This window comes from Arthrobacter sedimenti (genome assembly GCF_042652025.1).
Lineage (GTDB): Bacteria > Actinomycetota > Actinomycetes > Actinomycetales > Micrococcaceae > Arthrobacter > Arthrobacter sedimenti.
The window spans coordinates 1-224,827 of sequence record NZ_JBHSDQ010000002.1; the positions used below are offsets into that span (position 1 = coordinate 1).

Here is a 224,827-nt window from a genome sequence, read left to right on the forward strand (position 1 = left end):
TTACGGCGGTCATAGCGTGGGGGAAACGCCCGGTCCCATTCCGAACCCGGAAGCTAAGGCCCACAGCGCCGATGGTACTGCACCCGGGAGGGTGTGGGAGAGTAGGTCACCGCCGGAACAACTATTAGGTCGAGGCCCCGAACCACACGGTTCGGGGCCTCCCACATTTAAACAAACAAACCACCTGGCCCACCCCGAAAACCCCCGCTCACCTCTGACAACAAAACCACCAACCCCCGCTCACATCTTCCGACATCCATGAGCGGGCGTTCAGGATCAATCTGCCAGATATGAGCGGGCGTTGCGGACCAACCTGCCAGATGTGAGCGGGCGTTGAGGACCAACCCGCAGGATATGAGCGGGCGTCCGAGGAGGAGCTGCCGGATATGAGCGGGCGTTGAGGACCAACCCGCAGGATATGAGCGGGCGTCCGAGGAGGAGCTGCCGGATATGAGCGGGCGTTGAGGGAGGAGCTGCCGGATATGAGCGGGCGTTGAGGGGGAGGGCAGTAATAGAGAACTGCAGATTGTTGAACAATCTGAGTTTTTAGGGCATTCTTGAAGGACACCAATCCGAGACGGAGATCACAATGCCCAGCATCGACCTGAACAGCGACGTCGGCGAGTCCTTTGGGAACTGGTCCTTCGGCGATGACGCCGCAATTTTTGAAAGTGTTTCCAGTGCCAACGTGGCTTGCGGCTTCCATGCCGGCGACCCCGTGGGCATCATGGCCACGTGCCAGGCAGCCGTTAAGGCCGGTGTCACCGTGGGCGCCCACCCCGGCTATCGGGACCTGGCAGGCTTCGGCCGCCGCTACGTGGACATGACCCCGGCCGAACTGACGGCAGACGTGGTGTACCAGATCGGCGCCGTCCAGGCCGTGGCCCTCGCCGCCGGAACCGCCGTCCGCTACGTCAAGCCCCACGGCGCCCTGTACAACACCATCGTGAACCACCCGCAGCAGGCAGGCGCCGTGGTCGCCGCCATCCTGGCCGTGGACCCCACCCTGCCCCTCATGGTCCTTCCCAACTCGGAAATCCAGCGCCAGGCCGACGCCGCCGGATTGCGGACCATAGCCGAGGCCTTCGCCGACCGCGCCTACAATCCCGACGGCACCCTGGTCTCCCGCCGTGAAGCCGGCGCCGTGCTGCACGAGGTGGATGACGTCGTCGAACACGTCCTGCGCCTGGCCGGCGACGGCGTGGTCCGCGCCACCGACGGATCGCTGGTCCCCGTGAAGGCCGAAAGCATCTGCCTCCACGGTGACACCCCCGGCGCCGTGGCCATGGCTGCCGCCGTCCGCTCCGCGCTGGAGAACGCCGGCATCCAGATCCAAAGCTTCGCCTAGCCATGACCGCCACGCAGCAGCAGGCCGGCAAGGCCAACCACGCGGAAGTAACCGGCATCCGCCCAGCCGGGGACCGGGCCATCCTTGTTGAGCTCTCGTCCCTGGACGCCGTGCTCAGCCTCCAGGCCCAACTCACCGCCCACCCGCAGCCGGGCCAGATCGACGTCATCGCCGCCGCGGCCACCGTCCTGGTCACCGCGGATTCGTCCCAGGCAGTCCGGGGACTGGCTGCCCACGTGCGCAGCCTTGACCTCGACGCGCCTGCTGAGATCGAGAGCGCGCTGGTCACCATTGACGTGGTGTACGACGGCGAGGACCTGGATGAGGCCGGGTCGCTCACCGGCCTGGGCCGGCAGGCAGTGGTGGCCGCCCACACGGGCCAGCTGTGGACTGCTGCCTTTGCCGGCTTCGCGCCGGGCTTCGCGTACCTTACCGGCGAGAATCCCAGCTTGGAGGTTCCGCGCCGCCGCTCACCGCGAACCGCTGTTCCCGCGGGTGCCGTCGCGCTGGGCGGCGCATACTCCGCCGTCTACCCTCGGCAGTCGCCGGGTGGCTGGCAGCTGATCGGCCGCACCGACGCCCTGATGTGGGACCTCGGCCGGGAAAACCCCGCCCTGATCCGTCCCGGAGATACCGTCAGGTTTAATGCCGTCCGGGCCGAGGCCACGGTGACAGCACCGCCGCAGCCGGCGGAACACCAGGCGGCAGAAGGCCAGCCAGCACAGGACGACGCGGTCGTACCGGCCGCAGGCCTCATCGTCCGCAAGCCCGGGCTTCAGGCCACCGTCCAGGACCTGGGCCGCCCCGGCTTCGCGTCCTTGGGCGTCAGCAGCGCCGGTGCCATGGACCGCGGGGCCCTCCGCCGCGCAAACCGCCTGGTGGGCAACCCCGAAGGTGCGGCAGGAATCGAACTCCTCTTCGGCGGACTCGAACTCGAAGCCCTCTCGGACCAGGTCCTCGCAGTGACAGGCGCGGACGTCCCGCTGCAGATCACGCCCGCCACCAAGGCAGAACCCACGACGGCGGTACGGCACCCAGCGTGCGACGCCCCCTTCGCGCTGCTGGCAGGGGAGAAGCTCACAATCGGAAACGCGACGAGGGGACTCCGCTCCTACCTTGGGGTCCGTGGCGGAATCGGCGGGCCCGAAGCCCTGGGCAGCCGTTCCACTGACACCATGTCGGGAGTCGGCCCCGAACCGCTTCAAGCCGGCACCGTCCTGCCCGTCCAAGCCCCGAAGCCCGGCAGCATGGTGGGCCACCCGGAGGTGTCACCCCTCCCGGACCAGGACCAGGCCACCGAGCTGCGCGTGGTCCCGGGACCACGGCAGGACTGGTTCAGCAACGGCACCCTGCAGGACTTCCTCAAGCAGGAGTGGACCGTCACGCCGCAGTCCAACCGGATTGGCCTGCGACTGACGGGCCAGGCGCTGACCCGCAGCCGGGACGGCGAACTGTCCAGCGAAGGAACCGTCCGCGGCGCTGTCCAGGTGCCGCCCGAAGGCCAGCCCGTGCTCTTCCTCTCCGACCATCCGGTGACCGGCGGGTATCCGGTGATTGCCGTCGTCGTCCACCCGGACCTGGACAAGGCCGCCCAACTTCCTCCCGGCACCACCGTGCGGTTCGCCGCTGCAGCACCCCCGGCAGAACTGCCCGAAACACCTAAGGAAAGCTCCCATGCGTAAAGTCCTCATTGCCAACCGCGGCGAAATCGCCGTCCGGATCGCCCGGGCCTGCGACGATGCAGGCCTGGAAAGCGTGGCCGTCTACGCCGACCCCGACGCCGACGCGCTCCACGTCCAAGCCGCCACCGAGGCCTACTCGCTGGCAGGATCCAGGCCCCAGGAAACCTACCTGGACATCGAAAAGATCCTGGCGGTCGCGGCGAAGAGCGGCGCCGACGCCGTCCACCCCGGCTACGGCTTCCTGTCCGAAAACGCCGCCTTCGCCCAGGCCGTCATGGACGCCGGCCTGACGTGGATCGGACCCTCCCCGGAGACCATCCGGCTGCTGGGTGACAAGGTCAGCGCCCGTGAGGTGGCGGTCCGTGCCGGCGCCCCGCTGGCGCCCGGCAGCGACGGCCCCGTGGACAGCGCCGAAGAGGTGCGCGCCTTCGCCGAACGGGTGGGCCTTCCCGTGGCGATCAAGGCTGCCTTCGGCGGCGGCGGCCGCGGCCTCAAGGTAGTCCGGAACCTGGCCGACATCGAGGAAAGCTTCGACTCCGCGGTCCGCGAATCTTTGGCCGCCTTCGGCCGCAGCGAGTGTTACGTGGAGAAGTTCCTGGACCGGCCGCGCCACGTGGAGGCCCAGGTCATCGCGGATACGCACGGCAACGTGGTGGTGGTCGGAACGCGCGACTGCTCGCTGCAGCGCCGCCACCAGAAACTCGTGGAGGAGGCTCCGGCGCCCTTCCTTACCCCCGAACAGCGGGCGGAAATCCACGCCTCCGCAAAAGCGATTTGCCGCGAGGCAGGATACGTCGGCGCGGGGACGGTGGAGTACCTGCTGGACGGCAGCGGCTTCCTGAGCTTCCTGGAGGTCAACACCCGCCTGCAGGTGGAGCACCCCATTACCGAGGAAACCTCGGGCGTGGATCTCGTCGCCGCCCAGTTGGCCATCGCGGCAGGGGAGGAGCTCCCCATCCTGGAGGATCCGGAACCGCGCGGCCACGCCTTTGAATTCCGCATCAACGCAGAGGATCCGGGCCGCGGCTTCCTGCCGTCCCCGGGTGCGGTCACGGAGTTTGAGGTGCCCACCGGTCCCGGGGTTCGCCTCGATACCGGGGTCCGCGCCGGCTCCGTCATTCCCGGCCAGTTCGACTCGCTGTTGGCCAAGCTGGTGGTCACCGGCGCCGACCGGCAGCAGGCCCTCCGCCGCGCGCGCCGCGCCCTGCGTGAGTTCCGCATCGGCGGCCTGGCCACCGTGCTGCCCTTCCACCGCGCGGTGGTGGACGCTCCGGACTTCACCGGCACGGACAGCCTGGGCGTCTACACCACCTGGATTGAAAGCGAGTTCACCACCGCCCTCGACGCGGATCCTGCGTTCAGCCCCGCCGCTCCGGAGGAGCCCCGCCGGACCATTGGCATCGAGGTGGACGGCAAGCGGATGGAGCTGGGGCTGCCCAAGGCCCTGCTGGATTCGCTGCTCGACGGCGGCGGCCGGCGCGGCGCAGACGCTCCGGAAAGCCACGAGGAAACCCAGGCGGAAAAGAACGACGGCGACCTGCTGGCAACCATGGCCGGCACCGTGGTGAAGTGGCTGGCTGCGCCCGGGTCCAGCGTGGAGGAGGGTGAGACGGTGCTGGTGCTCGAAGCTATGAAGATGGAGACCGCCGTCGCCGCCCACCGCGCCGGCACCCTGGGGGAGCAGTTCGCCGCGGCGGGAGACTCCGTGGCGCCCGGCCAGGTGCTCGCCACCATCGGGTGAGCCGGACGGTCCGCTGCAGGGGAACCGCGAAGAGAGGGACCTGACTGCGCGGGACACTGGCACGTCCGGGCAGGCCCGGGCCGATATCGTGGTGCCATGACGTTTGACGAGGTACTGGCCGATCTCCAAGCCCAGGCCAGGACCACCAAGCACGCCGAGACCGGCCTCTGGGTGGCCGCCCAGCTGCGCAGCCGCATCGAGGCAGGCCTGCTCAAGCCCGGTTCCAAGCTCGCGGAGGAAGCGCTCCGCGAGGCCCTTGGCGTGTCCCGGAATACCCTGCGCGAGGCGTTCACCGCGCTGCATGCCGAGCACATCGTCACCCGCATCCCCAACCGCGGCGTGTTCGTGGCCCACCCCACCGCGGACGACATCCGCGAGATCTACCGGGTGCGCCGCTTCCTGGAACCCGCCGCGGTGTTGTGGTCCGGCGAGACCTCCATTGAGCCGCTGCCGGCCATCATCAAGGCCGCCAGGGCCGCCGCCGCGGAAGGGGACATTCCCGGCATGGCCGGGGCCAACCAGCACTTCCACCGTGCCATCGTGGACCGCGCCGGCAGCGAACGGCTCAACAGCCTGATGGACCAGGTCCTGGCCGAGATGCGCCTGGTGTTCCACTCCATGGCCGCCAACCCGGCGTTCCACGAGCCCTACGTGGAGGACAACGCCCACATCGTGGAACTCCTGGAGGCAGGGGACAAGGCCGCGGCAGCGGACTTCCTGGCCACCTACCTGGACCGCGCCGAGGCCCAGCTGCTGGACGCCGTCGGCCGTTAGCAACCACCCCCTTCCCAAAAGGGGGTTGCAGGATTGTTGAACAAAAAGCTATGCTTTAGATCACACAGTTGTTCTGCAGCTCACACAACCCTGCAGTCCCAACGCAACCGGGGCTCCCGCCCCTCGGCGCCGTCACCCCCCCAACGACCAACCGCACAGACGCGCCGGCCCCCACTTTGAAAGACCCGTCACGGGTCCCCCTGGGAAGGGATAGTCATGCTTGTACTCATCGGGGTGCTGCTGGTGATCGTTGGCTTCGCCATCCGCCTGAACCCCTTGATTGTCGTCACTGTCGCCGGCATCGTCACCGCACTGCTGGGCGGCATGAACCCCGCGCAGATCCTCGATGCCTTCGGCACCGGCTTCGCCAGCAGCCGCTCGGTCACCATCTTCGTGGCGGTGCTGCCGGTGGTGGGCATCATCGAGTTCTTCGGACTGCAGGAGCAGGCCAAGGTCCTCATCGGCCGCCTGGCCAAGCTGACCGCGGGCCGCGTGCTCATCGGTTACCTTGCGGTCCGCCAGATCACCGCCGCCGTGGGCCTGAACAGCATCGGCGGCCACGCCCAGACCGTCCGCCCGCTGGTGTTCCCCATGGCCGAAGGTGCCGCGCTGCGCCGCTACGGGCACGTGCCGGAAAAGATCAGCGAGAAGATCAAGGGCCACTCCGCCGGTGCGGACAACGTGGGCGTGTTTTTCGGCGAGGACGTGTTCGTGGCCGTCGGCTCCATCCTGCTGATCACCACCTTCGTTGACACCACCTACCACCTGCACCTGGAGCCGCTCCAGCTGGCCCTGTGGGCCATCCCCACCGCCATCGCAGCGTTCCTCATCCACGGCTTCCGGCTCCTGGGCCTGGACAAGCAGCTGGACAAGGAATACCGCGAGTACGAGCTCACCGCCCCCAAGGAAGCCGCAGGAGAAGCCAAATGATCAACGTTGAAGCCGTCTACTGGCTGATCGGCATTCTGTTCGTCGCGTGGGCATCACTGATTGCCGCCGACACCAACCACCCCCGCCGCTGGGGCAGCTCCGCCTTCTGGGGCATCCTGGGCCTCTGCTTCTTCTACAGCACCTGGGTGCAGGCGGGCACGGCACCGGGCTGGATCCTGGGCGTCGCCGTCCTGGTCCTGGTGGTCCTGGCCTCCACCGGCCTGCTGGGCCACGGCAAGCACCGCACCTCCACCGGGCCCGAGAGGGAGTCCTACGCCAAGCGCTTCGGCAACAAGCTCTTCATCCCGGCCCTTACGCTGCCGCTGGTCACCGTGATCCTGGTGCTGGCCGCGCCCGTGCTGAACATCGGCGGCACCCCGCTGCTCGACCCCAAGAACACCACGCTGGTAGCCCTGGCCATCGGCGCCGTGGCCGCCGTCGTCGTCGCGCTCCTGATCCTGAAGCCGAAGAACCCGGCGACCCCCATCTTCGAAAGCCGCCGCATCCTGGAATCCATCGGCTGGGCTGCGCTGCTGCCGCAGATGCTCACCACGCTGGGCATCCTCTTCACCAAGGCAGGCGTGGGCACCGCGGTGGGCACCCTGGCCTCCGGGCTGCTGCCCAAGGGCTCCCTGATCGCCGGCGTGCTGGTCTACTGCATCGGCATGTTCCTCTTCACCGTGCTGATGGGCAACGGCTTCGCCGCCTTCCCGATCATGACTGCGGCCATCGGTTGGCCCGTGCTGGTGCAGACCTTCCACGGCGACCCCGCCATCATCTTCGCCATCGGCATGCTGGCCGGTTTCTGCGGCACGCTCTGCACCCCCATGGCTGCCAACTTCAACCTGGTGCCGTCCGCGCTGCTGGAGATGAAGAACAAGTACGGCGTCATCACGGCGCAGGTGGGCACGGCGATCCCGCTGCTGGCGGTAAACATCGCGCTGATGTACTTCCTGGCCTTCCACTAACCCTGCCTTCCCCTGACCTGCCTTCCAAAGGAGCATGATGGACAACGATCTTCGCGTTCAGGCGGCACCGGACTACGCTGCCGTGGTGCTGGGCAACCTCTCCGAGCCCTTCCCGCATTCGGCGCACCACACCCAGGCATCCGCCGAGGACCGGCCCACCCCCGAGCAGATCCACCCCGCCTTCTACACCTCCTTCGACTGGCACTCGTGCGTGCACATGCACTGGCTGGGAGCCAGCCTGCTGGGCGGCACCCCCGGGTCACCCCTTGGTGGAGCTGTTCGTGACGGAGCGCCCGACGGCGGCCCGGCGGCCTGGGTGGACGGACCCACCGAGGCGTCGCTTCGGGAAGCGGTAGGCGCGAACCTGACGCCGGCCAAGCTGGCAGTGGAGCGGGACTACCTGGTGGCCAACCCGTCTTGGGAGCGGCCGTACGGCTGGGCCTGGCTGATGCGGCTGGCCGCGACGTGCTCCGCTTCTTCAGATCCTCAGTTGCGTGGGTGGGGGACCGCCCTGGAGCCGCTGGTGGATGCCGTGGCGGACCTCAGCGCCGCGTGGATGCAGAAGGCACAGTATCCGGTCCGGCACGGGCTGCATACGAATGCCGCCTTCGGCGTGGGCTACATGCTGGATGCGTTCCGCTCGCTGGGCCGCGCCGATGCCGCGAAGGCGTGCGAGGAGGCGGCCCGCACCTGGTTCGCGAATGACCGGGGCTGGCCGGGTGACTGGGAACTGAGCGGGCAGGACTTCCTTTCCGCGGGCCTGAGCGAGGCGGACCTGATGCGCCGCGTGCTGACCGCTGATGAGTTCGCCGCCTGGTTCGCAGCGTTCCTTCCGGAGCTTTCCGCGGAGTCGCGGATCCTGCAGCCGGTCAGTGTCACGGATGAAACCGACGGCTACCTGGTGCACCTGCACGGGCTGAACCTGACCCGCGCCGGACAGGTGGCGCGGATCATTGCCACGCTGCGGGAATCCGGCAGCCCGGAGGCGTCCGCCGCTTCGGCTGTACTGAACGAGGCGCTGGACCCGCTGCTGAAGGCCGGGCTCCTTGGGCTGGAGAGCGGCGACTTCATGTCCACCCACTGGCTGGCCAGCTTTGCGTGGGACGCGCTGGGATCCGTGGCGGCGCTCGACTGACCTTCTTCCGGCGTGGTACGGCGCCCTCGGAACGGAGCAGTCATACTCCGTTCCGAGGGGGCCGTTTGTGCATCCCGAAGTGCCGACGCGTTAGTCTTGCTGCACCACGCCGAAGGGCGTGACCTGGGAGCAGCGGGCAGGGTCGTAATGAGCTGACCGTCCGCCCGCGAGCCAGAGGAAATTTGATGCGCCAGCACGCCAGCACCTGCCCGTCAGACCTTGCGATGGCAGGGAAAGCCGCCACGCCCAGGCCTCGAAGGAAGCGGACCAGGCATCCGCGGCTCGCGGTGGGGGACAGGGTCCGTTTCGCCGAAGGAACCCTCGCCGGCACCGGCGTGGTGGATGCCGTGACCTCCGACTACTCCATCATCTGGGTGTGGACGGACGAAGGCCAGGGCCGGCGCATGTTCCTGCAGGGGTACGGCAGCATCGTCACCGCGGTGGAGGCCTAGTTCAGCCCTTCCGAGCGCTTGGCGCGCCGCTCATCCGCCTGGAGGATTCCGTCTCGTACCCCGGCGCGGATCACGCCGTACAGGATGTAGCAGAAAACCGCTCCGACGAGGACAAACAGGACTAACCCAGTAAAGTCACCCATTGCTGTGCTCCTCCTCCGGCCAGTACGGCTGAACGGACGCCGCCGCCTCACGCAACGCCCCGCCGTCGAGCATCAATGACGTTTCCGCCAAACCGAAGTCGGTCCATTGGCACACCAGCCGGAGATCCCCGGCCGGCGGGAGCGGCCACAGCCAGAGCGTGCCGCTGCCGGAGAACTCTTCATCGCCACCGCCGCCACCGCCGCCGTTCAGGGCGAGGACGGGAGGTTCCGGGTTGGTGCCCGGTTCCATCAGCCCGTAGGGTAGCTGGCTGCCGGTGCTCGCTTTTGAACCGTCAGGGAATTCGACGCCGAACAGGAGTCCGCTCTGCCTCCCGCTGCCGCCGCGAAAGCCCCTGCCGGGCTGAAAGAACAGGTGCTGCAGTTCGGCCCAGTCCTCCTCCGTCTGGTCCGCCCTGCGGAAGACCCAGGACAGGTTGAACAGGCAGCCAGTGGAGAAGACTTCGGCGCTTTTGAGCGCCACTACGATGCTGGGAGTCCGGCTCACGAACTTGCCAAGGTGGACAACAGCCGGCACTTCATAAGCGGGAGCGGCTACCCAGGGCGGCGGGACGTGCCTGGTGTTCCGAGGCCGGGGCGGCAGGGGAGGGACGGGAAAGTCCTGGAAGAAAGTCATCGGTGGTCCTTGGGTCCGCTGGCTGCGACCGACCAGGCAAAACAGTGGCGCCACCGCCCTGGATCCCCCAATCCGTCCTTGCCCGGCCAGTCTAGCGGGATGGCTCAGGGTCTGGTGGCCTCCTCGAGAATTTCCAGCAGGTGGCGGTACGAGTGGCCGGTCGCCTTGGACATTCCCAGCTCGCAGGTGCGGTTGGTGGAGGCGTAGGCGTCGAACTCCCGCTCGTTGATCTCGCGTGCCTGCCGGTCCGTCGCCGAGTCCGTCAGTTCCGGATGGAGCAGGCCGCGGTCACCCGCGAACGCGCAGCAACCCCAGTTCAGTGGTACGAACACATCGTCCGTGACGGCCCCCGCGATCTCAAGCAGGGCCGGGTTTGTCCCCAGCTGGGTGGACGAGCACGTGGGGTGCAGGGCGATGGAATTCAGCGGGGCGGTCACCGTGAGCCGGCCCAGAACGTGCTGGTGCACGAACTCCACAGAATCAACGAAACGCAGCCCGGCGTACCGCTCATCGCCCGCAGCCGCGAGGCGCTTCATGGTGTCCAGGCCTTCCGTGCAGGAGGCGGCATCGCACACCACCGGCAGCTTGCCCCGGCCACTGGCCTCGTACAGCCCGTCCAAAACCTTGGCGGCCATGGCGTCGTAGCCCTGGGAGAAGCCCTTGGACTTCCACGGCGTGCCGCAGCACAGGCTCTCGATCCCTTCCGGAACGCTGACCCGCACACCGGCGCGCCCGCAGAGGTCCAGGAAGGCCTGGGCCGATCCCTTCCCGGCGCCTCCTGCAGCATCTGCAGGGCCGAACATCGTCCCGATGCAGGCAGGGAAGAACACGGCCATGCTGTCCGGGTCCGGGCGTGCGCTGCGCCTGGAACCACCGCCGGGCAGTACGGCCGTGTAGGCGGGCACGGCCTCCGTCCCCAGCAGGGCCCGGCCGACGGCGGTCGCAGCCTTTGGCAGCGGAGCCGGCAGGGCCTTGGCTACAGTCAGGGCCACCCCGCCGCTGGCGGTCACGGCGCCCCAGTTTTCGGCGGCCTTGTTCCAGCCCGCCGCGGCGAGCGTGTTGGCGTTTTCCTTGCGCAGCCGCCGCACCAGGTCTCCGGTGTTGATCAGCACCGGGCAGGCGGTGACGCACATGCCGTCCGCCGCGCAGGTCTGCACGCCGTCGTAGTCGTAGTCCTTGCGCAGGTTGGCGGCGAGTGCGTGGTCGCCGCGTTGCTCGGCGGCAGCGATGTCGCGCCGAAGCACAATGCGTTGGCGCGGAGTAAGCGTGATGTCCTTGCTGGGGCACACCGGTTCGCAGTACCCGCACTCGACGCAGCGGTCCACCTCCTCCTCGACGGTGGGAGCCACCTTCAGGTTCTCGATGTAGGAAAGGGGCTCATCCGCGAGCAGCACGCCCGGGTTCAGGAGGTTGGGCGGGTCGATCAGCCGCTTGATTTCCTGCATCACTGCATAGAGCTCATCGCCATACTGGCGGCGGACGAAAGGCGCCATAATGCGGCCGGTGCCGTGCTCGGCCTTGAGTGAACCGCCCGCGCCAAGGACCAGGTCCACCATCTCGTCGGTAAAGGCCTGGTAGCGCAGCAGCTGGTCCGGATCGTCGAAGCGCTCGTTGAGCATGAAGTGGACGTTCCCGTCCTTGGCGTGCCCGAAAATCACCGATTCCTTGTACTGGTGTTCGCGGAAGAGCCGCGTCAGTTCGCCGCAGGTGCCCGCGAGGGCGGGAACCGGCACCACGATGTCCTCCAGCAACGCATTGGTTCCCGACGGGCGGGCGCCGGCCACGGCCGTGTACAGGCCTTTGCGCACGTGCCAAAGGGCAGCCCGGTCTTGCGGGTCCGAGGTGAGCCCGAAGGGTGTGGCGAGGTCCAGTGAATCGAACAGCTGCTGCGAGCCTGCCCGCTTGCCGGACAGCTCGGCGGCATCCGAGCCCTGGTGTTCAACCAGCAGCGCCGCGTGTCCCTGGACCGGCAGCGTCCTGATGGCGGCGGGAGCGTCGGCGGCAGCCTGGGCCACCTTCAACGCTGCCGCGTCCATGAGTTCAATGGTGGCAAGGCCGGTGGACACCAGGTCCGGCAGGGCTCCCGTCGCCGCGTCGAGGGTGTTGAAAACCAGCAGCCCGGTGGCAACGGCGGGTTTGACCTCGACGGTGCGGAAGACAGCCTCCGCCACGAAGCCGAGGGTCCCCTCGCTGCCGATCATGAGGTGCATCAGGATGTCCACGGGGCGTTCGTAGTCCAGGAAGGAGTTCACCCCGTAGCCCATGGTGTTCTTCATGGAGAACAGTGAACGGATGATGCGGACGGACTCGTCGTTGCCCACCACCCGGCGGCGCAGCCTCAGCAGGCCCTCGTGGAGGTCCGGCTCCAGCTCACGCAACCGCCGGTCGGCGTCCGCATCGGCGGTGTCGATGACCGTGCCCGAAGGCAGCACCAGCACCATTGATTCCAGCGTCCGGTAGGTGTTGAACTCGGTACCGCACGCCATCCCGGAGGAGTTGTTGGCGATGACGCCGCCCACGGTGCAGGCGATCTCGCTGGCCGGATCCGGGCCGAGCTTACGCCCGAACGCGGCCAGCCGGGAGTTGACGCTGCGCACCGTGGCGCCGGGCTGGACACGGACCCGGCCGCCGCCGTCGAGCACCTCAACGCCGCGGAAATGCTGGCGGGTGTTGATCAGCAGGCTGTCGCTCAGGGCCTGGCCGGACAGGCTGGTGCCGCCGGACCGAAAGGTGGCGGGAAGACCGAGCTCCCGGCTGCGCCGCAGCAGGGCGCCGACGTCGGCAGCATCGCGTGGAGTGGCCACCCCCTGCGGGACCAGGAGGTAGTGCGAGGCGTCGTGGGCCATGGCGTGGCGGTCCAGGTCCCGCGTGCTGACAGTGTCCAAGTCCAGCTGGTCGATGGGTGTTCCGGCTCCTGCCGTTGCGGTTCGCATGCGTAACTCCAAAAAACTTAGGTGATGGTGTGGGGCTGCGGCGCGGTGGCATCACCGGCCCGCTGGTAGAACCATTCGATGTGTTCGCGCAGCAGGCGCGCGGCGAGCTCGCCGTCGCGGGACTGCACGGCATCGAAGATTCCGTGGTGTTGGGTGCGCAGGACTTCCAGGACGTCCGGCCAGTCCTCCATCGCGTCCATGGATCCCTTGACATAGTCGACGATCGAACCGCTGAGGGACTCCATGATGGTGGCCATCACCTCGTTGCCCGCGAGCGAACTCAGCGCCACATGGAACCGGGCATCCAGCTCATGGAAGGCGGCCCGGTCCAGATCGGCGTGGTCCATGGCCTCCAGCAGTTGGGCCGCCTGTTCCCGCTCGGCGTCGCCGCCTTCACGCGCGGCGCCGGCACGGGCAGTCCAGGTTTCCAGGAGGATGCGGGTCTGGACGATGTCCTCGACGGGCAGGCGGCTGCTGGCAACGTGCAGCCGGAGCGCGGAGGAGAGCCCGGCGGACGGATCGGAGACGACGATGGCACCGGAGGTGGGGCCGGAGCCCACCGAGCTGCGGACCACTCCCATGGCGTCGAGGATACGGATGGCTTCGCGGACGGACGCCCTGGAGATTCCGTAGTTTTCCGCCAGGGTCCGTTCGCCCGGGAGCCGGTCGCCGACCTTGATCTTGCCAGCCCGCAGGTCCGCTTCAATGTCCTTCAGCAGTGCGTCGTGGGTTCGACGGCGGGGGGCTGATCCGGCTGCGGCGGCTGTCACGGGCGATCCTCTGGGTGGGGGAGTGCGGGCCGCGGCGGACCCGCACTCCGGTTTTGCGCGGGCAATGGACCGCGGCTACTGGCTAGGGGAGCATCCAGCCCAGGACTGGGGTGGACTGCAGGTAGACGATGGTGCACAGCACCAGAAGCAACCCCACGCTCCATCCGACTACCTTACGCAGAAGGACCGATTCCTGGCCGTCGAGGTTGACGGCGGTGGCGGCGATGGCAAGGTTCTGCGGGCTGATGAGTTTGCCCACCACCCCGCCGGCGGTGTTGCCGGCCACGAGCAGGTTCGGGTCGATGCCTGCATTCACGCCGGCGGTCTGCTGCAGCTTGGCAAACAGCGCGTTGGCGGAGGTGTCCGAACCGGTAACGGCCGTGCCCAGCCACCCGAGCACGGGGGAGAGGAATGCGAAGAAGCTTCCGGTGCCGGCCAGCCACACGCCGATCGAGACCGTCTGGCCGGAGTTGTTCATGACGTAGGCAAGGGCAAGCACCGTGATGATGGTGAGGCCGGCCCAGCGCATCTTGAAGATGGTCCGCCCGATTTCGGCCACGGCGTTGCCCACCGTCATGGGGAAGCGTCCGTGGTCATCGAAGCGGGCGTAGACGGCCGCGACAATCAAGCCCGTGATCAGCAGGAGCGTGCCGGGGCTGGACAGCCACTGGAAGACGTAGACCGTGGAGGAAAGGGGCTTGCCGTCGGCGCCCACCAGCGCGTCGTGGAGGATCGGCCAGGGGACCTTGACGTCCGTGGCGGCGAGGACTGCGGGAAGGTCGACGCCGATTTTCCAGAGTTTGGCGATGCCGAACACCAGGATGACCAGGAAGTAGGGGAACAGGGCGAGCCAGGTGCGCGCGGGGGTGAGTCGTTCGCCGTCGGCAGCCTCCACGGTGGCCACGCTGCCTGAAGCGGCGCTCCGCGCACCGTGGTTGCCCGGGGTTCCGGCGGCGGCAACGGCCTCCGCGGCCACGCCCAGCCGGTCGCGTGCTGCTGCGGTGCCCCGAGGCTTCCACATCCGGAAGAACAGGACAGCAGCGCCCAGGCCCACCAGTGAGGCCATGATGTCGGTGAGTTCGTACGAGAAGAAGTTGGAGCAGAGGAACTGCGCTGCGGCGAAGGAGAATCCAACCACCAAAGCGGCGGGCCAGCAGTCCTTCAGGCCTTTGCGTCCGTCCAGGATGAAGAGCAGGATCAGCGGGACGAAGGTTGCCAGCAGCGGTGCCTGGCGGCCCACCATGGCGCCGATGTCCGTCGCGTGCAGCCCGGTGAGCCCGGCGGCGGTGGTGATCGGGATGGCCATGGCGCCGAAGGCGACGGGCGCGGTGTTGGCCACCAGCACAGCGGCGGCGGCCCGCAGCGGGGGAAGGCCGAGGGCCAGCAGCATGGTGGCGGTGATGGCCACCGGCGCACCGAACCCGGCAAGGGCTTCGAGCAGGCCGCCGAAGCAGAAGGCGATCAGGACACCCTGCAGGCGGACGTCGCCGCCGCCGATGACGTCGAAGACCCGGCGGAGGTCTTCAAAGCGGCCGCTGAGCACCGTCACCTGGTAGAGCCAGACGGCCATGACCACGATCCAGAGCACGGGGAAGGCGCCGAAAACACCGCCCTGGGTCGCGGACAGGAGCGCCAGGCCGGCCGGCATCTTGAACGCCAGGATTCCCACGACCAAAGCCACCAGCAGGGCGAACCCGCCGGCCACGTGGGCTTTGGTCTTGGCGACGGCGAGCAGGAGAAAGAAGGTCAGCAGCGGCAGCAGGGCGACGATGGCCGACCAGGCGACGCTGTTCAGCACCGGGTCTGTGCTGGGGGTGAAGTGGTCCACAGAGTTCCTCCACATTGAGGGTGTTGGGGGTTGTGTTTGGTCAGACCACAATGGTCCGACCACGGAAGTGTAGCCCACAAATCCTCCGGTGTGTGAGCCGCTTCACCCCTCGGGCATGGGTTGTAAGTGGCTGGCGTCACGTGGTCTACTGTGGTCAGACCATACGAACGTCCCTACTCCTTTCCGGAAGGCCGCCATGAGAATTGCCTTGTTCGCCACCTGCATCGTGGATGCGATGTACCCGGCCACGGCGAGGGCCACCGTCAGGATTCTGGAGCGCCTGGGACACGAAGTGGTGTTCCCAGCGGGCCAGGCCTGCTGCGGCCAGATGCACGTCAACAGCGGCTACCTCAAGGAAGCCGTCCCCGTGGTGGCCAACCACGTGGCTGCCTTCGACACCGCGGACTACGACGTCGCAGTCGCCCCGTCCGGTTCCTGCGTTGCCTCGGTCAAGCACCAGCACCCCATGGTGGCCCGCTCCTGCGGCGACACCGCACTCGAAGCCCGCGCCACCGCCGTCGGGGCCAAAACCTACGAACTGTCCGAACTGCTGGTGGACGTGCTGGGCGTAACCGACGCCGGCGCCCAGCTGGGCTCCTATTTCCCGCACCGGGTCACCTACCACCCCAGCTGCCACGGCATGCGCCTGCTGAGGCTCGGGGACAGGCAGTCCCGCCTACTGCGGACCGTGCAGGGGATCGACCTCGCAGACCTGCCCGAGGCGGACCAGTGCTGCGGCTTCGGCGGCACGTTCTCCATGAAGAACGCCGATGTCTCCTCGGCCATGCTCAAGGACAAGGCGGCCCACGTCGAGGCCACCGGCGCCGAACTCTGCACCGGCGGGGACGCCTCCTGCCTGATGCACATCGGCGGCGGCCTGTCCCGGCAGGGCAGCTCCACCACCACCCTCCACCTGGCGGAAATCCTTGCCAGCACCATGGAAGAACCGGCGTCCGTCACCGGCGAAGTCCGCGTCTCAACCGGAAAGGCCCTCCGATGACCACCTTCTTGGGAATGCCGGCACTGCCGGCTTTCGGCTCCGGCAACCTGTTCGCGGGCGAATCCTTCCCCAAAGCGGCCCACCGCGAACTGGGCAACGCCCAGCTGCGGGCCAACCTGGGCCACGCCACGCACACCATCCGCGACAAGCGGCAGGCCGTGGTCTCCGAACTGCCTGACTGGGAGCAGCTGCGCGATGCCGGCTCCGCCATCAAGGAGTCGGTGATGGCCAGGCTGCCCGACCTGCTGGAGGAGTTCGAGAAAAACTTCACCGCACGCGGCGGCGTGATCCACTGGGCCCGCGACGCCAGGGAGGCCAACGAAATCGTGGCCGGACTGGTCCGGGAGACCGGCGAAACCGAAGTGGTCAAGGTCAAGTCGATGGCCACCCAGGAGATCGGGCTCAACGAGTACCTTGAGGAGCAGGGAATCCAGGCCTTCGAAACCGACCTCGCCGAGCTCATCGTCCAGCTGGACCACGACAAGCCCAGCCACATCCTGGTTCCGGCGATCCACAAGAACCGCACCGAAATCCGGGACATCTTCCTCCGCGAAATGCCGGGCGCGGATCCGGCACTCACCAACGATCCGCCCGTCCTGGCCATGGCGGCCCGCGAGCACCTGCGCCGCAAGTTCCTCACCGCCAAGGTGGCCGTGTCCGGGGCCAACTTCGCCCTTGCAGACTCAGGCACGCTGGCCGTCGTCGAATCCGAAGGCAACGGCCGCATGTGCCTCACTCTGCCGGAAACCCTGATCACCGTGATGGGCATCGAGAAGCTGCTGCCCACCTGGCAGGACCTGGAAGTGTTCATGCAGCTGCTCCCGCGTTCCTCCACGGGGGAGCGGATGAACCCGTACACCTCGCTGTGGACCGGCGTCACGGAGGGTGACGGGCCGCAGAACGTGCACCTGGTGCTCCTGGACAATGGCCGCACTGCCGCGCTCGCTGACGAAATGGGCCGCTCGGCGCTGCACTGCATCCGCTGCAGCGCGTGCATGAACGTCTGCCCCGTGTACGAGCGGACCGGCGGCCACGCCTACGGCTCCACCTACCCGGGCCCCATCGGTGCCATCCTTTCCCCGCTGCTGACCGGCATCCAGGCGGAGGAAAACAACTCCCTGCCCTACGCCTCCTCCCTGTGCGGGGCCTGCTACGACGCCTGCCCGGTGAAGATCAACATCCCGGACATCCTGGTGCACCTGCGCAGCGTGGACGTGGACAGCAAGCGCGGGACCAGGAAGGTCCCCAGCCAGATGGACGTGGGCATGAAGGCGGCGTCCTGGGCGCTGTCCTCCGGCAAGCACCTCGGCCTGCTGGAGAAGGGACTGCCGCTGGGCCGCTTGGCCGCCGGACGGGACAAAAAGATCAAGAAACTTCCAGGCATCGCCGGCGGCTGGACCCAGAGCCGAGACATCCCCGCGCCCCCGGCCCAGTCCTTCCGGGACTGGTGGGCCAAGGAGCACAAGTCCGCCGCGCCGTCCCGAGACGATAAGGAAACCCAGCAATGACAGCACGCGAAGACATCCTCTCGCGGATCCGCACCGCTCTGCAGGACAGCCCCGAGGCGCCGCAGATCCCCCGGGAATACCGGTCCGCGTCCGGGATGGGTGCGGACCAGCTGATCGACCTCCTGGTGGACCGGCTGGTGGACTACAAGGCGCAGGTGGCCGTGGTGCCCGAATCAGAGATACCCGCCACGATTGCGTCGCTCCTTGAGGGGGCACGCAGCTACGTGGTCCCCGAAGGGCTCGACGGCGGCTGGCTGGAAGGAATGGACGACGGCGGCAGCGCGCCCCGCCGTCGAGTGGACTCCCCGGCGGAACCCCTCAGCGTCTCCGAGCTGGACGGGACAGACGCCGTGGTGACCGGCAGTGCCGTGGCCGTGGCCGAGACGGGAACCATCATTCTGGACGGCAGCGCCAACCAGGGCCGGCGTGCCATCAGCCTGGTCCCTGACCACCACATCTGCGTGGTGAAAGCCGCGGACATCGCCGGCATCCTGCCCGAGGCGCTGCGCCGGATCGACGGGACCCGCCCCATCACCATGATCAGCGGGCCGAGTGCCACCAGCGACATCGAGCTGGAACGCGTGGAGGGGGTCCACGGTCCCCGCAGACTGGACGTCATCATTGCCCGCTAAAGTTCTGCCATGACCAATGATGCTCTGACCACTGCTGCCCTGCGGCCTGTCTACTTCCTGTCGGACAGCACCGGCATCACCGCGGAAACGCTGGGCAACACGTTGCTGACCCAGTTCCCGGTGGACAACTTCGACCGCGTCACCATCCCCTTCATTACCACCGAGGAACAGGCGCGGTCCGTGGTGCGGACCATCGACAACCTGGCCGCCACCGGGCCGCAGCCGCTGGTCTTTTCCACCGCCGTGAGCAGCGAAATCCGGCAGATCCTGGCCGGCTGTAAGGGCGCCATGGTGGACCTGATCGGCACCCACGTGGGTGTGCTGGAGCAGGCGCTGGGCACCCCTGCCAGCGGCGAACCGGGCAGGGCGCACGGACTGGGGAACGCCGCGCGCTACCAGTCCCGGATGGCGGCGGTGGAGTATGCCATGGAGCACGACGACGGCCAGAGCCTGCGTGCGCTGGAAAAGGCCCAGGTCATCCTGGTGGCCCCGTCCCGGTGCGGCAAGACGCCCACCACCATGTACCTGGCGCTGCAGCATGGGATCTTCGCCGCCAACTTCCCGCTGGTGGATGAGGACTTCCAGCGGGACGGGCTGCCCAAGCCGCTGCGGCCTTTCGTGTCGAAGTGTTTCGGCTTGTCCTCCAACCCGCTTCGCCTAAGCCAGATCCGCACCGAGCGACGCCCCAGCTCCCCGTACGCCTCCCTGCGGCAGTGCGGGTTTGAGCTGCGCAGCGCCGAGCAGCTGTACGTCTCGCACCGGATCCCGTACCTGAACTCCGCAACCGTCTCCGTGGAGGAGATGGCGGCCACCATCCTGCAGCGGATGAACCTGAAGCACTAGCCCCCAATTTCACAAACGTGGCGTAGCCCACATGATGTGGAAAGTCCGCTGCAGACCTGAAACTGTTAGCTGGGTTTTCCTTCCGGCCGGCACTACCGTGAGCGGCCGGCCATGCCTACGCCACCCTCTGCAAAGGAGCAGTAAACATGACGACAGACGTTCTGTGGTTCTCTGAACTCGGACTCAAGGACCTGGACAAGGTGGGCGGCAAGAACGCCTCCCTGGGCGAGATGGTCCAGAACCTGACCTCCGCCGGCGTCCAGGTCCCGGACGGCTTCGCCACCACGGCCGACGCCTACCGCCGGTTCCTGTCCGATTCCGGGCTGGACCAGAAGATCGCCGACCGCCTGGTGGGGCTGGACACCGATGACGTGACCGCCCTGGCCGCCGCCGGCCAGGAGATCCGGACCCTTGTCCGCGAGACGCCCTTCCTGCCGGACTTCGAGGCCCAGGTCCGCGAGGCCTACCAGCAGCTGGTGGACAAGCATGCCGGCTCCGAGGACCTGTCCTGGGCCGTCCGCTCCAGCGCCACTGCAGAGGACCTTCCCGATGCCTCCTTCGCCGGGCAGCAGGAAACCTTCCTGAACGTGCGCGGCATCGAGAACATCCTGCAGGCCATCAAGGACGTCTTCGCCTCGCTCTACAACGACCGCGCCATCGCCTACCGCGTGCACCACAAGTTCGAACATGCCGAGGTGGCACTCTCGGCGGGCATCCAGCGCATGGTGCGTTCCGACGTCGGCGCTTCCGGCGTCATGTTCACCATGGACACCGAGTCCGGCTTCAAGGACGCCGTCTTCGTCACCTCCTCCTACGGGCTGGGCGAGGCAGTGGTGCAGGGCGCCGTGAACCCGGACGAGTTTTACGTCTACAAGCCCGCCCTGGAGGCAGGCCGCCCGGCGATCCTCAAGCGCGGGCTGGGCGAGAAGGCCCTGCAGATGACGTACACCAACAGCAGCGAGATCGGCCGCACCATCGATTTCGTGCCCGTGGAGGAGTCCCAGCGCAAGCGCTTCAGCCTGACGGACGACGACGTGGAGCAGCTTGCGCGGCACGCCGTCGCCATTGAAAAGCATTACGGCCGTCCCATGGACATTGAGTGGGGCAAGGACGGGACCGACGGCGGCCTGTACATCCTGCAGGCCCGTCCGGAGACCGTGCAGTCCCGGCGCGCTCCCGGCAGCATGAGCCGGTTCCGCCTGAACGAAAGCGGGTCCGTGCTGGTGGAGGGCCGTGCCATCGGCCAGCGGATCGGCGCCGGCAAGGTCCGGATCCTCACCTCCATTGACCAGATGGCCTCGTTCCAGACCGGCGACGTGCTGGTGGCGGACATGACCGACCCCGACTGGGAACCGATCATGAAGCGCGCCTCCGCCATTGTCACCAACCGCGGCGGACGCACCTGCCACGCAGCCATCATCGCCCGCGAACTAGGGATCCCCGCCGTCGTCGGAACCGGGAACGCAACCGATGCCCTGTCCGACGGCCAGGAAGTCACGGTTTCCTGCGCCGACGGCGAGACCGGAGCCATCTACCAGGGCCTGCTGGACTTCAGCGTGGAGGAAACCGGCATCACCAACCTGCCCGAGGCGCCGGTGAAGGTGATGATGAACGTGGGCACGCCGGAGCAGGCGTTCACCTTCGCGCAGCTGCCCAACCACGGCGTGGGCCTGGCCCGGCTGGAGTTCATCATCAACCGTCAGATCGGCATCCACCCCAAGGCCCTGCTGAACCTGGAAAGCCAGCCGGAGGATGTGGCCGCCGAGATCTGGGAGCGGATCAGCGCCTACGCCAGCCCCCGCGAGTACTACATCAAGCGCCTGGCCGAGGGCGTGGCCACCATCGCTGCGGCCTTCGCGCCGGAGCCGGTGATCGTGCGCATGTCCGACTTCAAGTCCAACGAGTACGCCAACCTGATCGGCGGCCCGGCGTACGAGCCGCACGAAGAGAACCCGATGATCGGCTTCCGCGGCGCGTCGCGCTACCTGGAGCCGTCCTTCCGGGACTGCTTCGACCTCGAGTGCGAGGCCCTGTCCTTCGTGCGCAACGAGATGGGCCTGACCAACGTCAAGCTGATGATCCCCTTCGTGCGGACCCTGGACGAGGCGCAGGGCGTCATCGAACTGCTCGCCGAGAACGGCCTGCGCCGCGGTGAGAACGGCCTGGAAGTGATCATGATGTGCGAGCTGCCCTCCAACGCGCTGCTCGCCGACGAGTTCCTGGAACACTTCGACGGCTTCTCAATCGGCTCCAACGACATGACCCAGCTGACCCTGGGCCTGGACCGCGACTCGGCCATCGTGGCCAACAGCTTCGACGAGCGGGACGCGGCCGTGAAGAAGCTGCTCAGCATGGCCATCAAGGCGTGCCGGGCCCGCGAAAAGTATGTCGGCATCTGCGGCCAGGGCCCCAGCGACCACCCGGACTTTGCGGAATGGCTGGTGCAGGAAGGCGTCAACTCCGTCTCCCTGAACCCGGACACCGTGGTGGACACCTGGATCCGGCTCGCCGGTGCGTCGGAGGAGACTCCGAGTGTTGCCGCGGCTGCCGGCGCATAGCGGGTAGCCCGGTTATCCCTGGGCCGGCTCGGGCAGCAGCCCCAGCTGGCCCAGGAGTTCCATCTGGTCGAAGTAGGCGTGGTGCGAGATGATCACGCCTGCTTCCACCGTGGCCACGTCACAGCTCCGCACCCTGACCTGCCGTCCGGTCGGCGGCAGGGTCCCGCCGGTGGGGAGGCTCAACTGCCCGGTGTTCGTGCCCGCCACAAAGCCCTCCACCACGGCCACGTACCCTGCCTCATGCGTAGCCAGCCGCTCGTACTTGACGTCCGGCATGGCTTCCCAGAAGTGGAAGAAGTAGTCCGCGATCGTGTCCCGGCCGTGGATGTCGCCCTGGCCGGGAGCCCGGAGAACGGCGTCGACGGCGAAGCAGCCCGCCAGCGCCTCCTTGTCCTTTGCGTCCATGGCCGCCATCAGCCGGTCCATGACGTCACGTGCCTGTCCCATTGCAGCCTCCCACTTTGTCAGTCGCCGTCCGGTTTCGCACGGCGTTCATGGAGGAAAAGTACGACGGCGGCACGCACCGCGGCGATCCCCTCGGTGGGGGTTTCGGGGTGCTGGGGTAATCCCCAAATTAGGGGATTGCCGCACCGCCGGCCGGGACGATACTGGAGGTATGTGGGAGGAGCGCGCGGAGCGTGCCCGGCGGGACATCGCCGCCATGGCCGCCGGCGGGATGGACCTGGCAGACCTCTATACCGCGGCGCTCTCCGTCGTGCAGCGGGCGGTGCCTTTCGAGCAGGGGTGCTGGGCCGGCGTCGACCCCGAGTCGATGGCCATGACCTCCATTACCAACTGGCAGCCGTGGCCGGTGAGCGAGCACCAGTTTGAGGAGTACTTCCTCCGGTTTGCGCAGTCCGAGTACACCGGGCAGGAACCCAACACGTTCGTCGAGCTGATGCGGCGCCCGCGTCCCGTTGCCAGGATCTCGGACGCGCCGCACCGGGACGTGGCCCGCAGCGTGCGCATCAACGACTTGCTCAAGCCTCTGGGCCTGGAGCACGAGCTGCGTGCCGCCTTCCGGGTGGACGAGGCGTGCTGGGGAGTGGGAAGCATCTTCCGTGAAGGCGGCCGCGACTTCACCGACCGGGAGGTGGAATTCCTCAGTGCAGTGACCGCCACCCTGGCTGCGGCGACCCGTGCTGTTGTCCGCGGGGCGCACCCAACGGGACCACCCGGCGTCGGGCCCGTCATTGTCCTGGCCGGGCTGCACGGCGACCTGCGTGCGGCCACGCCCGCCGCCGCCTCCTGGCTGGCCCGCGTGGAGGATGCCGCGCCCGGCCGCTTCAGTCAGACGCTCTACGCCGTTGTGGCGCAGGCGAATGCCGCGGCGTCCGGCACGGCGAGGGCCAGGATGCGCGACGCCGGGAACAACTGGGTGATGCTGCAGGCGAGCCGGCTGATCACCGGCGATGATCCGGAGCAGATGGTGGTCACCGTGGAGCCCGCCACCACCCACGAGCTCGCCGGCCTGCTGCTGATGGCGTACGGCGTCACCGCCCGCGAGCGGGACGTCTGCCTGGAGGTGCTGTCCGGAAACCCGACCGCCGAGATCGCCCGGCACCTGTTCATTTCCCCGCACACCGTGCACGACCACCTGAAGTCGGTATTCGAGAAAGTCGGCGTCGGCAGCCGGGGGGAGTTGGTGGCCCGGCTCGTGGCCTGAAAGGCGGAGGGATTTCGATGCATGCCCTGGCGGCTTCGATACGCAGGCACCAGCTGCCGTGGTACTTCGGCGTCACCTTCTTCCTGTCCTGGGGCGCCATCGTCGGGGCCGTGTGGGCGGTCACCGGCGGCCTCGCACCTACACCGGAACAGTTCCAGCGCACCATCCCCGTGACGGTGCCGGCCATGCTGCTGGGACCAGCCGTTGCCAGTCTGGTTCTCACCGGCGTCGTGTCGGGGCGGGCAGGGTACCGGGACCTCCGGGCCCGGCTGCTCACCTGGCGGGTCGAGGGGCGCTGGTATCTCGTCGCCCTGCTGGTGGCACCCGTGACGTTGGCGGTGCCCGTGCTGGTGTTGTGGCTGTCTTCCGTCAATTACGCTCCGCGGATTGTCACGGAGCCGGACAGGATCGGAACCCTGGTCATGGGACTGGTGCTGGGGCTGGTGGTCGGGCCGCTTGAGGAGATCGGCTGGACCGGATTCGCCATTCCCCGGGCCAGGCAGCACTACAGCGTCCTGTGGGCCGGGCTGCTGGTGGGCGTGCTGTGGGGTGCCTGGCATTTTTTCGTGAACTACTGGGGCGGGGGCGGGACCAACGGCGGGGTGCCGCTGGCGATCTTTCTGTCGCTGTGGGTGGTCTCGGTGTTCGTCGGCCAGCTGACGGCCTACCGGGTGCTCATGGTCTGGGTCTACGACCATACCGGGAGCGTGTTGGTGGCGGCGCTGATGCACGCAAGCCTTACCGCCTTCCAGTTCATCCTCAACCCGCTGACACCTGGAATTCCCCAGCAGGTCTACCCGTGGGGCCAGGCCGCCGCAATGTGGGTGGCGGTTGCCGCCGTGACCGTGACGAGCCGGGGCGAGATGACTGGGTCGCGGCGCTTCCTGCCAATTCATGTCCGGTCACTGCACCGGCCACCGCACAGGCGGCGGTAACTTACCGCATCTCAGGCCGCGCCCTCCTCTGCCAGGATCTGTTCCCGCAGGATGTCCGCGTGGCCGCAGTGCTGGGCCAGTTCGCGCAGCATGTGCAGATAAAGCCAGCGCACCGGGACGGGTCCGCGCCGGTTCCCGGTCACCACATCGTCCAAGCTGAGCTGGGCGGCTGCGGCCCGGGAGGCGGCGCAGGCTTCCCGGTGGGCAGCCCGGACCGAGTCGATGGTGTCGCCGTCGGCCAGGATGAACGACGCGTCCGGCGTGGCCGGGATGCCGATCTCGCTCCTTGGGCGGCCAGTGAACGCCTCATCGAACCACACCTTCTCCACGAAGGTAGCGTGCTTCACCAGCCCCAGCAGCGTGGTGCGGGAGGGGACAAGCCGGCGCCTGGCCTGCTCTTCGGTCAGGCCGTCCAGGCAGCCGTTGAGTGCGGCGCGGTGCTCGTCCAGGAAGAACTCGAACTGCACGCGCTCGGATTCGTTGATGACGTCGTCCATGGAGTGGAAGTGGGAGGCCATAGGCAGACCCTAGCAAGCGGGCCCGGACGAATATCGGCACCTCACTGTCGCCGCTCCGGGGGCTGCCGGTGCCGGTGGTGGAGTTCGTAGTGGTCGAACACGTCGGAGGACGTGCTTCCCTCGTGGCCGAACTTGCCGCGCAGTACCTCGGCCAGGTCATCCAACGCCGCGTAGAGCATCCGGCCGGCGAACCGAAGCTCGGCGTTGTCGCTGCCCTGGGCCTCCGACGCCAGTTGGTGGGCGTAGGCAAGGGTGGCCGGCAGGGACCCCCGTTGCTCCACCTCGTGGAAGTAATAGGTCTCATTGAAGGACAACAGGTCGATGCTTACGGAGGCCACGTTCTCCGCCATCGATTCCAGCAGGGCCGCCGCGTGCCGGGCCTCCAGCGAGGCAATGCCAGACGGTCCCGCCGCTTCCCGGAACAGGTTCAGCTGGTGGGCAAGGGCGCGGCGCCTGCTCAGCGCCGGGTAGGTCTGCAGGATCCACGAAACCGTGGCAGTCAGCAGGCCAAAACCCGCAACGGCCTGGAACGCCATCACCAGCCGAAGGACCGGGTGGATGGCCACGATCTCGCCGAACCCCGCGGTAGACAGGGCCACCAGCGAAACATAGAGCGCCTCGGCAAAGTCGGCCTGCCGGGGAATGTCTGCCGCGTAGGAGAAGCCGCCCGGCAGGTGCGGAAGGTACAGCAGCGCCCAGCCCACCGCAGCCAGCGCGGCCCAGGCGGCGATGACGGCTGCCATGGCCAGCGGCGCGGCCACGGAGGAGGCCCCGCCCCGGACTTTCCTCGACGCCCGCCAGAACACGCGCATGATGGTCCGGCCCACCGGTCCCGAGCCATGCGGGTACAGCAGCGTCAGGAAGACGTCGGCGATCATCAGCAGGATCAGCGCTGCGCCCACCGCTGTGAAAAGCACGCCTTCGAAGTCCATGCCTCATCTTAAGTGCGGGGGATGGCGCCCAACCGCCGGTCCGCTGGCTAGGCTGGCGCCATGGACTTTCGACTTCGCCAGGCCACGCCGGAGGATGCCGAGGCGGTGGTGCTCATGCAGACGCTGGCGCACGAGGAGTGCTACCCGCACCTGCTCTCGGCCGACTTCTTCGAACGGCGCAGGGCCACTATTCCCGAACGGGTGGCGCGGCGGCGTGCATTCCTGGCAAGGGATGAGCCGCGGATCCTCGCCTTCGACGCCGAGAACCAGCTGGTGGGCTACGCGGACGCTGGCCCCGGCCGGGAGGACGACGCCCCCGAGGCGCTGGAGCTTTACTCCATTTACACGCTTCGGCGCACCTATGGGACCGGGCTGGGGGCAGCTTTGGTGAGCGCCGCCGTCGGCTCCGGCCCCGCATACGTCTGGGTGCTGGAAAACAACCCCCGCGCCCTGGCCTTCTACCGGAAGCTGGGCTTCCAGCCGGACGGAAAGCGCAACACCCTGCCGCCGGAATGGGAGGCGCTGCCTGAATTCCGGCTGGTGCGGCGGGCGCAGCCTTAGCGGCAGGCCGCATCGGGAGCAGCGTACGACGGCGCCAGCGGGCTTGAGCAATGACGTTCGGCTTGGGTGCTCGGCATGCCAGTCAGGGCGGGGTCAGAGTGCGGCTGCCAGGCTGCGGCCCACCGTGAGACCGGTGAAGATGCAGCCGCCCAGGAAGGTGCCTTCGAGGGCGTTGTAGCCGTGGGCCCCGCCGCCGCCGAACCCGGCCGCCTCGCCGGCGGCGTAGAGGCCCGGGATGGGGGAGCCGTCCTGTCCGAGTGCCTGGCCGGAAAGGTTCGTCTGGATCCCGCCGAGTGTTTTCCGCGTGACAACGTGCAGCCGCACGGCGATCAGGGGCCCGGCCTTGGGGTCCAGGATCCGGTGCGGTTTCACCGTCCGGAAGAGCCTGTCACCCAGGAAACGGCGGCTGTTCCGGATGCCTGCCACCTGGACGTCCTTGGAGTAGGGATTCCGGACCTCGGCGTCGCGCTCCACGATCTGCCGCAGCAGCTGTGCGTAGTCCAGCAGCGGTTGCTCGGTCAGCCCGTTCATCCCGCGGACCAGGTCCGCCAGGTTGTCCGCCACCACAAAGTCAGCGCCGTGCTCCTTGAACGCCTCGATAGGGGCACCGGCGCCGCGGCCCAGCCGGCTCCGAAGCAGCAGCTTAAGGTCGCGGTTGGTGATGTCCGGGTTTTGCTCGGATCCGGAGAGGGCGAACTCCTTTTCGATAATCCGCTGGTTCAGGATGAACCAGGAATGGTTGTACTGCTGGATGTCCGGGGAGGTCCGCAGGAGGTTCAGGGTGCCCAGGGTGTCATAACCGGGCAGGCCGGGGGAGCGGAGCCGCCGGCCCAGCGCATCGAACCACAGGGAGGACGGGCCGGGCAGGATCCGGATGGCGTGGTCCGGCCAGACGGGGTCCCAGTTCCGGATGCCCTCCGTGTAGTGCCACATGCGGTCGCGGTTCACCAGTCGGACGCCGGACTGGTCCGCGATGTCCAGCATCCGGCCGTCCACGTGCTGCGGCACCCCGGTGACCATGTTCCGCGGCGGCGTCCCCAACCGCTCCGGCCACCACCGCCGCACCTGGTCATGGTTCCCGCCGATGCCGCCGGACGCGATCACCACCGCCTGAGCCCGCAGCTCGAACTCGCCGGCCACGTCCCGGTTCGAGGAGACGCCGCGCGGGGACGCGTCAGGTGCCAGTACCGAGCCCCGCACCCCGGTGACCGTGCCGCCGTCGTACGTTAGACCGTCCACCCGGTGCCTGAAGAAAAACCGGACGCTGCCGGAGGAAGCCGCCTCCCGGGCCTTGTCCGCGAACGGCTCGGACACCCCGGTGCCGGTGCCCCACGGGACGTGGAAGCGGGGGACCGAGTTGCCGTGGCCGCCGGCCCTGCCGTCACCGCGCTCGGCCCAGCCCACCAGCGGCGTGAACCGAATGCCCTGTTGGCGCAGCCAGGCGCGCTTCTCGCCGGCGGCAAACTCCACGTACGCGCGGCCCCACTGCCTCGCCCACTCATCCTCGGGATGCGTACCGGAAAGCCGGTCCCACTGCGCCGATCCCTGCCAGTCCTGCCACGCCAGCTCGAAGGAATCCTTCACCCCCAGGCGGCGCTGCATGGGCGTGTCCACCAGGAAGAGACCGCCCAGGGACCAGAACGCCTGCCCGCCCAGGTTGGCTTCATTCTCCTGCTCCAGGATGGCCACGCGCCTGCCCGCGCGGACCAGCTCGTTGCAGGCCACCAGCCCGGCCAACCCGCCGCCGATGATGATGACGTCCGCGTCCATGCGATACCTGCCCCCGTCGTTGTAAGTGCGAGTCCAGCATCAAACTACAGCAGGTTTGAAGCTCTCTCTTTCAACGTTGGTGGGAGAATGGAGCCGGGACATCTGTCACGGCGCCGGCCCGGTTCCGGCAGGTCCCGCCCAGCATTACAGGAGGGGATCCTGATGAACCCCACCATATTGGTTGCCATTGTCCTGGTCGTCCTGCTGCTCATCGTGGCGAGGATGTCCATTCGGATTGTGCGCCAGTATGAGAAAGGAGTGCTCTTCCGGCTCGGCAGGGTGGTCGGCGTACGGGAGCCAGGCCTGCAGCTGATCATCCCGGTGATCGACCGGCTGCCGCTGGTCAGCCTGCGGATCGTCACCATGCCCATCCAGTCGCAGGGCATCATCACCCAGGACAACGTGAGCGTGGACGTGTCGGCGGTGGCCTACTACCGCGTGGTGGACGCCGTGAAGTCCATTGTGGCCATCGAAAACGTTGCTGCGGCCATCGACCAGATCGCGCAGACCACCCTGCGGAAAGTGGTGGGCCAGCACACCCTGGACCAGACCCTTTCCGAGACCGCGCGGATCAACGCCGACATCCGGCAGATCCTCGATGTGCTCAGCGTCGAGTGGGGCGTGGAAGTCACGCTCGTTGAGCTGAAGGACATCCAGCTGCCCGAAAGCATGAAGCGCGCCATGGCCCGCCAGGCCGAAGCTGAACGCGAGAAGAGGGCCAAGATCATCGCCGCCGAAGGTGAAGCCATCGCCGCAACAGCCCTCGGCGACGCCTCCGACACCATGATGGCCCACCCGCTGGCACTGCAGCTGCGCAACCTGCAGTCCCTGGTGGAAATCGGCGTGGACAAGAACACCACGGTCGTCTTCCCAGCCCCGCTCATGAGCACCATCGGCGAACTGTCCGCCTTCCTGGCCCGCGAAGGCCAGGCGGCGTCCTCCGGCAGCACCTCACCCATCAAGGCGGCCTGAGCAGCGCCCGCGCACCGCTCGGCACAAAAAATCCACCGCTCGGCGCGCCAACAGTACGTTTGCTGATGATTTGCATCATGATTGCCGAAGGCAACGGGCCGGGCTAAACCAAGGCCTTTGGCCTCTGGCTCGATCAGACATTGACGTCTTCCACAAGCAAAGGGAATCAAACCATGGGCTTCCTGGACCGTGACCACTCCATCGCCCCGCCGGGCTTCAACCGCTGGCTGGTTCCGCCCGCCGCGCTCGCAGTCCATTTATGCATCGGGCAGGCCTACGCCACCAGCGTGTACAAGACGGCGCTGGTCAAGCACTTCGGCGCCAGCCTCACCGAGGTGGGCGTCATCTTCTCCATCGCCATCGTGATGCTGGGCCTCTCCGCCGCGGTGATGGGTACCTGGGTGGACACCAACGGCCCGCGCAAGGCCATGTTCACCGCCGCAATGTTTTGGGTGGGCGGCTTCCTGATCGGCTCGCTGGGCATCTTCACCCGCCAGCTCTGGTTGGTGTACCTGGGCTACGGCGTGGTGGGCGGCATCGGCCTGGGGATCGGCTATATCTCGCCGGTGTCCACGCTGATCAAGTGGTTCCCGGACCGTCCCGGCCTGGCCACCGGCATGGCGATCATGGGCTTCGGCGGCGGCGCGCTGATCGCCAGCCCGGTATCCCAGGCCCTGCTCAAGGCGTACGATCCCAACTCCGGCGCGCAGGGATGGGTGGCCAGCGGCGATGCCGTGGGCAAGCTCTTCCTGACCCTCGCCGCCATCTACCTCGTGTACATGCTCTTCGGCGCGTTCACCATCCGGGTGCCCGCGGAGGGGTGGCGGCCCGCCGGGTTCGACCCCGCCAAGGTCAAGGCTGCAAAACTTGTAACAACCGAGAACGTGTCCGCGAAGAACGCCATCAAAACCCGGCAGTTCTGGCTGGTATGGGTGGCGCTGTTCTGCAACGTCACCGCCGGCATCGGCATCCTGGAGCAGGCGGCGCCCATGATCCAGGACTTCTTCCGCCAGTCCGACGGCAAGTCGCTGGTGACCGCCGCCGTCGCCGCGGGCTTCGTGGGACTGCTGTCCATCGGCAACATGACGGGCCGCTTCGCCTGGTCGGCCACGTCCGACGTCACCGGCCGGAAGCGGATCTACATGATGTACCTGGGCGTCGGCGCGGTGCTGTACATCATCCTGGCGCTGGCCGGCTCCACCACCACCATCCTGTACGTGGCACTGGCGTTCGTCATTATCTCGTTCTACGGCGGCGGCTTCGCTACAGCCCCGGCCTACCTGCGGGACCTGTTCGGCACCTTCCAGGTGGGCGCCATCCACGGGCGGCTGCTCACCGCCTGGTCCGCCGCCGGCGTTGCCGGGCCGCTGATCGTCAACTCGATCCTGGACGCCCAGGGCAAGCCGGGCCAGCTCAACGCCGCGTCCTACCAGCCCGCGCTGCTGACCATGGTGGCGCTGCTGGTCATCGGCTTCATCGCCAACCTGCTGGTCAAACCCGTCGACGCACGATTCCACGAATCCCGCCCCGAGCGGCACACATCATCCATGGAGGCCTGACATGAGCAGCACTGCACACACCCCCAACGACCAGCCCGTCAAGCGGTCCACCGGCAGGCTGGTCCTGGGCTGGGTCCTGGTGGGGATCCCGCTGGCCTACGGGGTCTTCCAGACACTGACGCAGGTGGCCGCGCTCTTCGGATAGCCCTCCGCGCTTGCCCTGCACGCCACACTGGCCCAGTTTTCAGGGATTCACGTCCGCGGGACCGCTCAGTTTTCGCGGTTCCGCCCTGAAAACTGGGCCAGTTTGTGCATGTGCGTCAGTTCAGGCGGCCGCGGGTTTCGCAATCCGCCGGCGCAGGACCGTTGCAGTGACCCACGTGACCAGGCTGCAGGCCACGGCACCCCAGAGGATGTCTGTCACGGCCACCAGCGCGGTGAAGTCTTTCAGTACGGCGAACCCGGTCAGGGCCCAGGTGGCATACGTGAAGAATCCGAACAACGCGGCGCCCGTGACACGCTGCCGCAGGGGGACATCAGCTGCATTTGGCCGGACGCCGTAGTGCACCATCCCTGCCACGAAGATGGCGTAGAACAGCACCGCGCCAAGGAGGTTGGCCTTGGGCGCCAGCAGCCCGCCGATCTGGCTTTGGTACAGCGGGTTGGCCACCAGCAGGATCCATGCCACGTCCAGCACGGCGAAGATCAGGGCGGTGACAAAGTAAGCGGTCAGCCAGTTCCTGGTGCGGGGGTTCATTCTCTGCTCCTTGCGTCGGTGTAGAGGTTTTCCACGAAGTGGCGGGCGCTTTCAGTGAAGACGGCACGTTTGAGTTTCATGGTGGGGGTGACCATCCCGTGGGACTCGCTGAGGTCGGCCAGCAGCAGCACGAACCGGCGCACCTGTTCTGACCGGGCCAGCCGGGCGTTCGCGGCAGTTACCACTTTGCCCACCACACCCAGCAGCCGCTCGTCCTCGATCTGGACCGCGCTGCCGTCGTCAGGGATCCGCAGGCCGACCAGGTCGGCGATGCCCTCCCGCTCGGCCCAGGCCGCCACGGACTCGGGATCCAGCAGCACCAGCCCGCCCAGGTACGGCTTGCCCTCGCCCACCATGACGGCGTGCGCCACCAGCGGATCGCCCTCCACCAGGCCTTCCCAGACGGCGGGGGTCACGGTCTTGCCACCGGCGGTGACGATCACGTCCTTGATCCGGCCCTTGAGCCGTAGCCGGCCGTCCGGATCCAGTGAGCCCAGGTCGCCGGTGCGGAAGAACCCGTCCACGAAAGCATCGGCATTGTCGGACGCACGGCGGTAGCCGGCGAAGACGCCCACGCCGCGGGCCAGCACCTCGCCCTGCTCCGAGATCCGCACGGTGGTGCCGGGCATCGGTACGCCGACCGACCCGGAGCGGATGGCGCCGGGTAGGTTGCCGGTGAGCGGGGCGGTGGTCTCGGTGAGCCCGTAGCCTTCGATGACCGGCAGGCCCAAGCCGCGGAAGAAGAGGGACAGTTCGGTGTCCAACGCCCCCGCTCCGGAGAGCAGGCAGTCCAGCCGGCCGCCCACCAGCGCGCGGAGGCGGGCGTAGAAAAGCCGGTCGAACAGGGCCCGCCGCGCCCGCAACCCAAGCGGAGCACGCAGGGAAGCATCGGCGTCGTGCGCTTCCGCGAACCTGCCCCACTCCACGGCCGTGCGCTGCGCCAACGCCCACACCCGCCCGAGGTGCTTCTGGGCGGCCGCGGCGGCAGCGGAGGCCTGGATTTTCTGAAGGACGCGGGGGACCACCACCAAGAAGGTGGGCTTGAGCGCGCCGAGGGCGGGGACCACGTCGCGGGGGTCGGAGAGGTGGGCGATGCGCATGCCGTTGGCCAGGCAGATCAGCTGCAGGCCGCGGGCCAGGACGTGCGCCATGGGCAGGAAGATGATCGTGTTGCCGCCCTCGCGGACCACGCTGGTGTAGGCGGCGCCCACGTTGAGGATCTGGCCCACGAAGTTGCGGTGCGTGATCAGGGCCCCTTTCGGGGCTGCGGTGGTGCCGGAGGTGTAGACGATGGTGGCCACGGAGTCGAGGTCGTGCAGCAGGCGGCGTTCCTCCACCTCCCCGTCCGGCACGTCCGCGCCGCGCTTGACCAGGGCTGCCAGGTCGGCGTCCGGCCGGGTGTCCATGGTCCAGACGCCCAGGTGCGGCAGGCCCACATCGGCGAATCCCTGTTCCAGCAGGGCGGCATGCGCGGCAGTGCCGGCGATGGCCAAGCGGACGGCGGCGTCTTCCAGGACGGCGGTCACCTGCGGCTGGGCGGAGGTTTCGTAGATGGGAACCACGACGGCGGCCGCGAACCAGGCTGCCATGTCCGCCACCGCCCATTCGTAGCGGGTAGGGGACATGATGGCCACCGGGTCGCCGGGCTGCAGGCCGGCGGCGATCAGGCCCTTGGCCAGGGCCCGGACCTCGTCCACGAACTGCCCGGTGGTTACCTGGCGCCAGGGGGCGGTGACGGGGGTATCTTCTGCCCGGACCTCAAAGGCGATGTGGTCCGGGGACGTGCGGAAGCGGTGCATCAGCAGGTCCGTGGCGTTGCGGTGCCCGGAAAGGTCGGCCAGCGTCGGGGAGGTGAACTCTCTCAAGGGGTGTCTTTCTCGGAAAGGGAGCGCAGGTGGCCCTGCATGAGGTCCAGCGCAACGTTCAGGAAGTCCGCGACGGCGTCCTGCCGGGCGCGGGGGAGGGTTTCGATGTGCTGGTTGGTGGCGTCCATGAGGGGGCGCATCAGGCCCATGATGTCCTTGGCGGCGGCGGGGGTGGCGCTGACGTGCACGTGCCGCCGGTCCTCCTCCGACCGGAGCCGTTCGGCGTAGCCGCGCGCTTCCAGCCGGCCCACGATGGCGGTGGTGGTGGCAGCGGTGGCGCCCAGTTTTTCGGCAAGCGTGCCCACGGTGACCGGCCCGGACTGGGCCAGCGCGGAGAGGGCGCGGTAGTCGGTGAGGTTGAGCTGCAGGCAGCGGGCCACTTCACGCTCGGTTTCGTTGGCGAGGTCGAACAAAGCCTGCAGCGCGAACGCGGCGGGGTGGTACGGCGGCGTCATGGTTTCTCCTTGGCAGGCTTATAGTAGTTATTGTCCTCTAGTCATCAAATTCATTTGAATACAAGAAAGACTAGCAGGACTAATTGGGACCGGCCGTGCAGCAGCGCGCGGCTGGCCAGGGGAAAGGAACCTGTCCGTGAACGACAAGAGCCGCAAGGCCCTCATCAGTATCGTTATCGCCGTGGTGGTGGCGGTGCTCATCGCCCTCGCCGGAAGCCAGGGCGGGTCCAGGATCGGCGGGTTGCCCGTCTTCGCTATGGGAGTCGCCATCGCATTTGTGATCCAGTGGCTGGTGTTCATCCCGTCCTTCAAGGCCCAGACGGAGAAGTTTTACGACCTCACCGGAGCCCTCACCTACATCTCCATCACGGTGTTCCTGGTGCTGGCGTCCCCGGGGGTGGACGCGCGCGGAATGCTTCTGGCGGCCATGGTGGTGCTGTGGGCCGCGCGGTTGGGCAGCTTCCTGTTCCTGCGGATCCGCAAGCATGGAAAGGACGACCGGTTCGATGAGCTCAAGCCGGACTTCTTCCGCTTTCTGAACACGTGGACCATCCAGGGCCTGTGGGTGGTGCTGACCGCGGCGCTCGCGTGGGTGGCCATCACCTCGGACCAGAAGGTGGGCCTGGACTGGTTCTTCTGGGTGGGCCTGCTGGTGTGGGCGGTCGGCATCACCATCGAAACCGTGGCTGACCTGCAGAAGACCCGCTTCAAGGACGATCCCGCGAACAAGGGCCGCTTCATCAGGGCCGGCCTGTGGTCCAAGTCCCGCCACCCCAACTACTTCGGCGAGATCACCCTGTGGGTGGGCGTGGCCATCATCGCCCTTCCCGTCCTGCAGGGCTGGCAGTGGGCGGCGCTGATCTCCCCGGTGTTCGTGGCCCTGTTGCTGATCAAGGGCAGCGGCGTGCCGCCGCTGGAGAAGAAAGCGGACAGGAAGTGGGGCGGCCAGGCCGACTACGAGGAGTACAAGAAGAACACGCCCGTGCTGGTGCCGAAACTGAAGTAGGGCCTCCCCAGGCAGGGATTGACGACGGCGGCCTCCGGAACCGGGTGCCGCCGTCGCCCGTTGTTCAGGTACGATTTAACCCATCAAGGGGAGTACTCCCGTCTGTGCATGGCCCGTCAATACGGATGCAGCGAAGCATCCCGGGCCAGCGGCTCCGGTTCCACCGGGCGGAGGAGACCTTGGCGTACATGTCAGCGCCAACCCCATTGGAGTACCCCCATGCAGGTCACACCGCTCATCTGGATCATCACCATTGCCGTGACAATCCTGTTCTTCGTTTACGAGTTCTTCGCCCACGTCCGCAAACCCCACGAACCGTCCATCGGTGAGTCCGCCCGCTGGTCGGCGTTCTACATCGGGCTCGCGCTGGTGTTCGGCGTCGGGATCGGCACGGTCTCGGGCTGGACATACGGTGGCGAGTACTTCGCCGGCTACCTCACAGAGAAGGCCCTCTCGGTGGACAACCTGTTCGTCTTCCTCATCGTGATGACCGGGTTCGCCGTGCCCAAGAAGTACCAGCAGAAGGTGCTGATGGTAGGCATCATCATCGCCCTCATCCTGCGCGGCGGGTTCATCGCCATCGGTGCCACACTGATCGAAAACTTCTCCTGGGTGTTCTACATCTTCGGCGCCCTGCTGCTCTTCCTCGCGTACAAGCAGGCGTTCGGCGGCCACGACGCCAACCCGGCTGACGGCAAATTCATGCAGCTGGTGCGCCGCGTCCTCCCGGTCACCCCGGACTACCACCGGGACCGTCTCACCGTGCAGCAGGACGGGAAGCGCTTTGTGACCCCCATGCTGCTCACCATCATCGCCATCGGTTTCGTGGACCTGGTCTTCGCCGTCGACTCGATTCCCGCGATCTACGGCCTGACCAGCGAGGCGTACATCGTCTTCACCGCCAACGCGTTCGCCCTGATGGGCCTGCGGCAGCTGTTCTTCCTCATCGGCGGACTGCTGGAACGGCTGGTGTACCTGGCCCAGGGGCTGGCCGTCATCCTCGCGTTCATCGGCGTGAAGCTGCTCTTCCACGCCCTGCACGTCAACGAGCTGCCCTTCATCAACGGCGGCCAGCCGCTCCTCTGGGTGCCAGAAATTCCCATCTGGCTCTCGCTGCTCTTCATCGGCGCAACCATCCTGGTGGCCACGGTGGCCAGCCTGGCCAAGACCCGCGGCGGGCTCGGCGGCGGCGGGGCCGCCCACGGTGAGGTGACACAGGAGGACGCGGATTCCACGGCGGGCACGCCCCGCTAGCCGGCGGGCTGGCTGTCCGGCCGGACGACGGCGGCACTCGGGTTGGGTGCCGCCGTCGGCGTCTCCTGAACTGGTCAGGGGTCGCACGAAAGGGTGGCTAGTCGTGCATGCGGAGGACCACTTCATAGGAGCGGACGCAGAGTGAGATGTCCAGATTCTCATGCACTGTCCCGAAGGCACAGTCCGGGTTGGCGAACGTCTTGAGGCTGAAGCCGGTCGAAGCACGCAGGTCGTCCACGGTGACCTGCACCGGGGTGGACCAGGTTCTGTCCAGGCTGTGGCACGGGTTCTCCAGGGGGATACATCCGGGATCGTTCTTCGGATCGCTTGCCGCAGTCAGCTCCCAGCCGTCCCCTGTGGGGATTCCATCCGCTATGGAGATCATCTCCTGGATCCGTGCCGTTTCACCGCCCGGGCCACCCCTGACTACCGGCATCAACGACACCACCATGATTCCGAGGCAGAGCACTACGATTGCCGCCCCGCCCACCACCCATGGCCACACCTTGGGTTTTTTCGGCGGCACTACATAGGGATGCATCCATTCCACTCCTCCCTGTGGCATCACCGGCGCGACCTGCGTTTCTGGATTGCGCCCAGGACGCCGGCGGCGAGCCCGATGCCGGCTGCAAGGAGGGTCAGGACCGTTCCGACTCCGCGCAGGATTACTCCGCCGCTTTCAAAGCCGAGCACAACGGCGCGGGATGGCTGCTGACTGTCATAGGCCACCGTGACGGGGTCGCCGACCGCAGGGTGCTGGTCGTGGTCGACGCTTGCCGACACAACGTGCTCAGTCCCGTCCATGGACGTGTACCGAACCTTGATGTCCCGGTTGGAGGCGCGCTGGCTGTCGTTGAAGTCAATGACGGTGCCGGCGCTCTGCATGCCTGTCCGGGACAGCTCGGCATCAGCATCGATCATCATGGTCCCCACCACCATCAGGCCGGGACCTACGAGCAGTACGATCAGGACCACCGCCAAAGTGCCAAGGCGGCCTCCGGGCCTCTTCGGTGGTCGCGTCATGGGGGATCCTGGTGTGCTCACACCGGTCATTCTGCCCCATGGCCGTCCCGCTCCGTGTCAGGCTGGGACTTCCCGGGGCTTGATCGATGCCGATACCGGATGAATCATCATGGAACGGGTGGTCAACCTTTCGACGGCCCCGGAGGACCGCGAAGGAGTTCCACACCATGTCCGTTCAACCGAGCCACCACGACGCACGAACCGTGCTGATCACCGGAACGTCCACTGGGATCGGCCGCGCCACAGCACTCGCCCTGGCGGCGGCAGGGTGGCGGACCATTGCAACGATGCGCAACCCGGAACAGGCCGAAGCGCTCCGTGCTGAGGCAGCCAAGGCGGGAGCGGAGCTGGACGTCCGCCGCCTGGACGTTACCGATTCCGAGGCCATTGGGCGGGAAGCCGACTACTGCCGCAAGACGTACGGTGGCCTTGACGCGCTGGTCAACAACGCCGGCAGCGCCGCCGTGGGCTCGGTCGAAGGCCTGGACATGAAGGACTTCCGCGATGCCATGGAAGTCAACTATTTTGGCGTTGTCGCCATGACCAAAGCCTTCCTGCCGTTGCTCAGGGTAAGCAGGGGCAGGCTGATCACCATCAGTTCGGTGGGCGGAGTTGTGGGCCAGCCGTTCAACGAGGCCTATTGCGCTGCGAAGTTCGCCGTGGAGGGATTCCTGGAAAGCCTCCAGCCCGTTGCGAAGAGCGTCGACGTCGGTGTCCATGTCATTGAGCCCGGAGCGGTGGCCAGCGAGTTCGTCGCGAACGCCGGCATTGATGCAGCCGGGATGCTTGCTGCCGCCGGCTCCTACCGGCCGGCGCTCAGCGCCTACCTGGAACGGACCACAAGGCAGTTTGCCAGTGCCAACGCGCAGAAGCCTGAAGATATCGCCGAAGTTGTGGTGGACACGTTGCACGCAGCTTCTCCCGCCTTCAGGATTCAAACCTCGACGTGGGCCCGCGAGTTCGTCTCAACAAAAATCAACGACCTTGACGGCAGCCGGGTGACTTCGATGACTCAGGGATGGGTCGGGATGGCCTAACCCCCGTAATTCCCATTGTTCAGCCCGGGTACATGGAGGTGTAACCGTGCGCTGGCAGAGTTCCCGGCGGGGGACATCAAAAGCCAACGCATTAGGAGCGTCCTCATGGCAGGTCTCAACCGCCGTCGTTTTCTTCAATTTTCCGCTGCCGGCGCCGCCGGCACCGCTATGTCACAAATGCTGGGCCAGAGCATCGCACGGGCCGCGGAAATCCCGGCCAACCGCGCCACCGGGTCCATCAAGGATGTTGAGCACGTGGTGATCTTCATGCAGGAGAACCGGGCCTTCGACCACTACTTCGGCACGCTGAAGGGTGTGCGGGGGTTCTCGGACCCGCACCCTGCACTTTTGCCCTCGGGCAAGGACACATTCCACCAGGCGAACGCCACGCGGGAGGTTACGCCGTTCCACCCGGACGCGCCGAACCTGGGCATGCAGTTCATGGAGGATCTGGACCACTCGTGGAAACTCACGCAGGAGGCCTTCAATAACGGAAGGTACGACAAGTGGCTCCCGCAAAAGACGGACGCCACGATGGCGTTTTATGGTCGCCAGGACATTCCCTTCCACTTCGCCCTCGCTGACGCCTTTACGGTCTGCGACCAGTACCACTGCTCCGTCCTGGGCCCGACCGACCCGAACCGATACTTCATGTTCGCCGGCGGCGACGACCCGGACCGCAAGGGCGGCGGCCCTGACCTGTGGAACAGCGAGAAGGGCTACTGGTGGAGCACCTACCCGGAGGAGCTTGAGAAGGCCGGGGTGAGCTGGAAGGTCTACCAGGACGTCGGTGAGGGCCTCGACCCGGCACACTATGAAGGCTGGACCAAGGACGCGTACATCGGCAACTACGGGGACAACTCCCTCCTGTACTTCAAGCAGTACCAGGACGCCAAGCCCGGGAGCCCGCTGTATGAGAAGGCGCGGACCGGTACCAACGCCAAGGCCGGCGATGACCTCTTCAGCATCCTCCGGCAGGACGTGAAGTCGGGCAACCTGCCCCAGGTCTCCTACATCGTGGCCCCCGAGGCCTACTCCGAGCATTCAAACTGGCCGCCGAACTTCGGCGCCTGGTACGCGGCCAACATTCTTGACATCCTCACCTCCTCACCGGACGTGTGGAGCAAGACGGCCGTCCTGTTCATGTACGACGAGAACGACGGCTTCTTCGACCACATCGTCCCGCCGCACCCGAACACCCCGCAGATTCCGGGCGCCTCCACTGTCTCCACTGCCGGCGAATGGTACGACGGCAGCCCCACGTTCTTTGGCGACAAGGACGTGCCGGGGCACTTCGGCCTGGGCGTGCGGGTGCCCATGATCGTCCTTTCCCCGTGGAGCATGGGCGGCTGGGTCTGCTCCGAGACGTTTGACCACACCTCGATTGTCCGGTTCCTGGAAACCCGCTTCGGGGTGGCGTCACCGAACATTACTGCGTGGCGCCGGGCGGTCAGCGGCGACCTGACGAGTGCATTCGACTTCTCCAAGGCCGGGGGAGCGGCTCCGGCGCTGCCGGACACCTCGACCTATAAGCCGACCGACCACGAGCGCCACCCCAGCTACATCCCGACGCCCCCCGCCACGAATTCAATGCCGGCCCAGGAGAAGGGCACCCGCCCTTCCCGCCCGTTGGGCTACGCCCTGGACCTCGAATCCAAAATCGCCGCAGGCCAGCTCACCGGCCGGTGGACGAACCGGGGCACGCTGGGCGCACACGTGCAGGTCCGGTCGAACCTGCTCCCGGCCGGCCCATACTCCTACACCATCGGCTCAGGGGCCTCACTGGATGCCTCGTGGCCGCTGGGTGCCGAGTACGACGTCCAGATGCATGGCCCGGCGGGGTGGTTCCGCCGCCTTGCGGGTACGACGGCGGCCGCGGACATCCGCGTGTCCGTCACCGCTGACGGCAAGGCCCCGCACGCGCAGTTCCGGATCGAGAACGCCGGCACCACCGGCGCAACCCTCATCCTGAAGGACGCGTATGGCTCGGGTTCCCAGACGCTTTCCCTGAATCCCGGTCAGGCCAAGACCATCGTGATCCCGACGCCGGGCGGCTGGTACGACCTTACAGTCACCTCCGCCGCTGATCCCAAGCTCCTCCGTGTCCTGGCCGGCCGCCTCGAAAACGGCGGCCCGCTGACCAGCGACCCCCAGCTCGGCCGATAACCCGGCCGGAACTGGTGGCAGGGCCGGCCGCTGTCGCCGGCCCTGCCACCCTCTCGCCCCCAGCTTGCTGCACCGCCTGAAAGACCGGACGCTCCGTTGCGCCCGCACACCGAAAGGATTTTGCCATGCCCAACGCACTTAAGAACCGGAGGACAAGCGCCCTGGCGCTTGCTGCCGCCGTCGCAATCACTGGCCTCGCCGCCGTCGGCGCCGCAGTGCCTGCGGACGCACAGACCACGCCCGGTGCTGCCGCTCAGGCCAGCGGGCAGGGGGAGAACGGCCCTGACCATGTCTTTGTGATCATGATGGAGAACCACGGTTACGACCAGGTCATCGGCAACACCGCCGACGCGCCCTACATCAACAGCCTGGCCCAGCGCTACAACACCGCCACGAACTACCAGGGCGTCACCCACCCCAGCCTGCCCAACTACCTGGCCGCCATTTCCGGGAGCAACCAGGGCATCTGGGATGACTGCAAGGCTGGCGCGGACGTGACGTGTGCACCGGAAGAATTCGTCCCTGGCTCGGAGGACCCGGGGGCCACCGGGCTCCTGACCCAGGCCCAGGCGGCCAGCGCGGCCTCCACCCCGCACCTGTTTTCAGGCAGGAACATCGTGGACCAGCTCGAGGACAAGGGCCTGAGCTGGAAGGCCTACATGGAAAGCCTTCCCAGCACCGGTTCCCAGGTTGAGTACGCGCCCACCATCGGCTCCTCAACCGTGAAGCTCTACGCCCAGAAGCACAACCCGTTCATGTACTTCTCGGACATCAACTACCCCGGCAGCCCGCGCCTGCAGAACATCGTGCCCCAGGAAAACAACCTGAAGGCCGACCTGGCCAGCGGCAACGTGCCGAACTTCACTTGGATCAGCCCGAACCAGTGCCACGACATGCACGGCGTCTCCCCGTCCGGCGCTGCGCTTGTCGGCATCCCCCAGTGCGGGTACCCGGGTTCCGGCCTGGACCACGGTGCGATCCAGCTCGGCGACAACTACGTCAAGCAGACCGTCCAGCAGATCATGGATTCCCCGACCTGGAAGACCACCAAGTCCAGCATCGTCCTGGCTTGGGACGAGAACGACTACTCAGGTTCCACCGGCGGCCCGGGCAGCCCGGTCGGCCAGAACGGTGAGGTGCTCGGCGGCGGCCACGCACCCGCCATCGTGATCAACTCGGCGGAGGGTCCGCACAAGACAACGGATCAGCTCTCGGACCACTACACCCTGCTCTCAACCATTGAGCACATGTGGCACCTGGGCTGCCTGGAAAACACCTGCTCACCCACTACCTCCGGCACGTTTGAGAACCTCTTCCACCCCTGACCGCTAACAGGGCTCACGACGGCGGCATCCGGCCTGGTGCCGCCGTCGCAGCTTAAGCGCAGGAGCCGGGAAGGATTGGCCCAGTTCGGGTGAAACCGGCAATGTGGGCGATTTGGCGCCGCTAGGCTTTTCTCTGGCGTCAGCAGGTATGGGGGGCTGACGCCCCTAACTTTTCGTGCATAACCCGGGGGAACTGCATGTCCAGCCACACGTCCTTGCCCAAGAGCACGCCTGCGTCCGGCACCCGCTGGACTGCCGCCGTCGTCCTTTCCGCCTTGCTGGCCCTCTTCGGCGCAAGCCTGCCGGCGGTCGCAGCGGACAGCACCACCACGGCAACAGTCCAGGCGGCGGACCTGCTGGAAACCCTTCCGATGAAGGGCCGCGCGCCCAAGACCGGGTATGACCGGTCGCTGTTCGGGCCGACGTGGGCGGATGTGGACCAGAACGGCTGCGACACCCGCAACGACATCCTCAACCGGGACCTGACGGACATTACCTACGTGAACAGCGTCCCGTGCACGGTCAAAACGGGGGTGCTCGCCGATCCTTACACGGGCACCGTCATCAACTTCGTCCGCGGCACCACCACCAGCAGCGCCGTGCAGATCGACCACGTGGTGGCGCTCAGCGACGCCTGGCAGAAGGGCGCCCAGCAGCTGACCACGGAGCAGCGGACGGCGTTCGCCAATGACCCGCTGAACCTGCAGGCCACCGATGGACCCACCAATCAGCAAAAGGGCGACGGCGACGCCGCCACCTGGCTGCCGCCGGCCAAGGGCTTCCGCTGCGAATACGTGGCGCGGCAGGTCTCGGTGAAGGCGCGGTACAGCCTGTGGGTGACGCAGGCCGAGCACGACGCGATCGCCGGCATCCTTGCCACCTGCCCGGGCCAGCCGGCACCGACCACCGTCGCGCCCGCCTCCGCAACCACCGCCGTCTACTACGCCAACTGCGCCGAGGCGGTGGCCGCCGGAGCAGCCCCGCTCTACGCCGGTTCCCCGGGGTACCGCTCAGGGCTGGACGGCGACGGCGACGGGGTGGCCTGCGAGGGCTGAGTTCCCCCTGCGGTAGGCGCCTACCGTTCGGTTTGGGAATCAGGGTTTACGACGTCGGCACCCGGGCCGGGTGCCGCGGTCGCCGTCCCTGAACCGTGGGCGAGTGAGTGCCTCTTCGTGGCGCTCATGCCCAGCAGGGCGACGCAAAGGGTAAGCAGCGCGGTCAGCAGCACCCCAAGCCCAAGATGAAGCTGCACGAACCCGGCGCCCACCGCCGCGCCGGCCATGATGAGTCCGATGGCCGCGAGCCGCCGGCCCCAGAACGGGTGGGTGCCGGCACCCAGGCGTGAATCGGCGGCCAGGCCGGTGATGGTGGAGGTGACCACCACGGTGGGGACGTCCCTGACGTTGAGGTGCCGGGCGGTGGCGGCCTGCAGGCCCATGGCCACCGCCAGCGTGCCGGTGATGGCGACGCTCAGCGCCTCGCTGCTCCTGGGGTTCATGCCGCTGAGGAGCAGGATTGCCACGACCGCCATCACCGAGCTGACGCCCACCAGCAGGACGGTGGTGCGGTGGTTCCAGCCCGACGTGCTGGGCCGCAGGACCCGCCCGGAGATCATGGCGCCGGTCATGAACCCGGCCAGGGCCACGATGGGTCCGAGGACCGGAAGGTTGTCGCCGCCCATCAGCGCCATGCCCAGGATCACCACGTTGCCGGTCATGTTCGCCGTGAACACCCGGTCCAGGCCCAGGTAGCCCACCGCGTCCAGCACGCCGGTGGAGAACGTCAGCACCAGCATGAGCACCAGGTGCAGCTTGGGCGGATGGGCGGGGAGGAAACGGGCAGGCATGTGCATACCTTTCGGCAGTCCCGGAAACGGTTGTTGCTGGCGGTGGAGCCGTTTCCAGTATCCTCCGATCCCTGCCCGGCTGACTGGCGGAACGGCCGACGGCGGGCACCCAAGTTGGGTGCCCGCCGTCGTCCGTGTGCCCCTAAAGAGGCGGGAAGGCCTCAGCCCTGGTACGCCTTCGGCAGCTTCAGGCCGCGCTCCTCCATGACGGCGCGCAACCGGGTGGGGTAGTCGGTAATGATGCCGTCCACGCCCATGTCCATCAGCCGCGTCATGTCGGCGGTGGTGTTCACGGTCCACGGGATGACGGCCAGGCCCAGATCGTGGGCCTCGGCGATCATCGTGGGGGTGACTGAACTGAACGTGGGGGAGACGACGTCGTACCCCTGGGCGGCGGCCGCCTTGGGAAGGGAACCGTCGTAGTCGTCGATGTCGATGCCGCCCAGATTCGGGCTGGCGCCCGGCTTGCCAACGCCCATCCAGGCATCGCCGCTGGACAGCGCAACGAGCGGCAGGTCCGGCGCAATCTGCCTGGTCAGGTTCAGCGAGGACCAGTCGAAGGACTGAAGGGTGGTGCGGTCGGCCATGCCGGAGGCCTCGATCTCCGCCACGACGGCACGGGTGAGCGACTCCATGCCGGCGCCGCCGATCTCGCTGTCGTTGACCTTGGTTTCGACGTTGAAGCGGACCTTGTCCGCCTTGCGGTCGCGGGCCAGCTGGTAGACGTCTTTGAGCTCGGCGATCCGGTTGCCCTCGATCACGTCCTGCTCCGGGAAGCCCGGCAGCTGCTTGAAGCCGCAGTTGAGTGTCTTCAGCTGGGCCAGGGACAGGTCGGCGACGCGCCGGCCCACGTAGGGGAATTCAGGGTCGCCGGCGGTGGCAGGGACGGTGTCGATGCACTTGTTGGCCTGGATGGTGTCATCGTGCCAGACCACCACCTTGCCGTCCTCGGTCAGGTGCGTGTCCAGCTCCAGGGTGGTGACGCCCAGGGCCAGGGAGTTGCCGAACGCCGCCAGGGACTCCTCGGTCCACTGGCCGCGGCCGCCGCGGTGGCTTTGCAGGTCGAAGGAGCCGTTGCGCTCGTTGGTTTTGATGGCCGAGGTGGCGGTTCCGGCAGCGTTCGACGACGGCGTGCCGGCCTGGGTGCCGTCGGCTGCGACGGCGGGACTTGCCATGCAAGCGATGAGGGCGGCGGCTGCCGCGGCAGTCAGGACATGGCGCATGGGTGTTCCTCCAAAGGGGTACGGGGGCCGGCGGGTAGGCCGGGTGACCCGTCCACGCTAGGGAGGGCAGGTTGCGCTATGGGTGCGGCGAGTTGGAGGGGAGGTTAACGGGGCGTGCCCGGCTGCGTCTCCGGGGGAAAGTCCTTGTTCAGCGCCAAACCTGCGACGACCGCCCCGGCCAGGATGAGTACAAACGGCGATTGGAGAATCGAGCCAAAAACCGCGAGCCCTGAGTCCGCAATGGGTTTCGACGCCGCGACGAGGCATGCAATGTCAATTGCCAGGGCCACCACGTAGCCGGCGATGAAGACCACCATCACCGCGGGCGGCCTGTAGCCCTTGGTGAAGGACCGCACTGCGGAGTCGTACCACAGGAACTTGAGCCCGATAAAGGTGGGCGTGAAAGTCAGGACGAAGAAGACGTCGACGTCCTCCGGGAATCTACGGAGTGGGACGTTCGCGCCGCCTTGGTAGACGCCCTCGGAAAAGTACCACGCGATGACCAGGTGGATCCCGATCAGCAGGACCGAGAGCAGTCCGTACCGCAGCCATGTTCCACGCCGTGTCATCCCCATGGCACAGTATGGCAATGGCAGCCAAGGGGTTTTCAAGGCAGTTGCGGCAAACTTGAGTCTGCCCCCACGAACGAAAGCAGGATTCCGTGATCACCCTCCAGCAGGACGCCGACGGCTTTGTCCGCATGAACCGGCACTACCCGGCCAGCGTCCGCATCCGGATCGCCTTCAACGACGGCAGCACCGGTGAGTTTTCGGGCCAGGCACTCAACAACGCCTACGACGCTGCGCTCGCCGAGTTCCGTGCCAAGAACGGCCTCGACGCGAAGGGGTTCAACCGGGCTCCGGCCCGCAGGAGCAACCCGGGCAACAGAGTGGACTTCGTCCCAGTGCATCCCGGCATGGGGGAGTAGCCGGAGCAGCTGCCCGATCCCGGAGCCCCTATTGGCGAAGTGGTCACACCCCAACTGTGTCGGCGTGCCGGTGGGCCACCTTCCACTGGCCGTCTTCGCGCCGGTAAACCTGGGTAGCCCGGAGGGTGAGGTTGGTGGGCATGCCGTTCCGATGGAAGGAGATGCGCTCGATACCTGCGGTGTAGGCCATGTCTCCGATAACGTCGCACGCCTGCAGCTCCAGCTCCCATGATGAGCAGTTGGAGAATCTGTCTTCCAGGAACCGGAAGGTCTGCTCCACTCCTTCCAGCCCGTAGGCATTGCGCAGCGCTCCCAGAATGCTCACCGGCTCCGTGTGCGACCAAAGGGCGCGCCGGGGGTTGGCGTCGCCGTTGTGCAGGGCAACTTCCGCGTCATGCAGGGTGGTCCTGATCCACTGAAGGAAGTCATCGCGGGCACTCATGGCGTCAAGCTACCCGCGTGGTGTGGGCCCGGAAAGGGCGGAAAGTCCCTACGAGCGCGGGCCTCAGTTCCAGCAACCCGGCCCGGGTGATAGGTAAAGCACGGCCCAAAAGAGGGGGCGATGTTGGGGGTTTGTTCCCCTCGACCGGTCCTCAGCGTGGGCCTATTGTTTCCTCGCAAGCATCCGGCGAAGGAGAATGAGGTGGCCGAAATGGGAGCACAGGAAAACGCCGCACTGGTTCGGCGGGGCTATGAAGCGTTCAGCACGGGTGACATGAATACACTCAGGGACCTGTTCGCCGAAGACGCCGTCTGGCATGTCGGCGGCACAGGTCCGTTGTCCGGTGATAAGAAGGGCCGGGACGCGATCCTGTCCTATTTCGGCGAACTTGGTACGCGGTCCAACGGTTCGATGAGGGTCACGGTGGAGGACGTAGCCGCAGGCGACAGGTATACGGTTGGCGTCCAGTTTTCGCACGCGGAGCGCGACGGCAAGACCATGGACCAGCGCCAGGTCATTGTGCTCAGCATTGCGGACGGCAAAGTCACGGAAGGTACCGAAATGCAGGAGGAAACCAGCCTGGTTGCTGATTTCTGGTCCTGATTGACGGATCTTCAGTTGCGGTGGCGCTAGCCGGCGCTCTCCTCGTGGGCCTTGACGACGAACTGTTCCACCCGCCGGTCCGGCACCAGCCAGATCAGCGCCACGACGGTGAAGGCGGCCACTCCCAGCAGCGGCTGAACAAACGTGAGGGCGATCCCGAGGAGGTAGATCAGCGGCGAGGCCTTGCCCTTCCAGTCCTTCCCGACTGCCCGGGCGAGGGCGCCGTCCCTGCCCTGCACTGCGATCAGGCGCCGTTCCAGGATGAAGTAGGCGATCGCGGCGCACAGCAGGTTGATCCCGTACAGCAGCACGGGGACCTGCAGGAAGCCGGACTCATCCATCCACCGCGTGGTGAACGGGAACAGCGACAGCCAGAACAGCAGGTGCAGGTTGGCCCAGAGGATGGCGCCGTTCACCCGGCTGGCGAGGTGGATCATGTGGTGGTGGTTGTTCCAGTAGATCCCGACGTACACGAAGCTCAGGAGGTAGGTGAAGAGTGTGGGCAGGATGGCGGCGACGCCAGCCCATGAGGGTTCCTTCGGGGTGTGCAGTTCCAGCACCATGATGGTGATTATGATGGCCAGTACGCCGTCGCTGAAGGCCTCGAGCCGGTTTTTGTTCACCCGAATATTCTGCACGCAAAGCCGCGGAGCCGGGCGGAACAACGAATGCACCTGTCTCCGAGGTTGGCCTTCGTCAAGCCACTCGCAGAGACCGTCCCGTATTTGCTGCCCACCCCGACTGGTAACCTCTGCGCATGGGGAGCAGATCCCAGTGGGACATATCCCCGCGTGAGAGCGTGAAACGCGAATGCGCCGCGCGAGGAACGAAGGCAGTAATTGCCGGTTGCGTAGTGCTACTTCGGGGTTCAGAGGCGGACGCGCAGCTGATCTATGCCCTGGGTGGTCCGCCGGCCCGATGGGCGGTGACCGGCGGCGAGAGCGGGCCGGACTACTGGCTTCGGGTGTGGGCGGCGCGCGGTTTGCTGTACGCATACGATGCCTCGGCGGGACCGGCGGTGGTAGAAGCGCTGGGCGACGAACACTGGCGGGTGCGGGAGGCGGCAGCGAAGGTCTGCGCTCGTCACCGGATCGACTCCGCTCTCCCGCTGCTGGCAAATCTGGCCGGGGACTCCCGGCTGAGGGTGAGGCGCGCCGCAGAAAGGGCTGTCACCCGAATCATGGACGGCAGCTGACCCCGCGGCCCGGTCCACCGGTCCGTACGCCAGGCGTATTACTGCGCCGAGGGTTGCCATCATTCGGCGGTGCGGCCGGAATGGGTGGTTCTGAACCCGGGTCCTGTGGCTTCGGGCTCGCCGTGGCTGTCGGGCAGAGAAATGCATGTTGCTACTGTTCAGAAGGTGGGAAGCAATTGGCCGGGGTTTAGGAAGAAACGGACACCGCACGACGTGTGGTCAGACTGGAAGGCTGCGGATGAGGTGGGGGACTCCAGCCTCGCGACAGTTTTGGCCTCGGAGTTGCTGGAGCTGACGCCCGAGTCCTATTACAGCTGGTTTCAGGCCGGTCTGCTGTCCAAAGCCCTGCGCAAGTGGCCGGAAAGCCTGGACCGCAACGCGCAGGCGCTGAAGCTCTTTAGTCCTAAGGACGCCGAGGAGTTCAACGGCGCCAATCCTGCTGCCTGGAACATGGGCATCGCGTCAACAGCATTGGGTGATTGGTCCAAAGCCAGGGATGCGTGGGCCGCCTACGGTCTGCACAGATTTCAAAACGAGGCCGGGCCCATCGACGTCGACTGCGGCATGGCTCCCATCCGGCTCAATCCCGACCAGGCCAGCCTCCCTCACCAAATCCTGTTTTCGGTCGGAGAGGCTGAGGTGGTCTGGTGCTGGCGCCGGAGTCCGGCCCACGCAATCATCGCGAGCGTTCCCCTGCCGGAGTCCGGCCATCGTTTCCGGGATACGGTCCTGCACGACGGGGAACCCAAAGGGACCCGGAGGCTCGATGGACAGGAGGTGTCGGTCTTCGACGAGCTGGAGCGTCTTGAAGATTCCGGCCTTCCCACATGGCAGGCGCAGATAGCAGGTGCGACCGATGAGGATATCCACGCGCTGTCGGACCTCCTCGGACAGCGGGGCCTCGGGCTCGACAATTGGTCTGGGATCCGGCTGATGTGCTCGAAGTGTTCGCATGGTGCACCCGAGGACGGACACGAACACATTTCCACCATGTCAGAGGATGCGATACGACTCGGACTCGCTGGCCACGAGGCCGCGCTGGGCGAAGTTATTGACGGATGGCTGGCCGACAGGCACGGCGTCGATGTGCTCGCACTCGACCTGCTCTGGTAGTCCTGCGTTTAAGGATCCCTGGATGGACACGAGCATTTCGCAATTTCCGCGCTCTCAGAAACTAAGCACAGAATTCGCGATCTGCCGGGCTGCTTGTTCCGGTGTGATGTGTGTGGTGTCGATGACTTCGGCTTCATCGTGCAGCCAACCGCGGGCTGCCTCAGCATAGGGCTCCAAGTACGCGAAGCGGAACGTCGAGGGACCGAGAACTTGGTCGTTCTGGATGCGGTCGCGGAGTGTCTCCTGATCGGCATGGAGCACGAAATGCCGGATGGGTATGCCGTATCCAGCGAGACCATCTCTGATCTCCCTCCAATAGCTCTCGACTAAGACAGTCATCGGCATCACCAGTGTGCCTCCGGTGTATTCGAGAACGCGCCGAGCGGTTTCGATAACGAGCGGCCGCCACGGCTCCCAATGCTGGAAGTTGTCCGTGGCAGGAAGTCCCGGCTTGATGTCCATGAGCACCTCACCAACTTTCTCGGCATCGAGCACGCGCGACCCAGGCAGCAATTGCTGCACGAATGCGCTGGTCGTTGTCTTTCCTGCTCCGTGGGTGCCATTGAGCCAAACGATCATGGGCCGAACTATAGCGACAAGAAGTATCTGTCTCGGTTGCCCGGTGAAGGTGCCCTCAACGCTAGACAGCGCTGCGCCGGTTTGGCTCCTCTCCGGGACCGCCTGCCAGGTTCGCGGCAGACCTGGTGCGGCATTTGTTAGAAACGGCCACTCCTACGTGGGCTCGTTGAACGCGAGCCCACGCTCTGCAAGCGCCGCTTCGAGGAGCCGGATGGCACGGGGGCCTACGCCGTGAAGGGCGAGCAGTTCCTTGCGCGAGTGGTTTGCGATCTTGCTGAGAGTCGTGATGTCTGCTTGCAGCAGCGCCGTATTGGCGGGCCGGCCGAGGGGAGGGAGGTCACCGATCTGGGCCGGGGTGTCCTGGGTGCTCATGCCAGACACGGTACCGCGGCTGGCCGACACAGACGAGTGCGGCGGCGTCCGCGTACTGGGTGCCGCATGGCGGCCAGGGCTTCACACGACAGTGACCGTCCCTGCGTCGCCGTCCACGCTCACCTTTGGGCCGTCGGCCAGCCGCTGCGTCGCCACCCCCGTTCCCAGGACCGCCGGGATGCCGTACTCGCGGGCCACGATGGAACTGTGGCTCAGCGGACCCCCCACATCCGTCACCACCGCGGACGCCATGGCGAACAAGGGAGTCCAGGCGGGGGTGGTCATGCGGGCCACCAGCACCTCGCCGGGCTGCATCCGGCCGAAGTCCTCCGGCCCCCGCAGGACCCGGGCCGGCGCGGTCACCCGGCCGGCGCTCGCACCGGTCCCCTTGATCACGTCGCCGGCCTGCTGCTGCGGGCCCCCCGGCATCATCGAACCGAACGCCTTCTCCATCCACGCCTTCTGCGGGAGCATCTGCGGGGCCGCGGCCTTCGCCTGGCCGCGCCACAACATCCTGCGTTCCTCCACGGCGGCTGCACGGACCGGCCTAGTGGCCCCGGCAAGGGCCACACCGGCTTCCGGTTCTGCCAGCCCGAAGTCCACCGCGCTCTGCAGCTCGGAAAAGCGCAGCCAGAAAACGTCGTCCGCGGCAGCGATCACACCAGAGGCAACCAGCCTGCGCCCCAGCTCCAGCAGCATGCGCCGCAGCAGCGGCCAGGCAAGTCCGACGTCGGCCAGCGCGTCCTCGCGGGCCGGCGCCGTCTCCTGTGCCCACTTCAGCAGACGGAAGAACAGGGCCCGCCGCCGCGGCCCCAGCCGGCCGGCCACTTCGCGGGTCAGCGACTCCCGCCGCTCGGACAGTAGCCGCTGCCGCTCGTGCGGGTCGGTGCCCTGCCCGCGGAGGTAGAACTTCACCGTCTCCAGCTGCGCGGTCGGGTCGTCGGCGGGAACCGCGCTGGCGAAATCCAGGTTGTAGACCGCGTGGCCGTAACGGGCCAGATGCTCCTGGAAGGTAAACCGCCATTCATGCCACAGGGCGTCGTCCACCCCGGCCGGCGCCGCACCTGTGCGCAGGCACCCGGCGAGTGCCGCCGTCGTACTTTCCAGCAAAGCCTTCACCAGCGATGGATCGCTGCGCGCCCAACCCGCCAGGTCGTACAGCGACTTTTCCGCCCGGATCGGTTCGCTGTCGAAGCCCAACAGGAACTCCTGGGCCGGGGGATCGCCCTCCCGCCGGACGGTCCTGTAGAAGCCGCGGAAGGCGAGTTCGCTCATGTCGGCCATCGGGATGACGGACTGCACCGCGGTGTAGTAGACGGTGCCGGCGTCCAGGAGGGCCTGCATGCCGGCAAGCAGCTGCCCGCCGGGAAGCTCCGTGCGCGGTTTCACGGACCAGTCCTTGATGATCCGTTCGTAGCGTGGATGCGAATAGTCGCGCCAGCCGTTGATGCCCATGTGCGCCTCGCCGCCGAACAGTGCGCGCATCGCAGGGATCGTCCGGGCCGTCATCCTCAGCATGGGCCAGGTGCGGTAGTAGTAATAGGCGTACCCGTTGACGGTGGGGAAGCGGACGTCGCCCTCGCGCAGGGAGTGCTGGCCCAGTGCCTCGTTCATCAGGGCGGAGATGGAGCGGGACACCGAGCCGTCGATGAGGTCTGCGAAGAGCGGGGAGAGTGGCTCAGGCATCTGCTCCACGATGCTCGCCCGGAAGTAGAGGCCCTTGGGGTAGGGGACCGGCCATTCCGTGGGGACGTCCGCGGCGGGTTCGGGCAGCGCCGTGATGGGCCGGGACTGGAGCAGGAAGAACTGGCCGTCCGCCAGCGCCCATTCGATGTCCTGCGGCGCGCCGAAGTGGTCGGCAATTGTTTGCCCGTAGCCGGCAAGCTCGGCTGCAAGGGCATCGTCCAGGACAGGCGCACGACGGCGGGCTTCCGGCACCTTATGCTCCGCCGTTCCGTTCTCCGTCAGGACGGTCATGAGTTCCTTGTCGGCCGTCTGCCGGGTGAGGACTTTGCCTGCGTTGGTGTCCACAGTGATGTCATCCGTGGTGACTGCCCCGCTGACCACGGCCTCACCCAGGCCCCAGGCGGCGCTGATCACCGTCTGGTCGCGTCGGCCGTTCGCGGGGTTGGCGGTGAACATCACCCCGGCTGCCTGGGCCTCCACCATTTGCTGGACCACGACGGCGAGGCGCACCTGGTCCGGCAGCACCCCTTCGCGGGCACGGTAGGACATGGCGCGCGCCGTCCAAAGCGAGGCCCAGCAGTTGATCACGGCCGTGCCCAGCGCTTCGAGTCCGCGGACGTTCAGGAAGGTTTCCTGCTGGCCGGCGAAGCTGGCGGAGGTGAGGTCCTCGGCGGTGGCGGAGGAGCGGACGGACACCGCCGTGTTTCCACCGCCGAGGAGTTGGTAGGCGTCCTTCAGTTCGACTTCGATGGCCGAGGGCATGACGCCTTTGGTAAACAGGGTCCGGATCAGCGCGGCGGCGTGTTCATAGTCCTCCGGTGATGCGTCGGACGGGAGGTCGGCCAGCTCTTGGATGGCCTGCCCCAGATTGTTCTCCGTGACGAACGCCGAGTAGGCGTCGGTGGTGAGGACGAACCCCGGGGGAACCGGAAGCCCGGCCTGGATGAGTCCGCCGAGCCCCACCGCCTTGCCGCCGGCGGTGGCGATGTCGCTCCGCTGCACGTCGCCCAGGCCGTTGACGTATGTCATGACGTTGCCGCCTTGCTGCCCGCCGCCGTCGTCCGTTTCCACAGCACGAAAGCCAGGACTGTCACCCAGAGCAGGAATGCCCCGATGCTGATGCGCTCGCTGATGCCGAGTACCAGGTTCGGTCCCGGGGCTGCCATGAACGCGATGATGCCCAGGAGCGCGGAGGCAGCGAGCGAGACGATGGAGTAGACGCGCATCCAGCCGTGGAACCCTGCCGCGACGAAGCACATGGCGGCGACCATGAGGGCGAGCTGGATGTTGGTGACCACGATGTGCACGGGGATGGAAGTGTCGTCGCCGATCCGGAGCGGGAAGATGGCGCCCATGATGTTCCACAGCCCGTAGGCGATGAGCAGTCCGGCGCCGATGCGGAGGGCGCGGCTGCCGCGGACCGAGATCCAGGCGCCCACGCCGAAGGCCATGAACACCACCGTGTAGAGCCAGGTCAACGGGGCCGTAACGCTGTACCCGGGGGAGCCGACGGCGAACAGTTCGCTGACCATCCGTTCGCTGCGGCGGTACCCGGCCCACTGGAATGCCGCGACGCCGTCAGTGAACACCACATAGAGCAGCGAGGAGAGCGGCCCGGCGGCGAGGAGGCCGGTGCGCAGCGCGTCGCTGTGTTGGCCTTCGAGCGCCGGCGCCCGACGGCGGCGGGGGAGCCGTCCTCCTGCAACAGACATGATCGGAAGTCCTTTGAGCCCGCGCTCAGGAAAGCGGATCAGCGCAGGGTATGCGGGCGAAAGCCCCGACGCCTACCTGTTCCAGCGTCGTCCCGGCCCCGGCCCGTTGCTAGGGCCGAACGGCCTTGGGTGTCTCATTCACGGTTTTAGTCCAATGCGGGACGGCCACTGCCGCTGCGGTGGCCACGGCGGCAAGTATGAAAGCGGCAGCCAGCCCCCAGACAGCAGCGACTGCGCCGGCGGCCGTCGCGCCGAGCGCCTGCCCCAGGACGAGGGCAACAAACAGCAGCGAGGTACCCGTTGCGGCACGTCCGAAGTCGCGTTCCACCGTCCATGCGATAAGCGCTCCCGTGGCGGCGGTGTAGCCCCACCCGAAAGCAGCGCAGGCGACCAGTGCCAGGGGCGTAAAGCCGGGAGTGATCCCAAGCATCGCGGTAGCGCCGGCAACTACGGAGGCGCTGACCGCCCACGCGGCCCGTGGCCGAAAATGGCTCATCCACCGTGCAGTGGCGATTACTGCTGTTCCCCCGATGCCGAGGGCTATCCATGCTCCTATCGATACCGACTCGCTGGCGCCGGATTCCACCAGATGGGCCCGTCCGAAGGTCCATACGGCAGCCGAGCCGGCACCCATCAAGAGCGCGGCGGCGATGATGTGGCCGTGTGCGCCGAACCAGGATCGGGGCGGAAGCCTCTCCTCGTCAGCTGAGCGGTGGGTGTGTGCCCTGTCGAGCCGTAGAACCAAGGCGGCAACGACGATGGTGACGCCGGCTACCACGAACCAGGGGAGCCGCCAGTTAGGGAGAAGTACCTGCGCCAGCACCCCGGCGACGATCAGTCCGGGCCCGGTACCTGCGTTCACGATTGATTGTGCGCGATCATTGTCCCGTCTTTCGACGTTGCGTCCGATGATGGACACGAGGGCAGGTGAGGCAAGGCCGGCGCCGGTGGAGCTGAGGATTGCGAAAGCGGAAAAGACGCCCGGCTGCATCGCTGCGGCCATGCCTGCGGATCCAATGCCGGCACACAGACCCGCCCCAATGACCAGCCGGCGCGGATGAACCGCACCCGCCCGTAGGCCAATCAACGCGCCCACGCAGTAGGACAGGGACGCGCCCGATGAGGTCAGGCCTGCCGCGGCTGCGCCGAAGGAAAGTTCTGCCTGCACGTCCGGAAGAAAGAGGCCGTACGCCATGCGGACCAGGCCATAGGTCATCGCGATGAAGCTGGTGCCAGCGGCAAGCAACATGCCGTCCCCGGCCGGTACAAACGAAAACGCACGTTTCATTTTTATAGCCTAGGCTATTTCCATGGGTATTCGTTCAAAAACCGAGGAAAAGCTGCTGGATGCTGCGGAGGAGCTCTTCTTCACCCACGGAATCGCCGCTACACCGGTTGACGTAATCCTTGACAGGGCAGGTGTATCGGCGGCCACGCTTTACCGCGGCTACCCAAGTAAGGAAGCGCTGGTGGCAGCAGCCCTCACCAGACGTCATAAGGCATGGCTTGCTGCATGGGACCGGGCCATTGAGCGCCAGGCAACAGCCCGGGGAAAACTGCTGGCGGTCTTCGATGCGCTGGACGAGTTCATGGCACGCCCTGGTGGTGCGCGCTGGTGTGCATTCCTTGGTTCTGCCGCCGAGTATGCCGATGCGCCTGCCGAAATCCTCGAGGCAGTGCGGGAGGACACCAACGCGTATCAAACCCGGCTTGCCGAACTCGCCGTGCCCGTTGTGGGGCGCCAAGCCCAGGCGCTGGCCGATGAATTATTGCTCGTGGTCACCGGCGTCCTGGCGATGCGACTGCGTGAAGCCGGACAGGGAACAACAACTGCACGCAGGGTTGCCGGCCTTCTGATTGAGGCCCGAACAGCCTAACTGCGTAGGAAGTGAACCGCGGTGCCTACCCGCCTAACCGCAAATAGGGGAAGCCCCACCAGCATTGCTGAAGGGGCTTCGACTCTTTGATTCCGTTATGACGAACATCATCTCCCGAACTTGCGGAAATCCCGGTGCTTCCTGCCTCGTCACCGGCAGACCACGGTGGACCAGATCCACTGTGTGTTCCAGGGTTCCCTTGTTGTTCGTTCCCGTCCTTCTTCCGAAGAACGTATTAATAGTGTTACGCCTGCTTTTCCGACGCCGCAAGGCCCTAAGTCCCGGTGCCGGCGGGCTTTTCGCGAACGGATTCCAGGACACACAAAACCTGCAGGTACCTTCGCGATCTCGCTAAGAGAAGGCTCGGACATTCCCATGTCCTGAACAACCCGGCGTCATCTGATGGTTACCTGCAGGCGCTTTAAGTCTAGGGCTGGCCGGGCCGCTGCAAACAGGGCTTAAGTCCCGTCCCTCTGGGAAGTTCCGGGAGTTTTATCGGGGCCCAACCGGCGTCACCACGTGACAGTGCCGGTGGCCCCGTCCACTGTCACCACCTGGCCGTCGCGCAGCTGAGTGGTTGCGTCCGCGACGCCCACCACCGCGGGAATGCCGTACTCCCGGGCCACCACCGCGCCATGGGAAATGACGCCGCCCATCTCCATGACCAAGGCCCCTGCCGTCATGAACAAGGGGGTCCAGCCGGGATCGGTGGAGGGGGCCACCAGGATTTCCCCCGGTTCCACGTGGGCGCCCACCGGATCCAGGATCACCCGGGCCCTGCCGGTGGCGGTGCCGGCCGACGCCGGGGTGCCCGTGAGGCGGTCGACGGCGGCAGCCTGGGAAAGCGCGGCGGTCCGTGCCGCCACGGCAGCCTCCACGTCGGTGCCGTCCGAGAGCAAAAGGCGCGGGACGTGGCGGCGCCGCAGCTCGACGTCGTACATCCTGCGGCGGTCAGCCACCAGCTTCCGGAGGTCCGCCCCGCGAAGGGCCACGCGCAGTTCGTCGAAGTCCAGGAAGAAGACGTCGCCGGCGGCGGCGATGGAGCCGGTCTTCGCCAGCTCGCCGCCGATGGCGTCGAGTTGCCGGTGCATCTCCGCCATCACCAGCACGATGTAGAACTTGGGCAGTTCCCGCAGCCCGGACAGCTGCCGCACGCGGCGCAGGCACAGCGCCACCAGCTGCCCCCGCAGCCGGCTGCGGGCCGTGGCCTTGCCCACGAGCTCGCGCACGCGCTCATCGGCGTGGTCGGCGGCGCGGGCGAACTGGCGGTCCGGTGCCTGCTCCGGGTCCTGCACGCGGAGGTAGTTCGTGACCATGCCCAGCAGGTGGTCCGGTTCCTCCGCCCACCGCGGCACGCCGAGGTCAATCTCCGCCACGGCGCGGTGGCCGTACCTGGCCAGGAACCCGCGCAGGCTCTCCTGGGCAATCCGGGGGAGGGTGCCCGCCCGGTAACGGGCCGCGAGCTGGTCCGGCCGCAGCTCCATGAACATGTAGCGGGCGTCCGGATCTTGGCCAACGCCCACGGCCAGGCGCCACAGCTCCAGGTCCATCTCGGTGGTCACGTTGTGCGGCAGCCCGCGCAGCACTGCCTCCAGCTCGCGCGGCCTGGCGATCCCGCGCAGCAGCCTGCGGGCGGCGGCCAGCATCACGTACCCGGCGGACGGACCCGGCAGGGAGGACTCGATGATCCCGTCAACCGTGCTGCCCAGGACGCCCTCCGCGTGCTGCAGCCGCTGCTCGGGCGTGGCCGGTTCTGCCAGTTTCAGCAGGGTTTCCAACTGTTTTTTGTACCGCCGTGCCCGGCGCAGTTCCGCTTCCGGCCGCAGAACTGCCCGGGCCATGGCGGGAAAAAGGGCCACGATGGTCCACAGGCTGCTGATTCCGGCCACCGGCTTCGTCTTTCCTCCCGCTGCCGGCGCCCCGCGGCGGCGCGTTCTGCCCCGCCTGCCGGGAGTGGACCGGACAACGCTGAACCGGGGGTCCTCCAGCAACGCGGGAAAGACCGCCGCAGACCTGCCGTCCGCCAGCGGCAGCATCCGCAGCAGCCACCGGCGGCCGTACTTGTTGCGCATCACCGGCGTCAGGTCCACATACAGGCGCAGTCCCGGGGAGGCGTATTTCCACGGCCCCTTGGTGTTCCGCATGATGCCGAGGACGGACAGGCCCATGGGCGTGATGGGGCGGGTAAGCCCCTGCAGGAGGGTGGCGCAGAGGTAGGCGTGGGTCTGCGCGTCGGCGGCCGGGCCGGGTGTTGCTTCCCCAGGGAGCGGATACAGCGTGGTGATGGGCCGCGACTGGGTCAGCCACGCCTTGCCGCCGCCGTCAATCACCCATTCCACGTCCTGGGGTGCGGCAAGCAGTTTTTGGGCGGCGTTGCCAAGGGAAACCAGTTCCCGCGGCTTTGCGTCTGTGAGGGCAGGCCCGCCGTCCTGCGGCCGCTGCAGGACCTGGCCAGACGCGCTATCCAGGACAAAGTGGTCCGGATTGACCGCCCCGGACACCACAGCCTGCCCGGGACCGGCGGAGGCATTGATGACGGTCTGGGTCCGCGTACCGGTGACGGGGTTGGCGGTGAACAGGACGCCCGCCGTGACGGCGGGGACCATGCGTTGAATGACGACGGCGAGGCTCACCTCGCGCTGGCTGATGCGGTTGGCTGCGCGGTAGGCCACCGCGCGGTCGGTCCAGAGCGAGGCCCAGCAGTTCCGGACAGCCTGCACAACGGCGTCGGGCCCGACGACGTCCATGAAGGAGTCCTGCTGCCCGGCGAAGCTGGCGAAGGGGAGGTCTTCGGAGGTGGCGGAAGACCGCACCGCAACCGGGCCGCCGCCCATTGCGGTGTACGCGTCAGTGATCGCGGCTTCGACCTCGGGCGGTATCGGTGCTGCCGCCATCGTCTCCCGGGCTGACCGTGCGAGCTGGTTCCGCTCTTCGTCCGGAAGTCCGCGGCCGCCGTCGTGCTGTTCTTCCTGGTCAAAGCCGTTCATGCCGCCCAGACGGGCGGCAATGGCATCCATTTCCTCTGGCACGGCCAGGCGGTATGCGTCCGTGGTCAGGCAGAAGCCGCGCGGAACCGGGAAGCCGGCTGCGGCGAGCCGTCCCAGGTTGAGGGCTTTGCCGCCCACGGTGGCCAGCGATGCCGCGGCCAGGTCCTTGAGATCGGCAACGAGGCCTGTTCCGGCTCCACCCTGTCCGTGCACGGGAGTTACGGACGCCATGTCCTGCCCTCAGCCGTTGCCCGTTCCGTCTCCGGTGTCCTCCCACATGACGTCCAGGTTGTGGAAGGTCACCGGCCCGTCGCACAGTGCGGCCATTCTGGCAGCGAACTCCGAGGTTTCCGGACGGCCGGAATTCTCCATGGCCGAGTCGAAGGAATCGAAGTGGACGATGGTGAAGTAGTGGCCCGGATGGTCCCGGTCCGCGGTGGCGACGATGCGGCGGAAGGTGGGCGCGGTGTTTCCCTCGGTTCGTGAGGGGCGGCCCAGCTCTTCGATCTCCTTGATGCGGGAGGACGTGAATTCAACGATCTGCACAAACCCGGCCATGGCAACTCCTCGACGGCGGTGGAAGATGATGCGGGTCAGGCTAGCCCTGGCGGCGGGTGGGGGACAGGGGAGAAATGCCCTACTTTGTGCCTGCTTCAGCCCTGCTGGCTGACCGTGCCGCGGTGAAGGTCCCGGTCCAGTCCGTGACCGTCGGCAAGCTGCGCGAGCAGGCTGCCCAGCTGTGCGGCCTGCTCGCCCGTCAGGGGTGCCAGGAGTTCCGCTTCGTGTTGTTCGGCGATCCCGCGCAGCTCACGCAGCACCTGCCGGCCCGCCTGGGTGAGGTGCAGTTCGTAATTCCGCCGGTCCGTGCTGCTGCGGACTCTTTCCACCAAGCCGCGTCCCTGAAGCGAGTCGATAAGCGGAACCACCCGGCTGGGAACGATGCCCAACTTTTCCGCGACGGACCGCTGGCTCAGCCCCGGGGCGCGGCCCAGGAGGCGGATGACTCCGGCGTCGCCCGGCGTAAGGCCGATCTCGCGGGTGCGGTCGGCAAACCGGGACGATGCCACCGCTCCGAGCTGGGACAGGAGGAAAGCCGCGCGCTTCGACTGACCTTCGGCGGTTGGGTTCATGGCTCAAGAATACATCCTTGACAGAATAATTCTCCAGGTGAACCATTTTAGTAGTGACGCAGTTCCTGTGCAGCCATAGCCCGAGTGGAAGGGTGCAGCCATGACTGATCGTGCAGTGTTGAATGGGCGGAACGGAGCCCGATCCGGCGGGCCACATCCCGGGGTCCTTGCCAGTGTCAGCCTGGGAATCTTCCTGGCCAGCCTGGCGGCAATCCCCGTGGTCGCCGGCGGCCAATGGTTTGTTTCCCCGATTGCGCCAGCGGTTGACGTGGCGGAATTCTTCCGCCGGTACGGCGTGGCCGCGCAGGTGGCCGGCATGCTGCAGTTCGGTTCGGCTGTGCCCCTGGGGATCTTTGCCGCCACGGTCTATGCCCGGCAGCTTCGGTTGGGCGTGCGCGTCCCCGGACCGGCCATCGGCTTCTTCGGTGGCATCAGCGCGGCGGTGTTCCTCATGCTGTCGGGGCTCATCACGTGGCTGCTGGGCCGTCCCGAAATCACGGCGGACACGGCCCTGGCACAGGCGCTCGCCTTCCTCGCGTTCCTCACCGCAGGGGTGGGCTTCGTGGTGGGGCTTGGCCTGCTCGTGGCCGGCATCGCCGTCCCGTCCCTCATCCTTGGCTTCCTGCCGCGCTGGCTTGCGTGGGCCGGCCTGGTCATCGCGGCCCTGTCCGAACTGAGTTTCCTTTCGATGGTCTTCGAGCCGCTCGAGTTCCTTCTCCCGATCGGGCGCTTCGGCGGGCTTGTGTGGCTGATCGCAGCCGGTTTCCTGCTGCCTAGCCGGCGCGCGGCAGCGAACCAGGAAGGGCGCACGCAGGCGGCGTCGCGATGACGACGGCGGAGCACGGCGTGGCGGGGCGGGACAGTCAGATGTCCGGCAAGGTGGTGCTGGTCACCGGAGCGAGCAGGGGCATCGGCGCCGCGACTGCTACCGCATTTGCCGACGCCGGAGCGGAGGTGGTGCTGACAGCCCGGGACGGCGACGCCCTGTCCAGTCAGGCCGAGGCCATCCGCCGGAGCGGCGGCAGCGCAGTGGCCGTGCCGGCGGATGTGACCAGTGAGGATTCGGTAAGGGCGCTCCTGGCCGAGGTCCGCCAGCGATTCGGGCGGCTGGATGCCGCGGTTAACAACGCCGCAGGCGGTGGTCGGCCGCCGGCGCCGCTCGCCGAATGGGCCAGCGCCGATTTCGACAGTGCCCTCGCCGTCAGTCTCCGCGGTGTCTTCCTGTGCCTGAAGTACGAAATCGAGCTGATGCTGGCCGGCGGGACCGGAGGGGCGATCGTGAACCTGTCCTCCACCGCCGGAGAACAGGGCGTGGCCGGGCTGAGTGGATACGTCGCCGGCAAATTCGGTGTGGGCGGACTGACCCGGGTGGCGGCCCTTGATTACGCCGCCCGGGGGATCCGGGTCAACGCGATCGCCCCGGGGCCGATCCTCACGGACCGCCTGGCGGCAGCAGAGCAGGCGGCCCAGGAACGGGTGGCTGCATCCGTGCCTCTGGGCCGGATCGGCACCACTGCGGACGTTGCCGCCGCAGCGGTATGGCTGTGCTCCGGACAGTCCAGCTTTGTCACTGGTACCGTGTTGGCCGTCGACGGCGGCCGGCTGGCGGGGACTCCGGCGTTCAATACGGGCAACTAGGACAAACCAGGGACGGCAAGTCAGGCAGAACCCGACGGCGGATCGGCCTCTTCAATCTCGGGCCGGGCCAGACGGCGGAGAAGGCTTACCGCGTCCTTGACGGGGACAGGCTGGAAGAACTGGGCGTCCGCTAGTTCGACGGCGGCAATCGCGCGAGGTGCCACGTCAGCTCCCGCCCGGGTGACGCGCAGCCGTTTGGCTCGGGTGTCGGCCGGATCCACTTCCCGTTCGATCAGTCCTTTGGCTTCCAGGGTGCGCAGGACCTGCGGGGCCATCTTGACGTCCGTACCGGCCTGTCGGGCGACGGCCAGCTGGTTCGGGTGCTCGGTCCAGAGGTGGGCTTGGCCTGTATGGAGCCGTGAATTTCGGACACAGTGAAGGCCCCGCCCCTTAGGGGCGGAGCCTTCACTCGCTGTCAGGTCAGGAGTCCTGGTCGACGGAAACCACGATCTTGCCGCGGGTGTGGCCTTCCATGTTGGAGCGGAAGGCGTCGGCGGCCTTATCCAGCGGGAAGACCTCGGCAACCTCAACGCGGAGCTTGCCGCTGTCCGCCAGGTCAGCCAGTTCCTGCAGGTCGGAGCCCACCGGGGTGACCCACATCCACTCGCCGCCGTGCTCTTCCACGTCGCTGTCCGCAATGGAGGCGTGGCGGCCGTTTTCGGCCAGCACCGCCAGCGTGGCTTGCAGGTTCCCGCCGACGAAGTCGGCCACCACCTCCACGCCCTCGGGGCGCAGCGCGCGCACGCGGTCCGCGAGTCCCTCCCCGTAGGCGACAGGCTCGGCGCCGAGGGAGCGGAGGAACTCGTGGTTCTTCTCCGAGGCGGTGGCGATGACGCTGGCGCCCAGGGCCACGGCGATCTGGATGCCAAGGGACCCTACGCCCCCGGACCCGCCATGGATCAGGACCGTTTCCCCAGACTTCAGGCCCAGCCGGTTGAGGACCTGATAGGCGGTGAGGCCAGCCAGCGGCAGGCCAGCAGATTCGTTCCAGTCAAATGAGGCGGGCTTCTTGGCCAGCACGCGCTCCGGAAGCGCAATGTACTCGGCGAAGCTGCCGCCGTGGACGTAGTCCTTGCGGCCGTAGGCGATGACCTCGTCGCCGGGCTGGAACTGCCGGGAGTCGATGCCCATCGATTCCACAACGCCGGCCACGTCCCAGCCGGGGATGGCGGGGAACTGCAGGTCCATGACCTGGTCCAGTCCGCCAGCCATGATCTTCCAGTCCACCGGGTTCACTGCGGCTGCCTTGACCTTGACCAGGACCATCCCGGGCCCCACCTTCGGCATCGGCTGCTCGCCGTATTCGAGGACGTCCGGATTTCCGTATGAGCTGTAAGTGATTGCCTTCATGGTTGCGACAACCAGTTGGCCTGGCTGGGCTATTCCGGATCGAGCGGGGAAGTGGCATATCGCACGCTAAAGCAGGCCAGCGCCCCCTGCGTGGCACCGGCCTGCTTTCTGCTTCCGGTCCAGCTCGTTGCTGTGGGCTGGTCCGGCCTGAGCTGATCAGCGGGTGGCGCCCAGTGCCGCCCATGCCTTGTTGCGGCGCTCGGCAAGATCCCGCCGCGCCTCAAGGGCATCGTCCATGCTGACAGCCACAAACCGGGTTGCCGTTCCGGGGGCTGCCCGGGCCACCAGGTCCATGTCGGCGCTGATCACCGTGCCCACCATCGCGTAGCCTCCGCCGGAGACGGCGTCGCGGTGCAGGATGATCGGCTGCGTGCCGCCGGGAATCTGGATGGACCCCACGGCGTACCCTGCATCCACGATGTTGGAAGGGTCCGAGCCGGCGCCGAAAGGCTGTTCCCGCTCCTTCCATTTCACCCCTGGGCCGGAGTAGCGCAGGCCCATCCGGTCAGCCACCGGAGTCACCTTCCAGTCCTCGTTGAGCAGATTGGCCAGGCCTTCGTCGGTGAGGCGGTGGTCATACAGCCCCAGCACTATCCGGACTTCCTGTTCCTTGGCGTAAACGGGCCGGAACTCCTCAGGGACACTGTCGGCCTGGGGGAGTTTTCCGTCGTTCAGGGGAGCGCCCACGGGGACCACGTCACCTGCCTCAAGCTTCCGTCCCTTGAACCCACCGATCGCGCCGAGGCTGTACGTGGACCGGCTGCCGAGCACCTCCGGGACGTCGATGCCGCCCTGGACTGCGATGTAGTAGCGGGTGCCGCCCCGGATGACGCCGAAGGACAGCTGGTCCCCGGCCTTCAGCTCCAGGCGGCTCCACTGTGGCCGCGGCTCCCCGTTGACCTTCACCTCCACGGGCGCGCCCGTGACGGCGACGACGGCATCGCTGTCGGTGGTCAGCACGGGGCCAAGGTAGGTGCATTCCAGGACCGCTTCCCGGGCCGTATTTCCCACCAGCGCGTTTCCGAGCTCAGCGGAGTATTGGTCCATGGAGCCGCTTTGCGGGATGCCCACGTTGTAGTGGCCGGTGCGCCCCTGGTCCTGGACCGTGGTGGCCAGGCCGGGGTTTCCAATTTCAAATGCCATTGAGGGCCTCCATGAGTTCACGGTTGTAGCCTTCGGGGTCGGCCAGTGCCTTGGACAGCTCGAAGGTCACCGGCGCCTGCCGGTAGCGGAAGGTCCCGGCGGAGATCTCGGCCTGGATGTCGTTGTACTCGGCCTCCGTCACCGGCTTGAATTTCACGATGTCCCCCGGGCGGAAGAACACCATGAAGTCCTTGAAGTCCGCCAGGGCCTGGTCTGGATCAAAGATGGGGGCTGCGGCCACACCGAACATCTGGTACCCGCCGGCGCCGCGGACGGAGTAGATGCAGCCGAAGCATCCGCCGTGGCCCACAGTGAGTTTGGGGGTGTCGGTCCGCGGGCTGAGGTACTTGGGGACCTCCAGCTGTTTCTCGCGGTCCACCAGCTGGAACAGGAACGGCAGCCCGGCCACGAAGCCAACCATGGACACCAGCCATGGCTGTTCATGGTGCCGCTGGATGAACTCCGCAGCATCCTTGAGATGGTTGACCTTGGCCGCGTAGTCGATGTCGCTGCCTTCGGGCTCCTGGTGGAACCCTTCACGGAAGCGTTCTGCAACTTCCGCGGTGAAGGGGTCCTCGTACCAGACCGGGACTTCAACGATTCGGGTTTCGAGCGCCCGCTCCTGGTGGGACGACAGGTCGCTCTCGATCCCACGCACCGCCGCTTCCAGCTGTTCCGGCGGCAGGACGTCGGGATCGAACCGCACCAGCAGGGAGGCATTGGCGGGGCAGATGTCCACGATTCCCGGCAGCCGGGCCTCGGAGAGCTTGCCGGCTATGGACATAACTTTGAAGTTCGCGGGTAGGCTCATGGCCTCGGAAACTTCGACGAACAGGAACTCATCGCCGCCCCAGGTGTAGCGGGCTCCGGGGAGGACGGCTGCTTCGGTGGTCATTTCGCCCCCAACAGGTCGGCTGCGGTTTCTATGAACTTTGAGTGGTGGGTGACCTCGGCAAATTCGGGGCGTGCCAGCAGTGCCAAGTGCACGGGGACGGTGGTCTTGACCCCTTCAATGTGGGTTTCCTCCAACGCCGCGAGGGTGGCCGCGATGGCGGCATCGCGGTCGGCGGCGTGGACGATCAGCTTTGCCAGGAGCGAGTCGTAGTACGGGCTCACCACCGAGCCCGCCTCCACTCCGGTGTCCACCCGGATTCCCTCACCCGAGGGCCATTCCAGGGATTTGATGACTCCCGGGCTGGGGAAGAAGTGGTGGTTGGGGTCTTCTGCGTTGATGCGGCATTCGATGGCGTGGCCGTTGAAGTGCACGTCGTCCTGCGTAATGGACATGGATCCGGTGGAGGCGATCAGTAGCTGCTCCCGGACCAGGTCCACGCCGGTGATCTGTTCGGTGATTGGGTGCTCCACCTGGATGCGGGTGTTCATCTCAATGAACGCTGCCTCATGGTTGGCGGGGTCGTACAGGAACTCCACTGTTCCCGCTCCGTGGTAGCCGCACTCGCGGGCAAGAGCCACGGACGACTCCCGGATGGTGGCCCGGACCGCCTCCGGAAGGTCGGGGGCAGGAGCTTCCTCCACAACTTTCTGCGAACGGCGCTGCATGGAGCAGTCGCGGTCGCCCAGGTGGATGAAGTTAGTTCCGTCACCGAGGACCTGCACTTCAACGTGGCGGGCATGCTCCACGAAGCGTTCCAGATAGACCGTGTCATCGCCGAAGACCGCGGCGGCTTCGCCCCGGGCCATTTCGATGGTGTCCAGTAGTTCGCTTTCCTCGTGCACGAACCGGATGCCCCTTCCGCCGCCGCCGGCGGATGCCTTCACCACCAGCGGGTAGCCGATGCCGCGGGCGACTCCCAGGGCGTCCGCCTCCGGGTCCAAGGGCCCGTCGGAGCCCCGGAGCACGGGAACGCCGGCCTTGGCTGCAGCCTCCCGGGCCAGCGACTTGTCGCCCATCATGGCGATGGTGTCCGAGTTCGGGCCCACCCAGGTCAGGCCTGCCTCAGCCACCTTGCGGGCGAAGTCGGCGTTTTCGGAGAGGAAACCGTAGCCGGGGTGCACTGCATCGCATCCTTGCTCAAGGGCTGCGGCCACCAGGGCGTCCTGATTCAGGTAGCTGGCGGTTGCCATGGCCGGGCCGACCACCACGTAGTGGTCAACCGATCGGGCTGCCAGGGATTCGACGTCGGGCTCGCTGACCGCCAGGACGGTCTCGATACCCATCTCGCGGGCGGTCCTGGCGACCCGCACGGCGATTTCGCCGCGGTTTGCGATAAACAGTTTCATGGGCTGCCTTTATCCTTCCCGGATGACGACGATGGAGTCGCCCGGGTTGACCATGTCGCCTTCGTTGACTTCAAAGGATTCAAGGGTCCCGGCGACGTCTGACTGGATCTCGGTGAACTGCTTCATGATTTCCACAATCCCGATGGTCTGGCCGACTTCGATGGTGTCGCCTTCATTGGCGAACGGGGGTTTGCCCGGTCCGGGCTTGCGGTAGAAGACTCCGGGGAGGGGTGAAACGATCGTGGCCATTGTGCTGCTCGCTTTCAGGAGTGGGTGGATCGGGACGAGGTGAGCGCCTTGCGTACAGCGGAGGCGACGTCGACGGCGTTGGGGGCATCGGAATGGACGCAGATGCTTTGGAAGGCGATGTTGAGGGGAGTGCCGTCGACGGCGAGGACGGGCTCGCCTGCCACCGCGCGGCTGACGCGTTCCGCTGCGGCGTCCGGGTCCGTGGGGGCGGGGCGGCGCTGGATGAGGAGCTCACCGGCCGGGCCGTAATTGAGGTCCACGTAGAGCTCGGCGACGAACTCCACCCCCATGGCGCGGCACACGGATTCGTGCGCGGTGCCAGCGAGGCCGTAGAACGGAACTCCGAATTGTTTGGCTGTTCCGGCTGCCGCCTGCATCAGTTCTTCGTCCCCGGCGAGCATGCCGTAGAGGGCGCCGTGGGGCTTGATGTGGTTGAGGGACAGCCCGTTCTTGGCCAGGAAGGCGGTCAGGGCCCCTGTCTGGTACAGGATGATCGTCTCGACCTCTTCAGGGGTGAGGACCATGCGGCGGCGGCCGAAACCCATAGGGTCCGGGAGGCCGGGATGCGCCCCGACAGCCACGCCGTGTTCGGCGGCAAGGGCTACCGTTCGGTTCATGACGTCCGGGTCCCCGGCGTGGTAGCCGCAGGCGACGTTGGCAACGTCGATGATCTCCATGAGGGCGGCATCATTGCCGAACTCGTGCAATCCAAAGCCTTCACCCATGTCCGAATTGAGGAGCACCTGAGCAGGCGTGGTTTCCGTCACGTTATTTTGCATGCAGGCAACGGTACAGAGGCGGGGAGCCCGCTGGAATTGGGCGGATCGCCGAAGATGGGCAGGCCGATTATGCTTTTTGCACTACTCAGGAGGAACTGCCATGCGTGTTGCCGATCTCGTCGCGGACTCCGCGCTGAACATCCGCCTTGCCGTGCCCGGCGCTCAGGGGCGGTTAAACCGTCCGATTGCCTGGTGCGCGCCCACGGAGCACATGGACCCCACGCCCTTCCTTAGCGTGAACGCGCTGCTGCTGACCAACGGGATGGGCCTCAACGTCCGGGACTACCGCATCTGGGATGCCTACGTTGAGCGGCTGATGTCCGTGCCCGTGTCGGGCCTCGTTTTCGGCCTGGGCGCAGCGCATCGGGAACTGCCGCCGGGACTGGTGAAGGCCTGCGAAGAGCACGGCCTTCCGTTGCTTGAACTGCCGCCGGAGGTGCCGTTCATCCAGGTGATGAGGCATGTGGACCAGCTCATCGCCGCGGAGCGTTACGCCGAACTGCGCGCCGGGTGGGATCTGGCCGATGAGTGCACCAGGCTGGCAGCGGGCGGCCATTCGCTGGCGCAGGTGTTGGAACGGGTGGCAACCGCAATCCAGGCGCGGGTGGCAGTCCTGGACCACAACGGGTTCGAGCTTTTGTCGGCAGGGACGGCCGGGGGCGGAACGGCCCGGACAACCCTGAGCCTGCCCAGCGGCTCAACCCTCCGGTTCAAGCTGGCCATCGAGGGGATAACCAGCAGCCTGGTCCTGCAGCCACTGCTGGGCCCGGTGGCCGCCGTCATTGCCATGCAGCTGAGCTACACGCTTGGTTCCCGGTCGCCCCTGCATTCACGGGAAGCCGCACGGTTCATGGAGGCACTCTACGAAGCCAGGGGAACTCCGGGCCCGGCCCTGCGGCGCTACGCCGCGGAGGCCGGGTTCGAACCGGACGGGAAGTGGGGCTCGGTGCTGATCGGCGGCGCAGGGGAGGTGGCACCAGCCAAGCTCCGGACCATCGCCTGGCGCGTGCGGGTGGGCCTGCAGACCGAATACAGGACGGTGCGGTTCATGGAGGAGGCGGGCCTTACCACCGTGCTGGTGCAGCGCGGGGAAGACGGGACGGAGCTGATGGAAGCCGTCGGGAAGTCCTTCCAGGACGCGCCGGAACTGTCCGCCGTCGTCTCCGAATGCGCGAACCTGGACGAACTGCCGTTGGTGCTGCAGCTGGCCCGCCGCCGGGTGGGCGAGCCAGGGCTGCAGCAGGCGCCGGTGGCGGACCTTGCCGGCGTGGTGCAGGGCCTGCCCGGGGCAGGGCTCGTGGCAATGTCCGGGCGCCTGCTTGCCCCGTTGATGTCCGACGGCGGCACCTCCTTGCGTCAGACGCTTGAGGTGTACCTGCGGCACAGTGGGAATGCCCGCGAGGCCTGCCGGGAGCTGTTCATCCACCGCAACACGCTGACCTACAGGCTGCGCAAGATTGAGGAGTTGCTGCAGGTGGACCTGAACGACGGCGAAGTCAGGGCCACCTGCCTGCTGGCCCTGCGGATCGTGGCCGCCGGAACCTAGTTATCGCGACACCAGTTGGTGTGAACCTAGTTAGCGGCCATCTCCGCAGGTGCCCTGGCGGCGCTGCTTTCGCGCACGAACAGGGTTGGCTCCAGCCGCTCTGGCGGGGGATTCTCGCCCCTGAGAACCGCCTGCATGAGCTTTACGGCGGTCCGTCCAATGTCCGCCATGGGGGAGTGGACCGAGGTGAGCGGAATGGGAAGTTCGGCCGCCAGGGAGGTGTCGTTGTAGCCCACCACTGCCACGTCCTGCCCTACGGTGAGGCCGCGGGAGCGGAGGGCGCCCATCGCTCCGATGGCGGCGAAATCGTTGACGGCAAAGATCGCGGTGGGACGCGGCCTGCCGCTGGCAAGGATCTTCTCCCCGGCCTCGCGGCCGCCGGCCGTGTCGAACCTGGACCAGACCACATCATCATCCGAGATGGTTCCGCCCAGCGACCGCCAGCGGTCCAGGAAGCCTGCAGTGCGGTCGACGGCGGTGCTTGCGTAGGGTTCGCCGGCGATGACCGCCACCTGCCGGTGGCCCATTTCCCACAAGTGGCTGGCAACGAGTTCGCCGCCGACGACGTCATCGCAGGTGGCGGACGGGTAACCCGGCACCCGCCGGTTCATCAGCACGAACGGGACCTTCCGGTCCGTCAGTTCCTGCAAAAGGCCGCCGTCAAGGTGGGCATCGCCAATGATCAGGCCGTCCACGCGGCGTGCCAGCATGAGGTCGATCTTCCGCCGTTGTTCCTCCGGGTCGTCGCGGGAGTTCATCACGAACGCGGAGTACCCCACCTCGGCTGACGCCTCGTCAATGCCCTCGTACATGATGGCCAGGACCAGGTCCGAAAGCCGGGGGACGATGACGCCGAGCAGTTTGGTGCGCCGGGTGCGGAGGCTGGCGGCCTGCGGATCGGGGGAGTAGCCAAGCTTGCGGGCCAGTTCCCGGACGCGCTTGGCGGTGGCAGCCGAGGCGGCTCCCTTGGCCACATCGGACCCGGAATGCAGGACCCTGGAAACAGTCGAGGGGTGGACGCCCAGCTCGCGCGCCAGATCCTTCAGCGTGACCGTTTTGCCGCCGTCGGCGTTTTCTTTCATGTTCTTCTCCTGCCCCCTCGGGCCACTGTAGTCCAGGTCGGCCGCCCCGGCCTGCTCCAAAAAAGGGTTCCAAGTAACCCTTGACGTGACCCCCTTCACAATCCTAGAGTCATTCATCAGCACAACCCAAACGTTTGGGTAGCAATCCTTGAGCCCCTTCCGGCGCCCACCCCTGCGCCGCCCCTCTCGTCTTCAAAAGCAACGCCCGTTCTTCGCTGGAACGCTACCCAAACGATTGGGTTGCGGACCTCGCGCCAACCCCGGAGCTGGAATGACATTTACCGACCCACATGTGGTGCTGCTGGCCACGGGGGGCACGATCTCATCGCGGGCTTCCGAAGCCGGCGGCGCCGTAGCCTCCGATACAGGCGAGCAGGTGTTCAAAGCCCTCGGCTCGCCTGTGTCCCACCCCGTGCGGGTGCTGGACGTGTTCCAGAAGGGCTCCTACCTCCTGACGTTCGAGGACATGCTCAGGATCTGCACCACCATCAAGGAGGTCCTCCAGGACCCCAATGTCCTGGGCGTGGTGGTGACCCACGGAACGGACACCATGGAGGAGACCGCCTACCTCGCGGACCTGATGCACAACGGCGAGCAGCCCGTCGTCTTCACCGGTGCGCAACGGGCGGCCGATTCCGAAACTCCCGACGGGCCGGACAACCTGGCCCGGGCCATCGCCGTCGCCGGCTCGGAGGACGCGCGGGGACAAGGCGTGATGATCCAGTTTGCCGGCACCGTCTTCCCTGCCGCCGGGGCCCGAAAAAGCCAAACTCTTCGGCTCAATGCCTTTGCAAACCCCGATTTCGGGGTACTTGGCCAGGTATCAGCCCGAGGAGAGATTGCCATGGCCGGCAGCGCCGGCAGGCCCGATGCCCTGCCCCTGCCCCAGCCGGGCGGCCGCTCCCCACGGGTGGACCTCGTTGCCGCCTACCCCGGCGCGGACTCCACCCTGATGCACGCCGCCCTTGAAGCAGGAGCGGCAGGCATCGTCCTGCAAGGTACCGGAAGCGGCAATGCCAACACCAGCCTCTGCTCCGAGGTCGCCGTCGCGGTGGCGTCTGGCGTCGTGGTGATCACCAGCACCCGTGTGGATGCGGGACCAGTCGTGCCCATCTACGGGGCCGGCGGGGGTGGTGAGGACCTGCGCGCCGCCGGGGCCATCAGCTCCGGCCACCTCCGCCCGTCGCAGTCACTGATCCTGCTCAACCTCCTGCTCAGGATCAACCCGGACCGGGAGTGGATCACCGAAGTCTTTACCCAAAGAGGGAGGCCTCCTGAACCTTCCGCCTGACACCCAGAACATCCCAGTTGAACGAATCGAAAGGAAATACTCATGGCTAAGGACATTCAAGTAGCGTTCGGCGTCGACGTTGACGCAGTGGCGGGCATGCTCGGCTCTTACGGAGGCGAGGACTCACCGTGTGACATCAGCCGCGGCCTGTTCAGCGGTGAAGTCGGGGGACCGCGCCTGGTCCGCCTCTTCCAGAAATACAACCTCCCGGCCACGTGGTTCGTGCCGGGCCACTCGATCGAGACCTTCCCCGAACTGACACAGATGATCGTGGACGCCGGGCATGAGATCGGCGTCCACGGATATTCACACGAAAATCCCATCGCCATGACGCGGGAACAGGAAACCGCCATCCTGGACCGTGCCATCGAACTGATTGAAAAGGTATCCGGCCGCCGGCCCACGGGCTACGTGGCGCCGTGGTGGGAATTCTCGCCGGTCACCAACGAAATCCTCCTTGAACGGGGCATCAAATACGACCACTCGCTGATGCACCGCGACTTCGAGCCGTACTACGTCCGCGTGGGGGACTCGTGGAAGAAGATCGACTACACCAAGGACGCGCAGACATGGATGGAGCCGCTGGTGCGCGGGGAGGAAACGGACCTGGTGGAAATCCCTGCCAATTGGTACCTCGATGACCTGCCTCCCATGATGTTCATCAAGGCATCACCTAACTCGCACGGGTTCGTCAACCCCCGCGACATCGAACAGATGTGGCGCGACCAGTTCGACTGGGTGTACCGCGAAATGGACCAGGCCGTCTTCACCATGACCATCCACCCGGACGTCTCCGGCCGTCCCCAGGTGCTCCTCATGCTCGAGCGCCTCATCGAACACATCAACTCCCATGAGGGCGTCAGCTGGTGCACCTTTGACCAGATCGCCGACTCCTTCCTGGCACGCAGCCCCCGAAAGGACAGCAAGTCATGAGCATCCAAGAACCGGCTGTTGACCTGACGCAGCCCCGGCCGGATGAGAAGCGCCGCTTCCCGGTCTTTTCCAAGCGCAACACCTCCACCGCCACAGTGCTTGCCCTGCTCGCCTGGACCGTGGCCGTCTTCGACTACGGCCTGTTCGGCACCCTGTTGCCGGCAATGCAGCAGGAATTCGGCTGGTCCGCCCCCGAGGCCTACGCCATCAACACCTGGATCGCCGTGGGCACCGCCATTGTCTGCTTCGGCATCGGACCTGTCATCGACAGGCTGGGCCGCCGCAAAGGCATGATGACCACCATCGGCGGCACCGCCGTCGTCTCCGGCCTGACCGCGCTGATCCCCACGGGCATCCCGTTCCTCAGCAACGCCCTGCTGGTGGTGATCCGTTCGTTCGGCGGGCTCGGATTCTCCGAGCAGGCGGTAAACGCCACGTACATGAACGAGGTGTACCAGGTCACCGAAGTGGCGGATAAGCGCAAGCGGCCCGGCTTCCACTACTCCTTCATCCAAGGCGGCTGGCCGCTCGGCTTCCTGCTCGCCAGCGCACTGGCCCTGGCCTTCCTGCCCTCCCTCGGCTGGCGTGCCCTGTACCTGATGGCCACCATCCCGGCCGCCATCATCGTCTGGACCATCGCCAAGAAGCTCAAGGAAACGCCCCAGTTCGAACTGCACCACAAGCTGACCGAGCTGGAAAAGCACGGGAAGTCAGAGGATGCCCACGCCCTCGCCCACGCCTACGGTGTGGAGCACTCCTCGGCAGCCCCGCTCAAGCGCATCTGGGAGCCGCACCTGCGCCGGAACACCATCGTCTTCTCCATCGCCTGGATCGTGAACTTCTTCGGCATCACCATCTTCAGCGTTTTGGGCAGCTCGGTGCTGAAGAACGCGAAGGGCGTGGAACTGTCCGACGCGTTCTGGATGCTGATCGTCATCAACATGCTGGCCTACTTCGGCTACGTCTTCCACGGCTGGCTCGGTGACAAGATCGGCCGTAAGCGGACCATCATCGGCGGCTGGATCCTCTCCGGCATTTCCTTCGCCATCATGCTCAGCCCCATCGCCACCAGCCCGGTCATGATTATCATCACCTACGGCGCCGGCCTCTTCTTCCTGGTGGGGCCGTACGCGGCCATCCAGTACTTCATGGCCGAGTGCTACCCGGTGAGCTGCCGGGCCACCGGAACGGCGTTCATCGGCGCCATGAGCCAGCCCGGAACCATCCTTGGCGGTGCCATCTTCACCGCCATCGCCGCCGGGAGCGGCACCGGCACCGCCGCCCTGTGGGTTGGCGCCGCCGGCACCCTGCTCTCTGGGCTGCTGATGTTCGCCGCCAAGCCCCCTGCCGAAGCACTGATGGAGGACCACCCGCATGACGTCGCATAACAAAGTCGCCATCATCACCGGTGCCGCCAGCGGTATCGGCCGTGCCCTGGCCGTCCATTACGCCCGCCAGGGCGTGGCGTCCGTCATCGGCACCTTCCCGGGCGATCCCCACGATCCGGAGGAAACCCTCCGGCTGGTTAAGGACGCCAGCGGAGAGGCCGTGATCCACGAAGTGGACGTCCGCACCACCGCGTCCGTGGACGCCCTGGCCCAGCGGGCCGTGGACGAATACGGCCGGCTGGACTACGCCATCGCCAACGCCGGGATCCTCCGCAATTCCCCGCTGGGGGAGATGACGGACGAACGCTGGCACGACATGCTCAACGTGGACCTCACCGGCGTGCTGCGCACGCTGCGGGCAGGGGCGGAGAGGATGTCCGACGGCGGCGCGCTGGTTGCGGTCTCGTCCATCGCCGGCGGCGTGTACGGGTGGGAGGAACATGCCCACTATGCCGCAGCCAAGGCGGGGGTCCTGGGCCTGGTCCGCAGCGTGGCCGTGGAGCTGGGCCCGCGCCAGATCAGGGCCAACGCCGTGATCCCCGGCCTCATTGAGACCCCTCAGTCCCTGGACCCGGTTAACTCGCTGGGTCCCGAGGGGCTGAAGCGTGCAGGCAACGACATTCCTTGGGGCCGGGTGGGAAAGCCGGAGGAGGTTGCCAGCGTGATCGGCTTCCTCACCTCCGACGATTCCCGTTACATCACCGGCCAGGCCCTGGTGGTTGACGGCGGCCTCACCGTCAAGATGCGCGCCTGACACAGGCGCCGGAAGGAAAGAACAGTATGAACACACCGACCAATGCTGCTGACCAGGCTTCGGGTCACGGTCCAGCCGGGAGCGGCCGCGGGGTGGTGGTCACCGGCGGTTCCAGCGGTATCGGCAAAGCCATCGCCGAGGCCTTCCGGGCCAACGGCGACCGGGTCGCCGTACTCGACCGGGCCGCAGGGGACGGAACCATCCGCGTGGACGTTGCCGACGAAGACAGCGTCCGGGCCGCGTTCGCCGAGGCCCGGGAAAGGCTGGGAAGCATCGACGTCCTGGTCAACAGCGCGGGCCTGCTGACGGAGTCTCCTCTGGAAGACATGTCCCTGGCCATGTGGAACGAGACCCTGACGGTGGACCTGACCGGTGTGTTCCTGTGCTGCCGGGAGGTGGTGGGGGAGATGCGGCAGCGCAAGTGGGGCCGCATCATCAACATCGCCTCCCAACTGGCCATCAAGGGCGGGGTGGGGCTGACGCATTACAGCGCCGCTAAGGCTGGCGTCGTGGGGCTGTCCAAGGCACTTGCCCTGGAAACGGCTGCGGACAATGTGCTGGTCAACTGCATCGCGCCGGGACCGATTGAGACGCCGCTCGTGGAGGGCATCTCGGAAAGCTGGAAGGCGGCGAAGCGCGCCGAGCTGCCGCTGGGGAGGTTCGGGACGCCGGAGGAAGTAGCACCTGCTGCGGTGCTGCTGGCGAGCGACCCGGGCGGAAACCTGTTCGTCGGACAAACGCTGGGGCCCAACTCCGGCGACGTCATGCCGTAAGGAAAGAGAGCAACATGTGCGGTGCCTGCGGTAGGACCACCGTGGCCGACCCTGCCCTGGGGCCGGTGCGGACCATGCGGCAACACTTGATCGTGGCAGGCGCGGTCAACGCGGTCTGCGCCGGCCTCCCCGGCGCGCCGAAGGTGACTGCTTTAAAGGACGGCTGGATGCTGACCGGTGCCGCGGGGTATTCCAGCCAGTGCCAGACCCTTCAAGAACTGTGGTCTGCAGTGCTCGGCTGCTTTACTGACGCATCTGTATTGGAGAACTTGCGACGGCGCCGCCTGGCGTATGCAGCTGACCCCGCCCACGCGGGCCTGCCCGCGCGGGCGGCTGGATTGCTGCCGGATACACCCGAACAAACCCAAGGAGCTTTTGAATGACGGATTACTCCCCGCTTTGGTCACCCATCCGGATTGGTTCCACCGAGCTGGACAACAGGGTTGCGCTGGCTCCTATGACGCGGATCAGCGCCACGCAGGACGGGCTCGCTACGGAAAGGATGGCTTCCTATTACCAAGGGTTCGCCCGCGGGGGCTTTGGGCTGCTGATCACTGAAGGCATCCACCCGGACACCGCCCACAGCCAGGGCTACCACTTCCAGCCGGGCATCGCCACGGAGGAACAGGCCCGGTCCTGGGCGGCAGTTGTCGACGGCGTCCACGCGGCGGGCGCGAAAATCTTCGCGCAGCTGATGCACGCCGGAGCGCAGAGCCAGGGGAACCGGTATGTGACCTCATCGGTGGGGCCGTCGGCGGTGGCACCCAAGGGGGAGCAGTTGGGGTTCTACCGCGGCGAGGGTCCGTATCCCGTTCCTTCTGAAATCACCGAGGCCCAGATGGAGGAGGTCAGGGACGGGTTCGTCTCGGCGGCGCTGCGGGCACAGCAGGCCGGCTTCGACGGCGTCGAGATCCATGGTGCCAATGGCTATCTGCTGGACCAGTTCCTCACGGACTACCTGAACCAGCGTGAGGACCACTATGGCGGCTCGGCGGAAAACAGGGTACGTTTCGCCGCGGAGATCTGCCGCGACGTCCGAGAAGCCGTTGGCCCGGACATGACCGTGGGGATCCGCATCTCCCAGGCCAAAGTGAGCGACAACGACCACAAGTGGGCCGGGGGAGTGGCGGAAGCCGAAGTCATTTTCAGCACCCTAGGCGCGACGGGGATCGATTTTGTCCACACCACGGAGTACCGCGCCACCGAGCCGGCGTTCGAGGATGCCGACGAGACACTGGCGGCCCTGGCCAAGAAATACTCGGGAGTGCCGGTGATCGCCAACGGCAAGCTCGATGATCCGGAGACCGCAGTGTCCATGCTGGCAGACGGCTCAGCGGACGTCGTCGCTTTGGGCAAAGGCGCCCTCGCCAACCGGAACTGGCCGCACCTTGTCCGCAACAACCTGGAATTCGGGGAGCTTGATGCGTCCGTCTTCGCTCCGTATGCAGATGTTAAGGACTGGGAGGTGGAGGACCCCGCATAGGCGGTCCCCGACGGTGGGCGGTGTGACATCCGGCGCCAAAGCTGGGCGTCACACGGCTCTCACCCCGTTGGACGGGTCAGCCGGCGGAGCAGTGAGTTACCAGGCGCAGGCGAGCAGCACGAACTGGGCGTGAGGTCGAGCGGGGCCAGTCGGCGGTGACGCGGGTCCGATCCGATGCACAGCCTCTTTTTTGTCTAGGGTGCGGCAGCCTGTGGCAGCGGTCCTATGGGCTGGTGAGTCTGCCCACTTTATTTTGAGTAGCTCGTAATAAGCGCGTAAATTTAAGTACAGGTCACCGCCGCCCTTGAGTGCCGCACCGGTGAACATTCCCGGGCCAGCAGGGCATGCGATTTCTTCGCCACCGCCCTTCCTGCTTGAGCGACACAACAACCCGAATGGCCCTCATCCCCCTCATTCCAAATTCCGAGGAGAACCCATGACTACGCTGGCCGAACGACCCGCAAAAACCTTCCCCACCAACCAAGCCGCCCCCGCCCCGCGCGGTGGGAGCTACGTGACCCTTCCCGCCGGCAGCGTGACCGTCGGCCGGGACAGCTACGTCACTGTTCCCGACAGCCGAAACCTGTCCCGCACCACACGTGGCAGCTACGTCACGGCGGGCGGCGCTCTCGTTGTCCCCGCCAACACTGTCGAGGGCAGCTACCTCACGCTCCCGGCGGCTTAAAGCCCTGGTTCCGCAGCGGCTTAGCCCGCCGCGGAGGCAAAAAGGAGGCCGACGGCGACACCTAGTGTCGTCGTCGGCCTCCTTTTCTGTGCTACGGCGGAAGCAGGGCGGGTGCCGCCGCGCGCCGGAGCAGTGGAAGGTTCACTGCTCGATCAGGCCGTTCCTCACCGCGAACAATGTGGCCCCCACCCGGTTGGTTGCGCCGATCTTGGTGTAGATGTGCTCCACGTGGTTGCGGACGGTCTTGCGGGCGAGAAACAAGCTGCCGGCTATCTCGGCCGCGGTCATTCCGCGGCACAACATGCCGAGGATTTCCAATTCCCTGGGGGTGAGTCCGGCCGGAGCGGCAGGCCGGTGGTGGGGCTGCTGTCCCGCCGCCGTGAGCACAGCGTCGGCAGCCTCGCCGCCAATCCTGCCGGTTGAAACTTCCTGCCGCAGCCTGGCGGCTGCGTCGGCCGGTGTGAGGGCGGCCCGGTGCGGGCGGGGTTCCAAAGAGGAATGGTAGGAGTCCGCAGCCGCCAGGATCCGCTGCTTGATCCCCAACTCCGTTCCGCCGATCCCGCGTGGGTAGCCGGTCCCGTCCAGCCGCTCGTGGTGCAGGCCGGTCAGGGCCGCCTCGGCCTTCAGCCCGGGCACACGGCTGAGGATCCGTTCTCCCAGGTACGGGTGCATGTGAATGCGTTCCAGGTCCGCCCTGGAAAGGGGCTCCTTCTTGTCCCACACCTGGTTGGACACTCCCAGCCGCCCCAGGTCGTGAACCCATCCTGCACGGCGGAGTTCAGTCACATCGTCGGCCGGCAGCCCGTGCTCCTCGCCCGCGGCGGCTGCGAGGGCAGCTACGGCGCGGGAGTGCCCGGCGGTGTAAGGAGATTTGAGGTCGGCGAAGTCACCCACTGCAGACAGCACCGCGTCCAGTTGGGTCCCGGACAGGGGAGCGTCGTTGGGTGCCAGGTCCAGGGCCGCCTGCCAGCAGTCGATGTCGAGGAGTCCTTCGGTGAGCGCCTCAGCCTGGTCGATGAACAGCCCGGCCAGGGCCGGATCGAACTGGCTGCCGCGGCGCGCCCGCACCATCGCCACTGCACCCGCCACGCCCTCCTGCCGCAGGAACACCTCGGCCGTATCCGCGAGGTGCATGATCCGCATTTCCAGTGGAATGTCTTGCCCAGCGACTCCCTCCGGCAGGCCCTTGCCGTCCCACCGCTCAAAGGTGTGGGCTAGGAGTCCTGCTACGCCGCCGTCGAGCCCTACATTGCTGGCGAGTACCCCGGCGGAGATGCAGTGCGAGGCAATAATGTTGCGCACCGCAGCGCTGCCCGTGGCCGCGAAACGCGTCCAGTACGCAACGCGGGCGAGCGGCGGCAAGCCCGCGCCCGCGTGGCTGAACATGCCGGCGTACATCGGCAGTCCGTGCTGGTCGCGGTTGTAGTAATCGGCGCGGAAGGCGATATCGTCCGTGAACAGCGCCGCCAGTTCGAAGGAATCCGCGTGGCAGCCGATCCACGCCACCTGGTTGGCGTAGTAGAGCCTGCCCTGGCCGGGGGCGTCAACTCCCGCCGCGCCGGCGATCCGCAGAGCCAGCAGGCAGGACCGCAACATGTGCTCCATCGGCTGCCCGAGCCCCAGGTCGATGGCGAGGGACAGCGCGGCCAGGACTTCACTGCGGCGGGGTGCAGCCGGTGACTGCTTCACACCTGCCATTCTAGGAAGCCATCACCGCGGGCAGTAGGCTCAGCCCGCCGTCATGCTGCCTGCTTCCTCCCGTCGCGTTCGGATGCGTTCTCGCTGGGGTGGGCTGTGGACGGGAACCGCACGCCCACGCGGGCTCCGAACAGTCCACGCTGCGGAAGCCAGAAGTCAGCGAGGTGGTCCTGCACCTCCAATGGCCCGGGCTGTCCTGCGTCCTCACCCCCGATGGTGGTCTGGGAATCGGTGACCAGCCACAACTGCCGGGGCTGGGCCTGGAATGTCTGGCCGTTGGGCACCACGCCAAAGACTTTCATCTTGCCCGCGTTCAGCAGCGGCCCGGCGAATGCTCCCATGGCGCGGAGCACCAGTTCGTTGCGCCACAGCGTTTCGGGCATCCGGACGGCCATGGCGGTCAGCATCGAGGTGGCCGCCGAGGTGCCCAGCTGCAGGCGCCAGTCAACGAGGCCCGGGACCGTGATCACGGCGGTGAAGGGCCCACTCCAGTGGATGTCGACGTCGGTCTCCACCGTATGCTGCACGGCCGCCCCGAAGTAGCGTGCGCAGCTGAAGTCCGGTGCCGTGTTGGCGTAGATGGTCCACTCGCCGCCGGGCGTGCGGTGCCACACGGAGCGGTAGCCGGGGCCAACGGAGCTCACCGGGAAATCCCGGAAAGCCAGGTAATGGCCGGTGCTGAAAGGTAACCCCAGGACGGCGTAGCCGGCGAAATGCTCCGCTGCGTCGTCCGGAAGGTCGGCAAGTGTCGGTGTTGCCTGTGCTGCTGACTGCGGCTGGTAGGTGTTCATGGCCGCCTCCTTTTCTCCATGTCCTGAGCCTAGGAGCGGGCCGCAGCAAGGGCATGGGGCAACTGCCCCATTAGGGACCGGCTTTTTACGCGGCGTCGAGGGCTTCGAGCCACTCCAGGAACGTCTGGCGTCCGACGGCGGATCCCGGCGCCGGGATCAACGCACCTTTACGCATGGCCTTGCCCATGGGTCCGGGGACGTGCACCGGCACGATCCGTTTCTTCTGCCGCGTCTTGGCCAGATAAGCCGCGACCAGGCTTTTCAGCTGTTCGGGCCGCGGGCCGCCGAGATCCGGGATGCGTCCACGCGGCCCGGCCTCGGCCGCGTCCACCAGGGCCGCGGCCACCTCCTTTGCTGCCACCGGTTGGGTGGCCATCGTGGGCACGAGGACCAGGGGGCCCACCGAGGCGGCCTTGATGGACATCGGTACGAACTCGTGGAACTGGGTAGCCCGGAGGAGGGTCCACGGAATGCCGCCGTGCTTGACCTCGTCCTCCTGCACCAGCTTCCCGGCGTACAGTCCTGAGTTAGCTTTGTCGATGCCCACAATGGACAGCGCCACGTGGTGCTTCACGCCGGCCTTCTTCCCGGCCGCCAGCAGGTTCTGGGTGGCGTTGCTGAAGTAATCCACGGCCTTCTTGGTGGACAGGGTTTGGATGCCGGAGACGTCGATGACTGTTTCGACATTCTGGAGTGCCTGCTCGAGCCCGCGCCCGTTGACCAGGTCCACTCCTTCGGCGCGGCTGATGCTGACCACGTGGTGTCCGCGCTCCCTGGCGATGGCCACGGCGTGGTGGCCCACTGTACCGGTTCCCCCTGCAACTGCAATCCTCATGGAGGAATCCTAAGCCGGTTCTACCCCGCCACCGCAGCCTTCGCGGCACGCGTCGCGTTCATCCACTCGGTCAGCCACGGCGCGCGGACGGTAGACGTGATGCGGCAGTCGGCCACGAAGGTTCCCTTCGCGCCGACGTCGATCCATTCCTGCAGCGCGGCCAAGTCGGATAAGGACCGGATCACAGCCGACTCCGCACCCAACGCCCGGGCAACCCCGCTGAAGTCCACCTCCGGGATCAGCATCGGCCTCTCGGTCAGGCCCTGCGAGCCGTACTGGTGGATCTCGGCCCCGTAGGCGGCGTCGTTGTAGATCACCACGATGGCGCTGCGGGCGGCGCCGATCAGCGATTCGAGGTCGGACAGGCCCATCAGGAAACCACCGTCGCCGGAGGCCAGCACGAGGGTGCGGTCGTCCTCCACCGCACGTGCGGCCCCGACCGCGCTGGCCAGGCCAAGTCCGATCGTCTGATACGCGGTCCCCACCATCACCAGGTCCTGCGGCCGCGGGATGTTCCAGTACATGGGCGCCCAGCCGATGAAATGCCCGCCGTCCTGCACCACCGTGCGGCGCTCCGGCAGCACGGCGTCGAGCGCGGAGGCTAGGGCGCGTGGATCCAGCCGCCCATCAGCAGTTTCAGAAAACCCAGCAGCGTGACCTGCCCCAACAGCCAGGCGCCGTGAAGCTTCAGCGCGCCACGCCGCAGCGGCAGTCTCGCCGTCAACCGAAGACGAAAGCCGCGAGGCAGCAGCCTTTACGTCCGCCTGGACAAACACGTCCACCCGCGGATGCGTCGGCTCAACCGCGGTATCGATCTGGATAACAGTCGCATCCGGGTTGAGAAGGTGCCCGAACCGCATGGTGAACGGGCTCAGGCTTGCCCCGGCCACCAGGACCACGTCGGCCTCGCCCATGAGGCCGGCCGCGGTGTCGGTGCCGAAACCGCCGGCCACGCCCAGGTACCCCTCACCATTGAGGAGGTTGAGCGCGAGGGCGGTTCCGGCGGTCAGTGCGCCGAGCCGGTCGGCGAGTTCGCGGAGCTCCGGCCCCGCTCCGGCGAGGTGCGCACCCCGGCCCGCCAGGATCAGCGGCCGCCTGGCACCGGCGAGCAGGCGGGCGACTCGCCCAAGGTCCGTGCCGCCGTCGTCCGTCATTTTCAAAGCGGCAGGCTCCGGAAGGTCCTCGACCGCAGCGTCGAGTGCGGCGAGGTCGTAGGGGACGGCGAGCACGACGGCGGTGCGCTGGGTGAGTGCGTACTCCACCGCCTGCCGGGTGACGGCGCCCGCGGCGTCGCGGGTGACGGTGAAGGTGGCCGCGCCGAGGCCGGCGGCGATGGCAGCCTGGTCCACATCCCAGGGCCGGGCACCGGTGGTGGGTGCGTCCCCGGTGACGAGCACGACGGGGATCTGCGCCTGGACCGCCTCGGCGAGGGCGGTGAGCGCGTTGGTGTAGCCGGGGCCGTAGGTGGTGGTGCCTGCGGCGAGCCGTCCCGAGGTCCGGTAGTAGGCGTCGGCCGCGGCGATGGCGGCGCCCTCGTGCCGGACGGGCGTGAAGCGCAGGCCCTGCTTCTCCGCTGCGTCCAGGAAGTAGACGTTGCCGTTGCCCATAACGCCGAAGACATCGCTGACATAGCTGCTGAGAACCTGTGCCACACGGCCGGAGACGGTAAGTGAAGTCATGCAGGCATCGTGTGGCCTGCATCTCACGTTTGCAATACCGTCGCATTCAGTTGGGACTTTTGGCAGTAAGGGAGTGAGAAGGTGACAAAATGCCCAGCTAGGCCAACAACTCAGGAGCGGCATCACCCTTTGGTTGGAGTGTTTCAGTAGAGCCGGCCCACTCGTCGACGCCTAAGTTTGAACGCCGGATCGCTGAGGGACTATCCGGTAGCGCCGCATAGGTATGGCTGCTGGTCTCACGAGCAGCAGCCATACCTTTGGAATCAGCGAAGCCGAGCAATTTCGTGCAGTCCTACCCGACGTAGACAGTCACGGTCACATGCTGCGGGTGTCAGTTCTTCTTGAGGTTCACCGTCGTGGTAGTTCCAAGTGCACTGACCTTGTAGCTGATGCTGCCGCCTTCGTACTTGAATTCCTTGGTCGCGTCACTCGATGCGAGGAGGGCCGACTTGGTGGCCTCGACATCCCGCTGCGACGTCCAGGTGTAGGGTTCACTGGCGCTAGTTGGCCCTGCGAAAGTTCCGACCCAGTAGATCGAGGTCGTATTGCCCCCGTCGGAAACCCACTCGATGGTCATCTTGTCGGCGGTGATGGTTGCCTGTTGGTACGACTTTTCGCTGTTCGGGTTGCTCTGCTTCCAAGCGCCGGTCAGGTCGGGAACCTTCGGGGCCTCCTGCGTAGTCTTAGAGTCGGCAGCACCGCTTGTGGTGCTTCCTGCTCCGCCGCACGCCGTCAAGGCAAGAACGGCAACGAGAGCAAGAGATGCAATGGACTTCTTCAAGGATTCCCCCAAATAGAAATAAGTGATTGATGCATCGAGAATCATATGCCTGGAGTCGCGGGGGCGAGCGCAAGCTGGCCTAAGAGCGATGGATCGTAAACGACGAGAATACCTGCGTCGACACAATGCCCTTCGGGCAAATGACTCTGGCCGGTCCCTGATTGATTAGCGCATACGTTTAGCTGGTGGCCGAGGACTCCTGCTCCGACAGCCGGCTGATCAGCCCGTCGTACCGCGGCGGCATGAGTTCCAGGATGGAGATGGCCGTGCTGGTCCGCTCGATTCCGTCGATCTCCAGGATCTCGTTGGTGATGCGGTAGAGGTCGGCGGTGCCGCGGGCCACCACCTTGGCCATGAGGTCCGCGTCGCCGGTGGTGGCGTGCACCTCGATGACCTCCGGGATCGCGGCGAGCCCGTTCTCCACCGATCCGGTCCGCGTCTGGCTGATGGACAGCGAGAGGAAGGCCATCAGTTCGTAGCCCAGCGCGGCGGGGTCCAGCCTGCGGCTGAAGGAGCGGAGCGCGCCGCTGCGCTCCAGCCGCGCCAGCCGGGCGTGGACGGTGTTGCGGGCGACGCCGAGTGTCCGGGAGAGTGCCAGGGCGCTGGCTTCGGGGTCCTTGTCGAGGGCAAGGATGATCCTGCCGTCGAGCGAATCGAGGGTGCGAGAGGTCGCGATGGTCATATTTTCACCAGAGGTACTAGAAGTTGAGCAGAAGTCCCAAGCATGGAAGCGTACCTTGCATTGTGGTCCGGGTCACTTCTATGGTCGGTCTTCATGACCCCAGATCAACTCCTGGCCCCGCCGGCAATAAAGCTGCCCGCCCTCCGCAGCGCCGTCACCGGACTACCGGCGTACGTCCCGGGCCGGCGCAGCGCCGGTGCAGACATCGCCGCCCTCGCCAGCAACGAAAGCCACTACGAGCCCCTGCCCGCAGCCACCGCTGCGGTGGCCGAGGCGGCCGGCAGGATGAACCGCTACCCGGACATGGCCGCCGTCGAACTCCGCGAACGGCTCGCCCGGCACCTGGGTGTGACCGCTGAGGAGGTGGCGGTGGGGCCCGGCAGCGTGGGCGTCCTGCAGCAGATCATCACCGGACTGTGCGACGCCAGGGACGAGGTGGTCTTCGCATGGCGCTCCTTCGAGGCCTACCCCATCCTGGTGGAGCTGGCAGGCGCCCGGCCGGTCCGCATCCCGCTGGACGACGCCGAGGGCCACGACCTCGACGCCATGGCCGCCGCCGTCACCGACCGCACCAAGGTGATCCTGCTCTGCACCCCCAACAACCCCACCGGGGTGCCGATCAGCCACGGCCGCCTCGAGGCCTTCCTGCAGTCCGTCCGCTCCGACGTCCTGGTGGTGATCGACGAGGCCTACGTGGAATACGCCGACGCGGGCAGCGGCCACGATTCCCTCGCGCTCTACCGCCGGTACGCGAACGTCTGCATCCTGCGCACCTTCTCCAAGGCCTACGGGCTCGCCGGCCTGCGCGTCGGGTACGCCATTACGACGGCGGCAATCGCCGAAGGCCTGCGCCGCACCGCCCTGCCGTTCGCCGTGAGCGCGCTGGCGCAGAAGGCGGCCATCGCGTCGCTGGACGCGGGGGAGGAGATGGCAGCGCGGGTTTCCCTGGTGAAGCAGGAGCGCGGCCGGATGACCGCGGAACTGGAAGCCCAGGGCTGGACGCTGCAGGCGAGCCAGGGCAACTTCCTGTGGATCCGCGCCGACGAGCAGCTGCTGGCGCGGCTTGTGGACGCGTTCGACGCCGCCGGCATCATGGCCCGCGTGTACCCGGGCGACGGCGTGCGGATCACCGTGGCCGACACCGCCTCCAACGACCGCGTGCTCCGGCTCCTCTCAGCCCACAGGCCCCTGCCAACTTCCTGACCTTTTTCTCCTTCCGTTCCCCAGACAACCAAGAGGAATTTCCATGGAACAACAGACAACGACGTCTGCCCGCCCCCTCGGCGCGGCCCTCAAACCCCGCCAGCTCACCATGATGGGCCTGGGCAGCGCCATCGGGGCGGGCCTCTTCATCGGCTCCGGCGCGGGCATCCAGGCCGCCGGACCGGCGGTGCTGATCTCCTACCTCGTGGCCGGCACGCTCATCATCCTGGTGATGTGGGCACTCGGCGAAATGGCCGCCGCCAATCCGGACAGCGGCGCCTTCTCCGTCTACACCGCCAAGGCCTACGGGCCGGTGGCCGGCGCCACCGTGGGCTGGCTCTGGTGGATCCAGCTCGTGGTGGTCATCGCCGCCGAAGCGCTCGGAGCGGCAGGTCTGCTGGCCACCATCTTCCCGGCCCTGCCGGTCTGGCTGATGGCCCTGGTGTTCATCGTGGTGCTCACCGCCGTGAACCTGACCAGCGTGAAAAACTTCGGCGAGTTCGAGTTCTGGTTCGCCCTGCTCAAGGTGGCGGCGATCGTCGGGTTCCTGCTCGTGGGTTTTGCCCTGCTGTTTGGCTTGATGCCGGGCGTGCCGTCGCCGGGCCTCACCAACTTCATGGGGGAGGGCTTCGCGCCGAGCGGGTTCGGCGGGATTGCGACGGCGCTGTTTGTGGTGGCGTTTGCCTTCGGCGGTACCGAGATTGTGTCCGTGGCTGCAGCTGAGACCGCTGAGCCTGCCCGCAGCGTGAAGAAGGCGGTCCGGACCGTCCTGTGGCGCATCCTGGTCTTCTACATCGGCGCCATCTTCGTGATCGCTGCCGTTGTTCCGGTTGGTTCTGAAGGCCTGAAGAGCCCTTTCGCCGCGGTTCTGGATGCCGCCGGTATGCCCGGTGCGGCGACGGCAATCACCCTGGTGGCCGTCGCGGCACTGCTCTCCGCGCTAAACGCCAACCTCTACGGCGCGTCCCGGATGGCGTTCTCTCTCGCGGAGCGTGGTGAGGCTCCTCGTGTGCTCGCGTTGGTGTCCAGGGCGCGTGTCCCGGTGGTTGCGGTCCTGGCCAGCGTCGCGTTCGGTGTTGTGACGGTGGTGCTGGAGCTGATGTTCCCCGAGATGGTCCTCGGCGTTCTGCTGAACATCGTGGGCTCCACCTGCCTGCTGGTGTGGACGTCCGCGCTCCTGGCCCAGCTCGCGCTGCGCCTCCGCGCCGACCGCGACGGGACGGAGCTGCCCCTGCGGATGCCAGGGTTCCCGTGGCTCACGGGCCTTGGTCTGCTGATCCTGGCGGCGATCTTCACGGTGGGCTTCATCGGCGAGGATTCCCGTCCGCAGCTCCTGAGCACGTTCGGGCTTGTGGTGCTGCTGGCTGTGGCGAACTGGGTGAATCACCGCTCCCGTAAGGTGGCACCCGTTGGCGCGCCCGAGGACGCCAAGCAGCCAGTGCTCATCGACTGAATCAAGCCGTCATAGACTGACTCAAACACACCTGTGTCGGTGTGCGGGTACTGGGTAACTGAAGGGCGCGTCCCGGCTTTAAGCCGGGCGCGCCCTTCGTAGATGACAAACGCCAGTACGTAGGAGCTGTGTACTCACGAGAAGAAGAGCACCTGAAATGACGACAAACAAGAGTGACCCCTTTGCTGACAGAAAGGTGCTCATCTCCCCAAGGCCTTGGCGGTCCCGTAGGGCCCGCATCATTTCTTTGACCGGATGGAGTGACAGCACAACAACGCCGGCTATGAATATAACCGTGACGAAACTGAGAACTGCAACGAAGAGTGAATTCCACTCGACCAAGCCTGTGGTGAGAGCAGCTACAAAACCCGCCAACGCAAGTACTCCAGCGGAGAATGTGCTGGCAGCGACCCCCATCCAGAACTGTTCGCTACTGAACCAGGCGGCTACTGGCTTCCACATGGGTCTTTTGCGCGTTTACTCACGAAGGAACTTTAGCTCAGGAGCGGATCCGTCGTTGCCTCTAACGTTTGAGAATCACATGCGATCGCAAGTCGAATCCGTAGGTATTGCCAAACGGGTCATCTGTCTGTCCACACTTCAAGAGTGACCACTCCTAGTACATTCATAGCACACAACGAAAAAGCCGACTACCCTAGCAATTTGGCGCGCTGATTTCGGTTTGCACCCGACAAAGCTCACTTTGGTTTGAACGGGTCCCGAGTAGCAAACAATACGTCGCTTCTCCATATCCATGTGAGGATCCATTCATAAATTGGTCCGCCGAAATCAGGATTTATTGAAGTGCCGCTACTTGGAACTCGACGTTCATATTCCGTCGACAATTATTCAGACTGAGAGGGGCTTAGGTGAGCGGGAAATTGAATCTGTCACCGTTACTCGTCCTCCGGCTCGCCGTTTAAGAAATCGCCGGCAGCTATGCGTTCAGCGGTATGCTTGTACGCCTCGCTTATATAGTCCTCGACGTCCCGTCGGCCAATGCGCCATATACCCCTCCGACCAACCTGAAAAGCGCGCAACTGCCCCGTCCTAATGAGACCTTGGACGAGGCTTTGCTTCACGTTCAACTCATCGGCGACCTGCGTCAATGACAGGAATCGGGGCTGGGTGGGTTCAGCAGTCACCAGATCATCCTATCTGTGGGCGATCCCGGGAGACGTCGTAGATTCGGTCTCATGAGCCGGTTGGGGATCCTTGGGAACGCGTCGTTGATCGTCCTCATGCTCGCTCCGACCGCCTCGGCGACCCCATACACCACAATTCAGCATTCACAAGACATTAGACCCTTTAGGCCACACGACTAAGGGCGGCGACCCCTACAGACGTCGCTAAAGTCCGTCACCGTATGAAATGTTCCTCGCACCGACTCTTCGGAACAGTCGTCATTAGCCGCAAAAGCTTGGCAAGATAACCACGGCCACCCCTCTGTATACCGAACAATTCACGGGATTCGAGCATTACACGAACAATAGATCGACCTATGCCCGGCTCCTCCGAACCTGCTCAATTGTCAGAAAGCGCCTTGAAACGCCGGAAGCGTCAGTCACATTTCTCCGGTTCTCTGTTTTTGTAGGGCAGCGGTCCTTCACATATACATCGCATGTGGATCCCCGCTCCCTGCCAGCGTAGTAAACGCCGTCTTCCGACACCAGCTTCAGTTTTAACCTCGACGTTACCTACCCGGATTGGCGCAAAGGCAATATCGCACCGTGTGCCATTCCACGCCTTAACTGTGCGCCAGTCTAGGGAGCATTGGGGTAGGGGATGCGCGACCTCGCCCCTAATTAGTCACGCATAGAAGACACGGGGTGACTTTGCGGATAAAGGCCCGGCCTGAAACGCCGATCGGAACGGACCTGTATGCCCCATCCCTAGTAGCTAGGTTTTGGAATTTATCAAAGTACTTAGCTCTCGCGGTGTCAACCATGGATTTCCTCGGTGAATCATGCGGTGGCAGTTCGCGCAGAGCAGAGCAAGATCCGTTAGGCGTGTGGTGGTGGGACCGGAAGCGTGTAGCGGAAGTATATGGTGAATTTCAATGTAGCCGTGACCCCGATGCCCGTATACTTTATGGAAGTTGAAGGAGCAGACTTCGCACGCGATGGGCAGGCCGGCGTTCTTTACGCTCTGAATTTTCCGGTTTCGGAGGCTCTGGTTCCGTTCTCGCTTGAGGTGCCGGGCAAGAAGCAGACGTCCCTCCGCAACCTCACCGTAGGCGTCCGGATCGCCCTCAGCTGGCGCAGCGGCACCGCCCGACCATATCTCAGCTTTAATTGCGGAAGCTACGGCCCTCATCTTCTCCGGTGCTGAGAGAAATTCGTTTAAAACTATTGCGTCCAGCTTGTTGCCGTTGGTCTGCTTGCCAGCGTAGTTTGGGTGCTGGGTGATAATGTTCGACATTTTAAATGCGACGCCAGCTGGGTTCCGGTACTTCTCATCGCGTATGTCCAGGGGATGCAGAGGACTCGAATTTAGCAACCGAGAAAGCGCCACCACGCGGTGATCCTTTTTGTCGAGTACGCTCCAGTCGTTATCCATTGCAAGGTCGCACACGAGAATAATTTCGTCTCGTGTCCAATGAATGCTCATCTTGCCCCGTTCGCATATAACTGGGAGAGGAGAGAATTATCGAAGTGGAACTTCATACATAGCCCTCTCGAACACTATTTTTTCTCATTCTATGTGATGCTGGGATCCGGAAAAATCACAAAAGTAGTCGTTATAGAGGCCGTCTAGTACCAAGGTGTGCTGCGGCGAGTCGGACCCGTAATTCTGAAAATGTTCTAGAACTAAGTGGCGCCCTGGTTGCTAGCATTGCGAGCCGGGTGCGGTCAAGAATAGACCCAGCTTCCATGGTTCGCCTTTGCCATGCAGCGGTGCCTAATATGACACAGTAGGGCACTGCCATAAGCCGAATTACTCCTGCGCTGGGAAGAATATGCTTGCCTACAGTCTTTTCATAGATATCTAAGGTCTTACCTTTCCAATCACGACCTGTTGCGCATTGGAGCCAAGCGTGAAGCGCACCCGAGCGCTTGTCGAGAAATGGCATCCAGAAAACACCGTCAAGACCTAGGTCCTTATCGCTCGATTCCACTTTGTGTCCAACCTCAAACTTTTGAAGGTGGGAAAAGGCTGCATATCGATCTATTCGACGCTGCAGTTCAGAAGGCTCGCCCCGTAGCGCGGGATAACCGATTCGGTAGGCTCGGCTGCCAGTTTGACCGGAAATAAGTTCTATACTCAATAACTCAAAAAACTTACGATCGTAACTGCTAATTTCATCACTCCGACTGATCAACAGCAGGTATGAATATACATCCATAAAAGTGTTTGGTAACCCATGGCGCCTAATGAGACGTAAATCATCTACTCGGAAAGGCCAACTTGCGCCTAACATTTTCTGACGCTTAGTAAAAATTGCCCAAACCTTTTGTTCAAGGGCGGCGTCACGCGGAATGTAGTTGACAGCGTCCGTTGCCCAAGGTATTAGGGTGGATATGTCACCCCTTTTTATTACAACCTCATCAAAGAGAAGGGAAAGCTCAATCCAATCTGCGATTTCTTCCGCTTGCCGCTCGCTCGTCCATTTGCTGCCTAAGTTAGGAAACTCGATCAATTGGAGCTGCCACGGGATAGGCTGACCATACCTGCCGCCGCTCTTGCCCCATCTAGTGTTCTAGTTAGAACTTCCAGAGCGGTCAAGATGGTTTCATCATCAGAATGTTCTGCAACGTCCTGAATCAAATCCGATAGCTGGTCGGTTACTTTTTTTATTTTAATAGCTAATATATCTTGACTTGGAACGGCTATATCATAAGCACTCTCGAGGTCGTAAGTACGGGTCAGGACCGCCAGAGCTCGTTCATTCGCTACCACTGGGGCAAGTTTGCTTTTGATTTCTCGCGAATCCCTGATGACCGCCGGCTCTTCATCGTTTCCGAATATCCAAATTAAGACCTGTTCGAGGTCCGATAAATGTTCACCGGCAATAAGGGATGAAATTGCCGTACCTGGTAAGCCTGGGGGTAGTCCTAAAAAGCGCTTGATACTCGCGCTACTTAGAAATGTCTCCAGCAGCGAAAAATTCTCGGTTATAGGAGACATATCAAAATCTGGGAGTTCGATACGTATCTGCTCATAAAGCACATAGCTTTGATACATCTTTTGCGCTGCCTGGGCTTGAGGGTCCCCGATAAGCCCCTGGACTTCTTTCAAGCTGCGCCCTCCAGCCACAAGTCCTGCTACAAATCTAGCCTTCTGCAGCGGCTTCCAGGTTCTAGCGCCGGTTATATGCCTAAAACCCAGATAGGGAGCAACGGTTTCGCGATCCGGGTAACGAATCGTTGGAACAAGAAGCAAGCGCTCGCGTTCAGTTGCGGAGAGAACAGGCCATTTACGGCGATCACCCTCAATCTGATCGAGAAGAGATGGGTCGAGGAGTAGCTTGAGCGTCGCCAGACGCCGATTTCCCTCTACCACGATGGTGTCGCCATTGGTCGCGCGAATGGTGACTAGGGGTTCCTCTTGAAAATAGCCATTCCGTTGAAAAGAAAGAGCCAGTTCTTCCAGCGATTCCTGAAAGAACAGGGCCCTAAGTAGATCAATCTGGCTAGCCCCGGGGTTTGCCAAGCGGGGATTTTCTTCATCAAGCAGCAGTTCCTCCACAGATAGGTCTTCCCGTGGAGTTCCGTTCGTTGCTTGCTCTCGATCGCTCATTTTCTCATTGTGTCGCAACTCAGCACTGTTTGCCCAAATCTTCGCACTGTGGCTGACAGGTGAAGACAGTGGAACTGACTGCATCGTTATCTCGGCTGGTCTCGATGTCCCTCGTGTCTTCATCGCGTCCCGCGTCAGGGACGCGACTCCTAAGTATCGAGATGGCATAAATACTGCCCCGCATACGAACTGTCACGTCGCCTTACAGTGATGGGGGTTGAACCCGATGTGTGCCCGGCTGAACTAAGGCATCTTAGGAGCGGCTACCTGGTGCCGTTGGCGGCTGACACTGCATGCGACGGCGTCGAAGACTCCGCTGTCGCGTAGGTTAATCGTGCGGCCTCGCCCGCTGACAGCGTCAAACGGCTGCGGAGACGGCTACGAGCGAACGGTCAGGACGCCGGTTCGCAATCTGATCACTCGGCAAGCTGTCGCACGAAAATCGACCGGCCTCGCCATATGCGCGGGCTGAATGTTTTTGGGGGCATGACCCCATCGAAGCGGAGGACTGCGACTTGACGTCGGCCGAGTCAAGGAGGCATGAAGGGCGCCGACAGTTTTCGTCCCAACCCTTGCTTCCTGGGGAAGCGAGGATGCCGACGAAGGGTATGGAGGAGCTGATCGATTCTCACATCAGCCATGGGCCTGGGCCTTCGGCCCCTCAACTACATGTATGAACCATGTCGCCGGCTCCATTCTTCTCTGCGCCGCAGTTACCCCCGGGCGATACCCCTGTTACCGCGCTTACCATCGGGGGCTTCCCCGCGGCATAGACGAGGACGATCTGCTGGTAAATTCTCGGCACGGACAGCACTCTTGAGAACGCCTCCCCATGGCTGGCTCTACGGATTTCTCGGGCCAGTACTTACTAAAGCTCTCTCCATTAACTCCGAGGCTTAGAGGATTGTTGGCAGCAGTTTGAGGTCCTTCGAAAGGCAAAAACAGCAATTTCTCTCAAACTACCCAGGGGGCTTGGGAGATGCTCTTCGAGTAGAGGGCGACCTTGACATTTAGTGCAGTATCCGTGCCCGATCGCTAGCGCTGCACGCGAGCCGGCGCACAAGCACAGGTGCTGAGGGAGAGAGGCGAACGACGAACATGGACTGTCAGTTGCTGAATCGCTAGAGCTGTCATCTGTACGGAAGTGTCAACAGTCGACTAACCGAACGCTGATTTGTCCCAGTTGCCACACGACTCCTCTAAGAATTCTTTAACCAAGACGCTGGCCACTATGGTGCGAGTAGGGCGGCATCCTAATAGCAGTAGCTGGGCGGTAGCACCCCGAAGAGTGAGTAAGTGCGTAGGTGTATCGCCAACGAGCTGACCCTGAAGCGACTTACGATGGGAGGAACTCATATATGCGCCGGATTCTTGCCTGACGAAATCCAGATTGCAGGTATGACAGTCTAGAAACGGGGCATGCACCACTAGATTTGCTCATCCTGTCGTGGGTCGATGTCCGTGCTGCCAGCTATGGTCGGCGCGTAGAAAATACCTCAGGGTGGACTCAGGAAGGGTGGATATCTTTATACGATCCTTCCGAAGATCGCTTCCGGGTGTAAGTAACAATTTGAATGTCGCGCTCGGATTGGATGTTGCGCTAGAGAATGACCTTAAAGGGGACCGATTCTTTGCGAAGGTGAGGCGGTGTCTCCAGTGTCATTGTTCTTTCCATAGGGAGGGTCTGGCCGGGGCTAGTTCCTGAATGTCTGAAGCCACATCCGGCAGGGACTGGCCGGTAGCAGCCAGGATCTGTAGTAACAGATCCACGTCCACCTTCCGGTCGCCCGACTCAATCCGGGAGATCGTTGCCTGATCCAGTCCCACAGCCGCCCCAAGAGTTTGTTGGGTAAGACCCGCGGAGATGCGCCAGGCGGCGGCCATGTTACCGAGGGATCGATCAAAGTCCATGTGATGAAATTACCGGTCTTGAAGACATGTAGAAGACCTACGGCAGCGACATGCCGGAGCGCTTGGTGGACTTCACGATGGGCTCATGACAAAATCACATGAGCTCGGACCTGGAGGATTGAAATTTATGAGTAGCCCGACTTTTGTTTCGCTGTACAGCGGTGCTGGTGGTCTTGATCTGGGTTTGATAATGGCTGGCTTCGCCCCGGTCTTTTCTAATGACATAGACCGGGATGCCACCGGCACGTACGAAGCTGCGCTGGAGGCGGCGGCCGGAGACCTGCCGCATCTCAAAGAGCACGAGCATCGTGTCACTACAGGTGACATCCGGACGATTGAGAGTCTTCCCGAAAGAGGAGCAGCTGACTTGGTTGTCGGAGGACCGCCTTGCCAGGGATTCTCGGTGGCAGGGCGCATGGATCCTGACGATCCCAGATCACGACACGTCGTCGATTTCCTCGGCATGGTGCAAAGGGTCCAGCCGAAGGCTTTCATTATGGAGAACGTCAAGGCACTTGCTGTTAACCGTCGGTGGTCGAGCATTATCAACGGCTTGATTGAGAGGGCCGAGACGATGGGATATGCCACCTCCCTGCACGTCCTGAATGCCTCTCACTACGGCGTACCACAGGCCAGGGAACGTATGTTCCTGGTGGGCGTACTTGGCGGAACGAGCATGGATAAGCCGGTGCCCTCGACTGAACTCGCTCCACCCAGCGTTCGGGATGCTTTGGACGGCCTGCCCGCTTGGGGATCAGAGGGTAACGACGACCTTTGCACGGCGCGAGTCACAGCTGCTCGCAATCCCGTGTTGCGCCGCTCTCCCTGGGCAGGGATGCTCTTCAACGGTCAGGGCCGACCGATGAACCTCAACGCACCGGCACCAACACTCCCGGCTTCGATGGGCGGCAACCGAACCCCCATTATTGATCAACTCCAAGTCGAAGCGGGTGGTGACTCCTGGGTTGAGACCTACCATGGGGCACTTTGGCAGGGTGGGGACGTAGTGGCCGACATACCGAAGCACCTAAGGCGGATAACGGTGCAAGAAGCAGCAGCGATTCAGACTTTTCCCCCTTACATGCCTTGGCAGGGTACTCAGTCTGCTCGATACCGCCAGATAGGAAACGCTGTTCCCCCCCTGCTCGGACATGCCGTGGCACGGCATTTGAGGAAGCATCTTGGGTTCGATGATTTTGATTCGCCCAAATCGGTTCTTGGACTCAACATCCCGCTTTAGCTAAAGAAGCCAGATCCTTTTCACTGGGTTGGCGCCGGGTTCAGCCTCCGGTCTGAGGGGTTTTTTGGTGCAGTATTCCCAGTGAGAGGCCTTACCCGTTCTGCCGGGATGCTTGTTCACAGCGTGGGTTGAGGAGCTGTCTGCAGCCCCTCCTCACGCAACAGTTGGCTTTGAGGCCCTCGCTGGAGTGCAATGATTGTCCCGCGGCAATTCTGGCCGCAAGCGGACATCATCGAGAGGGGCGCATAGCGTGCTCAACAAGGACGCGTACGAGCGGGGTTTCGAGGCCCTTAGCGAGGCATGGGAGGAAGTTTCGGCGGGTACGGCGACGCCGGACCTTCCGAATGAGGTCGTGTCAGCTATTGCTACGGCGATGTCTCCTGACGCCCAGGTTGCACAACGGTACAGCCTGGTGACCCAGGTCTTGTTGAAGCGTGTAGTCGGCGATTCTGATGCCCGGAAACTGCAGAACTTCGAGACGGTCGAGGGACAATTCTCAGCACGTACGTTCGCCAGGGAAACGGTCGTCAAGCTGCGGCCGGTCGGACGCCGGCTGGGCGGGTCGGAGGATCCATACGTGTCCAACCCGCTCCGCCAGGACCGCATGGAAGACAAGATGGTCAGGGGAAAACAGGGAGGACGCAGATGGGGGGCTGTCTTTCAGGTCCTCGAGTACATCGATGAGAACCCTGACTCTTGCGATAAAGTCCTTCGCCGGACTCTGTTGGAGATTCGAGAGCGTCCTGAGGTGACGGAGAAGCCGGCGCGACCACTTCCCACAGCGGAGGAACCAGTAGACCTAGCGACGCTGTCCGATGTTGGGGGAATTGATCAGGATCAGTTGCTCGACATTATCGATGTGCTTGAGTCTGACCAGCCACAGGTGATTTTTGCCGGACCGCCCGGCACCTCCAAGACCTATATAGCTGAGGCCCTTGCGAAATATGTCACCGGAGGAAATCGATCGCATTACCGGGTCGTCCAGCTCCATGCCAGTTATGGGTACGAGGAATTTGTCGAAGGACTTCGCCCCACCGTCGACGACGAGGGCAAGCTCCACTTCAAAGTAGTAGGCGGAGCGGTGCGGACAATTGCGGATGATATGGGCGCAAGCGACAAGCGTGTACTGATTCTGGATGAGATGAACCGTGCCAATCTTCCTCGGGTGCTCGGCGAGCTTCTATACGCGGTGGAGCGTCGAGGCGAACCCGTTGACCTCATGCATACGAAAGAATTTCGGCTTCCCCAGGGGCTAATCTTCATTGGGACGATGAACACGGCAGATCGCAGTATCAGGAGTATTGATGCCGCCGTTCGGCGTCGGTTTCAAATCTTTGATTTCCCCCCTAGTTCGCTAGTCCTACGGCTCTTCTACGAGCATGGGGAGAACGGGGTTGACGATCTGCTCGCTGGTTTCGAAGCTCTTAACCTACGCTTGACGGAGTTGCTGGACCGGCACCATACGGTGGGCCACACATTTTTTATGGATGCACGAGGGATGACGCCGAGCCGACTGCGACAGGTGTGGCTACGGCAGATCGCACCCCTTCTCGAAGAGTACCTGTTCGATCAACCAGACCTTCTCGAAGAATTTACGGTTGAGAGTTTTTGGCCGTCGATCGTCGGAGCATAGGTAGATGCGCATCGAGCGCATCACCGAAGCCAAGCCGGCTCTACTCTCCCTGAGTTCTGAGCAAGCGGACGCTTTGGTCGTAGTAGGGCGTCGGTTGGCGTCGCAGGCTGGAATATGGGGAGACCACGACGAATCCGACCCTACACACCGACGAAGTGTCATCGAGTGCGAGCCATATGGACATGGGCGTTGGCGGGTTAAGGTCCATAACGCTGTAGGAGTGGTAAGCGTTTCCGGTCTCCAAATTGTTGTGGAGCCGAAGATCCCGCTCGATCATCTCCTGCATCTATTCGCTCGATCAGGCGCATTTCCGCATTTGGATATCGCATCCGCTGACCTGGCGTCGGCGGCCACCTTATGGCCGCTCGTCGCGCAGTGGTACATCGACGTGTTGGAGCGCCTTTTGCGGACGGGACTCGCGAACGGGTACCGATCCACCCGTGATGAGCTTTCCTCTATGCGCGGCCGGCTTTTGCCGGGTCCGACAATGGACGGATACCTAAAGGGACGGTTGCTCCTCTACTGCGACTACGAGGAGTTTGATGCTGATACCCCGCTGAACCGGACGATCAAGGCGGCCGCGGTAACCGTCGCTCGATCCACGGCGCTTTCCGATGACATCCGCCATCGGGCTCGACGCACCTTGGACCATATGCGAGACGTGGGAATCTTCAGACCGGAAGATGCCTCACTTGCACTCGCTGAGCGGCATACTTCCCGTTATGCCGTGCCGCTCCAACTCGCCAAACAAGTCCTCGCATCGCTGGGACGCGGCATAGACGCCGGCAAGGATGCGGGTTACGGGTTCCTCATCCGCACGCCAAACATGGTCGAAGAAGCCCTCCGCCGCGTCGTTTCCGACGCGCTTGCGCCGGCGACACATGTGACGAAGAAAGGCCGCAGGCTGAAAGGGTCCCACCACATGCTTAATCCCGATCTCACCTTTGGCACGCACGCGGTCGGGGACGTCAAGTACAAAGTCTGGCAGGGCGATTGGCTGCGAGCCGACCTGTATCAACTCACAGCCTTCGCCACGGGCTTTTCTGCCGAGCACGGGCTTCGTATAGGCTTCGCGGCGGAAGCCCACGGGACAGCCGCCGTTCGAATCGGACAGGTTCGACTTGAGACATGTGATTGGCTATATGACTCCCAATCCCCAGAGTCCGCGGAGCAGGAATTCAGCGCTGCAGTTCGCCAATGGTGGTCCCGCGTCGAACAGGTCGACGGGCCAGGTCAGGATTAATCCTTACTCCGGTCCGTCCAGGGCGCAGCGATGCCCCCAAGGTCGTTACGTTGAAGTTTCAGATTCGCCGCCACGGGCCAACTGGGGGAGTGGTTACCGATGGCGGAGGACGCTCTCATTTGGTGCCCGAGGAAGCGGTGCCTCGGCCGGGATCGATTCAACGGCTTTAGCCAGGGCCAGTGACACGGGCGGGTGCAGGGGCCGGGGGCACGTCCTCTGTCCTAGCGCCACGCTACCGCCGCCAGCCCTGGCGGGCTTCGGCGGCGGCCGCCCCCGCGTCCGTGATGCCAGCCAGCAGCCACTGTTCCGATACTGGGTCGCGGCGCAGCTCGAAGGTGGGCAGTGCGGAAGTTGAGGTAAGGCGGACCTGAACCTGCCAGTGTTCGACGCTCACAAGGTCACCGCAGCCTACCGGAGCACGTTTGGCGGTGTTCCACCAGTCCGAGCGGGTGAACCAGCGCAACGGCTCGGCGGCCACGGCCCAGATCCGGCCGTCATATTTGACAGCCAGGGGAATGCCTTTGGCGGTAAACTGGACCTGCACCGGAGCGTTCAGGGGGCTGTCAGTTGCTGTTCTTGCCACGGGTCCGCTCTCCCAAATTCCTGTTCATCATTTCCTCCCGGCGGGTGACCGCCGAACTCCACACCCAGGTCCGATACGTGACCGGCCCGTCCTTCCACGTCACTTCGGCTGCTTTCGCTGTCCAGGCAAAGACTTCACCGTCCACCAGTTCGGCGCAGTTCGGGAACCGGATCCACGCCGAGGGTAACGAGGGGTTTTGGCGCGTCCAGGAACGTAGTCGGCTATGCGAGGGTCAGTACTCGTGGTCAATCGCTCGATTCTCACGTGGACGCGTTGGTGGCGGTCGGAGCGGTCCGGGTCTTTCAGGTGTATGCGTCTGGTGCTACCCAGGCAAGGGCACGTTGGAGGGACTGTCTGGATTACTTGCAGCCGGGCAACGTTCTGTTGGTCACAGACCTGACTAGGCTAGGCCGGAGCACCTCCGACCTAGCCGACATAGTCACAGTGCTGGGTCAGCGGGGGATAGGGTTCCGTTCCCTGGCTGAACCCCGGCTGGATACGACCAGTGCACACGGCAAATTGATCTTTGACATGTTCGCTTCCCTCGCGGAATACGAGCGGTCGCGGCTGTCGGAAAGAACTAAGGCTGGGCTGGTCGCAGCTAAAGCGCGAGGCCGGCTTGGCGGTCGTCCACGATCGATGACCCCATCTAAGACGGAAGCGGCCAGGCAACTGCGCAGTCAGGGGAAGACCTTGAAAGAGACGGCTCAGATACTCAGCGTCCGCGTTTCTTCACTGACCCGGGCCCTTAGCCGGAACGACGTCCCTGAAGTCGTAAATGCAGCTGCTTAGGGTCCGTCCAATTTTGGAATAGCGGAAGTTCCTATGGGGGTGACAGAGGATGAAGTGTAGGGCGGAAGAAGAGCACGCGAGGATCTTGCTTGAGCGCGAGCTCGGAGCAGAGTTCCTACACCACGACGATGGATCCAAATCGGGGATGCCCGACCTTTTGTCTTTGGACAGGAAGCCCGTGGCGGAAGTGATTACGACAGCCTCCTCGGCTACCCGAAAGGCTCAAGAGAACCTAAAGCCCGTGCCGGAAGCGACACTGCCACACTGCGTACGGGTGGCAATCCCTTACACAGTCGTTCGAGGTGCCAGCAGAGCCTGGCGTCACAAAATCAAGTCGGACATCCAGCGGTTTACGGCGTCTCCCCGATGCAGGCATCATTGGTCATCTCGTGACGAAAGCAAGTTGCACCCGGCCGTCGCTTCCGCCCCGGTCCTGGGCCTTCGTCTTTACGACGACGGGGTCAAAGTGCTGTGCGTTCAAGAATGCCAGCATTCGGACGCTACGTCGCATCAGATTGAGTGGTCGGTAGTGCACGAAATGTCGCCTGCTGATCCATGGCAATTGGTTCGGAGGTCGCTGCAAAACGTCGACGAGGAGCAGCATGGCAAGGTGCAGGCCCTGGCCACGAAGTTGAACGGCTACCCGAACAAGCACCTGGTGATGTACCCGTCCGGCCCGCCAGGGAACCTGACAGCAGCATTCAGCCGTTATGTGCCTCCGTCTGACTGGCGCGACCTCGCGCCGCCGGAATTGAACCCGCCATTGGACGACATTCACCTTTGGCTCTTATATCGATATGGAAACCACGATGATGTCGAGGGACTTCACGTCTGTAGCGGCCACTGGTCTAAGTTCGGGACCATGTTCCCAAAGCTGCATGGTCGGCTCTCCTTACTCGGGCGCCTCCACTACCAGGATGCGTAGGGGCCGAGCATCCCGCGCGACTCCCCGGGTAGCTGGCTTCCTGCCTCTAGCCAAGTGGTGGAAGGTCGCCTAAGAGATTCTTTGGTAGAGACCGGGTTTCACTTGGACCACGATGGGCAGCGACAGCTGGACGGGTGCAGCTCCGACAGGATCGTCAAGCAGCTCATTGATTGACGCCTGCCCTTTCAGCTCCCCGGATTTGTCCCTTTCCATGTCATAGACCCTAGACGCACGCCGTGACGTGTCATGCCAGGACACTCGCTCGGCACGCCCGCCAGGGGACCTTTGAACAGGACAGTCCGTGGCATATTCCACGTGGCAGCAGCCAAGCGCTCCCTCCACCACTAGATGAGCAGCGCTAGCGGGGGAGTGCCAGGGAACCTGAACAGGAATCGCTAGGACGTGGTGCGGAATGTGCCATGGGTCAGCGTGTTTGGCTCGCAGCATGTATTCTTGCGCGGTGCCCATGGACCCTATTCTTGTCGAGCTTGTTGGCCAGCAGTGGTGGCAAAGTCTTCTGCCGGTTATTGCCATCCTCATTTCACTCGCTTCAATTGCCCTTACTCTGATACTGAAATTCCGGGATGACGCCCGCGTGTCCGTCTCAAGCAGCCTTGGTGTCTTCGTTGGCGGAGTAAGCGGCCGGCCGCATGTGAGTCTCACGGCGACCAATGTCGGCCGAACGGGAACGACTGTCCTCACTTCCCTCCATCTCGGTATCTCAAAGGGAGTCAGTCTCTACATGCCGCGACCGATTTCCGGAGCTACCCCTCTGCCTTTGACGCTGGAACCGGGGGCCTCTGCGCATCAGTTCATTCCCCTCTCCGAGATTCAGCAGGCGGTGAGGGAATCAGGCCTAGATCCCATGAAGCTCATCGTGGTTGCGTCCACCGGCCATGGGGAACGCACCTACGCCCTGAGCAAGCAGGTACGTAAAGCGCTAGCAGCGTGACTCACCGTGCGGCTGCAAAGATGGCCCTCTTGTCAGCTGGCCGCTTTATGAGCCTGGTCTGCTGCTAGCTTTCCACGTCCTGAGGATCTGACTGGGTTAGCAGGGTGGGCTATCCATTCGACTCAAGGTCTTTCTTAGAGTGCTCCGCGAAAGGGCGGCGGGTTATCGCAGCCATGCTGCGGACCGCCGCGGCGTCTTCCTGCCCGGGCTTGCCGTTTCGTGAACAGGCGTGGAAGTTCTTCACTCCTGTATCCTTTGCGGCTTGGGCGAACCCGAGGCCGTTAAAATCCCTTCTGAAATCCGAACATGTCGATTACCTTCGCCCGGCTAAAGCACCTGCCTGTGAAGTCGCTGGTAGTGAAGTCGAGGGTGGTGAGTCGAGCGCTCACGGTATCGATTTCCATTGCGTTCTTGCTGTAGAAGTGTCCAAGTAGGGCGATCGATCTGTGGCTTATCCCGCTGAACGCGGTCTGCTCTTTCTTGCTTTCACCAAGCGATCGGAAGCCTCTGATGAAGTACTGGTCGAACGAGGGAAGTACGCCCCAGACTGCCATCATGACTTTCGTGACGAGGGTCAGGTGCGATACACGCGCAGGTACTAGTGCTTCACGCAGGTCCGCGTACGCGTCGAGGAGTAGATTTCGAACGTCCGGTTCTGCGTACCGGTGTGCGTCGATATCCTGCATCCGAGGGTTATATCGTTCGATTGTCTCGATCGCTTCCCGATAATGGCGGGCATTCGTTGATTGGAACAGGTAGCTGGACCCGCGCATCATTCCCCAGCTCGCTAGGTAGTAGCCGAGCTGAAGGCAGCTGAGTTCCATATCCTTGGTTGGCAGTGGACTGTCTTGAAAATAGTTGTAACAGAAGTCCCAACTCCGTTCGCGCCCGTGCTGAGTAGGTGTCTGTCCGTCCTGCAGGCGAAGGAAGTTCTCGGCAGCTCGTGTGATATCCCCTGCTTCTATGTTGTGCATGCTCCAAAACCTAGGGCGTCAGGCGAAAAAATTTGCAAGACCGCCTCGGTGTGGACACCTCTGGCTTTTCTTTTGCAAGTCGTTGTTTTGCCTGGCATATTTCTTGGTGGATCCGGTCAGCTACTATAAGCGGGTCCTCATGACTCCAGAATCGAAGTTCAGTCCAGCCCGCTAACCTGAGCTTCTGTGAAATTTCAGCGTCCCGACTTTGATTCCGTTGCAACTTCACTTCCCAGTAGGGGGTGTTTGACCTTGGCGCCCGATAGTGGGTGGGACAGCCGTGCCAGAAGCAGCCATCAATGAAAACAGCAACCTTGAGTCGAGTGAATACGACATCGGCGGTTCTCTTTAGTCCAGGTATGGGCCGATAGCTGACCCGGTAGCGGAGTCCCTTCGCATGAAGAATGCGGCGCACGGCCAGTTCCGGTTTGGTATCACGTGAGTGGTTGCCCTGCATCGCCTTTCTGACGGCGGGAGTTGTCGCCCACGAACTCTCCATCTTCTAAATTTACGCCGGCCAAGAATTTGTTGGAGCGGATGAACATCCGATTGAGCCACCGTAGTGTCCGTGAAGAGGCCTGGTCGTCACAGGTATGAGCCTGGACAGGCACGTGCAGTACTCGCTCCGCTACCTGTCGAGCGGCCACTCAAAGACTGCGCGGGACCGCTGCCTACTACAGATGCGCTTCAGGTCCGCAGCTCGACTCGTTTGTCGGAGGTAGCAGATAGCGTAGAGCTCAGTAGAAGACGGGAGGCAGGCATGAGATCCGTGAACGAGGCTGTAAGCGAGGCTATCGCCGAAGAACTCTTCGGTTCCGAACACGCGGGGCGACCCGTCTACACTCTGCCGGACGACCCGGCATTGAAGCGGGTTGCGGATCGGGCAGGCCTCAAAGGGAACGCCGTTAGAGCAATCGCCGAAGTCGTTCGATCCACGCTAGCCATTGACGATCCGGGTGTCTCACCTTTCAGGTGGCATGCGGACGCCGGTGTCAGACATCGTCGCCAGCCCCTCGAGACCCCTCCCGCGCTGCCGCTGTTGGTTGTCCTGACGCTGGCTGCGGAGCAGATGCAAACTCGGAGGTGGCGGCACACAATTACTATTCCCGGCTGCATTCACTCCTGCGCGTCCCGCACGAGCGAATGCAGCGAGTCGAACAGGACTACCGGCGGCATGCGGATGAACTCCGGGGTTCGCTCAACTCATGGCTCGAGGCGCGGGATGGCGAGCGAGGCGTTCCAACAGCCTACGCAGTTGGAGGACATGCGCCTCTTGCACTGTGATCCGCCGGAGGCGCTGCGGAATCTTAGAAACAGATCCGTCATCGATTCCCCCATATTCAGTTCGCCTGGGGCCCCTGGCCCTTGGCTTTTAGGGAATCGTATAGTCCTCCCGCCGCCCGGTGTCCTAGAATCAGCGCAGCTTTTGCATAACTTTGGCTCTTTCGCGGGATTCACCGAAAGGCGGCATCCCGTGGTGTCCGGGAGCCGGATAGGACTTACGGGCGAACGGGTGTGGCCGCTTCGTTCCCGAGCACCGTGGTCCACGGGTTGGCGGTCCACTCCGTCACCACGCCGTTGATGACATAGGGGTCTGCGGCCGCAAATGCCTTGGCGGCCTCGACTGGGTTCTCGCCGGTGAAGATCAACAAGCCTTTGAAGGGGACTTCGCCAACAGCGCCACCCAGCAGGAGCTCGCCCCGTTCGACTGCTTCCCAGCCTGCCTTGAGGTGGTCCGCGCGGTACTGTTCGCGGCTTTCGAGGTAGTCGTCGGCGTAGGTGTATTCGAGTACGGCGTGCATGCCTGTCTCCATATCGTTCAGGGGTTTCGATCGTTGTAGAAGTAGCCTACCCAGCGGGACCTAACCGGAAACGGAAGCCACCTCAACGGCAACCCCCGCGTCGCGGAACTTCTGCACCTCGGCGGGGTCGGCGCCATCGTCCGTCACCAGAGTCCAGGGGAGGGCCAGCCGGGCCCACGCGTGGAACGGCCGGAGCCCAAGCTTCGATGAGTCCGCCAGAACATAAACGGAACGGCCGCGCCGGGCCATGAGCTCCTTGAGCCGGGTCTGGGCGTGGTCGGCCTCGCAGATGCCGTCCTCGGCGGTCACGGCGTCGGCGCCCAGGAACACCCGGTCAAAGCTCATCCGCTCCAGCGCCGCTTCCGCCAGCGGACCCACAAAGCTCTGCGAAACACCACGAAGCCGGCCGCCCAGGCAGTCCACCTCGATGCCCTCCGAATCAGCCAGTTCCTGCAGCGTGTTGAGGCCCGGCGTCGTCACGGACAGCTTTTCAAACCCGCGCAGCTCGTGCGCCAAGGCACCCGCTGTGGAGCCGGCGTCGATCAGGATGTTCTCCCCGGCCTGGATTATCGCGGCCGCCCAGCGGGCGATCGCGTGCTTCTGCTCGAATGCCTCGCCGGTGCGCTGCCGCAGCGACGCCTCCGGGTGCGCCCCCAGCGCCATCGCCCCGCCGTACGTCCGGGCCAGCCGGCCCTGCGAATTCAACAAAGCCAGGTCGCGGCGGATGGTGGACGCGGTCACCTCGAACTTGGCGGAGAGCTCCTCCACGGAGGCCAAGCCGGTGGTCAGGGCAAGGTGGTAGATCTCCTCGCGCCGCGCGTTTGCGCTGAGCATTCCCGGTCCCCTTCCCGTGGGCATGGCGGTGGCAGTGGTACCCATGCTAGTTCCGGCCCACTGTATCAACGGCGACGGCCGGCCAGCAGCGCTGACCGGCCGTTGCACTCCTGACTAAAGAGCCTCTTCGCGGGCCGGCGCCAGGTCCACTGCCTGCCGCAGCGCCTCGAGCAGCGACTCGTGGTCGGCGATGTTCTTGCCGGCGATGTCGAAGGCTGTGCCGTGGTCCACGGACGTCCGCACCACGGGCAGGCCCACGGTGATGTTGACGCCGTTCTCCAGGCCCAGGACCTTCACGGGGCCGTGGCCCTGGTCGTGGTACTGGGCCACCACCAGGTCGAAGTCGCCGCGGCCGGCCAGGAAGAACAGGGTGTCCGCCGGAAGCGGGCCGAACGCGTTGATGCCCTCCGCCTGGGCCTTCTCGATGCCCGGCTGGATCTTCTCAGCCTCTTCGCCGTAGCCGAACAAGCCGTTCTCGCCCGCGTGCGGGTTGATGGCGCACACGGCAATCCGCGGGTTCTCGATGCCGGAGGTGCGCAGCAGCTCATAGCCTCGCTTGATGGTCCGGTAGACCAGGTCCCCGTTGATCTTGGCGATGGCGTCGATGAGGCCGATGTGCGTGGTCACGTGGATGACGCGCATCTTGGGCGCGGTCAGCATCATGGACACTTCCTCGGTTCCGGTCAGTTCGGCGAGGAGTTCGGTGTGTCCGGGGAACTTGTGCCCGGCCGCGTGCAGGGCCGCCTTGTTCAGCGGGCCGGTGCAGATGGCGTCCACCTGGCGGTCCATCGCGAGCTGCACGGCCTTCTCGATGAACAGGTACGAACCGTGCCCGGCGGCCGCGGACAGCTCGCCCCAGGCCAGGTCCTCCGGAATGCAGTCGATGTCCAGCACATCGATGGTGCCCTCCTGGAACAGTGCCTCCGAGGGCTCGGTGACCTTGCGCAGGGTCAGCGGGCTGGAAACGATGTCCGCGGCGAGCTGCATCCGGCGCAGATCGCCGATGACCAGCATCCGCGCCTTGGACCGGAGTTCGCTGTCCGCCAGGGCCTTGACGATGATCTCCGGGCCAATGCCGGCTGCGTCGCCCATGGTGATGGCTACAATCGGGCGTCCCATTATTTGCTACTCATTTCAGTCGTTGTACTGGTGAAAAACTCTTTGGTCCTGGCCAGCGTGCCGGCGTCCCCGAACGCGCCGGCCTTGGTGACCAGCAGGGGGAGGGGCCCCGGCAGCAGGCTCACGACCACGCCGGGCTCGATCTCGCCGATGACGGTGAAGCTGCCGGCGCCGAGGGCCTTTAGGACGGCCGTGGCGGTTTCCCCGCCCGTCAGGACCAGCGCCTCGCAGTGCTCGACGCCGGCCGCAGTGGCCCGTGCCAGCGCCTCCGCCACCACCAGCGCCTGCGACTTGTCCACGGCGCCCATGGGATCCGGCGTCAACACCACATCCGTCCGCAGCATCGCCGCCGCAACTTCGCGCGCGACTGACGGATCCTCAAGCGCCTGGTGGTCCAGCATGATGTGCTCAGCACCTGCGGCGACCAGCGCGTCCGTCTGCTGCCGGGCCAGGCCGGAGTAGCTGCCGATCACCGTCAGCGTCCGCGTCACGCACCGCCCGTGCTCCTGGAGGGCGTCCCGTGCTTCTCCACGAGCGGCAATGTGCCCGGCCAGTCCGCCGGAACCTACCAGGAGAGTGGGGAAGTCCAGCAGGGCCGCCGCGGCGGCGATTCGCTCGAGGTCGTCGTCAGAAACGGCGTCAAGTACGACGGCGTCCGTCCCGCGTTCCTGTATGTCCCGCAGGTGCGCCGCCAGTTCCTCCGGGCTGCGGTGCTCTTCCAGGCCCACCAGTTCAGTGGAAAGACCGCCGGCGGCAAGCGCCGCCGCGACGTCGCCGTCGAAGCTTCCCTGCGCGTACCGCGCACCGTTGACGTGGACGACGCCGCCAACCGTGGTCCTTCCCGTCGCCGGGAAAGCGGGGGCTACCAGCGCCAGGCCCCTGCCGCCGTCGTCAATGACCGAAGCCAGCGCCGCGGCAACCTCGGCACCGACGTTGCCGCGAAGCAGCGAGTCGATCTTCTTGAAAACCTGCCGGCCCTGCTCCTGTGCCCGTCCCACAGCCGCGGTTACGGCCGCTGCTGAATCTTGGGCTGAAAGGTAGCGGCTCTCGGTGTTGACCGACAGGATGTCCGCGTCCGGCCACGTGGAGTCCAGATCGAGGATCACGGAACTGCTGTGGGTGGGTCCGTAGGCTGCGGCCGCATCGGCCGCTCCCGTCAGGTCGTCGGCGATGATTGCCCAGCGCTTGGCTGCGTTGGTGTTCATACTGCGGGGGACACCTCGGGGGTTTCCACGGGCTGCTTGGCTTTCAGGCGCTTAGCGTACCAAGCGACCATGAGGGGGCAGCCGATGGCAGTGACCACCACGGAGGCCGCCACCAGTACGGTGGCCGGGCCGGCTGCGGCGGAGTAGGCCGGGTTGGCTGCGGCCACCAGCATGGGAACCGTGGCTGCGTTGCCGGCCGTTGTGGCTGCTGCGAGCCCGGCGATGCCGGAGCCGCCGGTCAGCTTGTCCGCGAAGAAGAGCACGGCACCGCCGCCGATCAGCACGAACAGCCCCAGGGCTACGCCGAGCAGTCCGGCGTTGAGGACCTGGCCCAGGTTCAGGCCGAAGCCAAGGGCCAGGGCGAAGAACGGGATCAGGACCGGCGCCGCAGAGGACAGGAACTTGCGCATGGCAGGGTCCAGTGCACCGAGGATTGCACCGAGGAGCAGGGGGATGATGGCGCCCACCAGGGCCTGCCACGGGAAGGCCGAAAGACCCGCGACGCCGAGGGTCACCATGGTCAGGAAGGGCCCGGATTCCAGCGTCATCACCGAGTAGGCCGCCACGTCCTTGGGCTTGCCGTACTGGCCCATGAGGGCCATGTACATGCCGCCGTTGGTGTCGTTGAGGGCAGCCAGGATGGCCAGGACGGAGAGTCCCGAAAGCAGTCCGCCGTCGATAGGAAGTTCACCCATGAACCGGCCGGCGACGACGCCGATGATGATGGCGAACAGGACCTTGCTGCCGAAGAGGACGCCGCCCTTCTTCAGGATGTACGGGGTGGCCTTGATATCGATGCTGGCACCCATGCAGACGTAGAACACCGCCAGGATGGTGGTGCCCCCGGTGAAAAGTGCACCCGTGAAGGAGCCGAAGAACTTGGCGGAATCCGGGGCGAAGGTTCCAAGAATGGCGCCGATGAGCAGGGGAATCAGCATCATGCCGCCAGGAACCTTTTCCATGGTGGCCTTGATGGGGACAGACATGTGCAACCTCATTGTTGTGTGGGGGAGAGGGAGGTCGGGCTGAAGGCCCGAAGCATGATGTAGATCATAGCTACTCCTGCGCGATTAGCGCAAGGCTTGCTGCGCGAACCGCGCAAGTGAGGGAGGTTGGCGTGCAGTCCGGCCGCCCGCCGTCTTCATTGTCAGTTGCCAGCCGTAGGCTCAGCGCGTGCCAAATTTTCCCGTTACCAGCGCCCGCGCGGACCGTGCAGTTCCCGCAGGCCGCTTCGGCTACGACCTGAAGGCCGACCGTCTCCTGCTCCACACCTTCCAGCCCGAGGAGGCCCTGGAGGAACTCCAGTCCGCCGGGCAACTCATCCCGGATCCGAGCCGGGCGGAGCCGCTGTTCGCCGATGCTTATGCCTGGATGTTCCGGGAGATGGACCGCCGGCTTCCCACCAGTGGTGACGGTGCCCTGTGGTTCTGGGCGCGTATTACCCGTGAGTACCTGGTCGATAGCTCCAGGCGCCACCGTGGCGACGTCCTGCTGACCTGCCGGATCCCGCGGGAACGGGTTCTGCTCTCGCACTTCTCGGACTGGCACCGCGCCCTGGGCTGCACACCCCACGTGCTTGAACTGCCGGGCGAGAGCGAAGATGACTATGGCGCGCGGCTGGACCGGATTTGGGACGAACTCAACGAGCGCAAGCGGGCGGCCGGCGTGCTCCACAAGGGATTCCGGGAGTGGCCCGAGGATCTGCGCAGGGATCTCGAGCGGAGCTGGGAGCAGTTCCTCGACCCCTCAACCTACGGCAGGTGGGACACTGTGCAGGCAACCGCGCACGTCCTCCGCGCCGAAGACGTCATCGACGCTGTGCGGATCGACTGAAGACCCCAGAAAGCAACGTCAGTGTTGTCTGGGGGAGAGGGGCAGCAGGGAGGCTGCGCGAACTGCGGCTGTAATAGCGATGGCCGCCTGCCCCCTGCGAATGCGGTCAGTCCCTGGCCAGCGAGGGACTTTCCGCGCCGGTCTTGGCCTCCGCCTCCGCCCGGCGATGTGCCACGTGACCCGTCACCGTGACCGCCGTGGCGATCACCGCAGCCAGTGCCAGTGCAAGCGCCAGGTGCACGTGCAGCGCTGCCGCCCCGGCCAGTGCGCCGAGCATGATCAGGGCGATGGCCAGTGCGCGCCGCTGCCAGAATGTTCCCTTGCCGCCTGCCAGCCGGGAGTCGGAGGCGAGTCCGGTGATGGTGGAGGTGACCACCACGGTGGTGATCTCAGCGACCTTCAGGCGCTTCGCCGTAGCGGCCTGGGTGCCCATGAGCAGGGCGAGCGCGCTGGTGACGGTGCTCCCGAGGGTGGGATCGGCCTGCACGGGGGCCAGGAGCACGAAGACCGTCAGTGCCCAGAGGCCCAGCGACACCGCAAGCAGGGCTGCGGAGGTTTGCGGCGACCAGCCTTCGCCATTGCGCCGGAGGAGCCGCCCGGCCAGGGCTGCGCCCAGCATGAAGAAGGCCAGCGCCAGCGCCGGCCGAAGAATGGGGAGGCTGGTTCCGCCGGCCATGGCCATGCCCAGCAGCACCACGTTGCCGGTCATGTTCCCGGTGAACACGCGGTCCAGGCCGAGGTAGCCCATTGCGTCCACCACGCCGGTGGAAAACGTCAGGGCCAACATCAGCACCAGGTGCAGCCGTTCAGCTGAACCAAAAAAATGTTTCCTCACCGTAAATTCTCCAATACACCCTTGAATCGAACGTATACCAAGGATATGTTCGTTCAGCGATTGTATTCAATCTCACATTCCGTGCTCGATCATAGGACTTGTATGAGACTCCCGTTCCGCCCCCGGGCCCTTCCGGACGGCACTCCATTCAGGGCGAAAAGCGCTGCCTTAGGCGGCGGCGTGGCCGCCCTGGCACTGGCGATGACCGCCTGCGCGCCCATCCAGCCCCTGCCCGAGGCGGTAGTGCATAACGACGTGACCTCCGCCCCCATCGGCAACCAGACCGTGGTGGAGGGCGGCGACCTGGTGATGGCCCTCTCGGCTGAACCCGACCGCCTGGACCCCACAACGTCGTCGTCCCTCTACACCCGGTACGTCATGCAGACGATGTGCCAGAAGCTGTACGACATCGACGCCCAGGGCAAGATCGTGCCGCAGCTTGCCACCAAGCTTCCCGAGGTGAGCAACAACGGGCAGACGGTGACCATCCAGGTGCGGGATGACGCCGTGTTTGCCGACGGCACCAAGTTCGACGCCGGGGCCGTCCGCGACACCCTCAACAGGGACCTGACCATGAAAGGCTCTGCCCGCAAGAGCGAACTTGGTCCGATCAGCGGCATCACGGCCCTGAACCCCACCACGGTCCAGATCACCTACAAGAAGCCGTTCGCGCCCCTTACCGCGGCGCTGGCGGACCGGGCCGGCATGATCCTCTCGCCCACGGCGGTTGTTGCAGCCGGGGATTCCTTCGGCGACCACCCCGTGTGCGTGGGACCGTTCAAGTTCAAGCAGCGCATCCCGCAGACCTCCATCCAGGTGGAACGGGACCCGCTGTACTACGACGCCAAGAACGTGCACCTGGACAGCGTCACGTACCGGATCATGACGGACTCCAACATCAGGACCGCCAACCTGCGCTCCGGTGACGTGCAGGTGGCGGACTCCATCGCACCCCAGGACGTGGATGCGCTGGCCAAGGAACGCGGCGTCGGGGTGCTCCAGGTGGGATCCCTGGGCTACCAGGGCCTGACCATCAACCTGGGCAACACCAACGGCGTGGGCAAGCCGGTGGGGGACCTCAACACGCCCCTGGCCAAGAACGCCGCCATCCGCCAGGCGCTGTCCATGTCCATTGACCGCAAGGCCCTGGTGAGCACGCTCTTCAACAACTGGTACGAGCCCGCCTGTTCCCCCGTGGCACCCTCCAGCCCGTTCTCCTCCGACGCAGCCCAAGCCTGCCCGGCCTATGATCCGGCGAAGGCAAAGCAGATGCTGAAGGACGCCGGGGTTCCGGTGCCCTTCCCCATCAAGGTCCAGGTCACCAACTCGCCTGATTCGCTGCGGTATGCGCAGGCGCTCCAGGCATCGGCGGCGGACGGCGGATTCGCCCTGACCATCGCGCCGGTTGAATACTCCACGCTCCTGGACGTGCAGAGCCACGGCAGCTTCGAAGCCCTGCTGCTGGGCTGGTCCGGGCGCGTGGATCCGCACGGCAACATGTACAACTTCCTGGCCACCGGCGGCGGCAACAACTACTCCGGCTACAGCAACCCGGCCGTGGACAAGCTCCTCACCGACGCCTCCGCCTCCACCGACCAGGCAGCCCGGGCGGCCCTCTACGGCAAGACCGTCCAGCAGGTGCAGGCGGACAACCCGATCATCTACCTCTACCGGATCCACAGCCTCACGGCCTACTCCAACAAGGTGGCCGGAGTGGAAACGTTCGCGGACGGTGTGGTCCACCTCAGCAACGCGGCCTTCGTGAAGAAATAAGGACTCCACCATGATCCGATACCTCTCGACCCGTCTCTGGCACTCAGCCATCACCCTGGTGCTCGCCTCCGTGGTCATCTTCATTGGCATCCGCCAACTTCCCGGTGATCCGGCCATTGCCATGGCGGGGGAGGAGGCCAGCCCTGAACAGCTGGAGGCCATCCGGTCCACGCTTGGGCTGGACCAGCCCCTTCCCGTCCAGTACTTCTCCTTCATCGGCCGGCTCCTGCAAGGAGACCTGGGAAAGTCCACCCGCACCGGTACGCCCGTCACCGACCTGCTCGCGGGCACCCTGCCCGTGACGCTGTGGCTTGCCGCCTACGCAATCGTGGTGGCCGTCGTCGTCGGCGTCCTGCTGGGCGTGGTGGCAGAGCGGTTCCGCGGCCGCTGGCCGGAATGGCTCTCCAACGGCTTTGCCCTCATCGGGCTGTCCGTCCCCAGCTTCTGGCTTGGCCTGCTGGCCATCCTGTACCTGGCCGTCAACCTTGGCTGGTTCCCGGCATCGGGCTATGTCGACGTCGGAACGAACCCCGTGCGCGGCCTGTACTACCTGACGCTGCCCGCGGTGATCCTGGGCACCGGCCTCGCCGCCGTCATCCTGCGGCAGACGCGCGCCTCGATGATCGAAACCATGAGCACTGACTACGTCCGCACCGCCCGCGCCAAGGGCCTGGGCGGCGGCCGGATCCTGTTCCGCTACGGGCTCCGGAACTCCCTGATCGTGGTGGTCACTATCGTGGGCCTGCAACTGGGCGGGCTGATCTCCGGCGCCGTGGTCACGGAGCGCATCTTCGCCCTGCCGGGCTTCGGCAAGCTCACCCTGGACTCCGTCTTCACCCGCGACTACCCCGTGATCCAGGCCGTGGTGCTGGTCATCACCGTTGGGTACATCCTCATTAACCTTGCGGTGGACATCCTGTACTCCGTGATCAACCCGCGAATCCGAGTAGGAAGCAACTGATGGCCGTCACCGACATCCGTCCTGCAGCCCCGGGCGCAACCAGCCTGGGCTCCGACCGCGGACGCATCTGGAAGTCGCTCCGGCGCAACCCCCTGGGCCTGGCCGGCGGCATCCTGCTGGCCCTCGTGGTCCTGGTGGCCCTGCTGGCACCGCTCCTGGCCCCGTACGATCCGGCGCAGGTCCACTTCGCCACCCCGTTCCAGAAACCCGGCACCGTGGGCTTCCTGCTGGGCACCGACGACCTTGGCCGTGACATCTTCTCCCGGCTGGTCTTCGGCATCCGTTCCTCCCTTGAGGTCGGGGTGCTGGCGGTCCTGCTCTCGGTGGTCATCGGCACCCCGCTGGGGCTGCTCGCGGGCTACTGGCGGTGGCTGGATGCCATCATTTCGCGGCTCAACGATGTGACCCTGGCCTTCCCCTTCCTGATCATCGCGGTGGGGCTCGTGGCCATCAGCGGCCCGAGCCTGGGCAACGCAGCAGTGGCCATCGGCATCGCGCACATCCCGGCCATGATCCGCATCATCCGCGGTGAAACGCTGAGGATCAAGGAAAGCGACTTCGTCATGGGCGCCAAGACCATGGATGCCTCCGGCGGGCGGATCATCTTCCAGCACATCCTGCCCAACACCGCCTCTGCACTCATCGTGCAGGCCACGGTGATCATGCCCGCGGCCGTCATCGGCGAAGCGGTCCTGTCCTTCCTGGGCCTGGGCATCCAGCCGCCTGCACCCAGCCTGGGCATCATGCTCTCCGACGCCCAGCAGTACCTCTTCCGCTCACCCACAGCGGCCATCGTCCCCGGCCTCGGCATCGCCGCGATCTGCCTGGCTTTCAACCTGTTCGGCGACGCTCTGCGCGACGCTTTGGACCCCGCCGCCACCACCCGAAAGAAATAACCCAATGACGTACACGCCCGCAGACAGCTTCACCACCCGCCCCACCCTCCAGGGCACGTTCGGCATGACCGCCTCCACCCACTGGCTCGCCACCGCCTCCGCGCAGGCAGTGCTGGAACGCGGCGGCAATGCCTTCGACGCCGCCGTCGCCGGCGCCTTCGTCCTCCACGTCGTGGAACCCCACCTGAACGGCCCCGGCGGGGACATGACCGGCGTCTTCGTCACGGCGGAGAACCCCTCCGAACCGGTGGTGCTCATGGGGCAGGGCCCCGCCCCGGCCGCCGCAACCCGCGAGCACTACCTGGCCGAAGGGCTGGAACTGGTGCCCGGCGCCGGTGCGCTCGCCGCCGCGGTGCCAGCCGCCGTCGAAGCCTGGCTACTGCTCCTGCGCGACCACGGCACTTGGGAACTGGCGGACGTGCTGGCCTTCGCCATCGGTTACGCCCGCAACGGGCACCCGATCGTGGGCCGCGTGGGGACCACCATCGAAACCGTCGCCGACCTCTTCACCGAGCACTGGCCGACGTCGGCCGCCCTTTGGATGCCGGACGGGAAGATCCCCGCAGCCGGAGACATCGTCAAGAACCCCGCGTACGCCGATGTCCTGGACCGGCTCGTCGCCGCGGGGGAGTCGGACGCGTCAGCATCGCGGGAAGCACGCATCGACGCCGCCCGCCGGGAATGGGGCGAGGGATTTGTGGCCAAGGCAGCGGTCAAGTTCCTCGCCACGCCCCACCGCCACTCGTCCGGCGCCGACCACGCGGGTGTCATGACCGAAGCGGACTTCGCCGGCTTCTCCGCCGGCTACGAACCCGCCACCACCTTCGAGTTCCGCGGCCATACGATTGCCAAGACCGGACCCTGGGGGCAGGGGCCGGCACTGCTGCAGACCCTCGCCATCCTGGAAGGGTTCGACGACGACCGGCTGGACCCGTCCACCGCCATCGGCGCGCACACCATCCTTGAAGCGCAGAAGCTGGCCATCGCGGACCGTGAGGCCTACTACGGCGACGCGGAAGTGCCGATGGACTACCTACTCAGCCCCGAGTACGCAGCGGAGCGCCGGAAGCTAATCGGTGAAAAGGCCTCGCACGAGTTCCGGCCCGGCAACGTCCCCGGCCACGAACCCTTCGTTCCGCCGCTGCGCACGGAGTACCTCCCGCCGTCGCTCGCGGAAAACGGCGGGCTTGCCTTCGCCGGCGTGGGCGAACCCACCGTCATGCCCACCGGGGAAACCCGCGGCGATACCTGCCACATCGACGTCGTGGACCAATGGGGAAACATGGTCTCCGCAACGCCCTCCGGCGGCTGGCTCCAGTCCTCCCCGGCCATCCCCGAACTCGGCTTCTGCCTGGGGTCCCGCCTGCAGATGACCTGGCTGGAGGAGGGCGCGCCGTCCACGCTGACCCCCGGCAAGCGCCCCCGCACGACGTTGACGCCCACCCTGGTGCTGAAGGACGGCAAAGCGGTGACCGCACTCGGTTCCCCGGGCGGCGACCAGCAGGACCAGTGGCAGCTGCTGTACCTGCTTCGCACCATCGTGGGCGGCTACGAGCCCCAGCAGGCCGTTGACGCACCCTCGCTCCACACCACCTCCATTCCCGGATCCTTCTGGCCCCGTACCTGGACGCCGGGCGGTGCCGTGGTTGAAGACCGCCTGGGCGAGGACGTGATTACCGAACTGGAAGAGCGCGGTCACGTGGTGACCCGGGCGGGGGACTGGGCGCTCGGCCGCCTCTCATCGGTGGTCAGCGACCCCGAAACCGGTGTCCTCAAGGCCGCCGCCAACCCGAGGGGAGCGCAGGGCTATGCAGCAGGACGCTAGGAACGACGGAAACATCCTGCTTTCGGTTCGAGAGCTGGAGGTCAGCTACGGCGGCACCCCGGTCCTGGACAAGGTCTCGTTCGACCTGAAGAAAGGCGAGCGGGTGGCGATCGTGGGCCAGTCGGGATCGGGCAAGTCCACCGTGGTGGGCGCCATCCTGGGACTGCTGTCCGGCGCCGGCCGGGTCACCCACGGATCCATCCTGCTCGACGGGGCAGACCTGGCGGATGCCAGCCAAAAGGAGCTGCGTGGCATCAGGGGCAAGAAGATCGGCCTGGTCCCGCAGGATCCGATGTCCAACCTCAACCCCTCCATGAAGGTCGGCGCCCAGATCGCCGACGCGCTGGCCAGCAACGGCATGCGCGGGCGCGATGCCATCAAGCAGCGCGCCGTGGAACTCATGACCGAAGCCGGTATCCGGGACGCCGAACGCCGCTACAACCAGTACCCGCACGAGTTCTCCGGCGGCATGCGCCAGCGCGTGCTGATCGCCATCTCCCTGGCGGGGGAGCCGGACCTGCTGATTGCGGATGAGCCGACGTCGGCCCTGGACGTTACTGTCCAGCGGCAGATCCTGAACCACCTCCAGACGCTGGTGGACGCCCGCGGCACCTCGCTGCTGTTCGTCACGCACGACCTGGGGCTGGCGGGGGACCGTACGGACCGGATCATCGTGATGGCCGAGGGGCGGATCGTGGAGACGGGCACGCCGTGGGAGGTGCTGTTGAATCCGCAGGAGGATTACACGCGCCGCCTGGTGGCCGCGGCGCCGTCGTCGAGCCTGTCCGCCGATGCGGCTTCCGGTCCGTTGCTTGATGAACCTGGCCAGCCGGCGCCCGTGTTGTCGGTCAAGAACCTGGCCAAGGAGTTCAAGCTGCGGGGCCAGGGCGGGCGCAGGATCCAGGCCGTGGACGACGTTTCGTTCGACGTGCACCGGGGGACCACCACGGCGGTGGTTGGCGAATCCGGCTCCGGCAAGTCAACGGTCGCCCGGATCATCCTGGGCCTGGAGACACCCACCTCCGGCTCGGCCCTGATCAAGGGCGAGAGCATCGCCACCAGCAACCCCCAGACGCGCCGCGCCCTGCGCCGCATCGCGCAGCCCGTTTTCCAGGACCCGTACGGATCCCTGGACCCGACCTTCAGCATTGAGCGGCTGATCGATGAGCCGCTGCGGATCTTCAAGATAGGGACGCGGGAGAGCCGGCGTGAACGGGTGGCCGAGCTGCTGGACCAGGTGGCGCTGCCGCGCATCGTGGCCCAGCGCAGGCCCCATGAACTGTCCGGCGGGCAGCGCCAGCGGGTGGCCATCGCCCGGGCCCTGGCGCTGGAACCGGAACTGCTGATCCTGGACGAGGCCGTCTCAGCCCTGGATGTGCTGGTGCAGGAGCAAATCCTCACCCTGCTGGGAGACCTGCAGGATAGGCTGGGCCTGACTTACCTCTTCATCACGCACGACCTGGCCGTTGTCCGCCAGATCGCGCACAACGTGGTGGTCATGAAAACAGGAAAAGTGGTGGAAACCGGCAGCGTGGAGCAGGTCTTCATGGCACCCTCGGCCGACTACACCAGAGAACTACTTGGAGCGATACCCGGTGCAGCCTTCGCTAGCTAGCGGCGATCCCACCCCACGGGCCCGCGTCCAGGACGAGATCCGCCGGGACATCATCTTCGGGAAGCTCCCCGCCGGGACACGGATCACCGAGTCCTCCCTCGCCGCGAAATACGGAATCTCCCGGGTTCCGGTGCGGGAGGCGCTGCGGGCCCTTGAGGTGGAGGGCTTCGTTGAGTCGAAGCCCTTCGCCGGGTCCACGGTGTCAGAGATACCCGTTGACGACGCCGACGACCTCTTCGCCGTGCGCGAGGCCCTGGAAGCTGCCACCGCCCGCCGGGCTGCCCGGCGGGCGGCCGCGCAGTTCTCCGCGGGCGGCCCGGATACGCAGTGGTGGGAGACGCGGCGCGCACTGGCCGCGATCCTGGACGAGGGCGATCAAGCGGTGGCAAACGGGCAGGTTGAGCTGCTGCCCGAGCTGAACATCCGTTTCCATCTGGGAGTCGCTGAACTGAGCCGCAGCGCGTCCCTCACCGCGCTGCTCCGCCAGATTTCCGGCAAGATCGAGTGGCTCTACGCCTCGGACGTGGACTCCCGTGGCATCCGTTCCTGGGCCGAGCACCGGGGCATCATGGCAGCGATCGACGCCGGCAACGCCGAGGCTGCCGAGCAGGGGATGGCCGCACACGTCCACGGATCCCGGTCCGGCTACCTGAGCCGGTTCAAGGAAAAGGACGCGTCACCCGCGACGCCGATGGAGCCGTCAGGCGGCCAGCCCGCGGATACTAGGGCCTGATTTCGGGGGTGATCGTAGCGAGGCAGCTGCACATTCGTGCAGCTGCCTGTGGGAGGCCGACCAACGCCGGGGCCTACGAAAACTACCTACTCACCAGTAACAACGCTGTGCTATGGGTCACAATGCAGCGGTTACGGCCTCACCTCTCCGCACCCTTTCTTGCCGCACATCCGTGCACTTCCGCTGCGGAGGAGCGGCAGCGCTGCCAGCATGGAAAACCCCGGCCGGAACTGATGGACAAGACCATCAGCTCGGGCCGCCCTAAAGACAGATGAACAAAGAGGTTTCCATGTCATTCCTTTCCCGGGCCCTGTCCGTTGCCGCCGCTGCAGTCCTGGCCTCATCCCTGGTTGCAGTCCCCGCCCACGCCGTCGATATCTCCCCGCCAGGTGCCAATGACTGGTCCTGCAAACCGTCGGCAGCGCATCCGTATCCGGTGGTCCTGGTGCCCGGAACGTTCGAGAGCATGGAGAAGAACTGGTCCACGCTCTCGCCGGTCCTCAAGAGCCAGGGGTACTGCGTCTTCGCCCTCAACTATGGCCAGACAAATGGCGTCTACGCCACAGCTCCCGTGAAAGATTCCGCCAAGGAGCTGGCACCCTTCGTGGACGCGGTCCGCACCGCGACGGGCGCCAAACAGGTGGACCTGGTAGGCCACAGCCAGGGCGGCATGATGCCCCGGTACTACATGGGCTTCCTGGGCGGGGCGAAGTACGTCCATCAGCTCGTCGGCATCGCCCCGTCCAACCACGGCACCAAAGGCGTGATCCTGCCGCCGCCGGACCTGGTGCCCACGCCGGACTACACCGCCGCAGGCTGCGCCGCCTGTGCAGACCAGCAGGCCGGCTCGCCGTTTATGCAGGAGCTCAACTCCATCGGCGACACCGTCGCAGGCCCCGCCTACACCGTCATCTCCACCACCCACGACGAGGTGGTGATCCCCTACAACAGCCAGTTCCTGAACGGCTCTGCGCGGCAGGTCACCAACATCACCATTCAGGACAAGTGCCCGGCCGACGTGATTGAACATGACCAGGCGCCCAATGATCCGGTGGTGCACCAGCTCGTGGGCAACGCCCTGGCCCAGCCGTCCGGTCCGGCGGACCCTGCCTACCAGCCCGTCTGCCTCTAGCTACCTAAACCACGACGGCGGGTGGCCGGCTTCCAAAAGCCGGCCACCCGCCGTCGTGGTTTATTGCACCGGGGTTCCCGGCTGCCCGTCAATGCCGCACCAGTCGGCGATGAACAGCGCGATGCTCTTGGTGATCCGGCGGATGGACTCGACCGAGACGCGTTCGTCGAACCCGTGGATCGCCTCAGAAACGGGGCCGTAAACCAGCGCGGGCGTATCGGCGTAAAGAGCGAAGACCCGGCCGTCCAGGTAACCCGGGGTGGTAAAGCTTTCCAGCTCGCGGCCAAACACCTGTGCGTGCGTGCGCTGCAGCATGGCCTCGGCGTCAGTCCCGGGCTCCAGCACGTAGCCCTCGGAGAAGAACCCTGTCTTTTCGCCGACGGCGGTGATTGGGTCTGGCCCGCGGCCCAGGGACTCGAGGCAGTCCTGGAGTTCCTGCCAGGCCTGTTCCGCGACAATGCCGGGATAGATTGCAGCCCGCACATCGAACTCGCACCAGGCCGGGACGCTGGAAGGCCAGTCCCCGCCAGCGATGCCGCCGAAGTTGAAGTTGATGGGGTGGTCAAGGTCCTCGAAGTAGCGGTGCTGTCCGCGGTCCGCGTTCCACTTTTCCTCCACCTCGCGCAGGGCGGATATTGCAGTGTAGGCGGCGTCGATGGCGTTGAAGCCGGTGCCCATTTCGCGCGGATGCGTTGGGTTGCCGGTGACCCTGACCTTGAACCACAGCACGCCCACGTTGGCCCGCACCAGCATGTCCTCCTCGGGTTCGGGGATGATCACGGCGTCGGCCTCGTATCCGCGCATCAGGGCGGAAAGCGAGCCGTTGCCGGTGCACTCCTCCTCGACGACGGACTGGAAGTGGATCCGGCCTGCCGGTGCGAACCCTGCTCTGCGGACAGCGTCGAAGGCGAAAAGATTAGCCGCCAGGCCTGCCTTCATGTCACCGGCCCCGCGGCCGTACAGCCACCCGTCGATGATGGGGGCGTCCCAGGGATAGCGGGACCAGGCCTCGGACGGGCCTTCGGGGACCACATCGATGTGACCGTTGAGAATGAGTGACCGGCCGCGCTCCGTGGCCGGACGGTAGGTGCCCACCACGTTGGTCACGCCGCTATAGTCGACCGTCACCGGTCCAAAGCCGGGATGCGTGGACAGGTCTGCGGGGTCCAGCTCCCACCGGTCCATCTCCATTCCCCGGCCGGCCATGGCCCCGTACATCAGGTCCTGCGCGCTGGCTTCCCGGGTTCGCAGGGACGGGTGCTTCACAAGGTCCTGGGTGAAGGAAAGCTGGTCGTCGAAGGCGGCATCGACGGCGTCCAGGATGCGCCGGGTCTGATCGTCATTGAGCATGGTGGTCTCCTTACGGGAAGGGGAGCCGTCCGCTGGACGGCTCCCCTTGGGTGATTGGTAGTGATAGCGCGGCGGCTTACCGTCCGCCGGTGTCAGTCCTAGCTGGTGACGAGCTTCTTGTCCTGGACGCGCAGGCGCTCGCCGAAGAACCCGCCGACGGCGGTGAGCAGGGAGATGATGGCCAGGATCAGGGCTGCACCCCACGACTGGTTGCCGGAAATGCCCAACATGGCGGTGGCCAGTAGGGGCATGAACCCGCTGGTGGCACCGGCGATGTTGTAGCCCAGGGCCACGCCGGAGTAGCGGAGCTTCGCCGGGAACAGCTCGGTCAGCAGTGCGCCATTGACGGCGTAGGCAACCGCGATGAGCATGATGCCTACCGTGATGGCCAGGGTGATCATCCACGGGGATTTGGTGTCGATCATCGCGAAGAGGGGAAATGACATGACGGCGCTGACGATGCCGCCCCACATGGTCACCTTGCCCGGTCCAATCTTCTCGGCGAGCCGGCCCATCACGAAGGTGACGCCGATCTGGGCCACTGCGGCAACCAGTGTTGCGTTGACCATGACGTTCCGGTCCACCTTGAGGGTGTTGGAGCCATAGCTCACCGCAAAGGTGGTGATCATGTAGAACCCGCCGACGCCGAGCAGTGCGGCGAGTACGGCGATGAGCAGCCGGCCGCCGGCGTGGCGGAAGACCTCGAACGCCGGGACCTTGGCCGTTTCACCCTGGGCCAGCAGATCCTTGAAGATGGGGGATTCCTCCACCTTCAAGCGGATCCAGAGCGCGATACCCAGCATTGGGAAGGCCAGCAGGAACGGAATACGCCAACCCCAGGCATCGAAGGCTTCGGACGGGAACAGCAGTACCAGTGAGAAGGCGCCGGAAGCCAGCAACGTTGCCACCGGCGAGCCCACCTGGACCAGGGCGGCGTACCGGCCGCGCTTTTCAACCGGGGCGTGCTCCACAGCCATGGTCACGGCGCCGCCCCACTCGCCGCCGACGGCGAGGCCCTGGACCAGTCGCAGTATGGCAAGCATGATGGGTGCAGCCAGGCCGATGCTGCCGAAGTCGGGCAACAGGCCAATGAGGGCAGTGGCCGTGCCGATCATGACGATGGTGGTCAGCAGGGCCGGCCGGCGTCCGTACCGGTCGCCGATATAACCGAAGATCATGGCACCGAGGGGTCGGGCTGCGAAGCCGACGCCGAACGTGGCAAAGGAGGCCAGCAGTGCTGCCGTGGCGTCCATGTTGGTGAAGAAGAGCCGGTTGAAAACCAGCGCGGCGGCCGTGCCGAAGAGATAGTAGTCGTACCATTCCAGGGCGGTTCCGACGAAGGCGGCGCGGGCGATCTTTCCTGCGTCTTTGCCGGAGATCACCGGAGGAGCGCCTGCGGCGGTGGGGAGTGAATTCGAGGTGGTCACAGCGTGGGCCCTTTCGAGCGGGTTGAGTCTTGCGTCCCGGTCCCGCGGCGGTCGAAAGGCGCTGGCCTGCTCGCTGCGGTGGTTCCTTCGACATTAGGTGAGTGATAAAGCCCTAAACAATGACAATATCCACCCACTTTTAGGCTTCTAGGTGGGCAATTTCACAAATCAATCCGTGAACTCGCTGTACCGGCTGAGCGAAACAAGGGCCCGCGCAGCCTCCGCCGGGACGGTGAGGTCCAGGCCAATGACCTCGTGCAGGCTGTGCAGGCGGTTGACCACGGTGTTCCGGTGGCAGAACAGTTCCTCCGCGGTCTCCTTGATGGATCCGGTCCGGGCGTAACTGCGCGCCACCTGCAACAGGCGCTGGCGTTCCAGCGGTGTGCACCTGTCCAGGGCCTGCTTTATGGGGGCGGAAAAGCCCGGAAACTTCTGCTCCAGCAGGCCCCCGGCGATGCCCATCCACGTATCCTCCATCGTGGCCAGACCGGTGCCCCGGGGCTTTTGCCGCGCCAGCACCAGCGCCGATGCGGAAGCGGCCGGGACGGCCGCCAGCCCGTCAACATCGGGCACGTATCCGGCGGGGAAACCTGGGCCTTCCTCGCGCCAGGTCCGGCCCTTGCGCTGCTGGCGGAAGACGTACAGGACGCCGGTGTTCTCGTACATATAGGTGCGGTGGTCCGGCTCGAACTGCCGCTGAGCCTGCGCCACCGCGTCGGAGGTCACCGCCAGCACTTCAAAGGTACCGGTGGCCTGCACTCCGAGGGCCGTGGCGAGGTCCTGCGTATCGCCGGGACTGCCTGCTTCGGCGTTGAACAGCCGGGACAGCAGGCGCTGGCGGTACAGCTGCTTGTTGCGGGCCAGCCGTGCCTCCTCCTCGGCATAGGCCTGCTGGATGCTGCTAATATACCCCTCTACGGCGTCCAGGACCCGGTCCATGTTGGCCACCAGGACGCTGATCCCTTGGTTCCGGGCCACCCGTTCCAATCCCCTCCAGAGAACGCGGAAGTCATTGCGGATTGCCTCAAGAAATGCGTCCAGCGGCACGCCCTGGCGCGCCCGGCGGGCCGCCACCTCCCGGGGCAGGGTCTGCAGGTCCGTGGGCAGCTCCAACCCGGCCATCTGATACAGGAACATGTCCATGGTGTCCGCGGCGGTCCGGTACACATCATCCTTGGGAACCAACGCGTCCCCGTAGGAAATCGCGGAGAAGCGTTCCAGGAAGTCATCCACCAGCCGGGAGCGTTCCTTCCACAGGCTCTCCAGCAGTTCAGTCCATTCCGGCTCCATGGGCCGGCCCGGATTGAACTCCCTGGTCACCGGACCTGAGGGGCGCGCGGCAGTGTCGTCTTGGGGTGTCATGCAACCCATTTTATGCAAAAGCCTAAATTAGCGCTTCAAGACCGCGTTTGATGTCCATTGAAGGCAGCAAAATTACAGAGTTGAATGGAGCGCAGCCCCACTTCAAGGCCACTGCCCTGAACCCTCCGTCCCATCCGGAGGCTTATCAAAGAGGATTCATGCCCGTCGATCTCCTGATCCGCAACGCACACGTACTGACCCAGGATGCTTCCCGGCCCATGGCGACGAGCCTGCTCATCCATGACGGCAAGATCCTCGACGTCGATCCGGACCCTGCCCTGGCCGGCCATGCCCGCCAGACCATCGATGCCGCCGGGACCACGATCGTGCCAGGGTTCAACGATGTCCACGCGCACAGCGTGTGGTTCGGCCTCGGGCTCATGGAGGCCAACGCGGGGGCAGCGGCAAGCCTGGAAGAGCTGTACGAGATTGTTGCCGAGGCCGCCGCCGGAAAGGCTCCCGACGAATGGGTGGTGGCGTCCGGCTTCAGCCCCCTGCTGTTCGACGGCCGGCAACCGGACCGCCACCGGCTGGATACGGCCGCCGGGGGACGCCCGGTGTGGATCAAGCACTCGTCGGGCCACGCCTGCACGCTCAACGGCGCGGCGCTGGAACTCGTCGCCGCGCGCGCAGATCTCGGTGCCCCGATTGAGGGCGGACTTGTGGTGATGGGCGACGACGGCCTGCCGACGGGTCTGCTGGAGGAAAATGCCATGCGTCTGGTGCAGGACATCCTGCTGCCGTACCCGCTGGAGACCATTGAGCGCGCGCTGGACCTGGCAACCTCGCACTACCTGTCCGAAGGACTCACCAGCGTTACGGATGCAGGAATCGCCGGCGGCTGGATCGGTTACTCTCCGCGCGAGTTCTCGGCCTACCTGAACGCACGGGACAAGGGGCTGCTCAGTGTCAGGATGCAGCCCATGCTGGTCATGGACGCCCTCCACGAGGTTCCCGGCCACGCCGACGACCCGGCCTCCAGGACTCTGGACGCCGGCATCCGCACCGGGCTGGGCGACGACTGGCTGCGGCTGGGCCCCGTGAAGATCTTCAGCGACGGGTCGCTCCTGGGCAGCACGGCCTATATGACCGAGGACTATGTGGGCTGCACGCACAACCACGGCTACCTGCAGATGGACGCGGACCAGCTGCGCGCATCTGCGCTCGCCGCCTACCGCGCCGGCTGGGCAATCGCGATGCACGCGATCGGCGACCACGCCGTGGACCATGCCATCGCCATCATCACCGAGGCGCAGGAAAAGTTCGGGCTCAATGCACAGCCCAACCGGATCGAGCACGGCGGGGTGGTCCGGCCCGACCAGCTTGACAGGATCGCCAATGCCGGAATCGTGCTGGTCCCGCAGCCGCACTTCATCACCGAGTTCGGCGACGGCATGGCCCGCCTGCTGGGTCCCAAACGCACCGCGTGGTCCTACCCAGGCAAGAGCCTGCTGGAGCGTGGCGTCACCCTGCCGGGCAGCTCGGACCGTCCCGTGTCAAACGGCAGGCCGCTGGATGTCATGCAGTCCTTCGTGGAGCGGCTGACGCCGTCGGGCGAGGTCTACGGGCCGCACGAAAGGATCACGGCGACTGAGGCGCTGGCCGCCTACACCACGGGTTCTGCCGCCGCGACCGGATCCGGGCACATCAAGGGGCGCCTGGCGCCGGGGTACCTGGCTGACCTGGTGTTCCTCGACCAGGACCCCACCGCCGTCGAGCCCTCAAACATTTCAGCCACGCGGGTACTGGCCACCATGGTGGGTGGGCAAATCCGTTTCGGCGCAGAAAATCTACCGGCACCGGCCCGCCCCGCAGACCTGGAGCCGGCGCTGTCAGGAAAGGAAACCCCATGAGCACCACCGATGAGCAGTTCCTCGCGGATTTCGCCACGATGTCCGGCTTTGGCGCCACGCCCGGCGGCGGCGTGGACCGCCAGGCCGGAACCCCGGAGGACCACGCCACCCGGGCCTGGTTCAGCCAATGGCTGGCCAGGCACGGCTACACCGAAACGGTGGACGAGGCCGGCAACCAGTTCGGCACCGTGGAACTGGTGCCCGGCGCCCCCTACGTCCTGGTCGGTTCACACCTGGACTCCCAGCCGTTGGCCGGCCGGTATGACGGGGCCTACGGGGTGCTCGCAGCAGCCCACGCCGGTGCCCGGGTTGCGGCGGAAGCCCGGGCCGGCACGCTCCAGACCGCCTACAACCTGGCCGTGGTGAACTGGTTCAACGAGGAAGGCAGCCGCTTCAAGCCCAGCATGATGGGCAGCGGCGTCTTCACCGGGAAACTGCGGCTGGAGGATGCCCTCGCCACCACCGATCCCGCGGGGACAACCGTGGCCCAAGCCCTTGCCAACGGACACGCTGCCCCTGACGGGAACGCGCCCGTCCTCGCCCAGGTTGCCCGCTACGCCGAAATCCACATCGAGCAGGGCCGGAACCTGGAGGAAAGCGGCACCCAGGTGGGCATCGTGGACAGGACGTGGGCCGCCAGCAAGTACCGGGTGACGGTGGACGGAGCACAGTCGCACACAGGCGCAACCCGCATGGAAGACCGCCGGGACGCCCTCTTCGGCGCCGCACTGGTCATCACCGCCGCGCGTGAACTGGCCGCGGAATTCGAGCCCGGGCTGCTGCACACCTCGGTCTCCGAGCTGTATGTCCTGCCGAACTCGCCGGTCACCATCGCCCGGCAGGTGCTGATGAACCTGGACCTGCGCTCCCCGGACGAATCCGTGCTCGGCCTTGCCATGGAGCGGCTCGAAAAGAGGATCATCGACGCCCAGGCGGACTCCCGCACGGAGATCCGGCTGGACCTGACGCACAACTGGGAAGTGGTGTCCTACCAGCCCGAGGGAGCAGCGCTGGGCAGGGCCAGCGCGGACAGCCTGGGCTACAGCCACGCGGACGTGATGACCGTCGCCGGGCATGATTCGACCAACATGAAGGACGTGGTTCCCACCGTCATGCTCTTCGTCCCCAGCGTGGAGGGGATCTCGCACAACGAGGCTGAGTTCACGCACGACGACGACGCGCTGCGGGGCGTCGAGCTCCTCACCGAGGTTACGCGGCGCCTTGTCCGGGGCGAGTTGGAAGAGGACTAGCAGCCCGACAAGAGCAGTACGACGGCGGGAGGCTGGCTCGCAAAGCCGGCCACCCGCCGTCGTACTTCTAGAGCTTCTAAAGCGTCTCCGGCACCGGCCGGCCCGGGAACAGGGTGGCGTACTGCTTCCGGTACATCCGCCGCCCCACCAGCTTGTAGGCGAGCCGGACCGGGGGTGGGATCTCCTTGAACAGCTCCTTCCGGTCCGCGGGTGGGTTCGTGGCCAGCACCATGCCCAGGTACCCCACCATGAACCTCTTGTCGAGTGCCTTGACCCCGTGCTGCCCCACCGCCGCGGCTTCTTTCTCGCTCATCACCCGGTCCGCGACGGGCATCATCTCGGTGACCTCCCGCCGGAGGTGCACGTTGAGGACGGCGGACAGGTCCTCGTACAGCGCGGCCAGTTCCGACGCCGACTCCTCATCCGCCGTCGACATCCAGCGCAGCCGCACCGGCTCAATGGCATCCAGCCGCTGTGTCACCTGCCGATGCTGCTCCAGCATCTGCCCCACGTGCAGCGCACACGCCGGCGCGCGCTCCTTCAGCTGCGGATACATCAACAGGTCCTCGCCCTCGTGGTGGAGGTGGAGCACCTTGTCGAAGTTCCCCAGCACTTCCCCGACATAGGCGGCGCGGGCCGTGTCGCCCGCCGCGGCCGAACGCACCAGTCCGGGCGCCTCGCCGTAGGCCCAAAGGAAGAAGCGGTGGATGCGCCGCATGGCAGCGGTTCCCGTGCACAGGACGGGTCCCGCTGGAAGGGGAGGCGCGGTCTCGCCGGGCTGCATCGTGAAAAAGTCGGTCATTGTGGGCCCCTATTTTTGTTAGTCAGTGAGACGAAGGACCCTCCCCGCGAGCATCGTAGCCCCGGCCTCGACAGCGCACAACGGCTTGTGGGGAAGTACGACGGCGGCCCCTGGTGGGGTGCGCGGAGTCGTCCTGGTCAGGGGAGCCGGGAGCCGGCCCGCACCGGGGCTTGGTCCTCGCGCACCCGCTCAATCCATTCGGCGAGGAAGGCCTGGACGAGCGCGGGCTGCTCGTGCAGCAGGGCGTGGCCGGCGCGGTCCAGCACGGCAAAAGTGCCGCGCGGGTAGTCCCGGGCCAGCGCCAACCCATCCGCGTATCCGGCGGTGGCGTCCTGCCGCCCCACCAGGACCAGCACGGGACGCGGATACCGGGCTGCCGATTCCGGCCGGTCCCGCAGCTCCCACTGCGAAAAAATGCGGGCCAACCCCTGCTCGTCAACAAGGGATGCTGCAGGAGCCACGAACTGCTGGAACCGTTTCAGCGTTTCGTCCGTCTGGACCACGAAATAGCTGCGGAAAGAGGCCTCGCTTTCCGCGTCGAGGCCGGCAGGACTGACCGACGACACCAGGACCTCATGCTTGGGCACGCTGCCGGTATGCGCGCCGATGGGGCAGATCAGGGCAAACCCGGCCGCCTGCGGCCGCAGGTGGGCAACCGCGCGGGCCAGGTACCCGCCATACGACTGACCGATCATGAGGAACGGTTCATCACCGATCGTGCCGTCGATGAAGCCGAGCAGGAGGTCCAGCACGTCGTCGTTGCTGTTGAGCGACGCGTGAGCCGGGGTGCGGCCCATCCCCGGCAGGTCCGGATACAGGCGGCGGAACCCGGGGATTCTCGCGAACATCGGTTCCAGGCCGCCCGCAATCTCCCGGTGGTCCACTCCGGCGCCGTGCAGGGCAAGGACGGGTGTTCCGCTGCCATGTTCAACGAAATGGACCGGCACGCCGCTGACCACCGCTTCCATCCCGCCAGTGTAAATTCGGCCGGGACTGTGGGGCCAGGGTCCTCGTTACCAGGAAGCGGAGCACTTTGGGGCTCCTGCCCCTTTCGCGTCCCGGCCTGTGGGGCCAAGATGGCCCGCATGAGAAAACTCTTCACCGCCGGCCTCACGGCAGCACTGCTGGTGCTCGGTCCCGTTCCGCTTGCCCTTCCCGCCAATGCTGCAGGAGGCACGTCGCCTCAGCCCGGGCACGTCCTCGTAAAGTTTTACGACGACGGCGCTGCCGCCGGCATCCTGCACAGGCGCGGACTGGACGGCGTGGACGTCGGCAGTACGGGCGCCAGACTGGTCAGCGTGCCCGCCGGCAGCGAAGACCGGTTCATCGAGGCGCTCAGCCGGGACCCCGCCGTCGAGTACGCCGAAGCGGACCAGCCGGTGGCAGCCTTCACCTCCGACCAGTACTTCCCGCGCCAGTACGCCCTGCAGAACGATGGGCAGTCGTTCACCAACACCGCAGGCGACCTCACCATTCCTGCCGGCACGCCCGACGCCGACGTGGATGCCGTCGAAGCGTGGGACGTGACCACCGGCAACGGCGTCAAGGTCGCGGTGCTGGATTCCGGCGTCGCCAGCGACAACCCGGACATCGCACCCAAGGTGGTGGCCCGCGCCAACTTCAGCGGCTCGGCCACCAAGGCAGGGGACCCGGTGGCCGAGGACTACTACGGCCACGGCACCCACGTGGCCGGCAGCGTCGCCGCCACCACCGACAACACCATCGGCGTGGCAGGGGTCTGCCCGGGCTGCTCCATCCTGGCCGGAAAGGTCCTGGACGACAACGGCGTCGGTTCGAGCTCGGCCCTTGCGAACGGCATCAACTGGGCGGTCAGCAACGGCGCCAAGGTGATCAACATGAGCCTGGGCGTCCGGGCATCGCGGACCCTGGAAACCGCCGTCAACAACGCCTGGAGCAAGGGTGTGGTGCTGGTGGCGGCTGCCGGCAACGGCGGGAACCAGACCAAGATCTACCCCGGCGCGTACACCCATGTCATCGCCGTCGGCGCCACCGACAATAACGATGCCAAAGCCTCGTTCTCCACCTACGGCGCAAGCTGGGTGGACGTTGCCGCTCCCGGCGTCAACGTCTACTCCACCTTCCCCAACCACCCCTTCGTGCTGGCCACCCAGAACAACCGGTCCCAGGGCTACGACGTGGGCAACGGAAGCTCGATGTCCTCGGCCATCGTGGCAGGAGCGGCGGCGCTCGCGTGGAGCTCGCATCCGGGCGCCACGAACACCTCCATCAGGGCAGACGTGGAATCCACCGCGGACAAGGTTGCCGGCACCGGCACGTACTGGGCCTACGGCCGGGTGAACGCCGCCGGCGCCGTTAAATAGCGTCAGTTAGCCGCGCTGCCGGGTAAGCGGTGCCCTAGCTGGCCGGCTTCAGCGCGACCTGCCAGGCGGCAACTGCACGCGCACCGCTCAGGGTCCAGGTAGCTGTTCCGCTGGCTCCGGCGGTTGCCTGCACCTTGTCCGCGAGTTCGGCAATCTGCCCACCGGCGGCCTGCCAGCGCTGGGTCCAGCCGGCCGGCGCGGAGGAAACCACAGGGGCTGCGCAGTCACAGCCCACGCCGCCGACCAGCATGGCGCCGTTGGTGGCCGTTGTGACGCTGGGGGCGGTGATGCTGGTGGCGTTGTAGGTGGCGTCCACGGCCGTCGCTGCAGAGGAGTCAAGCGGCGTGGTGTTGTTCACGCCCCGGTAACCGGTGATGCCGCCGCCCCACTTCACGGCCGTGCTGAGCGTCCACGCGTAGCTGGCAGGATCCGAGGCGCCCACCACGTGGTAATAGGCAAAGACCCTGGCACCGGAGGTGGAGGTGCTGTTGATGCCCAGGCCGTTGACCAGCGGAGTCCAGCCCGCCGGGACGGAGGCCATGGTGGGGTTCAGGTCCGTGGTGATGGCGGCGACCAGGACATCACCGGCAGCGGTTCCGGCGGGGGCACCGATGGAGACGGCGGAAGCCGCCGTTCCCGAATAAGTGGTGGACGAGCCGACGACGCCTACCCCTGCGGCCGGCGGCGGTGTGGAGGAGGAACTGACGGTGATCGTGGTGCTGGCAGAACTGGACCCGCCGCTGTTCGTGGCCGTGAGCTTGGCCGTGTAGGTGCCGGCTCCCGCGTAGCTGTGGGCGGGGTTCTGCGCGGTGGAGGTGCTGCCGTCGCCAAAGTCCCAGGCCCAGGAGGTGGGCGTGCCGGTGGACGTGTCAGTGAAGGCGACGTTCAGCGGCGCTGTGCCGGATGTGGGGGAGGCCGTGAAGGATGCCACCGGTGCCGTGACCGCCGGTCCCAGCGGACGGTCCGAGTACCAGTAGCGCTTGGCCACGTCGTCACTGGCCATGACCACGATGCCCGTGGAACTGTCCACACCCTGCTTGGTGGTGGTCACATTGTTCATGTTGGACGACGATGCGCTCTGGATGACGGGGGTCCCGCGGCCGCTGCCAAACACCGGGTTGTCCATGGACGCCGTCTTCTCGTAGATGCTGCCGGCCACCCCGGAGTACGCGCAGCCGGTCACTGACGTGGGCGGGGCTGTCTGGAAAGCGCGGACCAGGTTGTTCTGGGTGTCCAGGACTATCTGCGGCCTGCTGACGCAATCACCCGTTGTGGAGATGGTGGACTGGGTGAAGGAACCCGTGCCCGGCTTGAAGACCAGCAGCAGCAACTGCGGCAGCGTGGGATCACTGGAGACGTCGTTCAGGCTGGTCTTCACCGCGGCGAAGACGCGGCCGCTGGTATCCGACTGCAGGGACTTGATGTTCAGGTGGTCGTCGGCCTGCCCTTGGCCCCGGATGGCCGGCTGGAAGTTCCAGGACGATGACGCCGTGGGGGAGGTCCCATCGGTCCGCGAGGCCCACCATACCGAGCCGGTGAGCTGGTCGCTCCACATCACGCCAATTTTGTTCTTGTTGTAGGACACCACGGCAGAAATGTCATCCGGTGCCGGGTGCGGATTGGAGACCGGGAGGACGAACGGCGCAGCCCAGCTGGAACCGCCGGGCGCCGAGTTGTTGACGAAGACGGTGTTGGTGAAACCGCTGGTGCTGTTGCCCGCCACCTGCGTCCATGTGGCCCAGATGGCGCCCGTGCTGTCCTCGTCGATGGTCATCGACTCGCTGCTGTTGTTGGCAATCACCGTGGGGAACCCGGAGTCGAGCGTGTACTTGCCGCTGGAGTAGCTGTACCGGTAAAGGTATGCGGGCTGTCCGGCGACAGAGGGTTTCGGGTTGGCGTCGGTGGAGATGGTGACCACGTGCGAGGCGATGTAGAGGTGGCTGCCGTCCCACATGGTGTCGGCCAGGGTGCTGCCGCGGGTGTCATTGACCACGCCCGTGTTCACCCAAGTGGCGCTGGGCCGGTCCAGCCGGTAGATGCTCCAGCCGCTGCCGCTGGTCCACATGTCCGCCCACCAGGAGCCGTCATTCCACCACAGCTTGCTCTGGGGCTTGTCCGACGTGGGCGGATTGGCGACGCCGGAGTAGGCGATGCTCTGGGTCCCGTAGACGGGATCTGCGGAAGCCGGCGGCGCTCCCACCAGGGCGGCAGCCGCTATCAGGACCAGAACCACGGCCTGCCGTAACCAACCTGGGAAAACTTCGCTCTTCATGGCCGGCTCCTGGGACTTGATGCCGCAGTGGCATATTTACTTGCCGGAGTCCTGCCGCCGGCCCAGCCCGACGCAACCCCTAGGGGACTTAGGGTAGGCCCCTAATCGATCCCCTAACAAGAGCCCCTGGTACCTGTTTTTGTTGCCTAGGGCTACTGGTTATCTAAGTGCTGGACTCGGCGCGCTGCTTGACCCCGCGGAGCACGCCAACCTCCATGTAGTGGTGCAGCGGGTCACCAATGAAAAGGTCGACGCCGCGTGCCAGCATCAGCGCGCCCGGCACGTTCCGGAGGGTGGATGCCAGAGCCCGGGTCACCGCCGGAGCGTCGGGACCGGCGCCGCGTACGGCGGCACTGAGATACCCCGGGCCGCGGTACCGGATGATGAAGCGGGTGCGGTTTCCGGGGAGGGTCCGCAGGATGAACTGCTCTCCGGCCACGAGATGCTTGTTGAGTTCGAGCTCGGAGACGGTGGCGAAAACGCCGGCACCGTACGGGACCTTGTCCCCGACCTTGAGGTCCTGCAGCTCCGGGTGGATCCGCGTCGCCGAGTGTTTTCCCTCGACGTACCGGGCGTGGAACAGGGTCCGCTCAACCCGGTCGTGCGTGTAGAAACCCGCACGATAGATCCCCATCTGCACGATCCATGGCCACACGCGGTCCGGCGGGGCATCGATGGTGATGGCCCGGGTGCTTTGGAACACCGGCCGGGGCTCCAGGCCGTCGCCGGGCAGGGGCTCCACCGCTTCCGTTCCCTCGGTTCCCCACCGCAGCATGGCCGGGCGCCACAGCAGATACGCCGCCAGCTGCGCGAAGAGCGACACCGCCAGGAGCAGCCAGCGCCGGCGGCGTACCGTTCCGCGGCCCGCCCGTACACTATGTCGTCGTCCGGACATAGCCGCCAAAATGCCACGGGACCCCCGCCACCAGAAGTGCCGAAGGTCCCGCCAGCCCACCGTCGACGCGCTTGCGTAACTATTGCCTTCAACGGGAGCACGGAACCCCGCAAATACAGGGGACCGCCTTAACCAACCGCCGATAAATCACGCAAACGCGTCACACACGAAGGTCAGGCGCGCGACTGAAGCCCCGGGACGCCGTCGCGGATTTCGAAGGAGGCCTTGGTGGAAACCGGTGCGCCCGGCGTCGTGACGTGGTCCAGCACCCGGAAGTCAGCGGTCATCGCGTCGCGGGTGATCCGGGTGTTCACGTAGCCGCGGTTGTCGTTGTAGAACTTCAGGTGCTGGTTCCAGGCCATGGTGGCGTCCGTGGTGGAGCCGCTGCCGTTGCCGGTGGAGGTGATGGACGTGCACACCAGCTCCGCGCCGACCACGGGGGAGCCGGGGTCCTTGTAGTCCACCTTGACGTCGTTGGCCCAGTGCCGGTGCACATCCCCGGTGAGTACGACGGCGTTGCGGACGTTCGCCTCCACCCAGCCCTGGGTGATGCGGCGGCGGGACGCCGCGTACCCGTCCCAGCCGTCCATGGAGACGTCGTCGATCTCAGGTGCCTTATTGCGGTCGCGTTCGGCGAAGAAGACCTGCTGGCCCAGGATGTCCCAGCGCTGGGTGGAGTCGCGGAAGCCGTCCAGCAGCCACTTTTCCTGCTCGGCGCCGGTGATGGTCCGGTCCTCCGCGAGGCGTTCGGTGACGTTTTCCTTCCAGCCGTCGCCGGCCAGCTGGTCGTCGCGGTACTGCCGGGTATCCATCATGTGGAAGTTAGCCAGCTGGCCCCACTGGATCCTGCGGTAGATCTTCATGTCCGGGCCGGCCGGCAGCGACGACGGGCGCAGCGGCATGTTCTCGTAGTAGGCCTGGAATGCGGCGGCCCGGCGCTGCCGGAAGTGCCCTACGCTGTCGTCGAGCTGCCCGGCGTCCTTGTTCTCGGGCACGTCGTCCGCCCAGTTGTTGTCCACCTCGTGGTCATCCCACACCACTGCCCAGGGTGCGATTGCGTGCGCAGCCTGCAGGTCGGCGTCGGCCTTGTACTGGGCGTGCCGCTGCCGGTAGCTCTCCGGCGTGACGGTCTCCGGGCCCTCATGGTCGCGCGGGTTGCCGCCGCCAATCACGTAGCTGTCCTTCTTGTATTCGTACAGGTAGTCGCCCAGGTGCAGCACCAGGTCCGGGTGGTCCTCGGCCAGGCGGCGGTAGGCGGTGAAGTAGCCGTGCTCGTACTGCGCGCAGCTGGCGAACGCCATGGCCAGGGCGGCCGGCGTCTCGTGCAGTGCCGGGCTGGTCAGGGTGCGGCCCACCGGGCTGAGGTGCCTGCCGGCGCGGAACCGGTAGAAGTACTCGCGGCCGGCCTTCAACCCGCGCAGCTCCACGTGCACCGAATGCGCAGCTTCAGGACGGGCCTGCTCCACGCCGCGGGCCACCACCTTCCGCATGCTTTCGTCCTCGGCCACCTCCCACTGCACGGCCACGGGGCGGGACGGCATACCGCCCAGCCCGTCCTCGGCCACCGGGTTCAGGGCCAGGCGGGTCCAGAGGACGAAGCCGTCCGGCCACGGCTCGCCGGATGCGATGCCGAGCATGAAGGGATCGTTGCGGAGGCCGGCGTCGTCAGCGGTGGAAACCGCGACGGCGGCGCCCGGCAGGGCTGCGACCAGGCCGGCGCCGAGGCCGGCCGAGATAAGGGTTCTGCGGGAGATGTTGTCCATGGCTCCCACGCTATTTCCAGCTTCTGTACAGGTTTCGAGGAGGATATGAATGGGGGGTTAACGGCTTGACAAGAGCTGTGAACTTTGTGCGGCCGGCCCCGCGTCCGGTGCGGGCCTTTGGACTCTGGCTCAGTGCAGGCTTCCCGGGCAAACTTGGGCCCGACCCCATCCGGCCAGCGAAAGAAGGAACCATGCCCCGCACCTCCGTCGTCACCGGCGCCGCCTCCGGCATTGGCAAGGCAACCAAGGAACTCCTGGAACAGCGGGGCGAACGCGTGATCGGGGTGGACCTGCACGACGCCGAGGTAGTGGCCGATCTTGCCAGCGCGGAAGGAAGGGCCGCATTGGTAGACGCTGTACGAAAAGTCAGCGGCGGCAGGATCGATGCCATTTACGCCAATGCCGGACTCGCATCCGCGGCGCCGCCGACTGTCGCCGTCAACTTCTTTGGAGCGATAGCAACACTCGAAAAACTCAGGCCCCTGCTGAAGGGATCCGACGCCCCGCGCGCGGTGGTGGTCTCATCCATGGCAGCCCTCATGGCCAGCGACGAAGAGCTGGTGGGGCGGCTGACCGCAGGAGACGAGCAGGCAGCCATGGCCCGCGCCGAGGTCCTGGCCAAGGAACCGACCACTGGCGGGCTCATCTACTGTTCCACGAAGCTCGCATTGTCCCGGTGGGTCCGCCGCCAGGCCGCCACCGCCGACTGGGCCGGAGCCGGGATCCCCCTGAACGCCGTGGCTCCCGGAATCATTGCCACCCCCATGACCGCCGAGATGATCGATACCGAACAAGAACGGGAGTCGCTGTTGAAAGTGGTCCCAATGCCACTGAACGGGATTGCCGAACCGGTTGTCGTGGCCCGCCTGCTGGCCTGGCTCAACAGCGTGGAGAACACCCACCTGTGCGGGCAGATTGTCTATGTCGACGGCGGAAGCGACGTGGTGCTGCGCGGCGATTCGGTCTGGTGAGGGCCGGGCCTAGTAACCGGCCGTGCATCCCGCCCTGAACGCCAGGTACCGCGGATCCCCGCGGCCCACCAGCCGGCCCAGCGCCCCAACGGCCAAGGAATCAGCGGCCCCCATGTCCGTGGCCAACCACCGCACCAGCAGCGAGGCGTCCCCGCTGGCCCGAACGGCCGAGCCCACCGCCATGTCCAGTTGGTCCCGGAGCAGCTGCACCGTGAGGGCAACGGACCGGCTGAGCAGGGGAGCGCTGTACGCCTCCAGCGCCTCGGCAACCAGGCCCGCGCGCAGCAGCCTCAGCACCTGCCCCGCGTCGGAACGACCAGCCAGCGCGGGAGCAAGCCGGTAGGGGTTGGACTCCACGGCGCTGCCCAGCATGGACCGTACCCGGAACATCTCGGTCCGGATGGCCTGCGGGGTGCCCACGTCGCCATGCAGCTCGTACGCCAGCTCCTCCGCGGACCAGCCCTGCGCCCGGGAATCCAGCAGCGCCAGGATCTCCGCCCGGCGCAGGGTCAAAGACACACGGCTCCCATCGGCAAACACCGCGGCGGGCTTGTCGCCGAGAAGTTCCAGCCGCTCCACCGCGGCAGCCGGACGCGAAGGGAAAGCCGCAGGCTGCCGGGAAGCACCAACGGGAGACAAGGCACCCAAGGAGGTGCCGCCGTCGGACGTTCCCAGCAAAGCCTCTGCCACCCGCACGGCGCAGCGCACCATCCGCAAAGTGTCCGCGCTGAGGGTGTCCAAGGGCCCGGACACGTCCAGCACCCCGAGCACCTGCCCGGTGGCAGGGTCCGTAATGGGCGCCGCGGTGCAGGCCCATTCGTGGTGCGTGCGGACCAGGTGTTCGGCGGAGAACAGCTGCACGGGGCCGCCGGTGACCAGGGCTTCGCTGATGGCGTTGGTGCCGATACCGGCTTCTGACCAGTCGGCCCCTTCCAGGAATTCCAGGTGGTCGGCCCGGCGGAGGACAGCCGGACTGCCCACCCGCCAGAGGACCTCGCCGCCGGCATCGGTGAGCACCAGCAGGTGGCGGCCGGAGCGGGAATCATCGGCCAGGAGGTCGTGCAGCGCGGGCATCACCTGCTGCAGCCGGTGCTCCCGCCGCAGCTCCAGCACCTCCGCCACCTCGTGCAGGTGCCGCGGGCTGTGCTGGTCCGGGCTGATGCCCAAAGCCATGGAGCGGTGCCACGAATCGACCAGGCTGGTGGAGATCTCCGGCCGCGGGACGCCGGAAATGACCAGCTCGTGCGCGCGGCGCAGCGTCCGTGCATACGTTGTCGGGTCCGAAAACCTCAGGCCGTGGTCCACTCTTTCCTCCTCACAGCCGGCACCTTTGCCGGATTCGTGTAACGCCCCTGTTACCCCCGCCGCGTTCCACTAGTGATGCAGCTCACGCCCGCCCCAGCATATCGGGCAGGCGGAGCCCGAGGAACAGCACAAAGGAGTGGAGATGACCCAAACACCCACCGCTGCCGCGCAGGCCTGGCTTTCCGGCCTGGATGACGCGCTGCAGCGGCGCGACGTGGACGCCGCGCTGGAACTTTTCGAGGATGAAACCTACTGGCGGGACTTTGTGGCGTTCACCTGGAACCTGAAAACCCTGGAAGGCAAGGCGGACATCCGCCGCATGCTCGAGGCCACGCTGGACCGGGTGCAGCCCTCCAACTGGGCTCTGTCTGAGGATGCCATCGGGGACGCGGAGAACGTGGAAGCCTGGATCACGTTCGAAACCGGTGCCGCGCGTGGCTACGGCCACCTCCGGCTCCGCAACGGCAAGTGCTGGACGCTGCTGACCACCATGCAGGAGCTGAAGGGCTTCGAGGAGAAGAAGGGCCCGCGGCGCGAGCAGGGAGTGGCCCACGAGATCGTCCGCGGACGCAAGTCCTGGAAGGAGCTCAAGGAGGAGCAGGAGGCCCGGCTGGGCTACGAGGAGCAGCCCTACTGCGTGATCATCGGCGGCGGGCAGGGCGGGATCGGCCTCGCGGCGCGGCTGAAGCGGTTGGGCGTGCCCACCATCATCGTCGAAAAGAACCAGAACCCCGGCGACTCCTGGCGCAACCGCTACAAGTCCCTGCACCTACACGACCCCGTCTGGTACGACCACCTGCCCTACCTGAAGTTCCCTGACGATTGGCCGGTCTTCGCCGCCAAGGACAAGATCGGCGACTGGCTGGAGCACTACACCCGCATCATGGAGCTTAACTACTGGTCCGGCACCGAGTGCGTCAAGGCAGTGTACGACGACGGCGCGCAGGAATGGGAGGTCAACGTCCTTCGCAACGGCGAGCCGGTGACGCTCCGGCCCAAGCAGCTCATTTTCGCCCTGGGCGTCTCCGGCTACCCGAACATTCCAAAGTTCGACGGCGCCGAGACCTTCCTGGGCGAGCAGCGGCACTCCTCCCAGCATCCCGGTGGAGGTGACTGGACGGGCAAGAAGGCCGTGGTGATCGGCTCCAACAACTCGGCCCACGACATCTGCGCCGACCTCTGGGAGCACGGCGCCGACGTCACCATGGTCCAGCGCTCCTCCACCCACATCGCCCGCAGCGAATCCCTGATGGACCTTGCGCTGGGGGACCTGTACTCGGAGCGGGCGCTCGCGGCCGGCGTCACCACGGAGAAGGCGGACCTGCTGTTCGCCTCGCTGCCCATGCGAATCCTCCCGGAGGCGCAGGTGCCGGTGTACCAGGAGATGGCCAAGCGGGACGCGGAGTTCTATTCGCAGCTGGAGGCCGCCGGGTTCGACCTGGACTTCGGCGTGGACGGGTCCGGCCTGTTCGTGAAGTACCTGCGGCGCGGCTCCGGCTACTACATCGACGTAGGTGCTTCCCAGCTGATCATCGACGGCCGGGTGAAGCTCAAGTCCGGGCAGGTCGCCAAGATCACCGGCAACGCCGTGGTCATGGACGACGGCACCGAGCTGGAGGCGGACCTGATTGTCTATGCCACCGGCTACGGCTCGATGAACGGGTGGCTGGCAGACCTGGTCTCGCCCGAAATCGCGGACCAGGTGGGCAGGTGCTGGGGATACGGCTCAGACACGCCAAAAGACCCTGGTCCGTGGGAGGGGGAGCTGCGCAATATGTGGAAGCCCACCAACGTGCCCAACCTCTGGATCCATGGCGGCAACCTGCACCAGAGCCGGCACTACTCCGCCTACCTGGCGCTGCAGCTGAAGGCCCGGATGGAAGGACTCGAGACCCCCGTCTACGAACTGCAGCCCAGCCACCACACCCGCTAAGGAGAACCCATCATGAAGGCAGCACGTTTCCACGCCCGCAAGGACATCCGGATCGAGGACATCCCGGAGCCGGAGCTGCGGGCGGGGACGGTGAAGATCGACGTCGCCTGGTGCGGCATCTGCGGCACCGACCTGCATGAGTACCTGGAGGGGCCTATCTTCTGTCCCGCACCCGGGCATCCACACCCGCTGTCCCACGAGGAATCCCCGGTGACCCTGGGGCACGAATTCTCCGGGACTGTGGCTGAAGTCGGCGAAGGCGTGGAGGGGCTGGCAGTGGGTGACAACGTCGTCGTCGAACCCTACTTTGTGGACGGGACCTGCGACATGTGCCAGGCCGGCAGCTACCACCTGTGCCGGCAGATGGGCTTCATCGGGCTGTCCGGCGGCGGGGGAGGGCTAAGCGAGAAGATCGTGGTGGACCAGCGCTGGGTGCACCCCATCGGGAACATCCCGCTGGATGAGGCCGCCCTGATCGAACCGCTGTCCGTGGCCCATCACGCGGTGGCGCGCAGTGGCGTCAAGGAAGGCGACGTGGCCCTGGTGGGCGGGTCCGGGCCAATCGGTTTGCTCACCGCGGCCGTGCTCAAGGGCATGGGCGTGACCACGATCATCAGCGAGCTCACCCAGGCCCGGAAGGAGAAGGCCACCTCCAGCGGCGTGGCCGACCACGTGCTGGACCCGAGCCAGGAGAACGTGCCGGAGCGGGTCCGCGAGCTCACCGGCGGCACCGGGGCGGACGTCGCCTTCGAATGCGCGGGCGTGAACGCGGTCCTGGACACCATGCTCGACGCCGTCCGGCCGGGGGCCGTGGTGGTCAACGTGTCCATCTGGGGTGCGCCGGCCACTGTGGACATGCAGAAGATCGTGCTCAAGGAGATCGACCTGCGCGGCACCATCGCCTATGTCCGGGACCACCCGGCGGTCATCAAGATGGTGCAGGAAGGCAAGGTGGACCTCAAGCCGTTCATCACCGGCCGGATCGCGCTGGAGGACCTGGTGGAGCAGGGCTTTGACACCCTCATCAACCACAAGGACACCGCGGTGAAGGTGCTGGTGCATCCGTAGCCCGGGGCGCTCGGACTTAAGGCCCTGTTTCCCCATAAACCTCAGGCGTAGCTTGAATGTGGGTCCCGCAACCGCGGGGCCCACATTCAAGGGGGGGGCATCATGACCAGGCCCAGGCATACGGCGCTCAGCGTTCTCGGGCTCAGCGGCCTGTTGCTCCTCACAGGGTGCTTCGGCCCGCCCAGCCCGTCGCCGACCAGCAGTTCCGCGGCACCGTCGGCGAGCCCCACCACCAGCGCCACCCCAAGTACGACGGCGACCGGCACCGCAACGGCGACCCCGACGTCACCGCCCAGCACCTCAGCCGCGCCCACCACCGCGGCCGCCCCTCCGCCGTCGTCTGCCCCAGCCGGCCCGCCACCCACGCAGGAGCCCCAGCCGACGCAGGAACCCCAGCCCACCGGCCTCCCGGAACAAACCGGCCCGCTAACCATCTACTACGTGGCCGTGGACGACAACGGCGTCTCCGGTCCCCGGATAGGCTGCGGCGACAGCCTGGTGGCCACCACCACGGGGCCGGTCCGGTTCACCGACCAGGTGCGGCCCAGTGTGGAGACACTGCTCGCCAACAAGAAGCGGGACGTGGGGATGTCCGGGCTGATCAACGTGCTGTACCAGTCCAGCCTGACGTACCTGGGCGGCGAGCTGAACGGCAGCACCATCAGCATCTGGCTTTCCGGGCAGTTCATGCTGGGTGGCGTCTGTGACATCCCCAGGGCCAAGGCGCAGCTGGAGTACACCGCCATGGCCGCCTCGGGAGCCACTAGCGCATTGGTATACGTCAACGGCCGGCCGATTGACGAGGTCCTCAGCCTCAAGTAGTTAAAAGTGGGTACGCCGGCAGCAGCCCCTGGGAGGAACCGGATGGACAGCCTGCAGCACCCGCTCTTCGCCCGCGCTTTCGCCCGGGTGGTTGGCGGCATGGACCGCCGCGGGGCAGCCGAGCACCGCCGCCGCATCCTTGCCGGGCTGCACGGCTCCGTCATCGAGATCGGAGCGGGGGCTGGATCGTCCTTCCCGCTCTACCCTTCAACCGTGACCCATGTCCTGGCCCTGGAACCGGAGGACTATTTGCGGGACGTGGCGCAGGAGGCGGCACCATCGGCGAGCGTTCCGGTGACCGTTGTCGATGCCGCCGCGGAGCACATCCCGGCAGAAACGGCCAGCGCCGACGCGGTGGTGGCCAGCCTTGTCCTCTGCAGTGTCAGGGACCAGGCTGCGGTGCTCGCCGAGATCCGCCGCGTCCTCAAGCCCGGCGGGACCCTTGCCTACTACGAGCACGTCCGGTCGGGGCACCCGCTCGTGGCCAAGGCGGAGGATGTGCTGACCCCTGTCTGGGGGCGGTTCATGGGCGGCTGCCACCTCAACCGGGACACCCTGGCAGCGATCACCGCGGCAGGGTTCACGGTTCAGGACCACGAACGGTTCGGTTTCCCCGTGCAGCGCTTGAATCCTTCCCTCGCCCACATCCTTGGCACGGCCACCAGCCCCGGGCCGCCCAGCCAGACGCCAAGTCCTGCTGACCCGGGCAGCACAGCATGAAAACCCTGACCCTGCCGGGAGCGGATGGGGTGCGGATCAGCGTCAAGGAGTCCGGCGACCCCGGCGCGCCTCCCGTGGTGCTGCTGCATGCCCTGGGCGACACCGCAGGGGACTGGGGCACGATTGCCGCAGGGCTCGAACCGGGCTTCAGGGTGTTCGCCATCGACCTCCGCGGCCACGGGGGCAGCGGCCGGCCCGGGAAGTATTCCTTCGAGCTCATGCGCGACGACGTCGTGGCTGTCCTGGACGCGCTGGACCTCCACGACGTGATCCTGGTGGGGCATTCCATGGGCGGAGTGGTGGCCTACCTCGTCGCACTGGCACAGTCCGGCCGGCTGGCCCGCCTGGTCGTCGAGGACGCCCCGCCGCCGTACCCGCGGACGCGCACCCTGCCGGAACGGCCCCCGGGCGAGTTGCCTTTCGACTGGGCTGTCGTCACCGCCGTCGCCGGGCAGGTCAACGACCCCTTGCGCCGCTGGTGGCCCAGGCTGCCCGAAATCATGGTGCCCACGCTGCTGATCGGCGGCGGCGCCGGCAGCCACATCCCGCAGGAGTTGCTCACGGAGGTCGCAGAGCTGATCCCTGACTGCGCCCTGGTCACCCTGGAGACAGGGCACAATGTGCACGCCGCCGCCCCGGACCAGTTCCTCAACGCCATCATGTCCTGGCTGGAGAAACGGGCGCTGTGATGGCCAGGGAGAAGTTGCTCGGGTGACTGTCAGACACGGGTCGTACCCTAGAGCGGTAAAGGCAAATTCGCAGCCCGACGTGTCCGAACGGATCCGGCCATGACTGACGTGAACGTCCAGGAGCGCGGCTCCCTCCAGCTGCCGATCGCGGACGCCGCGAGCCTGACGGCCGAACAGACCCTCACCCGCCTGGGGTCCGGTCCCGGCGGCCTCAGTGAGGAGGAGGCGGCCGGCCGGTTGGAGCAGCTTGGCCCCAACGCCGTCCGCACCCACCGGGCCAACGCCTGGGCCGTGCTTGGCCGGCAGTTCGCCAGCCCCATCCTCATCCTCCTGATCATCACCGCCGGCTTGTCGCTGTTCCTGGGCGACGCCACCAACTCGATCGTCATCGGGGTAATTCTGCTGGTCAGCGTGGGGCTGGGTTTCACCAACGAGTACCGCGCCGAGCTCGCCTCGGAGGCCCTGCACTCCCGGGTCACCCACCAGGCCGCCGTCCAGCGCGGCGGCGCCACAAGGGAAGTGGACGTCACCGCTTTGGTGCCGGGCGACGTCGTGCATCTCTCCCTGGGCGCCATTGTCCCGGCCGACATCCGCCTCCTCACCACCAACAACCTGCACTGCGACGAAAGCATCCTCACGGGCGAATCCCAGCCCGCCGCCAAGGACCCTGCCCCCGTCGCTCCCGGCGCATCCCTTGCCGATCTCGCCTCCTGCGTCTTCATGGGCACCGTGGTCCAGTCCGGCGGCTGCAGCGGCGTGGTGGTGGCCACCGGCGGGCGGGCGGAGTTCGGCCGGATTGCGCTGGGCCTGGGCGAACGGCAGCCGCAGACCGAGTTCCAGCTGGGCCTCAAACGGTTCTCGTTCCTGCTGCTGCAGGTGGCCGTGGTGCTGACGTCGCTGATCTTCGTGGCCAACCTGCTCCTGGCACGCCCGCTGCTGGAATCGCTGCTGTTTTCCCTGGCCATCGCGGTGGGCATCACGCCGCAGCTGCTGCCCGCCGTCGTCAGCACCAGCCTGGCCACCGGCACCCGCCAGTTGGCCAAGCGGAAGGTCCTGGTCAAGCGGCTGGTGTGCATCGAGGACCTGGGGGACATGGACATCCTGGTCACCGACAAGACCGGCACCCTGACCGAAGGGAAGATCAGCTTCACCCATGCGCTTCCGGCCAGCGATGGAACGTCCGACGACGGCCTGCTCACCCTTGGCCTGTTGGCCACCGAGGCGGACTATGCCGGCGCGAAGGCTTCCTCCGCAGGCCAGAACCCGTTGGATGCGGCGCTGTGGGAGAGCCCCGGCGCCGCTGCGTTCGAACCCGGGCGGTTCCAGCGGCTGGACCTGATCGGCTTCGACCACCAGCGCCGCCGCACCACCGTGCTGGTCCGCGATTCGGACGGCCAGCCGCGGCTCGTCACCAAGGGGGCCCCGGAGGACGTGCTGGCCCTGTGCGGCCCCACGTCGCCGGCCGTGCAAGCCATGCTGGATGAACAGTTCGACGCTGGCGCCCGGGTGGTGGCGGTGGCCACCCGCCCCGCCGCGGGGCTGGCAAAGCTCACCCCGGCTGACGAGCACGGCCTCACGCTGGCCGGTTTCCTGGTGTTCCTGGACAAGCCCAAGGCCAACGCCCGCCAGTCGCTGGACCGGCTGGAGGCGCTGGGCATCTCGGTGAAACTCGCCACCGGGGACAACGCCAAGGTGGCCGAAAAGGTCTGCACGGACCTGGACGTCATCTCCGGCGGCACACTCACCGGCGCCCAGGTGGAGGCCATGTCCGACGCCGACCTCGCCGCCGCCGCGCGTACGGCCACCATTTTCGCCCGGGTCTCCCCGGAACAAAAGGCGCGGATCATCACCCTCCTGCGGCAAAGCGGCGGTGCGGTGGGCTTCATGGGGGACGGCGTCAACGACGCCCTGGCATTGCACAAGGCGGATATCGGCATTTCCGTTGATACCGCAACGGACGTCGCCAAGGACGCGGCCGACGTCGTCCTTTTGGACAAGGACCTCGGCGTCCTGGCGGACGGCGTGATGGAGGGGCGGCGGATCTTCGCCAACACCATCAAGTACGTGCTGATGGGCACGTCCAGCAACTTCGGCAACATGTTCAGCGCCGCCGTGGCTTCCGTGGTGCTGAGCTTCCTGCCCATGCTGCCGGGCCAGATCCTGCTGAACAACCTGCTCTACGATTCCGGGCAGCTGGCCATCCCGGGGGACCGTGTGGACAAGGAACAGCTGCGTGCGCCCTCGCACTGGAACATCGCCTTCATCCGGCGGTTCATGCTCCTTTTCGGGCCCATCAGCTCGCTGTTCGACTTCGCCACGTTCGCCCTGATGTTGTTCGTTTTCGACGCAGCGCCCGGGGAGTTCAGGGCCGGCTGGTTCATCGAATCCATTGCCACCCAGACGCTGATTATCTTCGCCATCCGCACCCGGCGCGTTCCGTTCCTGCGCAGCCGGCCCTCCAACGGCCTGATCGCGGCGTCCCTGGGTGTGGTGGCCGTGGGCGTGTTCCTGCCGCTCTCACCCCTGGCCGGCGTGCTGGGCTTCGACCCGTTGCCGGTGCCGTTCTTCCTGGCCCTGCTGGGCATGGTGGTGGTGTATCTGGTGCTCGTGGAGCTCGCCAAGCAGTGGTTCTTTGCCCGTGATGCGCAGCAATTGCCGGCCACGCCCCCACCCGTGCAGCGCCGGCACGCCACCCACCACATCTCCCGGCGGGCGTTCCGGTTCAGCATTCCCGTCAGGGTGCCCCCGCTGCGGGCGCCTGTTGCAAGGCAAAAGGGGCGGCGGAGGCGGCCCGTCCGTAATCTTTAGCCCATGCGGCGCTGTGGGTTGTTAGCATGGAGGGAGAGACGCTGGGGCTCGTCTTTATGTATTCGAAGGTGATGCAGACCGCCGTGAATGCGTTCAGTTTGGAGCGTTTTTACAATGTGGCGAGAACCAATTAGACGGCGAACCCGTGAGCTTCTGCGGGAATTTGTAGACCGGGCAGATGAACTCGTCCGGACCCAGGAACATGTTGAAGGTCTGCTCGGGGCGGTCGTTTCCCTTACCGAGGACCTGAGCCTGGAGGCTGTGCTTGACCGCGTGGTGCAGTCCGCCTGCGAGCTTGTGGGGGCGCGGTACGGGGCTTTGGGCGTCATTGGTGACGACCAGCAGCTCAGCCATTTCATCACTGTTGGCATCGATGAAGACGGCGCCCGCGTCATCGGTGACCTTCCCACTGGCCACGGAGTGCTGGGCGAGCTGATCCGGGAGCCCAAGCCGTTGCGGCTCCATGATTTGGGTGAACAGCCCATAGCGGTGGGGTTTCCCGCGAATCACCCGCCCATGGGCACCTTCCTGGGCGTCCCCGTAAGGGTCCGGGAAGAGGTCTTTGGAAACCTGTACCTGACGGAGAAGGCCGACGGCCAGGATTTCACGGCCGAGGACGAGGACCTCGCAGTTGCCCTGGCCTCTGCCGCCGGCGTGGCCATCCAGAACGCGCGCTTGTATGAGGCCAGCAACAGCCGCCAGCGGTGGCTGGAAGCGGGAATGGAAGTCAGCGACCGGCTGAAAGCCCGTCCGGGTTCGGACACCGAAAACCTGGACATGATCGCGGAACGGGCTTTGCATGCTTCCGCATCGGCCTTGTCCCTGATTGCCTCGGTAGCGGGGGACGGAACCTTGCGGTGCCGGACTTCCCTGGGGGTTCAATCAATTCCTGCGGGACAGGAACTTCCGGCGGGTGAAGCGTTGGCCCGGGTGCTTGCAACCGGCGAGTCGGCGGCCCTTACCGATGCGCTGCAGTTGTTCGATGCCGAGTCCGCTGAGAAGCTGGGGCCTGTCCTGGTGGCAGCCTTGGGAAGCGACAGTGACGGCCAGCGGCAAAGCGTGTTGATCCTGGCCAGGTCTGCCGGCGCGACTCGCTACACCGACGTCGATGTTGAACAAAGCGCGGTGTTCGCGTCCAGGATAGGCCTGACGCTTGACCTGCTTAAGGCGAACCAACTGCGCGAAGAGCACGCGTTGTTCATCGACCGGGAGCGGATCGCCGCGGACCTGCACGACCTGGTGATCCAACGGCTCTTCGCAGCCGGGCTGAGCATCCAGGGCCTGCGCCGCTACACCTCAGATCCTGCTGCCCACGAGCGCCGCATCGCCGGCATTACCGGTGAGCTGGACGACTGCATCCACCAGCTGCGCGACACCATCTACTCCCTCCAGGCACGGGAACCCGACAAGGAGCTGCTCAGCGGACGGGTGCTGCGCGCGGTCCAGGAAGCAGCCAACGCGGGCGGGTTCCTGCCTCGAATCCAGCTCTCCGGGCCGGTGGACGACGCCGTGGGCGACGATGTTGCAGAACAGCTCCTGCGCGTGCTTCACGAGAGCGTCAGCAACGCCGTCAGGCACTCGGGATCGGAGGACATCTCCATCCTGCTTGCTGCGCAGGAGGATGAAGTGGTCCTGACGGTGCGCGACAATGGCCGCGGCTTCAAGGATCCCGAACGGGTCAGCGGGTTGAACAACATGAAGAACCGGGCCGAGCGCCTGGGCGGCAGGTGCACCATTGACAGCACCCCCGGTAAAGGCACCAGCGTGACATGGACGGCTCCCGCGGCCGGCTGAGCGCGGGCGCTGTGGAGGTGCCACACGCAGTGGGTTGTCAGGGCAGCAGCTCCCAGGCGCGGGGGATGGGCGCCGGGATGAGCTGGCCCCGGCGCCGGAAGCCCAGCTTTTGGAGCACTGAGGATACATAGCCGGCAACAGTGGCTTCAGACAGCATGAGGTCCTGCCCGATCTGCCGGTTGGTGAGTCCGCGCGCCATGAGGGCCAGCACGTCCCGCTCTGTCTGCGTCATGACTTTGAGCCATGGAGCGGAAGCCGTTGCGTAGAGACTTTCCGCCACCCTCTCCCGGACACCTGGCCAGATGGCCGGAATGCCCGCGGCTGTGCTCCGGATGCATTCGACCAGGGCGGTGTTGTCACCGATCCTCTTGATGACGTAGCCTTCCGCGCCTGCCAGGACTGCTGCCCGCACGGCGTGCTGTTCATCCCAGCCGGTCAGGATCAGGCATCGGACGTCAGGGGCGCTGGAGCGTATCTCGCGGCACACCTCGATGCCTGTGCCGTCGGGCAGCCTGTCGTCCAGCACCGCGATGTCGGGCTGCAGGACGTGGATGAGCCGGACGGCCTCTGTTGCGGATCCGCTGTCGCCCGCCACCTCGAAGCCGAAATGTTCGAGCATGTCGCCAAGTCCCTGCCGGACCATCTTGTGGTCATTCAGGATGAAGACCCGGATGGGGAGGGCGGGGGACTGGGCCCCATCAGGGGGTGCTGTTGGTGTATCCATTAAGACGCTCTCGTAGGACTGATGCCCTTCCCGGCCGCCCTTTCCGCGCAGCCGCCCCTCCGAAAGGAACGCCAGTAAGTCATTCGACATTTACGGCCACTCGATTCCCAGCGCCGTGCCGGCGGAAGCGGGAAGGTCCCGCGTGATGCCGCAGACCGAACACGTGGTGCTGTGGTCCGGTCCCTTCACCCACTGGTGGGACTCCTCCAGCCGGTACTCATACCGGCCGCCGAGCTCCTGCAGCCGGTTCAGCGCCAGACTGGCAGTTTCCCACGAACTCCAGCGGCCTACCACCCCGCCCTTGTCCTTAGTGATGACATTGCACCCGCCATCCCCGAGCTCGTGGCCGCTGTCCTGCCCGCCCGGCGGCTCACCGCCGCCGTGTACTGCTTTGTACTCGTCCGCTGTTGCCATGGTCGCCATCTTTCGCCCTGGCTCAGGCAGCCTTCTGCTGCCCGCCGGTGAGGAAGAGCTCCAGCGACTGGAGCGTGATGACAGCGTCGTTGAAAGCCGGGGTGCGGTGCGGGTGCAGGCGGTGCAGCAATCCGCCGTTGTACTGGAGGCGGCGGCGGGCGGTGCTGACCGTACGGCTGGCATAAACAACATCCCCGGGGTGGCGGGGCAGGGCCTGGGTCATGCACTGTATCGATGCCAGCGCGACGGCAAGGACGTTGGCATCCATCTGCTGCCCGGCGGCCCGGTGTCCGCGGAGCTGGGAAGCGAACCCGTCCCATATGTCCCGCGCCGCCGCCCGGGCCACCTCTGTCCGTGCCTCATCGGCCGGCACACCGCCCTCCACGAGTTCCTTGTGGAAGCACTCGAACCGGCCGGCAAGCGCCTTGACCTTCTTGGCAACGTCATCTGTTTCACCTGCAGCCGACGGTGCCGGGGTGAAGTTGGAAGGATGAAGCAGCATCGCCCTCCGGCGTGCCGCTTCCGCCTGCGATACACGGGCGGGGCGAAGCGTGAGGATATCAGCGGACATGCGGGTCCTTTCAAAATCCAGCCAGTCTGCAGGGTGCGCCTGCACGCCGGCGGCAGCCTCGACGGTGCCTCCGGCGCATAGTCACTGGGGTTCATGGGGAATGCCGTTCCGGCCTCGCAATGTGAGGACCCGGACGGCGCCTTTACCAGAATGCCAAGTGCCCCGCGCCGGCTATAGGGCTGAAAGTCCCGTCCTCGGACCAGGCATTTCCGTGCCCGGTGGAAGGCGGGGGCTTTGGGCCCTGTTTCCGGTTCCGGCCCCGTCCTAGCCTGATTTTGGGAGCGCGGCGTACGGCCGCGTGCCGGACCCGGGAGGCACAGGGTGAAATCGGCAAACACAAGCATCACCGCAGGCATCGTCCTCATTGCGCTGGGGGTGCTGTTGCTGCTGGACAGGCTCGGCGTCATGGACACGGCGGCCTTCGTGGCACCGCTGATCTTCGCGGCAGTTGGAGTCTTGTTCCTGTCCCTCTTCTTCCGGCGCCGGGAGAACTGGTGGGCGGCCATCCCCGGTTCCGTGTTCCTGGGCCTGGCCGCGGTCATCACCACCACGCAGCTCACGGGCGGCGCCTGGGGAGCAGCCTTCCTGTTCCTCTTTATGGGTGCCGGTTTCGCCGCTGTCTACCTGCGGGAACCGGGCAACTGGTGGGCCCTGATCCCATCCGGTGTCATGTTCACCCTTGCGGTCATCGTCGCGCTCCCGCAGGAACTGCAGGGTACGCCCACCGCTGCCATCCTCTTCCTGGGCCTGGCGGCCACCTTTGGAGTGCTTTCCCTGATCCCGGTCAGGATGAATGAAGCCAGCAGCCACGTGGAACGGATGAAATGGCCGTTGATCCCGGCCGGGATCCTGACCGTGATGGGGCTGATCTTCGTGCTCCAGGCCACGGCCCTCCTGATTCCTGCGGACTTTGCCTTCCCGGCGGTGATGATCGTGGCCGGAGCCGCCCTGGTGGTGTACGCCTTCCTCGCCCACCGCGACGGGCGGCAGAAGTCGCACGGCCCCGGACCCCGGGCAAGCTGAAGGATCTGGCAGGCAGAGCGGCCGCGCCCTCCATCCCGAGATGGCAGTTAACGGCAATCCGGCGCGCCGATACTGCCGTTAAGTGCCACCTCGCGGCAAGGATGGCGCGAGCAGCGTGCCCCACAGGTGCCAGAGCATCCCGGCGAACGTGGCCAGGAAGGCCGCGACCGCCAGCCATAGTTCGGTCCGGCCAATGGCTGCCACCAGCGGCAGCTGGTCCGCTCGGCCCAGGTAGATCCCCGCGACGGCGTACATGCCCAGGGGAAAGATGACGCTCCACAGCCCCGGCTCGTAGGACAGCGGCACCTTGTGCAGCACGTGCCGCCACCAGCCGGCGGCGAGCAGCACGGGGAAGAGCCACGAGGCGAAGGACCAGAACACCACGGAGGCGCCCGCCACCAGCCCCCGCGTTGCATCCACCATGGGTGCTCCGGCCATCTCCACGATCCGGGCTCCGGCCAGGACGCTGATGGCCATGGCGCCCATGGCCACGAAGTATTGCGGGCGAAGGTCCTGCGGCCGGATGGGGTAGGTCATCAGCCGGAGTGAGACGAAGATTCCCACTGCGGCATAGAGGATGAGCCCTACGGACCAGGCCACGACGGCGACCAGCGCCAGGGCGGCGCGCCAGTCCGGGGCGGCAAGGGGCTCGATGGACGCTGCGGCCACTGCAACCGACTGGCTCGCAACGCACCAGATGAACCACGAGCCGTTAGCATCCTTGACCACCGGCCGCTCGGACCTGCCCAGCACCGCCGTCCATGGCACGACGTAGCCAAGCACCACCCAGGCGAGCACCGCAACCACCAGGAGTACCGCCGTCGTGCCTTGCAACCCGGCCATTCCAAGCCGGGCCCCCAGCACGTTTGTTCCGGCGATGAAGGTGAAGAAGCCGAACGCCCGGCCGGGATCCAGGAAGTCGCCGCGCATGTCCGCGGCGAACTTGGCCAGGCGGAGCAGGCTGAGCGCAAGGATCACCAGGTAGGAGAGCGCACACACCACCAGCAGGGCCAGCGAAAGCGCATGGAATCCCTCCAGCTCAAGCCCCACGGAGATGATGCCGCTGGCCATGGTGAGGGCGAAGTAGCCCGGGGTCAGGGTGCGTACCGCCTGGAGGGCGCGGGATCCGAAGGAGTGCCGGGCATCAGTGGCGGTGTCCATGCACCAAGCTTAGGACTGGCGCATCCTGCCCGACTTCGCGAGATGGCACTTTACGGCAGTTGCCGGCGGGAACATTGCCGTCACCTGCCATCTCGCGGGAGAGGTCTTACCGGGCCTGTGCCTCCGCGGTCGCCTTGATGCTGGCCAGGAGTTCGGTCTGGCTGCGCTCGGAGATCTTCATGACCAGGGCGTCAACCGCTGCCTCTGCCATGTTCCGCGGAATGACGTCGGAGCGCATGCTGAGCCTGGTCCAGCCGTTCGCCGGCGCCACTTCCACTGTGAACACCGGGCCAAGGGCCGCCTTTGACGTGAAGCGCTCGTTCTGGGCGAACTCCGTGTACTCGTGCGTCGTTTTCAGCGGGATCCCCAGGACTTTCCACGCCGCCTGGAAGGTGGTCCCCACACCCTCGGGCGTGGTCTTCAACTCGGAGATCTGCACGTCCGGGCCCAGCCAGACGCGGGGATCCCTGACCAGGTCGAAAACCTGCGGCAGCGGTGCGTCGATGATGACGGAACCGGACCATGCCAGGTTTTGCGTGAACTTCGCTTCGCTTTCGGGCGCCGTCTTCATCCCGGCCTCCACCAGGCCCTTGACGTTGGCCACCATGCCCTGGATGTCCGTTTCCGCCCACCGTGCGAACAGGGCCTGGGCCGGTACGCGGACCAGGGGTGCGGGGATGTCCAGGCTTTCCTCCACGGTCAACTCGGTCCCGTCCTCCACCGGCTCCAGCGTGAAGGTGAGCGTGGGCCCTACCGATGTGCCGGAGACGATGCGCTTGTTTGGAACCACTTCCCGGTACTCGTGGGTGATGTGCATGGGCAGGCCCCACATCTTGGCCGACCATCGCGCCGAGGTGCCTTCGCCATCGGGTTTAACGTCCAGGTGGGTGACGTCGCTGTCCCCGGGGAAGGCCTTCATCCAGTTCGTCGGGTCGCTCAGGAATGAAAACACCCTGTCCACCGGGGCGTTGATCCTGGTGCTCCGTATAACGTTCCTGCTCATTTCCTGTCTCCTTTCGTGCAGGAGCGGTGTCCTGCCCTGCCTTCCAGTCCAGTCCCGTGGGCAGGTGCAGAAAAAGAGGAGAAGGTCCCGCTACGCTACGCGGCCGCTTCCGCCCGAGCCCAGTGCGCGCGCAGCAGCCCCGCAACGCGCTCTGGCTCCGCCCGGTGCGGTGGGTCGAAATGGTGCCGGTCGGGGAAGACTTCCAGCCGGTAGTCGGGGAAGACGCGGGACAGCCGGTCCGCGTTGTCACCCTGTTCGTCGGGGCTGCTCATGCCGCCCAGTACAAAAAGCACGGGTTTCGCGAAGGCAGCCAGGCGGTCCCGGTCCAGCTCGTACGTGTCGAAGGCGTGCAGAAAGGCGCTGATACCGGCCGGCCGCTTGGCCATCCACGACGGCGGCGGGCCGGGCGGGGGAGGCGGCAGGACGGCGTCGGGCTTCACCTGCAGCCGCATGAAAGCGGGCATGAACTCCTCCGGCGGCAGGTCATGCAGTTCCCCATAGCGCTGCCACAGCCTGGTGTGCGCCGGGCTCCAGTCCCAGTTTCCCGCCCACGCCGGCTCCAACAGGGCCAGGCTCCGGAGCCGCTCGGGGTGCCTGGCCGTGAGCGCCAGCGCAGCGGCGCCGCCCCCGGAGTACCCCAGCAGGTGGAAGGTTTCCCAGCCGCGGGCATCGGCCTCGCGGAGCACGCCGTCCCCCTCGGTGTCCAGGCTCCAGTCCGGCGGCGGAGCGTCCCCCTGGTAAAGCTCCAGGTCCTTGGCGACGGCGTCCACGTCAGGTTTCAGAATCTCCAGCAGCCTGCCGTAGGCGGGCCCGGCGGGAAGGACACTGCCGGGGAGCAGGACCACGCGAAACGGCTTCACGGTCGGACCTTGCGCCCCTTAGGTTCCTTGGGCTCCTTGGGCGGCAGGGACGCAACGTAGCCCAGTGCCTTCTCCGCCCATGCCCGCGCCCGCGCCTCGTCGCCGTCGCCCTCTTCATTCCAGACCTCCGGCAACCCGGTGTAGCCGCCCATCGGCCGGTCCGCGGGCCCGAACGGCACCGTCCGCTCCGATGACTCCAGCAATTCTTTGTCCTCCCGCGAGAGCTTCACCCCGATGGTGGGACCGAACAGCCCGGCGAACATGTTGCCGTTGACGAAGGCGCCCAGGTTGCCGAACATCGGCTTCACCACAACGCCTGGATGCTCCGGAACCACGCGCCGGAACCGCTCTTTTTCTTCCTCGGTTGCCTTGGGCATTTCCATGGCTTCATCTCCCGGTGGCAGGGGTCCATTCCGCAGGATCTCGATGCAGGATATGCCTGTTTGCCGGCGGGGTCGAGGGGCCGCCGTTCCCATGGGCCAACCAGTAATTAATGCCCTTCTGAGCAGGTCAAACTTCCGGGGGGAGTGCTATATATAGCTCAAGGCAACTAATTTCCGCTGCCTTGCCGGGCGGCATGATCCGGGGTTCCGGAGGCTGGAGGCAACGGTGCAGAACACGCCAGCCCCGGCTGCCAACCCACCGGGCCGGGCCGCCAAGCTCGTGTCCCTCGCCGTCCTCAGCCTCGCTTTCCTGACCGGCTGCAGCGGCGGCACCAGCCAGTCGGTGGCCAGCGCCGTGAAGGACAGTTCCTCCGCGGTCGCCACGGCCCGGATCGCCCTGCGGCAGGACATGGACGGAAAACTGACGAAAGCCGCCGCCTCCACCAGCCTTGACGATGTGCTCAAGGAGATCCAGACCAGCCGCAGCACCATCCTGAAGCTCTCGCCGGCCTCCCAGGGAGACCGCGAAACGCAAAAGCAGGCACTGGACGTGCTGGACCAATGCGCGGCGGGGTTCGCCACCGCGCGCGCCGCACTGGCAGCGAACGACGGCGGCACCCCCTCCCTCCCGGACGCTGACAAGGCGCTCGCGGATGCGCAGGACGCCCTCAAGCAGCTCAAAGACAAGGTGGGGGACAAGTGAAACGGCTCCTCGGCGTCGCGCTCGGGATCCTCACCGCCATCGGCGGGTTCGTGGACATCGGGGACCTGGTGACCAACGCCGTCGTCGGGTCACGCTTTGGCCTGTCCCTGGTGTGGGTGGTGGTCATCGGCGTGGTGGGGATCATCCTGTTCGCCAACATGTCCGGCCGCGTGGCGGCGGTATCCGGCCGCGCCACGTTCGAGGTGATCCGCGAACGGCTGGGCCCGCGGGCCGGGCTGGCCAACCTGTCGGCGTCGTTCCTGATCAACCTGATGACGGTCACCGCGGAGATCGGCGGTGTGGCCCTGGCCCTCCAGCTGGCCAGCAGCGTCTACTACCTGCTGTGGATACCCGTGGCCGCGGTGGCGGTGTGGCTGGTGATCTGGCGGGTCAGGTTCTCCATCATGGAAAACGTCACCGGCCTGCTGGGATTGACCCTGGTCAGCTTCGCCGTGGCGCTGTTCCTGCTCAAGCCGGACTGGGGGTCGCTCGCCGGCCAGCTGGCACCCGCCGTGCCCCAGCAGGAAACGGTGTGGAGCTACAGCTACTACGCCATTGCCCTGTTCGGCGCCGCCCTGACCCCGTACGAGGTGTTCTTCTTCTCCTCCGGCGCTGTGGAGGAGGGGTGGAAAGCGAAGGACCTGGCCCAGTCCCGGATCAATGTGCTGGTTGGCTTCCCGCTGGGCGGCCTGCTGTCCATCTCGATCGCCGCGTGCGCCACAGTGGTCCTCCTGCCCGCCGGCATCTCGGTGACCTCGCTGTCCCAGGTGGTCCTGCCCGTGGCCGAGGGCGCCGGAAAGCTGGGGCTGGCGTTTGTCCTGGTGGGCATGGTCGCGGCCACCTTCGGTGCGGCGCTGGAAACGACGCTCTCCAGCGGCTACACGCTGGCGCAGTTCTTCGGCTGGTCCTGGGGCAAGTTCCGGCGCCCCGCCCAGGCCGCCCGCTTCCACCTGTCCATGATCGTGTGCCTGCTGGTGGGCATCGGCGTGCTGACAACCGGCGTCGACCCCGTCCTGGTGACCGAATACTCGGTGGTGTTCTCCGCGATCGCCCTGCCCCTGACCTACCTGCCCATCCTCATCGTGGCCAACGATCCCCAGTACATGCGCGAGCACGTAAACGGGCGGGCGGTGAACGCGCTGGGCATGGTCTACCTAGTGATCATCCTGGTGGCGTCCATCGCCGCCATTCCCCTGATGATTGTGACAGGAGCAGGCTCATGACGTCCGCCCCGCTGCCCAGGGTCCCGCACGCGGCCGGCCGCATCCTGGATGCCCAGCTGCACCTGATGGACCGGCAGGTGTTGGACCACGACGGCGTCCCGGTCACCACCGTGGATGACCTTGAGGTGAGCGGGCCTGCTTTGGACGTGGGGATTGCGCGTGGGACGCCCCCGCCGGTGATCACGGCGCTGCTGACCGGTTCCGTCCTGGGGACGCGCATCTTCGGCGGCAGGCCGCCGTCGTCCCGGCTGATCCGCATCCCGTGGAAGGACGTGGCGGAGGTGGGCGTGGTGGTGCGGCTTGGCGTCAAGGGTGAGCCGCTGGACGCCAGCTGGGTGGAACGGTGGGTCCGTGACAAGATCATCGCCCGCATCCCGGGAGGCCGCCATGATCCTCGGTGACCTGCTGGGCACACCCGTGCTTGATGCCGACGGCGGACGGCTGGGCCGGGTGGCGGATGTACGGTTCGTGCTGGACGGTGCCCCGCACCAGCTGATGGCCGAACCGCGGTTGCTGGGGCTGGTGGTCGGGCCGCACAGCGCGGCCTCGTTTATGGGGTATGAACGGAACGGCCTCACCCGGCCCTACATGATTGCCCGGATCCTTCGGTGGCGGCACCGCGGATCGTTCCTGGTGCTGTGGGAGGACGTTGCCATGGTGGGCGCCCGCTCCGTCCGGCTCCGTCCCGGGTTCAGCCGATACAGCACCGCCCTCGAAGACGGGGCGGAGGCGTAATGCGGGCCTGAACTGGGGAGCGATTAGGTGTGGGACCAATCTCCTGTAGTGTTGAACCTGTTGTTGTGTTTATGCAGTTGGTAGTTCAGGCAGTACGCGCGGTCGAAAGTCCGTGTTCTTCTGAAGTAGCGGTTTTTGAACACCCCACGCCGGAGGGCCCGAAAGTCGGGACATCCCCTCCACCTTCACGAAGGACAAAATAAATGGCTACTGGTACCGTCAAATGGTTTAACGCTGAAAAGGGCTTCGGCTTCATCTCCCCGGACGACTCCTCGCAGGACGTGTTCGCACACTACTCCGCGATCAACTCCTCCGGCTTCCGCTCCCTCGAAGAGAACCAGAAGGTTTCCTTCGACACCGAGCAGGGCCCCAAGGGTCCCCAGGCCACTAACATCCAGGCTCTCTAATTTCCTAGGGATCCGGGACCGTTAGGTTTCTCAAAAGCAGGGCTTGCCGAATTTCGGCAGGTCCTGCTTTTTGTTAACCCACGTGTGCTGGAAGTTCCGGGTTCCGTGCCCGGTTGGAGCGTTTGCTCCAACCGGGCACGCCGGCACTGGCAGCCTTCCGGTGCGGACAGGCCTAGGCGCCAGCCGGCTCCCCGGGCTGACCTGCCGCGGACGACCGGCCGGGGTGTGGATGGCCCAGTGCGCTCGATCCGGAAGCCGGAGAGAGGCCCAGGCGCCTGACAACCTCGGCGGCTTCCTCAGCGGGAGTCCGCCCCACGTCCACCACGATGGTGTTTTCATCCGGTCCCGGCGGCTCAAGGGTGGCGATCTGCGAATCCAGCAGTGACGGGGGCATGTAGTGGTCCATTCGTGCCGTCAGCCGCCGGCCGATCTGTTCCTTGGAGCCGGACAAATGCACGAAAACGACGTTCTTCTCGCGGAGCCGGTCCCGGTAGATCTTCTTCAGCGCAGAGCAGGTGATGATGCCCGGTATTCCAGCCATCGTATGCTCAATGATCCACGAGGCGATGGTGTCCAGCCAGGGCCAGCGGTCTTCGTCCGTCAGGGGGATCCCGGAGGCCATCTTTGCCACGTTTTCGGCTGGGTGCAGGTCGTCGCCTTCCTCCAGATCCCAGCCGAGCTGGCCCGCAAGGATGCCTGCCACCGTCGACTTGCCCGACCCGGACACGCCCATGATGACGAGAACCGGCTGCTGGACGGACTCGGGGGTGGGTGCGGCGTCCATCAAGGGATCACCACTGAGAGGATCATGACCAGGGCGAATCCAACCACGGAGATGAGGGTTTCCATAACGGACCACGTTTTGAATGTCTGGCCTACGCTCAGGCCAAAGAGTTCCTTGACCAGCCAGAAACCGGCGTCGTTCACGTGGGAGAGGAACAAGGAGCCAGCGCCGACAGCGAGGACGAGCAGGCCTGCGTGGCCGGGGGAGAGGCTTGCCGCCAAGGGCGCAACAATGCCTGCCGCCGTCACCGTTGCCACGGTGGCTGAACCGGTTGCGAGCCGGATTGCGACCGCGATGAGGAAGCCCAGGACCAGGACGGAGATGTTGGCTCCGGTGGCCCACTTGGCAACGGCATCGCCCACTCCGGCTCCGATGAGGGTCTGCTTGAAACCGCCACCTGCACCCACGATCAGGATCACCGCGGCGATGGGGCCCACCGACGCGCCGATCTTGCTTCCGATCTTGGTGCCGGTGAAGCCGACGGCGTAGCCGAACGTCACCAGGGCCAGCAGGACTGCGAGGGTCATGGCCACCAGCGGTTCCCCGATGAAGTCAAAGAAGACGCGGGCCGCGCTGGGGTTCTTGGAGTTGGGGTCAACGATGTCCACTGCCGCCTTGAGGAGCATCAGCACCACAGGGAAGACGATGGTCAGCAGGGTCACGAGGAAGGTCGGCTGGCGCTTGACGTCGGGGTCGGCCTGGGTGTGTTCGGTGTCGATGCCGCCGGCCACCTTGGGTGCGTCCACCGGGACCCAGCGCGCGGCGTAGATGGCGAACAGTGGACCGCAGATGATGACGGTGGGGATTGCGATCAGGAGTCCGAGGGCCAGGGTGATGCCCAGCGGGGCGTTGAGGCTGGAGATGGCCACGAGCGGGCCGGGGTGCGGCGGGACCAGGCCGTGCAGGACCGAGAGGCCAGCGAGGGCGGGAATGGCAACGCGCATCAGCTTCCGGCCGGAGCGCTGGGCCACCAGGACGATGACAGGAAGCAGCAGCACAAGGCCGATTTCGAAGAACATCGGCAAACCGATGATGACGGCCACCAGTGCCATGGCCCAGGGCAGGACTTTCGGGGAGACTTTGCCAAGCAGGGTGTCCACCACCCGGTTGGCGCCCCCGGAGTCTGCCAACAGTTTGCCCAGCATGGCGCCGAGCGCGATCAGCAGGCCAACTTCTTTCAGCGTGCCACCGACGCCGTCTTCGAAGTTGCTGATGACCTTGCCCAGTTCCACCCCGGAGGCGAGGCCAACAAACGCCGATCCAAGGACCAGCGAGAGGAACGGGTGGAGTTTGAGTTTGACGATCAGGAAAACGATCAACGCAATGCCGATGGCAGCGACCACGACCAGTTGCGTATCGTGTCCGTTCCACGGCTCTGTGGCGGCGGGAAGGAGAAGGGATTGCATGTTGCTTCCTCGATGTGGGGTACGGCCGCCAACGAAACTGGTGGTGTGCCGTAATAAGTATGACGTATGACACCACCGTACTGAATATGTCCTACTTATATGAACTCCACCGAACGTTCCAGCAGCTCCCGCGCCAGCTGCAAGAGCCAACTGCGGGTGGCCCTGACGTGACTGGTGGGAACACCTGCCGCACCGCCGTCGTTATGCCCGTTGGTGCGCCACGCCGGTGCGCCGCCCGCCGACCAAAGGACACCCCTTGACTCCTCGCACCATTGTGATCACCGGCGCCAGCGACGGCATCGGAGCGGCAGCGGCACGGACGCTGGCAAAGGCAAGGGAACAGGTGGTCGTCGTGGGCCGTTCCGCAGAGAAGACCCGGGCCCTGGCCGCAGACATCGGCGCGGACCATTACCTGGCCGACTTTTCCGACCTGGCACAGGTGCGCGACCTCGCGGAGAAACTGAAGGCCAACTACCCGCGCATCGACGTCCTGGCCAACAACGCGGGTGGCATCATGGGCAAGCGCACCCTCACCGTGGACGGCAATGAATCCACGTTCCAGGTCAACCACCTGGCGCCGTTCCTGCTCACCAGCCTCCTCATGGACACGCTCGCTGCCAGCAACGCGAAGGTGATCAACACCTCCAGCGCCGCCAACAACTTCGGCAAGCTGGACCTCTTCGACCTCGCGGCCGAGCACGGCTATAGCACCAACCGCGCCTACGGCACCGGCAAGCTGGCCAACATTTTGTTCACCTCCGAGCTGCACCGGCGCTTCCACGAAGAGGGCATTACGACGGCGGCGTTCCACCCCGGCGTGGTCCGCACCAACTTCGCGGCGGAGTCTTCAAGCCCCTTCCGGCACGTGTACACCACGCTGCTGAACCGGTTCATGCTCAGCCCCGACCAGGGTGCCGACACGATGCTGTGGCTCATCAACGGCACCGCGGGCACGGACTGGATTTCCGGCGCCTACTACGCCAAACGCGCACTGGCCAAGGCCAGCCCCCAGGCGTACGACGCCGTGCTGGCGCGCGGACTGTGGGAGAAGAGCGGGGAACTGGTCAAGGCGTTCACCTGAACAGGCCGTTATTCGCAGCCCACGCCGTCGTGGTCCGCGTCCAGCCCGTAGATGTCCCGGCCAATGACCTGGACCGGCCCGCGGACGTAGGCAGGTCCATTGCCGCTTCCGCCGGCGCAGTCCACGTCGGAGGCGATAGGGACGCAGCCTGAATAGTTGGGGTCGCAGCCCGGATTGGTCCCCGGAACGGCTGGTGCCACGCGAGCCGGAGGGGCGGCGGCCTTCGCAGCTGCCTCCGCGGCTGCCTTTGCTGCCGCCTCCTGGGCCGCCTTCGCCTCGGCGGCCTGCTGGGCTGCTGCAGCGTCGGCAGCGGCCTTGTCTGCTGCTGCCTTGTCTGCCGCGGCTTTATCGGCGGCCGCTTTGTCTGCCGCCGCCTTCTCCGCTGCTGCTTTGTCTGCCGCCGCTTTCGCTGCCTCCGCGGCGGCGATCTTGTCGGTAACCCGCTTGGATTCGGCGGCTTCGAGCCACACCAGCCTGCCGGACTCGTCCTTGGTGCATACGTAGCTCGTGCCGCCAGCGACCTGCTGGGCGTTGACAGCCGTGCACGGCGTGTTGGCGACGCGGGCGCTGGCGGTGGGAGTCGCCGTGGGGGTTGCGGAGGCAGCGTCGGTGGCGGGTCCGGCAGCGGAGGTCAGCGCGGCCTGGGGTGCGCCGCAGCCGGCCAGGAGAAGCACGACGGCGGCAGCGGCCCCGGCGCCCTTCGCCTTACTGGTCCCCTTCCGCAGTGAAGATACTGCCGGGGATGTGTCTTCCTGGCGGCGTGAAGAGGGCAGGGAAAAGTTGTGGAAGCCGGGCATAGTTGTCCCCCAAATGCGTGTGCTGGATGCGGATGCACGGCCAGCGTAGCTTCGTCCGCCGGGGGAGAACTGGGTTAAGCGCAAATCTTGATTTATTCCTTGGGCAACCCTCAGAGACGGCGGGTTGGCGTCAATTTCCGTCCTGTGACCCGTCCGGGGATTCGCTGTGCGGTGCACCCTTCGCCCCGTCGTGCGTTGGGTCCGGGCCGTGGCCGGGCTTCTTGCCGTTGGGGCTGTAGGGCGCCATACGGCGGGGCGGCAGCTCCTTGATGAGTTCGTTGACCGCATGCGCCACGAGGTCCCGTTCATGGGAAGGCAGTTCCAGCGATCCATTGAGGTAGGCGTCAATCTCGTACTCGCCGGCCGCCCCCGTGAAACTGAAATAGCGCATCCAGACTGCACTGAGGGTTATCCCGGATTCCTGCATGGCTTCGCGGGTTGCCTGCGCCTGCTTTGAAGGGCTGGCTGATTCGTCCACAGGGCGGTCCTACTCGCCGGAGGTACCGTCGAGGATCCCGCGTGCTATCTCCTGCAGTGGCCTGCCCTCTTTCCGGGAGGCGGCCAGCAACACTTCCAGGGCCTCGCGGGAGACAATGCCCAGCCGCTCCATCAGGATGCCCTGGGCCTGCGAGATCATGTCCCTGTTGGCAAGGGCCTCCACGAGTTGCGCGCTCAGCCGTTGTGTTGCCTCCCGGTCCCGCACGCTGCCGAGCAGGGCGGCCGCAGGCCCGGCCAGCCGCTCAATCAGGAAGACGGAATGATCATCGAAAGCCATGGGCGACGGCGAGTACACCTTTAGCGCACCGATCCGCCTTCCCTCAGTGGTCAGCGGGGCACTGAGCACGGACCGCAGCGGAAGGCCCGCAATCGCAGCAGTCCACCTGGGCCAGCGGGTCTCCTGCGCGGTGTCCTGGATTATGATGGCCCGCTGTTCGGCCCATGCGCTCAGGCACGGTCCCTGTCCCAGTTCATACTGCAGCTTGTCTGCCTGGAGAACGAAGGGATCGGTGGCACCGGCACTTTCCCTGCGCCCACGGGCGTTGATGATTGAAGCACCGGCGCCTACCGCGTTAGGGATCGAATCGCGGAGGGCGTAGGCCAGGGACTGAACAGACTTGGACGCGCTCTCCTCGGTAAGGAAGCCGCCAGCGGCTTGACCCGTGAGCTTGGCCAGTTCATCGGCCAGCGGTAGGGAGTTGTCCATAGTTGATCACCTATTCGTGCCCCGACGCCGAGACTGCTGGATGAAAGGTTGGCCGGCTCTTCCCATCGGAACGGCAAGAGCAGGTCAAAGTGCGTGGCGCGGTTGTGCCTTTGATGAAAACACTAGTCCCTTCCGTTACGGATGCACCTGCCCGCAACGCCCTGCTTAGCCCTGCCGCGCCAGTGCCTCGCCGATGATCCGCGCTCCCTGCAAATAGGCGCCCGGGTTCGGGCCTGAATAGTTGAGCCGGATGAAGGCCCCCGCCGGTTCGGCAGGAAACCACTCAGTGCCGGCGGCAATGATGACACCGGCGTCTCCGCAGTCCCGCACCAGGCGGGGAAGATCGGTGGTGTCCGGCAGGCGCACCCACAGGTTGAGTCCGCCCTTGGGCAGGTTATCGATGTGGGCCTGTGGCACGTGCTCGCGGACGCTGGTGGCCAGCAGGTCCCGGCGCGACTGGAGCTGCTGTCGCAGGCTGCGCAGGTGTGTTTGCCAGCCGGGCTGGGTCACCACGTCCAACGCCGCCGCCTGCAGCAGCCCGCTCACGTACATGGACTCGGCGGCCCGGTGGCCCAGGATTCGTTCCCGCGCCGGTCCGCGCGCGATCACGGCAGCGACGCGGATGGCGGTGGAAACGCTCTTGGTCAGGGACCGGATGTACACCACATGGCCAGCATCATCCCTGATGGCCAGCGGCATCGGGTCCGAGGCAATGCCGAAATCGTGCGCCCAGTCGTCCTCCACCAAAAACGCGCCGTGCCGGCGTGCCACCTCCAGCACCTCGTCGCCACGGCCCCGGGACCACTGGCTACCGGCGGGATTCGAATAGTTTGGCTGCACGTAGAAGGCGCGCGCTCCGGTCTCGGCAAAGGCACGCTCCACGTCCGCCGGGTCCGGTCCCTCCGGCCCGCTGGGCACCGGAACCAGCCGCACGCCGGTCTGGGCCGCAGCCAGGATGGCGCCCCAGTAGGACGGAGACTCGATGAGCAGCGGCTGGCCGGCACCCACCAGCGCCCGGAAGATGGAGCTGAGTCCGCTTTGGCTTCCCGGCAGCACAATGACGTCATTCGGCGTCGGGGGAGTGATGCCCACCGGTGTCGCTGATCCCAGTTCCTGGGCGAACCATTGCTGCAGTTCGGGCATGCCGGCAGCGGGTGGCCTGGACAGGGCGGCGTCGCCGCGCGCGGCGCGGGCCAGGGCGGAGCGGACCAGCCGCTCGGGCAGCAGTTCGCGGTCCGGGTAGCCGGAGTGGAACCAGATGGCGTCGCCGGGAACGTTGCGCATGGTGCTCGACGACGGCGGCAGCGGGGACGACGGCGGCCGCAGCGCAGCGGTTTGCCAGCCATAGTCCGACGGCCGTGCGGTGCGCACGGCCCGGACGAACGTTCCCACGCCCGGCCGGCTGTCGATCAGCCCCTGCGCGGTCAGCGCCTGGAGCGCCTTTTGCACCGTTACGGGGCTGGCCTGGTACTCGGCCACCAGTTGCCGCGTGGACGGCAGCCGGGCTCCCGGGGCGACGTTCGAAATCCAGCCGCGGAGTGCCACAACGATCCGCGAGCTGCTATCGTTATTCATGAAAGAACATAGTAGCGCTACTGACGTGGATGACCCAGTGGTACTGCCGCCCGACAGCGGTGGACTCAATAGTTCCGCTGCAGTCCGCAGAGCCACCGGAATCTGGTGGGGCCTCCTGGGTGTTGCGGCCTTCTCCTTCACCATTCCCTTCGCCCGGGTAGCCGTCGCCGGAATCCCGCCGCTGTTCATCGGTTCCTGCCGTGCCGTGGTGGCGGCAATCCTCGCCGCCGCAGCCCTGGCCCTCACCCGCCAACGGCTGCCGCAACCCCGCACATGGCTGCGCCTCGCACTCGTGGCCGCGGGCGTCGTCGTCGGCTTCCCGCTGCTCACCTCGTATGCACTTACCGCCGTCCCTGCGGGTCACGGGGCGGTGGTCATCGCCCTCTTGCCGGCCGCCACTGCAACGGCGGCCATCCTGCGCACCGGTGAGCGGCCGCGACCCGCCTTCTGGGCGGTGATGCTGCTCGGCTCGCTGGCAGCGGTGTCTTTCGCGTTCCTGCAGTCCGGCGGAGTGGGGCACCTGCACTGGGCCGATCTCCTGCTGCTCGGCGCCGTGGCCTGTGCGGCGCTGGGGTATGCGGAAGGCGGCTTGCTGGCCCGCGATCTGGGATCATGGCAGACCATCGCGTGGGCGCTGGTCCTCGCCGCGCCAGCCATGATCGTGCTGGCCGTGGTCTCGGCCCTGGACCAGCCGCCATCGGCCACTCCCGTGCAGTGGGCCGCCTTCGGCTACCTGGCCGTGGTGAGCATGTTCCTGGGCTTCTTCGCGTGGTACCGCGGACTGGCCATCGGCCCCATGGCGCAGGTGAGCCAGATCCAGCTGCTCCAGCCCGTGATGAGCATCTGCTGGGCGGCCCTCCTGCTGGGCGAGGCCCTTACCTGGACCACCGTCATCGGCGCCCTTGCCGTCATCCTCTGCGCAGCCGCAGCCGTCCGCGTCCGGATCAAACCAATCTCCTGACCACCGAAAGGACTTCGACATGTACATTCCTGCCCTCTTTGCCGCAAGCCCACAAGCCGTCCAGAACCTCCTGGCAAGTCCCCGCGCAGCCAACCTGGTGACCATGACGGACCAGGGCCTGCTCGCAACGCTGCTGCCCTTCGCCTTCAACCCCGCGATAGGGAGATACGGGGCGCTGCAGGCCCACATGGCGCGCAACAACCCGCAATGGTCTCTCGCGCCACTAGGCGAGGCGCTCGCCATCATCCAGGGGCCGGACGACTACATCTCACCGTCCTGGTACGCCTCGAAGGCCGGGCACGGCCGGGTGGTGCCCACCTGGAACTACAGCACCGCGCACGTGTACGGCGAACTGGTGGTCCACGACGACGCCGGCTGGCTGGGGCGGCATGTCCGGCACCTGACCGGGCTGCACGAGGGCGGGCGGGAGGATCCGTGGGCTGTGGACGATGCCCCTGAGAAGTACATCGCCGGGCAGCTGCGGGCCATTGTGGGCGTGGAGCTGGTGATTACCCGGATCGACGCGAAGGAGAAACTGAGCCAGAACCGCTCGGCCGCCGACGCTGAAGGGGTGGCTGCCGGGCTCCGGAGCATCGGGCGGGAAGCCAGCGCGGCCGCGGTCGAACGCGCCCGCTCCTGAGCCTGCCGAACGTTGATGCCTACGCAGTCCGCTCCAGCAGCACCATCACCTCGTAGTGCGTGGTCTGCGGGAACATGTCCAGCACCCGGGCCCGCCGTGCGGTGAAGGAGGGAAGGGCGGCCAGGTCGCGGGCCAGGGACTGGGCGTTGCAGCTGGAGTAGACCACGTGCTGCACGTCGGACGATTCCAGCCAGCCGCACAGCTCCTTGCCGATGCCGCGCCGGGGCGGGTTCACGATCACCAGCTCCGGCGACTGCTCCGCCGCGAGCGCGAACGCCGTGGCGTCACCGGCCTGGAACTCCATCCCCTCCAGCCCTGCTTCGTCGCTGCTGAGCCGGGCGGAAACGATGGCTTCGCCGCTGGCCTCGATGCCCGTCACCGTGCGGGAGGAGGCGGCGCTGTGCAGGGCGAAGCCGCCCACACCGCAGTACAGGTCCCAGACCGAGGCCGGTGCCAGCTCGTTGACCCATTCGCGCCCCTGCCGGTACAGCGCCCCAGCCATCTCCGTGTTGGTCTGGAAGAAGCTTTGCGGGCGGAGATGCAGGTTGATGCCGTTGACCCGCATGTCCAGGGTGGCCTGCTCCGTCAGCAGGATCTCGCGCTCGCCTTCCAGGACTGCCTTGTGCTCGGGGAGCAGGTTGACCGATACCACCTTCACCTGCGGCAGGGCTGCCAGGAGGTCGGGAAGGTGCTTGCGGATGCGCGGCAGCACCTGTTCGGAGCGCAGCACCAGCCGGAGCATGACCCCGCCGTCCGGGGATTCGGTGAGGATGACGTGCTTGAGCTCGCCGGTGCGCTTCGGAACGTCATAAGGGGTGAGGCGCAGCCGGCGGATGAAGCCAGCAAGGACCGGGAACACGGCCCGCAGGCCGGGGGAGCAGACGCCGCATTTGCGCAGGTCCACGCCGTGGCCGTCGGCGTCCAGGATCCCGATGGTGGGGTTCTGCGCCGTCCCGCCGATCACCATCTTGGCCTTGTTGCGGAAGCCGGACTCCTGGCTGGCCACGGGCTCCAGCCACTCGAGGTCCGTGTGTTCGGAGAGGAGGGTCTGGCAGTGCGCCTGCTTGCCGGCCAGCTGTTCGCCGTAGGGCCTGCCCATCTGGGTGCAGGAGCGGCAGGTACCGGCATCAAAGTAGGAACAGTGCATGACTGGTTCATTTTACGCGCCCCACGGGGAAGGTACGACGACGGTGCCGGGGGAGCGCCGTCGTCGTACGTTTCTGAGGGGTGCCGGACCATCCGGGAACACCGCCGTCCCCTCAAGTGTTAAACCCATTGGAGACAGAACGATGGACAACAGAACTTACACAGCGCTTGTAGTACCGGCCGGCAATTCAGAACCCATGCGCATCGAGCAGGTGGCAGCGGACCTGCAGGCACTGGAAGCCCTGGTGGGTGGCCCGCTGGAGTCGGTGATCCGCGGTGACTGGCACGTTTACCTGAATGCCGAAAGCGTCAGCATGCTTCTGCCGGTCAACTTCCGGGCCGGGCAGTTGATGCACGAATGCGGCCTGGACCTTGACGGCATCCGCGGCACCGCCGTCTTCCTGGGACGCGGTGAACACGGGGCGGAAGCCGATATCCCGGAGCATCTGGCGCGGCTGGCAGAGGAATTGTTCGGGTCACCGCTGGCCGCCTAAGCCCGGCAAGCTACTCGCCGCGCACCCCGTAGGTGCTGAGCACGTTGCCCTTGCTGGTGGTTTTCTGGTCCTGGAGCACCAGGCGGGTCAGCGGGTCTCCGTCCTCGAACAGCCGGCGGCCGCTCCCGGCGATGACCGGGTGGGTCATCAGCTGCAGCGAGTCCAGCAGCCCGGCGAACAGCAGCTGCCGCACCACGGAGATGCTTCCGCACACGGCGATTTCCCCGCCGTCGCGCTCCTTCAAACCAGCCACGAACTCCTCAAGCGGCGCATCCATCAACTGGGAGTTCTGCCATTCCAGCGGTTCGGTCAGCGTGCGCGAGGCAACGAACTTCTCCACCGGGTTGATGAAGGCCGCAAAGTCCTGGTCCGTGGAGGCGTTCGGCCAGTAGTCCGCCCACTCCTGGTAGCTGACCCGGCCCAGCACCACGGTGTCCACGTTGTTCATCATCCTGGTCAGTCCTTCGCCCAGCTCCTCGTCAAAGCTGTCGAACTGGAACTTGAAAGGTTCGGACACCACCCCGTCCACGGAGTGGAACAGGCCGGCGGTGATATTGCGCATGGGAGCCTCCATAAGTCGAGCGGACAGGCTTTACGGTATTAGGCGGTTTCCGTTGGGGGAAGGGTTTCCGGGCCGCCTTTTCGGACCAGGGATACGTACGACGGCGGGTGGCTGCGTTAGGTTCATCACTCGCCGTGTCGTCTTACCCGGTTTCGTGCTGACCGGGCCCCATACTTGTCTTTGAACGGCTTTTGCCGATCCCCCCGGCCAGGCAGGAGGAAGTGCATGGAAACCCTGAAAAAAGTCGTGACCAACCAGTATTTCCCCGCCGGTGCCGTGCTGACAGCCGTTCTGCTGTTCTGGATCGTCGGCCTGCTTGGCGGGCTGTCCCTGCTCAACAACAACCAGCCGCCGCTGACCACGCTGACCTGGATGCTCTTCGTTTATGCGTCCGCCGTGCTGACCCCCCTCGCAGGGCTGCTCGCCGCCGCCGACCTCATCCGCCGCTGGCGCCGCAACCGCGCCGCTGCCCCGGCATCTGCCGCCTTTGCGGCAACCGGAACCGAACCTGCCGCCGGGCAATTTGACGAGACGGCGCCGTCGGACCCTGTCACTTCCGCTGCCTCCGCACCTGCCGAGCCGGCACCGCCCAAGGGTTCCGCACCTGGGTCCACCAAGCCGCGCCCCGGCCGCAAGGAAGCAGCCTAACTCCAAAGCGGTTCCGCTCACCGCCCCTTCAGGGCGTTCAGGGCCTCTTCCGCGTGGTGGAGCGCCTGGCCAAGGCGTTCGCCCGGTTCCGGCAGCGAAAACAGGTAGCCCTGCAGCGAATCGCATTCCAACGCCGTCAGGTAGTCAGCCTGTGCCGCGGTCTCGATTCCTTCCGCGGTAACTGTCAGGCCCAGGCTGTGTGCCATGTTGATCATCGAGCTGAGGATGGGCAGCCGCTCGTTGCCGGTCCGCACCATGGACACGAAGGTCTTGTCGATTTTGACGGTGTCCACTGGCAGGTCCTGCAGCCGGCCGAGGGAGGAATAGCCGGTGCCGAAATCGTCCAGGGCCACCCGGGCTCCGGCGTCCCGCAGGGTGCTCAGCTGCTGGATCAGGCTGCAGTCGGCGTCGAAAAAGACGCTCTCGGTGACTTCCATGACCAGCTGGTAGGGCGCCACGCCGCTCGCCTCCGCCAGCCGCAGCACAGCCTCGGCGAAATCCGGTTCCTGCAACTGGACCCCGGAAACGTTCACGGCCAGTGACCGGGACGGATCCTCGCTGAGCCAGCGGGCCAGCTGCACCATGCCCGATGCCATCACTTCGGCACCGATCTCGCCGATCAGCCCGGTGCGCTCGGCCAGTGGAATGAAGATCGACGGCGGCACCCGCTCACCGCCTCGGTCCCACCGGGCCAGCGCCTCCAGCTGGACCACCTGGCCCATGCGGTGGGAGACGATCGGCTGGAAGTCCACGGTGATCTCGCCGCGCGGGACGGCCAGCTGCAGCCCGCTCTCCATGTGCGTGCGCTGCACCAGTGCCTGCATCATGTCCGGGTGGAAGCGCAGGAACCGGTTCTTGCCTGCAGCTTTGGCCGCGTACATGGCAATATCGGCGTGCCGCAGCAGTTCAGAGGGACCAACGCTGTCCTGGCCCAGCGAGGCGACCCCCAGGCTGAGGCTGGGCCGGAGGACGGTGCCGCTGATGGTCACGGGGACGTGCAGGCAGCGGACAATACATGCCGCGATCGCGTCCGCATCGGGGCAGGCCGTCAGGAGCACCACGAATTCGTCACCGCCAAGCCTGGCCACCACATCCGCTGTGGGGACGCACCCGCGGAGCCGGCGGGCCACTTCGATGAGCATGTCGTCGCCTGCCTGGTGGCCAAGGATGTCGTTGACTTCCTTGAAGTCGTCCAGGTCAAGGAGCAGGACATCCACTGTTTTCAGCCGGGGTTCCTGCAGCGCCTCGGCCAGGGCATCGTTGAACACAGCCCTGTTCGCGAGCCCTGTCAGTGGGTCCTGGAACGCCATGGCCCGCAGCTTTTCAGCCTGGACTGCAAGGTCCATCATGGCCCGGTGTGCCTGCTCCTGCGCTTTCCGCCGGGGAGTCACATCGCGGAAACTCCACACCCGGCCCACGATCTTCTCGCCCACCCGCTGCGGCCGGGAATAGCGCTCGAAGGTGCGCCCGTCGCGCAGTTCCACCACATCGTGGCTCTCAGCGGTGGGGTCGTCCTGGAGTTCACCCAGCCGCGCAGTGAACGATACGGGGTCTGCCACCTGCGCCATGACCAGCCGCAGCGCAGGGGCATCGCTGTCCGCTTCCAGAATCTCGGGCGGGAGGCTCCACATGGACAGGAATTTTTCATTGAATCCGGCCACCCGCCCGTCGATGCCCATCACCAGGATGCCGTCGGCGGTCGACTCAAGGGTGGCGGTCAGCAGCGACATCGCATCGCGCAGGTTTGCGTCCGCTGCTGCGCGGTGCGCTGTTCCGCGGGCTGAGAGCAGGAGCCGTGTGGGCTCTGCCCGGCCGGCATCCGCCCCGCCGGGGTTGGCACCGGCGTCGGCAGCCGTCTCCTGTCCCGGAAGGAGCGCCGCGGCCAGTTCCAGGGGGAACTCTGTCCCGTCTCCGCGCAGCCCGGTTACGTCCCTGGGCGGTGCGGACTCCCCGGGCCGGGTAAGGATCTGGTGCAGTAGCTGGGCAACCTGGTCCCGGGATCCCGGCGCGAACAGCATCCGGTGGTCCAGGCCGGTGAAGGAGTCCTGCTGAAGGCCAAACAGCCTTGCCGCCGCAGGGTTGGCCGCCAGGACAGTGCCGTCACCGCCCAAAGCCAACAGCGCGTCCGGACTCGCGTCCATGACCACGCCGAAAGTTTGTAATGCCACATTGTTGCCACGGTCTGGAAAACCGGTCATTGCACCACCCCTTCGCCATCATAAAGGCCGCGGCGGAAATAGGGCGGGAAAGCGGGACTGCAAATTGGCACTGCACGTGCGGACGTAAGAAGCGCCGGCCTCCTTTTCGGAGTCCGGCGCTTCTTTTCTCACGGATTATGTCGAAGGGCTACACCCGGCGGCCGCTGCGGTTGGTGACGGCGCCGTAGATCAGCAGCACAATGATCGAGCCGAGAATGGCCAGCAGCCAGGTCCTGAGGTCGAAGAATTCCGCCAGGCCGCCGCCAAAGATCAGCGAGCCGATCCAGCCGCCCAGGATGGCCCCGACAACGCCGAGGACCATGGTCACCAGCCAACCGCCACCTTGGCGGCCCGGCAGGATGGCCTTTGCAATGGCTCCAGCAATCAGGCCCAAAATAAGAAAACCGATAATGCCCATGTTGCCACTCCTTGTCAGTAAGTTGTGCCGGGTCCCCATTTCCGGTGTGAATAGTCAATCAGCAGGCTTACTATTCTGCAAGGCTTTGAATATCACAGGATGACTGTCACTTTTCCGGCGGAAATGCGCAACTTATAAGCGGAGATCCGCTTGCGGGTCCCGCTGCTGCACCGCCTGGGCCTGCTGCCGGGCCCCAAAAGCGCGCCTTTCCGCTGCGCCCGGCAGCGGTTGGGCGTGCTGCCGGCCCTGTGGCCTTCGATAAAATGGCAGCTCCGGCAACAGACCAAGGAGCGCAGGCATGCACCGCCAAACCGCCAGGACCCGTGCCATCTTCCTCGACATCGACGGCACCTACGCCGACCACGGTTTAGCGCCGGAAGCGCACGTGGACGCTGTGCGAATGGCCCGGAAGCTGGGCCACCTGGTCTTTGTCTGCACCGGGCGCCCCTTGTCGATGGTCCCGGGACACATCCTGGACGCCGGGTTTGACGGCACCATCACGGGCGCCGGAGCCAGGGTGGAAGTCGACGGCGAGGTCCTCAAGGACGCGCGGTTCGAGCCGGATCTCGCCGCACGCATTGTGGAAACCCTGGACGCCCACCATGCCGCCTACATTCTGGAAGCTCCGGAGGCCCTGCACGGCCGCACGGGAGTGGACCGGCGGCTGCGGGAGGTGCTGGGCCCCATCTTCGCCGGCCGTCCACAGCACGACGGGGTCCTCAGCACCGATGTGGATCCGCTCGAGGACATCCTGGGCCCGATGCAGTACAGCGACGACCTCCGGGCAACGTCCTACGCCAAAATCTCGTGCTTCGATTCACCGGTGCCGCTGACCCGACTGATGGAAACCTTCGGCCCTAAGGTGGGGCTGATCCCCAGTTCGCTGTCAGCCCTGGGTGAGCGTGCGGGGGAGATCTTCATGGCCGGCACGCACAAGGCCGTGGGCATCCAGGTGGTGGAGGCCCGGCTTGGCCTGGACCGTGCGGACATCGTGGCCATCGGCGACAGCGCCAACGACATCGAAATGCTTGAGTACGCGGGGGTGGGCATTGCCGTGGCGGGCGGCCATCCCGCCGTCCTGGCCGTGGCGGACAGGGTCACCGCTGCTCCTGCCGGCAACGGCGTGGCACTGGCCTTCGCGGAGTTGGGGCTCCTGGGCTAGGCCTCAGCGTGCCGAAGCCGCATTCAAAGTGCCGGCGTTCAAAGTGCCGGCGCCCAAGGTGCCCGTGCCCAGGGTGTCGTGGCTCAAGGTTCCGGCGGAGGTCCCCAGGCCGCGCACCACCCAGCCCTCCTCCAGCCAGGCCTCCGCATCCAGGACGTTCCGCGCGTCCAGGACCACCCGCCGTCGTACCAGCCGCCCGGCGAGGGCTGGGCTCAGCCGCCGGTATTCGTCCCATTCGGTGAGCAGCAGCACCAGCTCGGCGTCCTGGAGCGCCTTCTCCGTGGAGGCCTCGAAGCGGAGGCGCGGATAGCGCCGCCAGGCAAGGTTCACCGCTTTGGGGTCCGTGACCGTCACATGGGCCCCGGCAGCGGCCAGCCGGTCCGCCACATCGAGGGCGGGGGAGTCGCGGATGTCGTCCGTATCGGGCTTGAAGGAGGCGCCCAGGACGGTGACTGATCGTCCGGCCAGGGCCCCGCCGCAGAGCTCGGCCGCGAGCCTGACGGTCCGGTCACGCTGGCCGAGGTTCACGCCATCGACCAGGCGCATCCAGTCCTCCACGGCGGATACGCCCAGCGTGGCCGCCTGGGTGCGGAAGCTGCGGATGTCCTTGGGCAGGCAGCCGCCGCCGAAGCCCAGGCCGGCATGCAGGTACCGGCTTCCGATCCTTGGGTCCAGCCCCATCGCCGCGCTGAGTTCGCTTACGTCCGCGCCGGCGGCATCGCACAGTTCGGCCACCGCATTGATGAAGCTGACTTTGGTGGCCAGGTACGCGTTGGCGGCGGACTTGATCAACTCGGCCGTGGCGAAACTGCACACCAGGCGGGGGATTCCGGCGGCCAGCAGCGGTTCGTAGACAGCATCCAGCGCCGCGGTCACCCCCACCGGCGACCCGGTGACGGGGCTGAAGGCAGCGGACCGTCCGCCCTCCACGCCGTACACCAGCCGGTCCGGCACCAGCGAGTCCTTCACAGCCGTGCCCTGCCGCAGGAATTCCGGGTTCCAGCCGAGCAGCACGTCGGGCCGCGGCGCCAGGATGGCGCCCAGCAGGTCCACCGTGCCAACCGGGACAGTGGATTTGCCCACGACGACGGCCCCCGCGGACAGGTGCGGAAGCATCGCTTCCGTTGCGGAGACCAGGAAGGTGAGGTCGGCGGCGTCGGACGTCTTTTCCTGCGGCGTCCCCACGCAGAGGAAGTGCACCTGTGCATCCTTGGCGTCCGCCGGTTCCGTGGAGAACAGCAGCTTCCCGGTGGTGCGGCCGTCCTGGAGGAGTTCGTCCAGCCCTGGTTCGTGGAACGGCGCGGTGCCCAGCGCCAGCTGCCGCACCTTGCCGGGATCGACGTCGATGCCCACTACGGAGTGGCCCATGGATGCCAGCGTTGCGGCGTGGACGGCGCCCAAATAGCCGCAGCCGATCACAGATATTTTCAAAGGTTCGCTCCCTTGGTGCTGATTGAGCCTGCCGGCACCGGTCCGGCCGCCGCGATGGCTTCTTCGTAGTGGTGGATCAGTTCTGAGCAGAGCGCCGGCCATGTCCTGTCCTGGACCGAGGCGTGCGCGGCGGATGCGAAGGCCCGGCGCTTGGCGTCGTCACCCATCAGGTCCTGCACCCGGGCGCGCAGGGCCGAGAGGTCGCCCGGTTTGTAAAGCCACCCGGTCCGTGAATTTTCCACCAGGTCCAAGGGGCCGCCCCGACCTGTAGCCACCACCGGCACACCCGATGCCATGGCCTCTTGGATGGTCTGGCAGAAGGTTTCGAACTCGCCCGGGTGGACGAACAGATCGAACGATGCCACCGTCCGGGCCAGTTCCTCACCGTCCATGAAGCCGGTGAACAGTGCGCCGGGAAGTGCCGACTCGAGGGCCTGGCGCTGGGGTCCGTCCCCCACAATCACCAGCCGTGTGTTGGGAATGCCGGCGAGGGCCGCGAGGTCTTCCACCTGCTTTTCCACCGCAAGCCTGCCTACGTAGCCGATGATCCGCTCGCCGTTGGGGGCCACCGAAGCCCGCCAGCCGTCGTCGCGCTTTTCCGGCGAGAACCGCGCGGTATCCACACCGCGGCGCCACATCCGGACCCGCGGAATGCCCCGGCCGCGCAACTGGTTCAGCGCGAACGTGGAAGGCACCAGGGTGCGGGTGGCCAGCAGGTGGATGTTCTCCACCCTGGTCCAGGCCCAGTTCTCCAGGAAAGGCACGCCGTAACGGGCGGCGTAGCTGGGGACCTCCGTCTGGTAGACGGCCACGGTGGGAATTCCCAGCTGGCTGGCAGCCTGCGCCGCACGCCATCCCAGCACGAAGGGAGAGGCAAGATGCACCACGTCGGGCGCGTACTCGGCAAGGATTCGCTTGACCCGGTACACACCGCCCAACGCCACCCTGACATTCGTGTAACCGGCCAGCGGGACCGCCGGAAGCCTGTGCACCTCAGCACCTTTGACCTGGACGGCCGGCTCCCCGTCATGGGCGGAAGGGGCGATGACCAGGACGTCGTCACCCCGCTCCTGGAGATGGTCCAGGACCCGCAGGATGGAATGCGTGACACCGTTCATCAACGGCAAAAATGATTCAGCGACAATTGCGATCCTCACCCCTCAACCGTGGGCGCCTTCCTTGAAATGACGGGGGAGAAAGCATGACCCGGAGGAGAAGCAGGGGTGAACAGCTGCATCCGGATCCAAAAAAATTACTAAGTAGGCTTGGCATTCGATGCTAAGCATGCTTACGGTAGTGGGGCAGTCAGCGCAGAGCCTCAAGCAACGGGGCAGGAACTGGGCGTCGGGAGTAAGCCCCGGTCCACAAGATCCATTGCTGGCGTACCCAGTGCAAAGACAATCCAAGGAGACGTCATGCTTAACAGGGAAAACCTTGAAAACCTGCTCACCAAGGGCGGCCACGTCGTTGGTTCCGACGGTTCTAAGATCGGATCGATCGGCCAGCTGTACGCAGATGACGACACGGGTGAGCCCACATGGGTCACCGTGAAGACGGGCCTTTTCGGTACATCCGAGTCCTTTGTGCCGGTAGAAGGCGCGCACGAACAGGGTGAGGATCTGGTGGTTCCCTACAGCAAGGAACACGTCAAGGATGCTCCCCGCGTGGACGCCGACGGCCACCTCAGCCCCGAGGAAGAGGACCGGCTCTACACCTACTACGACCGTAATGGTGCACAGACCTACACTGAGGCGACCTCCGGATACTCGACATCCGACATTGCGAGCTCCGGAACCAGGACCGACGCCGACCTGCAGGGCGATGCCGACCTGAATGCAGGCACCCCCACGGCCGGCATCCGCTCCGAGCGCGATACCGAGTCCCGCGGAACCGTTGGCCACGACACCTCCGGCCCCACCACGGATGACGCCATGACGCGATCCGAGGAGCAGCTGCACGTGGGTACGGAGCGGCAGGAGACCAGCCGCGCACGGCTGCGGAAGTACGTCACCACCGAGAATGTCACCAAGACCATCCCGGTGGAGCGTGAAGAGGTCCGCGTGGAGCGCGAGCCCATCACCGATGCCAACCGCGGTGCCGCCCTCGACGGACCTGCCATCAGCGAAGAAGAGCACGAGGTGGTCCTCCACGAGGAGCGCCCGGTGGTGGAGAAGGAAGCCGTTCCGGTGGAGCGGGTCCGGCTGGACAAGGACACCGTCCGTGACGACGTGACGGTGAACGAGGAAGTCCGCAAGGAACACATCGACACCGACGGCGACGCACGTCGCTGATGGGGACGGGGGACCTGGTCCCCTTGTTCCATTGGGCACGCTGGTTGGAGCAGCAGCCCTGATACGGTGAACGGCGCCGGGAACCTACTTGGAGGCTCCCGGCGCCGCACCGTTTTAAGATGCTGGTGCAGCCGCGCTGACAGCTGTGACTGCACCAGCCAGTAGGACGAATATCTTCAGAACTTACGGTTCATCTCTCATTCGCGGCTCCTGTTTCCCGGCTTACGACAACCCGGGTCCAATGCTGGCACTGACCAGGCGGGGCGGCCAGCAGAAATCGCAGTACCCCCTCAGCGGGGCGGCGGGTGTTGGTTTCTACCAATTTTACGGCCGTGCCCCCTAAAAAGCGCCGGGCCGCGGGGCATTGGCTTGATGATCAGTGCCGCCGCTGAGCCTGTCGTTCGCGGGCGCGGCGCGACCTCCGTGACACCATGGAACACGATGAAACTGCGCGCTGATCAGACCGGAGACCGTGGCCTTCCCATGCCGTTGTGGCTGCAGGGTGCCCTTGAAACGGCGCAGGCGGCCGTCATTTCCGCGCTGGTGGTGGTGGCGCCCATCGTTGCCGTGTGGGCCACCGCCGGTTTCCAAAATGGGCAGTTCGAGGTCCTCGCCAGGCTGGCCGGCCAGTCCTGGCTCCTGGTCCACGGCGTGCCGCTGGAACTTGCCGGCGCCGGACCGGAGGCGGCAACCCATGGCGGGTCCGGCATGCTGAGCCTGATTCCCCTGGGCCTCACTCTCATCCCGTTCCTGCTTGCCTGGCGCGCCGGCCGCCGGCTGGCCCGTGCCTCCTACACCGACCAACTGTGGCAGGCGCTCCTGGGGTCATGGCTGGTCTATGCGGCCTTCGGCGTGGCCACCGGGTTTGTTTGCCGCACTGCCGATGTCATCATCAATCTTTGGTACGCCCTGCTGATTCCCCTGATTCCGTACGGGCTGGGCATGGTGATCGGGGCACGACGGGAAGCAGGTTCGTGGAGCCGGCTCATCGGCGTCGACGCCGTTGACTGGATCTCGCGGACCAGCCAGCATTCCCGCTGGGCCGGCTCGTACTTCGCATCTGTGGCGAAAGCCGGATTCGTGGCCGTGATGTCCGCCCTCACCCTGGCCGCTGCGCTCCTGGCAGTCGACCTGTTCATCCACTGGAACCTCGTAGTGTCCGTCTACGAAGCGCTCGACGCCGGGCCGGTGGGAGGCGCGGCCCTCACCATCGCACAGCTCGGCTTCCTGCCCAACCTTGTCGTCTTTGCCCTCGCCTGGACGTCCGGCGCCGGTTTCGCCATGGGAGCCGGCTCCCACGTCGGTCCGTTGGCCACCGCCGTCGGGCCGGTGCCCTCCATCCCCGTCCTGTCGGCCATCCCGTCAGGATCCCTCGACTACGCCTTTGTGGCCCTGGTGGTCCCGGTGCTGGCAGGCGTCATGGCCGGGTGGTGGTTCCTCCGCGAGGGCGAGAACCACTTTGACGAATGGCTCGCCATCAAGATCCACGCCCGCTGGTTCACGGCCAGCGCCTCAACCCTGGTACTCGCAGTCCTGGCCGGGCTGGCTGCCGGTCTGCTGACCGCGGGCCTGGCCTGGATCGCCAAGGGCTCAGCCGGCCTTGGCCGCCTGACGGACATCGGACCTGACCCGCTGTGGACGGGACTGTGGGTGGCCGCGGAGGTGGGCATCGGCGTCGTCATTGGCTACGCGGCCGGACCGTGGCTGGAACGGGAGAAGGGCAGCGCCGTGGAACGGGACGCCGAGCTGGTCCACTAGGACCCAATTCCCGCCTAGCGCACCTTGGTGGGCAGAACGTCCTGGAACTGCGCCATGCACGCATGGGTGGCCCGGTCCGTCAGTGCCCGGCCAAGGCAGGCCTGGTAGTCACGCACCTGGTCGTACAGGACCAATGTGGTGACGATAAACAGCACCATGACGGCCGCAACGACCAGGCCGGAAATGGTGCCGAAGAGGACTAGCTTGGATTCCCTCAACCGGATGCTCCGCACCAGCAGGAAAACCCCCAGGACCAGGCCGACGGCGGTCAGTAGTGTCGCCAGCCAGAGGTATCCGACATCCAGTTGGTACACGAAGAACGCGCCGAGGACCGAGACAACAAACATCCGGAACAGGGTGCGGGTCTTGGCAAGGGAAGCCTTGGCCCCCTCGCTGAGCGGGGGTTTGACCTGCTGCTGCCCGCTCCGGCCCGGTTCGCTGTTCATGTTTTCCAGCGTACGCGAGCGTGCACCTAAGCTGGTCCAATGCGTATCGTCGTCCTCGTTTCCGGAACCGGGTCCAACCTCCAGGCCGTCATTGACGCCGTCAAGGCGGGGGAGCTCGACGTGGAAATCGCGGCGGTGGGCGCCGACCGTCAGGGGACGTACGGCGTCGAACGTTCTGCTGCCGCCGGAATCCCCACCTTTGTGGTGGACTTCAAGGCCTACCCGGAACGCGTCGACTGGAACGCCGCGCTCACCGACGCCGTGGCCGCCTACAAGCCGGACGTTGTGGTCTCCTCCGGGTTCATGCGGATCGTCAGCCCCAGCTTCATCGATGCGTTCAACGGCCGGTACCTCAACACCCACCCTGCGCTGCTCCCGGCGTTCCCCGGAGCCCACGGTGTCCGCGACGCGATGGCGTACGGGGTCAAGGTCACGGGCTGCACCGTGCACTGGGCCGACGCCGGCGTGGACACGGGACCCATCATCGCCCAGGAAGCGGTGGCCATCGAGGACTCCGACACCGAGGAGACCCTGCACGAGCGCATCAAGGTGGTGGAGCGCCGGCTCCTGGTCTCCACCCTGGCCACGCTCGCCGCGGACCCCGCGTTTTCCGCCTCGTAGCCCCTTCCTTCGACGCGCATCTCCACTTTCGCTGCGCAAATTCCCTTGCGCGCCCCAAATAAGGTGCGCGGGAAGGAATCTGCGGGTCGAAAAGGATCAGCCGCGTCGCGATCTCCGGCTACTGCAGGCGGCGCTGGCGGGTTTCGGGGGAGAAGAACCCCATCCACAGCACCGCTGCCAGGACCAGGGCTCCTGCCAGGGCGAACGACGTGGCCAGGCCCAGTTCGGGCCAGAAGTAGTTCGCGAAGATCAGCGGCCCAAAGCCCGCACCCAGCCGGGAGAACGTGGACGCCCAGCCGAACCCGGTACCACGCAGTTCGGTGGGGTAGAGCTCAGAGACGTACGCGTACAGGACCGGGATGGCCACCTGCACCACGAACCCGAACACCAGCAGCCAGAACACCGCGGCCGTAGGGATGTCCACCACAAACGCCACGATCACCAAGGTCAGCGCGGACAGCGGACCGGTGATGGCAAGGATCCATTTGCGCCCCACCCGTTCCACCAGGAGGGCCGCCACCACCACGCCCAGGAATCCGACGGCGGCCATGGAGGCAGTGGTGACGAACGCCTTGTACTCGGCGAAGCCGGCGCCGATCAGGATCCGGGGCATCCACGTCAGGGACAGGTAATACACCAGCAGGATGCTGAAGAACAGGGCCCAGGCGGCCGTGGTGATCTTCCAGTTGAACTGCCACACGGAGCGCAACTGGGTCCAGGCACTGCCTGCGGAGAGCCGCGGCACGTCCTTGGCATCGGGGAGGCTGTACGCGCGGGGTTCGGCGCCGGTGGCTTCCACCAACCCGTCGATGATCCGGGCCGCTTCCTCCCGGCGGCCCTTCCGGATAAGGAACAGCGGGGACTCGGGCACGCTCCTCCGCACCCAGAACACCAGGAGTGCGGGCAGGACCATCACCAGCAGGGTGAGGCGCCAGTCGCCGGAAAGGGCCACCAGCCCCGCTGAGACGAAGCCGGCCAAGGCAGCACCCACCGGCCACCAGCCATCCATGGCGGTGAGCACTTTCCCCCGCTGTTTCCGTGGCGTGAACTCACCCACCAGGGCGTAATCCACGGGTATGCAGCCGCCCAGGCCGAAGCCGGCCATGAACCGGAAGACGCAGAACCAGATGAAGTCGGGGGCGAACGCGCCCAGCACCGTGAACACCGAGAACAGCAGCAGGGTGGCCGTGAAGGCCTTCTTCCGTCCCACCGTGTCCGCGATGGTTCCCCAGATGAAGGCGCCCAGGGCCATGCCGATCAGGTTCGAGGTGCCCACCCACGCGGCCTCGCCTGCGGAGAGGGACCAGTGCTTTGACAGCAGCGGAATCAGGATGCCGTTCAGGGTCACGTCCCAGGCGTCAAACATGAAGCCAAGGCCCCCCACCAGAAAGATCCTGCCCTGGACTTTCCATCGCCAGGGCAGTTCCTGAACCACCTGTTCGCCGCTGGGCACAGTGGTGTAAGTATTCATCGCCGCCTCCTGTTGAAACTCTAGCCCGGCCCCACCGGGTTCACACTCCGGCAGACACACGGGGCAACCGTGCCCGTCGCGATAAACTGGCCCTATCCCCACCAACCGCGGCCTCGTTCCGCGAGATAAGACGGAGACATTTGTGAGCTTCACGCAGCATGAACGCGTATCCATTGACCGTGTACCCATCCGCCGGGCCCTGATCTCGGTCTACGACAAGACCGGTCTGGAGGAGCTCGCCAAGGGCCTGCACGCCGCTGGCGTGAAGCTCGTCTCCACCGGCTCCACGGCCAAGAAGATCGCCGCCGCGGGCATTCCCGTGCAGGAGGTCGAGGAGGTCACGGGTTCACCCGAGATGCTGGACGGCCGCGTCAAGACGCTGCACCCCCGTGTCCACGGCGGCATCCTGGCGGACCGCCGTGTCCCGGCGCACATGGAGACCCTCGCCAGCATGGACATCGAAGCGTTCGACCTGGTGGTGGTGAATCTCTACCCATTCGTCGAGACGGTCAAGTCCGGCGCCGCCCAGGACGACGTGGTGGAGCAGATCGACATCGGAGGCCCCGCCATGGTGCGGTCGGCAGCCAAGAACCATGCCGCCGTCGCCATTGTGGTTGACCCCTCCTTCTACGGCCAGGTGGTGGAGGCTGCTGCCGCCGGCGGCTTCGACCTGAAGACCCGCCGCCGCCTCGCCGCCAAGGCATTTGCGCACACTGCCGCCTACGACAACGCCGTGGCCACCTGGACCGCCAGCCAGTTCCTGGATGAGGACGGCGACGGCATCATCGACTGGCCCGCCTACGCCGGCCTGTCGCTGGAGCGCTCCGAGGTGCTGCGGTACGGCGAGAACCCGCACCAGCAGGCCGCACTGTACGTGGACAAGGCTGCGCCCATGGGCATCGCCCAGGCTGACCAGCTGCACGGCAAGGCCATGAGCTACAACAACTTCGTTGACGCCGACGCCGCACTGCGCGCCGCCTACGACTTCGCCGAGCCCGCCGTCGCCATCATCAAGCACGCCAATCCGTGCGGTGTTGCCGTTGGTTCCGCTGACGCTGCGGACCCCATCGCCGATGCCCACGCCAAGGCCCATGCCTGCGATCCCGTGTCCGCATTCGGTGGCGTCATCGCTGCCAACCGCACCGTCACCGCCGACATGGCCAACACCGTCAAGGACATCTTCACCGAGGTGGTCATCGCCCCCGGTTTCGAGCCCGAGGCCGTGGAAATCCTGTCCAAGAAGAAGAACATCCGCCTGCTGGCCCTGCCCGAGGGCTACGGCCGGTACCCCACGGAGTTCCGCCAGGTCTCCGGCGGCATGCTGGTCCAGGTGACGGACAAGGTGGACGCCGACGGCGACAACCCCGCCAACTGGACGCTCGCGGCCGGTGAAGCCGCCGATGACAAGACCCTCGCGGACCTCGCCTTCGCATGGACCGCGTGCCGCGCTGCGAAGTCCAACGCCATCCTGCTCGCCGAGAACGGCGCGGCGGTAGGCATCGGCATGGGCCAGGTCAACCGCCTGGACTCCTGCCGCCTGGCCGTGGAGCGGGCCAACACCTTGGGCGTCACGGTGGAGTCCGACGTCGAAGGTGCCGGCGGTGCCTCCAATGCCAGCGGTGCCGGCGCACCGGAGCGGGCGCGCGGCGCAGTGGCAGCCTCAGACGCGTTCTTCCCGTTTGCTGACGGCCTGCAGATCCTGGTCGACGCCGGCGTCCGCGCCGTGGTGCAGCCCGGCGGCTCCGTCCGCGACGAAGAGGTGATCGCGGCAGCCAACGCGGCCGGCATCACCATGTACTTCACCGGAGCGCGCCACTTCTTCCACTAATCCCACGCTTGGCCAGGGAACCTGGCGGCGTGGGCCCACCCACCGCAAACGACAACGGCGCCCGCCCCTGCGAAGGGGACGGGCGCCGTCGTCGTTGTGCTTGCTTAGTCTTGGTCGGCCGGGCGCGAGCCGGGCTCCGGAAGGCGGATTTCCCGGGGCTTGGCTGCCGCCATCCGTTCCTTGGTCCAGTACTCGAGGACTTCCTCGGCCGACTGGGTCAGGTCCACGTGGCTGACGGAATCGTCGTCATCCGGCTGGGGTTTGCTAGGAGGCTGCTGCATGGGCGTAGGTGGACTCGATGACGGAGCCCCAGTACGGGCCGTACATCACGGGGTTGCGGTTGTAGCCGTAACTGTTGATGGAGTTCTGGACGCCATCGGAGCCGATGCCGATGAACCACGGACCGCCGGAGGAACCGCCGGTCATGTCGCAGGGGATGCCCTGCGTGCCGAACTGCGGGTTGTTGGGGTCGGCAGAGGCCGTGCCGGTGCAGCTATACAGGGTTTCGCCGTTGAACGGCGAGGCGGCAGGGTAGCCGTACGACGTGTAGGTCAGTCCGCGTGCCTCGTTGAAGGCCACGCCGGAGCCGCCGACGACGTCGGTCAGCAGGTGGCCTTTGGCATCCGGGTTCACAACCGCGAAGCCCGTGTCATAGGTCATGTCGCCGTTGCTGACCCACTGGCTGGGCGCGTAAAGGGCCTTGGCGGCCCACTTGCCGTACGGCGCATTGCCGTTCTCGTATGCCGGAACGAACACGAAGTTCGTGGCGTACGCGCCACTCTCGTTCACGCAGTGTCCGGCAGTGGCTACGGTGCTGCCGTTGTCCGAGGAGACGGCGTTTCCGGAGCACACATAGTTGGTGGTGCCCATGGTGAAAAAGACCTTGCCAATGTGCGAGACGGGGTTCTCGCTCTTGGCGATGGTGGGCTTGCCCTTGGTTCCCTTGGTGGTGGCAGGCTTTCCCTTCTCCACGAGGAGGGCGCTGGAACGGTTGCCGCGTTCCAGTGCCTTGCCGGCCAGGGTGTCGCCGGGGACGGCACTCTGCATCCGCTCGGGGGTCCAGTAATCTGCCGAGCCGCCGGCGTCTACGGTGACGCTGGCGACGGACGGGGTTGGCTTTCCGTCGGACGGAGCAGGGGCAGCGGCGGCCCCGCCGGCGGAAGCGAGAGCCAGCACTGCCGCCGCCGAGAGAGTGAGGAGGCCGGAGGCCAGAGACCTGGTGCGTGTCATTGGTGTCCTGTCTGAACGGGGTTGGGCCCGGGATCGGGAAGTGACTCAGCGAATTTATCGTTACCAGTCAAGTTTGTACACAGTAGTGAGATATCAGAAAGCGACTTAGGGCCCTTCCGGCGTCCGTTGAGGGCGGGAAGGAGCGACGGCGGGCGGGGCACCCGGGTGCCCAGCCCGCCGTCGTCCGTTCTCCATCGCTGTAATCCTGCTCTCACCGGGGTAATGCGGGGCCCCGTTAAGGTTTGAAGGGGCGTCCTCGGGTAAGTTGTACATGGTGAAATAGACCGAATTTTTCACAACCAAGCCGACCCACAGGGAGACGCCCGCGCATGTCCAAGATTATCTACACCCACACCGACGAAGCGCCGATGCTGGCTACCTATTCGTTCCTGCCCATCATCGAGGCATTCGCTTCGACAGCAGGTGTGGAGGTGGAGACCCGCGACATTTCGCTCGCCGGCCGCATCATCGCCGTCTTCGGTGACTACCTGACCCCCGAACAGCAGATCGGTGACGCCCTTGCTGAACTCGGTGAGCTGGCGAAGACGCCGGAAGCCAACATCATCAAGCTGCCCAACATCAGCGCCTCCATCCCGCAGCTGAAGGCCGCCATTGCAGAGCTGCAGGGCCAGGGCTACGCACTGCCGGACTACCCGGACAACCCGTCCTCGGACGAGGAAACCGCCGTCCGCTCGCGCTACGACAAGATCAAGGGCTCCGCCGTGAACCCGGTCCTGCGTGAAGGCAACTCGGACCGCCGCGCGCCGCTGTCCGTCAAGAACTACGCGCGCCAGAACCCGCACTCCATGGGCGCCTGGACCCCGGAGTCCAAGACCAACGTGGCCACCATGGGCCAGGACGACTTCCGTTCCAACGAGAAGTCCGTGGTCATCGAGTCCGAGGGCACCATCTCCATCCAGCTGGTCCGTGAAGACGGCTCCGTCAAGGTCCTGAAGAAGGCCTTCCCGGTCCTGGCCGGCGAGGTCATCGACGGCACCGTGATGCGCGCCGCCGCCCTGGACGAGTTCCTGAAGGCCCAGGTGGCCCGCGCCAAGGAAGAGGGCGTGCTGTTCTCCGCCCACCTGAAGGCCACCATGATGAAGGTCTCGGACCCCATCATCTTCGGCCACGTGGTGAAGGCTTACTTCTCCGAGCTGTTCGACACCTACGGCAAGCAGCTCTCCGCTGCCGGCATCAGCCCCAACAACGGACTTGCCGCGATCCTCAGCAGCCTTGAGGACCTGCCCGCGGACGTCCGCGAGGGCGTCCAGAACCTGATCAAGAAGGGCCTGGAAGACGGCCCCGCCCTGGCCATGGTGGACTCCGACAAGGGCATCACCACCCTGAACGTCCCCAGCGACGTCATCGTGGACGCCTCCATGCCCGCCATGATCCGCAGCTCCGGCCACATGTGGGGCCCGGACGGCAAGGAAGCCGACACCCTGGCCGTCCTTCCGGACAGCTCCTACGCCGGGATCTACCAGGTGGTTATCGATGACTGCCGCGCCAACGGCGCCTACGATCCCACCACCATGGGCACCGTCCCCAACGTTGGCCTCATGGCGCAGGCTGCCGAGGAATACGGCAGCCACGACAAGACATTCGAAATCCAGGAAGCCGGCAAGGTGCAGATCGTGGACGGCTCCGGCAACGTCCTGCTCGAACACGAGGTGTCCGAGGGCGACATCTGGCGCGCCTGCCAGACCAAGGACGCCCCCATCCGCGACTGGGTCAAGCTGGCTGTTACCCGCGCCCGCGCCTCCCAGACCCCGGCCGTGTTCTGGCTGGACGAGGACCGGGCGCACGACGCCAACCTCATCACCAAGGTCAACGAGTACCTGAAGGAGCACGACACCGCGGGCCTGGACATCCAGATCATGGCCCCCGTCAAGGCCATCGCCTTCACGCTGGAGCGCATCCGCAAGGGTGAAGACACCATCTCCGTCACCGGCAACGTGCTCCGCGACTACCTCACGGACCTGTTCCCCATCCTGGAACTGGGCACCAGCGCCAAGATGCTCTCGGTTGTTCCGCTGATGAACGGCGGCGGGCTCTTCGAGACCGGCGCCGGCGGCTCCGCCCCCAAGCACGTCCAGCAACTGCTGAAGGAAAACCACCTCCGCTGGGACAGCCTGGGCGAGTTCCTGGCCCTGGCCGTCAGCTTCGAGCACCTGGCCACCACCACCGGCAACGCCCGCGCCCAGGTGCTGGCCGACACCCTGGACCGCGCCACCGGCACCTTCCTGCTGGAGAACAAGTCCCCGAGCCGCCGCGCCGGCGAGCTGGACAACCGTGGCAGCCACTACTTCCTGGCCCGCTACTGGGCTGAAGAGCTGGCCAAGCAGACGGACGACGCCGACCTGGCCGCCGCGTTCAGCTCGGTCGCCGGCGAGCTTTCCTCCAAGGAGGAAACGATCGTGGGCGAGCTGGCCGAGGTCCAGGGCTCACCCGTGGACATCGGGGGCTACTACCGCCCGGAGGACGCCAAGGCTTCCGCAGTGATGCGTCCTTCCGCCACCCTGAACAAGGTCATCGCCAGCCTGAGCTAGCGGCGGGCTGCTGCGGCAGCCGTGGTTACAGAGAAGCGGGGCTCCGGATAACCTTCCGCAGCCCCGCTTCCTGCTGTTAAGTGTTAGTGCCTTGCTGACCGGCGGGACTAGTTCTTGCCTTTGCCTTTGTCGCTGTTGTTTTTGCCGGCATTTCCGCCGTTGCCGGACGTGTTGCCCTGGCCTGCCGCCGGAGCAGGCGCCGGCTGCGATACGGGTGCCTCCGGTGCGGGGGAGGGGGCTTGCGTTCCCTGGCCGGCGGCGTTGCGGGCATCCTCAGCTGCCTTCGCGGCAGCCGCCTTCTGCGCGGCCACGGCGTCGTTGAGATCCGCCCGGACAGCTGTGGCCACGGTGGTGATGCTGCGCCGCCTCTCCTCGGAAACCTGGCCCTTCGCCTGCGCGGCCGCGAGGTCCGCCTCAAGGCCGGCCAGCGCCTGCAGCGCGGACTCTGGATTGTCCTGGGACGACGCCTGCGTCACTTCCAGCACCCGCGCCTGGAGCTGCGTGGCGGCTTCGCGCTGCAGGCCGTTCCCGGAAGCCGCGCACGCGCTGAGGAGGGCCGCCGCGACCAGGGCCGCCGAGCACGCCAGCAACAGCCGGTTCGGAGATGCCTGCCGCAGGGTCACGGTTCCACGCTCTTTTGAAGTTCCTGGAGATGGTCGCCCAGGACACCGGTCACCGTGGGGTAGGGGACGACGTCGGACGGGCGGGCGGAGATGCTGATCATCACCGCTGCGGCGGCTGCGGTGATCACCAGGATACCGAGTACGACGGCCAGCCAGAGGCGCTGCGTCCGGGACAGCCGCGGCTTTTTGGACGCCTTGGCGGCGGCTGGGCTGGTTGCCGCGGAGCCAGACGGCGAAGCTGATTCCCGGGCCGGGGTCCGCCCAGACGGCAAGGAGGATGACACGGGGGAAATCGCCCTCGTTGCCTCTGCCGCCTCCCGCACCTCGTCCACGGATTCTTCGGCGGTGATGGTGGGCGGGTGGAAGGGCATCGCGGGGAGCACCCGGGTGGTTTCGGGGGCCAGCTCTCCCGGCGTTGACGCGGGGGACACCAGGGCCTGGCGCAGCACCGTCTCAATGTCCGCCGCCGCCGGCCGCTCCAGCGGCTCGATGGCCGTCATGGAACGGATGAGGTCCGCCCATTCGGCAGGGACGTCGTCGGGGATTTCCGGGGCACGGTGAAGCCGGGCAACAGCTGATTCCACGGCACTGCCGGGGTACTCCACCGTGCCCTTGATGCACTCCAGCAGCACCAGGCCCAGGGAATAGATGTCCGTGGCCGACGAGAGGGGCTTGCCCAAAGCCTGTTCCGGGCTGAGGTAGGCGGCGGTACCCACCATGGTGCCCGTGGCCGTAAGCCTGGTGGAATCGACAATCCTGGCGATGCCGAAGTCCGTGAGTTTGGGCCGCAGCGGCTCGCCCGGACGGATCTGGACCAGGAGGATGTTGCCCGGCTTGATGTCACGGTGGATGATGCCCAGGCCGTGCACGTAGGCCAGGGCGTCGGCGATCCCGGCGCCGATCACGGAGAGCTCTTCAAGCGGTACCCGGCTGTGCCGGATGCGGCCACGCAGGTCCTGGCCTTCCACGAGCTCCATGGTCAGGAACGGCCGGGGCTCGTCAGGGAGGCGGTCATCGATTCCGGCGTCGAAGAGCGTTACCAGCCCGGGGTGGTTCAGGGTGGCGAGGAGCTGGATCTCCGCTTCCTGCCGCTTCAGCTCGTCGGCATCCGGAGCCTGCGGCGCGAAGAGCTTCAGTGCAACGTCGCGGCCCAAATTTTCGTCCCGGGCACAGTAAACCGAGGACATACCCCCACGGCCTATTACGTCACCCAAACGATAGCGACCGCCGACAACTTCATTCTTGATGGAGCTAGGCGATTCCGCCACCATGACCGTTCCTCCCGGTGCGCTGCGGCACTGTCGTACCTCAAATTATACGGGCGGGAGGGGAGCAGGAGCGATTGACCTTGGCTTTCACGTGCCGACACGCCGACAGCCCGGCGGCGGATTCAAGCGCTTCCGCCGCCGGACCATTGGCTACAAGGACACGTGTGCTGACGACGTGTTTTGTATTGTCTTTTCCTTTCCGGGCTGCTGTCCTCCTTCCGTCAGCCCGCGGAGTGCTGCCGCTTCAAGCGCACGGATGCGGGCGGTTTCTGTGCTGTCTCTAGAGAGCCTTACGACACCTTGCGCTTGCGGAGCATCAGGAGTCCGCCGGCCAGGAGCAGCAGCGCCAGGGGAACCAGCGTTCCGTCCCAGCCCGTGTTGGCGAGGCCGGTGTGGGCAGCGCCGGTGTTGGCAAGGGCAGAGTTGCCGTTAATCGGGGTGTTGCGGGGAACTGCGACAGGGGCAATGGCGCCGCTGACGGCGGTGGAGCCGGCCGGTGCTGCCGGGAAGTTACCGTTGCCGGTGGCGCCGTTCATGCCCGTGGAATCATCGCCGGTGGAGGTGCCGCCATCGCCTGCAGTGTCGTTCGAACCCGGGGTGCTGGTATCGGGATCGGTAGTCCCGGGATCAAGCGTGCCGGTGTCGCCGGTGGTGCCGTCGCCCGGAGTGGTGGTACCGGGATCGGTGGTGCCGGGAGTGCCGGTGTTGGTGTCGCCTCCGAGTCCCAGGCCAATGCCAAGGTCAACTACAGCATCAAGGCCGCCGTTACCCACAGTTCCGGTGCCCGGATCGGCACCAAGGTCTACAGCTGCATCTACTCCGGCTGCCGCGTCACCGCTGCTGATCCCGCCGAGGCCCAGGTTCACGGCCGCATCCACTATGGCGGCAAGCCCGCTGGTGTCACCGGTGGTTACGCCGCCGAGGCCGAGGTCCACATTGGCGTCAACGGCGAGGTCGGCGGTAGTGCCGCCCGTGGTGCCGGTGGTTGCGGGGTCAGTGGTGATACCGCCGAGGCCGAGGTCCACGTTGGCGTCGACGGCGAGGTCGGCGGTGGTGCCGCCCGTGGTTCCGGTGACGGGGTCGGTGATGCCGCCGAGGCCGAGGTCCACGTTGGCGTCGACGGCGAGGTCGGCGGTGGTGCCGTCCGTGGTTCCGGTGCCGGGGTCGGTGATGCCGCCCAGGCCGCCGAGGCCGAGGTTGACGTCTGCTGCGGCTGCCACGTCCGTGGTGCCGCTGGTTGCGGGGTCAGTGGTGATACCGCCGAGGCCGAGGTCCACATTGGCGTCAACGGCGAGGTCGGCGGTGGTGCCGTCCGTGGTTCCGGTGCCGGGGTCGGTGATGCCGCCCAGGCCGCCGAGACCGAGGTTGACGTCTACTGCGGCTGCCACGTCCGTGGTGCCAGTGGTTGCGGTGACGGGATCGGTGATCCCGCCCAGACCGAGGTTGACGTCCAGTGCGGCGGCGACACCGGTTGAACTGGCCGTCGTTGGGTCCCCCAGCAGGCCCAACGACGTCGAGTCAGCGGGTGCCGCCGCCGAGATGAGGGCGGAAGCGGACAGGTCCGTCCCGCTGGTGGTGGTGTCCGCGGCGTTGGCCGCAGCGCAGCCGAAGGCCAGAAGGCCGCCGGCGAAGAGGGTGCTAAGCAGCCCCCTGCGAAGGGTGCAGTTCATGATGCTTACTCCTGGAAAGTTGATGTTGTCCGGCGCTGGTCAGCTGCCGGCATAGCCACGTGCTGCCCATGAACGGGCAGGGGGCATCAACTAGTCGGGAGAAGAACCGGGGTCAAAGGACACCGGCGCAGGAGCGTGCTCAGAGGTATCCCCGGCAAGGACAACGCCGGAAAGTTCGAAATCGAAGCCGAAGGGGCTCAGCCACGCCGCGGTACCGGAGGGGCCTCCAGCCGACCCACCGCTTCCCGTGCCGGATGCCGGGGGCGCAGGAGCGTTTGCAGGCAGCGGGGCCGGGTCAGCAGAAAGAGGCTCATCCGCAACGGGGTCACCAAGGCGGGACACCTCCGTATGCAGGACGGAGGTTGCAGCGAGGGCAGCAGCTCCCCGGGTTTCCGGGATTACGCCGCCGACGGCTGACGGTGGGCCAGCCAAAGCCAGAGCGTCCTGATCCGCTTCGGTGGCCGGCTGGAGGACGTCTTCGGATGCTTCCGCCGCCGCAGGAGCCCCCGCAGGAGCAGGAGTTTCCGCAGCCGGGAGCTCCACCTGGATTGCCTCAATTGGCTGCTGGAGGTCAACTGGCTGTTCGGGAAGCGGGACGGGCAGCGGGGCGGCACCGGTCAGAAGATCGGAAACGGGCTGGAGTACCGGTTCGAGCACAGGAACCGCATCGGCTGCAGGATCTACGACAACCTGCACCACACCCGCTGTCACGCCGTCGGCGACTTCAACAAGGGGAGCCGAAACAGTGGCGACCGTTCCCGCAGGAACCACCTTGTCCACCACCGGGACGGAGGCGATGAGGTTGTCCGCAAGTCCGGAAACCTGGGTTACCACGGGCTGCAACAGCCCGGAGGTTGCAGCAGGGCCGGCCGGGGAACCCAGAGGAGCCGGGGAAACGGTGTCCGCAAGATCATGGGCCAAGGATGAAACCGAACTGGTGACGCCGCCAAGGAGGGACGAGGAGTCGGGCCCGGTGTCCGCGGAAGCAGCGGTGGAAGAAAGCGTCAACCAGGTCACTGCGGCGGCTCCGGCAAGGAGCGCCGGGCGCACGGCACGCCATGGCGAACTCATACGAGCCATGCGTACCACCCCCCAGTGACCGGTGCAATTGATGCCCCTAAATACTAAGACTGCTTATTGCTGGAAGTCCAGCATCTTCTAAAGGGATTTTACAAATGGTGGGAACACGCTCGAAAAGTGTCAAACGCCAAGACAACCCACCACCTTGCTGACGCTGACTCCGCAAGCTGCAGCGCCGCCGTCGTACGCCCCTTTTCCGAAGCCTTCCTAATGCCTGTCGTTTGGGTAGGTGACTCCGAGCTGGGCCCGGACGCCGTCGAAAAGGCGCATGGTGTTCAATGTGTCCTCCAGGGGCATGACCGGGCTTTCGGTCAGTCCCTCCTGGATGCAGCGCACTACCTCGCGCAGTTCGTAGGCGTAACCCTTGCCCACGACGTCGAAGCTTTCCGTCCGGCGGTCCTCCCATCCTTTGGCGATGAGAAGCTCACGCGGGTTGTTGATGGAACCCACGCTCTGCAGGAAACCGAGGCTACCCGCCACGGTGGCCGTGCGGGGGCCGTGGGCCAGGAGCGAGGAGGTGAGCTGGACCTGGGCGGCGTGGTCGTAGCCAAGGGTCATGGCATTCTGCGCGTCAACGCCATCGTCGTTGACCACGCCCGTGGCGCTGACGGTTTGCGGGAAGCCAAGCGTGCCGAGCGCCCACAACAGCGGGTAGACGGACAGATCCAGCAGGGCGCCGCCGCCGTCATTCCGCGCCCACAGCCTGGCAGTGGGGGAGTACGGTGCCGGAAAGCCAAGGTCTGCCGAAACCCAGTGAATGTCGCCCAGTTCTCCGGAGGCTGCGATCTCGAAAGCCCGCTGCATGGAAGGCAGGAACCGGCTCCAGACCGCCTCCATCAGGAAAAGCTTCCGGCTGCGCGCAACGTCGATAAGCTCGGCTGCCTCCCGCGCATTGATGGTGAAGGCCTTCTCGCAGAGTACGTGCTTGCCGGCGTTGAGGGCGGCCAGGACAATCTCATGGTGCTGTGCGTGCGGCGTGGCAACGTATACAACATCCACGGCGTCATCAGCCAGCAGTCGCTGGTAGCCGGGCACACCGCCGTCGTCCCCGTACGCCTTGGCGAAGTCGTAAGCCACGGCGAATGCATCGGCGGTGTCCTGGGTCCTGGAACTGACCGCATACAGCTCGGCGTCTTCCAGCAGCGCCAGATCTTGTGAGACGGCGCGGGCAATGCTGCCGGTTGCAACGATTCCCCAGCGCAGGGGAGTCCCGGTTGCGGCGCGGGGATCCTGGTCGGGCTGGCTGGACAGCCATGGCGTGGCGATGGGAGCAGTCATAGCTGCCATCCTGTCACAGGGGTGCGGAAGGAACGGGGAATTTCCGGCCGCGCGGAGAAGGAAACGACGAGGGGCCAAAGATGGAAGCGACTGCCCCACATTTGGCCCCTTTTGCGCGCGTCAGGCGGTGGCAGCCACCGCCCGGTCCCGCACCGGTTCTTCCGTCAGCTTGCCCTGCTGCAGCCGGAAGCGGCGGTCGGTCTTGTTCGCAAGGACCCTGTCGTGGGTGACCACCAGGATGGTGGTGTTGTGGTCGCGGCTCAGTGAGCTGAGGAGTTCGATGATGTGGTCCCCGGTTTGCTCGTCAAGGTTGCCCGTGGGCTCGTCGGCGAGGATCAGCTTGGGCTCGTTGGCCAGTGCCCTGGCGATGGCGACGCGTTGCTGCTCGCCGCCCGAGAGCCTGTTGATGCGCCGTTCGTGCTTGGACGGATCCAGCTGGACCTGTTCCAGCAGTTCCTGGGCGCGCTGCAGCCTGGCACCTTTCCGGACCCCTGCAAACTCCATGGGGAGCATGACGTTGTCCACGGCGGACAGGTTGGGGATCAGGTTGAACTGCTGGAACACGAAGCCGATGTCCCGGCGGCGGTACTCGGTCAGCTTGCTGTCCGGCAGGCTGGCCAGGCTGACGCCGTTGACGACGACGTCTCCGCTGGTGGGCTTGTCCAGCGCACCCAGGAGGGACAACAGGGTGCTTTTGCCGCTGCCGCTCTTGCCTACGATCGAGGCGAGGGTGCCCTGCTCGAGGACGAAGCTGACATCGTTGACCGGTTTGATCGTGCGGTCGCCGGAGTTGAAGGTGCGGACCAGGTGCTTGACTTCAATCATGGCTATTCTCCTCGCAGGACTTCGATGGGACGGATGCGCGCTGTCAGCAGCGCGGGAACCAGGGCGCCGATGATCGCGACGCCAAACACGGCCGCGATACCGCCGGCGATGACACCGGGGGACGCACTTGCGGTCACGGAGTTCAGCAGCTGGGAAGCGCCGCCCAAGGGTCCACCCTGGCCACCGCGGAAGCCCCCTGCACCGGCTGCCCCGCCAGGGAAACCGCGGCCCGCGGTGGCAGAAGCCGTGGTGCTGTTGCTGCTGATCAGGGCGGAGGCAATGCCGCCGCTGGCAAAGGATGCGATGGCTGCGCCGACTGCACTGCCCAGGGCCGCCAGGACGAGTGCTTCGAGGACGAACTGCAGCCCGATGGTCCGGTTGGGCGCCCCGATGGCCTTCAGCACGCCGATTTCGCGGCGGCGCTCGCGGACCAGCATCACCATGATGAGCAGGATGATCAGGCCGGCCGTGCCCAGCGCGGCGATGAAGGCGATGAAGGAGATGTTCTTGACGCTGTCCAGGGAACTGACGGCGGTCTGCAGGTTCTGGCCCTGGCTGACATCGGCCTTGTCGGTGCCCAGGGCGGCCTGCAGCGCCGTCTTGGTGGAGGCGACGTTGTCCATGGAGTTGACGGTGACGATCATGCTGGACAGTTCACCGGGCGTTCCGGCGAGGGTCTGGGCGGTGGGAAGGGTGACGTACACGGCGTTATTGCCAAAGGCGGTGCCGGCGTCGAACAGACCGGAAACCGTGTAGGCCTGGTCGTTGATGGTGAAGGTGGACCCGATGGTGAGGTTGTTCTTCTCCGCGAGCGTGGTGCCCAGCAGCGCCCCGGTGGATGCTGCCGTGTAGTCACCAAGACCCGAGCCCTGGGTGATGTTCAGTGCCTTGCCCGTGGTGTCCACCTCGGCTCCGATGCCGGTGGCGGTGATCGGCAGTGCCCTGGGCTGCTGGGCGGTCCCGGTGGAACCCGTGGTCCCGTTGGCCTGCTGGTTGCGGTTGCCCAGAGTGCCGGCATCCACTGCGGCTGTAAGGCTGGTGGTCAGGGTGGCTGCGGCCTGGCCGCCGGGGGCAGCCTGTCCTCCGGAACGGGCCTGGCCGGTTTGTCCTGCCTGGCTGGACGCCTGCGCTGCCGCCGCTGCTGCATTCCGCAGGCGCAGTGAGGAGGTTCCGACGACGGCGCTGACGTTGGGAACGCCCGCGGCGGTGGTTGCCTGGCCGGTGGTGAGCGGCTCACCGCCGCCTTCGAAGCCTTGCCCGCCGGCGGGGTTGACGGTCAGGACGGTGCCGACGGAGGCATTGAGCTCCTGGACTTTGGCGCCGACCGCCTGGTTGGCCACCAGCATGGCCAGGGCCAGTCCGATGGCGACGGCCAGCACCGCAACAACGGCTGCGGTGCGGACCTTGTTTCTGAAGGCATTGCCTACGCTTCGGGCAAGGACGCTCACGTTACTCCTACGACTCAGGGGCCGGCGCGGAGGGCCGGCTTCGCATCAACCTTCGCCGGGCATCCTGTGCAGGTGTCCGGCCGAAGCTGTGTTTGGGCTGTGAAGGGCTCTTGACAGGTTTGTCATGGGAACGTAGAAATTAAGGGCCGCATCAGAAAGCGGTTTCTCAGAAGCGACACTTTCAACCCGACGCAGCACATACCAAGGCATGTGATCTGTTTGGCATGCCGGAAATCAGGCCAATGAAGTCCGAAGTGAAGTCTCCAATCTCAACGCCTTTAAACAGTCGACTCCGCAGGGCTGGCGTAGTCGCAGCCTCCGTGGCCACTGCTCTCGCCGCCGGGCTTGTCTTGGCGGCTCCTGCCCCGGCCAGCCCTGCCCCGACGGGAGGTGGAGTCATCAAAGCCGACGATCCGGCACCTACCGGCTGGGCCGCCGTCGGACGTGGGACAGACGGCGGCGCCGGCGCACCTGCCGGAAGCCGCTACGAAGTAGGCACGCTCAGTGAGCTGAAAGCGGCCTTGGCCAATAGCGGCCAGCCCACTGCATCCAAGGTCATCTACGTCAAGGGAACCATCGACGGAAACCAAGCACTGGACGGACGCATCCTTGGCGAGCAGGACTACGCAGCAGGCTACGACATTGCCAAGTACATCTCCTGTTTCGGTCCGGACGGCAAGGTGTGGAGCGACCAGACCTTTGACTACTGCAAGAAGCAGCGGCAGTTGCGGCAGACCGGAAGCAACAACATGAAGCGACAGATCGAGGTCAGCATCCCCAGCAACACCACCGTGATCGGGCTGGGAGCGGACTCAGGCTTCGTGGGCGCCAATATCGTGATCCTAAGCGCCACGAACGTCGTGCTCCGGAACCTGAGTGTTGAGGCTCCGGTCGACTACTTCACGACCTGGTCACCCGACGACGGAAACGGTGCTTGGAACGCGCGGTTCGATGCTGTTTCCTCTGTGACGTCCGACCATCTCTGGATCGACCACGTGCGTCTGACCGATGGCCGCTTTCCGGACAATGAGGCGCCGCTCGGCCCCAACGGCAAGCCTGCCAACCGCCACGACGGTCTGTTGGACCTCAAGGACGGCACGGATTTCGTGACGATTTCCAACAGCAGGCTTTCCAACCATGACAAGACCATGCTGCTTGGTTCCGGCGACGAACACGTGGACAAGGATGGCGGCAAGCTGCGGGTCAGCTACTTCGGCAACTACTTCGAAAACCTGCAGCAACGTGCGCCCCGCGTCCGGTTCGGCCAGGTGCACGTGGTCAACAACTACTTCACGGGGAGCACCGACGATCCCCACTACCCGCTCACCAGCGAAGCCCAGGGCGGGAGCAGCTACTTCCTGGGAGCCGGCTACGAGTCCCGGATCTTCTCCGAACGCAATGCCTTCGAATTGACCGGGCCCGGCGCCGACCCGTCGATCATGGTCAGCAGTTACAACGGCCATCGCTTCAGCGACGCGGGCTCCTGGTTCAACGGCAAGCGGGCGGATCTCGATGCGATCGCCCGGGCCTCCTTCGAGCAGCACCGGGAAACGGCGCTAGCCGAAGCCGAGGCCAGCGGCGTACCCGCTCCCGACTGGACGGGCTGGGAATTCACTACGGACGTGGGCTGGAACCCGGCGGATGTCTACGACTACAAAGCGTTCACCACCCCGCAGGCGGTCAAGAACCATGCCTTGCAGTTCACCGGGCCGGGAGTCATGACCGTTAAGCAGTAACAGGAGCGCGAACGCCCGTTTAAAGGGAACAGCCCGGTCCCCATGAGGGGACCGGGCTGTTCCTGTATGGAAGGTGTTACTTGGTGATCGGGCCGAGTACGGGATCGTCCGTGTAGGCCGTCTTGACGTTGGCGGCGGTCACGATGACCGGCTCCAGCAGGTAGGCGGGAACCACCTTGTTGCCGTTGTTGTAGGACTTGTCGTCGTTGACCTCAGGCTTCTTGCCGGCCTGCAGGTCCTTCACCATGGTGATGGCGTGCTCAACGAGCTTGCGGGTGTCCTTGTTGATGGTGGAGTACTGCTCGCCGGCGAGGATGGACTTGACCGACTCAACCTCGGAGTCCTGGCCGGTGACCACCGGGATCGGCTTGCCTGCGGCTTTGACCGAGGTCAGGATCGCGCGGGCCAGGGTGTCGTTGGGGGACAGGACGCCGTCAACGTTCGCGCTGGTGTAGCTGCCGCTGAGCAGGGTGTCCATGCGGCGCTGGGCGTTCTCTGCCTTCCAGCCCTGGGTCACGGCCTGCTCGAAGCTGGTCTGTCCGGAGACAACCTTGAGGGTGCCGTCGTCGATCTTGGGCTTCAGGACGCTCATGGCGCCGTTGAAGAACACCTTGGCGTTGGCATCGTCAGGGGAACCGGCGAACAGTTCGATGTTGTACGGGCCATTCGGCTTTTTGGCCTTCATTCCGTCCAGCAGCGCCTGGCCCTGGAGCACACCAACCTTGAAGTTGTCGTAGGCCACGTAGTAGTCCACATTGTCGGTGTTCAGCAGGAGGCGGTCGTAGGCGATAACGGTGGCGCCGGCGTCCTTGGCCTGCTTGAGCTGGGTGCCAAGCTGGGAGCCGTCGATGGCACCCACGATGATGACCTTGGCACCCTTGGTGACCATGGCGCTGATCTGGTTCTGCTGCTCCGAAACGCCGCCGTTGGCGAACTGGACGTCAGCCTTGAACCCGGCGCCATTGAGGCCGTCGTTGAAGAGCTTCTCGGCCAGGACCCAGTTTTCACTGGTCTTCTGCGGAAGGGCGACGCCGATGGAGGAGTTCTGGTCGAATCCGCCAGCGCCTCCGCTGGCTCCGCCCGACGAGCCGCTGTCATTGCGGCCACAGCCCGTCAGCGCCAGTGCTGCGATGGCAGCAACTGCTGCGGCCTTTCCTGCTTTACCAAACATTCGCATTGTTGGTTCTCTTTCTTTGTGTGATGGAACGGTATTCAGGCTGCAAACTTCAGGCTTCCCTGGCGATCGCTTCCTTGGTGGAGGTGGTTTCGTCGGGCTGGATGGGGTTGCTGGGCCCGGAAGTGGGGCGGTTCATGTTCCTGGTCAGCATGCCAATGATGGAGCGCTTGCCCTGGGACTTGTTGTAAACGTCGAAGGCGACGGCGATCAGGAGCACCAGGCCCTTGATGATCTGGGTGAGGTCGGCGCCGACGCCGAGGAGCTGCAGGCCGTTGTTGAGCACTGCCATGACCAGGCCACCGATGATGGAGCCGACCACGGTGCCAACACCGCCGGTGACTGCGGCGCCGCCGATGAAGACTGCCGCGATGGCGTCCAGTTCCCAGCCGACGCCGTCGAACGGGCCAGATGCGGTGGAGCGGCCCACGAAGATCATGCCGGCCAGGCCGGCCAGGATGGACATGTTCATCATGACCAGGAAGTTGACCTTCTTGGACTGGACACCGGAGAGTTCGGCCGCGTGGCGGTTGCCACCGACGGCGTAGACGTGCCGGCCCAGGATGGTGCGGGAGGAGATGAAGCCGTAGATGAGCACCAGGACGGCCAGGATGAGGCCGGGGATGGGGAAGGAGGTGCCGGGCCGGCCGGTGGCAAACAGGTACGTGGCGTAGAGGATGGCAGCGCAGACCAGGACCAGCTTCAGCACGGTCACCCACATCTCGGGAACTTCGGCGCCCAAAGCCTTGGCGCGGGCACGGGAGCGCAGTTCGCCCACCACGACGAAGGCTACGACGGCGATGCCCAGCAGCAGGGTCAGGTTGTTGTAGCCGGTGTTCGGTCCCACCTCGGGGAGGTAGCCGGAGCCGATGAACTGGAAGTCATTTGGTACGGGGATGGTGTTGGACTTGCCCACGAACTGGTTGAAGCCACGGAAGAGGAGCATGCCGGCCAGGGTGACGATGAAGGCGGGGATGCCGACATACGCCGTCCACCAGCCTTGCCAGGCACCGATGATGGCGCCGAGGACCAGGCCCAGCAGGATTCCGGCCCACCAGGGGATGCCCCAGTCGCGGATGGCCAGGGCTACGGTGACCCCGACGAATGCCGCAACCGAACCGACGGAGAGGTCGATGTGGCCTGCGATGATCACCAGGACCATGCCGATGGCCAGGATCAGGATGTAGGAGTTGCCGTTGAAGAGGTTGATGACGTTGCCGGGGGTCAGGGTCCGGCCTTCGGTGGCGAACTGGAAGAAGATGATCAGGGCCACGAGGGCGAAGATCATGCCGAATTGGCGGGTGTTTCCGCCAAACAGCTTTTTGAGGGCGTTCATGGTGTCAGTCCTTGTGTCCGGAAGGTTCTGGATGGGCCAGAGGGTCAGGCGGCTTTTCGAGTGGCGGAGGTCATCAGCTTCATCAGGCTTTCCTGGCTGGCCTCTTCTTTGGTCAGGACACCGGTGATGGCGCCTTCGAAGATGGTGTAGATGCGGTCGGACAGGCCCAGGAGTTCAGGCAGTTCGGAGGAGATCACGATGACTCCCTTGCCCTGGTTGGCCAGCTGCTGGATGATCCCGTAGATCTCGTACTTGGCTCCGACGTCAATGCCGCGGGTGGGTTCGTCGAGGATCAGCAGGTCCGGGTCGGTGAACATCCACTTGGCCAAAACCACCTTCTGCTGGTTGCCGCCGGACAGCTTGGCCACGCCTTCCTCGACGGACGGCGTCTTGGTGCGCAGCGACTTGCGGTACTGCTCGGCCACGGTGAATTCCTGGTTTGGGTCCACTACCGAGTTGTGGCTGATCTTCTTTAGGGCGGCTGACACGGTGGTGGTCTTGATGTCATCGAGGAGGTTCAGGCCCAGCGACTTGCGGTCCTCTGTGACGTATCCCAGCCCGGCGTCGATGGCCTGGCGGACGTTCTTGAGGACGATCTCCTTGCCGTCCTTATAAATGTGGCCGTCGATGAAGCGTCCGTAGGAGCGGCCGAAGACGGAGCGGGCCAGCTCGGTGCGGCCGGCACCCATGAGGCCTGCGAAGCCCACGATCTCCCCGCGGCGGACGTAGAAGCTGGAGTTTTTGCAGACCAGCCGGTCCTGGACGGCGGGGTGGCCAACTGTCCAGTTCTTGACCTCGAAGAAGACTTCCCCGATCTTGGGAGTGTGGTCCGGGAAGCGGGATTCCAGCGTGCGGCCCACCATGCCCTTGATGATGCGGTCCTCGTCTACGCCGTCCTTCTTCACATCCAGCGTTTCGATCGACTTGCCGTCACGGATGATGGTGATGGAATCGGCGATCTGCTCAATTTCGTTGAGCTTGTGCGAAATGATGATCGAGGTGATGCCTTTGGCCTTGAGCCCGAGGATGAGGTCCAGCAGGTGCTGGGAATCGGATTCGTTCAGCGCGGCCGTGGGCTCGTCGAGGATGAGGATCTTCACGGACTTGTTCAACGCCTTGGCAATTTCCACCAGTTGCTGCTTGCCGACGCCGATTTCCTTGATGGGGGTGTCAGGGTCTTCCCGCAGGCCGACGCGGGCCAGGAGGTCCAGGGACCGCAGGCGGGCCTCGGCCCAGTTGATGACGCCCCGCTTGGTGGGTTCGTTGCCCAGGAAGATGTTTTCCATGATGGACAACTCGGGGATGAGCGCCAGTTCCTGGTGGATGATCACGATGCCGGCGTGCTCGCTGGCACGGATGTCCCGGAACTGCTGGACCTGCCCCTGGTAGACGATGTCGCCGTCGTAGCTCCCGTAGGGGTACACACCGGAAAGGACCTTCATGAGGGTGGACTTGCCGGCCCCGTTTTCGCCGCAGATGGCGTGGACCTCGCCAGCCTTCACGCTGAGGTTCACGTTCGACAAGGCTTTAACGCCGGGGAATTCCTTGGTGATGGACCGCATCTCAAGGATGATCGGGTCCGCGTGCGTGGTCTGGGACGTCATGAGCCCTAACCCTCCAATGCAATGACTTCTTTGTCCGGCCGGCAAAGCGCAGGGCCGTCTGAACCAAAAGTAAACTGGATCACAGCTATTGTCGTCAAGTCTTTAACGCAATTGCCAGATAACGAAACGGTCTAGGACTTCCGGATCCCGGCATGCTGGAAGACTAAAGCTGCCGCACCGAGTGCCTCCGCGCGGTCGCCGAGCGAGGACATGGTGAGGGTGGTGGTTTCGCCGATCACGGGCACCGCATGCCGGATCAGGCCCCTCCGAATAGGGTCCAGCAGGAGGTCTCCGAGGCCGGCCAGCGGGCCGCCCACCACGATGACTTCGGGGTTGATCAGGTTGGCCACATTGCCCAGCGCGCGGCCCACCGCAAGCCCTGCATCGTCCACCACGCGGAGGGTGGCGGAGTCCCGGTTCAGGGCCTTGCGGACAATGTCCGCGGGCGTCAGCGGAGGGTCATCACCGCGGCTGAGGAGTTCGATCATGGTGGTGGTGGAAGCGATGGTTTCCAGGCAGCCGCGGTTGCCGCAGCGGCACACCAGGCCCTGCTCATGGATGGTGGCATGTCCGATTTCGCCAGTGATTCCCACGTTGCCGTAATAGGGTGCGCCGTTGAGGATCAGGCCGGCGCCGATGCCCGATCCGATCTTCAGGAACAGCAGGTTGCTGACCCCGGAGTGCTGCCCCCAGGTCACCTCCGACCACGCACCCAAATTGGCATCGTTGTCAACAAACACAGGGATTCTCAAGGTTTCCTCAAGATGTTGCAGGATATTGATGCCCACCCATTCCGGAAGGATGGCCCCCTGCGCCACGGTCCCGGTCCGCCGGTCTATAGGGCCGGGAATTCCGACGCCGGCGCCCACCACGGAGGACCGGTCCACGCCGCTTTCGCGCAGGAGTTTCTCCAGCAGGGCCACCGCCGCTTGGATGCCGTCATCCGCCTGGTGGCCCAGCGGGAGCATCACCGATTCCTCGGCGATGACGTGGTAGCTGAGGGAGGCCAGTACCACCCTTAGGTGGCGGCGGCCGAAGTCGATGCCGACGGCGACGGCGCCGTTGCTGTTGAGCCGCACGTTCAGTGCCCGCCGGCCCGAACTGGTGATGGGTTCGGTGGACGCCAGGCCGGAGTCGAGCATGATTTTGACAATGTTCGAGACGGTGGCGGTGGACAGCCCCGTTTGCCGGGCGAGCTCCGCCTGCGTGGAGGGGCCGCCCATCAAAGTCTCGATGATCCGCTGCTGGTTCAGCTGCCGCAGCGCGGACTGGGACCCGGGATTCTTGGGCTTGCTCTTCGTTGAGCGCGGGGGTGCGGACATGCTAAGAACATTGCCCTATTGCTGCTCTTGTAGTCAAGAAGTTAACGCATAGCCGGCCGGAGGCGTGTAGACAACGGCCTGGACAACCCTGGTAGCGCTGCCCCGTGCATTCTGTCCCGGACACCATCCGGACGGGTCCAAACGACCCGGATCACTCCGTACAGGGCTGTCTAGGCTGGAAGGCGAGAACACTCAAGCACAGCCATCCCGCGTGGAGTGGCATACAGAAGGTGGTAACGATGCTGCTGTCCGTCCTGCAGGCCAATGCCGCGGTCCTGGATGTCGAGGCCAATCTTCGGACCCTGGATGATGCCGCCGGTCAAGCCGCCAAAGCGGGAGCGGACCTGCTGCTGACGCCGGAGTTGTTTCCGGTGGGCTATGCCCCGCTCAGGCTGCGGTCCGAACTGGACCCCGCAAACCTTCCGGCCATCCGTGCGCAGCTGGCCGACATCGCCCGCCGCAACGGAATAGCGCTCGTCTACAGCCTGCCCTCTGTGGCTGGCAGCGAAAGTGGTGCATCCGCCCCAGGCCGCGACTGGCACATTTCGGCTACGCTCATCGACGCCACCGGCGCCGAGCTCCTGAATTACGCCAAGGTGCACCTCTTTGGCGGCGAGGAGCGCCAGGCATTCGTGGCAGCTGCTGAACCTCCCGCCGTCGTCACCTTCAAGGGCGTGCGCACCGCCCTGCTGATCTGCTACGACATTGAATTCCCCGAGGCCGCGCGTGCAGCAGCCGCCCGGGGCGCCGAACTGCTCCTGGTGCCCACCGCCTTGTCCGCCGGCTTCGACGCCGTGCCGCAGGTGCTGATCCGTGCCCGGGCGCTGGAAAGCCAGCTGAACGTGGCCTACGCCAACCACTGCGGAATCGAGGACGCGTACACGTTCGGGGGCGGAAGTGTGGTGGCGGGCCCTGACGGCGCGCTCCTCGCCGCGGGAAGCGACGGCCCCGAGCTGCTGTTTGCCCAGGTTCGCATGGAGGCCGTGCGCGCAGCGCGGGAAGAGGTGCCGTACCTGAGGGAGCGCCGGGCTGAGCTGTACCGGGAGTGGGAGGGGCGCCTCGGCAAGGACGCCGCCGCAGGGAAAACCAGCGGAGCCTAGGCTAGGCAGGGTCAGTCAAGGCGTCCGCGTACTGCAGGGCAATCCACAGCTCCGCCCGCACCTGCGCCTGGTTCAGGTCCAGCTGCAGCAGTTCGCCGAGGACGCCGATCTGGCGCCGTACGCTGTTGCGGTGCAGCCCCAAGAGTTTGGCTGAACCGTCCCAGCTGCCGTTTTCGCTGAGCCACCCACGCAGGACGCCCAGCAGCGGGTCACGCCGGTCCGGTTCCAGCGCCAGGACCGGCCGCAGCAGCCTTTCGGCCAACAGGGTGCCCGCCTCGCGGCCCAGCAGCCCCGTGACGGACCAGGACACTTCGTCGGCGCGGACGCTGGTTCCGCTTCTCTGGACCTGGCTGCGCAGCGAGGTGGCACGCTGGTAGGCGGCCGGAAGGGCGGTGAGCTCGGTGGGTTCGCCGATCACCAGGCGCCACCCGAGCTTCTCCACGTCGGCAAGCAGCGCATCGTCCACCTTGAGCCGGGTGACGGCCGCGAATCCGTAGTCCGTGATCTCCACCAGCTTGGTATCGAACATGCGCCGCCACTGCAGGAGTTCCCGCACGGGACTGTCGCCAGCCGGCCAGTCGGGCGCCTCCACCTTGATGCCCTGCACCACGCGCACGGGTGCGGAGCGCGTGGAGGACAGGCTTTGGGCCAGTAGGTCCTTGAGCCCGTTCAGGTGTTTGGTGCCGCCCGTGGCGAGGCTTTCGGGGTGCAGCAGGACGGCGGTGGCCAGTTGGCTGGGGGCCAGCGACCCACTGGTGCGCTGCCTGACCAGAAGCTCGAGCAGTCCGACGGCGGACTGGACCACGTTGTTCTGCGCGGGCGTCAGTGGAACGTCGGAACCGAGGAGGAGGGCGCCCAGGTTGGCGTCCCTGGTGCTGCGCAGCGGGTGCCCCACCACCAGCGCCGAGCCCGGCTGGTCGAAGCCGTCCATTTCCACCCGCGGGCCACGGCCGGAGAACAGCCGTTCCAGCATCGGTTCCAACAGGGAAAGTTCGACGGCGGTGCTGCCGCCGGCGCTGGTGCCGCGGGCCCGTACCCTGCCGTCCGCTCCCACCATCAGGGCCCAGACGGGTACCCGCTGGACCAATGCGGCCAGCAGTTCGTGTTCGGGCCTGGGGGAGAGGACGGCGCGCATGAGCTGCCGGTTGGTCTCTGCCAGCTGCCGGAAAACCCTGGCGTTGTCAGTCTCCAGGAGCTGCGAGAACTCGAGGCCGATCGCGGCGAACGGCAGCGACTCCGGCACCTCGAACAAGGTGAGGTTGTGCCTGCGGCAGCCGTCCACCAGAACGTCCGGGACGGCGTCGAAGTAGGGCCTGATCCCGAAGCCGAGGGCGGCCACCTTTGCCTCCACCAGCCTCCGGACGTAGGCATCCACCTTGGCAGGCGTGCCGCCGTCACCAAGGAAGGGCAGGCCGGCCGTGAGCAGGAACTCGCCCTCGGGAAGGTAGGGCGTGGGGTCCTCCAGCTCGCTGGGTTCCACCCACCGCAGCAGCTGGCCGCCGCTGTCGCCGTCGTGAAGCATCTTCAGCAACGGCGGCAGCCGGTCAAGGAACTGTTGGAGGGTGACGAAGCTGAGCCTTCCGGCTGCGGCGGCCTCAGCCGGCATGGCCGGCACCGGCGGGAGCCGGCTCCTGGTAGTCGGGGCACTGGTGCGCGGCAACCATGCCCGAATAGGACCGCGGCAGGCGCGGCGCGATCCGGTTGATGATCTCGTCCCCGTGGCTGCCTATGGCGGCACCCCAGTCATCGGCGCTGGCGGCACCGGACGCGGGGTCGCCAAACAGCACAGCAGTATCACCCACCTCAAAGCCGGTGGGATCCGGCCCCAGGTCGACCATGAACTGGTCCATGCACACCTTGCCGATCACGGGCACGCGGCGGCCCCCGACGCTCACCACTGGACGGCCGCTGATGCCTTTGGGAATGCCATCCGCATAGCCGAGCGGGATCAGCCCAAGGTGGCGCGGCTCGTAGGTGATGGCCTGGTGTTCATAACTGATCCCGGTGCCGGCGGGGACCTTCTTGATCATCACCAGGGGAGCCGTCACGCTGAGCGCGGGACGCAGCCCGAAGTCGGCCGGAACCAGGTAGTCGGCAGGGGCCAGGCCGTAAATGGCAAGCCCGGCACGCACCATGTCGAAATGGAATCCGGGGCGGTCAAGAATGTTGGCGGAACTGGACACGTGCCTGAGCTCAGGCTGGAGCCCGGCGTCTTTCGCCAGCTGAACCGCGTGTTCAAATTCCGCTACTGCTGAAGCATTTCCGGGATGGGCCGGCACGTCCGCCCACGCCAGATGGGTCCAGATACCCCGCACCCGCAGGGTGCCGTCGAGTTCGGCCTGCCGGGCCCGGGCAACCAGCCCGGCCCAGTCCTCCATGCGTGCGCCGCCGCGGCTGAGGCCGCTGTCCAGTTCAAGATGCACGACGCCGGGACGCCCCAGCCGCTGTGCGGCACCGGCCAGTACCTCCAGTTGGGAGAGGCTGCCAAGGGACAGATCGACGTCGTTTTCCAGGGCCTCAACGATGGTCTCACTCGTCTGGGATGCCAGATAGAGCCACGAGAGGATGGGGGCGGTGATGCCCGCCTTGCGGAGCGTGACGGCCTCGGCGAGCTGTGCCGTGCCCAGCCAGTCTGCGCCGGCCGCTACGGCGGTCCTGGCCACTTCAACCAGGCCGTGGCCGTAGGCGTTCCCCTTCACCACAGCCATGAAAAAGGGCGCCCTGCTACTTTTTTTCAGGGCCCGGATGTTGTCTGAAATGGCGGACAGGTCCACGGTGACCTGTCCGGACAGCACCGCCGAAGCGGACTGCTGGGTGTGTGCAATAAGTCTCATGGTGGATCACTATAAGTCATTTTGCACTGCCTTGAGAGTTGGCTCACATGCCAGTCTTGGGGAGGGGAAACCGAAAACTACTCTGAAGGGACGTCAACGGTGACTGTGCCTGTGACCACCGAAAAAACCTTTGCGCCAAGCGGCGGACGGCCGGGCCTCCGGGCCCAGCTGCTGCGCCGCAAACCGATCGGCCAGATGATCAGCGAAGCCGGAAGCGGCGGGGGCGGCACCGGGCTGGTGCGCAGCTTCGGCGTCCTCCAGTTGACCATGATCAGCGTCGGTGCCACCTTGGGGACGGGCATCCTGGTGATCCTTGGGGAGTCCGTGCCGCTGGCCGGCCCGGCCATCTGGATCTCGTTCGTCATCGCAGGCTTGGCCGCCCTGCTCTCCGCCGTCTCCTACGCCGAAATGGCCGGGTTGGTTCCGGTGGCCGGATCGAGCTACTCCTACTCCTACGCCACCATGGGCGAGGGCATGGCCTGGATCTGCGGCTGGTGCCTGGTCCTTGAATACGCGGTCTCCGTGGCGGCAGTGGCCGTGGGCGCCGGGCAGTATGTCAACGAGGCACTGGCCGCGTTCGGCCAGGTCCTGCCCGATGCCATGTCCCAGCCCCCGGGAGACGGCGGCGTGGTGAACATTCCCGCGGTGGCCATCGTGGTGCTGGCCATGGTCCTGCTGGTCCGCGGTGCACGCGAAAGCGCCTGGATCAACACCGCCATCGTCATCATCAAGGTGGGCATCCTGCTGTTCTTCTGCGCCGTTGCCTTTACCGCCTTCAACGCGGGAAACTTCGAGCCGCTGATGCCCATGGGCGCCGCCGGCGTCTCAGCCGCGGCCTCACGGGTCTTCTTTTCCTACATCGGTTTTGACGCAGCCTCCACCGCCGGCGAAGAAGCCAGGAACCCCAAACGCGACCTTCCCCGCGCCATCCTGCTGTCCATGGTGATCGTCACCAGCATCTATGTCCTGGTGGCCGTCGCCGCCATCGGCGCCCGGCCCTGGGGCTGGTTCGACGGCACCGAGGCCGCCCTGGTCCAGATCCTGGAGGAGACCACCAACCAGCCCTGGATCGCCCTGCTCTTTTCCGTGGGCGCCGTCTTGGCCATCGCCAGCATCGTGCTCACCGTCCTGTACGGGCAGACCCGCATCCTGCTGTCCATGTCGCGGGACGGGCTGGTGCCCAGGGTCTTCGGACGCATCTCTCCCCGCACCGGGACCCCGGCCGCCGGCACCCTCATCGTGGGCACCGCCGTCGCCCTCACCGCAGGGCTGGTGCCGCTCGGTGCCCTGGCCGACGCCACCAGCATCGGCACCCTGTTCGCGTTCGCGCTGGTGAACGTGGCCGTCATCTACCTGCGCCGCCACCGCCCCGACCTGAAGCGAAGCTTCCGCGTGCCGCTGTACCCCCTGACCCCCGTGCTGGGCACGCTGATGTGCGCCTACCTCATGGCCAACCTCGGCGCCGATACCTGGCTGGTCTTCGGTGCCTGGATGCTCGTGGGCATCGCCATCTACTTCGGCTATGGACGCCGGAACTCGAAGGTAGCGGCTCTCAGCGAGCTCGACTACCGTGAACTGACCGCCAAGGCCCCGCGCCAGGAACCTGTGAAAGCAGCACACTCATGACCATCGCCACCGAACTGCCCGCCTTCGACCCCTCCAGCACGTCCACGCCGCCGGCGGAAGCGGCCGGCCGCGGAGCTGCGGGGCAGGCAGCTCCCATCACCATGCTCAACCCCGACTTCCCATTCAGCTACGACCACTACCTGGCCCACCCGGACGGCCTGGGCTCGGTCCCGCCGGAACTGTACGGCACCGAAGTAGCCGTCATCGGCGCCGGGCTCTCCGGCCTGGTGACCGCGTATGAGCTGATGAAGCTGGGCCTGCGGCCCGTTGTATATGAAGCAGACCAAATCGGCGGCCGGCTCCGGACAGCTGCGTTCCCCGCAGCCCCCGGCGTGGTGGCGGACCTGGGTGGCATGCGGTTCCCGGTTTCGGGCAAGGCCTTCTACCACTATGTTGAACTGCTGGGCCTTGAGACCCAGGACTTCCCCAACCCCCTTGCCGAGGCCACTTCCAGTACCGTGATCGAGCTGGCCGGCAAAAAGTACTACGCGGAAAAGTCAGGCGACCTGCCGCCGTTCTTCCGCGAGGTGGCCGACGCCTGGAAGGCTGCGGTCAACGACGGCGCCAAGTTCGTGGAGATGCAGGAGGCCATCAAGGCGCGGGACATGGAGCGGATCAAGGAACTGTGGAACGAACTGCTCCCGCTGATGGACGAGCAGACCTTCTACGGCTTCATCGCTGCCAGCGAGTCCTTTAAAAAGGCAGGATTCGCCCATCGGGAAGCCTTCGGCCAGGTGGGCTTCGGCACCGGCGGCTGGGACACGGACTTTCCCAACTCCATCCTGGAAATCCTTCGCGTGGTCTACACCGACGCGGACGACCAGCACCGGCTCATCCGCGGGGGAGCGCAGCGGCTGCCCGAGGCGCTGTGGCAGCACGCGCCGTCGGACCTGGTGCACTGGCCCGCCGGCACCTCCCTTGCCTCGCTGCACTCCGGCTCGCCCCGCGGCGCCGTCGGGAAAATCAGCCGGGACGCGGACGGCAACCTGCGGGTCCGGGAACGCTGGGGCCGCGAGGCCAGCTACCCGGCGGTGGTGACCACCTGCCAGTCATGGCTGCTGTCCACCCGGATCCATACCGAAGAGGCACTGTTCCCGGCGGAGCTGTGGACCGCCATGGAGAAATCGCACTACATGCAGTCCTCCAAGACGTTCGTCATGGTGGACCGGCCGTTCTGGAAGGACATCGATCCTGAAACCGGCAACGAGGTCCTGTCCATGACCCTCACCGACCGGCTGAACCGCGCCACCTACCTGCTGGACAACGGCCCGGACCAGCCGGCCGTCATCCTGCTGTCCTACACCTGGAACGACGACGCCCTGAAGTGGCTGGCCCTGGACGCGGACGAACGAGTGGAGCTGATGCTGCACTCGCTCGAGCAGATCTATCCGGGGGTGGACATCGCCGGCCACATCGTCGGCCAGCCCATCACCGTCTCCTGGGAGGCGGACCCCAACTTCATGGGCGCCTTCAAGGCCAACCTGCCCGGGCACTACCGCTACCAGCAGCGGCTGTTCACGCACTTCAAGCAGGACAAGCTGCCCGAATCCCAGCGCGGCATCTTCCTGGCCGGCGACGACGTCTCCTTCACCGCCGGCTGGGCCGAGGGCGCCGTCACCACCGGACTGAACGCAGTCTGGGGCGTCGTGAAGCACCTGGGCGGGTCATCCGCACCCGGCAACCCCGGGCCGGGCGATCTGCTGGACGAGTTCGGGCCGGTCAGCCTGGACTAGCCTTCAGAAGCATGGAGCTCGCGGTGTTTCGCCGCGAGCTCCACGTAGCGCGTCGCATTGGCGCGGACGCCGTCGAACTCCTCATCCGTGAGTTCGCGGCGCACCTTGGCGGGCACTCCCGCCACCAGGGAGCGCGGCGGAACAACCGTTCCTTCCAGCACGACGGCGCCGGCGGCCACCAGCGAGCCGGCGCCGATCACTGCACCGTTGAGGACGGTGGCGCCCATGCCGATCAGGCAGTCGTCCTCCACCGTGCATCCGTGCACGACGGCGGCGTGCCCCACGCTGACGCGTTGGCCCACGGTGCAGGGGAAGCCCGGGTCGGCGTGCAGCACCACGTTGTCCTGCAGGTTGCTGCCGGCGCCCACCACGATGGGCGCGGTGTCGGCCCGGACGGAGACGCCGTAGAAGGCGCTTGAGTCCGGGCCCAGGGTGGCATTGCCGATGATGGAGGCAGATGGGGCCACGAACGCTGATTCATGGACAGCCGGGGAATTGCCGGCGAAAGGGTAGAGAGGAGCCATGGCTTCACCCTAAGCCACCCCTCGCGGCGGCGGCATCCATGCCGCATGCGACTGCCGCCGCCGGGGGAAGGCCTAGTTGAAGACCACCGTGCGGTTGCCGTCCAGCAGCACCCGGTGCTCGGCGTGCCACTGCACGGCCTGCACCAGGGTGCGGCCCTCCACGTCCCGGCCCATCTGGACAAACTGTTCGGGCGTGCGGGCGTGGTCCACGCGGATGACTTCCTGCTCGATGATCGGCCCCTCGTCCAGGGCCGCGGTCACATAATGCGCAGTGGCCCCGATCAGCTTCACGCCGCGGGCGTGCGCCTGGTGGTACGGCTTGGCGCCCTTGAAGGACGGCAGGAACGAATGGTGGATGTTGATGGCCTTGCCGGTCAGGTCGGTGCAGAGTTCGTCGGAGAGAATCTGCATGTAGCGGGCCAGGACGGTCAGTTGGATGTCGTGCTGGGCGATGAGGGCGCGGAGCTTGTCCTCCGCCTGGACCTTGGTGTCCTTGGTCACGGGGATGTAGTGGAACGGGATGCCGTAGAACTCGGCGAGGCCTGCCAGGTCCTGGTGGTTGGAAACGATGGCGGGAATGTCGATGGGAAGGGTCCCGGAGCGCTGCTGGAAGAGCAGGTCGTTGAGGCAGTGGGCCGAGGTGCTGGCCATCACCAGGGTGCGCACTTTGTCACCGACGGTGTCGAGGTTCCACTGCATGGAGAATGCTTCCGCCACCGGTTCCAGCGCGGCGCGCAACTCGGACTTCGGGGCTGCCGTGGTCACTTCCACGCGCATGAAGAAGTTGCCGGTGGAAGGGCTGCCGTACTGCTGCGAGTCCAGGATGTTGCACCCCGCCACCAGGAGTGCTCCGGCCACCGCGTGGACGATGCCGGGACGGTCCGGGCAGGACAGGGTTACTACGTACGCTTGGTTCAGCAGCTGTTCATTCACGCGTAATAGCCTACCCGCGCCGCAGGTGCCGGTTTTGGTAGGCTGGGAGGGTCGCAACTGGCGTTGGGTGGCTAACCACCAGGGAGCGGCAATCACGAAGACCACGGATCGTACGCCTGGGCCGAGGGTCATGTTTTGCCGGAAATTGGGGCTGCACCCGCGTCAGCGCTGCAGCACCCTGCCGTGCTTTCACGCCCTGTCATCAACACGGTGCGGAAGCGCGCCAGCCGGTAGCCTGACCTAAGCAGTGCCCGTATCCCTAGCCAGGAGTTCTTCGTGACTACTACAGCCACCTCAACCACAGCCGTCAGCAACCAGCCGCTGGCTGAGCTCGACCCCGAAATCGCCAAAGTCCTCGAGCAGGAGCTGGGCCGCCAGCGCGGCACCCTGGAAATGATCGCCTCCGAGAACTTCGCGCCGCGCGCCGTGATGGAGGCCCAGGGCTCCGTCCTCACCAACAAGTACGCCGAGGGCTACCCGGGCCGCCGCTACTACGGCGGCTGCGAATATGTTGACGTTGCAGAGCAGCTGGCCATCGACCGGGTCAAGGCACTGTTTGGCGCCGAGTTCGCCAACGTCCAGCCGCACTCCGGCGCACAGGCCAACGCCGCCGCGCTCTCCGCCATGATCACCCCCGGCGACAAGATCCTGGGCCTGTCCCTGGCCCACGGCGGACACCTGACCCACGGCATGAAGCTGAACTTCTCCGGCAAGCTATACAACGTTGCTGCCTACCAGGTGGAGGAAGACAACTTCCGCATCGACATGGACAAGCTCCGCGAGCAGGCCATCGCCGAAAAGCCGCAGGTGATCATTGCCGGCTGGTCCGCCTACCCGCGCCACCTGGACTTCGCTGCCTTCCGCTCCATCGCCGATGAAGTGGGCGCGCTGCTCTGGACCGACATGGCACACTTTGCCGGTCTCGTGGCTGCCGGCCTGCACCCCAGCCCGGTGCCGCACTCCGACGTCGTCACCTCCACCGTGCACAAGACCCTGGCTGGTCCCCGCTCCGGTGTGATCCTGGCCAAGGAACCGTGGGCCAAGAAGCTGAACTCCAGCGTCTTCCCGGGCCAGCAGGGCGGTCCGCTGATGCACGTCATCGCCGCCAAGGCTGTTGCCTTCAAGATCGCCGGCAGCCAGGAATTCAAGGAGCGCCAGGAACGTGTCCTGGAAGGCGCCAGGATCATCGCGGACCGCCTGAACCAGGCCGACGTCGCCGAAGCCGGCGTCTCCGTCCTCACCGGCGGCACCGATGTCCACCTGGTACTCGTTGACCTGCGCAACTCGCAGCTGGACGGCCAGCAGGCCGAGGACCTCCTGCACTCCGTGGGCATCACCGTCAACCGCAACGCCGTGCCGTTCGACCCCCGCCCGCCGATGGTCACCTCCGGCCTCCGCATCGGTACCCCGGCCCTGGCCACCCGCGGCTTCGGTGCCACCGAGTTCACCGAGGTTGCCGAGATCATCGCCACCGCGCTCAAGGCAGGCACCAGCGCCGACGTCGAGGCACTGCAGGCACGCGTGGACAAGCTGGCAGCCGACTTCCCGCTCTACCCGCAGCACGAGCAGTGGTAACCCATGACTGAAACAACAACCGCACAGATCCTTGACGGCAAGGCCACCGCCGCCGCCATCAAGGCCGAGCTGACCGAACGCGTGGCCGCACTCAAGGCCAAGGGCGTCACCCCCGGCATCGCCACTGTGCTGGTGGGCGCCGACCCCGCCTCGCAGTTGTACGTCTCCATGAAGCACAAGCAGTCAGTGCAGATCGGGATGAACTCCATCCAGCGCGAGCTTCCGGCCGACGCCACCCAGGAACAGGTGGAGGCCCTCATTGACGAACTCAATGCGGACCCCGCCTGCCACGGGTACATCGTGCAGCTGCCGCTGCCCAAGCACCTGGACACAGACGCCATCCTGGAGCGGATCGACCCCGCCAAGGACGCCGACGGGCTGCACCCCACCAACCTTGGCCGGCTGGTGCTGAACGTCAACAACAAGATCACCACGCCGCTGCCGTGCACCCCCCGCGGTGTCATCGAGCTGCTGGAGCGCAACGGGTACAGCCTGGCCGGCAAGCACGTGGTGGTGGTGGGCCGCGGCGTTACGATCGGCCGCTCGATCGGACTGCTGCTCACGCGGCGGGACGTCAACGCCACCGTGACCCTGACCCACACCGGCACCACCAACCTCTCCGAACTGCTGAAGCAGGCGGACGTGATCGTGGGTGCGGCGGGCGTGAAGCACATCGTCAAGGCCGCGGACGTGAAGCCCGGCGCTGCCCTCTTGGACGTGGGGGTCACCCGCGAGACCGATCCGGAGACAGGCAAGAGCCGCGTCTACGGCGACATCGATCCGGCAGCCGCCGAGGTGGCCGGCTGGATTTCCCCGAACCCCGGTGGCGTGGGCCCCATGACCGTGGCCCTGCTGATGACCAACGTGGTGGAGGCCGCGGAACGCGCGGCAGGCATCGGCCAATAGGCACCGTGCAGTAGTCCCGCCAGGAAGAAGTACGACGGCGGCACCGCACCTTTCCCACGAAAGGCGCCGTGCCGCCGTCGGACGTTTAATAACGAAACTGCAAGCGTCCTTCCACATGCGCCCCGCCTCCACTAGTCTGCACAGGTGCACAACCACGCCCTGACGCCTACAGGCACCCTGACCACGGGCCCGCCTTCCGGCACCGTCATCTCCGCTGAAAACCTGACCAAGACCTATGGTGATGTCGCCGCCGTCGACGGCATCTCGTTCGCCGTGCCCGCGGGGGAGTCCTTCGGGCTGCTGGGACCCAACGGCGCGGGCAAGTCCACCACCATGAAGATGATCGGCGGCGTCACCCGGCGCTCAGCGGGGAAGCTCAGCATCATGGGACTGGACCCGGACACACACGGCCCGGAGGTGCGCGCGCACCTGGGCGTGGTGCCGCAGCAGGACAACCTGGACGAGGAACTGCGCGTCCGCGACAACCTCCTGGTCTACGGCCGCTACTTCGGCCTGCCGATGAGCTACCTCAAGCCCAAGGCCGACGAACTGCTGGAGTTCGCCCAGCTGACCGACAAGGCAAAAGCCAGGGTGGACGCGCTCTCCGGCGGCATGAAGCGCCGCCTCACCATTGCCAGGTCCCTCATCAACGAACCCCGGATCCTGCTGCTGGACGAGCCCACCACCGGGCTGGACCCGCAAGCCCGCCACATCCTCTGGGACCGCCTGTTCCGGCTCAAGGAGCAGGGGGTCACCTTGATCCTCACCACGCACTACATGGACGAGGCCGAGCAGCTCTGCGACCGGCTGATCGTGGTGGACAAGGGGCGCATCATGGCCGAGGGGTCGCCCGCGCAGCTGATCCGGGAACACTCCACCCGGGAAGTGGTGGAGCTGCGGTTCGGTTCGGAACGCAACGCCACCATCGGGGCGCAGCTGGAGGGCATCGGGGAACGCCTGGAGGTGCTGCCGGACCGGGTGCTGATGTACGCGCACGACGGCGAGTCGGCCCTTGAGCAGGTATCGGCCCGCGGCCTGAGGCCGCTGACGTCGCTTGTGCGCAGGTCCTCGCTGGAGGACGTGTTCCTTCGGCTCACCGGGCGGAGCCTCGTTGACTGAATCACTGGAAGGGGTTGGCTTGAGTCCCCGGCTGCGGGCACATTCACCGGAGGTCTCTGCCGCCAAGGCCCGGCGCTGGGGTGCGTTCTACTACGCCGAGCAGGTGCTCCGCGTCATGAGGGGGTACACCTGGTCCATCGTGATGTACAGCGTGGGCCAGCCAGTGGCGTACCTGTTCGCCATGGGCGTGGGCCTGGCTACCCTGGTGGATACCGGCAACGCGGCCTTCGGCGGCGTCTCCTACCTGGCCTTCATCGCCCCTGCCCTGTTGGTGTCCGCGGCCGTGATGACGGCGGCCAATGAGTTCACGTTTCCCATCATGGACGGCTTCAAATGGCGGCGCATCTACTTTGGCCCCCACGCCTCGCCGCTGACACCGCAGCAGATTGCCGCCGGCCAGATCATCGCCGTGACGCTTCGCCTGCTGCTGCAGTCAGCCATCTACTTCGCCGCCGTGGCATTGTTCGGTGCCTCCCCGTCGGGCTGGGGCTGGGCGGGCATCCTGGTGGCCACCCTGACGGGGCTGGCCTTTGGGCTGCCGCTGATGGCCTACTCAGCCTCCATCACCGAGGACAAGGGCCAGTTCGCGCTGGTCATGAGGTTCATCGTGATGCCGCTGTTCCTGTTCTCCGGCACGTTCTTCCCGCTGGACAACCTGCCACTGGCCGTCCGCTGGATCGGATGGATCTCACCCATCTGGCACGGCACGGAACTGGGCAGGGTGTTCAGCTTCGGATACCGGGAGCCGCTGCTCCTCACGGTTCTCCACGCCGCCGTGCTGGTGGGGCTGGCTGCCCTCGGATGGGTGCTCACGCGGCGCCGCTTCGCCCTGAGGCTGGGCCAATGAGCGCGGCCACCGGCACCGGCGGACACGGTGCGCGCCCCGGCGGCCCTCACGGAACGGCGACGGAACAGGCCCGCCGCCGGACGTTCGGACCGCTGTACTCCCGTAACGCCAGGGCCGTGATTTCCCGGGGGCTTATGGCCACGCGGAGCACCAACTGGCTGGTGATGGTGTCCGGGTTCTTCGAGCCCGTCCTGTTCCTCATCTCCATGGGCGTGGGCCTCGGCGCGATCGTTGGCGACGTCCAGGGGCCTGACGGCACGCACATCAGCTACGCCGCCTACATCGCGCCTGCACTGCTGGCAGTCTCGGCCATGAACGGTGCGGTGTACGACTCCACGTGGAACGTCTTCTTCAAGATGAACTTCGCCAAGCTCTACCAGGGCATGCTCTACACGTCACTGGGCCCTCTGGATGTCGCGCTGGGGGAGATATTCCTGGCCCTGCTGCGGGGGATGCTCTACGCCACTGGGTTCACAGCGGTCATGGGCGTCATGGGGCTGATCACCACGCCGTGGGCGCTGCTGATGATCCCGGCCTCCGTGCTCATTGCCTTCGGGTTCGCCAGCCTGGGCATGGGCATCACCAGCTTCCTCAAGACCTTCCAGCAGATGGACTGGATCAACTTCATCCTGCTGCCCATGTTCCTGTTCAGCGCCACCTTCTATCCCCTGGGCGTGTACCCGCACCCCATCCAGTGGTTCATCCAGGCCATGCCGCTGTGGCACGGGGTGGAGCTGCTGCGGCAGATCAGCGTGGGAAGCTTTACCGCCGCCACCCCCCTGCACATTGGCTATTACCTGCTGATGACCGCCGTCGGGATGCTGCTGACCACCCTGCGCCTGCGGAGCCTGTTCCTGAAGTAGCCAGGGAAGCCTACGCGGCCAAGGGTGTTCGCCGGGGGTGGAAGGCGGCGGAACCACAGTCCTCCGTTTGAGACAATAGCTGCATGCGAACTTTGGGCAGCTCCTCGTCATCCTCCAAACCCGCCCGGGGCGGTTTTTCGATGTTCCGGATCAGCGGACCGGGGCTGATGGTCCTGGTGACGGCCTTCATCGTGGCGGTCATTTTCGCGGCAAACCAGAACGACGTCGTGGGCTGGGTTGTAGCCATCATCGCCGCCTTCTGGCTGGCGCTGGCCGCGTTCGTGGTCTTCAGCATCCAGCGGGCCGCCAAGAAGGCCGGCGCAAAGCTGTCCGAGGCCCAGAGCGCCTTCCAGACGGCAGCCGGACGGGGTCCGGCGCACGTGTCCGCCGACCAGGGCGGGACGCAGGTGATCTACGAACGCACCGAGGCTGACGAGGTGCGCGACCTCAAGCTGGACCATTCGTTCAAGATCGTCCAGGTACAAATCCGCGTGGTGGAGGAGGAGCGTGCCAAGGGCGACGCCGCGAACCACGACACCATTAACCGCGCCCTCGAGACCATCCAGATCACAGCCGCCAACGCCCGGGACATGATCAAGTCCTCCGGGGGCAACGGGGAGCCGGTGACCGGAACCATCATCGACTAGAGTGGAGCGGGTGAGCTCGGCATTGAACAAGGACCACCTCCGCATCGCATCTCTGAACGTCAACGGCCTCCGGGCTGCCTACAAAAACGGTATGGCGACGTGGCTGGAGCCGCGCGAAGTGGACATCCTTTGCCTGCAGGAAGTGCGCGCCCCTGACGCCATCGTCAGGGAGTTGCTGGGGGATGGCTGGCATATCCTGCACGCCGAGGCTGAAGCGAAAGGCCGTGCCGGCGTCGCTATTGCGTCCCGCCAGGAACCGCTGGGCACCAGGAACGGCATCGGTGACGACTACTTCGCCACCGCAGGACGCTGGGTGGAAGCCGATTTCCGCGTCCCTGACGCTGCGGGAAACCCCGTCCAGCTCACCGTGGCCAGCGCCTACGTGCACTCAGGTGAAGTGGGGACTCCCAAGCAGGATGACAAGTACCGCTTCCTGGACGCCATGCACACCCGGCTTCCGGAGCTGACCAAGCACAGCGACCACGCCCTGGTGGTGGGGGACCTCAACGTTGCCCACACGCCCCGGGACATCCGCAACTCCAAGGGCAACCTCAAGAAGGCCGGGCACCTGCCGGAGGAACGCGCCTACTTCGACCGCTTCTTTGGCGAGGAGATCGGCTGGCATGACGTCCACCGGAACCTGGCCGGCGACGTCGACGGACCATACACGTGGTGGTCCTGGCGCGGCAAGGCGTTCGACAATGACACCGGCTGGCGCATCGACTACCACATGGCCACCCCCGAACTGGCCGCGTCCGCCATTTCGGCAGTTGTGGACCGTGCAGCCACCTGGGACACCCGCTTCTCCGACCACGCCCCGCTGGTAGTGGACTACCAGCTCTAAGCCCGAAAGTTTTTCCATGACCACCCAGACTTCCTCCACCGCCAAGAAGCGCATTCTTTCCGGCGCCAAGCCCACCGCCGATTCCCTGCACCTGGGCAACTACATCGGAGCCGTGCGCAACTGGGTGGACATGCAGGCGGAGTACGACGCCGTCTTCTTCATCCCGGACCTGCACGCCATCACGGTGGACTTCGACCCCGCCGAACTGGCAAAGCGCACCCGCATCGTGGCGGCCCAGTACATTGCCGCCGGAATCGACCCGGACAAGAGCATCTTCTTCGTCCAGTCCCACGTCCCCGAGCACGCACAGCTTGCCTGGGCGCTGAACTGCATCACCGGCTTCGGCGAAGCCTCCCGGATGACGCAGTTCAAGGACAAAACCCAGAAGTCCGGGGCAGACTCCGCCACCCTGGGCCTGTTCGCCTACCCCACGCTGATGGCCGCGGACATCCTGCTGTACCAGAGCGATCTGGTGCCGGTGGGCGAGGACCAGCGCCAGCACCTTGAACTGACCCGCAACCTGGCGCAGCGGTTCAACACCCGGTTTGGCCACACCTTTACGGTTCCCGAGGCCACGATCGTCAAGGAAAGCGCCAAGATCTACGATCTGCAGAATCCCAGCGCGAAGATGTCCAAGACGGGGGAGTCTCCCAACGGCGCCATCCAGCTGCTGGAGGATCCCAAGATTGCGGCCAAGCGCATCAAGTCGGCTGTGACCGACGCCGGAACGGACATCCGCTTCGATCCAGAGGAGAAGCCCGGGGTGTCCAACCTGCTGACCATCTACTCCTCCTTGACGGGCAAGTCCGTGGCGGACCTCGAAGCCGAGTACCAGGGGAAGATGTACGGCCACCTCAAGGTGGACCTCGCCGAGGTGGTGGTGGACTTCATCACCCCGCTCCGCAACCGGACCAACGAGCTGATGGCCGATCCGGCAGAGCTCGACCGCCTGCTGGCCCTGGGCGCGGAACGGGCCCGGGAGATCGCCTCCGTCACGCTGGGCCAGGTTTACCAGCGCATGGGCTTCCTTCCCTCCCTCAGCCTCGCAGGAGTCCGCTAGCGCCATGTCTTCGAGAAACGTCACCGCCAGGGGAGGTGCCTGTTCCGCCGGCCAGGTGGAGCAGACTCTGGCCGACCGGTTCGGAGATCAATCCCGCAGGAACGCAGCTGCGGAGCATGATGCGCGGAGTGAAGAGATCAGCGTCGGCGTCATCCTGGGGTTCCCTGCCGAGATAGCGGAGGAACTGCAGCGCTGGCGCGCGTCCTTTGGCGACCCCATGGCCGGCGTGGTGCCGGCGCACATCACCTTGGTCACCACTACCCCCACGCAGGACTGGGAAGCTACCCGCCGGCATGTCCGCGAAGTCGCCCGGTGCCAGAGCCCTTTCATGGTCACCATCGCCGGGACCGGGACGTTCCGGCCCGTTTCGCCCGTGGTCTTCATCAACGTTGAGGACGGGTTCAACGACTGCGTGGACCTGCACCGCAAGCTCCAGCAGGGCCCGCTCCACCGTGAGCTGCCTTTTGCGTACCATCCCCACGTCACCATCGCCCACGATGTCGCCCCGGAAAGCCTGGATGAGGCCGAAACGGTGCTGAAGAACTACAGGGCCACCTTCCCCGTGGTTAGCATGGGACTCTATGAGCATGATGCCGACGGCATCTGGCAGCTACGGGAAGAGCTGGACTTTGGGACCGAAACTGACAACCACGGCGGCACCGGCCTCACGGATGCTGCCGCGGACGCCCCAACCGAAGCAGGATAACCAGCAGCCGCTGCCTACCGAGCTGGACCGGCTGAAGCTGGCGGTCATCGAAAAGCGGATGGAGTGGAACCGGGCGCGCAGGTCCGGAGGGAAGTTCGCAGCACTGGTGGCCCTGGGGCAGTGGTTTACCGCGCGATTGAACGTCCTGCGGCCCATGCGGGCCTTCCGGCATTACAGCCTCCACTACGGGCCGCTGATGAGTGCCGGTATCGGCTTCAACATGTTTTTCTCCATCACAGGCCTGCTGGCCACCGGATTTTCCATCGCCGGCCTGGTGTTGAGCGGCCAACCCGCCCTGCTGGACACCATCATCAGCAGTGTGGCCAGAAGCGCCCCCGGCCTGCTCAAAATCAATGGCGGCCAGGGCCTTGTGGACCCCAAGGACCTGCTGGATCCCAGCGGACTCGGCTGGACCGCGGTGATCGGTGCCGTTGTCACCGTAGTCACCTCGCTGGGCTGGATCAACGGCCTGCGCGACGGGCTCCGCGGTGTACTGCAGCTGCCGCCGTTGATGGTCAATCCCATCCTGCTGAAGCTGCGCGACGCCGGAATCCTCCTGCTGCTGGGCGTGTCCCTGGTGATCAGCGCGGCCGCTTCGCTGGTGTTCGGCACTGCGGCCGGGTGGGTTTCCAACTTCCTGCACCTCACTGACGCCTTGGCCGGCCCACTCACCACGTCCGTGAAGATCATTGTGCCGCTGGTCCTTAACTGGGTCACGGCGGTGATCATGTTCCGGCTGGCTGCGGGCCTGAAGCTGTCGCGCCGGGCTTTGCTCGAAAGCACTATCCTCGCTGCCCTGGGCACCACCATCCTGCAGATTTTCAGCACCGAGCTGCTGGGCGGTGCCAGCCGGAACCCCCTCCTGGCCTCGTTTGCCGTCATCATCGGGCTTTTGATCTGGTTCAACCTGGTCAGCCAGGTCTACCTCGTCTCGGCGGGGTGGGCCGCCGTCCGCGAGGCGGACCTGGACTCCGACGGCACTCCCCGCAGCAAGACCATCCTCGGTGCAAAGCGCGCCACGCCGCAGACCTGACGCTGCCTCGGCGGTGACGTGCCGCATTCGCCTGCACGGGGCGGTCAGGGCGCGGGCACCAGACCTTCCCACTTCACGGTCCAGCCGGACGGGAAACCGGGAGCATGGCGGTCCGGGCCGTGGTCCCAGCCCGCGGCCATCAGTGCGGCTGCGGCAAGCAGCCCGCCGTTGCCTGGCAGGTACAGCGGCAAGGAGTCTGTCTGGCGGTTGTGCCCGTTCGGCAGGACAGTGTTCTTGCCGGCCTCCTGCAGGAGCGCGTCCACGGCGGACTCGGGGTCACCGAGCCGGGCGGCGGTCATGGCCATTACCGGGTAGTCCCAGCCCCAAGTGGTGTTCCAGTCCCAGTCGGCCATCACGTCCTTCAGGGTGGCCCGCATGATGTCTTCATCAATCAGGTCCGTCAGCGGGAGGACTCCGAGGGCGCAAAGCATGGAGGGATGGTCGGTCCGGATGGTGAACGGGTCCACGTCCATTGCCGCATAGATACCGTTGCGCACGCGCGGGCGCACCAGCCCGTCGGCCACCTCCTGCCAGGCCTGAACCGGCTCAAGGCCCAGCCGTTCCCGCCAGGCGGCGGCGGTGCGCAGGCCCCACTGCCAGTAGGCAAGTTCGAACGTTGGGTTGGTGACCTTTGCCCGCATGGACCCGTAGCTCTCCTGCGCGGGAATGAGCGGCGGACCAAGTTCGAAACCGCGCGGCGTGGCGTGGGCGAAAGCGGCCATGAACGCCGCGGACTCGAACACAATATCCGCGAACTCGTCCAACACCTCGCGGCTGGGGTTGGCCCGGTACACCAGCTCCGCCAGGTGGATGGGATGCGGCTGCTGCCAGATCAGGAACGTCCCGATGGGGCTGGGGCTCTCCCTTCCGTCCGGACCCACCTGCTTTGGCCAGCGGGCGCCGTCGAACCCCTGCGCCCGTGCCGTCTCACATGACGTCTCCAACACCGTGGAGTACCAGCGCAGGGAGGGGAGGAGGAGCTCCGTACGGTTCCAGTGCGCAAAATGGGCGGCATGCCACCAGTGCATCTCCAGGTGGAACCGGCCGCGCCACGAGTTGCACACCAGGCCCGTTTCCTGCGGTGGCAGCGATCCGGAGCAGTTGACGGCCGTCAGGTACTGCGAAAGGACAATCCGGCGCTCCAACTCCCTGGCCCGGTGATCCGGCGTGGCGGCCAGCTCGATAGCGCCGCCCGACTGCCAAAACCTGGGCCAGCGCTCCATTGAGGCGGCGGCAACGTTGCTGCCGGGCTGGGCTCCCCCGGGAAGCGGCGGCTCCCCAAGGGAAGGCGCGACGGCGGCACCGCTCTGGGTGCCCGCGCCCGCCTTGCCTGCCGGGCGGGAAAGGCCTGCTGCGCCCCGGGGGATGCAGTCCCCGTCCCCGGCGGAAATGAATTCGATGGACAGGTCGATGACATCCTCGCGCCGGAGAACGTCCCCGCGTAGGCGTACTTGGTGCGGTCCCGACTGCTCCACCACCAGGCCCTGCCCGGTGACCACTACGTAGTAGTGCGCGTTGTCGAGTTCGCGGTCCACCGTCCAGCTCGTGGCGCCCGGATGAAGCCCTGCAGGCTGGGGCCCGTTGAGTGTCGTGGTGTGGGCGTCCGGCCGGCTCCACTCCGCGGCGTTGTGCCACGCCTCGGAACCGTACGGGAAGTCGAGGGCGATGACCAGGCCGTCGCCGAGCGCAGGTGACTCCACGCGAATGCCGAGTTCGTCGCGGTGCGGATGGCAGGCTGTTGTGACCGTGGCTTGGTGGCCGGCAATGGTAAAGGTGCTGGTGACGATGCCCGTCCAAAGATCCAGTGTCTGGCTGGTGCCGGAGAGCTCGTCGCCGCAGATAGGCCGGCTGGTGCCGTCCTGCAGCAGCTGGAAGCCGATGCGTGCCAGGTCCAGGCGGTGCGGATTGGCCCGCAGCCATGATTCGGCTGCCGAGGTGCCTGTCTCACGGTCATTGACAATGTCTCCCACCATGTCCACGTAGGGCACCGGACCGCGCGGTGAATCGTAACGGACGGTGGAACCTGCCAGCGTGTAGCCTTCTCCGCCCGGCGCGGAGTGCCAGCCCCAATTGGACTGCGTCCCCAGCAGGGTTCCGGGCGGGAGTGCCTCCTCGCGCGGCCCTACCGGGTACTCTGCCGGCAGCGTCTGCAGCCCCGTGAGGTCCATGGTGAAAGCGAACTCGCCGTTGCCTACGGATACAGGGCTGCGCGGATCAAGCTTCCGCTGCTGGACGTTGTGGCGCTGGACCAGGGCCTTCCTGTCGATGGGCCCTGACCGGCCGTGTCCGGGGCTCGTGGCTTGCTGGCGTACGGTGCTGCTATGGCTGTGCACTGTGCACGCCCTCCTGACGATGTTGGCGGAACAACTGCCGCGGAATTCCCGCAGCGCACGCTTGACTGACCGCCCCAGCGGACAGCAACGGAGGCGAGAAAGCGGTTTCCGGCGCTTCCATCTTTGGTGGGTTCCATGTCGCTGTCAAGACTTCTCCTCCCAAGCCCCGCACCGAAAAGTTTCGGTCGACGCGGGTACGGAAATCGAGCCTGGAAGTTGTTGACGGAAATTGCTGGTCGTTGATACGTTTCACGAAATCGCTTTCCCGCTCGCCTCGACTCCCCTCATCACGGAAGAAGCCCGCCCAATGACGCGCCCCACCGCCGGAAAAGTCCGTAAATCCCTCGCCGTCCTCACGGCCGCGGCCCTTTTGGCCGTGACCGCCGGCTGTTCCAGCCCAACGTCCAATAAAGCCGAGGACGGGCCGGTGGAAATCCGGTTCTCCTGGTGGGGCAATGCCGGCCGGGCCGACCTGACCAATAAGGCCATTGCTGAATTCGAGGCCGCCAACCCCAACATCAAGGTCAAGCCGGAATACGGCGACATCAGCGGTTACTTCGACAAGCTCGCCACGCAGATGGCGGCCAACGACGCCCCGGACGTCATCACCATGGGCGGTGCTTACCCCGCGGAGTACGCCAACCGCGGGGCGCTGCTGGACCTGGGCAAGGTGCAGGGCTCCCTGGACTTGACCAAGATCGACCAGGGTGCGTTGGAGAACGGCCAGGTCAAGGGAAAGCAGTACGGAGTCTCCACGGGGGCCAACGCCCTGGCCATCGTGGTCAACCCCGCGGTCTTCACGGCGGCGGGCGTCCCCATGCCTGATGACAGCACCTGGAGCTGGGATGACTTCGCCAGGATCGCCCGCGACATTACCGCCAAGAGCCCCAAGGGGACCTATGGCACTGCGACCGTCCTCACCCATGACTCCTTGGATGCCTTCGCCCGGCAGCGCGGAGAATCGCTTTACACCCAGGACGGTCAACTCGGGCTGGGCAAGCAGACGGTGCAGGACTACTTTGACTACTCATTGAAGCTCAGCGAATCCGGTGCGGCTCCAAGCGCGTCGGAAACGGTCGAAAAGCTCAACGTCAGCACTGAGCAGACCCTGATGGGCATGGGCAAGGCCGGGATGATGCTCACCTGGAGCAACTCATTGACCGCTCTCAGCAAGGCCTCGGGCGCGGACCTGAAACTCCTGAAGCTTCCCGGCGAAAAACCCACCCCGGGCATCTGGCTCCAGTCCTCGCAGTTCTACACCATCTCCGCCCGCAGCAAACACACGGACGCCGCCGCCAAGCTAGTGAACTTCCTGGTCAACAACCAGGCGGCGGCCAAGATCATCCAGAGTGACAGGGGCATTCCCGGCAACTCCGAAATGCGCGCCGCCATCCAGGACCTGCTGACCCCGCAGGGCAAGGTGGAAGCGGATTACATCAACCAGATCGGAAAGATGGACTTCGCCCCAACGTACATCGGCCCCACCGGTTCCACCGCCGTTTCGGAGATTACCGCCCGGATCAACACCGACGTCCTGTTCAAGCGGCTAACGCCGGAAAAAGCCGCCGAACAGTGGCTCAGTGAGAGCAAAGCTGCAATCGGCAAGTAGCTGCGGGCCGGGTTGCCGGGGAAGGGCCCGCTCAGGCTGACCCGGCGTCGAGGTACTGGTCGGCCCAGGCCGCGATGATGCGCGCCGCACGGGCCGCCTGGCCCTTGCCCGTCAGCAGATGGTCGCTGCCCTCGAGGGAGACAAAGTTCCGCGGGTGCCTGGCGGTCTGGAAGATGGTGCTGGCATTCTCGATGCCCACCGTGTTGTCGGTGGGGGAGTGCAGCACCATCAGGGGCTTGTGAAGCTGCTTGATGCAGTCGGTCAGGTCGGCGTTTTCCAGGTCCTCCACGAAGTGCCTGCGAATCTCCACGCGCTTACCGCCCAGGTCCACCTCGGCGCTGCCCTCGCTGAGGATCCTGTCCAGTGCAGTGTCGAAAACGTGGGCCACGTGCTTGGGGGAGAACGGGGCACCCACTGTGGCAACGGCGTCGAGTTCCGGGATTTCCCGTGCGGCAGCAAGGACTGCTGCGCCGCCAAACGAGTGTCCCACCAGGAGGGAAATCTCCTTCCCCTCGCTGCGCATGAACTCCGCCGCCTTCACCGTGTCGGCCACCTTGTGGCTGAACGACCCTTCTGACCATTCCCCGGCGGAGCCGCCCAGGCCCAGGTTGTCGAAGCGCAGCATCCCGATGCCGCTGTCCGCCAGCGCCTTGCACATGCGCGCTGCGGAGGGGCTGTCCTTGCCCAGGGTAAATCCGTGCGAGAAGACGCCCCAGCCCTTGACGGGACCTTCCGGGATGTCGATGATGCCGGACAGCAGCTCGCCTGTGGAACCGGCAAAGGTGACTTTTTCGGAGCGGGACAAAGGTGACCCTTTCTACGGGGGGACAGCTTGCTCTATCACTAGTGGTCCCTAAACCCCCGGCTTAGGGACCAAAGCTGATGGAGCATCCGGGCTGCTTGGGGGGTGGAACGACGACGGCGCCCCCACCACACGTGGTGAGCGACGCCGTCGGCCGTTATAGCTGTTGGTGAACGAACTTAGATCCGGCGGGCCAGGATGGCCTGCTTGACCTCCGCGATGGCCTGGGTGACCTGGATGCCGCGGGGGCACGCCTCGGAGCAGTTGAAGGTGGTGCGGCAGCGCCACACGCCTTCCTTGTCGTTGAGGATCTCCAGGCGCATATCGCCGGCATCATCGCGGGAATCGAAGATGAAGCGGTGCGCATTGACGATCGCGGCCGGCCCGAAGTACTGACCGTCGGTCCAGAACACGGGGCAGGAGGACGTGCACGCGGCGCACAGGATGCACTTGGTGGTGTCGTCAAAGCGCTCACGGTCCTCGGCGGACTGCAGGCGTTCCCGGGTGGGCTCGTGGCCCTTGTTGATCAGGAAGGGCATGACTTCGCGGTACGACTGGAAGAAGGGCTCCATGTCCACGATGAGGTCCTTCTCCACCGGCAGGCCCTTGATGGGCTCCACCGTGATGGGCTTGGACGTGTCGAGGTCCTTCAGCAGCGTCTTGCAGGCAAGGCGGTTGCGGCCGTTGATGCGCATGGCATCCGAGCCGCATACGCCGTGGGCGCAGGAGCGGCGGAAGGACAGGGTGCCGTCCATCTCCCACTTCACCTTGTGCAGGGCGTCAAGGACACGGTCCGTGCCGTACATCGTCAGGTGGAAGTCATCCCAGGTGGCTTCCTCGGAAACCTCCGGGTTGTACCGGCGCACGCGCATGTGGACGTCGAACGTGGGGATTTCCCCGCCCCCGCCAACGCCGGCAGGAAGTTCAACCTTTGAGGCTGGCTCAGCGATTTCAGCGGTCATCTTAGTACTTCCTCACCATCGGCTCGTAGCGGGTAAAGACAACCGGCTTGGTGGCGAGGCGGATGCCGGCGATTGATTCCGCCGATCCGTCAGCCGGCGCATGGTCATCCTTGTACGCCATGGAGTGCTTCATGAATTTCTCGTCGTCACGCTCGGGGAAGTCCTCGCGGAAGTGTCCGCCGCGGGATTCCTCGCGGTGCAGGGCGGCCACGGTCATGACCTTGGCCAGTTCCAGCAGGAAGCCGAGCTCAACGGCCTCGAGCAGGTCCAGGTTGAAGCGCTTGCCCTTGTCCTGGACGTTGATGCGCTTGTACCGCTCCTCGAAGGATGCGATGTCGCGCAGCACCTGGTTCAGGGTGTCCGCAGTGCGGAACACCTGCATGTTGGCATCCATCGTGTCCTGCAGTTCCTTGCGGATCTGCGCCACCTTTTCGTCGCCGGTGCCGTTGCGGGCAACGTCCAGCAGTTCGGTGGTGTAGGCCAGCGGGTTCTCCGGCAGTTCCACGAACTGTGCGGTCTTGGCGTACTCGGCAGCGGCGATGCCGGCGCGCTTGCCAAACACGTTGATGTCCAGCAGCGAGTTGGTGCCCAGTCGGTTGGAGCCGTGGACGGAAACGCAGGCCACTTCACCGGCGGCGTAAAGGCCGGGAATCACGGTGTCGTTGTCCTGCAGGACCTCGGTCTGGATGTTGGTGGGGATGCCGCCCATGGCGTAGTGCGCGGTGGGGAACACCGGCACCGGCTCCGTGTACGGTTCCACGCCCAGGTAGGTGCGGGCGAACTCGGTGATGTCCGGAAGCTTGGCATCGATGTGTGCCGGCTCCAGGTGGGTCAGGTCCAGGAGGACGTAGTCCTTGTTCGGGCCGCAGCCGCGGCCTTCGCGCACCTCGTTGGCCATGGAGCGGGCAACGATGTCACGCGGCGCCAGGTCCTTGATGGTGGGGGCGTAGCGCTCCATGAAGCGCTCACCCTCCGAGTTGCGGAGGATGGCACCTTCACCGCGGGCGGCTTCGGAGAGCAGGATGCCCAGGCCGGCAAGGCCTGTCGGGTGGAACTGGAAGAACTCCATGTCCTCCAGCGGGATGCCGCGACGGAAGGCGATGCCCATGCCGTCACCGGTCAGGGTGTGGGCGTTGGAGGTGGTCTTGAAGACCTTGCCCGCGCCGCCGGAGGCGAACACCACGGACTTGGCCTGGAAGACGTGCAGTTCACCGGACGCGAGGTCATAGGAGACGACGCCGGCAACACGCTTCTGCTTGAAGGGCGTGCCGTCTTCGCGGACAGCGTCCTCTTCAACGGTCAGCAGGTCCAGGACGTAGTACTCGTTGTAGAACTCAACGTTGTGCTTGACGCAGTTTTGGTACAGGGTCTGCAGGATCATGTGGCCGGTGCGGTCCGCGGCGTAGCATGCACGGCGGACCGGTGCCTTGCCGTGGTCGCGGGTGTGGCCGCCGAAGCGCCGCTGGTCGATCCGGCCCTCGGGCGTGCGGTTGAAGGGCAGACCCATCTTTTCCAGGTCCAGCACGGCGTCGATGGCTTCCTTGGCCATGACCTCGGCTGCGTCCTGGTCAACCAGGTAGTCGCCGCCCTTGACGGTGTCGAAGGTGTGCCATTCCCAGTTGTCTTCCTCGACGTTGGCAAGGGCAGCACACATGCCACCCTGTGCCGCACCCGTGTGCGAGCGGGTGGGGTAGAGCTTGGTCAGTACTGCTGTGCGCGCGCGCTGACCGGATTCGATCGCGGCGCGCATGCCAGCGCCACCGGCACCGACGATGACGACGTCGTACTTATGGACCTGCATACCAGACGCTCTTTCTCTCAAAATTCGCTATGAAACAACGGGGCGGCTTTGCCTGCTCCGCAAAACAGGGCCCGCGGGAAAGCCCGCGGGCCCGGGGTTGTGCCAGTGCTAGGCAGGGCAGAAACCGCCCGGAAGGGCAACGCCGTTCACCACGGGGCACGGGTTGAACGTGAAGATCACCAGGGTGCCCAGGAGGATGATGACCACGGCTGCCGCGTAAAGCACGGTCTTCAGCCAGCGGCGGGTGGAGGTCTTCTCGGCGTAGTCGTTGATGATGGTGCGCACGCCGTTGGTGCCGTGCAGCATGGCCAGCCACAGCATGGCCAGGTCCCAGAACTGCCAGAACGGGTCCGCCCACTTGCCGGCAACGAAGCCGAAGTCGATGGCGTGGATGCCTTCACCCACCATGAGGTTCACGAACAGGTGGCCGAAGATGAGGACCACCAGCACCACGCCGGAAAGGCGCATGAACAGCCAGGCGATCATCTCGAAGTTGCCCTTGGAGCCGCCGCCGCGACGGTACTGGGGGGCGATCCGCCCGCTGCGGGGGCTCTCGATGGTTGCAGTCATGGCTTAGTGACCTCCGAGGGCGAGGGACAGGTGGCGGATGGAGAAGGCAACCATGGTCACGACCCAGAGGGCCAGCACTGCCCACAGCATCTGCCGCTGGTACTTGGCGCCCTTCTTCCAGAAGTCGACCGCAATGATGCGCAGGCCGTTGAAGGCGTGGAAGACGATGGCGGCAACGAGGCCGGTCTCGCCCAGCGCCATCAGGGGGTTCTTGTAGGCGCCGATCACGGCGGTGTAGGCCTCCGGTGACACACGCACCAAGGAGGTGTCCAGGACGTGGACCAACAAGAAGAAAAAGATCACTACACCGGTAATGCGGTGTCCTACCCAGGACCACATGCCTTCACGGCCGCGGTACAAGGTGCCAGCTGGTTTT

The 224,827-nt window shown here is 65.9% G+C and carries 206 protein-coding genes, 1 rRNA gene, 1 pseudogene and 1 riboswitch (1 of these 209 cut by a window edge); of the genes and pseudogenes, 100 read left to right on the top strand and 108 right to left on the bottom strand.

Annotated features, from left to right (window positions below; translation table 11 throughout):
- Position 1: 1 nt before the first annotated feature.
- The 9 genes from rrf (at position 2) to ACFO0G_RS05370 (ending at position 9,030) form a co-directional block, all read left to right on the top strand.
- Positions 2–118, top strand: a 5S ribosomal RNA gene (rrf, locus tag ACFO0G_RS05330).
- Positions 119–589: 471 nt separating this feature from the next.
- The gene (locus ACFO0G_RS05335; RefSeq protein ID WP_376976672.1) at positions 590–1,348 is read left to right on the top strand and encodes a LamB/YcsF family protein; all 759 of its coding nucleotides are present in this window, start codon (positions 590–592) and stop codon (positions 1,346–1,348) included.
- A gap of 2 nt (positions 1,349–1,350) precedes the next feature.
- Positions 1,351–3,030 carry a 5-oxoprolinase subunit B/C family protein gene (locus ACFO0G_RS05340; RefSeq protein WP_376976673.1) on the top strand — a complete coding sequence of 560 codons (1,680 nt, stop codon included), beginning with the start codon at positions 1,351–1,353 and terminating at the stop codon, positions 3,028–3,030.
- Positions 3,023–4,771: an acetyl/propionyl/methylcrotonyl-CoA carboxylase subunit alpha gene (locus tag ACFO0G_RS05345; RefSeq protein WP_376976674.1), complete on the top strand. Its 1,749-nt coding sequence runs from the start codon at positions 3,023–3,025 to the stop codon at positions 4,769–4,771. Before ACFO0G_RS05340 ends, ACFO0G_RS05345 begins: the two co-directional genes overlap by 8 nt.
- 96 nt (positions 4,772–4,867) lie before the next feature.
- On the top strand, positions 4,868–5,545 hold the full coding sequence (locus ACFO0G_RS05350; RefSeq protein WP_286402357.1) for a GntR family transcriptional regulator: 678 nt from the start codon (positions 4,868–4,870) through the stop codon (positions 5,543–5,545).
- Between the two features lie 216 nt (positions 5,546–5,761).
- Positions 5,762–6,475, top strand: coding sequence for a DUF969 domain-containing protein (locus ACFO0G_RS05355; RefSeq protein ID WP_376976675.1), 714 nt, complete (start codon positions 5,762–5,764; stop codon positions 6,473–6,475).
- Positions 6,472–7,443, top strand: coding sequence for a DUF979 domain-containing protein (locus ACFO0G_RS05360; protein WP_376976676.1), 972 nt, complete (start codon positions 6,472–6,474; stop codon positions 7,441–7,443). Before ACFO0G_RS05355 ends, ACFO0G_RS05360 begins: the two co-directional genes overlap by 4 nt.
- 37 nt (positions 7,444–7,480) lie before the next feature.
- On the top strand, positions 7,481–8,578 hold the full coding sequence (locus ACFO0G_RS05365; protein ID WP_376976677.1) for a DUF2891 family protein: 1,098 nt from the start codon (positions 7,481–7,483) through the stop codon (positions 8,576–8,578).
- A 185-nt stretch (positions 8,579–8,763) separates the two neighbouring features.
- Positions 8,764–9,030, top strand: a complete 267-nt coding sequence (locus tag ACFO0G_RS05370; protein ID WP_376976678.1) for a hypothetical protein — start codon at positions 8,764–8,766, stop codon at positions 9,028–9,030.
- Here the strand turns inward: ACFO0G_RS05370 and ACFO0G_RS05375 are convergent.
- From ACFO0G_RS05375 to ACFO0G_RS05395, 5 genes are all read right to left on the bottom strand, one after another.
- On the bottom strand, positions 9,027–9,173 hold the full coding sequence (locus ACFO0G_RS05375) for a hypothetical protein (protein ID WP_376976679.1): 147 nt from the start codon (positions 9,171–9,173) through the stop codon (positions 9,027–9,029). The two genes, ACFO0G_RS05370 and ACFO0G_RS05375, sit on opposite strands and share 4 nt — an antisense overlap.
- Positions 9,166–9,807, bottom strand: a complete 642-nt coding sequence (locus ACFO0G_RS05380; RefSeq protein WP_376976680.1) for a hypothetical protein — start codon at positions 9,805–9,807, stop codon at positions 9,166–9,168. Before ACFO0G_RS05380 ends, ACFO0G_RS05375 begins: the two co-directional genes overlap by 8 nt.
- A gap of 104 nt (positions 9,808–9,911) precedes the next feature.
- The gene (locus ACFO0G_RS05385) at positions 9,912–12,740 is read right to left on the bottom strand and encodes an FAD-binding and (Fe-S)-binding domain-containing protein (RefSeq protein WP_376976681.1); all 2,829 of its coding nucleotides are present in this window, start codon (positions 12,738–12,740) and stop codon (positions 9,912–9,914) included.
- Positions 12,741–12,757: 17 nt separating this feature from the next.
- The gene (locus ACFO0G_RS05390) at positions 12,758–13,510 is read right to left on the bottom strand and encodes a FadR/GntR family transcriptional regulator (RefSeq protein ID WP_376976682.1); all 753 of its coding nucleotides are present in this window, start codon (positions 13,508–13,510) and stop codon (positions 12,758–12,760) included.
- Positions 13,511–13,592: 82 nt separating this feature from the next.
- Positions 13,593–15,338 carry an L-lactate permease gene (locus ACFO0G_RS05395; protein ID WP_376976683.1) on the bottom strand — a complete coding sequence of 582 codons (1,746 nt, stop codon included), beginning with the start codon at positions 15,336–15,338 and terminating at the stop codon, positions 13,593–13,595.
- A 196-nt stretch (positions 15,339–15,534) separates the two neighbouring features.
- Here ACFO0G_RS05395 and ACFO0G_RS05400 point away from each other — a divergent pair, with 196 nt between their 5' ends.
- The 5 genes from ACFO0G_RS05400 (at position 15,535) to ppsA (ending at position 21,879) form a co-directional block, all read left to right on the top strand.
- Positions 15,535–16,338: a (Fe-S)-binding protein gene (locus tag ACFO0G_RS05400; RefSeq protein ID WP_376976684.1), complete on the top strand. Its 804-nt coding sequence runs from the start codon at positions 15,535–15,537 to the stop codon at positions 16,336–16,338.
- Positions 16,335–17,846, top strand: a complete 1,512-nt coding sequence (locus ACFO0G_RS05405; protein ID WP_376976685.1) for a LutB/LldF family L-lactate oxidation iron-sulfur protein — start codon at positions 16,335–16,337, stop codon at positions 17,844–17,846. Before ACFO0G_RS05400 ends, ACFO0G_RS05405 begins: the two co-directional genes overlap by 4 nt.
- Complete coding sequence (locus ACFO0G_RS05410) at positions 17,843–18,478, top strand: LutC/YkgG family protein (RefSeq protein ID WP_376976686.1); 636 nt, start codon at positions 17,843–17,845, stop codon at positions 18,476–18,478. The genes ACFO0G_RS05405 and ACFO0G_RS05410 overlap by 4 nt, the downstream gene beginning before the upstream one ends.
- 9 nt (positions 18,479–18,487) lie before the next feature.
- Positions 18,488–19,321 carry a pyruvate, water dikinase regulatory protein gene (locus ACFO0G_RS05415; protein ID WP_286402382.1) on the top strand — a complete coding sequence of 278 codons (834 nt, stop codon included), beginning with the start codon at positions 18,488–18,490 and terminating at the stop codon, positions 19,319–19,321.
- A 146-nt stretch (positions 19,322–19,467) separates the two neighbouring features.
- On the top strand, positions 19,468–21,879 hold the full coding sequence (gene ppsA / locus ACFO0G_RS05420) for a phosphoenolpyruvate synthase (protein WP_376976687.1): 2,412 nt from the start codon (positions 19,468–19,470) through the stop codon (positions 21,877–21,879).
- Between the two features lie 12 nt (positions 21,880–21,891).
- On the opposite strand, the gene ACFO0G_RS05425 is transcribed toward ppsA, so the two are convergent.
- On the bottom strand, positions 21,892–22,326 hold the full coding sequence (locus ACFO0G_RS05425; protein ID WP_376976688.1) for a nuclear transport factor 2 family protein: 435 nt from the start codon (positions 22,324–22,326) through the stop codon (positions 21,892–21,894).
- Between the two features lie 169 nt (positions 22,327–22,495).
- Here ACFO0G_RS05425 and ACFO0G_RS05430 point away from each other — a divergent pair, with 169 nt between their 5' ends.
- A complete protein-coding gene (locus ACFO0G_RS05430; protein WP_376976689.1) occupies positions 22,496–23,545 on the top strand; it encodes a helix-turn-helix transcriptional regulator in 1,050 nt (349 codons plus the stop codon).
- A 17-nt stretch (positions 23,546–23,562) separates the two neighbouring features.
- Positions 23,563–24,480, top strand: a complete 918-nt coding sequence (locus ACFO0G_RS05435; protein ID WP_376976690.1) for a CPBP family intramembrane glutamic endopeptidase — start codon at positions 23,563–23,565, stop codon at positions 24,478–24,480.
- An 11-nt stretch (positions 24,481–24,491) separates the two neighbouring features.
- Here ACFO0G_RS05435 and ACFO0G_RS05440 read toward each other — a convergent pair whose 3' ends face one another.
- Both ACFO0G_RS05440 and ACFO0G_RS05445 read right to left on the bottom strand, forming a co-directional pair.
- Positions 24,492–24,998, bottom strand: a complete 507-nt coding sequence (locus ACFO0G_RS05440) for a DinB family protein (protein WP_376976691.1) — start codon at positions 24,996–24,998, stop codon at positions 24,492–24,494.
- Between the two features lie 41 nt (positions 24,999–25,039).
- Positions 25,040–25,930 (bottom strand): potassium channel family protein, encoded by an 891-nt coding sequence (locus ACFO0G_RS05445; protein WP_376976692.1) that lies wholly within the window; start codon positions 25,928–25,930, stop codon positions 25,040–25,042.
- Between the two features lie 60 nt (positions 25,931–25,990).
- On the opposite strand from ACFO0G_RS05445, the gene ACFO0G_RS05450 reads away from it, so the two are divergent.
- Entirely contained in the window at positions 25,991–26,491 is a 501-nt protein-coding gene (locus tag ACFO0G_RS05450; RefSeq protein ID WP_376976693.1) for a GNAT family N-acetyltransferase, read from the top strand.
- 93 nt (positions 26,492–26,584) lie between these two features.
- Here the strand turns inward: ACFO0G_RS05450 and ACFO0G_RS05455 are convergent, their stop codons facing one another.
- Positions 26,585–28,261 carry an FAD-binding dehydrogenase gene (locus ACFO0G_RS05455; RefSeq protein ID WP_376976694.1) on the bottom strand — a complete coding sequence of 559 codons (1,677 nt, stop codon included), beginning with the start codon at positions 28,259–28,261 and terminating at the stop codon, positions 26,585–26,587.
- A gap of 162 nt (positions 28,262–28,423) precedes the next feature.
- Here ACFO0G_RS05455 and ACFO0G_RS05460 point away from each other — a divergent pair, with 162 nt between their 5' ends.
- The 3 genes from ACFO0G_RS05460 to ACFO0G_RS05470 all read left to right on the top strand — a co-directional run bounded on the left by ACFO0G_RS05460 (position 28,424) and on the right by ACFO0G_RS05470 (position 30,937).
- A complete protein-coding gene (locus ACFO0G_RS05460; protein WP_376976695.1) occupies positions 28,424–29,233 on the top strand; it encodes a slipin family protein in 810 nt (269 codons plus the stop codon).
- Positions 29,234–29,406: 173 nt separating this feature from the next.
- Positions 29,407–30,792 carry an OFA family MFS transporter gene (locus tag ACFO0G_RS05465; RefSeq protein ID WP_376976696.1) on the top strand — a complete coding sequence of 462 codons (1,386 nt, stop codon included), beginning with the start codon at positions 29,407–29,409 and terminating at the stop codon, positions 30,790–30,792.
- Position 30,793: 1 nt separating this feature from the next.
- A complete protein-coding gene (locus ACFO0G_RS05470; protein WP_376976697.1) occupies positions 30,794–30,937 on the top strand; it encodes an MFS transporter small subunit in 144 nt (47 codons plus the stop codon).
- Positions 30,938–31,057: 120 nt separating this feature from the next.
- Here ACFO0G_RS05470 and ACFO0G_RS05475 read toward each other — a convergent pair whose 3' ends face one another.
- Genes ACFO0G_RS05475 through ACFO0G_RS05485 form a run of 3 tightly spaced genes read right to left on the bottom strand, consistent with a single transcriptional unit; the run spans position 31,058 to position 33,809 of the window.
- Positions 31,058–31,489, bottom strand: coding sequence for a DUF2177 family protein (locus ACFO0G_RS05475; RefSeq protein ID WP_376976698.1), 432 nt, complete (start codon positions 31,487–31,489; stop codon positions 31,058–31,060).
- On the bottom strand, positions 31,486–33,354 hold the full coding sequence (locus ACFO0G_RS05480) for an AMP-dependent synthetase/ligase (protein ID WP_376976699.1): 1,869 nt from the start codon (positions 33,352–33,354) through the stop codon (positions 31,486–31,488). Before ACFO0G_RS05480 ends, ACFO0G_RS05475 begins: the two co-directional genes overlap by 4 nt.
- Positions 33,351–33,809 carry a MarR family winged helix-turn-helix transcriptional regulator gene (locus ACFO0G_RS05485; RefSeq protein ID WP_376976700.1) on the bottom strand — a complete coding sequence of 153 codons (459 nt, stop codon included), beginning with the start codon at positions 33,807–33,809 and terminating at the stop codon, positions 33,351–33,353. Before ACFO0G_RS05485 ends, ACFO0G_RS05480 begins: the two co-directional genes overlap by 4 nt.
- Positions 33,810–33,945: 136 nt before the next feature.
- On the opposite strand from ACFO0G_RS05485, the gene ACFO0G_RS05490 reads away from it, so the two are divergent.
- Together ACFO0G_RS05490 and ACFO0G_RS05495 are read left to right on the top strand one after the other, a co-directional pair.
- A complete protein-coding gene (locus ACFO0G_RS05490; RefSeq protein ID WP_376976701.1) occupies positions 33,946–34,815 on the top strand; it encodes a DUF1295 domain-containing protein in 870 nt (289 codons plus the stop codon).
- Between the two features lie 219 nt (positions 34,816–35,034).
- Positions 35,035–36,069 (top strand): TerC family protein, encoded by a 1,035-nt coding sequence (locus ACFO0G_RS05495; RefSeq protein ID WP_376976702.1) that lies wholly within the window; start codon positions 35,035–35,037, stop codon positions 36,067–36,069.
- A 97-nt stretch (positions 36,070–36,166) separates the two neighbouring features.
- On the opposite strand, the gene ACFO0G_RS05500 is transcribed toward ACFO0G_RS05495, so the two are convergent.
- A complete protein-coding gene (locus ACFO0G_RS05500; protein ID WP_376976703.1) occupies positions 36,167–36,610 on the bottom strand; it encodes a hypothetical protein in 444 nt (147 codons plus the stop codon).
- Between the two features lie 23 nt (positions 36,611–36,633).
- Entirely contained in the window at positions 36,634–37,092 is a 459-nt protein-coding gene (locus tag ACFO0G_RS05505; protein ID WP_376976704.1) for a DUF3592 domain-containing protein, read from the bottom strand.
- Positions 37,093–37,259: 167 nt separating this feature from the next.
- Here ACFO0G_RS05505 and ACFO0G_RS05510 point away from each other — a divergent pair, with 167 nt between their 5' ends.
- From ACFO0G_RS05510 to ACFO0G_RS05525, 4 genes are all read left to right on the top strand, one after another.
- The gene (locus ACFO0G_RS05510; protein ID WP_376976705.1) at positions 37,260–38,129 is read left to right on the top strand and encodes an SDR family NAD(P)-dependent oxidoreductase; all 870 of its coding nucleotides are present in this window, start codon (positions 37,260–37,262) and stop codon (positions 38,127–38,129) included.
- 105 nt (positions 38,130–38,234) lie between these two features.
- Positions 38,235–40,295 (top strand): phosphocholine-specific phospholipase C, encoded by a 2,061-nt coding sequence (locus tag ACFO0G_RS05515; RefSeq protein WP_376976706.1) that lies wholly within the window; start codon positions 38,235–38,237, stop codon positions 40,293–40,295.
- 125 nt (positions 40,296–40,420) lie between these two features.
- Positions 40,421–41,620, top strand: coding sequence for an alkaline phosphatase family protein (locus ACFO0G_RS05520; protein ID WP_376976707.1), 1,200 nt, complete (start codon positions 40,421–40,423; stop codon positions 41,618–41,620).
- Between the two features lie 197 nt (positions 41,621–41,817).
- Positions 41,818–42,675 (top strand): GmrSD restriction endonuclease domain-containing protein, encoded by an 858-nt coding sequence (locus ACFO0G_RS05525; RefSeq protein WP_376976708.1) that lies wholly within the window; start codon positions 41,818–41,820, stop codon positions 42,673–42,675.
- A 20-nt stretch (positions 42,676–42,695) separates the two neighbouring features.
- Here the strand turns inward: ACFO0G_RS05525 and ACFO0G_RS05530 are convergent, their stop codons facing one another.
- The 3 genes from ACFO0G_RS05530 to ACFO0G_RS05540 all read right to left on the bottom strand — a co-directional run bounded on the left by ACFO0G_RS05530 (position 42,696) and on the right by ACFO0G_RS05540 (position 45,258).
- A complete protein-coding gene (locus tag ACFO0G_RS05530) occupies positions 42,696–43,466 on the bottom strand; it encodes a YoaK family protein (RefSeq protein WP_376976709.1) in 771 nt (256 codons plus the stop codon).
- A 161-nt stretch (positions 43,467–43,627) separates the two neighbouring features.
- A complete protein-coding gene (locus ACFO0G_RS05535) occupies positions 43,628–44,689 on the bottom strand; it encodes a glycerophosphodiester phosphodiesterase family protein (protein WP_376976710.1) in 1,062 nt (353 codons plus the stop codon).
- A 104-nt stretch (positions 44,690–44,793) separates the two neighbouring features.
- Positions 44,794–45,258: a hypothetical protein gene (locus ACFO0G_RS05540; RefSeq protein ID WP_376976711.1), complete on the bottom strand. Its 465-nt coding sequence runs from the start codon at positions 45,256–45,258 to the stop codon at positions 44,794–44,796.
- A 92-nt stretch (positions 45,259–45,350) separates the two neighbouring features.
- On the opposite strand from ACFO0G_RS05540, the gene ACFO0G_RS05545 reads away from it, so the two are divergent.
- The gene (locus ACFO0G_RS05545) at positions 45,351–45,617 is read left to right on the top strand and encodes a hypothetical protein (RefSeq protein WP_376976712.1); all 267 of its coding nucleotides are present in this window, start codon (positions 45,351–45,353) and stop codon (positions 45,615–45,617) included.
- Between the two features lie 43 nt (positions 45,618–45,660).
- Here ACFO0G_RS05545 and ACFO0G_RS05550 read toward each other — a convergent pair whose 3' ends face one another.
- Positions 45,661–46,059, bottom strand: a complete 399-nt coding sequence (locus tag ACFO0G_RS05550; protein ID WP_376976713.1) for a YybH family protein — start codon at positions 46,057–46,059, stop codon at positions 45,661–45,663.
- Positions 46,060–46,269: 210 nt separating this feature from the next.
- Here ACFO0G_RS05550 and ACFO0G_RS05555 point away from each other — a divergent pair, with 210 nt between their 5' ends.
- Positions 46,270–46,662 carry a nuclear transport factor 2 family protein gene (locus tag ACFO0G_RS05555; RefSeq protein ID WP_376976984.1) on the top strand — a complete coding sequence of 131 codons (393 nt, stop codon included), beginning with the start codon at positions 46,270–46,272 and terminating at the stop codon, positions 46,660–46,662.
- Between the two features lie 26 nt (positions 46,663–46,688).
- On the opposite strand, the gene ACFO0G_RS05560 is transcribed toward ACFO0G_RS05555, so the two are convergent.
- A complete protein-coding gene (locus ACFO0G_RS05560) occupies positions 46,689–47,285 on the bottom strand; it encodes a TMEM175 family protein (RefSeq protein WP_376976714.1) in 597 nt (198 codons plus the stop codon).
- A gap of 134 nt (positions 47,286–47,419) precedes the next feature.
- Here ACFO0G_RS05560 and ACFO0G_RS05565 point away from each other — a divergent pair, with 134 nt between their 5' ends.
- Together ACFO0G_RS05565 and ACFO0G_RS05570 are read left to right on the top strand one after the other, a co-directional pair.
- Positions 47,420–47,857, top strand: coding sequence for a HEAT repeat domain-containing protein (locus tag ACFO0G_RS05565; RefSeq protein WP_376976715.1), 438 nt, complete (start codon positions 47,420–47,422; stop codon positions 47,855–47,857).
- Between the two features lie 243 nt (positions 47,858–48,100).
- Complete coding sequence (locus tag ACFO0G_RS05570) at positions 48,101–48,970, top strand: tetratricopeptide repeat protein (protein WP_376976716.1); 870 nt, start codon at positions 48,101–48,103, stop codon at positions 48,968–48,970.
- A 54-nt stretch (positions 48,971–49,024) separates the two neighbouring features.
- On the opposite strand, the gene ACFO0G_RS05575 is transcribed toward ACFO0G_RS05570, so the two are convergent.
- The 5 genes from ACFO0G_RS05575 to ACFO0G_RS05595 all read right to left on the bottom strand — a co-directional run bounded on the left by ACFO0G_RS05575 (position 49,025) and on the right by ACFO0G_RS05595 (position 54,607).
- The gene (locus ACFO0G_RS05575; protein WP_376976717.1) at positions 49,025–49,549 is read right to left on the bottom strand and encodes an AAA family ATPase; all 525 of its coding nucleotides are present in this window, start codon (positions 49,547–49,549) and stop codon (positions 49,025–49,027) included.
- A gap of 153 nt (positions 49,550–49,702) precedes the next feature.
- Positions 49,703–49,921 carry a helix-hairpin-helix domain-containing protein gene (locus ACFO0G_RS05580; protein WP_376976718.1) on the bottom strand — a complete coding sequence of 73 codons (219 nt, stop codon included), beginning with the start codon at positions 49,919–49,921 and terminating at the stop codon, positions 49,703–49,705.
- 81 nt (positions 49,922–50,002) lie between these two features.
- A complete protein-coding gene (locus ACFO0G_RS05585; RefSeq protein WP_376976719.1) occupies positions 50,003–52,636 on the bottom strand; it encodes a PEP/pyruvate-binding domain-containing protein in 2,634 nt (877 codons plus the stop codon).
- Positions 52,633–53,319, bottom strand: coding sequence for a DUF998 domain-containing protein (locus ACFO0G_RS05590; protein WP_376976720.1), 687 nt, complete (start codon positions 53,317–53,319; stop codon positions 52,633–52,635). Before ACFO0G_RS05590 ends, ACFO0G_RS05585 begins: the two co-directional genes overlap by 4 nt.
- A 109-nt stretch (positions 53,320–53,428) precedes the next feature.
- Positions 53,429–54,607 (bottom strand): MFS transporter, encoded by a 1,179-nt coding sequence (locus tag ACFO0G_RS05595; protein ID WP_376976721.1) that lies wholly within the window; start codon positions 54,605–54,607, stop codon positions 53,429–53,431.
- A 22-nt stretch (positions 54,608–54,629) separates the two neighbouring features.
- Here ACFO0G_RS05595 and ACFO0G_RS05600 point away from each other — a divergent pair, with 22 nt between their 5' ends.
- The gene (locus ACFO0G_RS05600) at positions 54,630–55,196 is read left to right on the top strand and encodes a TetR/AcrR family transcriptional regulator (protein ID WP_376976722.1); all 567 of its coding nucleotides are present in this window, start codon (positions 54,630–54,632) and stop codon (positions 55,194–55,196) included.
- Between the two features lie 512 nt (positions 55,197–55,708).
- Here the strand turns inward: ACFO0G_RS05600 and ACFO0G_RS05605 are convergent.
- The 3 genes from ACFO0G_RS05605 to ACFO0G_RS05615 form a co-directional block, all read right to left on the bottom strand.
- Entirely contained in the window at positions 55,709–58,414 is a 2,706-nt protein-coding gene (locus ACFO0G_RS05605; protein ID WP_376976723.1) for a PEP/pyruvate-binding domain-containing protein, read from the bottom strand.
- A 9-nt stretch (positions 58,415–58,423) separates the two neighbouring features.
- Positions 58,424–58,741, bottom strand: a complete 318-nt coding sequence (locus ACFO0G_RS05610) for a hypothetical protein (protein ID WP_376976724.1) — start codon at positions 58,739–58,741, stop codon at positions 58,424–58,426.
- 95 nt (positions 58,742–58,836) lie between these two features.
- Positions 58,837–59,313 carry a MarR family winged helix-turn-helix transcriptional regulator gene (locus tag ACFO0G_RS05615; protein WP_376976725.1) on the bottom strand — a complete coding sequence of 159 codons (477 nt, stop codon included), beginning with the start codon at positions 59,311–59,313 and terminating at the stop codon, positions 58,837–58,839.
- Positions 59,314–59,413: 100 nt separating this feature from the next.
- On the opposite strand from ACFO0G_RS05615, the gene ACFO0G_RS05620 reads away from it, so the two are divergent.
- The gene (locus ACFO0G_RS05620; RefSeq protein WP_376976726.1) at positions 59,414–60,142 is read left to right on the top strand and encodes a hypothetical protein; all 729 of its coding nucleotides are present in this window, start codon (positions 59,414–59,416) and stop codon (positions 60,140–60,142) included.
- Entirely contained in the window at positions 60,139–60,951 is an 813-nt protein-coding gene (locus ACFO0G_RS05625) for an SDR family NAD(P)-dependent oxidoreductase (protein ID WP_376976727.1), read from the top strand. The genes ACFO0G_RS05620 and ACFO0G_RS05625 overlap by 4 nt, the downstream gene beginning before the upstream one ends.
- Before the next feature lie 20 nt (positions 60,952–60,971).
- Here the strand turns inward: ACFO0G_RS05625 and ACFO0G_RS05630 are convergent, their stop codons facing one another.
- The 7 genes from ACFO0G_RS05630 to pxpA form a co-directional block, all read right to left on the bottom strand.
- The gene (locus ACFO0G_RS05630) at positions 60,972–61,226 is read right to left on the bottom strand and encodes a MarR family winged helix-turn-helix transcriptional regulator (RefSeq protein WP_376976728.1); all 255 of its coding nucleotides are present in this window, start codon (positions 61,224–61,226) and stop codon (positions 60,972–60,974) included.
- A gap of 145 nt (positions 61,227–61,371) precedes the next feature.
- Positions 61,372–62,301 carry an NADP-dependent oxidoreductase gene (locus ACFO0G_RS05635; RefSeq protein WP_376976729.1) on the bottom strand — a complete coding sequence of 310 codons (930 nt, stop codon included), beginning with the start codon at positions 62,299–62,301 and terminating at the stop codon, positions 61,372–61,374.
- A gap of 156 nt (positions 62,302–62,457) precedes the next feature.
- Complete coding sequence (locus ACFO0G_RS05640) at positions 62,458–63,444, bottom strand: 5-oxoprolinase subunit C family protein (protein ID WP_376976730.1); 987 nt, start codon at positions 63,442–63,444, stop codon at positions 62,458–62,460.
- Positions 63,434–64,339 carry a 5-oxoprolinase subunit B family protein gene (locus ACFO0G_RS05645; protein WP_376976731.1) on the bottom strand — a complete coding sequence of 302 codons (906 nt, stop codon included), beginning with the start codon at positions 64,337–64,339 and terminating at the stop codon, positions 63,434–63,436. Before ACFO0G_RS05645 ends, ACFO0G_RS05640 begins: the two co-directional genes overlap by 11 nt.
- The gene (locus ACFO0G_RS05650) at positions 64,336–65,685 is read right to left on the bottom strand and encodes an acetyl-CoA carboxylase biotin carboxylase subunit (protein WP_376976732.1); all 1,350 of its coding nucleotides are present in this window, start codon (positions 65,683–65,685) and stop codon (positions 64,336–64,338) included. The genes ACFO0G_RS05645 and ACFO0G_RS05650 overlap by 4 nt, the downstream gene beginning before the upstream one ends.
- Before the next feature lie 9 nt (positions 65,686–65,694).
- Positions 65,695–65,934, bottom strand: a complete 240-nt coding sequence (locus ACFO0G_RS05655; RefSeq protein WP_018770516.1) for an acetyl-CoA carboxylase — start codon at positions 65,932–65,934, stop codon at positions 65,695–65,697.
- Between the two features lie 14 nt (positions 65,935–65,948).
- Positions 65,949–66,713: a 5-oxoprolinase subunit PxpA gene (gene pxpA, locus ACFO0G_RS05660; protein ID WP_376976733.1), complete on the bottom strand. Its 765-nt coding sequence runs from the start codon at positions 66,711–66,713 to the stop codon at positions 65,949–65,951.
- Between the two features lie 100 nt (positions 66,714–66,813).
- Here pxpA and ACFO0G_RS05665 point away from each other — a divergent pair, with 100 nt between their 5' ends.
- Positions 66,814–68,259, top strand: a complete 1,446-nt coding sequence (locus ACFO0G_RS05665; RefSeq protein WP_376976734.1) for a PucR family transcriptional regulator — start codon at positions 66,814–66,816, stop codon at positions 68,257–68,259.
- A 26-nt stretch (positions 68,260–68,285) separates the two neighbouring features.
- Here the strand turns inward: ACFO0G_RS05665 and ACFO0G_RS05670 are convergent, their stop codons facing one another.
- Positions 68,286–69,341, bottom strand: coding sequence for a LacI family DNA-binding transcriptional regulator (locus ACFO0G_RS05670; protein WP_376976735.1), 1,056 nt, complete (start codon positions 69,339–69,341; stop codon positions 68,286–68,288).
- A 271-nt stretch (positions 69,342–69,612) separates the two neighbouring features.
- Here ACFO0G_RS05670 and ACFO0G_RS05675 point away from each other — a divergent pair, with 271 nt between their 5' ends.
- The 8 genes from ACFO0G_RS05675 to ACFO0G_RS05710 all read left to right on the top strand — a co-directional run bounded on the left by ACFO0G_RS05675 (position 69,613) and on the right by ACFO0G_RS05710 (position 76,648).
- Positions 69,613–70,632, top strand: coding sequence for an asparaginase (locus ACFO0G_RS05675; RefSeq protein ID WP_376976736.1), 1,020 nt, complete (start codon positions 69,613–69,615; stop codon positions 70,630–70,632).
- A 42-nt stretch (positions 70,633–70,674) separates the two neighbouring features.
- On the top strand, positions 70,675–71,565 hold the full coding sequence (locus tag ACFO0G_RS05680) for a polysaccharide deacetylase family protein (RefSeq protein WP_376976737.1): 891 nt from the start codon (positions 70,675–70,677) through the stop codon (positions 71,563–71,565).
- Positions 71,562–72,953 (top strand): MFS transporter, encoded by a 1,392-nt coding sequence (locus ACFO0G_RS05685; RefSeq protein ID WP_376976738.1) that lies wholly within the window; start codon positions 71,562–71,564, stop codon positions 72,951–72,953. Before ACFO0G_RS05680 ends, ACFO0G_RS05685 begins: the two co-directional genes overlap by 4 nt.
- Positions 72,940–73,707, top strand: a complete 768-nt coding sequence (locus ACFO0G_RS05690; RefSeq protein ID WP_376976739.1) for an SDR family NAD(P)-dependent oxidoreductase — start codon at positions 72,940–72,942, stop codon at positions 73,705–73,707. Before ACFO0G_RS05685 ends, ACFO0G_RS05690 begins: the two co-directional genes overlap by 14 nt.
- A 26-nt stretch (positions 73,708–73,733) precedes the next feature.
- Positions 73,734–74,480 (top strand): SDR family NAD(P)-dependent oxidoreductase, encoded by a 747-nt coding sequence (locus ACFO0G_RS05695; RefSeq protein WP_376976740.1) that lies wholly within the window; start codon positions 73,734–73,736, stop codon positions 74,478–74,480.
- A gap of 41 nt (positions 74,481–74,521) precedes the next feature.
- Positions 74,522–74,863, top strand: coding sequence for a hypothetical protein (locus ACFO0G_RS05700; RefSeq protein WP_376976741.1), 342 nt, complete (start codon positions 74,522–74,524; stop codon positions 74,861–74,863).
- Positions 74,860–75,963 (top strand): oxidoreductase, encoded by a 1,104-nt coding sequence (locus ACFO0G_RS05705; RefSeq protein WP_376976742.1) that lies wholly within the window; start codon positions 74,860–74,862, stop codon positions 75,961–75,963. The genes ACFO0G_RS05700 and ACFO0G_RS05705 overlap by 4 nt, the downstream gene beginning before the upstream one ends.
- A gap of 436 nt (positions 75,964–76,399) precedes the next feature.
- Entirely contained in the window at positions 76,400–76,648 is a 249-nt protein-coding gene (locus ACFO0G_RS05710) for a hypothetical protein (RefSeq protein ID WP_376976743.1), read from the top strand.
- A gap of 141 nt (positions 76,649–76,789) precedes the next feature.
- Here the strand turns inward: ACFO0G_RS05710 and ACFO0G_RS05715 are convergent, their stop codons facing one another.
- The 6 genes from ACFO0G_RS05715 to ACFO0G_RS05740 all read right to left on the bottom strand — a co-directional run bounded on the left by ACFO0G_RS05715 (position 76,790) and on the right by ACFO0G_RS05740 (position 83,114).
- Entirely contained in the window at positions 76,790–78,337 is a 1,548-nt protein-coding gene (locus tag ACFO0G_RS05715; protein WP_376976744.1) for an HD domain-containing phosphohydrolase, read from the bottom strand.
- Between the two features lie 50 nt (positions 78,338–78,387).
- Positions 78,388–79,137: a hypothetical protein gene (locus tag ACFO0G_RS05720; protein WP_376976745.1), complete on the bottom strand. Its 750-nt coding sequence runs from the start codon at positions 79,135–79,137 to the stop codon at positions 78,388–78,390.
- A gap of 85 nt (positions 79,138–79,222) precedes the next feature.
- A complete protein-coding gene (locus tag ACFO0G_RS05725; RefSeq protein ID WP_376976746.1) occupies positions 79,223–79,972 on the bottom strand; it encodes an SDR family oxidoreductase in 750 nt (249 codons plus the stop codon).
- Between the two features lie 20 nt (positions 79,973–79,992).
- On the bottom strand, positions 79,993–81,651 hold the full coding sequence (locus tag ACFO0G_RS05730; RefSeq protein ID WP_376976747.1) for a thiamine pyrophosphate-binding protein: 1,659 nt from the start codon (positions 81,649–81,651) through the stop codon (positions 79,993–79,995).
- Positions 81,652–81,982: 331 nt separating this feature from the next.
- Complete coding sequence (locus ACFO0G_RS05735) at positions 81,983–82,477, bottom strand: hypothetical protein (RefSeq protein WP_376976748.1); 495 nt, start codon at positions 82,475–82,477, stop codon at positions 81,983–81,985.
- A 133-nt stretch (positions 82,478–82,610) separates the two neighbouring features.
- Positions 82,611–83,114, bottom strand: coding sequence for an Lrp/AsnC family transcriptional regulator (locus ACFO0G_RS05740; RefSeq protein WP_376976749.1), 504 nt, complete (start codon positions 83,112–83,114; stop codon positions 82,611–82,613).
- Between the two features lie 93 nt (positions 83,115–83,207).
- Here ACFO0G_RS05740 and hisC point away from each other — a divergent pair, with 93 nt between their 5' ends.
- A complete protein-coding gene (hisC, locus tag ACFO0G_RS05745) occupies positions 83,208–84,317 on the top strand; it encodes a histidinol-phosphate transaminase (protein WP_376976750.1) in 1,110 nt (369 codons plus the stop codon).
- A 43-nt stretch (positions 84,318–84,360) separates the two neighbouring features.
- Positions 84,361–85,770, top strand: a complete 1,410-nt coding sequence (locus tag ACFO0G_RS05750; RefSeq protein WP_376976751.1) for an amino acid permease — start codon at positions 84,361–84,363, stop codon at positions 85,768–85,770.
- An 896-nt stretch (positions 85,771–86,666) separates the two neighbouring features.
- Here the strand turns inward: ACFO0G_RS05750 and ACFO0G_RS05755 are convergent.
- The 5 genes from ACFO0G_RS05755 to ACFO0G_RS05775 form a co-directional block, all read right to left on the bottom strand.
- Entirely contained in the window at positions 86,667–86,915 is a 249-nt protein-coding gene (locus ACFO0G_RS05755) for a helix-turn-helix domain-containing protein (protein ID WP_376976752.1), read from the bottom strand.
- A 754-nt stretch (positions 86,916–87,669) separates the two neighbouring features.
- Positions 87,670–88,344 carry an HNH endonuclease gene (locus ACFO0G_RS05760; RefSeq protein ID WP_376976753.1) on the bottom strand — a complete coding sequence of 225 codons (675 nt, stop codon included), beginning with the start codon at positions 88,342–88,344 and terminating at the stop codon, positions 87,670–87,672.
- A 166-nt stretch (positions 88,345–88,510) separates the two neighbouring features.
- Positions 88,511–89,410 (bottom strand): hypothetical protein, encoded by a 900-nt coding sequence (locus tag ACFO0G_RS05765; RefSeq protein ID WP_376976754.1) that lies wholly within the window; start codon positions 89,408–89,410, stop codon positions 88,511–88,513.
- Entirely contained in the window at positions 89,407–90,510 is a 1,104-nt protein-coding gene (locus tag ACFO0G_RS05770; protein ID WP_376976755.1) for a hypothetical protein, read from the bottom strand. The genes ACFO0G_RS05765 and ACFO0G_RS05770 overlap by 4 nt, the downstream gene beginning before the upstream one ends.
- 1,659 nt (positions 90,511–92,169) lie before the next feature.
- A complete protein-coding gene (locus ACFO0G_RS05775) occupies positions 92,170–92,421 on the bottom strand; it encodes a helix-turn-helix domain-containing protein (RefSeq protein WP_376976756.1) in 252 nt (83 codons plus the stop codon).
- A gap of 85 nt (positions 92,422–92,506) precedes the next feature.
- Here ACFO0G_RS05775 and ACFO0G_RS05780 point away from each other — a divergent pair, with 85 nt between their 5' ends.
- The 3 genes from ACFO0G_RS05780 (at position 92,507) to ACFO0G_RS05790 (ending at position 96,537) form a co-directional block, all read left to right on the top strand.
- Positions 92,507–93,661, top strand: coding sequence for a DNA cytosine methyltransferase (locus ACFO0G_RS05780; protein WP_376976757.1), 1,155 nt, complete (start codon positions 92,507–92,509; stop codon positions 93,659–93,661).
- Positions 93,662–93,911: 250 nt separating this feature from the next.
- Complete coding sequence (locus ACFO0G_RS05785; protein ID WP_376976758.1) at positions 93,912–95,294, top strand: restriction endonuclease, SacI family; 1,383 nt, start codon at positions 93,912–93,914, stop codon at positions 95,292–95,294.
- Positions 95,295–95,298: 4 nt separating this feature from the next.
- Positions 95,299–96,537 carry an McrC family protein gene (locus ACFO0G_RS05790; RefSeq protein WP_376976759.1) on the top strand — a complete coding sequence of 413 codons (1,239 nt, stop codon included), beginning with the start codon at positions 95,299–95,301 and terminating at the stop codon, positions 96,535–96,537.
- A gap of 232 nt (positions 96,538–96,769) precedes the next feature.
- On the opposite strand, the gene ACFO0G_RS05795 is transcribed toward ACFO0G_RS05790, so the two are convergent.
- Positions 96,770–97,120: a hypothetical protein gene (locus ACFO0G_RS05795; protein ID WP_376976760.1), complete on the bottom strand. Its 351-nt coding sequence runs from the start codon at positions 97,118–97,120 to the stop codon at positions 96,770–96,772.
- Between the two features lie 204 nt (positions 97,121–97,324).
- Between ACFO0G_RS05795 and ACFO0G_RS05800 the strand changes: the two are divergent.
- Positions 97,325–97,912 (top strand): annotated as a pseudogene (locus tag ACFO0G_RS05800) (recombinase family protein); the annotation flags it as partial.
- Positions 97,913–99,303: 1,391 nt separating this feature from the next.
- On the top strand, positions 99,304–99,789 hold the full coding sequence (locus tag ACFO0G_RS05805; RefSeq protein WP_376976761.1) for a hypothetical protein: 486 nt from the start codon (positions 99,304–99,306) through the stop codon (positions 99,787–99,789).
- A gap of 281 nt (positions 99,790–100,070) precedes the next feature.
- Here ACFO0G_RS05805 and ACFO0G_RS05810 read toward each other — a convergent pair whose 3' ends face one another.
- From ACFO0G_RS05810 to ACFO0G_RS05840, 7 genes are all read right to left on the bottom strand, one after another.
- Positions 100,071–100,763 carry a hypothetical protein gene (locus ACFO0G_RS05810; RefSeq protein WP_376976762.1) on the bottom strand — a complete coding sequence of 231 codons (693 nt, stop codon included), beginning with the start codon at positions 100,761–100,763 and terminating at the stop codon, positions 100,071–100,073.
- A 10-nt stretch (positions 100,764–100,773) separates the two neighbouring features.
- Positions 100,774–101,262, bottom strand: a complete 489-nt coding sequence (locus ACFO0G_RS05815; protein ID WP_376976763.1) for a very short patch repair endonuclease — start codon at positions 101,260–101,262, stop codon at positions 100,774–100,776.
- Between the two features lie 1,000 nt (positions 101,263–102,262).
- A complete protein-coding gene (locus tag ACFO0G_RS05820) occupies positions 102,263–102,565 on the bottom strand; it encodes a YciI-like protein (protein WP_376976764.1) in 303 nt (100 codons plus the stop codon).
- A 60-nt stretch (positions 102,566–102,625) separates the two neighbouring features.
- A complete protein-coding gene (locus ACFO0G_RS05825) occupies positions 102,626–103,399 on the bottom strand; it encodes a DeoR/GlpR family DNA-binding transcription regulator (RefSeq protein ID WP_376976765.1) in 774 nt (257 codons plus the stop codon).
- Between the two features lie 114 nt (positions 103,400–103,513).
- Positions 103,514–104,518, bottom strand: a complete 1,005-nt coding sequence (pdxA, locus tag ACFO0G_RS05830) for a 4-hydroxythreonine-4-phosphate dehydrogenase PdxA (protein ID WP_376976766.1) — start codon at positions 104,516–104,518, stop codon at positions 103,514–103,516.
- Positions 104,518–105,723, bottom strand: a complete 1,206-nt coding sequence (locus ACFO0G_RS05835) for a four-carbon acid sugar kinase family protein (RefSeq protein WP_376976767.1) — start codon at positions 105,721–105,723, stop codon at positions 104,518–104,520. Before ACFO0G_RS05835 ends, pdxA begins: the two co-directional genes overlap by 1 nt.
- On the bottom strand, positions 105,720–106,709 hold the full coding sequence (locus ACFO0G_RS05840; protein ID WP_376976768.1) for a 2-keto-3-deoxygluconate permease: 990 nt from the start codon (positions 106,707–106,709) through the stop codon (positions 105,720–105,722). Before ACFO0G_RS05840 ends, ACFO0G_RS05835 begins: the two co-directional genes overlap by 4 nt.
- Positions 106,710–106,896: 187 nt before the next feature.
- Here ACFO0G_RS05840 and ACFO0G_RS05845 point away from each other — a divergent pair, with 187 nt between their 5' ends.
- Positions 106,897–107,556: a DUF3841 domain-containing protein gene (locus ACFO0G_RS05845; RefSeq protein ID WP_376976769.1), complete on the top strand. Its 660-nt coding sequence runs from the start codon at positions 106,897–106,899 to the stop codon at positions 107,554–107,556.
- Positions 107,557–107,662: 106 nt separating this feature from the next.
- Here ACFO0G_RS05845 and ACFO0G_RS05850 read toward each other — a convergent pair whose 3' ends face one another.
- The gene (locus tag ACFO0G_RS05850) at positions 107,663–108,391 is read right to left on the bottom strand and encodes a YoaK family protein (RefSeq protein WP_376976770.1); all 729 of its coding nucleotides are present in this window, start codon (positions 108,389–108,391) and stop codon (positions 107,663–107,665) included.
- A 102-nt stretch (positions 108,392–108,493) separates the two neighbouring features.
- Between ACFO0G_RS05850 and ACFO0G_RS05855 the strand changes: the two genes are divergently transcribed.
- From ACFO0G_RS05855 to ACFO0G_RS05885, 7 genes are all read left to right on the top strand, one after another.
- Positions 108,494–110,164: an ABC transporter substrate-binding protein gene (locus ACFO0G_RS05855; RefSeq protein WP_376976771.1), complete on the top strand. Its 1,671-nt coding sequence runs from the start codon at positions 108,494–108,496 to the stop codon at positions 110,162–110,164.
- A gap of 10 nt (positions 110,165–110,174) precedes the next feature.
- Positions 110,175–111,125: an ABC transporter permease gene (locus ACFO0G_RS05860; RefSeq protein ID WP_376976772.1), complete on the top strand. Its 951-nt coding sequence runs from the start codon at positions 110,175–110,177 to the stop codon at positions 111,123–111,125.
- Positions 111,125–112,021 (top strand): ABC transporter permease, encoded by an 897-nt coding sequence (locus ACFO0G_RS05865; protein ID WP_286402583.1) that lies wholly within the window; start codon positions 111,125–111,127, stop codon positions 112,019–112,021. The genes ACFO0G_RS05860 and ACFO0G_RS05865 overlap by 1 nt, the downstream gene beginning before the upstream one ends.
- A 4-nt stretch (positions 112,022–112,025) precedes the next feature.
- Positions 112,026–113,846: a gamma-glutamyltransferase family protein gene (locus tag ACFO0G_RS05870; RefSeq protein ID WP_376976773.1), complete on the top strand. Its 1,821-nt coding sequence runs from the start codon at positions 112,026–112,028 to the stop codon at positions 113,844–113,846.
- Complete coding sequence (locus ACFO0G_RS05875; RefSeq protein WP_376976774.1) at positions 113,830–115,461, top strand: dipeptide ABC transporter ATP-binding protein; 1,632 nt, start codon at positions 113,830–113,832, stop codon at positions 115,459–115,461. The genes ACFO0G_RS05870 and ACFO0G_RS05875 overlap by 17 nt, the downstream gene beginning before the upstream one ends.
- Positions 115,442–116,194, top strand: coding sequence for a GntR family transcriptional regulator (locus ACFO0G_RS05880; protein WP_376976775.1), 753 nt, complete (start codon positions 115,442–115,444; stop codon positions 116,192–116,194). Before ACFO0G_RS05875 ends, ACFO0G_RS05880 begins: the two co-directional genes overlap by 20 nt.
- A gap of 289 nt (positions 116,195–116,483) precedes the next feature.
- Positions 116,484–117,326: an esterase/lipase family protein gene (locus ACFO0G_RS05885; protein WP_376976776.1), complete on the top strand. Its 843-nt coding sequence runs from the start codon at positions 116,484–116,486 to the stop codon at positions 117,324–117,326.
- Positions 117,327–117,386: 60 nt separating this feature from the next.
- Here ACFO0G_RS05885 and ACFO0G_RS05890 read toward each other — a convergent pair whose 3' ends face one another.
- From ACFO0G_RS05890 to ACFO0G_RS05900, 3 genes are all read right to left on the bottom strand, one after another.
- Positions 117,387–118,676 (bottom strand): ArgE/DapE family deacylase, encoded by a 1,290-nt coding sequence (locus ACFO0G_RS05890; protein ID WP_286402594.1) that lies wholly within the window; start codon positions 118,674–118,676, stop codon positions 117,387–117,389.
- 98 nt (positions 118,677–118,774) lie between these two features.
- Positions 118,775–120,103, bottom strand: coding sequence for an MFS transporter (locus ACFO0G_RS05895; protein WP_376976777.1), 1,329 nt, complete (start codon positions 120,101–120,103; stop codon positions 118,775–118,777).
- A gap of 168 nt (positions 120,104–120,271) precedes the next feature.
- A complete protein-coding gene (locus ACFO0G_RS05900) occupies positions 120,272–121,465 on the bottom strand; it encodes a helix-turn-helix domain-containing protein (RefSeq protein ID WP_376976778.1) in 1,194 nt (397 codons plus the stop codon).
- A gap of 158 nt (positions 121,466–121,623) precedes the next feature.
- Here ACFO0G_RS05900 and ACFO0G_RS05905 point away from each other — a divergent pair, with 158 nt between their 5' ends.
- Positions 121,624–123,318, top strand: a complete 1,695-nt coding sequence (locus tag ACFO0G_RS05905; protein ID WP_376976779.1) for an amidohydrolase — start codon at positions 121,624–121,626, stop codon at positions 123,316–123,318.
- Positions 123,315–124,568 (top strand): M20 family metallo-hydrolase, encoded by a 1,254-nt coding sequence (locus ACFO0G_RS05910; RefSeq protein ID WP_376976780.1) that lies wholly within the window; start codon positions 123,315–123,317, stop codon positions 124,566–124,568. The genes ACFO0G_RS05905 and ACFO0G_RS05910 overlap by 4 nt, the downstream gene beginning before the upstream one ends.
- Before the next feature lie 76 nt (positions 124,569–124,644).
- On the opposite strand, the gene ACFO0G_RS05915 is transcribed toward ACFO0G_RS05910, so the two are convergent.
- Positions 124,645–125,370: a hemerythrin domain-containing protein gene (locus ACFO0G_RS05915; RefSeq protein ID WP_376976781.1), complete on the bottom strand. Its 726-nt coding sequence runs from the start codon at positions 125,368–125,370 to the stop codon at positions 124,645–124,647.
- Between the two features lie 137 nt (positions 125,371–125,507).
- Complete coding sequence (locus ACFO0G_RS05920) at positions 125,508–126,338, bottom strand: alpha/beta fold hydrolase (protein WP_376976782.1); 831 nt, start codon at positions 126,336–126,338, stop codon at positions 125,508–125,510.
- A 117-nt stretch (positions 126,339–126,455) separates the two neighbouring features.
- On the opposite strand from ACFO0G_RS05920, the gene ACFO0G_RS05925 reads away from it, so the two are divergent.
- On the top strand, positions 126,456–127,712 hold the full coding sequence (locus ACFO0G_RS05925) for a S8 family serine peptidase (protein WP_376976783.1): 1,257 nt from the start codon (positions 126,456–126,458) through the stop codon (positions 127,710–127,712).
- A 34-nt stretch (positions 127,713–127,746) separates the two neighbouring features.
- Here ACFO0G_RS05925 and ACFO0G_RS05930 read toward each other — a convergent pair whose 3' ends face one another.
- The 3 genes from ACFO0G_RS05930 to ACFO0G_RS05940 form a co-directional block, all read right to left on the bottom strand.
- Complete coding sequence (locus ACFO0G_RS05930; RefSeq protein ID WP_376976784.1) at positions 127,747–129,984, bottom strand: PKD domain-containing protein; 2,238 nt, start codon at positions 129,982–129,984, stop codon at positions 127,747–127,749.
- Between the two features lie 163 nt (positions 129,985–130,147).
- Entirely contained in the window at positions 130,148–130,879 is a 732-nt protein-coding gene (locus tag ACFO0G_RS05935) for a hypothetical protein (protein ID WP_376976785.1), read from the bottom strand.
- Positions 130,880–131,052: 173 nt separating this feature from the next.
- The gene (locus tag ACFO0G_RS05940) at positions 131,053–132,642 is read right to left on the bottom strand and encodes an alkaline phosphatase D family protein (RefSeq protein WP_376976786.1); all 1,590 of its coding nucleotides are present in this window, start codon (positions 132,640–132,642) and stop codon (positions 131,053–131,055) included.
- A gap of 191 nt (positions 132,643–132,833) precedes the next feature.
- On the opposite strand from ACFO0G_RS05940, the gene ACFO0G_RS05945 reads away from it, so the two are divergent.
- Positions 132,834–133,613, top strand: a complete 780-nt coding sequence (locus tag ACFO0G_RS05945; RefSeq protein WP_376976787.1) for an SDR family oxidoreductase — start codon at positions 132,834–132,836, stop codon at positions 133,611–133,613.
- A 9-nt stretch (positions 133,614–133,622) separates the two neighbouring features.
- On the opposite strand, the gene ACFO0G_RS05950 is transcribed toward ACFO0G_RS05945, so the two are convergent.
- Entirely contained in the window at positions 133,623–134,918 is a 1,296-nt protein-coding gene (locus ACFO0G_RS05950) for a GAF domain-containing protein (RefSeq protein WP_376976788.1), read from the bottom strand.
- Between the two features lie 142 nt (positions 134,919–135,060).
- Here ACFO0G_RS05950 and ACFO0G_RS05955 point away from each other — a divergent pair, with 142 nt between their 5' ends.
- The 7 genes from ACFO0G_RS05955 to ACFO0G_RS05985 all read left to right on the top strand — a co-directional run bounded on the left by ACFO0G_RS05955 (position 135,061) and on the right by ACFO0G_RS05985 (position 144,752).
- The gene (locus ACFO0G_RS05955) at positions 135,061–136,851 is read left to right on the top strand and encodes an NAD(P)/FAD-dependent oxidoreductase (protein WP_286402629.1); all 1,791 of its coding nucleotides are present in this window, start codon (positions 135,061–135,063) and stop codon (positions 136,849–136,851) included.
- A 12-nt stretch (positions 136,852–136,863) separates the two neighbouring features.
- On the top strand, positions 136,864–137,919 hold the full coding sequence (locus ACFO0G_RS05960) for a 2,3-butanediol dehydrogenase (protein ID WP_376976789.1): 1,056 nt from the start codon (positions 136,864–136,866) through the stop codon (positions 137,917–137,919).
- 102 nt (positions 137,920–138,021) lie between these two features.
- Positions 138,022–138,741, top strand: a complete 720-nt coding sequence (locus ACFO0G_RS05965; RefSeq protein WP_376976790.1) for a hypothetical protein — start codon at positions 138,022–138,024, stop codon at positions 138,739–138,741.
- Positions 138,742–138,783: 42 nt separating this feature from the next.
- Positions 138,784–139,461: a class I SAM-dependent methyltransferase gene (locus ACFO0G_RS05970; protein ID WP_286402638.1), complete on the top strand. Its 678-nt coding sequence runs from the start codon at positions 138,784–138,786 to the stop codon at positions 139,459–139,461.
- On the top strand, positions 139,458–140,150 hold the full coding sequence (locus ACFO0G_RS05975; RefSeq protein WP_376976791.1) for an alpha/beta fold hydrolase: 693 nt from the start codon (positions 139,458–139,460) through the stop codon (positions 140,148–140,150). Before ACFO0G_RS05970 ends, ACFO0G_RS05975 begins: the two co-directional genes overlap by 4 nt.
- 99 nt (positions 140,151–140,249) lie before the next feature.
- Positions 140,250–142,958, top strand: coding sequence for a magnesium-translocating P-type ATPase (mgtA, locus tag ACFO0G_RS05980; RefSeq protein WP_376976792.1), 2,709 nt, complete (start codon positions 140,250–140,252; stop codon positions 142,956–142,958).
- A 114-nt stretch (positions 142,959–143,072) separates the two neighbouring features.
- On the top strand, positions 143,073–144,752 hold the full coding sequence (locus ACFO0G_RS05985) for a GAF domain-containing sensor histidine kinase (protein WP_376976793.1): 1,680 nt from the start codon (positions 143,073–143,075) through the stop codon (positions 144,750–144,752).
- A gap of 37 nt (positions 144,753–144,789) precedes the next feature.
- Here ACFO0G_RS05985 and ACFO0G_RS05990 read toward each other — a convergent pair whose 3' ends face one another.
- The 3 genes from ACFO0G_RS05990 to ACFO0G_RS06000 form a co-directional block, all read right to left on the bottom strand.
- Complete coding sequence (locus ACFO0G_RS05990; protein ID WP_286402644.1) at positions 144,790–145,476, bottom strand: response regulator; 687 nt, start codon at positions 145,474–145,476, stop codon at positions 144,790–144,792.
- Between the two features lie 90 nt (positions 145,477–145,566).
- Complete coding sequence (locus ACFO0G_RS05995; protein ID WP_286402646.1) at positions 145,567–145,890, bottom strand: hypothetical protein; 324 nt, start codon at positions 145,888–145,890, stop codon at positions 145,567–145,569.
- Between the two features lie 22 nt (positions 145,891–145,912).
- A complete protein-coding gene (locus ACFO0G_RS06000; protein WP_376976794.1) occupies positions 145,913–146,461 on the bottom strand; it encodes a hypothetical protein in 549 nt (182 codons plus the stop codon).
- 321 nt (positions 146,462–146,782) lie between these two features.
- On the opposite strand from ACFO0G_RS06000, the gene ACFO0G_RS06005 reads away from it, so the two are divergent.
- The gene (locus ACFO0G_RS06005; RefSeq protein WP_286402649.1) at positions 146,783–147,484 is read left to right on the top strand and encodes a hypothetical protein; all 702 of its coding nucleotides are present in this window, start codon (positions 146,783–146,785) and stop codon (positions 147,482–147,484) included.
- 78 nt (positions 147,485–147,562) lie between these two features.
- On the opposite strand, the gene ACFO0G_RS06010 is transcribed toward ACFO0G_RS06005, so the two are convergent.
- From ACFO0G_RS06010 to ACFO0G_RS06025, 4 genes are all read right to left on the bottom strand, one after another.
- Positions 147,563–148,645, bottom strand: coding sequence for a tellurite resistance/C4-dicarboxylate transporter family protein (locus ACFO0G_RS06010; RefSeq protein ID WP_376976795.1), 1,083 nt, complete (start codon positions 148,643–148,645; stop codon positions 147,563–147,565).
- Between the two features lie 106 nt (positions 148,646–148,751).
- Positions 148,752–149,648: an SRPBCC family protein gene (locus ACFO0G_RS06015; RefSeq protein WP_376976796.1), complete on the bottom strand. Its 897-nt coding sequence runs from the start codon at positions 149,646–149,648 to the stop codon at positions 148,752–148,754.
- Between the two features lie 95 nt (positions 149,649–149,743).
- The gene (locus ACFO0G_RS06020; RefSeq protein ID WP_376976797.1) at positions 149,744–150,508 is read right to left on the bottom strand and encodes an alpha/beta fold hydrolase; all 765 of its coding nucleotides are present in this window, start codon (positions 150,506–150,508) and stop codon (positions 149,744–149,746) included.
- Complete coding sequence (locus ACFO0G_RS06025; protein ID WP_376976798.1) at positions 150,505–150,891, bottom strand: TfoX/Sxy family protein; 387 nt, start codon at positions 150,889–150,891, stop codon at positions 150,505–150,507. Before ACFO0G_RS06025 ends, ACFO0G_RS06020 begins: the two co-directional genes overlap by 4 nt.
- A 226-nt stretch (positions 150,892–151,117) precedes the next feature.
- On the opposite strand from ACFO0G_RS06025, the gene ACFO0G_RS06030 reads away from it, so the two are divergent.
- From ACFO0G_RS06030 to ACFO0G_RS06050, 5 genes are all read left to right on the top strand, one after another.
- Positions 151,118–151,594, top strand: a complete 477-nt coding sequence (locus tag ACFO0G_RS06030; RefSeq protein ID WP_376976799.1) for a hypothetical protein — start codon at positions 151,118–151,120, stop codon at positions 151,592–151,594.
- Positions 151,591–152,817 (top strand): Nramp family divalent metal transporter, encoded by a 1,227-nt coding sequence (locus ACFO0G_RS06035; protein WP_376976800.1) that lies wholly within the window; start codon positions 151,591–151,593, stop codon positions 152,815–152,817. The genes ACFO0G_RS06030 and ACFO0G_RS06035 overlap by 4 nt, the downstream gene beginning before the upstream one ends.
- Positions 152,814–153,218: a hypothetical protein gene (locus tag ACFO0G_RS06040; RefSeq protein ID WP_376976801.1), complete on the top strand. Its 405-nt coding sequence runs from the start codon at positions 152,814–152,816 to the stop codon at positions 153,216–153,218. The genes ACFO0G_RS06035 and ACFO0G_RS06040 overlap by 4 nt, the downstream gene beginning before the upstream one ends.
- Positions 153,205–153,552, top strand: coding sequence for a PRC-barrel domain-containing protein (locus ACFO0G_RS06045; RefSeq protein WP_376976802.1), 348 nt, complete (start codon positions 153,205–153,207; stop codon positions 153,550–153,552). The genes ACFO0G_RS06040 and ACFO0G_RS06045 overlap by 14 nt, the downstream gene beginning before the upstream one ends.
- A gap of 203 nt (positions 153,553–153,755) precedes the next feature.
- Positions 153,756–153,959, top strand: coding sequence for a cold-shock protein (locus ACFO0G_RS06050; RefSeq protein ID WP_015936345.1), 204 nt, complete (start codon positions 153,756–153,758; stop codon positions 153,957–153,959).
- 172 nt (positions 153,960–154,131) lie between these two features.
- On the opposite strand, the gene ACFO0G_RS06055 is transcribed toward ACFO0G_RS06050, so the two are convergent.
- Positions 154,132–154,743 carry a gluconokinase gene (locus tag ACFO0G_RS06055; RefSeq protein WP_142130762.1) on the bottom strand — a complete coding sequence of 204 codons (612 nt, stop codon included), beginning with the start codon at positions 154,741–154,743 and terminating at the stop codon, positions 154,132–154,134.
- Positions 154,743–156,149, bottom strand: coding sequence for a GntT/GntP/DsdX family permease (locus tag ACFO0G_RS06060; protein ID WP_376976803.1), 1,407 nt, complete (start codon positions 156,147–156,149; stop codon positions 154,743–154,745). The genes ACFO0G_RS06055 and ACFO0G_RS06060 overlap by 1 nt, the downstream gene beginning before the upstream one ends.
- A gap of 256 nt (positions 156,150–156,405) precedes the next feature.
- Here ACFO0G_RS06060 and ACFO0G_RS06065 point away from each other — a divergent pair, with 256 nt between their 5' ends.
- A complete protein-coding gene (locus ACFO0G_RS06065; protein WP_376976804.1) occupies positions 156,406–157,230 on the top strand; it encodes an SDR family NAD(P)-dependent oxidoreductase in 825 nt (274 codons plus the stop codon).
- Positions 157,231–157,238: 8 nt separating this feature from the next.
- On the opposite strand, the gene ACFO0G_RS06070 is transcribed toward ACFO0G_RS06065, so the two are convergent.
- From ACFO0G_RS06070 to ACFO0G_RS06085, 4 genes are all read right to left on the bottom strand, one after another.
- Positions 157,239–158,027, bottom strand: coding sequence for a hypothetical protein (locus ACFO0G_RS06070; RefSeq protein WP_376976805.1), 789 nt, complete (start codon positions 158,025–158,027; stop codon positions 157,239–157,241).
- A gap of 130 nt (positions 158,028–158,157) precedes the next feature.
- Entirely contained in the window at positions 158,158–158,505 is a 348-nt protein-coding gene (locus ACFO0G_RS06075) for a hypothetical protein (RefSeq protein ID WP_286402671.1), read from the bottom strand.
- Positions 158,506–158,514: 9 nt separating this feature from the next.
- Positions 158,515–159,231: a GAF and ANTAR domain-containing protein gene (locus ACFO0G_RS06080; RefSeq protein WP_286402672.1), complete on the bottom strand. Its 717-nt coding sequence runs from the start codon at positions 159,229–159,231 to the stop codon at positions 158,515–158,517.
- A 165-nt stretch (positions 159,232–159,396) separates the two neighbouring features.
- Positions 159,397–160,806 carry an aminotransferase-like domain-containing protein gene (locus ACFO0G_RS06085; protein WP_286402673.1) on the bottom strand — a complete coding sequence of 470 codons (1,410 nt, stop codon included), beginning with the start codon at positions 160,804–160,806 and terminating at the stop codon, positions 159,397–159,399.
- Between ACFO0G_RS06085 and ACFO0G_RS06090 the strand changes: the two genes are divergently transcribed.
- Together ACFO0G_RS06090 and ACFO0G_RS06095 are read left to right on the top strand one after the other, a co-directional pair.
- The gene (locus ACFO0G_RS06090) at positions 160,805–161,767 is read left to right on the top strand and encodes a DMT family transporter (RefSeq protein WP_376976806.1); all 963 of its coding nucleotides are present in this window, start codon (positions 160,805–160,807) and stop codon (positions 161,765–161,767) included. The genes ACFO0G_RS06085 and ACFO0G_RS06090 overlap by 2 nt on opposite strands.
- Before the next feature lie 19 nt (positions 161,768–161,786).
- Positions 161,787–162,407 (top strand): FMN-binding negative transcriptional regulator, encoded by a 621-nt coding sequence (locus ACFO0G_RS06095; RefSeq protein ID WP_286402676.1) that lies wholly within the window; start codon positions 161,787–161,789, stop codon positions 162,405–162,407.
- 19 nt (positions 162,408–162,426) lie between these two features.
- On the opposite strand, the gene rlmC is transcribed toward ACFO0G_RS06095, so the two are convergent.
- Complete coding sequence (rlmC, locus tag ACFO0G_RS06100; protein WP_376976807.1) at positions 162,427–163,554, bottom strand: 23S rRNA (uracil(747)-C(5))-methyltransferase RlmC; 1,128 nt, start codon at positions 163,552–163,554, stop codon at positions 162,427–162,429.
- A gap of 142 nt (positions 163,555–163,696) precedes the next feature.
- On the opposite strand from rlmC, the gene ACFO0G_RS06105 reads away from it, so the two are divergent.
- Positions 163,697–164,047: a DUF3846 domain-containing protein gene (locus tag ACFO0G_RS06105; protein WP_286402680.1), complete on the top strand. Its 351-nt coding sequence runs from the start codon at positions 163,697–163,699 to the stop codon at positions 164,045–164,047.
- Between the two features lie 10 nt (positions 164,048–164,057).
- Here the strand turns inward: ACFO0G_RS06105 and ACFO0G_RS06110 are convergent, their stop codons facing one another.
- Positions 164,058–164,609 (bottom strand): dihydrofolate reductase family protein, encoded by a 552-nt coding sequence (locus ACFO0G_RS06110; protein ID WP_376976808.1) that lies wholly within the window; start codon positions 164,607–164,609, stop codon positions 164,058–164,060.
- Between the two features lie 225 nt (positions 164,610–164,834).
- On the opposite strand from ACFO0G_RS06110, the gene ACFO0G_RS06115 reads away from it, so the two are divergent.
- Complete coding sequence (locus ACFO0G_RS06115) at positions 164,835–165,257, top strand: hypothetical protein (protein WP_376976809.1); 423 nt, start codon at positions 164,835–164,837, stop codon at positions 165,255–165,257.
- A gap of 17 nt (positions 165,258–165,274) precedes the next feature.
- On the opposite strand, the gene ACFO0G_RS06120 is transcribed toward ACFO0G_RS06115, so the two are convergent.
- Together ACFO0G_RS06120 and ACFO0G_RS06125 are read right to left on the bottom strand one after the other, a co-directional pair.
- Entirely contained in the window at positions 165,275–167,455 is a 2,181-nt protein-coding gene (locus ACFO0G_RS06120) for an EAL domain-containing protein (protein WP_376976810.1), read from the bottom strand.
- A gap of 148 nt (positions 167,456–167,603) precedes the next feature.
- Positions 167,604–167,873, bottom strand: a complete 270-nt coding sequence (locus tag ACFO0G_RS06125) for a GlsB/YeaQ/YmgE family stress response membrane protein (RefSeq protein ID WP_142130751.1) — start codon at positions 167,871–167,873, stop codon at positions 167,604–167,606.
- Between the two features lie 298 nt (positions 167,874–168,171).
- Between ACFO0G_RS06125 and ACFO0G_RS06130 the strand changes: the two genes are divergently transcribed.
- Complete coding sequence (locus ACFO0G_RS06130; RefSeq protein WP_376976811.1) at positions 168,172–169,035, top strand: HAD hydrolase family protein; 864 nt, start codon at positions 168,172–168,174, stop codon at positions 169,033–169,035.
- Positions 169,036–169,038: 3 nt separating this feature from the next.
- Here the strand turns inward: ACFO0G_RS06130 and ACFO0G_RS06135 are convergent, their stop codons facing one another.
- Together ACFO0G_RS06135 and ACFO0G_RS06140 are read right to left on the bottom strand one after the other, a co-directional pair.
- Positions 169,039–170,466, bottom strand: a complete 1,428-nt coding sequence (locus ACFO0G_RS06135) for a UDP-glucose dehydrogenase family protein (RefSeq protein ID WP_376976812.1) — start codon at positions 170,464–170,466, stop codon at positions 169,039–169,041.
- Entirely contained in the window at positions 170,463–171,623 is a 1,161-nt protein-coding gene (locus ACFO0G_RS06140) for a glycosyltransferase family 4 protein (protein ID WP_376976813.1), read from the bottom strand. The genes ACFO0G_RS06135 and ACFO0G_RS06140 overlap by 4 nt, the downstream gene beginning before the upstream one ends.
- 258 nt (positions 171,624–171,881) lie before the next feature.
- Here ACFO0G_RS06140 and ACFO0G_RS06145 point away from each other — a divergent pair, with 258 nt between their 5' ends.
- Both ACFO0G_RS06145 and ACFO0G_RS06150 read left to right on the top strand, forming a co-directional pair.
- Entirely contained in the window at positions 171,882–172,757 is an 876-nt protein-coding gene (locus ACFO0G_RS06145; RefSeq protein ID WP_286402694.1) for a PRC and DUF2382 domain-containing protein, read from the top strand.
- Positions 172,758–173,198: 441 nt separating this feature from the next.
- Positions 173,199–174,515 carry a cell division protein PerM gene (locus ACFO0G_RS06150; protein ID WP_376976814.1) on the top strand — a complete coding sequence of 439 codons (1,317 nt, stop codon included), beginning with the start codon at positions 173,199–173,201 and terminating at the stop codon, positions 174,513–174,515.
- A 14-nt stretch (positions 174,516–174,529) separates the two neighbouring features.
- Here the strand turns inward: ACFO0G_RS06150 and ACFO0G_RS06155 are convergent, their stop codons facing one another.
- Entirely contained in the window at positions 174,530–174,961 is a 432-nt protein-coding gene (locus ACFO0G_RS06155; RefSeq protein WP_376976815.1) for a hypothetical protein, read from the bottom strand.
- Between the two features lie 39 nt (positions 174,962–175,000).
- Between ACFO0G_RS06155 and purN the strand changes: the two genes are divergently transcribed.
- Positions 175,001–175,582, top strand: coding sequence for a phosphoribosylglycinamide formyltransferase (purN, locus tag ACFO0G_RS06160; protein ID WP_286402698.1), 582 nt, complete (start codon positions 175,001–175,003; stop codon positions 175,580–175,582).
- Between the two features lie 118 nt (positions 175,583–175,700).
- On the opposite strand, the gene ACFO0G_RS06165 is transcribed toward purN, so the two are convergent.
- On the bottom strand, positions 175,701–177,053 hold the full coding sequence (locus tag ACFO0G_RS06165) for an MFS transporter (protein WP_286402699.1): 1,353 nt from the start codon (positions 177,051–177,053) through the stop codon (positions 175,701–175,703).
- Between the two features lie 142 nt (positions 177,054–177,195).
- Here ACFO0G_RS06165 and purH point away from each other — a divergent pair, with 142 nt between their 5' ends.
- Positions 177,196–178,881: a bifunctional phosphoribosylaminoimidazolecarboxamide formyltransferase/IMP cyclohydrolase gene (gene purH, locus ACFO0G_RS06170; RefSeq protein WP_376976816.1), complete on the top strand. Its 1,686-nt coding sequence runs from the start codon at positions 177,196–177,198 to the stop codon at positions 178,879–178,881.
- Between the two features lie 104 nt (positions 178,882–178,985).
- Here purH and ACFO0G_RS06175 read toward each other — a convergent pair whose 3' ends face one another.
- Together ACFO0G_RS06175 and ACFO0G_RS06180 are read right to left on the bottom strand one after the other, a co-directional pair.
- A complete protein-coding gene (locus ACFO0G_RS06175; RefSeq protein ID WP_286402703.1) occupies positions 178,986–179,162 on the bottom strand; it encodes a hypothetical protein in 177 nt (58 codons plus the stop codon).
- Positions 179,146–180,111, bottom strand: a complete 966-nt coding sequence (locus ACFO0G_RS06180; protein ID WP_376976817.1) for a trypsin-like serine peptidase — start codon at positions 180,109–180,111, stop codon at positions 179,146–179,148. The genes ACFO0G_RS06175 and ACFO0G_RS06180 overlap by 17 nt, the downstream gene beginning before the upstream one ends.
- 329 nt (positions 180,112–180,440) lie before the next feature.
- Between ACFO0G_RS06180 and ACFO0G_RS06185 the strand changes: the two genes are divergently transcribed.
- Complete coding sequence (locus ACFO0G_RS06185; protein ID WP_376976818.1) at positions 180,441–182,660, top strand: NADP-dependent isocitrate dehydrogenase; 2,220 nt, start codon at positions 180,441–180,443, stop codon at positions 182,658–182,660.
- Positions 182,661–182,767: 107 nt separating this feature from the next.
- Here ACFO0G_RS06185 and ACFO0G_RS06190 read toward each other — a convergent pair whose 3' ends face one another.
- From ACFO0G_RS06190 to ACFO0G_RS06220, 7 genes are all read right to left on the bottom strand, one after another.
- Entirely contained in the window at positions 182,768–183,283 is a 516-nt protein-coding gene (locus tag ACFO0G_RS06190; RefSeq protein ID WP_376976819.1) for a hypothetical protein, read from the bottom strand.
- The gene (locus tag ACFO0G_RS06195; RefSeq protein WP_286402711.1) at positions 183,280–184,554 is read right to left on the bottom strand and encodes a serine/threonine-protein kinase; all 1,275 of its coding nucleotides are present in this window, start codon (positions 184,552–184,554) and stop codon (positions 183,280–183,282) included. The genes ACFO0G_RS06190 and ACFO0G_RS06195 overlap by 4 nt, the downstream gene beginning before the upstream one ends.
- Before the next feature lie 287 nt (positions 184,555–184,841).
- The gene (locus ACFO0G_RS06200) at positions 184,842–186,221 is read right to left on the bottom strand and encodes a hypothetical protein (protein WP_376976820.1); all 1,380 of its coding nucleotides are present in this window, start codon (positions 186,219–186,221) and stop codon (positions 184,842–184,844) included.
- A gap of 90 nt (positions 186,222–186,311) precedes the next feature.
- On the bottom strand, positions 186,312–187,292 hold the full coding sequence (locus tag ACFO0G_RS06205) for a hypothetical protein (protein ID WP_376976821.1): 981 nt from the start codon (positions 187,290–187,292) through the stop codon (positions 186,312–186,314).
- Between the two features lie 216 nt (positions 187,293–187,508).
- Positions 187,509–188,579 carry a Gfo/Idh/MocA family protein gene (locus tag ACFO0G_RS06210; protein WP_376976822.1) on the bottom strand — a complete coding sequence of 357 codons (1,071 nt, stop codon included), beginning with the start codon at positions 188,577–188,579 and terminating at the stop codon, positions 187,509–187,511.
- Positions 188,580–188,699: 120 nt separating this feature from the next.
- The gene (locus ACFO0G_RS06215) at positions 188,700–189,404 is read right to left on the bottom strand and encodes an ABC transporter ATP-binding protein (protein WP_376976823.1); all 705 of its coding nucleotides are present in this window, start codon (positions 189,402–189,404) and stop codon (positions 188,700–188,702) included.
- Positions 189,405–189,406: 2 nt separating this feature from the next.
- A complete protein-coding gene (locus ACFO0G_RS06220; RefSeq protein WP_376976824.1) occupies positions 189,407–190,852 on the bottom strand; it encodes an ABC transporter permease in 1,446 nt (481 codons plus the stop codon).
- 320 nt (positions 190,853–191,172) lie between these two features.
- Between ACFO0G_RS06220 and ACFO0G_RS06225 the strand changes: the two genes are divergently transcribed.
- Positions 191,173–192,588, top strand: coding sequence for a pectate lyase family protein (locus tag ACFO0G_RS06225; RefSeq protein WP_376976825.1), 1,416 nt, complete (start codon positions 191,173–191,175; stop codon positions 192,586–192,588).
- A gap of 76 nt (positions 192,589–192,664) precedes the next feature.
- Here ACFO0G_RS06225 and ACFO0G_RS06230 read toward each other — a convergent pair whose 3' ends face one another.
- From ACFO0G_RS06230 to ACFO0G_RS06245, 4 genes are all read right to left on the bottom strand, one after another.
- The gene (locus tag ACFO0G_RS06230; RefSeq protein ID WP_376976826.1) at positions 192,665–193,765 is read right to left on the bottom strand and encodes a substrate-binding domain-containing protein; all 1,101 of its coding nucleotides are present in this window, start codon (positions 193,763–193,765) and stop codon (positions 192,665–192,667) included.
- A gap of 49 nt (positions 193,766–193,814) precedes the next feature.
- Positions 193,815–195,098, bottom strand: coding sequence for a multiple monosaccharide ABC transporter permease (mmsB, locus tag ACFO0G_RS06235; protein WP_142130731.1), 1,284 nt, complete (start codon positions 195,096–195,098; stop codon positions 193,815–193,817).
- Between the two features lie 44 nt (positions 195,099–195,142).
- Positions 195,143–196,702 (bottom strand): multiple monosaccharide ABC transporter ATP-binding protein, encoded by a 1,560-nt coding sequence (gene mmsA / locus ACFO0G_RS06240; protein WP_286402724.1) that lies wholly within the window; start codon positions 196,700–196,702, stop codon positions 195,143–195,145.
- Positions 196,703–196,833: 131 nt separating this feature from the next.
- Positions 196,834–198,024 carry an ROK family transcriptional regulator gene (locus ACFO0G_RS06245; RefSeq protein ID WP_142130729.1) on the bottom strand — a complete coding sequence of 397 codons (1,191 nt, stop codon included), beginning with the start codon at positions 198,022–198,024 and terminating at the stop codon, positions 196,834–196,836.
- Positions 198,025–198,263: 239 nt separating this feature from the next.
- On the opposite strand from ACFO0G_RS06245, the gene ACFO0G_RS06250 reads away from it, so the two are divergent.
- Positions 198,264–199,124, top strand: coding sequence for a nitrilase-related carbon-nitrogen hydrolase (locus tag ACFO0G_RS06250; protein ID WP_376976827.1), 861 nt, complete (start codon positions 198,264–198,266; stop codon positions 199,122–199,124).
- A gap of 1 nt (position 199,125) precedes the next feature.
- Here the strand turns inward: ACFO0G_RS06250 and ACFO0G_RS06255 are convergent, their stop codons facing one another.
- Positions 199,126–200,730: a PucR family transcriptional regulator gene (locus ACFO0G_RS06255; protein WP_286402727.1), complete on the bottom strand. Its 1,605-nt coding sequence runs from the start codon at positions 200,728–200,730 to the stop codon at positions 199,126–199,128.
- Positions 200,720–201,958, bottom strand: a complete 1,239-nt coding sequence (alr, locus tag ACFO0G_RS06260) for an alanine racemase (protein WP_286402728.1) — start codon at positions 201,956–201,958, stop codon at positions 200,720–200,722. Before alr ends, ACFO0G_RS06255 begins: the two co-directional genes overlap by 11 nt.
- Before the next feature lie 195 nt (positions 201,959–202,153).
- Between alr and ACFO0G_RS06265 the strand changes: the two genes are divergently transcribed.
- Both ACFO0G_RS06265 and ACFO0G_RS06270 read left to right on the top strand, forming a co-directional pair.
- On the top strand, positions 202,154–203,584 hold the full coding sequence (locus tag ACFO0G_RS06265) for an amino acid permease (protein WP_286404313.1): 1,431 nt from the start codon (positions 202,154–202,156) through the stop codon (positions 203,582–203,584).
- Positions 203,581–205,317: a flavin monoamine oxidase family protein gene (locus tag ACFO0G_RS06270; protein ID WP_376976828.1), complete on the top strand. Its 1,737-nt coding sequence runs from the start codon at positions 203,581–203,583 to the stop codon at positions 205,315–205,317. Before ACFO0G_RS06265 ends, ACFO0G_RS06270 begins: the two co-directional genes overlap by 4 nt.
- On the opposite strand, the gene ACFO0G_RS06275 is transcribed toward ACFO0G_RS06270, so the two are convergent.
- Both ACFO0G_RS06275 and purU read right to left on the bottom strand, forming a co-directional pair.
- Positions 205,314–205,841 (bottom strand): gamma carbonic anhydrase family protein, encoded by a 528-nt coding sequence (locus ACFO0G_RS06275; protein ID WP_376976829.1) that lies wholly within the window; start codon positions 205,839–205,841, stop codon positions 205,314–205,316. The genes ACFO0G_RS06270 and ACFO0G_RS06275 overlap by 4 nt on opposite strands.
- 72 nt (positions 205,842–205,913) lie before the next feature.
- Positions 205,914–206,774: a formyltetrahydrofolate deformylase gene (gene purU / locus ACFO0G_RS06280; protein WP_376976830.1), complete on the bottom strand. Its 861-nt coding sequence runs from the start codon at positions 206,772–206,774 to the stop codon at positions 205,914–205,916.
- Positions 206,775–206,817: 43 nt separating this feature from the next.
- Positions 206,818–206,903, top strand: a riboswitch (ZMP/ZTP riboswitch).
- 147 nt (positions 206,904–207,050) lie between these two features.
- Between purU and glyA the strand changes: the two genes are divergently transcribed.
- The 10 genes from glyA to ACFO0G_RS06330 all read left to right on the top strand — a co-directional run bounded on the left by glyA (position 207,051) and on the right by ACFO0G_RS06330 (position 216,374).
- Entirely contained in the window at positions 207,051–208,349 is a 1,299-nt protein-coding gene (gene glyA, locus ACFO0G_RS06285; RefSeq protein WP_286402735.1) for a serine hydroxymethyltransferase, read from the top strand.
- A gap of 3 nt (positions 208,350–208,352) precedes the next feature.
- Positions 208,353–209,255 carry a bifunctional methylenetetrahydrofolate dehydrogenase/methenyltetrahydrofolate cyclohydrolase gene (locus ACFO0G_RS06290; RefSeq protein WP_237430105.1) on the top strand — a complete coding sequence of 301 codons (903 nt, stop codon included), beginning with the start codon at positions 208,353–208,355 and terminating at the stop codon, positions 209,253–209,255.
- Positions 209,256–209,399: 144 nt separating this feature from the next.
- A complete protein-coding gene (locus tag ACFO0G_RS06295) occupies positions 209,400–210,374 on the top strand; it encodes an ABC transporter ATP-binding protein (RefSeq protein WP_286402740.1) in 975 nt (324 codons plus the stop codon).
- Positions 210,367–211,221: an ABC transporter permease gene (locus ACFO0G_RS06300; protein WP_376976831.1), complete on the top strand. Its 855-nt coding sequence runs from the start codon at positions 210,367–210,369 to the stop codon at positions 211,219–211,221. Before ACFO0G_RS06295 ends, ACFO0G_RS06300 begins: the two co-directional genes overlap by 8 nt.
- Complete coding sequence (locus ACFO0G_RS06305; protein WP_286402744.1) at positions 211,218–212,084, top strand: ABC transporter permease; 867 nt, start codon at positions 211,218–211,220, stop codon at positions 212,082–212,084. Before ACFO0G_RS06300 ends, ACFO0G_RS06305 begins: the two co-directional genes overlap by 4 nt.
- An 83-nt stretch (positions 212,085–212,167) precedes the next feature.
- A complete protein-coding gene (locus tag ACFO0G_RS06310; RefSeq protein ID WP_286402746.1) occupies positions 212,168–212,731 on the top strand; it encodes a hypothetical protein in 564 nt (187 codons plus the stop codon).
- A gap of 10 nt (positions 212,732–212,741) precedes the next feature.
- On the top strand, positions 212,742–213,575 hold the full coding sequence (locus ACFO0G_RS06315; protein ID WP_286402747.1) for an exodeoxyribonuclease III: 834 nt from the start codon (positions 212,742–212,744) through the stop codon (positions 213,573–213,575).
- Between the two features lie 16 nt (positions 213,576–213,591).
- On the top strand, positions 213,592–214,635 hold the full coding sequence (gene trpS / locus ACFO0G_RS06320) for a tryptophan--tRNA ligase (RefSeq protein ID WP_286402748.1): 1,044 nt from the start codon (positions 213,592–213,594) through the stop codon (positions 214,633–214,635).
- A gap of 4 nt (positions 214,636–214,639) precedes the next feature.
- Entirely contained in the window at positions 214,640–215,341 is a 702-nt protein-coding gene (locus ACFO0G_RS06325) for a 2'-5' RNA ligase family protein (RefSeq protein WP_376976832.1), read from the top strand.
- A 58-nt stretch (positions 215,342–215,399) separates the two neighbouring features.
- Positions 215,400–216,374, top strand: a complete 975-nt coding sequence (locus ACFO0G_RS06330; protein WP_376976985.1) for a YihY/virulence factor BrkB family protein — start codon at positions 215,400–215,402, stop codon at positions 216,372–216,374.
- A gap of 44 nt (positions 216,375–216,418) precedes the next feature.
- On the opposite strand, the gene ACFO0G_RS06335 is transcribed toward ACFO0G_RS06330, so the two are convergent.
- Positions 216,419–218,707 (bottom strand): hypothetical protein, encoded by a 2,289-nt coding sequence (locus ACFO0G_RS06335; RefSeq protein WP_376976833.1) that lies wholly within the window; start codon positions 218,705–218,707, stop codon positions 216,419–216,421.
- 307 nt (positions 218,708–219,014) lie between these two features.
- Here ACFO0G_RS06335 and ACFO0G_RS06340 point away from each other — a divergent pair, with 307 nt between their 5' ends.
- On the top strand, positions 219,015–220,316 hold the full coding sequence (locus tag ACFO0G_RS06340) for an ABC transporter substrate-binding protein (protein WP_376976834.1): 1,302 nt from the start codon (positions 219,015–219,017) through the stop codon (positions 220,314–220,316).
- A 31-nt stretch (positions 220,317–220,347) separates the two neighbouring features.
- Here ACFO0G_RS06340 and ACFO0G_RS06345 read toward each other — a convergent pair whose 3' ends face one another.
- From ACFO0G_RS06345 to sdhC, 5 genes are all read right to left on the bottom strand, one after another.
- Positions 220,348–221,121, bottom strand: coding sequence for an alpha/beta hydrolase (locus ACFO0G_RS06345; protein ID WP_376976835.1), 774 nt, complete (start codon positions 221,119–221,121; stop codon positions 220,348–220,350).
- 176 nt (positions 221,122–221,297) lie between these two features.
- Complete coding sequence (locus ACFO0G_RS06350) at positions 221,298–222,080, bottom strand: succinate dehydrogenase iron-sulfur subunit (RefSeq protein ID WP_142130712.1); 783 nt, start codon at positions 222,078–222,080, stop codon at positions 221,298–221,300.
- 1 nt (position 222,081) lies between these two features.
- Positions 222,082–223,881, bottom strand: a complete 1,800-nt coding sequence (gene sdhA / locus ACFO0G_RS06355) for a succinate dehydrogenase flavoprotein subunit (RefSeq protein ID WP_286402757.1) — start codon at positions 223,879–223,881, stop codon at positions 222,082–222,084.
- 108 nt (positions 223,882–223,989) lie between these two features.
- A complete protein-coding gene (locus tag ACFO0G_RS06360; protein WP_376976836.1) occupies positions 223,990–224,451 on the bottom strand; it encodes a succinate dehydrogenase hydrophobic membrane anchor subunit in 462 nt (153 codons plus the stop codon).
- Between the two features lie 3 nt (positions 224,452–224,454).
- Positions 224,455–224,827 carry the 3' portion of a succinate dehydrogenase, cytochrome b556 subunit gene (sdhC, locus tag ACFO0G_RS06365; protein WP_081620212.1) on the bottom strand. Its footprint extends 8 nt past the window's final position, so 373 of the gene's 381 nt are visible here — the last part of the coding sequence; its start codon lies beyond the right edge, outside the window; its stop codon occupies positions 224,455–224,457.

Excerpts from the sequence above, each read along its gene's own strand:
- ACFO0G_RS05475 (WP_376976698.1), bottom strand. The coding sequence starts at position 31,489 with ATGAACCCCCGCACCAGGAACTGGCTGACCGCTTACTTTGTCACCGCC.
- ACFO0G_RS05955 (WP_286402629.1), top strand. The coding sequence starts at position 135,061 with ATGACCCAAACACCCACCGCTGCCGCGCAGGCCTGGCTTTCCGGCCTG.
- ACFO0G_RS05820 (WP_376976764.1), bottom strand. The coding sequence starts at position 102,565 with ATGCACGCCGTACTCGAATACACCTACGCCGACGACTACCTCGAAAGC.
- ACFO0G_RS06180 (WP_376976817.1), bottom strand. The coding sequence starts at position 180,111 with ATGACACGCACCAGGTCTCTGGCCTCCGGCCTCCTCACTCTCTCGGCG.
- ACFO0G_RS05440 (WP_376976691.1), bottom strand. The coding sequence starts at position 24,998 with ATGGCCTCCCACTTCCACTCCATGGACGACGTCATCAACGAATCCGAG.
- mmsA (WP_286402724.1), bottom strand. The coding sequence starts at position 196,702 with ATGACGTCCCAGACCACGCACGCGGACCCGATCATCCTTGAGATGCGG.
- ACFO0G_RS06095 (WP_286402676.1), top strand. The coding sequence starts at position 161,787 with ATGTACATTCCTGCCCTCTTTGCCGCAAGCCCACAAGCCGTCCAGAAC.
- ACFO0G_RS05650 (WP_376976732.1), bottom strand. The coding sequence starts at position 65,685 with ATGAAACTGTTTATCGCAAACCGCGGCGAAATCGCCGTGCGGGTCGCC.
- ACFO0G_RS05380 (WP_376976680.1), bottom strand. The coding sequence starts at position 9,807 with ATGACTTTCTTCCAGGACTTTCCCGTCCCTCCCCTGCCGCCCCGGCCT.
- ACFO0G_RS05620 (WP_376976726.1), top strand. The coding sequence starts at position 59,414 with ATGACTGATCGTGCAGTGTTGAATGGGCGGAACGGAGCCCGATCCGGC.
- ACFO0G_RS05600 (WP_376976722.1), top strand. The coding sequence starts at position 54,630 with ATGGGTATTCGTTCAAAAACCGAGGAAAAGCTGCTGGATGCTGCGGAG.
- ACFO0G_RS06105 (WP_286402680.1), top strand. The coding sequence starts at position 163,697 with ATGGACAACAGAACTTACACAGCGCTTGTAGTACCGGCCGGCAATTCA.
- hisC (WP_376976750.1), top strand. The coding sequence starts at position 83,208 with ATGACCCCAGATCAACTCCTGGCCCCGCCGGCAATAAAGCTGCCCGCC.
- ACFO0G_RS06085 (WP_286402673.1), bottom strand. The coding sequence starts at position 160,806 with ATGAATAACGATAGCAGCTCGCGGATCGTTGTGGCACTCCGCGGCTGG.
- ACFO0G_RS05455 (WP_376976694.1), bottom strand. The coding sequence starts at position 28,261 with ATGGACGCGGACGTCATCATCATCGGCGGCGGGTTGGCCGGGCTGGTG.
- ACFO0G_RS05645 (WP_376976731.1), bottom strand. The coding sequence starts at position 64,339 with ATGACCACCGAAGCAGCCGTCCTCCCCGGAGCCCGCTACACCTGGGGC.
- ACFO0G_RS05890 (WP_286402594.1), bottom strand. The coding sequence starts at position 118,676 with ATGCTCAATGACGATCAGACCCGGCGCATCCTGGACGCCGTCGATGCC.
- ACFO0G_RS06025 (WP_376976798.1), bottom strand. The coding sequence starts at position 150,891 with ATGGAAATGCCCAAGGCAACCGAGGAAGAAAAAGAGCGGTTCCGGCGC.
- ACFO0G_RS05615 (WP_376976725.1), bottom strand. The coding sequence starts at position 59,313 with ATGAACCCAACCGCCGAAGGTCAGTCGAAGCGCGCGGCTTTCCTCCTG.
- ACFO0G_RS05915 (WP_376976781.1), bottom strand. The coding sequence starts at position 125,370 with ATGACCGACTTTTTCACGATGCAGCCCGGCGAGACCGCGCCTCCCCTT.
- ACFO0G_RS06070 (WP_376976805.1), bottom strand. The coding sequence starts at position 158,027 with ATGCCCGGCTTCCACAACTTTTCCCTGCCCTCTTCACGCCGCCAGGAA.
- ACFO0G_RS05925 (WP_376976783.1), top strand. The coding sequence starts at position 126,456 with ATGAGAAAACTCTTCACCGCCGGCCTCACGGCAGCACTGCTGGTGCTC.
- ACFO0G_RS05585 (WP_376976719.1), bottom strand. The coding sequence starts at position 52,636 with ATGACATACGTCAACGGCCTGGGCGACGTGCAGCGGAGCGACATCGCC.
- ACFO0G_RS05435 (WP_376976690.1), top strand. The coding sequence starts at position 23,563 with ATGCATGCCCTGGCGGCTTCGATACGCAGGCACCAGCTGCCGTGGTAC.
- ACFO0G_RS06185 (WP_376976818.1), top strand. The coding sequence starts at position 180,441 with ATGTCCAAGATTATCTACACCCACACCGACGAAGCGCCGATGCTGGCT.
- ACFO0G_RS06360 (WP_376976836.1), bottom strand. The coding sequence starts at position 224,451 with ATGACTGCAACCATCGAGAGCCCCCGCAGCGGGCGGATCGCCCCCCAG.
- ACFO0G_RS05905 (WP_376976779.1), top strand. The coding sequence starts at position 121,624 with ATGCCCGTCGATCTCCTGATCCGCAACGCACACGTACTGACCCAGGAT.
- ACFO0G_RS05350 (WP_286402357.1), top strand. The coding sequence starts at position 4,868 with ATGACGTTTGACGAGGTACTGGCCGATCTCCAAGCCCAGGCCAGGACC.
- ACFO0G_RS05835 (WP_376976767.1), bottom strand. The coding sequence starts at position 105,723 with ATGAACACCAACGCAGCCAAGCGCTGGGCAATCATCGCCGACGACCTG.
- ACFO0G_RS06205 (WP_376976821.1), bottom strand. The coding sequence starts at position 187,292 with ATGAGTTCGCCATGGCGTGCCGTGCGCCCGGCGCTCCTTGCCGGAGCC.
- ACFO0G_RS06045 (WP_376976802.1), top strand. The coding sequence starts at position 153,205 with ATGATCCTCGGTGACCTGCTGGGCACACCCGTGCTTGATGCCGACGGC.
- pdxA (WP_376976766.1), bottom strand. The coding sequence starts at position 104,518 with ATGGGACGCCCGATTGTAGCCATCACCATGGGCGACGCAGCCGGCATT.
- ppsA (WP_376976687.1), top strand. The coding sequence starts at position 19,468 with ATGACGACAGACGTTCTGTGGTTCTCTGAACTCGGACTCAAGGACCTG.
- ACFO0G_RS05815 (WP_376976763.1), bottom strand. The coding sequence starts at position 101,262 with ATGGAGAGTTCGTGGGCGACAACTCCCGCCGTCAGAAAGGCGATGCAG.
- ACFO0G_RS05335 (WP_376976672.1), top strand. The coding sequence starts at position 590 with ATGCCCAGCATCGACCTGAACAGCGACGTCGGCGAGTCCTTTGGGAAC.
- ACFO0G_RS05635 (WP_376976729.1), bottom strand. The coding sequence starts at position 62,301 with ATGAAGGCAATCACTTACAGCTCATACGGAAATCCGGACGTCCTCGAA.
- ACFO0G_RS05985 (WP_376976793.1), top strand. The coding sequence starts at position 143,073 with ATGTGGCGAGAACCAATTAGACGGCGAACCCGTGAGCTTCTGCGGGAA.
- ACFO0G_RS05870 (WP_376976773.1), top strand. The coding sequence starts at position 112,026 with ATGACGTACACGCCCGCAGACAGCTTCACCACCCGCCCCACCCTCCAG.
- ACFO0G_RS05515 (WP_376976706.1), top strand. The coding sequence starts at position 38,235 with ATGGCAGGTCTCAACCGCCGTCGTTTTCTTCAATTTTCCGCTGCCGGC.
- ACFO0G_RS05375 (WP_376976679.1), bottom strand. The coding sequence starts at position 9,173 with ATGGGTGACTTTACTGGGTTAGTCCTGTTTGTCCTCGTCGGAGCGGTT.
- ACFO0G_RS06305 (WP_286402744.1), top strand. The coding sequence starts at position 211,218 with ATGAGCGCGGCCACCGGCACCGGCGGACACGGTGCGCGCCCCGGCGGC.
- ACFO0G_RS05430 (WP_376976689.1), top strand. The coding sequence starts at position 22,496 with ATGTGGGAGGAGCGCGCGGAGCGTGCCCGGCGGGACATCGCCGCCATG.
- ACFO0G_RS05670 (WP_376976735.1), bottom strand. The coding sequence starts at position 69,341 with ATGAAAGAAAACGCCGACGGCGGCAAAACGGTCACGCTGAAGGATCTG.
- ACFO0G_RS06310 (WP_286402746.1), top strand. The coding sequence starts at position 212,168 with ATGCGAACTTTGGGCAGCTCCTCGTCATCCTCCAAACCCGCCCGGGGC.
- ACFO0G_RS05965 (WP_376976790.1), top strand. The coding sequence starts at position 138,022 with ATGACCAGGCCCAGGCATACGGCGCTCAGCGTTCTCGGGCTCAGCGGC.
- ACFO0G_RS06080 (WP_286402672.1), bottom strand. The coding sequence starts at position 159,231 with ATGGACAACTCCCTACCGCTGGCCGATGAACTGGCCAAGCTCACGGGT.
- ACFO0G_RS06330 (WP_376976985.1), top strand. The coding sequence starts at position 215,400 with ATGGAGTGGAACCGGGCGCGCAGGTCCGGAGGGAAGTTCGCAGCACTG.
- ACFO0G_RS06040 (WP_376976801.1), top strand. The coding sequence starts at position 152,814 with ATGACGTCCGCCCCGCTGCCCAGGGTCCCGCACGCGGCCGGCCGCATC.
- ACFO0G_RS06150 (WP_376976814.1), top strand. The coding sequence starts at position 173,199 with ATGAAACTGCGCGCTGATCAGACCGGAGACCGTGGCCTTCCCATGCCG.
- ACFO0G_RS05630 (WP_376976728.1), bottom strand. The coding sequence starts at position 61,226 with ATGGCCCCGCAGGTCCTGCGCACCCTGGAAGCCAAAGGACTGATCGAA.
- sdhA (WP_286402757.1), bottom strand. The coding sequence starts at position 223,881 with ATGCAGGTCCATAAGTACGACGTCGTCATCGTCGGTGCCGGTGGCGCT.
- ACFO0G_RS05770 (WP_376976755.1), bottom strand. The coding sequence starts at position 90,510 with ATGAGCGATCGAGAGCAAGCAACGAACGGAACTCCACGGGAAGACCTA.
- ACFO0G_RS05990 (WP_286402644.1), bottom strand. The coding sequence starts at position 145,476 with ATGGATACACCAACAGCACCCCCTGATGGGGCCCAGTCCCCCGCCCTC.
- ACFO0G_RS05860 (WP_376976772.1), top strand. The coding sequence starts at position 110,175 with ATGATCCGATACCTCTCGACCCGTCTCTGGCACTCAGCCATCACCCTG.
- ACFO0G_RS06230 (WP_376976826.1), bottom strand. The coding sequence starts at position 193,765 with ATGCGAATGTTTGGTAAAGCAGGAAAGGCCGCAGCAGTTGCTGCCATC.
- ACFO0G_RS06255 (WP_286402727.1), bottom strand. The coding sequence starts at position 200,730 with ATGCCGGCTGAGGCCGCCGCAGCCGGAAGGCTCAGCTTCGTCACCCTC.
- ACFO0G_RS06015 (WP_376976796.1), bottom strand. The coding sequence starts at position 149,648 with ATGAGCAGGAACGTTATACGGAGCACCAGGATCAACGCCCCGGTGGAC.
- ACFO0G_RS05525 (WP_376976708.1), top strand. The coding sequence starts at position 41,818 with ATGTCCAGCCACACGTCCTTGCCCAAGAGCACGCCTGCGTCCGGCACC.
- ACFO0G_RS05565 (WP_376976715.1), top strand. The coding sequence starts at position 47,420 with ATGGGGAGCAGATCCCAGTGGGACATATCCCCGCGTGAGAGCGTGAAA.
- ACFO0G_RS05400 (WP_376976684.1), top strand. The coding sequence starts at position 15,535 with ATGAGAATTGCCTTGTTCGCCACCTGCATCGTGGATGCGATGTACCCG.
- ACFO0G_RS05450 (WP_376976693.1), top strand. The coding sequence starts at position 25,991 with ATGGACTTTCGACTTCGCCAGGCCACGCCGGAGGATGCCGAGGCGGTG.
- ACFO0G_RS05740 (WP_376976749.1), bottom strand. The coding sequence starts at position 83,114 with ATGACCATCGCGACCTCTCGCACCCTCGATTCGCTCGACGGCAGGATC.
- ACFO0G_RS06270 (WP_376976828.1), top strand. The coding sequence starts at position 203,581 with ATGACCATCGCCACCGAACTGCCCGCCTTCGACCCCTCCAGCACGTCC.
- ACFO0G_RS05900 (WP_376976778.1), bottom strand. The coding sequence starts at position 121,465 with ATGACACCCCAAGACGACACTGCCGCGCGCCCCTCAGGTCCGGTGACC.
- ACFO0G_RS05470 (WP_376976697.1), top strand. The coding sequence starts at position 30,794 with ATGAGCAGCACTGCACACACCCCCAACGACCAGCCCGTCAAGCGGTCC.
- ACFO0G_RS05345 (WP_376976674.1), top strand. The coding sequence starts at position 3,023 with ATGCGTAAAGTCCTCATTGCCAACCGCGGCGAAATCGCCGTCCGGATC.
- ACFO0G_RS05625 (WP_376976727.1), top strand. The coding sequence starts at position 60,139 with ATGACGACGGCGGAGCACGGCGTGGCGGGGCGGGACAGTCAGATGTCC.
- ACFO0G_RS05665 (WP_376976734.1), top strand. The coding sequence starts at position 66,814 with ATGCGTGTTGCCGATCTCGTCGCGGACTCCGCGCTGAACATCCGCCTT.
- mmsB (WP_142130731.1), bottom strand. The coding sequence starts at position 195,098 with ATGAACGCCCTCAAAAAGCTGTTTGGCGGAAACACCCGCCAATTCGGC.
- ACFO0G_RS06200 (WP_376976820.1), bottom strand. The coding sequence starts at position 186,221 with ATGAACTGCACCCTTCGCAGGGGGCTGCTTAGCACCCTCTTCGCCGGC.
- ACFO0G_RS05705 (WP_376976742.1), top strand. The coding sequence starts at position 74,860 with ATGACGGATTACTCCCCGCTTTGGTCACCCATCCGGATTGGTTCCACC.
- ACFO0G_RS05865 (WP_286402583.1), top strand. The coding sequence starts at position 111,125 with ATGGCCGTCACCGACATCCGTCCTGCAGCCCCGGGCGCAACCAGCCTG.
- ACFO0G_RS05370 (WP_376976678.1), top strand. The coding sequence starts at position 8,764 with ATGCGCCAGCACGCCAGCACCTGCCCGTCAGACCTTGCGATGGCAGGG.
- ACFO0G_RS05580 (WP_376976718.1), bottom strand. The coding sequence starts at position 49,921 with ATGAGCACCCAGGACACCCCGGCCCAGATCGGTGACCTCCCTCCCCTC.
- ACFO0G_RS05735 (WP_376976748.1), bottom strand. The coding sequence starts at position 82,477 with ATGATTCTCGATGCATCAATCACTTATTTCTATTTGGGGGAATCCTTG.
- ACFO0G_RS05690 (WP_376976739.1), top strand. The coding sequence starts at position 72,940 with ATGACGTCGCATAACAAAGTCGCCATCATCACCGGTGCCGCCAGCGGT.
- ACFO0G_RS05495 (WP_376976702.1), top strand. The coding sequence starts at position 35,035 with ATGCAGGTCACACCGCTCATCTGGATCATCACCATTGCCGTGACAATC.
- ACFO0G_RS05555 (WP_376976984.1), top strand. The coding sequence starts at position 46,270 with ATGGGAGCACAGGAAAACGCCGCACTGGTTCGGCGGGGCTATGAAGCG.
- ACFO0G_RS05485 (WP_376976700.1), bottom strand. The coding sequence starts at position 33,809 with ATGACGCCGCCGTACCACCCCGCCGCGTTCGCGCTGCAGGCTTTGTTC.
- ACFO0G_RS05810 (WP_376976762.1), bottom strand. The coding sequence starts at position 100,763 with ATGCACAACATAGAAGCAGGGGATATCACACGAGCTGCCGAGAACTTC.
- ACFO0G_RS05505 (WP_376976704.1), bottom strand. The coding sequence starts at position 37,092 with ATGACGCGACCACCGAAGAGGCCCGGAGGCCGCCTTGGCACTTTGGCG.
- ACFO0G_RS06210 (WP_376976822.1), bottom strand. The coding sequence starts at position 188,579 with ATGACTGCTCCCATCGCCACGCCATGGCTGTCCAGCCAGCCCGACCAG.
- ACFO0G_RS06350 (WP_142130712.1), bottom strand. The coding sequence starts at position 222,080 with ATGACCGCTGAAATCGCTGAGCCAGCCTCAAAGGTTGAACTTCCTGCC.
- ACFO0G_RS05445 (WP_376976692.1), bottom strand. The coding sequence starts at position 25,930 with ATGGACTTCGAAGGCGTGCTTTTCACAGCGGTGGGCGCAGCGCTGATC.
- ACFO0G_RS05385 (WP_376976681.1), bottom strand. The coding sequence starts at position 12,740 with ATGCGAACCGCAACGGCAGGAGCCGGAACACCCATCGACCAGCTGGAC.
- ACFO0G_RS06245 (WP_142130729.1), bottom strand. The coding sequence starts at position 198,024 with ATGTCCGCACCCCCGCGCTCAACGAAGAGCAAGCCCAAGAATCCCGGG.
- ACFO0G_RS06090 (WP_376976806.1), top strand. The coding sequence starts at position 160,805 with ATGAAAGAACATAGTAGCGCTACTGACGTGGATGACCCAGTGGTACTG.
- ACFO0G_RS06130 (WP_376976811.1), top strand. The coding sequence starts at position 168,172 with ATGCACCGCCAAACCGCCAGGACCCGTGCCATCTTCCTCGACATCGAC.
- ACFO0G_RS06050 (WP_015936345.1), top strand. The coding sequence starts at position 153,756 with ATGGCTACTGGTACCGTCAAATGGTTTAACGCTGAAAAGGGCTTCGGC.
- ACFO0G_RS05975 (WP_376976791.1), top strand. The coding sequence starts at position 139,458 with ATGAAAACCCTGACCCTGCCGGGAGCGGATGGGGTGCGGATCAGCGTC.
- ACFO0G_RS05610 (WP_376976724.1), bottom strand. The coding sequence starts at position 58,741 with ATGGCCGGGTTTGTGCAGATCGTTGAATTCACGTCCTCCCGCATCAAG.
- ACFO0G_RS05710 (WP_376976743.1), top strand. The coding sequence starts at position 76,400 with ATGACTACGCTGGCCGAACGACCCGCAAAAACCTTCCCCACCAACCAA.
- ACFO0G_RS06265 (WP_286404313.1), top strand. The coding sequence starts at position 202,154 with ATGATCAGCGAAGCCGGAAGCGGCGGGGGCGGCACCGGGCTGGTGCGC.
- ACFO0G_RS05425 (WP_376976688.1), bottom strand. The coding sequence starts at position 22,326 with ATGGGACAGGCACGTGACGTCATGGACCGGCTGATGGCGGCCATGGAC.
- ACFO0G_RS06250 (WP_376976827.1), top strand. The coding sequence starts at position 198,264 with ATGCTGCTGTCCGTCCTGCAGGCCAATGCCGCGGTCCTGGATGTCGAG.
- ACFO0G_RS05730 (WP_376976747.1), bottom strand. The coding sequence starts at position 81,651 with ATGACTTCACTTACCGTCTCCGGCCGTGTGGCACAGGTTCTCAGCAGC.
- ACFO0G_RS05675 (WP_376976736.1), top strand. The coding sequence starts at position 69,613 with ATGACATTTACCGACCCACATGTGGTGCTGCTGGCCACGGGGGGCACG.
- ACFO0G_RS05550 (WP_376976713.1), bottom strand. The coding sequence starts at position 46,059 with ATGAGTGCCCGCGATGACTTCCTTCAGTGGATCAGGACCACCCTGCAT.
- ACFO0G_RS06125 (WP_142130751.1), bottom strand. The coding sequence starts at position 167,873 with ATGGGCATTATCGGTTTTCTTATTTTGGGCCTGATTGCTGGAGCCATT.
- ACFO0G_RS05680 (WP_376976737.1), top strand. The coding sequence starts at position 70,675 with ATGGCTAAGGACATTCAAGTAGCGTTCGGCGTCGACGTTGACGCAGTG.
- pxpA (WP_376976733.1), bottom strand. The coding sequence starts at position 66,713 with ATGCAAAATAACGTGACGGAAACCACGCCTGCTCAGGTGCTCCTCAAT.
- ACFO0G_RS05920 (WP_376976782.1), bottom strand. The coding sequence starts at position 126,338 with ATGGAAGCGGTGGTCAGCGGCGTGCCGGTCCATTTCGTTGAACATGGC.
- ACFO0G_RS05590 (WP_376976720.1), bottom strand. The coding sequence starts at position 53,319 with ATGTCTGTTGCAGGAGGACGGCTCCCCCGCCGCCGTCGGGCGCCGGCG.
- ACFO0G_RS05725 (WP_376976746.1), bottom strand. The coding sequence starts at position 79,972 with ATGAGGATTGCAGTTGCAGGGGGAACCGGTACAGTGGGCCACCACGCC.
- ACFO0G_RS05935 (WP_376976785.1), bottom strand. The coding sequence starts at position 130,879 with ATGTCCGGACGACGACATAGTGTACGGGCGGGCCGCGGAACGGTACGC.
- ACFO0G_RS05535 (WP_376976710.1), bottom strand. The coding sequence starts at position 44,689 with ATGCGCCATGTCCTGACTGCCGCGGCAGCCGCCGCCCTCATCGCTTGC.
- ACFO0G_RS06155 (WP_376976815.1), bottom strand. The coding sequence starts at position 174,961 with ATGAACAGCGAACCGGGCCGGAGCGGGCAGCAGCAGGTCAAACCCCCG.
- ACFO0G_RS06115 (WP_376976809.1), top strand. The coding sequence starts at position 164,835 with ATGGAAACCCTGAAAAAAGTCGTGACCAACCAGTATTTCCCCGCCGGT.
- ACFO0G_RS05410 (WP_376976686.1), top strand. The coding sequence starts at position 17,843 with ATGACAGCACGCGAAGACATCCTCTCGCGGATCCGCACCGCTCTGCAG.
- ACFO0G_RS05355 (WP_376976675.1), top strand. The coding sequence starts at position 5,762 with ATGCTTGTACTCATCGGGGTGCTGCTGGTGATCGTTGGCTTCGCCATC.
- ACFO0G_RS05960 (WP_376976789.1), top strand. The coding sequence starts at position 136,864 with ATGAAGGCAGCACGTTTCCACGCCCGCAAGGACATCCGGATCGAGGAC.
- ACFO0G_RS06275 (WP_376976829.1), bottom strand. The coding sequence starts at position 205,841 with ATGGCTCCTCTCTACCCTTTCGCCGGCAATTCCCCGGCTGTCCATGAA.
- ACFO0G_RS05365 (WP_376976677.1), top strand. The coding sequence starts at position 7,481 with ATGGACAACGATCTTCGCGTTCAGGCGGCACCGGACTACGCTGCCGTG.
- ACFO0G_RS06000 (WP_376976794.1), bottom strand. The coding sequence starts at position 146,461 with ATGTCCGCTGATATCCTCACGCTTCGCCCCGCCCGTGTATCGCAGGCG.
- ACFO0G_RS05750 (WP_376976751.1), top strand. The coding sequence starts at position 84,361 with ATGGAACAACAGACAACGACGTCTGCCCGCCCCCTCGGCGCGGCCCTC.
- ACFO0G_RS06175 (WP_286402703.1), bottom strand. The coding sequence starts at position 179,162 with ATGCAGCAGCCTCCTAGCAAACCCCAGCCGGATGACGACGATTCCGTC.
- ACFO0G_RS05605 (WP_376976723.1), bottom strand. The coding sequence starts at position 58,414 with ATGGCGTCCGTAACTCCCGTGCACGGACAGGGTGGAGCCGGAACAGGC.
- ACFO0G_RS05460 (WP_376976695.1), top strand. The coding sequence starts at position 28,424 with ATGAACCCCACCATATTGGTTGCCATTGTCCTGGTCGTCCTGCTGCTC.
- ACFO0G_RS05945 (WP_376976787.1), top strand. The coding sequence starts at position 132,834 with ATGCCCCGCACCTCCGTCGTCACCGGCGCCGCCTCCGGCATTGGCAAG.
- ACFO0G_RS05510 (WP_376976705.1), top strand. The coding sequence starts at position 37,260 with ATGTCCGTTCAACCGAGCCACCACGACGCACGAACCGTGCTGATCACC.
- trpS (WP_286402748.1), top strand. The coding sequence starts at position 213,592 with ATGACCACCCAGACTTCCTCCACCGCCAAGAAGCGCATTCTTTCCGGC.
- ACFO0G_RS06195 (WP_286402711.1), bottom strand. The coding sequence starts at position 184,554 with ATGGTGGCGGAATCGCCTAGCTCCATCAAGAATGAAGTTGTCGGCGGT.
- ACFO0G_RS05720 (WP_376976745.1), bottom strand. The coding sequence starts at position 79,137 with ATGAACACCTACCAGCCGCAGTCAGCAGCACAGGCAACACCGACACTT.
- rlmC (WP_376976807.1), bottom strand. The coding sequence starts at position 163,554 with ATGCACTGTTCCTACTTTGATGCCGGTACCTGCCGCTCCTGCACCCAG.
- ACFO0G_RS05970 (WP_286402638.1), top strand. The coding sequence starts at position 138,784 with ATGGACAGCCTGCAGCACCCGCTCTTCGCCCGCGCTTTCGCCCGGGTG.
- ACFO0G_RS05540 (WP_376976711.1), bottom strand. The coding sequence starts at position 45,258 with ATGACACGGCGTGGAACATGGCTGCGGTACGGACTGCTCTCGGTCCTG.
- ACFO0G_RS05840 (WP_376976768.1), bottom strand. The coding sequence starts at position 106,709 with ATGTCTGTCCCCATCAAGGCCACCATGGAAAAGGTTCCTGGCGGCATG.
- ACFO0G_RS05875 (WP_376976774.1), top strand. The coding sequence starts at position 113,830 with ATGCAGCAGGACGCTAGGAACGACGGAAACATCCTGCTTTCGGTTCGA.
- mgtA (WP_376976792.1), top strand. The coding sequence starts at position 140,250 with ATGACTGACGTGAACGTCCAGGAGCGCGGCTCCCTCCAGCTGCCGATC.
- ACFO0G_RS05775 (WP_376976756.1), bottom strand. The coding sequence starts at position 92,421 with ATGGACTTTGATCGATCCCTCGGTAACATGGCCGCCGCCTGGCGCATC.
- purN (WP_286402698.1), top strand. The coding sequence starts at position 175,001 with ATGCGTATCGTCGTCCTCGTTTCCGGAACCGGGTCCAACCTCCAGGCC.
- ACFO0G_RS05415 (WP_286402382.1), top strand. The coding sequence starts at position 18,488 with ATGACCAATGATGCTCTGACCACTGCTGCCCTGCGGCCTGTCTACTTC.
- ACFO0G_RS06060 (WP_376976803.1), bottom strand. The coding sequence starts at position 156,149 with ATGCAATCCCTTCTCCTTCCCGCCGCCACAGAGCCGTGGAACGGACAC.
- ACFO0G_RS05910 (WP_376976780.1), top strand. The coding sequence starts at position 123,315 with ATGAGCACCACCGATGAGCAGTTCCTCGCGGATTTCGCCACGATGTCC.
- ACFO0G_RS06110 (WP_376976808.1), bottom strand. The coding sequence starts at position 164,609 with ATGCGCAATATCACCGCCGGCCTGTTCCACTCCGTGGACGGGGTGGTG.
- ACFO0G_RS05855 (WP_376976771.1), top strand. The coding sequence starts at position 108,494 with ATGAGACTCCCGTTCCGCCCCCGGGCCCTTCCGGACGGCACTCCATTC.
- ACFO0G_RS06325 (WP_376976832.1), top strand. The coding sequence starts at position 214,640 with ATGTCTTCGAGAAACGTCACCGCCAGGGGAGGTGCCTGTTCCGCCGGC.
- alr (WP_286402728.1), bottom strand. The coding sequence starts at position 201,958 with ATGAGACTTATTGCACACACCCAGCAGTCCGCTTCGGCGGTGCTGTCC.
- ACFO0G_RS05930 (WP_376976784.1), bottom strand. The coding sequence starts at position 129,984 with ATGAAGAGCGAAGTTTTCCCAGGTTGGTTACGGCAGGCCGTGGTTCTG.
- ACFO0G_RS05695 (WP_376976740.1), top strand. The coding sequence starts at position 73,734 with ATGAACACACCGACCAATGCTGCTGACCAGGCTTCGGGTCACGGTCCA.
- ACFO0G_RS05885 (WP_376976776.1), top strand. The coding sequence starts at position 116,484 with ATGTCATTCCTTTCCCGGGCCCTGTCCGTTGCCGCCGCTGCAGTCCTG.
- ACFO0G_RS06340 (WP_376976834.1), top strand. The coding sequence starts at position 219,015 with ATGACGCGCCCCACCGCCGGAAAAGTCCGTAAATCCCTCGCCGTCCTC.
- ACFO0G_RS05790 (WP_376976759.1), top strand. The coding sequence starts at position 95,299 with ATGCGCATCGAGCGCATCACCGAAGCCAAGCCGGCTCTACTCTCCCTG.
- ACFO0G_RS05640 (WP_376976730.1), bottom strand. The coding sequence starts at position 63,444 with ATGGCATTTGAAATTGGAAACCCCGGCCTGGCCACCACGGTCCAGGAC.
- ACFO0G_RS06055 (WP_142130762.1), bottom strand. The coding sequence starts at position 154,743 with ATGGACGCCGCACCCACCCCCGAGTCCGTCCAGCAGCCGGTTCTCGTC.
- ACFO0G_RS05805 (WP_376976761.1), top strand. The coding sequence starts at position 99,304 with ATGGACCCTATTCTTGTCGAGCTTGTTGGCCAGCAGTGGTGGCAAAGT.
- ACFO0G_RS05575 (WP_376976717.1), bottom strand. The coding sequence starts at position 49,549 with ATGATCGTTTGGCTCAATGGCACCCACGGAGCAGGAAAGACAACGACC.
- ACFO0G_RS05405 (WP_376976685.1), top strand. The coding sequence starts at position 16,335 with ATGACCACCTTCTTGGGAATGCCGGCACTGCCGGCTTTCGGCTCCGGC.
- ACFO0G_RS05520 (WP_376976707.1), top strand. The coding sequence starts at position 40,421 with ATGCCCAACGCACTTAAGAACCGGAGGACAAGCGCCCTGGCGCTTGCT.
- ACFO0G_RS05530 (WP_376976709.1), bottom strand. The coding sequence starts at position 43,466 with ATGCCTGCCCGTTTCCTCCCCGCCCATCCGCCCAAGCTGCACCTGGTG.
- ACFO0G_RS06290 (WP_237430105.1), top strand. The coding sequence starts at position 208,353 with ATGACTGAAACAACAACCGCACAGATCCTTGACGGCAAGGCCACCGCC.
- ACFO0G_RS05655 (WP_018770516.1), bottom strand. The coding sequence starts at position 65,934 with ATGGCCACGATCGTTTCACCCCTCCCCGGAGTCTTCTACCGCAAGCCC.
- ACFO0G_RS06165 (WP_286402699.1), bottom strand. The coding sequence starts at position 177,053 with ATGAATACTTACACCACTGTGCCCAGCGGCGAACAGGTGGTTCAGGAA.
- ACFO0G_RS05825 (WP_376976765.1), bottom strand. The coding sequence starts at position 103,399 with ATGCTCAGCGCAAACGCGCGGCGCGAGGAGATCTACCACCTTGCCCTG.
- ACFO0G_RS06010 (WP_376976795.1), bottom strand. The coding sequence starts at position 148,645 with ATGGACACCGCCACTGATGCCCGGCACTCCTTCGGATCCCGCGCCCTC.
- ACFO0G_RS05340 (WP_376976673.1), top strand. The coding sequence starts at position 1,351 with ATGACCGCCACGCAGCAGCAGGCCGGCAAGGCCAACCACGCGGAAGTA.
- ACFO0G_RS05685 (WP_376976738.1), top strand. The coding sequence starts at position 71,562 with ATGAGCATCCAAGAACCGGCTGTTGACCTGACGCAGCCCCGGCCGGAT.
- ACFO0G_RS05360 (WP_376976676.1), top strand. The coding sequence starts at position 6,472 with ATGATCAACGTTGAAGCCGTCTACTGGCTGATCGGCATTCTGTTCGTC.
- ACFO0G_RS06215 (WP_376976823.1), bottom strand. The coding sequence starts at position 189,404 with ATGATTGAAGTCAAGCACCTGGTCCGCACCTTCAACTCCGGCGACCGC.
- ACFO0G_RS05500 (WP_376976703.1), bottom strand. The coding sequence starts at position 36,610 with ATGCATCCCTATGTAGTGCCGCCGAAAAAACCCAAGGTGTGGCCATGG.
- ACFO0G_RS05595 (WP_376976721.1), bottom strand. The coding sequence starts at position 54,607 with ATGAAACGTGCGTTTTCGTTTGTACCGGCCGGGGACGGCATGTTGCTT.
- ACFO0G_RS05940 (WP_376976786.1), bottom strand. The coding sequence starts at position 132,642 with ATGGACAACATCTCCCGCAGAACCCTTATCTCGGCCGGCCTCGGCGCC.
- ACFO0G_RS05780 (WP_376976757.1), top strand. The coding sequence starts at position 92,507 with ATGACAAAATCACATGAGCTCGGACCTGGAGGATTGAAATTTATGAGT.
- ACFO0G_RS06120 (WP_376976810.1), bottom strand. The coding sequence starts at position 167,455 with ATGACCGGTTTTCCAGACCGTGGCAACAATGTGGCATTACAAACTTTC.
- ACFO0G_RS05995 (WP_286402646.1), bottom strand. The coding sequence starts at position 145,890 with ATGGCAACAGCGGACGAGTACAAAGCAGTACACGGCGGCGGTGAGCCG.
- ACFO0G_RS06145 (WP_286402694.1), top strand. The coding sequence starts at position 171,882 with ATGCTTAACAGGGAAAACCTTGAAAACCTGCTCACCAAGGGCGGCCAC.
- ACFO0G_RS05465 (WP_376976696.1), top strand. The coding sequence starts at position 29,407 with ATGGGCTTCCTGGACCGTGACCACTCCATCGCCCCGCCGGGCTTCAAC.